This window comes from Enterobacter sp. 168J2 (assembly GCF_034107265.1).
GTDB lineage: Bacteria > Pseudomonadota > Gammaproteobacteria > Enterobacterales > Enterobacteriaceae > Enterobacter > Enterobacter nematophilus.
Genome location: NZ_JAWNEB010000003.1, coordinates 115344 through 343566, shown reverse-complemented (window position 1 = coordinate 343566; position 228223 = coordinate 115344). Strand labels below are relative to the sequence as shown.

213 protein-coding genes, 4 tRNA genes and 1 pseudogene (2 of these 218 only partly in view) are annotated in these 228223 nt (G+C 57.0%); 81 read left to right on the top strand and 137 right to left on the bottom strand.

Annotated elements, in window-relative coordinates; translation table 11 throughout:
* The 5 genes from USG84_RS12200 to USG84_RS12180 all read left to right on the top strand — a co-directional run.
* On the top strand, positions 1 to 2625 hold the 3' end of the coding sequence (locus USG84_RS12200) for a BapA/Bap/LapF family large adhesin (RefSeq protein WP_320738284.1). The gene continues 7482 nt to the left of window position 1, outside the view; 2625 of the gene's 10107 nt are visible here — the last part of the coding sequence; its start codon lies off the left edge, out of view; it ends in the stop codon at positions 2623 to 2625.
* 82 nt (positions 2626 to 2707) lie between these two features.
* On the top strand, positions 2708 to 4111 hold the full coding sequence (locus USG84_RS12195) for a TolC family outer membrane protein (RefSeq protein ID WP_253543121.1): 1404 nt from the start codon (positions 2708 to 2710) through the stop codon (positions 4109 to 4111).
* Positions 4108 to 6303: a type I secretion system permease/ATPase gene (locus USG84_RS12190; RefSeq protein ID WP_061097326.1), complete on the top strand. Its 2196-nt coding sequence runs from the start codon at positions 4108 to 4110 to the stop codon at positions 6301 to 6303. The genes USG84_RS12195 and USG84_RS12190 overlap by 4 nt, the downstream gene beginning before the upstream one ends.
* Before the next feature lie 10 nt (positions 6304 to 6313).
* Entirely contained in the window at positions 6314 to 7483 is a 1170-nt protein-coding gene (locus USG84_RS12185; RefSeq protein ID WP_151412901.1) for an HlyD family efflux transporter periplasmic adaptor subunit, read from the top strand.
* Positions 7484 to 7794: 311 nt separating this feature from the next.
* On the top strand, positions 7795 to 8142 hold the full coding sequence (locus USG84_RS12180; protein ID WP_253543123.1) for a HigA family addiction module antitoxin: 348 nt from the start codon (positions 7795 to 7797) through the stop codon (positions 8140 to 8142).
* A 50-nt stretch (positions 8143 to 8192) separates the two neighbouring features.
* On the opposite strand, the gene USG84_RS12175 is transcribed toward USG84_RS12180, so the two are convergent.
* Positions 8193 to 9374, bottom strand: a complete 1182-nt coding sequence (locus USG84_RS12175; RefSeq protein ID WP_151412876.1) for a PLP-dependent aminotransferase family protein — start codon at positions 9372 to 9374, stop codon at positions 8193 to 8195.
* Positions 9375 to 9394: 20 nt separating this feature from the next.
* A complete protein-coding gene (locus USG84_RS12170) occupies positions 9395 to 10282 on the bottom strand; it encodes a LysR substrate-binding domain-containing protein (protein ID WP_253543125.1) in 888 nt (295 codons plus the stop codon).
* A 97-nt stretch (positions 10283 to 10379) separates the two neighbouring features.
* Between USG84_RS12170 and USG84_RS12165 the strand changes: the two genes are divergently transcribed.
* A complete protein-coding gene (locus tag USG84_RS12165) occupies positions 10380 to 10982 on the top strand; it encodes a short chain dehydrogenase (RefSeq protein ID WP_253543127.1) in 603 nt (200 codons plus the stop codon).
* Here USG84_RS12165 and USG84_RS12160 read toward each other — a convergent pair.
* From USG84_RS12160 to USG84_RS12140, 5 genes are all read right to left on the bottom strand, one after another.
* A complete protein-coding gene (locus USG84_RS12160) occupies positions 10976 to 11710 on the bottom strand; it encodes a class I SAM-dependent methyltransferase (RefSeq protein WP_253543129.1) in 735 nt (244 codons plus the stop codon). The genes USG84_RS12165 and USG84_RS12160 overlap by 7 nt on opposite strands.
* Before the next feature lie 74 nt (positions 11711 to 11784).
* Complete coding sequence (locus tag USG84_RS12155; RefSeq protein ID WP_151412877.1) at positions 11785 to 12783, bottom strand: transketolase C-terminal domain-containing protein; 999 nt, start codon at positions 12781 to 12783, stop codon at positions 11785 to 11787.
* On the bottom strand, positions 12783 to 13628 hold the full coding sequence (locus USG84_RS12150) for a transketolase (RefSeq protein ID WP_061097318.1): 846 nt from the start codon (positions 13626 to 13628) through the stop codon (positions 12783 to 12785). Before USG84_RS12150 ends, USG84_RS12155 begins: the two co-directional genes overlap by 1 nt.
* A 12-nt stretch (positions 13629 to 13640) precedes the next feature.
* Positions 13641 to 14390, bottom strand: coding sequence for an SDR family NAD(P)-dependent oxidoreductase (locus USG84_RS12145; protein ID WP_151412878.1), 750 nt, complete (start codon positions 14388 to 14390; stop codon positions 13641 to 13643).
* Positions 14391 to 14426: 36 nt separating this feature from the next.
* Positions 14427 to 15758: an MFS transporter gene (locus tag USG84_RS12140; protein ID WP_061097316.1), complete on the bottom strand. Its 1332-nt coding sequence runs from the start codon at positions 15756 to 15758 to the stop codon at positions 14427 to 14429.
* A 216-nt stretch (positions 15759 to 15974) separates the two neighbouring features.
* Here USG84_RS12140 and USG84_RS12135 point away from each other — a divergent pair, with 216 nt between their 5' ends.
* Positions 15975 to 16895: a LysR substrate-binding domain-containing protein gene (locus USG84_RS12135; protein ID WP_151412879.1), complete on the top strand. Its 921-nt coding sequence runs from the start codon at positions 15975 to 15977 to the stop codon at positions 16893 to 16895.
* Positions 16896 to 16913: 18 nt separating this feature from the next.
* Here USG84_RS12135 and USG84_RS12130 read toward each other — a convergent pair whose 3' ends face one another.
* The 6 genes from USG84_RS12130 to USG84_RS12105 all read right to left on the bottom strand — a co-directional run bounded on the left by USG84_RS12130 (position 16914) and on the right by USG84_RS12105 (position 24480).
* Positions 16914 to 18293, bottom strand: coding sequence for an amidohydrolase family protein (locus tag USG84_RS12130; RefSeq protein WP_320738283.1), 1380 nt, complete (start codon positions 18291 to 18293; stop codon positions 16914 to 16916).
* A 1-nt stretch (position 18294) separates the two neighbouring features.
* Positions 18295 to 19251 (bottom strand): carbamate kinase family protein, encoded by a 957-nt coding sequence (locus USG84_RS12125; RefSeq protein ID WP_061097313.1) that lies wholly within the window; start codon positions 19249 to 19251, stop codon positions 18295 to 18297.
* Positions 19248 to 20798: a hypothetical protein gene (locus tag USG84_RS12120; protein ID WP_061097312.1), complete on the bottom strand. Its 1551-nt coding sequence runs from the start codon at positions 20796 to 20798 to the stop codon at positions 19248 to 19250. Before USG84_RS12120 ends, USG84_RS12125 begins: the two co-directional genes overlap by 4 nt.
* A gap of 11 nt (positions 20799 to 20809) precedes the next feature.
* Complete coding sequence (locus USG84_RS12115; RefSeq protein WP_320738282.1) at positions 20810 to 22225, bottom strand: DUF1116 domain-containing protein; 1416 nt, start codon at positions 22223 to 22225, stop codon at positions 20810 to 20812.
* On the bottom strand, positions 22225 to 23766 hold the full coding sequence (gene fdrA / locus USG84_RS12110; protein ID WP_253543142.1) for an acyl-CoA synthetase FdrA: 1542 nt from the start codon (positions 23764 to 23766) through the stop codon (positions 22225 to 22227). The genes USG84_RS12115 and fdrA overlap by 1 nt, the downstream gene beginning before the upstream one ends.
* A 108-nt stretch (positions 23767 to 23874) precedes the next feature.
* Complete coding sequence (locus USG84_RS12105; RefSeq protein WP_041908539.1) at positions 23875 to 24480, bottom strand: ankyrin repeat domain-containing protein; 606 nt, start codon at positions 24478 to 24480, stop codon at positions 23875 to 23877.
* 319 nt (positions 24481 to 24799) lie between these two features.
* Between USG84_RS12105 and USG84_RS12100 the strand changes: the two genes are divergently transcribed.
* Entirely contained in the window at positions 24800 to 25729 is a 930-nt protein-coding gene (locus tag USG84_RS12100) for a LysR substrate-binding domain-containing protein (RefSeq protein WP_253543143.1), read from the top strand.
* Here the strand turns inward: USG84_RS12100 and USG84_RS12095 are convergent.
* Positions 25726 to 25884, bottom strand: a complete 159-nt coding sequence (locus tag USG84_RS12095) for a YqaE/Pmp3 family membrane protein (RefSeq protein WP_032644909.1) — start codon at positions 25882 to 25884, stop codon at positions 25726 to 25728. The genes USG84_RS12100 and USG84_RS12095 overlap by 4 nt on opposite strands.
* Before the next feature lie 178 nt (positions 25885 to 26062).
* Between USG84_RS12095 and USG84_RS12090 the strand changes: the two genes are divergently transcribed.
* Both USG84_RS12090 and USG84_RS12085 read left to right on the top strand, forming a co-directional pair.
* A complete protein-coding gene (locus tag USG84_RS12090) occupies positions 26063 to 26584 on the top strand; it encodes a rhodanese family protein (protein WP_151412880.1) in 522 nt (173 codons plus the stop codon).
* A 79-nt stretch (positions 26585 to 26663) separates the two neighbouring features.
* Positions 26664 to 26843: a hypothetical protein gene (locus USG84_RS12085; RefSeq protein WP_061097306.1), complete on the top strand. Its 180-nt coding sequence runs from the start codon at positions 26664 to 26666 to the stop codon at positions 26841 to 26843.
* A gap of 38 nt (positions 26844 to 26881) precedes the next feature.
* Here USG84_RS12085 and stpA read toward each other — a convergent pair whose 3' ends face one another.
* The gene (gene stpA, locus USG84_RS12080; protein ID WP_061099627.1) at positions 26882 to 27286 is read right to left on the bottom strand and encodes a DNA-binding protein StpA; all 405 of its coding nucleotides are present in this window, start codon (positions 27284 to 27286) and stop codon (positions 26882 to 26884) included.
* 493 nt (positions 27287 to 27779) lie between these two features.
* Between stpA and alaE the strand changes: the two genes are divergently transcribed.
* Positions 27780 to 28229: an L-alanine exporter AlaE gene (alaE, locus tag USG84_RS12075; RefSeq protein WP_028014172.1), complete on the top strand. Its 450-nt coding sequence runs from the start codon at positions 27780 to 27782 to the stop codon at positions 28227 to 28229.
* 32 nt (positions 28230 to 28261) lie between these two features.
* On the opposite strand, the gene USG84_RS12070 is transcribed toward alaE, so the two are convergent.
* Positions 28262 to 28606, bottom strand: coding sequence for a DUF2002 family protein (locus USG84_RS12070; RefSeq protein ID WP_023308923.1), 345 nt, complete (start codon positions 28604 to 28606; stop codon positions 28262 to 28264).
* A gap of 160 nt (positions 28607 to 28766) precedes the next feature.
* Between USG84_RS12070 and USG84_RS12065 the strand changes: the two genes are divergently transcribed.
* The 13 genes from USG84_RS12065 (at position 28767) to leuA (ending at position 43505) form a co-directional block, all read left to right on the top strand.
* Positions 28767 to 29093 carry a DUF883 domain-containing protein gene (locus tag USG84_RS12065; protein ID WP_023308924.1) on the top strand — a complete coding sequence of 109 codons (327 nt, stop codon included), beginning with the start codon at positions 28767 to 28769 and terminating at the stop codon, positions 29091 to 29093.
* Between the two features lie 243 nt (positions 29094 to 29336).
* Positions 29337 to 29576: a glutaredoxin-like protein NrdH gene (nrdH, locus tag USG84_RS12060; protein WP_080441995.1), complete on the top strand. Its 240-nt coding sequence runs from the start codon at positions 29337 to 29339 to the stop codon at positions 29574 to 29576.
* A complete protein-coding gene (gene nrdI, locus USG84_RS12055) occupies positions 29573 to 29983 on the top strand; it encodes a class Ib ribonucleoside-diphosphate reductase assembly flavoprotein NrdI (protein WP_151412882.1) in 411 nt (136 codons plus the stop codon). The genes nrdH and nrdI overlap by 4 nt, the downstream gene beginning before the upstream one ends.
* Positions 29956 to 32100, top strand: coding sequence for a class 1b ribonucleoside-diphosphate reductase subunit alpha (nrdE, locus tag USG84_RS12050; protein WP_253543145.1), 2145 nt, complete (start codon positions 29956 to 29958; stop codon positions 32098 to 32100). The genes nrdI and nrdE overlap by 28 nt, the downstream gene beginning before the upstream one ends.
* A 9-nt stretch (positions 32101 to 32109) precedes the next feature.
* Positions 32110 to 33069, top strand: a complete 960-nt coding sequence (gene nrdF / locus USG84_RS12045; protein ID WP_151412883.1) for a class 1b ribonucleoside-diphosphate reductase subunit beta — start codon at positions 32110 to 32112, stop codon at positions 33067 to 33069.
* A 332-nt stretch (positions 33070 to 33401) separates the two neighbouring features.
* A complete protein-coding gene (gene proV, locus USG84_RS12040; RefSeq protein ID WP_253543147.1) occupies positions 33402 to 34604 on the top strand; it encodes a glycine betaine/L-proline ABC transporter ATP-binding protein ProV in 1203 nt (400 codons plus the stop codon).
* Positions 34597 to 35658, top strand: a complete 1062-nt coding sequence (gene proW / locus USG84_RS12035; RefSeq protein WP_061097300.1) for a glycine betaine/L-proline ABC transporter permease ProW — start codon at positions 34597 to 34599, stop codon at positions 35656 to 35658. The genes proV and proW overlap by 8 nt, the downstream gene beginning before the upstream one ends.
* Positions 35659 to 35667: 9 nt before the next feature.
* Positions 35668 to 36663: a glycine betaine/L-proline ABC transporter substrate-binding protein ProX gene (gene proX, locus USG84_RS12030; RefSeq protein ID WP_253543148.1), complete on the top strand. Its 996-nt coding sequence runs from the start codon at positions 35668 to 35670 to the stop codon at positions 36661 to 36663.
* Between the two features lie 194 nt (positions 36664 to 36857).
* Positions 36858 to 38042, top strand: coding sequence for an MFS transporter (locus USG84_RS12025; RefSeq protein WP_151412884.1), 1185 nt, complete (start codon positions 36858 to 36860; stop codon positions 38040 to 38042).
* A 315-nt stretch (positions 38043 to 38357) separates the two neighbouring features.
* The gene (gene mprA / locus USG84_RS12020; RefSeq protein ID WP_061099626.1) at positions 38358 to 38888 is read left to right on the top strand and encodes a transcriptional repressor MprA; all 531 of its coding nucleotides are present in this window, start codon (positions 38358 to 38360) and stop codon (positions 38886 to 38888) included.
* A 128-nt stretch (positions 38889 to 39016) separates the two neighbouring features.
* Positions 39017 to 40189: a multidrug efflux MFS transporter periplasmic adaptor subunit EmrA gene (gene emrA / locus USG84_RS12015; RefSeq protein ID WP_061097297.1), complete on the top strand. Its 1173-nt coding sequence runs from the start codon at positions 39017 to 39019 to the stop codon at positions 40187 to 40189.
* Positions 40190 to 40205: 16 nt separating this feature from the next.
* Positions 40206 to 41753 (top strand): multidrug efflux MFS transporter permease subunit EmrB, encoded by a 1548-nt coding sequence (gene emrB, locus USG84_RS12010; RefSeq protein WP_028014182.1) that lies wholly within the window; start codon positions 40206 to 40208, stop codon positions 41751 to 41753.
* Positions 41754 to 41849: 96 nt separating this feature from the next.
* Positions 41850 to 43505: a 2-isopropylmalate synthase gene (leuA, locus tag USG84_RS12005; RefSeq protein WP_151412885.1), complete on the top strand. Its 1656-nt coding sequence runs from the start codon at positions 41850 to 41852 to the stop codon at positions 43503 to 43505.
* Here the strand turns inward: leuA and USG84_RS12000 are convergent.
* The 17 genes from USG84_RS12000 to mltB all read right to left on the bottom strand — a co-directional run bounded on the left by USG84_RS12000 (position 43492) and on the right by mltB (position 57796).
* Entirely contained in the window at positions 43492 to 44256 is a 765-nt protein-coding gene (locus tag USG84_RS12000) for an AraC family transcriptional regulator (protein ID WP_151412886.1), read from the bottom strand. The genes leuA and USG84_RS12000 overlap by 14 nt on opposite strands.
* A 54-nt stretch (positions 44257 to 44310) precedes the next feature.
* Positions 44311 to 44826, bottom strand: coding sequence for an S-ribosylhomocysteine lyase (gene luxS / locus USG84_RS11995; protein WP_008499539.1), 516 nt, complete (start codon positions 44824 to 44826; stop codon positions 44311 to 44313).
* Positions 44827 to 44978: 152 nt separating this feature from the next.
* A complete protein-coding gene (gshA, locus tag USG84_RS11990; protein WP_151412887.1) occupies positions 44979 to 46523 on the bottom strand; it encodes a glutamate--cysteine ligase in 1545 nt (514 codons plus the stop codon).
* Between the two features lie 83 nt (positions 46524 to 46606).
* A complete protein-coding gene (locus USG84_RS11985; RefSeq protein ID WP_008499541.1) occupies positions 46607 to 47035 on the bottom strand; it encodes a YqaA family protein in 429 nt (142 codons plus the stop codon).
* Positions 47032 to 47598 carry a fructose-1-phosphate/6-phosphogluconate phosphatase gene (yqaB, locus tag USG84_RS11980; protein WP_151412888.1) on the bottom strand — a complete coding sequence of 189 codons (567 nt, stop codon included), beginning with the start codon at positions 47596 to 47598 and terminating at the stop codon, positions 47032 to 47034. Before yqaB ends, USG84_RS11985 begins: the two co-directional genes overlap by 4 nt.
* A 250-nt stretch (positions 47599 to 47848) precedes the next feature.
* A tRNA-Arg gene (locus USG84_RS11975) sits at positions 47849 to 47925 on the bottom strand.
* Between the two features lie 64 nt (positions 47926 to 47989).
* Positions 47990 to 48066 (bottom strand) — tRNA-Arg (locus USG84_RS11970).
* A gap of 4 nt (positions 48067 to 48070) precedes the next feature.
* A tRNA-Ser gene (locus USG84_RS11965) sits at positions 48071 to 48163 on the bottom strand.
* A 342-nt stretch (positions 48164 to 48505) separates the two neighbouring features.
* Complete coding sequence (csrA, locus tag USG84_RS11960; RefSeq protein ID WP_000906486.1) at positions 48506 to 48691, bottom strand: carbon storage regulator CsrA; 186 nt, start codon at positions 48689 to 48691, stop codon at positions 48506 to 48508.
* A gap of 241 nt (positions 48692 to 48932) precedes the next feature.
* Positions 48933 to 51560, bottom strand: coding sequence for an alanine--tRNA ligase (gene alaS / locus USG84_RS11955; protein ID WP_151412889.1), 2628 nt, complete (start codon positions 51558 to 51560; stop codon positions 48933 to 48935).
* 131 nt (positions 51561 to 51691) lie between these two features.
* Entirely contained in the window at positions 51692 to 52192 is a 501-nt protein-coding gene (recX, locus tag USG84_RS11950) for a recombination regulator RecX (RefSeq protein WP_028014188.1), read from the bottom strand.
* Between the two features lie 68 nt (positions 52193 to 52260).
* Entirely contained in the window at positions 52261 to 53319 is a 1059-nt protein-coding gene (gene recA / locus USG84_RS11945; protein WP_028014189.1) for a recombinase RecA, read from the bottom strand.
* An 89-nt stretch (positions 53320 to 53408) separates the two neighbouring features.
* Complete coding sequence (gene pncC / locus USG84_RS11940; protein ID WP_061097290.1) at positions 53409 to 53906, bottom strand: nicotinamide-nucleotide amidase; 498 nt, start codon at positions 53904 to 53906, stop codon at positions 53409 to 53411.
* A gap of 129 nt (positions 53907 to 54035) precedes the next feature.
* Positions 54036 to 54914, bottom strand: a complete 879-nt coding sequence (locus USG84_RS11935) for a metal ABC transporter substrate-binding protein (RefSeq protein ID WP_151412890.1) — start codon at positions 54912 to 54914, stop codon at positions 54036 to 54038.
* A 14-nt stretch (positions 54915 to 54928) separates the two neighbouring features.
* Entirely contained in the window at positions 54929 to 55789 is an 861-nt protein-coding gene (locus USG84_RS11930) for a metal ABC transporter permease (protein WP_151412891.1), read from the bottom strand.
* The gene (locus USG84_RS11925; protein WP_061097287.1) at positions 55786 to 56439 is read right to left on the bottom strand and encodes a metal ABC transporter ATP-binding protein; all 654 of its coding nucleotides are present in this window, start codon (positions 56437 to 56439) and stop codon (positions 55786 to 55788) included. The genes USG84_RS11930 and USG84_RS11925 overlap by 4 nt, the downstream gene beginning before the upstream one ends.
* Before the next feature lie 256 nt (positions 56440 to 56695).
* On the bottom strand, positions 56696 to 57796 hold the full coding sequence (gene mltB, locus USG84_RS11920; protein WP_253543151.1) for a lytic murein transglycosylase B: 1101 nt from the start codon (positions 57794 to 57796) through the stop codon (positions 56696 to 56698).
* A gap of 253 nt (positions 57797 to 58049) precedes the next feature.
* On the opposite strand from mltB, the gene srlA reads away from it, so the two are divergent.
* The 7 genes from srlA to gutQ all read left to right on the top strand — a co-directional run bounded on the left by srlA (position 58050) and on the right by gutQ (position 62978).
* Positions 58050 to 58613: a PTS glucitol/sorbitol transporter subunit IIC gene (gene srlA / locus USG84_RS11915; RefSeq protein ID WP_003862164.1), complete on the top strand. Its 564-nt coding sequence runs from the start codon at positions 58050 to 58052 to the stop codon at positions 58611 to 58613.
* Positions 58610 to 59569, top strand: a complete 960-nt coding sequence (locus tag USG84_RS11910) for a PTS glucitol/sorbitol transporter subunit IIB (RefSeq protein ID WP_151412893.1) — start codon at positions 58610 to 58612, stop codon at positions 59567 to 59569. Before srlA ends, USG84_RS11910 begins: the two co-directional genes overlap by 4 nt.
* A gap of 12 nt (positions 59570 to 59581) precedes the next feature.
* On the top strand, positions 59582 to 59944 hold the full coding sequence (srlB, locus tag USG84_RS11905; RefSeq protein ID WP_028014196.1) for a PTS glucitol/sorbitol transporter subunit IIA: 363 nt from the start codon (positions 59582 to 59584) through the stop codon (positions 59942 to 59944).
* Between the two features lie 14 nt (positions 59945 to 59958).
* Entirely contained in the window at positions 59959 to 60738 is a 780-nt protein-coding gene (gene srlD / locus USG84_RS11900) for a sorbitol-6-phosphate dehydrogenase (RefSeq protein WP_023294411.1), read from the top strand.
* Positions 60739 to 60823: 85 nt separating this feature from the next.
* Positions 60824 to 61183 (top strand): transcriptional regulator GutM, encoded by a 360-nt coding sequence (gene gutM / locus USG84_RS11895; RefSeq protein ID WP_151412894.1) that lies wholly within the window; start codon positions 60824 to 60826, stop codon positions 61181 to 61183.
* Between the two features lie 63 nt (positions 61184 to 61246).
* Positions 61247 to 62020, top strand: a complete 774-nt coding sequence (gene srlR / locus USG84_RS11890) for a glucitol operon DNA-binding transcriptional repressor SrlR (protein ID WP_151412895.1) — start codon at positions 61247 to 61249, stop codon at positions 62018 to 62020.
* Complete coding sequence (gene gutQ / locus USG84_RS11885; RefSeq protein ID WP_151412896.1) at positions 62013 to 62978, top strand: arabinose-5-phosphate isomerase GutQ; 966 nt, start codon at positions 62013 to 62015, stop codon at positions 62976 to 62978. Before srlR ends, gutQ begins: the two co-directional genes overlap by 8 nt.
* Here gutQ and norR read toward each other — a convergent pair.
* Positions 62975 to 64489, bottom strand: a complete 1515-nt coding sequence (gene norR / locus USG84_RS11880; RefSeq protein ID WP_151412897.1) for a nitric oxide reductase transcriptional regulator NorR — start codon at positions 64487 to 64489, stop codon at positions 62975 to 62977. The genes gutQ and norR overlap by 4 nt on opposite strands.
* A gap of 187 nt (positions 64490 to 64676) precedes the next feature.
* Between norR and norV the strand changes: the two genes are divergently transcribed.
* The 4 genes from norV (at position 64677) to USG84_RS11860 (ending at position 69415) form a co-directional block, all read left to right on the top strand.
* A complete protein-coding gene (gene norV / locus USG84_RS11875) occupies positions 64677 to 66119 on the top strand; it encodes an anaerobic nitric oxide reductase flavorubredoxin (RefSeq protein WP_151412898.1) in 1443 nt (480 codons plus the stop codon).
* Positions 66116 to 67249 (top strand): NADH:flavorubredoxin reductase NorW, encoded by a 1134-nt coding sequence (norW, locus tag USG84_RS11870; RefSeq protein WP_151412899.1) that lies wholly within the window; start codon positions 66116 to 66118, stop codon positions 67247 to 67249. Before norV ends, norW begins: the two co-directional genes overlap by 4 nt.
* 244 nt (positions 67250 to 67493) lie before the next feature.
* On the top strand, positions 67494 to 67652 hold the full coding sequence (locus USG84_RS11865) for a hypothetical protein (RefSeq protein WP_192845924.1): 159 nt from the start codon (positions 67494 to 67496) through the stop codon (positions 67650 to 67652).
* 98 nt (positions 67653 to 67750) lie between these two features.
* The gene (locus USG84_RS11860; protein ID WP_253543152.1) at positions 67751 to 69415 is read left to right on the top strand and encodes an SgrR family transcriptional regulator; all 1665 of its coding nucleotides are present in this window, start codon (positions 67751 to 67753) and stop codon (positions 69413 to 69415) included.
* On the opposite strand, the gene USG84_RS11855 is transcribed toward USG84_RS11860, so the two are convergent.
* The 4 genes from USG84_RS11855 to USG84_RS11840 form a co-directional block, all read right to left on the bottom strand.
* Positions 69388 to 70410, bottom strand: coding sequence for a HoxN/HupN/NixA family nickel/cobalt transporter (locus USG84_RS11855; protein WP_151412900.1), 1023 nt, complete (start codon positions 70408 to 70410; stop codon positions 69388 to 69390). The two genes, USG84_RS11860 and USG84_RS11855, sit on opposite strands and share 28 nt — an antisense overlap.
* 1 nt (position 70411) lies before the next feature.
* Entirely contained in the window at positions 70412 to 72628 is a 2217-nt protein-coding gene (hypF, locus tag USG84_RS11850) for a carbamoyltransferase HypF (protein ID WP_253543154.1), read from the bottom strand.
* Between the two features lie 6 nt (positions 72629 to 72634).
* Positions 72635 to 73180 carry an electron transport protein HydN gene (hydN, locus tag USG84_RS11845; RefSeq protein WP_253543155.1) on the bottom strand — a complete coding sequence of 182 codons (546 nt, stop codon included), beginning with the start codon at positions 73178 to 73180 and terminating at the stop codon, positions 72635 to 72637.
* Between the two features lie 133 nt (positions 73181 to 73313).
* On the bottom strand, positions 73314 to 74327 hold the full coding sequence (locus USG84_RS11840; RefSeq protein WP_253543158.1) for a LacI family DNA-binding transcriptional regulator: 1014 nt from the start codon (positions 74325 to 74327) through the stop codon (positions 73314 to 73316).
* A gap of 213 nt (positions 74328 to 74540) precedes the next feature.
* Between USG84_RS11840 and ascF the strand changes: the two genes are divergently transcribed.
* The gene (gene ascF / locus USG84_RS11835) at positions 74541 to 75992 is read left to right on the top strand and encodes a PTS cellobiose/arbutin/salicin transporter subunit IIBC (protein WP_253543160.1); all 1452 of its coding nucleotides are present in this window, start codon (positions 74541 to 74543) and stop codon (positions 75990 to 75992) included.
* 18 nt (positions 75993 to 76010) lie between these two features.
* Positions 76011 to 77435 (top strand): 6-phospho-beta-glucosidase, encoded by a 1425-nt coding sequence (locus USG84_RS11830; protein ID WP_069732779.1) that lies wholly within the window; start codon positions 76011 to 76013, stop codon positions 77433 to 77435.
* Positions 77436 to 77491: 56 nt separating this feature from the next.
* Here the strand turns inward: USG84_RS11830 and hycI are convergent, their stop codons facing one another.
* The 9 genes from hycI to hycA all read right to left on the bottom strand — a co-directional run bounded on the left by hycI (position 77492) and on the right by hycA (position 85291).
* A complete protein-coding gene (hycI, locus tag USG84_RS11825; RefSeq protein ID WP_151412410.1) occupies positions 77492 to 77965 on the bottom strand; it encodes a hydrogenase maturation peptidase HycI in 474 nt (157 codons plus the stop codon).
* Positions 77958 to 78368, bottom strand: coding sequence for a formate hydrogenlyase maturation HycH family protein (locus USG84_RS11820; RefSeq protein WP_151412409.1), 411 nt, complete (start codon positions 78366 to 78368; stop codon positions 77958 to 77960). Before USG84_RS11820 ends, hycI begins: the two co-directional genes overlap by 8 nt.
* Positions 78365 to 79132: an NADH-quinone oxidoreductase subunit B family protein gene (locus USG84_RS11815; protein ID WP_151412408.1), complete on the bottom strand. Its 768-nt coding sequence runs from the start codon at positions 79130 to 79132 to the stop codon at positions 78365 to 78367. Before USG84_RS11815 ends, USG84_RS11820 begins: the two co-directional genes overlap by 4 nt.
* Entirely contained in the window at positions 79132 to 79674 is a 543-nt protein-coding gene (locus USG84_RS11810) for a formate hydrogenlyase complex iron-sulfur subunit (protein WP_061097268.1), read from the bottom strand. Before USG84_RS11810 ends, USG84_RS11815 begins: the two co-directional genes overlap by 1 nt.
* Before the next feature lie 9 nt (positions 79675 to 79683).
* Entirely contained in the window at positions 79684 to 81393 is a 1710-nt protein-coding gene (gene hycE, locus USG84_RS11805; RefSeq protein WP_253543162.1) for a formate hydrogenlyase subunit HycE, read from the bottom strand.
* Positions 81394 to 81408: 15 nt separating this feature from the next.
* Positions 81409 to 82332 (bottom strand): respiratory chain complex I subunit 1 family protein, encoded by a 924-nt coding sequence (locus USG84_RS11800; RefSeq protein WP_061097266.1) that lies wholly within the window; start codon positions 82330 to 82332, stop codon positions 81409 to 81411.
* 1 nt (position 82333) lies between these two features.
* Entirely contained in the window at positions 82334 to 84148 is a 1815-nt protein-coding gene (hycC, locus tag USG84_RS11795) for a formate hydrogenlyase subunit 3 (RefSeq protein ID WP_320738281.1), read from the bottom strand.
* Positions 84145 to 84753, bottom strand: a complete 609-nt coding sequence (locus USG84_RS11790; protein ID WP_151412407.1) for a 4Fe-4S binding protein — start codon at positions 84751 to 84753, stop codon at positions 84145 to 84147. The genes hycC and USG84_RS11790 overlap by 4 nt, the downstream gene beginning before the upstream one ends.
* A 73-nt stretch (positions 84754 to 84826) precedes the next feature.
* Positions 84827 to 85291: a formate hydrogenlyase regulator HycA gene (gene hycA / locus USG84_RS11785; RefSeq protein ID WP_151412406.1), complete on the bottom strand. Its 465-nt coding sequence runs from the start codon at positions 85289 to 85291 to the stop codon at positions 84827 to 84829.
* 211 nt (positions 85292 to 85502) lie between these two features.
* Between hycA and hypA the strand changes: the two genes are divergently transcribed.
* From hypA to USG84_RS11735, 10 genes are all read left to right on the top strand, one after another.
* The gene (hypA, locus tag USG84_RS11780; RefSeq protein WP_151412405.1) at positions 85503 to 85853 is read left to right on the top strand and encodes a hydrogenase maturation nickel metallochaperone HypA; all 351 of its coding nucleotides are present in this window, start codon (positions 85503 to 85505) and stop codon (positions 85851 to 85853) included.
* 3 nt (positions 85854 to 85856) lie between these two features.
* Entirely contained in the window at positions 85857 to 86720 is an 864-nt protein-coding gene (gene hypB / locus USG84_RS11775; RefSeq protein WP_320738280.1) for a hydrogenase nickel incorporation protein HypB, read from the top strand.
* Positions 86711 to 86983: a HypC/HybG/HupF family hydrogenase formation chaperone gene (locus tag USG84_RS11770; protein WP_061097260.1), complete on the top strand. Its 273-nt coding sequence runs from the start codon at positions 86711 to 86713 to the stop codon at positions 86981 to 86983. The genes hypB and USG84_RS11770 overlap by 10 nt, the downstream gene beginning before the upstream one ends.
* Positions 86984 to 86986: 3 nt before the next feature.
* Positions 86987 to 88108, top strand: coding sequence for a hydrogenase formation protein HypD (gene hypD / locus USG84_RS11765; protein WP_151412404.1), 1122 nt, complete (start codon positions 86987 to 86989; stop codon positions 88106 to 88108).
* Entirely contained in the window at positions 88105 to 89115 is a 1011-nt protein-coding gene (gene hypE / locus USG84_RS11760) for a hydrogenase expression/formation protein HypE (RefSeq protein WP_320738279.1), read from the top strand. The genes hypD and hypE overlap by 4 nt, the downstream gene beginning before the upstream one ends.
* 64 nt (positions 89116 to 89179) lie before the next feature.
* Entirely contained in the window at positions 89180 to 91252 is a 2073-nt protein-coding gene (gene flhA / locus USG84_RS11755; RefSeq protein WP_320738278.1) for a formate hydrogenlyase transcriptional activator FlhA, read from the top strand.
* Between the two features lie 150 nt (positions 91253 to 91402).
* Positions 91403 to 92401 (top strand): ABC transporter substrate-binding protein, encoded by a 999-nt coding sequence (locus USG84_RS11750; RefSeq protein ID WP_320738277.1) that lies wholly within the window; start codon positions 91403 to 91405, stop codon positions 92399 to 92401.
* Positions 92401 to 93438, top strand: coding sequence for a FecCD family ABC transporter permease (locus USG84_RS11745; protein ID WP_320738276.1), 1038 nt, complete (start codon positions 92401 to 92403; stop codon positions 93436 to 93438). The genes USG84_RS11750 and USG84_RS11745 overlap by 1 nt, the downstream gene beginning before the upstream one ends.
* The gene (locus USG84_RS11740; RefSeq protein ID WP_151412403.1) at positions 93438 to 94199 is read left to right on the top strand and encodes an ABC transporter ATP-binding protein; all 762 of its coding nucleotides are present in this window, start codon (positions 93438 to 93440) and stop codon (positions 94197 to 94199) included. The genes USG84_RS11745 and USG84_RS11740 overlap by 1 nt, the downstream gene beginning before the upstream one ends.
* A gap of 16 nt (positions 94200 to 94215) precedes the next feature.
* The gene (locus USG84_RS11735; protein ID WP_320738275.1) at positions 94216 to 95436 is read left to right on the top strand and encodes an MFS transporter; all 1221 of its coding nucleotides are present in this window, start codon (positions 94216 to 94218) and stop codon (positions 95434 to 95436) included.
* Positions 95437 to 95441: 5 nt separating this feature from the next.
* Here USG84_RS11735 and USG84_RS11730 read toward each other — a convergent pair whose 3' ends face one another.
* Positions 95442 to 95786 (bottom strand): nitrous oxide-stimulated promoter family protein, encoded by a 345-nt coding sequence (locus tag USG84_RS11730; protein WP_151412402.1) that lies wholly within the window; start codon positions 95784 to 95786, stop codon positions 95442 to 95444.
* Between the two features lie 175 nt (positions 95787 to 95961).
* Between USG84_RS11730 and USG84_RS11725 the strand changes: the two genes are divergently transcribed.
* Positions 95962 to 96192 (top strand): SymE family type I addiction module toxin, encoded by a 231-nt coding sequence (locus USG84_RS11725; protein ID WP_151412401.1) that lies wholly within the window; start codon positions 95962 to 95964, stop codon positions 96190 to 96192.
* Between the two features lie 113 nt (positions 96193 to 96305).
* Positions 96306 to 98867: a DNA mismatch repair protein MutS gene (gene mutS / locus USG84_RS11720; protein WP_045261242.1), complete on the top strand. Its 2562-nt coding sequence runs from the start codon at positions 96306 to 96308 to the stop codon at positions 98865 to 98867.
* Positions 98868 to 98955: 88 nt separating this feature from the next.
* Here the strand turns inward: mutS and USG84_RS11715 are convergent, their stop codons facing one another.
* The 3 genes from USG84_RS11715 to USG84_RS11705 are packed head-to-tail and all read right to left on the bottom strand — an operon-like array spanning position 98956 to position 101207.
* Positions 98956 to 99177 (bottom strand): non-oxidative hydroxyarylic acid decarboxylases subunit D, encoded by a 222-nt coding sequence (locus tag USG84_RS11715; protein ID WP_148421244.1) that lies wholly within the window; start codon positions 99175 to 99177, stop codon positions 98956 to 98958.
* 10 nt (positions 99178 to 99187) lie between these two features.
* Positions 99188 to 100615, bottom strand: a complete 1428-nt coding sequence (locus USG84_RS11710) for a non-oxidative hydroxyarylic acid decarboxylases subunit C (protein ID WP_151412400.1) — start codon at positions 100613 to 100615, stop codon at positions 99188 to 99190.
* Complete coding sequence (locus USG84_RS11705) at positions 100605 to 101207, bottom strand: non-oxidative hydroxyarylic acid decarboxylases subunit B (RefSeq protein ID WP_061097248.1); 603 nt, start codon at positions 101205 to 101207, stop codon at positions 100605 to 100607. Before USG84_RS11705 ends, USG84_RS11710 begins: the two co-directional genes overlap by 11 nt.
* Before the next feature lie 172 nt (positions 101208 to 101379).
* Between USG84_RS11705 and USG84_RS11700 the strand changes: the two genes are divergently transcribed.
* Positions 101380 to 101787, top strand: a complete 408-nt coding sequence (locus USG84_RS11700) for a MarR family winged helix-turn-helix transcriptional regulator (protein WP_061097247.1) — start codon at positions 101380 to 101382, stop codon at positions 101785 to 101787.
* Here USG84_RS11700 and USG84_RS11695 read toward each other — a convergent pair.
* Complete coding sequence (locus USG84_RS11695; RefSeq protein ID WP_253543510.1) at positions 101784 to 102671, bottom strand: LysR family transcriptional regulator; 888 nt, start codon at positions 102669 to 102671, stop codon at positions 101784 to 101786. The genes USG84_RS11700 and USG84_RS11695 overlap by 4 nt on opposite strands.
* A gap of 108 nt (positions 102672 to 102779) precedes the next feature.
* Between USG84_RS11695 and USG84_RS11690 the strand changes: the two genes are divergently transcribed.
* Together USG84_RS11690 and USG84_RS11685 are read left to right on the top strand one after the other, a co-directional pair.
* A complete protein-coding gene (locus USG84_RS11690; protein ID WP_253543190.1) occupies positions 102780 to 103982 on the top strand; it encodes an MFS transporter in 1203 nt (400 codons plus the stop codon).
* Positions 103979 to 104356: a DUF4440 domain-containing protein gene (locus USG84_RS11685; RefSeq protein WP_253543192.1), complete on the top strand. Its 378-nt coding sequence runs from the start codon at positions 103979 to 103981 to the stop codon at positions 104354 to 104356. The genes USG84_RS11690 and USG84_RS11685 overlap by 4 nt, the downstream gene beginning before the upstream one ends.
* Before the next feature lie 52 nt (positions 104357 to 104408).
* On the opposite strand, the gene rpoS is transcribed toward USG84_RS11685, so the two are convergent.
* The 13 genes from rpoS to cysG all read right to left on the bottom strand — a co-directional run bounded on the left by rpoS (position 104409) and on the right by cysG (position 115401).
* Positions 104409 to 105401 carry an RNA polymerase sigma factor RpoS gene (gene rpoS / locus USG84_RS11680; RefSeq protein ID WP_013098493.1) on the bottom strand — a complete coding sequence of 331 codons (993 nt, stop codon included), beginning with the start codon at positions 105399 to 105401 and terminating at the stop codon, positions 104409 to 104411.
* 59 nt (positions 105402 to 105460) lie between these two features.
* Positions 105461 to 106585, bottom strand: a complete 1125-nt coding sequence (gene nlpD / locus USG84_RS11675) for a murein hydrolase activator NlpD (RefSeq protein ID WP_061097244.1) — start codon at positions 106583 to 106585, stop codon at positions 105461 to 105463.
* A 116-nt stretch (positions 106586 to 106701) separates the two neighbouring features.
* Positions 106702 to 107328, bottom strand: coding sequence for a protein-L-isoaspartate(D-aspartate) O-methyltransferase (locus USG84_RS11670; RefSeq protein ID WP_028014237.1), 627 nt, complete (start codon positions 107326 to 107328; stop codon positions 106702 to 106704).
* The gene (gene surE, locus USG84_RS11665; protein ID WP_028014238.1) at positions 107322 to 108083 is read right to left on the bottom strand and encodes a 5'/3'-nucleotidase SurE; all 762 of its coding nucleotides are present in this window, start codon (positions 108081 to 108083) and stop codon (positions 107322 to 107324) included. The genes USG84_RS11670 and surE overlap by 7 nt, the downstream gene beginning before the upstream one ends.
* Positions 108064 to 109113 carry a tRNA pseudouridine(13) synthase TruD gene (gene truD, locus USG84_RS11660; RefSeq protein WP_048956588.1) on the bottom strand — a complete coding sequence of 350 codons (1050 nt, stop codon included), beginning with the start codon at positions 109111 to 109113 and terminating at the stop codon, positions 108064 to 108066. Before truD ends, surE begins: the two co-directional genes overlap by 20 nt.
* On the bottom strand, positions 109110 to 109589 hold the full coding sequence (gene ispF / locus USG84_RS11655) for a 2-C-methyl-D-erythritol 2,4-cyclodiphosphate synthase (protein WP_151412398.1): 480 nt from the start codon (positions 109587 to 109589) through the stop codon (positions 109110 to 109112). The genes truD and ispF overlap by 4 nt, the downstream gene beginning before the upstream one ends.
* The gene (gene ispD, locus USG84_RS11650; protein WP_253543194.1) at positions 109589 to 110299 is read right to left on the bottom strand and encodes a 2-C-methyl-D-erythritol 4-phosphate cytidylyltransferase; all 711 of its coding nucleotides are present in this window, start codon (positions 110297 to 110299) and stop codon (positions 109589 to 109591) included. The genes ispF and ispD overlap by 1 nt, the downstream gene beginning before the upstream one ends.
* Positions 110300 to 110318: 19 nt before the next feature.
* Positions 110319 to 110630 (bottom strand): cell division protein FtsB, encoded by a 312-nt coding sequence (ftsB, locus tag USG84_RS11645; protein WP_003862095.1) that lies wholly within the window; start codon positions 110628 to 110630, stop codon positions 110319 to 110321.
* Between the two features lie 79 nt (positions 110631 to 110709).
* Complete coding sequence (locus USG84_RS11640; RefSeq protein WP_061097242.1) at positions 110710 to 111036, bottom strand: DUF3561 family protein; 327 nt, start codon at positions 111034 to 111036, stop codon at positions 110710 to 110712.
* A 58-nt stretch (positions 111037 to 111094) separates the two neighbouring features.
* Positions 111095 to 111700: an adenylyl-sulfate kinase gene (gene cysC / locus USG84_RS11635; RefSeq protein ID WP_151412397.1), complete on the bottom strand. Its 606-nt coding sequence runs from the start codon at positions 111698 to 111700 to the stop codon at positions 111095 to 111097.
* On the bottom strand, positions 111700 to 113124 hold the full coding sequence (cysN, locus tag USG84_RS11630) for a sulfate adenylyltransferase subunit CysN (protein ID WP_061097241.1): 1425 nt from the start codon (positions 113122 to 113124) through the stop codon (positions 111700 to 111702). Before cysN ends, cysC begins: the two co-directional genes overlap by 1 nt.
* Before the next feature lie 9 nt (positions 113125 to 113133).
* Positions 113134 to 114042, bottom strand: coding sequence for a sulfate adenylyltransferase subunit CysD (gene cysD / locus USG84_RS11625; protein ID WP_008499613.1), 909 nt, complete (start codon positions 114040 to 114042; stop codon positions 113134 to 113136).
* A gap of 9 nt (positions 114043 to 114051) precedes the next feature.
* Complete coding sequence (cysG, locus tag USG84_RS11620) at positions 114052 to 115401, bottom strand: siroheme synthase CysG (RefSeq protein WP_320738292.1); 1350 nt, start codon at positions 115399 to 115401, stop codon at positions 114052 to 114054.
* Between the two features lie 246 nt (positions 115402 to 115647).
* On the opposite strand from cysG, the gene USG84_RS11615 reads away from it, so the two are divergent.
* Entirely contained in the window at positions 115648 to 116691 is a 1044-nt protein-coding gene (locus USG84_RS11615) for an aminopeptidase (protein WP_061097239.1), read from the top strand.
* 70 nt (positions 116692 to 116761) lie between these two features.
* Here the strand turns inward: USG84_RS11615 and cysH are convergent, their stop codons facing one another.
* Genes cysH through cysJ form a run of 3 tightly spaced genes read right to left on the bottom strand, consistent with a single transcriptional unit; the run spans position 116762 to position 121029 of the window.
* A complete protein-coding gene (gene cysH / locus USG84_RS11610) occupies positions 116762 to 117496 on the bottom strand; it encodes a phosphoadenosine phosphosulfate reductase (RefSeq protein ID WP_061097238.1) in 735 nt (244 codons plus the stop codon).
* Positions 117497 to 117511: 15 nt separating this feature from the next.
* Positions 117512 to 119224: an assimilatory sulfite reductase (NADPH) hemoprotein subunit gene (gene cysI / locus USG84_RS11605; RefSeq protein WP_023309000.1), complete on the bottom strand. Its 1713-nt coding sequence runs from the start codon at positions 119222 to 119224 to the stop codon at positions 117512 to 117514.
* The gene (gene cysJ / locus USG84_RS11600; RefSeq protein ID WP_320738274.1) at positions 119224 to 121029 is read right to left on the bottom strand and encodes an NADPH-dependent assimilatory sulfite reductase flavoprotein subunit; all 1806 of its coding nucleotides are present in this window, start codon (positions 121027 to 121029) and stop codon (positions 119224 to 119226) included. Before cysJ ends, cysI begins: the two co-directional genes overlap by 1 nt.
* 306 nt (positions 121030 to 121335) lie before the next feature.
* On the opposite strand from cysJ, the gene queD reads away from it, so the two are divergent.
* Entirely contained in the window at positions 121336 to 121698 is a 363-nt protein-coding gene (queD, locus tag USG84_RS11595) for a 6-carboxytetrahydropterin synthase QueD (protein WP_010434567.1), read from the top strand.
* Positions 121699 to 121727: 29 nt separating this feature from the next.
* On the opposite strand, the gene queE is transcribed toward queD, so the two are convergent.
* The 3 genes from queE to USG84_RS11580 are packed head-to-tail and all read right to left on the bottom strand — an operon-like array spanning position 121728 to position 124720.
* Positions 121728 to 122399 (bottom strand): 7-carboxy-7-deazaguanine synthase QueE, encoded by a 672-nt coding sequence (gene queE, locus USG84_RS11590; protein WP_028014249.1) that lies wholly within the window; start codon positions 122397 to 122399, stop codon positions 121728 to 121730.
* A gap of 54 nt (positions 122400 to 122453) precedes the next feature.
* Positions 122454 to 123161 (bottom strand): N-acetylmannosamine-6-phosphate 2-epimerase, encoded by a 708-nt coding sequence (locus USG84_RS11585; RefSeq protein ID WP_151412394.1) that lies wholly within the window; start codon positions 123159 to 123161, stop codon positions 122454 to 122456.
* Positions 123161 to 124720, bottom strand: a complete 1560-nt coding sequence (locus USG84_RS11580) for a PTS transporter subunit EIIC (RefSeq protein ID WP_320738273.1) — start codon at positions 124718 to 124720, stop codon at positions 123161 to 123163. The genes USG84_RS11585 and USG84_RS11580 overlap by 1 nt, the downstream gene beginning before the upstream one ends.
* A gap of 165 nt (positions 124721 to 124885) precedes the next feature.
* On the opposite strand from USG84_RS11580, the gene USG84_RS11575 reads away from it, so the two are divergent.
* Both USG84_RS11575 and USG84_RS11570 read left to right on the top strand, forming a co-directional pair.
* The gene (locus USG84_RS11575; protein WP_028014252.1) at positions 124886 to 125710 is read left to right on the top strand and encodes a MurR/RpiR family transcriptional regulator; all 825 of its coding nucleotides are present in this window, start codon (positions 124886 to 124888) and stop codon (positions 125708 to 125710) included.
* Between the two features lie 358 nt (positions 125711 to 126068).
* On the top strand, positions 126069 to 127178 hold the full coding sequence (locus tag USG84_RS11570; RefSeq protein ID WP_151412393.1) for an SDR family oxidoreductase: 1110 nt from the start codon (positions 126069 to 126071) through the stop codon (positions 127176 to 127178).
* Between the two features lie 53 nt (positions 127179 to 127231).
* Here USG84_RS11570 and eno read toward each other — a convergent pair whose 3' ends face one another.
* The 5 genes from eno to rlmD all read right to left on the bottom strand — a co-directional run bounded on the left by eno (position 127232) and on the right by rlmD (position 134912).
* On the bottom strand, positions 127232 to 128530 hold the full coding sequence (gene eno, locus USG84_RS11565; RefSeq protein WP_006811784.1) for a phosphopyruvate hydratase: 1299 nt from the start codon (positions 128528 to 128530) through the stop codon (positions 127232 to 127234).
* Between the two features lie 82 nt (positions 128531 to 128612).
* Positions 128613 to 130250: a glutamine hydrolyzing CTP synthase gene (gene pyrG / locus USG84_RS11560; RefSeq protein WP_028014254.1), complete on the bottom strand. Its 1638-nt coding sequence runs from the start codon at positions 130248 to 130250 to the stop codon at positions 128613 to 128615.
* A 223-nt stretch (positions 130251 to 130473) separates the two neighbouring features.
* Positions 130474 to 131265 carry a nucleoside triphosphate pyrophosphohydrolase gene (mazG, locus tag USG84_RS11555; RefSeq protein ID WP_045261274.1) on the bottom strand — a complete coding sequence of 264 codons (792 nt, stop codon included), beginning with the start codon at positions 131263 to 131265 and terminating at the stop codon, positions 130474 to 130476.
* A gap of 65 nt (positions 131266 to 131330) precedes the next feature.
* Entirely contained in the window at positions 131331 to 133562 is a 2232-nt protein-coding gene (gene relA, locus USG84_RS11550) for a GTP diphosphokinase (RefSeq protein ID WP_061097232.1), read from the bottom strand.
* Positions 133563 to 133613: 51 nt separating this feature from the next.
* Positions 133614 to 134912 carry a 23S rRNA (uracil(1939)-C(5))-methyltransferase RlmD gene (gene rlmD / locus USG84_RS11545; protein ID WP_151412392.1) on the bottom strand — a complete coding sequence of 433 codons (1299 nt, stop codon included), beginning with the start codon at positions 134910 to 134912 and terminating at the stop codon, positions 133614 to 133616.
* Between the two features lie 57 nt (positions 134913 to 134969).
* Between rlmD and barA the strand changes: the two genes are divergently transcribed.
* On the top strand, positions 134970 to 137729 hold the full coding sequence (gene barA / locus USG84_RS11540) for a two-component sensor histidine kinase BarA (protein ID WP_253543208.1): 2760 nt from the start codon (positions 134970 to 134972) through the stop codon (positions 137727 to 137729).
* Between the two features lie 109 nt (positions 137730 to 137838).
* On the opposite strand, the gene USG84_RS11535 is transcribed toward barA, so the two are convergent.
* From USG84_RS11535 to syd, 8 genes are all read right to left on the bottom strand, one after another.
* On the bottom strand, positions 137839 to 138978 hold the full coding sequence (locus USG84_RS11535; protein ID WP_151412391.1) for a glycerate kinase: 1140 nt from the start codon (positions 138976 to 138978) through the stop codon (positions 137839 to 137841).
* Between the two features lie 77 nt (positions 138979 to 139055).
* Complete coding sequence (gene gudD / locus USG84_RS11530) at positions 139056 to 140393, bottom strand: glucarate dehydratase (protein WP_253543209.1); 1338 nt, start codon at positions 140391 to 140393, stop codon at positions 139056 to 139058.
* 15 nt (positions 140394 to 140408) lie between these two features.
* Positions 140409 to 141749 (bottom strand): enolase C-terminal domain-like protein, encoded by a 1341-nt coding sequence (locus USG84_RS11525; RefSeq protein ID WP_151412413.1) that lies wholly within the window; start codon positions 141747 to 141749, stop codon positions 140409 to 140411.
* Positions 141749 to 143104: a galactarate/glucarate/glycerate transporter GudP gene (gene gudP, locus USG84_RS11520; protein WP_061097227.1), complete on the bottom strand. Its 1356-nt coding sequence runs from the start codon at positions 143102 to 143104 to the stop codon at positions 141749 to 141751. Before gudP ends, USG84_RS11525 begins: the two co-directional genes overlap by 1 nt.
* Positions 143105 to 143395: 291 nt before the next feature.
* Positions 143396 to 143845, bottom strand: a complete 450-nt coding sequence (locus USG84_RS11515) for a flavodoxin (RefSeq protein WP_029741558.1) — start codon at positions 143843 to 143845, stop codon at positions 143396 to 143398.
* Positions 143846 to 143869: 24 nt separating this feature from the next.
* Entirely contained in the window at positions 143870 to 144646 is a 777-nt protein-coding gene (gene truC / locus USG84_RS11510) for a tRNA pseudouridine(65) synthase TruC (RefSeq protein WP_151412390.1), read from the bottom strand.
* A complete protein-coding gene (locus USG84_RS11505; protein WP_151412389.1) occupies positions 144643 to 144972 on the bottom strand; it encodes a YqcC family protein in 330 nt (109 codons plus the stop codon). The genes truC and USG84_RS11505 overlap by 4 nt, the downstream gene beginning before the upstream one ends.
* A gap of 630 nt (positions 144973 to 145602) precedes the next feature.
* The gene (gene syd / locus USG84_RS11500; RefSeq protein WP_151412388.1) at positions 145603 to 146148 is read right to left on the bottom strand and encodes a SecY-interacting protein; all 546 of its coding nucleotides are present in this window, start codon (positions 146146 to 146148) and stop codon (positions 145603 to 145605) included.
* A gap of 69 nt (positions 146149 to 146217) precedes the next feature.
* On the opposite strand from syd, the gene queF reads away from it, so the two are divergent.
* From queF to xni, 5 genes are all read left to right on the top strand, one after another.
* Positions 146218 to 147060 (top strand): NADPH-dependent 7-cyano-7-deazaguanine reductase QueF, encoded by an 843-nt coding sequence (gene queF, locus USG84_RS11495; RefSeq protein WP_253543210.1) that lies wholly within the window; start codon positions 146218 to 146220, stop codon positions 147058 to 147060.
* Between the two features lie 114 nt (positions 147061 to 147174).
* Entirely contained in the window at positions 147175 to 148539 is a 1365-nt protein-coding gene (gene ppnN, locus USG84_RS11490; protein ID WP_023309027.1) for a nucleotide 5'-monophosphate nucleosidase PpnN, read from the top strand.
* Between the two features lie 515 nt (positions 148540 to 149054).
* On the top strand, positions 149055 to 150350 hold the full coding sequence (locus USG84_RS11485; RefSeq protein WP_151412387.1) for an HAAAP family serine/threonine permease: 1296 nt from the start codon (positions 149055 to 149057) through the stop codon (positions 150348 to 150350).
* Positions 150351 to 150415: 65 nt separating this feature from the next.
* Complete coding sequence (locus USG84_RS11480) at positions 150416 to 151783, top strand: L-serine ammonia-lyase (protein ID WP_151412386.1); 1368 nt, start codon at positions 150416 to 150418, stop codon at positions 151781 to 151783.
* A gap of 112 nt (positions 151784 to 151895) precedes the next feature.
* Positions 151896 to 152651: a flap endonuclease Xni gene (gene xni / locus USG84_RS11475; protein ID WP_253543212.1), complete on the top strand. Its 756-nt coding sequence runs from the start codon at positions 151896 to 151898 to the stop codon at positions 152649 to 152651.
* 109 nt (positions 152652 to 152760) lie between these two features.
* Here the strand turns inward: xni and rlmM are convergent, their stop codons facing one another.
* From rlmM to USG84_RS11455, 4 genes are all read right to left on the bottom strand, one after another.
* On the bottom strand, positions 152761 to 153861 hold the full coding sequence (gene rlmM / locus USG84_RS11470) for a 23S rRNA (cytidine(2498)-2'-O)-methyltransferase RlmM (protein WP_253543213.1): 1101 nt from the start codon (positions 153859 to 153861) through the stop codon (positions 152761 to 152763).
* Positions 153854 to 154249, bottom strand: coding sequence for a DUF423 domain-containing protein (locus tag USG84_RS11465; protein ID WP_061097216.1), 396 nt, complete (start codon positions 154247 to 154249; stop codon positions 153854 to 153856). Before USG84_RS11465 ends, rlmM begins: the two co-directional genes overlap by 8 nt.
* 39 nt (positions 154250 to 154288) lie before the next feature.
* Positions 154289 to 155206 (bottom strand): glycine cleavage system transcriptional regulator GcvA, encoded by a 918-nt coding sequence (gene gcvA / locus USG84_RS11460; protein WP_014885066.1) that lies wholly within the window; start codon positions 155204 to 155206, stop codon positions 154289 to 154291.
* 349 nt (positions 155207 to 155555) lie between these two features.
* Positions 155556 to 155783, bottom strand: coding sequence for a YgdI/YgdR family lipoprotein (locus USG84_RS11455; protein ID WP_008499648.1), 228 nt, complete (start codon positions 155781 to 155783; stop codon positions 155556 to 155558).
* A 192-nt stretch (positions 155784 to 155975) separates the two neighbouring features.
* Between USG84_RS11455 and csdA the strand changes: the two genes are divergently transcribed.
* Entirely contained in the window at positions 155976 to 157181 is a 1206-nt protein-coding gene (gene csdA / locus USG84_RS11450; protein WP_253543214.1) for a cysteine desulfurase CsdA, read from the top strand.
* Positions 157181 to 157627: a cysteine desulfurase sulfur acceptor subunit CsdE gene (csdE, locus tag USG84_RS11445; RefSeq protein ID WP_320738272.1), complete on the top strand. Its 447-nt coding sequence runs from the start codon at positions 157181 to 157183 to the stop codon at positions 157625 to 157627. Before csdA ends, csdE begins: the two co-directional genes overlap by 1 nt.
* Here the strand turns inward: csdE and tcdA are convergent.
* Positions 157618 to 158424: a tRNA cyclic N6-threonylcarbamoyladenosine(37) synthase TcdA gene (tcdA, locus tag USG84_RS11440; RefSeq protein WP_253543216.1), complete on the bottom strand. Its 807-nt coding sequence runs from the start codon at positions 158422 to 158424 to the stop codon at positions 157618 to 157620. The genes csdE and tcdA overlap by 10 nt on opposite strands.
* Positions 158425 to 158499: 75 nt before the next feature.
* Positions 158500 to 159597: a murein transglycosylase A gene (gene mltA / locus USG84_RS11435; protein ID WP_061097213.1), complete on the bottom strand. Its 1098-nt coding sequence runs from the start codon at positions 159595 to 159597 to the stop codon at positions 158500 to 158502.
* Between the two features lie 209 nt (positions 159598 to 159806).
* On the opposite strand from mltA, the gene USG84_RS11430 reads away from it, so the two are divergent.
* Positions 159807 to 159883, top strand: a tRNA-Met gene (locus USG84_RS11430).
* 88 nt (positions 159884 to 159971) lie between these two features.
* Here the strand turns inward: USG84_RS11430 and amiC are convergent.
* Entirely contained in the window at positions 159972 to 161225 is a 1254-nt protein-coding gene (amiC, locus tag USG84_RS11425) for an N-acetylmuramoyl-L-alanine amidase AmiC (protein ID WP_014885071.1), read from the bottom strand.
* Between the two features lie 226 nt (positions 161226 to 161451).
* Here amiC and argA point away from each other — a divergent pair, with 226 nt between their 5' ends.
* Positions 161452 to 162783 (top strand): amino-acid N-acetyltransferase, encoded by a 1332-nt coding sequence (gene argA, locus USG84_RS11420; protein WP_014885072.1) that lies wholly within the window; start codon positions 161452 to 161454, stop codon positions 162781 to 162783.
* Between the two features lie 34 nt (positions 162784 to 162817).
* On the opposite strand, the gene recD is transcribed toward argA, so the two are convergent.
* The 12 genes from recD to rppH form a co-directional block, all read right to left on the bottom strand.
* Positions 162818 to 164638 carry an exodeoxyribonuclease V subunit alpha gene (gene recD / locus USG84_RS11415; protein ID WP_151412384.1) on the bottom strand — a complete coding sequence of 607 codons (1821 nt, stop codon included), beginning with the start codon at positions 164636 to 164638 and terminating at the stop codon, positions 162818 to 162820.
* The gene (gene recB / locus USG84_RS11410; RefSeq protein WP_320738271.1) at positions 164635 to 168177 is read right to left on the bottom strand and encodes an exodeoxyribonuclease V subunit beta; all 3543 of its coding nucleotides are present in this window, start codon (positions 168175 to 168177) and stop codon (positions 164635 to 164637) included. Before recB ends, recD begins: the two co-directional genes overlap by 4 nt.
* Complete coding sequence (ptrA, locus tag USG84_RS11405) at positions 168174 to 171056, bottom strand: pitrilysin (protein WP_151412383.1); 2883 nt, start codon at positions 171054 to 171056, stop codon at positions 168174 to 168176. Before ptrA ends, recB begins: the two co-directional genes overlap by 4 nt.
* A 139-nt stretch (positions 171057 to 171195) precedes the next feature.
* Positions 171196 to 174570 carry an exodeoxyribonuclease V subunit gamma gene (gene recC, locus USG84_RS11400; RefSeq protein WP_320738270.1) on the bottom strand — a complete coding sequence of 1125 codons (3375 nt, stop codon included), beginning with the start codon at positions 174568 to 174570 and terminating at the stop codon, positions 171196 to 171198.
* Between the two features lie 12 nt (positions 174571 to 174582).
* Positions 174583 to 174906, bottom strand: a complete 324-nt coding sequence (locus tag USG84_RS11395) for a prepilin-type N-terminal cleavage/methylation domain-containing protein (RefSeq protein ID WP_151412382.1) — start codon at positions 174904 to 174906, stop codon at positions 174583 to 174585.
* Positions 174891 to 175292, bottom strand: coding sequence for a DUF2509 family protein (locus USG84_RS11390; protein WP_061097207.1), 402 nt, complete (start codon positions 175290 to 175292; stop codon positions 174891 to 174893). Before USG84_RS11390 ends, USG84_RS11395 begins: the two co-directional genes overlap by 16 nt.
* Positions 175289 to 175849 carry a prepilin peptidase-dependent protein gene (locus tag USG84_RS11385; RefSeq protein ID WP_253543221.1) on the bottom strand — a complete coding sequence of 187 codons (561 nt, stop codon included), beginning with the start codon at positions 175847 to 175849 and terminating at the stop codon, positions 175289 to 175291. The genes USG84_RS11390 and USG84_RS11385 overlap by 4 nt, the downstream gene beginning before the upstream one ends.
* On the bottom strand, positions 175843 to 176304 hold the full coding sequence (locus USG84_RS11380; protein WP_151412381.1) for a prepilin peptidase-dependent protein: 462 nt from the start codon (positions 176302 to 176304) through the stop codon (positions 175843 to 175845). The genes USG84_RS11385 and USG84_RS11380 overlap by 7 nt, the downstream gene beginning before the upstream one ends.
* A gap of 184 nt (positions 176305 to 176488) precedes the next feature.
* Positions 176489 to 177283, bottom strand: a complete 795-nt coding sequence (gene thyA / locus USG84_RS11375; protein WP_253543222.1) for a thymidylate synthase — start codon at positions 177281 to 177283, stop codon at positions 176489 to 176491.
* 6 nt (positions 177284 to 177289) lie between these two features.
* A complete protein-coding gene (gene lgt / locus USG84_RS11370) occupies positions 177290 to 178165 on the bottom strand; it encodes a prolipoprotein diacylglyceryl transferase (protein ID WP_253543223.1) in 876 nt (291 codons plus the stop codon).
* A 270-nt stretch (positions 178166 to 178435) separates the two neighbouring features.
* A complete protein-coding gene (gene ptsP / locus USG84_RS11365; protein ID WP_061097203.1) occupies positions 178436 to 180682 on the bottom strand; it encodes a phosphoenolpyruvate--protein phosphotransferase in 2247 nt (748 codons plus the stop codon).
* 12 nt (positions 180683 to 180694) lie between these two features.
* Positions 180695 to 181225: an RNA pyrophosphohydrolase gene (gene rppH, locus USG84_RS11360; protein ID WP_013098553.1), complete on the bottom strand. Its 531-nt coding sequence runs from the start codon at positions 181223 to 181225 to the stop codon at positions 180695 to 180697.
* A gap of 442 nt (positions 181226 to 181667) precedes the next feature.
* Here rppH and USG84_RS24060 point away from each other — a divergent pair.
* The 4 genes and pseudogenes from USG84_RS24060 to USG84_RS11340 all read left to right on the top strand — a co-directional run.
* Positions 181668 to 181820: pseudogene (locus USG84_RS24060) on the top strand (hypothetical protein); the annotation flags it as partial.
* 88 nt (positions 181821 to 181908) lie between these two features.
* Complete coding sequence (mutH, locus tag USG84_RS11350) at positions 181909 to 182601, top strand: DNA mismatch repair endonuclease MutH (RefSeq protein ID WP_151412380.1); 693 nt, start codon at positions 181909 to 181911, stop codon at positions 182599 to 182601.
* Between the two features lie 128 nt (positions 182602 to 182729).
* Complete coding sequence (locus USG84_RS11345; protein WP_014885085.1) at positions 182730 to 182948, top strand: YgdI/YgdR family lipoprotein; 219 nt, start codon at positions 182730 to 182732, stop codon at positions 182946 to 182948.
* 131 nt (positions 182949 to 183079) lie between these two features.
* Complete coding sequence (locus USG84_RS11340) at positions 183080 to 184120, top strand: NADP(H)-dependent aldo-keto reductase (RefSeq protein WP_028014287.1); 1041 nt, start codon at positions 183080 to 183082, stop codon at positions 184118 to 184120.
* Positions 184121 to 184202: 82 nt separating this feature from the next.
* On the opposite strand, the gene lplT is transcribed toward USG84_RS11340, so the two are convergent.
* Both lplT and aas read right to left on the bottom strand, forming a co-directional pair.
* Positions 184203 to 185396 (bottom strand): lysophospholipid transporter LplT, encoded by a 1194-nt coding sequence (lplT, locus tag USG84_RS11335; protein WP_061097200.1) that lies wholly within the window; start codon positions 185394 to 185396, stop codon positions 184203 to 184205.
* Positions 185389 to 187548: a bifunctional acyl-ACP--phospholipid O-acyltransferase/long-chain-fatty-acid--ACP ligase gene (aas, locus tag USG84_RS11330; protein ID WP_253543224.1), complete on the bottom strand. Its 2160-nt coding sequence runs from the start codon at positions 187546 to 187548 to the stop codon at positions 185389 to 185391. The genes lplT and aas overlap by 8 nt, the downstream gene beginning before the upstream one ends.
* A gap of 623 nt (positions 187549 to 188171) precedes the next feature.
* Here aas and galR point away from each other — a divergent pair.
* Complete coding sequence (gene galR / locus USG84_RS11325; protein WP_253543225.1) at positions 188172 to 189188, top strand: HTH-type transcriptional regulator GalR; 1017 nt, start codon at positions 188172 to 188174, stop codon at positions 189186 to 189188.
* On the opposite strand, the gene USG84_RS11320 is transcribed toward galR, so the two are convergent.
* On the bottom strand, positions 189149 to 189634 hold the full coding sequence (locus USG84_RS11320; protein WP_151412379.1) for a GNAT family N-acetyltransferase: 486 nt from the start codon (positions 189632 to 189634) through the stop codon (positions 189149 to 189151). The genes galR and USG84_RS11320 overlap by 40 nt on opposite strands.
* Before the next feature lie 220 nt (positions 189635 to 189854).
* Between USG84_RS11320 and USG84_RS11315 the strand changes: the two genes are divergently transcribed.
* Positions 189855 to 190892 carry a LacI family DNA-binding transcriptional regulator gene (locus USG84_RS11315; protein WP_061097196.1) on the top strand — a complete coding sequence of 346 codons (1038 nt, stop codon included), beginning with the start codon at positions 189855 to 189857 and terminating at the stop codon, positions 190890 to 190892.
* Here the strand turns inward: USG84_RS11315 and lysA are convergent.
* Entirely contained in the window at positions 190862 to 192124 is a 1263-nt protein-coding gene (gene lysA, locus USG84_RS11310) for a diaminopimelate decarboxylase (protein WP_151412378.1), read from the bottom strand. The two genes, USG84_RS11315 and lysA, sit on opposite strands and share 31 nt — an antisense overlap.
* 122 nt (positions 192125 to 192246) lie before the next feature.
* On the opposite strand from lysA, the gene USG84_RS11305 reads away from it, so the two are divergent.
* Entirely contained in the window at positions 192247 to 193173 is a 927-nt protein-coding gene (locus USG84_RS11305; protein ID WP_253543226.1) for a LysR family transcriptional regulator, read from the top strand.
* Here USG84_RS11305 and USG84_RS11300 read toward each other — a convergent pair.
* Positions 193168 to 193860 (bottom strand): aspartate/glutamate racemase, encoded by a 693-nt coding sequence (locus tag USG84_RS11300; RefSeq protein WP_151412377.1) that lies wholly within the window; start codon positions 193858 to 193860, stop codon positions 193168 to 193170. The genes USG84_RS11305 and USG84_RS11300 overlap by 6 nt on opposite strands.
* A 133-nt stretch (positions 193861 to 193993) precedes the next feature.
* Here USG84_RS11300 and USG84_RS11295 point away from each other — a divergent pair, with 133 nt between their 5' ends.
* Positions 193994 to 194317 (top strand): cupin domain-containing protein, encoded by a 324-nt coding sequence (locus USG84_RS11295; RefSeq protein WP_151412376.1) that lies wholly within the window; start codon positions 193994 to 193996, stop codon positions 194315 to 194317.
* Positions 194318 to 194353: 36 nt separating this feature from the next.
* Here the strand turns inward: USG84_RS11295 and wzz(fepE) are convergent, their stop codons facing one another.
* The 6 genes from wzz(fepE) to USG84_RS11265 form a co-directional block, all read right to left on the bottom strand.
* On the bottom strand, positions 194354 to 195478 hold the full coding sequence (gene wzz(fepE) / locus USG84_RS11290) for an LPS O-antigen length regulator Wzz(fepE) (protein ID WP_151412375.1): 1125 nt from the start codon (positions 195476 to 195478) through the stop codon (positions 194354 to 194356).
* A gap of 208 nt (positions 195479 to 195686) precedes the next feature.
* On the bottom strand, positions 195687 to 197102 hold the full coding sequence (locus USG84_RS11285; RefSeq protein WP_320738269.1) for a sugar porter family MFS transporter: 1416 nt from the start codon (positions 197100 to 197102) through the stop codon (positions 195687 to 195689).
* A 313-nt stretch (positions 197103 to 197415) separates the two neighbouring features.
* Positions 197416 to 198177, bottom strand: coding sequence for a 2-dehydro-3-deoxy-D-gluconate 5-dehydrogenase KduD (gene kduD / locus USG84_RS11280; protein WP_061097190.1), 762 nt, complete (start codon positions 198175 to 198177; stop codon positions 197416 to 197418).
* Positions 198178 to 198240: 63 nt separating this feature from the next.
* Positions 198241 to 199077, bottom strand: a complete 837-nt coding sequence (kduI, locus tag USG84_RS11275) for a 5-dehydro-4-deoxy-D-glucuronate isomerase (protein ID WP_151412374.1) — start codon at positions 199075 to 199077, stop codon at positions 198241 to 198243.
* Between the two features lie 235 nt (positions 199078 to 199312).
* The gene (locus tag USG84_RS11270; protein ID WP_316380100.1) at positions 199313 to 200491 is read right to left on the bottom strand and encodes an acetyl-CoA C-acetyltransferase; all 1179 of its coding nucleotides are present in this window, start codon (positions 200489 to 200491) and stop codon (positions 199313 to 199315) included.
* A gap of 93 nt (positions 200492 to 200584) precedes the next feature.
* Entirely contained in the window at positions 200585 to 201451 is an 867-nt protein-coding gene (locus USG84_RS11265) for a LysR family transcriptional regulator (protein ID WP_320738268.1), read from the bottom strand.
* 104 nt (positions 201452 to 201555) lie between these two features.
* Between USG84_RS11265 and USG84_RS11260 the strand changes: the two genes are divergently transcribed.
* Together USG84_RS11260 and USG84_RS11255 are read left to right on the top strand one after the other, a co-directional pair.
* Positions 201556 to 202017, top strand: coding sequence for a multidrug/biocide efflux PACE transporter (locus tag USG84_RS11260; protein WP_020687112.1), 462 nt, complete (start codon positions 201556 to 201558; stop codon positions 202015 to 202017).
* 119 nt (positions 202018 to 202136) lie between these two features.
* Entirely contained in the window at positions 202137 to 203366 is a 1230-nt protein-coding gene (locus tag USG84_RS11255) for an amino acid permease (RefSeq protein WP_151412373.1), read from the top strand.
* A 36-nt stretch (positions 203367 to 203402) separates the two neighbouring features.
* Here the strand turns inward: USG84_RS11255 and USG84_RS11250 are convergent, their stop codons facing one another.
* A complete protein-coding gene (locus USG84_RS11250; protein WP_061097185.1) occupies positions 203403 to 203873 on the bottom strand; it encodes an Lrp/AsnC family transcriptional regulator in 471 nt (156 codons plus the stop codon).
* 114 nt (positions 203874 to 203987) lie between these two features.
* Here USG84_RS11250 and USG84_RS11245 point away from each other — a divergent pair, with 114 nt between their 5' ends.
* Positions 203988 to 204599 (top strand): LysE family translocator, encoded by a 612-nt coding sequence (locus USG84_RS11245; protein ID WP_253543230.1) that lies wholly within the window; start codon positions 203988 to 203990, stop codon positions 204597 to 204599.
* A 27-nt stretch (positions 204600 to 204626) separates the two neighbouring features.
* On the opposite strand, the gene USG84_RS11240 is transcribed toward USG84_RS11245, so the two are convergent.
* Positions 204627 to 204899, bottom strand: coding sequence for a GNAT family N-acetyltransferase (locus tag USG84_RS11240; RefSeq protein ID WP_151412372.1), 273 nt, complete (start codon positions 204897 to 204899; stop codon positions 204627 to 204629).
* A gap of 10 nt (positions 204900 to 204909) precedes the next feature.
* Positions 204910 to 205140: a 4Fe-4S mono-cluster protein YjdI gene (gene yjdI, locus USG84_RS11235; protein WP_253543231.1), complete on the bottom strand. Its 231-nt coding sequence runs from the start codon at positions 205138 to 205140 to the stop codon at positions 204910 to 204912.
* A gap of 280 nt (positions 205141 to 205420) precedes the next feature.
* On the opposite strand from yjdI, the gene USG84_RS11230 reads away from it, so the two are divergent.
* Entirely contained in the window at positions 205421 to 205816 is a 396-nt protein-coding gene (locus USG84_RS11230) for a hypothetical protein (RefSeq protein WP_151412371.1), read from the top strand.
* 59 nt (positions 205817 to 205875) lie between these two features.
* Here USG84_RS11230 and USG84_RS11225 read toward each other — a convergent pair whose 3' ends face one another.
* From USG84_RS11225 to USG84_RS11200, 6 genes are all read right to left on the bottom strand, one after another.
* A complete protein-coding gene (locus tag USG84_RS11225) occupies positions 205876 to 206490 on the bottom strand; it encodes an outer membrane beta-barrel protein (protein ID WP_151412370.1) in 615 nt (204 codons plus the stop codon).
* A gap of 94 nt (positions 206491 to 206584) precedes the next feature.
* Positions 206585 to 207214 (bottom strand): helix-turn-helix domain-containing protein, encoded by a 630-nt coding sequence (locus tag USG84_RS11220; RefSeq protein WP_061097180.1) that lies wholly within the window; start codon positions 207212 to 207214, stop codon positions 206585 to 206587.
* A gap of 309 nt (positions 207215 to 207523) precedes the next feature.
* On the bottom strand, positions 207524 to 208153 hold the full coding sequence (locus USG84_RS11215; RefSeq protein ID WP_151412369.1) for a response regulator transcription factor: 630 nt from the start codon (positions 208151 to 208153) through the stop codon (positions 207524 to 207526).
* A gap of 99 nt (positions 208154 to 208252) precedes the next feature.
* Entirely contained in the window at positions 208253 to 209524 is a 1272-nt protein-coding gene (locus USG84_RS11210; RefSeq protein ID WP_320738267.1) for an FKBP-type peptidyl-prolyl cis-trans isomerase, read from the bottom strand.
* Positions 209509 to 210309 carry a tetratricopeptide repeat protein gene (locus USG84_RS11205; RefSeq protein ID WP_320726743.1) on the bottom strand — a complete coding sequence of 267 codons (801 nt, stop codon included), beginning with the start codon at positions 210307 to 210309 and terminating at the stop codon, positions 209509 to 209511. Before USG84_RS11205 ends, USG84_RS11210 begins: the two co-directional genes overlap by 16 nt.
* On the bottom strand, positions 210306 to 210689 hold the full coding sequence (locus tag USG84_RS11200; protein ID WP_151412366.1) for a hypothetical protein: 384 nt from the start codon (positions 210687 to 210689) through the stop codon (positions 210306 to 210308). Before USG84_RS11200 ends, USG84_RS11205 begins: the two co-directional genes overlap by 4 nt.
* 452 nt (positions 210690 to 211141) lie before the next feature.
* On the opposite strand from USG84_RS11200, the gene USG84_RS11195 reads away from it, so the two are divergent.
* Positions 211142 to 211843, top strand: a complete 702-nt coding sequence (locus tag USG84_RS11195) for a response regulator transcription factor (protein ID WP_253543238.1) — start codon at positions 211142 to 211144, stop codon at positions 211841 to 211843.
* Here the strand turns inward: USG84_RS11195 and USG84_RS11190 are convergent.
* The 6 genes from USG84_RS11190 to USG84_RS11165 form a co-directional block, all read right to left on the bottom strand.
* A complete protein-coding gene (locus tag USG84_RS11190; RefSeq protein ID WP_320738266.1) occupies positions 211812 to 214118 on the bottom strand; it encodes an ATP-binding protein in 2307 nt (768 codons plus the stop codon). The genes USG84_RS11195 and USG84_RS11190 overlap by 32 nt on opposite strands.
* A gap of 98 nt (positions 214119 to 214216) precedes the next feature.
* Positions 214217 to 216511 carry an ATP-binding protein gene (locus USG84_RS11185; protein ID WP_253543240.1) on the bottom strand — a complete coding sequence of 765 codons (2295 nt, stop codon included), beginning with the start codon at positions 216509 to 216511 and terminating at the stop codon, positions 214217 to 214219.
* Positions 216512 to 216673: 162 nt separating this feature from the next.
* Positions 216674 to 217384, bottom strand: a complete 711-nt coding sequence (locus USG84_RS11180; RefSeq protein ID WP_151412360.1) for a response regulator — start codon at positions 217382 to 217384, stop codon at positions 216674 to 216676.
* A gap of 71 nt (positions 217385 to 217455) precedes the next feature.
* Positions 217456 to 219756: a CS1-pili formation C-terminal domain-containing protein gene (locus tag USG84_RS11175; RefSeq protein ID WP_253543241.1), complete on the bottom strand. Its 2301-nt coding sequence runs from the start codon at positions 219754 to 219756 to the stop codon at positions 217456 to 217458.
* Positions 219757 to 219966: 210 nt separating this feature from the next.
* A complete protein-coding gene (locus USG84_RS11170) occupies positions 219967 to 220449 on the bottom strand; it encodes a CS1 type fimbrial major subunit (protein ID WP_151412358.1) in 483 nt (160 codons plus the stop codon).
* A 26-nt stretch (positions 220450 to 220475) separates the two neighbouring features.
* Entirely contained in the window at positions 220476 to 221204 is a 729-nt protein-coding gene (locus USG84_RS11165; RefSeq protein ID WP_253543242.1) for a hypothetical protein, read from the bottom strand.
* Positions 221205 to 221535: 331 nt separating this feature from the next.
* On the opposite strand from USG84_RS11165, the gene USG84_RS11160 reads away from it, so the two are divergent.
* Positions 221536 to 222768 carry a hypothetical protein gene (locus tag USG84_RS11160; protein ID WP_151412355.1) on the top strand — a complete coding sequence of 411 codons (1233 nt, stop codon included), beginning with the start codon at positions 221536 to 221538 and terminating at the stop codon, positions 222766 to 222768.
* A gap of 11 nt (positions 222769 to 222779) precedes the next feature.
* Positions 222780 to 223802 carry an EAL domain-containing protein gene (locus tag USG84_RS11155; protein ID WP_151412354.1) on the top strand — a complete coding sequence of 341 codons (1023 nt, stop codon included), beginning with the start codon at positions 222780 to 222782 and terminating at the stop codon, positions 223800 to 223802.
* A 36-nt stretch (positions 223803 to 223838) separates the two neighbouring features.
* On the opposite strand, the gene USG84_RS11150 is transcribed toward USG84_RS11155, so the two are convergent.
* From USG84_RS11150 to USG84_RS11115, 8 genes are all read right to left on the bottom strand, one after another.
* Positions 223839 to 224345: a fimbrial protein gene (locus USG84_RS11150; protein WP_151412353.1), complete on the bottom strand. Its 507-nt coding sequence runs from the start codon at positions 224343 to 224345 to the stop codon at positions 223839 to 223841.
* Positions 224346 to 224353: 8 nt separating this feature from the next.
* Positions 224354 to 224863: a fimbrial protein gene (locus tag USG84_RS11145; RefSeq protein ID WP_253543243.1), complete on the bottom strand. Its 510-nt coding sequence runs from the start codon at positions 224861 to 224863 to the stop codon at positions 224354 to 224356.
* A complete protein-coding gene (locus tag USG84_RS11140) occupies positions 224856 to 225359 on the bottom strand; it encodes a fimbrial protein (protein ID WP_253543244.1) in 504 nt (167 codons plus the stop codon). Before USG84_RS11140 ends, USG84_RS11145 begins: the two co-directional genes overlap by 8 nt.
* Positions 225360 to 225427: 68 nt before the next feature.
* Complete coding sequence (locus tag USG84_RS11135; protein ID WP_061097164.1) at positions 225428 to 225901, bottom strand: fimbrial protein; 474 nt, start codon at positions 225899 to 225901, stop codon at positions 225428 to 225430.
* A 40-nt stretch (positions 225902 to 225941) separates the two neighbouring features.
* The gene (locus USG84_RS11130; RefSeq protein ID WP_061097163.1) at positions 225942 to 226475 is read right to left on the bottom strand and encodes a fimbrial protein; all 534 of its coding nucleotides are present in this window, start codon (positions 226473 to 226475) and stop codon (positions 225942 to 225944) included.
* Between the two features lie 20 nt (positions 226476 to 226495).
* Positions 226496 to 227008: a fimbrial protein gene (locus tag USG84_RS11125; RefSeq protein ID WP_151412350.1), complete on the bottom strand. Its 513-nt coding sequence runs from the start codon at positions 227006 to 227008 to the stop codon at positions 226496 to 226498.
* A 26-nt stretch (positions 227009 to 227034) separates the two neighbouring features.
* The gene (locus USG84_RS11120) at positions 227035 to 227793 is read right to left on the bottom strand and encodes a fimbria/pilus periplasmic chaperone (protein WP_151412349.1); all 759 of its coding nucleotides are present in this window, start codon (positions 227791 to 227793) and stop codon (positions 227035 to 227037) included.
* Between the two features lie 44 nt (positions 227794 to 227837).
* Positions 227838 to 228223, bottom strand: the end of a protein-coding gene (locus USG84_RS11115; protein ID WP_320738265.1) for an outer membrane usher protein. 2125 nt of this gene lie beyond the right edge of the window; the window shows 386 of its 2511 coding nt (coding positions 2126-2511); its start codon lies beyond the right edge, outside the window; the stop codon is at positions 227838 to 227840.

The following is a 228223-nucleotide window of genomic DNA, read 5'->3' as shown; positions in this document are numbered from 1 at the left end:
TACAGCGACTACGGCTTCCTGCTGGTCGGCGCCGTGGGCAACGTCCTGACGCTGCTCGGCAATGACACCGCTCAGGTGAACTTCACCGTGGGCAGCGGCGGCAGCGCGGATATCGTCGTGAACGCCAACGCCACGGGGGCCGTGCTCTCTCTGCTCAACACCCTTGAGCTGGTGGTACAGCGCTTTGACACCGTGAACAACACCTGGACTACCGTAGTCGATACCGGGCAACCGCAGTTTGCCGACCTGCTGACCCTGGGAGCGACAGGCGTTTCGCTGAACCTGACCGGGCTGGCGGACGGCAACTACCGCGTGCTGAGCTATAACACCAACCTGCTGGCGACCGGCTCCTACACCAGCCTCGACGTGGCGGTGAAAGAGACCGGACCGGGCACCGTCACGGGCGACACCAGCCTTGACGGTAACGTGATCACCGACGTTGACCCAACCGCGGGCAGCGACAATGCTCCGGCCGGGGCAACGGTCACGGCCGTCACTAACGCGCAGGGTGTCACCACCAGCGTCACCGCCGACGGCACGGTGATCCAGGGTCAATACGGTACGCTGACCATTAACCGCGACGGCAGTTACACCTACGATCTGACCAACACCAGCGCAGCGGTGATTGGCCGGACGGAGAGCTTCAGCTACACCATCACTCATAACGGCGTCAGCGCGTCGGCAAACCTGGTGCTGGCGCTGGGCACCGGTACCGCCACCAGCGGTATTGTCGCGGTTGACGACACGAACTCGCTGACCTTCGATACCACCGTCAACGCGATTAACAACGGTACGTCCTCCCAGGGCGGCTTTACCCTGGTGGGAATCAATCTCGGCAACACGCTGGGGCTGAACCTGCTGGACGATATGACCAACCCCATCATCTATAACGTGGAGGAAGGCACCACCCGCACCATGACCATCCAGGCTTCCGTTGGCGGCGTGGCCCTGGCATCGGTGTTCGACCTGTACATCTACAAGTTCAACAACGCGACGCAGACCTTCGAGCAGATGCGCGTTGAACCAGGCTGGCTGCGCGCGCCGCTGCTGGGCGGCACCTCGCCTCAGCTGACGCTGCAGCTGCCGGCCGGTGAGTACCTGTTCCTGCTGAATACGGCTGCGGGGATCACCGCCCTGACGGCCTACACGCTGGACGTGCTGCAGGATCATGTCTACAGCGTGGCGAGCGTCAGCGCGAGCACCTCCGGGGATGTTCTGACGGATGATATTGCGCCAGTCGGCACGCTGGTGACGGAAGTTAACGGCGTAGCGGTGAACAGCAGCGGTCTGACGAACATTACCGGCGAGTACGGTACGCTGAGCATCAACGCGGCCGGGGAGTACACCTACACCCTGAACAGCGGCGTCGGCGTTGACCACATCAGCACGCCGGATACCTTCGTCTACACCATTACCGCGCCGGACGGCACGAAAGACACGGCTTCGCTCAACATCACCCCAACCGCGAAGCCGATGGATGCGGTGAATGATGTCAGCACCGCGATGGACGTGACGTCGGTACACCGCACCGCCGCGTACTCGGATACTACCGTCGGGTCGGCGAGCTGGAACGCCGCGCTGCTCACTTCTACGCAGGGCTCCGGCACCGGTACCTTCGTGGTGGATGCCAATACCGCGCTGCACAACGTGGTGCTGACGTTTAACGTCGCCTCGCTGCTTTCACTCGGCGGGTTAACGGTGGACTGGACGCTGACCAACGGCGCCACCACCGTGAGAACCGGCTCGTTCAACGGCGGGCTGCTGCTGGGCGGCACGGCGACGATCAACCTGACGGGTCTCGATCTGGAGGCGGGGACCTACACCCTGAACTATACCGGCAGAATGGGGCCGCTGGCTGCAGGAAATATCACCATTACCCCAAGCGTCACCGGCACCAGCTACTCGCTGTCGCAGTTCGACGCCACGGGCACCCATACCGTTGACGGCAACATTTTCGACGGCACCGGTTCCGCAGGGACACTGGATCAGCTGCACTCGGTCGATACCCGCGTGAGCATTACCGGCTACGACGGCGTCACCACCACGCTGGATCCGTACACCGGCAGCACGCAGGTGAACATTACGGGCCACTACGGCACGCTGGCGATTGCCGCAGACGGCAGCTACACCTACACGCTTAACCCGGGGATATCGCTCTCTACCATTACCAGCAAGGAGGTCTTTAACTACACCCTGACCGATGCCAACGGCACCACGGACACCGCGTCGCTGACCATCAACATGGCGCCGAAATTTATCAGTTCGGAGCATAACGATGTGGTTAGCGGTACGGCCTACGGCGACACGCTGATTTATCAGGTGCTGAACAGCACGGCGGGCAACGCGACGGGGGGCAACATCACCACCGCCGGCGGCGACCACTGGACGAACTTCTCCCTGGCGCAGGGAGACAAGATCGACATTGGCGATCTGCTGGTGGGCTGGGACGGAAATACCGCCTCGCTGGGGAATTATATCAATGTCACGCAAAGCGGTAGCAACACTGTGATCTCCATCGACCGTGACGGTGCAGGGAGCACCTACACTAATACTGCACTCGTTACGCTTGATAACGTGCAGACCACCTACGACGAGCTTGTGAACCAGCAACACATCATTACCTGATAGCACCTGTAGTACCTAACCCGGGCGCGCACAGCGCCCGGGCATAAATAATAAAGCTGTACTTTTTTATTAGGGACAAGACATGGGAATAAAGATGCCTTACTGGTGGCTCTCGTGCTGCCTGATATCTGTACCCGCCATCGCGGCAAACCCGGCGGCAACCATCAATACCGGACAGCTCCGCGAAACGCAGGAACTCCCCTCACTGAATGGCCGCGTCGCCCCGCTGACAGGCAAAGCCGCTCCCGGTTCATTACAGCTTGGCGAGGCCGTCAACCGCGCCGTCACCTGGCACCCGGCGATCGCGGAAGCCGTGGGCAAACTCTACGAACAGAACGAAGAGGTCGACGTCGCCAAATCGAAATACTATCCGCAAATTAACGCCGGCATGGACAACGGGTATTCCCACGATGGCGATCAGAACGGCTTCACGCCGTCGCTGGTGCTCTCTCTTTCACAGATGCTCTACGACTTCGGCAAAGTGGCAAGCCAGGTGCGGGCCGAAAACGCCGGGGTCGCCCAGCAGCAGGCCAACGTGCTGGTCAGCATCGACACCATCGCCCACGATACCGCCATCGCTATGGTGCAGGTGCAAACCCTTCAGCAGATGGTCGACACCGCCAAAGAGCAGCTCGACGCCCTCTCCTCAATTGGCAAGCTGACCCGCCTGCGTAACGACGAAGGGGCCACCTCGCTCTCTGACGTGGTGCAAACCGACGCGCGCATTGAAGGCGCGCGCGCCCAGCTGATGCAGTATCAGGCCAGCCTCGACAGCGCCCGCGCCACGCTGATGAGCTTTCTCGGCTGGAACAGCCTGAACGAAATCAGCAATGATTTTCCGCAGAAGCTGGCCCGCAGCTGCGATATCGCCGAGCCGGACGATCGTCTGGTGCCTGCGGTCCTCGCCGCCTGGGCACAGGCGAACGTCGCGCAGGCCAACCTCGACTACGCCGACGCGCAGATGACGCCAACCGTCTCGCTGGAGCCGGAGGTCCGTCACTACCTGAACGATAGCTACGCGGGTAACGAAACGCGGGATCGCACCCAGTATTCCGCCTGGGTGAAAGTTCAGATGCCGCTCTACCAGGGCGGCGGGCTCACCGCCCGACGCAACGCCGCCGGGCACGCGGTGGAAGCGGCGCAGTCGACCATTCAGCGCACGCGCCTCGATGTCCGCCAGAAGCTGCTGGAGGCCCGCAGCCAGGTGATGAGCCTGCAAAGCACGCTGCAAATTCAGGGCCGCCAGGAGGCGCTCAGCGCCCGCACCCGCGAGCTCTATCAGCAACAATATCTCGATCTCGGCTCGCGCCCGCTGCTTGACGTGCTTAACGCCGAGCAGGAGGTCTATCAGGCACGCTTTACCCAGCAGCAGACCCTCGGTCAGCTGCACCAGCTGCAGCTCAACTGCCTCTATAACACCGGGCAATTGCGTCATGCGTTCGATCTTGATAACCGCACCATCCAGACCGTGGAGATCCAGCCATGAAGCAACGCGACATCCCGCAGGGGGAAACGATGACGGATGAGGCGCTGGAGCAGTGGGCTCAGGCGTTTGGCTTTGTCGCCACGCGCTACCGCGTTGCCTGTTCGCCAGGCTCGCTCGTCGCGGGCGCGCCGTGGCTGAAAGGCAAACCGATGGTCCCCGCCCTGACTCAGCTTGCCCGTGAAGCCGGGCTGACGTTCCAGCTGCTGACGGCCGATCAGCAGTCGATCAACAGCTGGCGTCTGCCGGTGGTGGTGGCGCTGAACGATGGAAAAATCGGCGTGATTGAAAATTTCGACGGAGAGGACACGCTTGAGGTCAGCTTTTTCGACGACAAGACGTACACCAACCGCCTGTCGATGAGCGCGATGTTGCCCGCCATCCGCCACGTTATCGCCCTACGTCCGCTGGCGGCGCTCAAGGACAGCCGCGTGGACGCCTACATCTCAAAGTACCGCCCGGACTGGCTCTACCGGCTGGTGATGCGCGACCTGCGCCCCTACAGCTGGGTGATGCTGGCGGCGCTGTTTATCAACGTGCTCTCCCTCTCCGGCATCGTCTTTTCCATGCAGGTGTATGACCGGGTGATCCCCGCCCAGTCCTACCCGACGCTCTACGTGCTGACCATCGGGGTGCTGATCGCCACCCTGTTTGGCTTTGTGCTGCGCGTCGCGCGCGGGCACATTATGGATCTGCTGGGCAAACGTTCGGATCTGCGCGTCTCGGATCGCGTGTTTGGGCACGCGTTGCGGCTGCGCCACAGCGCCATTCCGCGCTCCACCGGCAGCTTTATCTCCCAGCTGCGCGAGCTGGAGCAGATCCGCGAGATGGTCACCTCCTCCACCATCTCGACGATTGTCGATCTGCCCTTCTTCTTCCTGTTTGTGGTGGTGCTGGCGATCATCGCACCGCAGCTGGCGTGGATCGCCCCGGTGGCGGCGGCGATCATGGTCCTGCCCGGCCTGCTGCTGCAAAAGAAGCTGGCGGAGCTGGCGAAGCAGTCGGCCCATGAATCGACCCTGCGCAACGCGGTGCTGGTGGAGAGCGTGCAGGGGCTGGAAGACATCAAGCTGATGCAGGCGGAGAACCGCTTTTTGCAGCAGTGGAACAGCTATATCCAGATCACCGCGGAATCCGGCCTGCGCACCCGCGAGCTGACGCAGAACCTGATCAGCTGGGGGATGACCGTCCAGAGCCTGGTCTACGCCGCCGTGATCGTGGTCGGCGCGCCGATGGTGATTGACGGCACGCTGACCACCGGTTCGGTAGTGGCCGCCTCAATGCTGGCCTCGCGGATGATCGCGCCGATGGCGACGCTGTGCGGCGTGCTGGCCCGCTGGCAGCAGGTAAAGGCCGCCAAAGAGGGGCTGGACAGCATTATGCAGCTGCCGACCGAGAACCAGCGCGAAGAGACGCCGATCCGCCAGGACGTGCTGCGCGGACACTATCTTTTCGAGCAGGCGCAGTTCCGCTACCACCCGGAAGATCCGCGCATGGCGCTGCGCATTAACCGTCTGGAGATCAGGCCGGGCGAGAAAGTGGCGATCCTCGGGCGCAACGGCGCGGGCAAATCCACCCTGCTGCAGGCGATGGCGGGCGGAATGGATCTGGCGGGCGGCGAGCTGCGGCTCGACAACCTCAGCCTGCCGCATCTCGACGTGGCGGACGTGCGGCGCAACGTCGGCTTTATGACCCAGAACGCGCGGCTGTTTTACGGCACCCTGCGCGAGAACATCACCCTCGGCATGCCGCGCGCCACCGATGAAGAGATCTTCGAGGTGCTGGAGATGTGCGGTGCGGCCAGCTTTGTGCAGAAGCTGCCGAAGGGGCTGGACTACCCGATTATGGAGAACGGCGTGGGATTGTCCGGCGGGCAGCGGCAGTCAATCCTGCTGGCGCGGATGCTGCTGCGCGATCCGAATATCGTGCTGATGGACGAGCCGACCGCCTCCCTTGATGAGCACACCGAGCGGGAATTTATCCAGCGCCTGGGGGCGTGGCTCGGCAACCGGACGCTGGTTGTCGCCACCCACCGCGTGCCGGTGCTGGAGCTGGTGGAGCGCGTGGTCGTGCTGAAAGATGGGATGCTGGTCATGGACGCGCCAAAGGCGCAGGCGCTGAACAACAGCCGCATGCAGCAACAGCAGCAGGCAGCAACCGGACGGGAGTGGAAAAATGAAAATCAGTCAGCGTGACGTGGCCGCGATGGACGATCTGGACAATGCGCTCGACTCTGAAAGCGGCTATACCGGCGCGCGGCGGATCGTGATCTTCTCGCTGCTGATGTTTGTGGCGCTGGGCGTCTGGGCGTGGTTTGGGATGCTGGATGAAGTCTCAACGGGAACCGGAAAAGTGATCCCCAGCTCGCGCGAGCAGGTGTTGCAGTCGCTGGACGGGGGGATCCTCACCGAGCTGAACGTTCACGAGGGCGATCAGGTGCAGGCCGGACAGGTGCTGGCGCGGCTGGATCCGACGCGTTCCGAATCGAACGTCGGCGAAAGCGCGGCGCGCTACCGTGCGTCGCTGGCCTCCAGCGCGCGTCTGTACGCCGAGGTCAACGATCTGCCGCTGAAGTTCCCGCCTTCGCTGGAGAAATGGACCGAACTGACCGCCGCCGAAACGCGGCTCTACAATTCCCGCCGCGCGCAGCTTGAGGACACGCAGCGTGAACTGCGTGCAGCGCTGGATCTCGCAAACAAAGAGCTGGCGATCACCCAGCGGCTAGTAAAAACCGGCGCCGCCAGCCACGTGGAAGTGCTGCGCCTGCAGCGGCAGAAAAGCGACCTGGAGCTGAAGCTCACCGACGTGCGTTCCCAGTATTACGTTCAGGCGCGCGAGGCGTTATCCAAGGCCAACGCCGAGGTAGATATGGTCTCAGCGATCCTGAAAGGCCGCGAGGATTCCGTCACCCGACTGACGGTAAAATCCCCGGTGCGCGGGATCGTGAAAAACATCAAGGTCACCACCATCGGCGGCGTGATCCCGCCCAACGGCGAGCTGATGGAGATTGTGCCGGTTGACGATCATTTGCTGATTGAAACCCGCCTCTCCCCGCGCGATATCGCCTTTATCCACCCGAACCAGGAGGCGCTGGTGAAGATCACCGCCTACGATTACGCCATCTACGGCGGGCTGCACGGGGTGGTGGAGACCATTTCGCCGGACACCATTCAGGACGAAGCCAAGCCGGAGGTGTTCTATTACCGGGTGTTTATCCGCACCAGCCAGGATTACCTGGTGAATAAGGCGGGCAGGCACTTCTCGATCGTGCCGGGGATGATTGCCACGGTGGACATCAAGACCGGTGAGAAAACGGTGCTGGATTATCTGATCAAGCCGTTTAACCGGGCGAAGGAGGCGCTGAGGGAGCGATAGTCAATCGCCGGACGGTTGCTGCGATCTTTCCCCTCACCCTAACCCTCTCCCCAAAGGGGCGAGGGGATGATTCGCTGCTCGCATTAATTTGTGGGGATTCCTCAGCCCTGTGCCCCCACACCACAATACTTCTTTTCTGGAATCCGCCTCGAAGAAACCGCTTTTAATGAGGCCTTACGCTTTCCTTCAGCCTGCATCCGGGTAACATAGCTGCCAATCAAAAACGCACTTGCGCACTGTGCAAGAGTGCATTACTATCCACATAGCTTCATGGACTGGAGCTCACTCGCCATACAAATGAGGCATTACCTATGACTCTTCAACAGGCTCTACGCAAACCCACCACGCCGGGCGATGTGTTGCAGTATGAATATCTTGAGCCGCTCAATCTGAAAATTAGCGATCTCGCGGAGATGCTTAACGTGCACCGTAACACCATCAGTGCTCTCGTTAATAATAACCGTAAACTGACGGCCGATATGGCAATCAGACTGGCCAAGGCGTTTGATACCACCATTGAATTCTGGTTGAACCTGCAGCTAAACGTCGACATCTGGGAAACACATACCAATTCCCGGACTCAGGAAGAATTGAGCCGTATAAAGACGGTCGCGGAAATTATGGCAAAAAGGAAATCGGGACAGCCGGATGTGGCCTGAGTGGTCGTTTTCCCCGGTACGATATTGACCGCACCGGGTTTTACTCGTATTTACAGGGAGATCTTCAGGCGTCGAACCGCTTCTTTTAGCTGCTCATCCGTTGGCGTGACAAACGACATGCGCAGCGTTGTCTGGTCCGGTTCGTTGCAGTAGAAGAACTCGCCCGGTACAAACACCACGCCGTTGCTTAAGGTTTTTTCCAGCCATTTCGTCGTATTCATGCCGTTGTTCATTTTTGCCCACAGGAACATGCCGCCCTTCGGCTTGTGGAACGACATCACATCGCCCAGCTCGGCTTCCAGTTCCGTTGCAAACGTCTGGTATTTCTGACGATAGGCCTCGCGGATCGTTTTAATCTGGTTCGCCAGACGCCCGGTTTTCAGATACTCGTAGGTCATCAGCTGGGACAGCGTGCTGGTGTGCAGATCGGTGGTTTGCTTGAGGTTCACCACCGCGCGCTTCAGCCATTCCGGCACCAGCACCCAGCCTACGCGGGTGCCCGGCGCGAGGATTTTGGAGAAGGTAGAGGTGTACACCACGTTACCTTCATTGCCGATATCTTTCGCATGGGCAATCAGCGGGCGGAACACGTCGTCGGTGTAGTTAATTTCGCTGTACGGATCGTCTTCGATAATCACGAAATCATAGCGCTTTGATAATTCCACCAGCTGTTTACGGCGCGCTTCGGAAAGCGTTACGCCGCCGGGGTTACCAAAGGTTGGAACGATATAAACCGCCTTGATGGTTTTCTTCGCCACCAGCGCCTCAAGCTCATCGACCTTCATGCCGTCGCCGTCGGTGCCGACGGATTCAAAATTCGCCTGCGCCAGGCCAAAGACCTGCAGCGCGGCAAGATAGGTTGGACGTTCAACGACAACCGTATCGCCAGGATTGATTAGCGCGCGCGCCAGCACGTCCAGAGATTGTTGAGAGCCGGAAGTAATGACCACGTCATCGGCTTTACAGGCGATGCCGCGCCCCTCGCAAATGCGTTTAATTTCCTCGCGCAGCCCCGGTACGCCTTCCGTCAGGCCATACTGGAACGCCTCGCCAAAATGCTGTGACAACACGGCATCGGCGGCAATTTTAAGCCCTTCGCGATCGAACAGGTCCGGATTGGGAATACCGCCGCCCAGCGAAATCACGCCCGCCATTTTGCTATGTTTTAATAATTCACGGATGGCAGATGATTGCAGGCCCTGCGCGCTGCTGGCGAGTTTGTTTGCAGACATTCTTTGATTACCTTCTTTTTTTATATTGTGCCCAATCTTAGCAGAATATGAGCAATAAATTCCGTTAGCTTAGGGAGGGGACGTAAATCCTGTCGCCACAGTAAATGCACCGGCCTCGGCGCGGGCGTGAACGGCTCCAGCACCCGAATCAGCCTGCCGCTTGCCAGCTCTTCCGCCACCAGCACCTCCGGCTGCAGCAGCAGCCCTGCCCCGGCTCGCGCCGCCATGCGTAAGCCGTAGCCGTCGTTGCATCTTAAGATAGCATCCCGCTTCCAGCGCACCTCCCCTTCCGCACCCGGCAGCCGCCACTCGTTGCGCGCGGTCCACACCGTGTGCGACAGGCACAGATGATCCACCAGATCGGCGGGCGTCTGCGGCGTGCCGTGTCGCGCCAGATAATCCGGCGCGGCGCAGATCGTCATGTTGTAGGGACACAGATATTTCGCCACCAGATCGTCATTGCGGATATCGCCAATGCGAATGGCCAGATCGACCCCCTCTTCCACCAGATCGACCATTCGATTGGTGAGATCCAGTTCGATACGCACCTCCGGGTAGCGCTGCAAAAATGAGGCCGTCAGAGGGGCGATCGCGCAGCCGCCAAACGACGTAGGGGCCGTGACGCGCAGGGTGCCGGCGGGCGCCGCGCGCAGCCGTTCAACCGCGCTTTCGGCAATCGAGACCTGCTCCAGCACCCGTCTGGCCTCTTCGAAATAAACGCGTCCGGCGTCGGTCAGGCTCTGGCGACGGGTATTGCGCTCCAGCAGCCGCGTACCGAGCTGCGATTCCAGCAGCGAAATATATTTCCCGACCATGACCGCCGACATCTCCAGCCGTGCCGCCGCGCCGGTAAAGCTGCCGCTCTCCACCACCGCGATAAACGTCTCCATGCCGCGAAGCTTATCCATATTCCAAACCCCTGGTTAGCAATCATCTAACTTTAGCCCAGTTTATCTGATTTTTTATTTATTAAAGAATGAGGGCTCACAACATAAGGAGTCTGCTATGAAAATCGTCATTATTGGTGCCAGCGGTACGGTCGGTCGTGCCGTAACCGAAGAGTTAAGCCGTCGTCACGAGGTCATCCGTGTCGGTCGCACGCAGGGCGACTACCAGGTGGATATCACCTCGCAGGCGAGCGTACAGGCGCTGTTTGAGAAAATCGGCCATGTGGATGCGATTGTCTCCGCCAGCGGTGGCCTCTACTTTGGCCCGCTCGCGACCATGAAGGACAGCGACTTCAACCAGGGCCTGCAGGACAAGCTGCTGGGGCAGGTGCGCCTGGCGCTGACCGGCCAGCATTATCTGAACGAAGGCGGCTCAATTACGCTGATAAGCGGGATTGTGGCGCACGAGCCCATCGCGCAGGGCGTCAATGCCACCACGGTCAATGCGGCGCTGGAAGGGTTTGTCCGCTCCGCAGCCTGCGAACTGCCGCGCGGGATCCGCATTAACCTGATTAGCCCGACGGTGCTGACCGAATCCGCCGAAGCGTATGACGGGTTCTTCCCCGGCTTTGAAAGCGTTCCCGCCGCGACCGTGGCGCAGGCCTACCGTCGCAGCGTGGAAGGGGTGCAGAGCGGGCGGGTGTATAAGGTAGGTTACTGAGCCTTACGCGCGGAGATCAGCACCAGCATCGGGCGCTCCGCCTCTTCGGCCAGTGCAGGCCAGGCGTCAATCTGCGCCTGCGTTGGCCCCCACTCATTGACTTCACTTATCGTTAACCCGGCCCCGATCAGCGCGTTAAGCGTGGTGCCCAGCGTGCGGTGGTATTTAATCACCCCGTCCGCCAGCCAGTTGCTGACGCGCTGGCTTTCGTCCTGATAACGGTTCACGCCCCAGAACCGCTCGCCGCTGTCGTCGGTCAGCCAGCCCTGACGGGAGGCGCAGGTGTAAATCGGGTGTTCCATCGAGAAGACCAGGCTACCGCCCGGTTTTAGCGCGCGCTGAACGTTGGCGAATAGCGTGTCCAGTTCCGGCAGGTAGTGCAGCGCCAGCGAGCTGTATACCAGATCGAGGCTATTCTCGTTGAGCGTAAGAGACTCCAGATCGCTACGCTGATAGTGAATCCGATTGTCATCAGTCAGTTCAGCCGCGCGGGCGAGCATCTTTTCTGAGATATCGACACCCGTGACGTCAGACGCGCCCAGCTCGCGCGCCGCGCGGCAGAACCAGCCGTAGCCGCAGCCGAGATCGATAACCGATTTGCCGGTTAAATCCGGCAGCATACTTTTCAGCGCGGGCCACTCCGGCGCGCCGTCCAGGCCCTGCACCGAGCGCGGAAGCTGTGCGTAGCCTTCGAAAAACGCCGGGTTGTCGTAGATGTTTTGTGCCATGACGGACTCCTTTATCGCAACAGAGGCGAGGGTAAAATACCCCTCGCCCGTTGGCAACGTATCCGTCTGATAAATCAGAGCCTGCGCCGGATCTTCTCTACCATGGCGGCGGTCGAAATCCCGTAGCGGTCGTGCAGGGTTGGCAGCGCGCCCGCATCAAGGAACGCGTCCGGCAGCGCGACGGTATCGAAATCCACGTTAACGCGGTTGCGCATCAACAGCGACGCGACGGCTTCGCACAGCCCGCCCACGCTGCTGTGGTTTTCCGCCACAATGACCAGCCGTCCCGGCTTCGCGGCCTGGGCCAGGATCGTCTCTTCGTCCAGCGGCTTAATGGTGGGCGAGTGCAGCACCGCCACGCTGACGTTATCCTTACGCAGCTGCTTCGCCGCCTCCAGCGCGCGCATGGTCATCAGCCCTGAGGCGACGATCAGTACATCGCTCCCCTCTTCCAGCAGCACGGCTTTGCCAATCTTAAACTGGTAGTTGTACTGGTCCAGCACCACCGGCACCTTGCCGCGCAGCAGGCGCATATAGACAGGGCCGTCGTGCGCTGCCATCGCCGGCACCGCCTGTTCCGTGTCGATTGCGTCACAGGGATCGATAATCGTCATGCCCGGAATACCGCGCATAATCGCAATATCTTCCGTCGCCTGGTGGCTCGGCCCGTAACCGGTGGTTAGCCCCGGCAGCGCCGCGCAGATCTTCACGTTCAGGTGCTCTTCAGCAATCACCTGATGGATAAAATCGTAGGCGCGGCGGGTGGCGAAGACGGCGTAGGTGGTGGCGAAAGGAATAAAACCCTCTTTCGCCATGCCGCCCGCCGCCCCCATTAAAAGCTGTTCAGCCATGCCCATCTGGAAGAAGCGTTCCGGGTAGGCCTGGGCAAAAATGTGTAGATCGGTGTACTTCGACAGATCCGCCGTCATGCCGACGACCTCCGGTCGCTGTTCCGCCAGCTTCACCAGCGCGTGGCCGAACGGCGCGGCGCGCGTCTCCTGGCCCTCTTCCGCAATAGAGGCAATCATCGCCGACGTGGTTAAACGCGGCTTTTTCTCCGTGGTCTGGCTCATTACAGCACTCCTTCAGGTTTGTTGGCATCCAGCACGGCGAGTGCCTTTTGCCACTCGTCAGCATCCACGCGAATAAAATGGTTCTTGTCACGCTTTTCGAGGAACGGCACGCCCTTGCCCATCAGCGTGTCGCACAAAATGACGCGCGGCTGGTTTTCCGGGTAGCGTTTGGCGTTATCAAAGGCCGTCACCAGCGCATGAACATCGTTGCCGTTTACGCGCTGCACGTACCAGCCGAAGGAGGTCCATTTATCCTCCAGCGGCTCAAAGCCGAGGATCGCGTGCGAGTTGCCATCCGCCTGCTGGCGGTTAATGTCCACCAGCACGATCAGGTTCGACAGGCCGTGATGTGCCGCCGACATCGCCGCTTCCCAGGTTGACCCTTCATCCAGCTCGCCGTCCGACATGGAGTTAACAACCCACGCCGCGCTCTGCTTATGCTTCAGCCCCAGCGCCATGCCAACGCCAATGCTTAAGCCCTGCCCCAGCGAACCGCCGGAGATCTCCATGCCCGGCGTGTAGGTGGCCATACCGGACATCGGCAGGCGGCTGTCGTCCGCGCCGTAGGTCTCCAGCTCCTCTTCAGGAACGATCCCTGCTTCAATCAGGGCCGCGTAGCAGGCAATGGCGTAATGGCCGTGGGAGAGCAGAAAACGGTCACGCCCTTCCCACTCCGGCTCCCCCGGCTTAAGGTTCATCCCGTGGGTAAACGCGGTGGCCAGCACGTCGGCATAGCCCAGCGCCTGCCCGATGTAGCCCTGCCCCTGCACTTCGCCCATGCGCAGCGCGTAGCGGCGAATGCGCCAGGCCGCGGCGGCAACCTGTTGAACTGTGGTATCCGTCATCGTCGTATCTCCTTAATGGATCAGCATCCCGCCGTTCACGTCGAGCGTGATACCGGTGGAGTAAGAAGAGAGGTCGCTGCCGAGGAACAGCGCGGCGCGGGCAATATCCTGCGCGTCGCCGAGGCGGTTAAGCGGAATGCCCGCCAGAATGGACGTTTTCATCTCATCGCTCAGCTTGCCTGCGGTGATGTCCGTCTGGATAAGCCCCGGCGTGATGCAGTTTACGCGCACGTTGTCTGGCCCGAGCTCGCGCGCCATGGCTTTTGCCAGCCCCAGCACACCCGCTTTTGCAGCGCTGTAGTGTGGGCCACCGAAGATGCCGCCGCCGCGCTGGGCGGAGACCGATGAAATGCAGACGATGCTGCCCGACTTTTGCGCGCGCATAGTGGGAATAACCGCCTGGGACATTAGCAGCGTGCCGCGCAGGCTGACGTCCAGCACCGCATCGTAATTTTCGCGTTTGATATCCATCAGCTTGATCGGCTGAGTAATGCCGGCGTTATTCACCAGAATATCGATGCGCCCGTATTTCCCCAGCACCTGCTCAATGGCGGCATTAACCTGTAATTCATTGCTGACGTTCGCCGCAAGGCCCAGATGTTCGTCGCCCAGGCTCGCGGCGGCAGCCCGGCTGGCTTCGGCATCTAAATCAATAATGACCACTTTCGCGCCCTGTTCGGCATATAATTTCGCCGTGGCGAAACCCAAACCGCGTACGGAAGCCGCGCCGGTAATAACGGCGACTCTATTTTTCAGTAGCATATATTTACTCCATTCGGACAAGAGGGATTTAATGTTTTATTTCGGCTCTTCCAGCAGCGTAATCATAATTAAGCCAATGGCTGCGCAAATACCGAAATAAATAAACACGGAATTAAAACTGCCTGTTTTATCCAGCAGATAACCTGCCAGCATCGGGGAAACAAATCCGCCGAGATTACCGCCGCTATTGATGATGGACGCGGCAATGGGATAGGTTTTACTGTCAGCAACAGCCATGCCATAAGCCGTAAAAGCGGGCCAGCCAATATTCAGACAAAGGCCGACAAAAAATAGCCCGACGCAAACCGCCACGGTGCTTTGCGGAATATTCAGCATAATGACCATCATTAAAACGGTGCTGATGGCGGTAAACATCATGGTCGGTTTACGTCGGCGGCCGAGCAGCTTGTCGGAGACGTAGCCGCCAAAAATCGCACCGATAAACCCGCCGATGCACGGCATGCTGGCGACCAGCCCCATGCTCATAAACGTAAAGCCTTTCTCTTTCACCAGATAGAGCGGGATCCACGTCAACAGTCCGTACAGCACGCTGACCATCATAAAATAGGCCAGGCAGTCGCCGAGAATATTCTTCGAGGTAAACAGCCCTTTCACCGTGCTTACCGGGGCTAACTCCCGCACGCGGATCAGCCGATCGAGGCGTGCAAAGCCCGGTGAAATCACGATGTTTTCCCGTCTGGCGTCCGGCGTCTCCTGACCGGCGGTAATGGTCTCCAGCTCCGCTTTAGAGACGAATGCGCTCTCGGACGGCTTCGTGCGTACCAGCAGATACCACAGGACGGCAATGACCAGCCCTGGGATCGCAAAGGAGAAGAAGACCCAGCGCCAGCCCCAGGTCATGGCGATCCACACGGCCAGCGGCGGCACGAGGATGGGCGCGAACATGGTGGCGGCGATGTAGACGCCCGTGGCCGTGGCCTTCTCCTTTGGCGGAAACCAGTTGTTGATGGTGGAGGCCAGCCCGACCGGGCACGGCCCCTCTGTTAACCCCAGCCCCAGGCGGATACACTTCAGGCCCAGAACCGAGGTTGCGGTGCCCATCAGCCAGGTAAAGGCAGAGAAGCCGAATATCGACAGCGCCACCATGCCGCGAATTCCCTTTTTGGCAATAAAAAAGCCCGCAGGAATTTGGCTCAGGGCGTATCCCAAAAAAAACATGCTGGCGATGGCACCGGCTTCGAAATTATTGATATGAAATTCGTCAATGATAAACGGCAGTACCGCACCAATATTTGTTCGGTCAGCATAGTTAATGGCATAAACAATAAAAATTAATGCCAGCACAACGAAACGGTAATTGGTTTTTTTAGTCTTTATGTAGGGGACAGCTTGTTCTATACGAGACATAACTTACCTCATTATTCGAACACCGTGAGTCGTTTTATTATTGCGTTCAACGTCAATATATCGGCTCACCCATGAAACGCCATTCAATAAAGCTCATTTATTGCTGAGATAAATTTGATTCGCGATACAGCTCAAAAAAAATAACATCGGGATAAAATTGCCCGCTCGCAGTCTCAATGTTATGTTTTTTATCAATTATCGTGTAAGGAGTAGGCCATGCCCGCGCAGGATCGCCAGACGTTATCGCTGCCCTCGCTCAGAAATTTGCAGGCGTTTATCGCCGTTGCCAACGCCCTGAGCATCCATCAGGCGGCGGAACAGCTCAACGTCACGCCGTCGGCGGTAAGCCACCAGATCGCGTCGCTGGAATCGTGGCTGGGCAAGAAATTATTCATCCGCAGCGGCAAAGGGGTTCAACTCACCCCGACGGGAGAAAAATATCTGCGGGAGGTCTCGGCGGCGATGAGCGCCATCGGGCGCGCCACCGATCAGATCGTGAAAGAAAAAGACAATGCCGTGCTTCGCGTGCACTCTTCCCCCACCTTCGGGCTGTCATGGCTGTTGCGCCGTCTGGGCAGATTCCGCGCCGAATATCCTGACATCACCATCAACCTCACCTGCTCCTATGAGAACCTGCAGTTCGCCAGAGATAATATCGACATTGATATCCGTCACGGTATTCCGGACTGGGACGCCTACCGGGTGATGACCATTAAAAACGACACGCTGGTGGTATTGGCCTCGCCGGGCTATGCAGAAGAGCATCCCATCAGCACGCCTGCCGATCTGCTGCAACAGTCGCTTATCTCGTCCACCAGCACTCTGGTGAACTGGGAAAAATGGTTCGCCTGGCACAATATCGACAGGCCCTGGCTCAATTTCAGCCTCAGCTTCGACCGTTCCTACATGAGCTTTGAAGCGGCGCGCATGGGGCTGGGGTTTATTCTGGAGAGCAAAATGATGGCTACCGATCACCTGAAGGATGGCTCGCTGGTGCAGGTGCTGCCGGATGAGATGGGGATCGCCATTAACGCGCATCATCTGGTGATGCCGCACATGAACGAACGCGCGTGGAAGATCCAGCAGTTCGTAGAGTGGATAGACCGGGAGTTGCAATTGTCGGGGTATCACCTGTAGCGATACCCCAACGTGGCGTCAGGCGACCGTGCCCCAGACGAGGTTGCCCTTGTGGAACGTCGCGGTACGCGGTGAAATGCGCGCCACCGCCTCGGCGGAGCAGGAGGCATCCACCAGCACAAAGCTGGCGTCATCCTGCGCTTTCGGCCATACGCGTTCACCTTTATCGTTCAGCGGCAGCACGTCGCCGGTGGCGATGCCGAGCGCGCGGGAGAGCGCCTGCTCGTTCGGGCGAATGTAGAGCTGGGCGTAGAGGTTGGCTTTTTCCAGCATGTCCCCTAAACCGTACGGCGACCAGTGGTCGATCACGCTGTCGGTACCCGTCATCACGAACACGCCCTTCTCCCGCAGCTGCTTCAGCGGCATGTGCAGGGTGCCAATCGGCACGGTGGAGGCGATGGTCACCTGCTGCGCCGCCATGCGGGTGGCAATCTCATCCACCTGCTGCTCGTTGAGCGTCGCCAGCGCGAAGGCGTGGCTGATGGTCAGCTTCCCCTTCAGTTCCGGCGTTTTCTCCACGGTTTCGACCATGTAGTTCACCGCAGCCACGCCCGCCGGGCTGGTTTCGTGCAGGTGAATGTCCACCCCTTTGTCGTAATCCAGCGCAATCTGGAACATGGTATCGAGGGATTTCTCCATCGCGCCGTCAACGCTGGTTGGGTCCAGCCCGCCCACGTAGTGCGCCCCGGCCTGCATCGCCTCGCGCATCAGCTTTTCAGCGCTGGAGAGCAGCAGGCCGTGCTGCGGGAAGGCGACGATTTCGCAGTCAAAGCCTGCGGCCCGGCGCGCCAGAACCGCCTGCAGATTTTCCAGGTTTTTCAGGCCGGAGACCGGCTCAATATTGCAGTGGCTGCGGGCGATGGTAGAGCCTTTCGACTGGATCAGGTCGATAAGCGCCTCCGCGCGCTCCTGGGTGTAGGGCTGTAGCTCCGGCAGCAGCTTCTGTTCAAGGCGGATCATGTCCTGAATGGTGGTGCCTGCCGGGCGGTTCAGCGAGCGCCACGGACCGCCGTAGAAGGTTTTATCCAGGTGAATGTGCATGTCGCGCATCGCCGGAAGCATCAGCTTTTTACCCGCGTCGTAGTGCGGCAGGGTCGCGTCGGCGTGGCTGCCGTTGTCGCGCAGGGCAACGATCTTCCCGTCTTTGATCTCCAGCGTTTTCAGCTCGGTGCGGGTGCTCGTCGCCACGCTGCCGTCGAAGTTGAATCCGGCCTCCAGCAGCACGTTGTCGAGGTAGTAGTGTTTCGCGGTGATGTTCATCGGTTTGCCCGTCTCGCAGGTTGGCTTTGCTGAGTCGGCAGCATACGCGACGGAGCCGGTGGCGCCAAACAGCGCGCAGGCGGTGACCATTTTGCCGCTCTGGCTGATAAACTCGCGGCGGCTTTTATTCTCATTCATCTTATCTTCCTTCATTAACAATATGGGTACCCGTTTCACCGCGCAGCGCCGCGGGCAGGCAGTCAGGCGAGGTGATGATCACGCGTCTGCCGCCGTGGCGTAAAAACTCCAGCGACGCGACGATTTTGGGCAGCATGCTGCCCGCCGGGAAGTGGCCTTCGTCCATGTAGCGCGTCATCTGCGCCACGCTGATAGTGTCCAGCGCCTGCTGGTTCGGCTTGCCGAAGTTAACGCACACCTTCTCCACGCCGGTTGTGATCGCCAGCACGTCGGCGCGGATCTCGCGCGCCAGCAGCGCGGTGGAGAGATCTTTATCAATCACCGCATCGACGCTCTGGTAGTCGCCCTGTTCGCTGCGTACGACCGGAATACCGCCCCCGCCCGCGCCGATCACCACAAAACCTTTCTGCGTGAGGGTCTTGATGGCATCCGCCTCGACAATCCGCAGCGGCTGCGGCGAGGCCACCACGCGGCGATAGCCGCGGCCTGAGTCCTCGACAAAATGCCAGTCCGGGTGCGCCTGCTGCAGTTCGTCGCGCTGCGCCTCGCTAAAGAACGCGCCGATCGGTTTCGTCGGTTGCGTAAAGGCGGGATCGTTTTTATCCACCTCCACCTGGGTAACGACCGTGACCGCTTTCTGCTCGCCGCGCGCCGCCAGGCGGTTGTTAAGCGCCTGCTGGATGAGGTAGCCGATACCGCCCTGGGTGTCCGCCACGCAGTTGGCCAGCGGGGTCAGCGGCAGCCCCTCCCGCTCGTGGGCGATTTCGGCACGACGCAGATCCAGCCCCACCTGGGGGCCGTTACCGTGGGTGAGCACGATGTCATAGTCCGAGGCCAGCATTTCCAGCACCGACTCTGCCACCGCTTTCACCGCCTGCGCCTGATGTTCAACCGACTGGCTGGCGTTGTCTTTGATAATGCTGTTGCCGCCGATGGCGACGACCATAAGCTCTTTCATACGTTTTCCTTCGCAACGGTAACTTCAGCGCTCGCAACTTCCCGGCTGTCGAGGAAATGCTTCACCACAAACATGCCGCCCATCATCAGGTAGGCCGTGACGAACATCAGCGAACTGCCCTCGGCGAAGCCCACCACCGGGGCGTGGATCACCCCAAACAGCGCCAGCAGCGCCCCACCCGCCGCCGCAACGGCCCCGCGCAGCGGCTTGTTGATGATGGCGAAGATGGCGATACAGCCCCAGAGCATGCTGGCGAGCGGCGCGCCGTTACCGAGGTGCACCAGGCCTTCGTAGTAAATCCCTTTGCTGTGCAGCACGTCGGTGCCGATTTTCGCCGCGCTGGTGCCCGCCGCTCCCATCACGCTGTTCATCATGGTCAGCGCCCAGTTGGCGATCCACGGGAACAGGCAGATGAAGATCACCGGCACCTCCACTTTGGGCGTCTCCCTCACCACCTGGTTGGCGGTGACGACGCCGATAAACACCAGAATCGGCACGATGGCGGTCATCGGAATGATGGCGAGCATAAACGCCCCCAGCCCGAACAGCGGCACGATGAACATGGTCACCCCGGAGGCCAGCGTGTAGCCGATGCTGGCGCCCATCGCTTTCCAGCCCGGGTGGCCGACGTAGACCGTGACCGGGAACGGGTTGCCCATCAGGCAGCCGAGCATCGACGCCAGGCCGTTCGCCAGCATTACCTTGCGGGTCGGGTACTCATCCCCCGCCGCGTGGGCGCTTTCGATGTTCTCCAGGTCAAAGATGTAGTTAGCCAGCCCCAGCGGCACGGCGGATGCCAGATACGGCAGCGCGTGCGGCAGCCCCTGCATAAAGCTGTCCACGTGCACCTGCGGCGGGTTAAAGCCGAAGGAGGACATAGACGCTTTGATGGCTTCCGGGCTTTGCAGGCCGGAGATCCACGCTAATGCCGTACCGGCAATCAGCAACAGCAGACCTGTCGGGATTTTGGCGAAAATCGGCTTTTTACCGAACCAGTTGATAAAGATCAGCAGCAGGACGATGAACGACACGGTAGGCGCTTCGAACGCCTGCAGCATCGGGTTCATCGCCAGCAGCAGCAGGCCAAGCCCGGACAGGCACGACAGCAGCACGGTACGCGGGATCATCTTGCGGATGGTCTCCCCCAGGAACGAACCGCCCGCGAGGATCATCGCCTCCACGAAGCACCACACCAGGCCGATCTGGATCGCGAAATCCGCATCACCGGTCTGCTGATAAACCGGCATCAGCACCAGAAAGGTCACGGTAAAAATTGAGGGTGCGCTCGGGCCGGACGGCAGCGCGGTGACGTCCGTTCGTCCGGTGGCGCGCGCCATCTGCAGGCCAAACCACGCATAGCAAATACTCGCCACCAGCACCGCCAGCCCGAAGGCCGGCGCGATGCGTCCATAAACAATCTCCTTCGGGATGCCGACGACAAAAATGAGCAGCCCCATCATGGTCAGCAAATTCGTTAAGTTGTTGGTCATCAACCCGAAATATGCCGCCCAGTCACCTCTTTTCCACTCCAGTTTCATGTTTTTCATGGATGCATGCCTTATAAAAAGTAGCGATCGCGGAAGGTCAACAGCGCCTTTTCAAAACAGCTAAACGGCGGGTGAACGATGCCCGCCCCAATCATGCCGATGCCCGCGTCCTTATGGGCAATGGCGGTATTAATGACCGGCAGAATGCCGCTGCCCGCAACCTTCGTGATGTCGATGGCGGTTGGAATGCCCATAAACGAGAGCAGCGGAATGGTGACGTTCGGGTTTTCGCCGAGGGTGATCTCGCGCATCTGGCGGGAGAAGTCGATCGCTTCCTCCACCGTGCCGCCCACCAGCGCAACGATGGCCGGGGCCGTCGCCATCGCAAAGCCGCCGATGCCGTAGGTTTCGGTGATGGCGCTGTCGCCGATGTCCAGCCCGGAATCTTCCGGCCTGTAGCCCGCGAACATCGGGCCAATCACCTGCTGCGCCGGGCCGGTGAACCATTGCCCCGGCAGGCCGGAGACGCGCAGGCCGAACTCGTAGCCGTTGCGCGCCATAGTGGTGACGACGGTGCTGTACTCAATGCCGTGGGCGGCGTCCAGCGCGGCTTTACACATCGCCATCCACGTTGGGCCGGAGAAGTAGTCGCTGCTGGCGACAAACTCAAACACCTCGCGCTGCTGCTCCACAGGATAGCCCGCCTGGATCAGCCCCGGCGTCAGGGCCTGGATCAGCAGCGTGGTGCCCGCGTTGTTGCGGTTGTGGCACTCGTCGCCCATGTGCAGCGCCTGGGCCAGCATCAGGCGCAGGTCGATTTCGCCGATAATCTTCATCGCGTCGCGCAGCATCGGGCCGAGCACGTCGCGCATCCAGTTCAGACGGTCGATCACGCTCTGGTCGTTGGCGCCCATGCGCAGGATCTTCGCCATCTGCTCGCTGAGGTTGGTGAACGCGCGGTTGCCGTAGGTTTTGTTCTCAACGATGTGCATAAACATCGAGGCAGAGGTAACGCCCGCCATCGAGCCCACGCAGTCGTGCTCGTGGCACGGCGAGAAGGTGATATCGCCTGAAGCCGCCAGCCTTGCGGCATCCTCCAGATCCGTCGCCAGCCCTTCAAACACCAGCGCCCCGGTGACCGCGCCCTTCATCGCCCCGCACATGTTCTCCCAGGAAACCGGCGGACCGGCGTGCAGAATGGTGGTGCGGGTCATGCCCGGCACCACGTTAATCGCCTGGTCATAGCCCACCAGAACCGGATGGGACTGAATAATGCGCTCAAGGGCGATGTTGTTCGCGGCGGCGATCTTCTCCGCCAGCGGTTTTTCCGCCAGCTGGTCGAGCGCCTCCACCACCTGCATATTGCCCTGCCCCGGCGGCGTCCAGTCGAGCCGGGTGACGGGAACGTGCTGTTTTTTGAGATCGTCGCTGAACATCGCAATGCCGACGTTAATCACGTTCAGCGGCTGGTTGAATAAGGTCGTCATTATGCTTTCTCCCCTTTGCAGACAAATTCGCGTGCCAGTAATCCGGTATTGGTGCTGCTGCTGGCCCAGATGACGCCTGCGTCCGTCAACAGCTGGCACTGCTGCGCCAGCGACTGCGGATCCTGGTCGGTGCCGAGCACGTAGCCGAGGATCTCCAGCGGACGGTTATCGGCCTTCGCGATCGCCTGCGCCTCTTTGATAGCGTCGAGCATCACGCCGACCGGATCCTCGTGCGCGCCGAAGCCGAGCACGAAGTCCATCACGATGACGCCCACCTCCGGATCGCGCGCCTCCTGTAGCAGGCGGCTGATGCGGTTGGTCGGGTCGATCATCGGGTGCGGCTTGCCGTTGGTGAAGTCGTCGTCGCCGAAGTCGAGGAAGGTGTGGGCCTGGCTAACGCTGATGTCTTTGAGACGCTTAGCCGGATCCGGCTGGATGTTGCTGTAGACGTCGTCGAATTTCGCAAGCGCCGCGAACATCGCCTCATCGCACAGGGTGCCGCCGCAGAACAGGCCGCGAATGTACTTCTGCTGCGGCGTCAGGCGGGCGCGCACCTCTTCAATCAGCGGCCAGTTGAGCGGGTGTAAATCCAGCGACTCTTTTTTAACGCCGGTGAGCAGCACCGCCTTCAGCGCCGCCTCTTTGGTGCCGCGGGCAAACTGCAGGCCGTCTTCATCGGCGGGCGGTTCGCTGCGGCCGAGGAAACAGACAACCACCGGCTTGCGGCAGGCGCGCGCGCGGGCCAGCACCTTCTCCGCCACGGCAGGGGCCGGCGGCTTGGAGATCAGCGCGATGACCTGGGTGCCCTCGTCCGCTTCGAGCATGTCGATAGCGTCGAGCATCATCAGGCCGCCGATTTTCTCGCTGAGATCGCGCCCGCCGGTGCCGATCAGCTGCGACACGCCGCCGCCGAATTCATGGATGCGCACGCTCAGCTCCTGGCTGCCGGTGCCGGAGGCGCCGACGATCCCAATCGGCCCGCGGCGCACCGCGTTGGCGAAGCACAATCCCGCGCCGTTGATAATGGCGGTGCCGCAGTCCGGCCCCATCATCAGCAGCCCTTTCTGGTGCGCCAGCTGCTTCAGCGACAGCTCGTCGTCGAGGGACACGTTATCGGAAAAGAGCATGACGTTAAGATCGTTTTCCAGCGCCTGGCGCGCTTCGCGTGCGGCAAAGGTGCCGTTAACGGAAATCACCGCAAGGTTGCTGTCCGGGCGATGGGTTTTGGCGCTGGCAATCGTCGCGTAGCGTGCTTCGTGGGTGCCGCCGCTCTCTTTACGCGTGAATAACGCCTCAATAGCGGCCAGGGTTTCATCATTCGCCGCGTCGCCTTTAATCACGATCATCAGGTCGCCGTTTTTGGCATCGGCTAATTCCGGCGTTAATAGCCCGAGGTTTTTTAATACGCCTTTGTTCATTTCCGTCGCCATGGCGACAAAGGCCTGCTCGACGCCCGGCAATTTATTGGCTTTGGTGGAAACGGACATCAACGACACCGAATCAAAGTACGTGTTCTTTTTTATGACGATTTTGGTTGGCATTGTTTTCTCCTGAATGCGGATAAAAGGGGGCCGCCGTCGCGCAGAATGCACGTCGGTAAAAATACTTTTTTGAATTAACGGCCAGCCGGACGTGGCTGGCCGAATGCGTTATGCGCCCGCCGCCAGCAGCAGGTCGGCTATTGCATCGAAGCCTTTTTCCCGCGCCAGTTCGAGCGGGGTTTTACCGTATTTATCGGTCATGTGCGGGTTCGCGCCGTGGTCCAGCAGCAGCTTCACAATTTCCTGCTGCTTCGCGCCGCCGTCATTCAGCACGATGGCTTCCAGCAGCGGCGTCCAGCCGACAAAGTTGGTGTGGTTGACGTTAATATCGGTTTTTTCCAGCAGCTCGCGGACGATTTCAACGTGGCCTTTTTCACTGGCAGGGGTAATGCCCACGCCGCCAAAGCGCGTCAGACGGTCAAGATCCGGATTCGCCGGAAGAACGATGCGCAGCAGGGTTAAATCATTTGTCAGGCAGCTAATCAGGAAAGGGTTAAAACAGGTCTGGTCCTGTTTATCAATATCCGCGCCGGCGGCAATTAAAAATTCCACGCAGGCGTAATGCTTTTTCAGGCTGGCAATAATAATGGCGGTTCTTTTCTGGCGGTTGGTGGCGTTAATATCCACGCCGTTATCCAGGCAGGCTTTTAGCGCGTCGATGTTGCCCTCTTCTGCCGCCAGCAGAAATTCCGTAACGAGTGCGTTTGCAGACATATTCAGTCTCCCAATGTTTCACTTCTGATGACCTGAGAATAGCAACAGCCTGGTCACAAAAGAATCCGCTTAAAAATGATTCATCGACACGCAATTCATTGTTGAGTTAAATTCAACAGTCAGGCTAAAACGTGCGTCTGTGCAACCTTTTTCTTATGGTTTACCGCTTTTTAGCGCCTCAGGCAGCATTATCCTTATGGTTTAAAAAGCCTTGCATGACGCGGCTTCGCGTAAATAGTCAGAACTGTGACCTACTTCAAATGTGATGTAACGGCGCTGTTAAAATATGTTCAAAACTGATGACTGAGGATGCCGTGATATGAATTCCATCTTTACCGAAGAGAATCTGCTGGCCTTCACCACCGCGGCGCGCTTCGGCAGCTTCAGCAAAGCCGCCGCCGAGCTGGGCGTGACGACCTCCGCCATCAGCTACACCATCAAGCGCATGGAGACCGGGCTGGACGTGGTGCTGTTTGTGCGTAACACGCGCAGCATCGAGCTGACGGAGTCCGGCTTTTACTTTTACCGTAAGGCCACCGACCTGCTGAACGATTTTCACGCCATCAAGCGCGGGATTGATACCATTTCACAGGGCATCGAGGCGCGGGTGCGCATCTGCATTAATCAGCTCCTCTATACGCCGCGCCATACCGCAAGGCTGCTGCAGGTGCTGAAAAAGCAGTTTCCCACCTGCCAGATCACGGTGACGACCGAGGTGTATAACGGCGTCTGGGACTCGATCATCAACAATCAGGCCAACATCGCGATTGGCGCGCCGGACACCCTGCTGGACGGCGGCGGGATTGATTACACCGAGATCGGCGCCATCCGCTGGGTCTTTGCCATCGCGCCGGAACACCCCCTCGCCTTTGTTCCCGAACCGATAGCGGAGAGCCAGCTGCGCCTGTATCCCAACATCATGGTGGAAGACACCGCGCATACCATCAACAAGAAGGTCGGCTGGCTGCTGCACGGACAGGAGGCGATTCTGGTGCCGGATTTCAACACCAAATGCCAGTGTCAGATTCTGGGGGAAGGGATTGGCTTTTTGCCGGAATACATGGTGAGGGAGGCAGTGGAAGACGGTCTGCTCATCACGCGGCGCATCAACAACCCGCGTCAGGACTCGCGCATGCTGCTCGCCACGCAGCATGCGGCGACCGGCCAGGTGACGCGCTGGATCAAACAGCAGTTTGGTCCAGCGGGCGTACTGACCGGCATCTACAGTGATTTACTGTGGCGTACCTAGTTTTTCGTCTGCACCCAAAACGCGTGGATAAGGCCCGGGAAGTAGCCCAGAATGGTCAGAAGGATGTTCAGAATAAACGCCCAGCCCAATCCCTTGCCAAGCAGAACGCCCAGCGGCGGGAGAATAATCGTAAATACAACGCGCCAAAAACCCATAATCACTCCGTGCAAGCTAACCAATTGAAAATTAAAAGAGACATTTCTCTAAGCATAGTCAGTTTACGGGTTACTGCCATTCGCCTCTCGCGCTTTTACCTGCCTTTACCCTCTTTACACTGGCTTAAGCCCTTCCTTAAATGTTCTACTACTCAGAAATTGACCGTAAGGAAACACCATGTCTCTTTCTCTTATTTCGCCGCAGCAGGCGAACGCGCTTATTAAAGAAGGCGCAAAACTGATTGATATTCGCGATCCCGACGAGTATGCCCGCGAGCATATTCCGGCAGCGCACTCCATACCGCTGGATTCTTTACCCGGCGGGCTCAACGCTGCCCCTGGTGAAACGGTGATTTTTCACTGTCAGTCCGGGGCACGGACATCAAACAATGCTGCGCGACTTGCGCAGGCAGCGTTGCCCGCTCAGGCCTTCGTGGTTGAGGGTGGCCTTCAGGGCTGGAAGCAGGCCGGCTTGCTGACCGTTGAAGATAAAACCCAGCCGCTCCCGCTGATGCGGCAGGTACAAATTGCCGCCGGGCTGCTGATCCTCTGCGGCGTGGTGCTGGGTTATAGCGTCTCCAGCGGCTTTTTCCTGCTGAGCGGTTTCGTCGGTGCCGGGCTGCTGTTCGCCGGTGTGACAGGTTTTTGCGGTATGGCACGGTTGCTGAAAGTGATGCCGTGGAACCGTCGTACCTCATAAGCAGTAATCAATGAATTACGCTGTACCCGGCATCAGACGTCGGCTAAGGTGAAGATCGCTAAAACGATGAGGAGGTTATATGTTTTCTGTCGGTGATTATGTGCAACCGCTTAAAGGCGGCCCAAAGCTGAAAGTGCTCGAAGTGAACGGTGAAAGCGTGGTGGCGGTACAGGCCAGCAATGAACAGGGTGAGAAATATACGCTGAAAGCGGCCGATTTGGCGCCGTATACCGAAGAAGGTGATTTCGGCGTCTGCTGAACAGACAACCGGGCGGCGTGTTCCGCCCGGTCCACGTATTAGATCAGAAAATCATCCAGTGATTTACCCTCTGCCAGCGCGCTGGCAATAGGCTTCGGCGTGCGGCCCTGGCCGGTCCACGTTTTCTCTTCACCGTTCTGGTCAATAAAGCGATATTTCGCTTCACGCGGTTTACGCTTTTTAGTCGGTTTACCCGCCTGCGCCAGTTCTGAACCCAGCAGGTCAGTCGGAGAAATACCGTCGGCTTTCATCAGTTCCAGCAGGGCATTAATTTTTTCCTGCTGTTCAGCGCGCTGCTGCTCTAATTCCGCCAGCTCATTGCGTTTTTCTTCAGTAACGACCCTGACCTTTTCCAGCATTTCCTCAAGAACGTCCAGGGATAATTCACGCGCCATCGCGCGCAGGGTTCGGATATTATTAAGATTCTGTAACGTCAAAGACATATTATTGAAAACCTTTTCTTTGGGGTAAATAGATAAATCGCCAACAGAATAATTCATTTCAGATGAAATATCTACCCAAGGGGCCTTTCGGGCATAAATGTAAATATATTTAAATATCGCCGTTAATAATAGCGCAGAGCATTTGCGGGAAACATGTTGATCCAATCACCGTATCAATATAAATGGTCAACTTTAATCCAAATCACAGCATACTGCGCCCCCATCAGGGGAGCGGATTTTTGCGTCAGCAGTGAAAATGTTAACTTAATGATTTATAAAGATAACATCTTGAATGAGACAGATTATAACGAACCGAACAAAAAACAATCAACTTTAGAGAATTTTGTGGACAAAAGGCGATTAAATAAAAATTAATCACTAGTTGTTAGTTCAAAGATAGAGATATACGCTATACACCTCAAACAAACCAACCTAAAGCACTAACCGCTGAAGGAAAACCGATTCCACTGCGTTCTTCTCAAGGAGTTCAGACATGTTCTCGCCGCAATCTCGCCTGCGCCACGCGGTGGCGGATACTTTCGCGATGGTTGTCTACTGTTCCGTTGTGAACATGCTGATTGAAATATTCCTCTCCGGAATGACCTTCGAGCAGTCACTTTCTTCTCGTCTGGTGGCGATCCCGGTCAATATTATTATCGCATGGCCTTACGGGCTATACCGCGATGCCGTCATGCGTTTCGCGCGCCGTATCAGCCCGGCGGGCTGGATGAAAAACCTTGCCGACGTGCTGGCGTACGTCACGTTCCAGTCTCCGGTCTACGTGGCTATTCTCCTGACAGTGGGCGCGGACTGGCACCAGATCGCCGCAGCGGTCAGTTCGAATATCGTGGTATCAATGCTAATGGGTGCGGTATACGGCTATTTCCTCGACTACTGCCGCCGCCTGTTTAAGGTCAGCCAGTACGGCCAGGTAAAAGCGTAATGTGAAGCGACTGGCGAAAGCCAGTCGCAGATTTACTGTACGTCGCCAAACAGTCCCTTCAGAAACCGCTCCAGCGCCATACGCGAACTGAAACCGTGCGGAATACCATAATGCTCATGCCGTTCACCGCCTAAATAGAGCGGAAATTGCTGATAGTGATCGCAGGTTTTAATATCCGAGGCAGGCTCAGCAAATGACAGACTTCTGTCTTTCAGCGTCGGGTGAATAATGAGAGCGGTACGTCCCATCCTGGCTTCACGATTAACATAAACATAATTCTCGCCGCGGCGATATCCATACGCTTTTGGCGTCACCTCATCCATGGTGAATCCCTCTTTTTCAAGAACGCGTGCCACCTCGTCAGGTCGTAAATACATATCTTTTCCTCGTTATCTTTTCCTGCCCGGCAACCTTACAGTAATCAGCATTAGCAGGGCTTTCAGAATAGTCCATAAACTGGCGGATAACGCGTGACGCGCTTCAGATATTAAATTTCTGAACTAAACTAAACGGGAACACAAAATTACGGAGGATCGTATGTTTAACAGACCGAACCGAAACGATATTAACGACGACGCGCAGGATATTCGTAATGATGTCAGCCAATTAGCGGACACGCTTGAGGAAGTGCTGAAATCCTGGGGATCGGATGCGAAGGATGAAGCAGATGCTGCGAAACGTAAGGCTCAGTCTCTGCTCCGTGAAACCCGCGCCCGTATGAACGGACGTTCACGCGCTACGCAGGCTGCCTGCGACATGGCAAGCTGTGCTACGACCTTCGTACGTGAAAAACCGCTTTGTACGCTGGGCACCGTCGCGGCGGTCGGCATTTTTGTCGGAGCCCTGCTCAGCCTGCGTAAGTAAGCCCGCGTTCTCAACCCCGGTAGCCTCAGGCACCGGGGCTTTTTTATGCCCATAAGCCTGAAAAACCCGTACAGCCAGCCCTGCCCCGCTGTGCTCATCATCAGGGCAACATCAATCTGAATTTCCCATATCTTGTATGGTTGAATCTTTTCTTAACTACATCTAGTATTCCCTTTAGAAAGACACATACTCTATGACGCGTTAACTCGCGCCGTTTTCTCATTCTAAATGGAAATACGAATCATGAGCATTATTATTTACACTCGTAACGATTGCGTTCAGTGCCACGCCACCAAACGGGCGATGGAGAGCCGCGGCGTGGCGTTTGAGATGGTGAATATCGACCTGGTGCCCGAGGCCGCGGATACCCTGCGCGAACAGGGATTTCGTCAGCTTCCGGTGGTGGTTGCCGGTGATACCAGCTGGTCTGGCTTTCGCCCGGACATGATTAACCGCCTGAGCGCTCAGGCCACGCGTGCATGAGTGGGCTGGTCTTCTTCTCCAGCAGCTCAGAAAACACGCTCCGCTTTATTGAGCGCCTCGGGCTGCCTGCGGTGCGTATTCCGCTCAACGAGCGGGAGCGCATTCAGGTGGACGAACCTTACATTCTGGTGGTGCCCAGCTATGGTGGGGGCGGTACGGCAGGAGCGGTACCTCGCCAGGTGATCCGTTTCCTGAACGATCCTCATAACCGGGAACTGATTCGGGGCGTGATCGCGGCGGGCAATCGTAATTTTGGCGATGCCTTTGGCCGCGCCGGGGATGTCATCTCTCAAAAATGCGGCGTGCCGTATCTCTATCGCTTTGAGCTGATGGGGACACAGCAGGACGTAGAAAACGTGCGTAAAGGAGTGAACGAATTTTGGCAACGACAACCGCAGAACGGGTAATTCAGGCTACGCCGGACTACCACGCATTAAACGCGATGCTTAACCTCTATGACCGGGAGGGGCATATTCAGTTTGGCAAAGATCGCGAGGCGGTAGAGGCCTTTTTCGCCGCCCACGTCCGTCCGAACAGCGTCGCTTTTGGCAGCCAGCAGGAACGTCTCGACTATCTGGTTAATGAAGGTTATTACGAGGAGCGCGTGCTGACCCGCTACGACCGCGCCTTCGTGGTGAAGCTGTTTGAACGCGCCCATGCCAGCGGTTTTCGTTTCCAGACTTTTCTCGGCGCGTGGAAGTTCTACACCAGCTACACCCTGAAAACCTTCGACGGCAAACGCTACCTGGAAAGCTTTGAAGATCGCACCGTGATGGTGGCGCTGACGCTGGCCCAGGGCGATGAAGCGCTGGCTGAACGGCTGACGGAGGAGATCCTCTCCGGCCGCTTCCAGCCCGCCACGCCGACGTTTCTCAACTGCGGTAAAGCCCAGCGCGGCGAGCTGGTCTCCTGCTTCCTGCTGCGCATCGAAGACAATATGGAGTCGATTGGTCGCGCGGTGAATTCGGCGCTGCAGCTTTCCAAACGCGGCGGCGGCGTGGCGTTTCTGCTCTCGAACCTGCGTGAAGCGGGCGCGCCAATCAAGCGCATCGAAAACCAGTCCTCCGGCGTGATCCCGGTGATGAAGATGCTGGAAGATGCGTTCTCCTATGCCAACCAGCTTGGCGCACGCCAGGGCGCGGGAGCGGTTTACCTGCACGCGCATCACCCGGACATTCTGCGTTTTCTCGATACCAAGCGCGAAAACGCAGACGAAAAAATCCGCATCAAAACCCTGTCGCTCGGCGTGACGATCCCGGACATCACCTTTAAACTGGCCAAAGAGAATGCCGACATGGCGCTTTTCTCGCCGTATGACGTGGAGCGAATTTACGGCAAAGCCTTTGGCGACGTGGCCATCAGCGAGCTGTACGACGAGCTGGTAGCCGACAATCGCATTCGCAAGAAGTACATCAACGCCCGCGATTTCTTCCAGACGCTGGCCGAAATTCAGTTTGAATCCGGCTATCCGTACATCATGTACGAAGACACGGTAAACCGCGCCAACCCGATTGCCGGGCGCATCAACATGAGCAACCTGTGCTCGGAAATTTTGCAGGTCAACAGCGCGTCCAGCTACGACGAGAACCTGGACTATGCGGAGATCGGCAAAGATATCTCCTGCAACCTCGGCTCGCTCAATATTGCCCACACCATGGATTCGCCAGATTTTGGCCGCACGGTGGAGACCGCCATTCGCGGGCTGACGGCGGTCTCCGACATGAGCCACATCCGCAGCGTGCCCTCCATCGAGGCGGGCAACGCCGCGTCGCACGCCATCGGCCTGGGGCAGATGAACCTGCACGGGTATCTGGCGCGCGAGGGCATCGCCTACGGCAGTCCGGAGGGGCTGGACTTCACCAACCTCTATTTCTACACCGTCACCTGGCATGCGCTGCACACCTCAATGATGCTGGCGCGCGAGCGCAGCCAGCGGTTCGCAGGCTTTGAGCAGTCGCGCTACGCCAGCGGGGCGTATTTCAGCCAGTATCTGGAAGGCGAGTGGCAGCCAAAAACCAAAAAAGTGCGCGAACTGTTCGCCCGCGCGGGGATTACCCTGCCGACGCGCGAGATGTGGCAGCAGCTGCGCGACGACGTGATGCGCTACGGCATCTATAACCAAAACCTGCAGGCCGTGCCGCCAACCGGTTCGATTTCCTACATCAACCACGCCACGTCAAGCATTCATCCGATCGTGTCGAAGATTGAAATTCGTAAAGAAGGCAAAACCGGACGCGTCTACTACCCTGCCCCGTTTATGACCAACGAGAACCTGGCGCTGTACCAGGACGCGTACGAAATCGGCCCGGAGAAAATCATTGATACCTACGCCGAGGCGACAAAGCACGTGGATCAGGGGCTGTCGCTGACGCTCTTCTTCCCGGACACCGCCACCACGCGGGACATCAATAAAGCGCAGATCTACGCCTGGAAGAAAGGCATCAAAACGCTGTACTACATTCGCCTGCGCCAGCTTGCGCTGGAAGGCACCGAAATCGAAGGCTGCGTGTCCTGCGCGCTGTAAGGAGAAAGGATGAAACTGTCACGCGTGAGTGCCGTTAACTGGAACAAAATCCAGGACGATAAAGACCTGGAGGTGTGGAACCGCCTGACCAGCAACTTCTGGCTGCCGGAAAAGGTGCCGCTCTCCAATGATATTCCGGCCTGGCAGACGCTGAGCCACGCCGAGCAGCAGCTGACGATCCGCGTCTTTACCGGTCTGACGCTGCTGGACACCATTCAGAATACCGTCGGTGCCCCCGCACTGATGAGCGATGCGCTGACGCCGCACGAAGAGGCGGTGATGTCGAACATCAGCTTTATGGAGGCGGTGCACGCCCGCTCCTACAGCTCGATTTTCTCGACGCTGTGCCAGACCAAAGACGTTGATGCAGCCTACGCCTGGAGCGAAGAGAGCGAGTCATTGCAGCGCAAGGCGGAGCTGGTGCTGGAATATTACCGCGCCGACGAGCCGCTGAAGAAGAAGATCGCCAGCGTGTTTCTGGAATCCTTCCTCTTCTATTCCGGCTTCTGGCTGCCGATGTACTGGTCGAGCCGGGGCAAGCTCACCAATACCGCCGATTTGATTCGCCTCATCATCCGTGACGAGGCGGTGCACGGGTATTACATCGGCTATAAGTACCAGAAAGGGCTGGAGAAAGTCAGTCCGGAAAAACGCGAGGAACTCAAAGGTTTCGCCCTCGATTTGCTGATGGATCTGTACGACAACGAGCTGAGCTATACCGAAGAACTGTACGCCGGAACGGGCTGGGAAGAGGACGTAAAAGCGTTCCTCTGCTACAACGCGAACAAAGCGCTGATGAACCTGGGCTACGACGCGCTATTCCCGCCGGAGATGGCGGAGGTAAACCCGGCTATTCTGGCGGCGCTGTCGCCGAATGCCGATGAAAACCACGATTTCTTCTCCGGGTCCGGATCGTCGTACGTGATGGGTAAAGCGGTGGAGACAGAAGATGAGGACTGGGATTTTTAATGTATGAATTAACGTTCATTAATTAAATATAAATCACATTATTTCGACACCACTATTTCCCCAGGCACTACACTGTAATTTCCCCGTCATATTCGCCTGAATCACACCGATTCAGGCGAATTTCCCGACGCAGCAGCAAAAAATTGAGAAAAATTCAAACCGCCCTCAGCCCTTTATTCATGGGAAATTCAGCCGTTTCGCTTATCGCAAAATTACGGCGTCAGGCCAACTCAGGGTTGTCTCAGATTCTGAGTATGTTAGGGTTATGCCCGTTAACAATTTACCATGGTAATCATATCGACATAAACAAATAACAGGACACTCTCTATTGCATGGCAATTAAATTAGAAGTGAAAAATCTTTATAAAATATTTGGCGAGCACCCGCAGCGCGCATTCAAATATATTGAGAAAGGCCTTTCGAAAGAGCAAATTCTGGAAAAAACCGGGCTATCGCTTGGCGTTAAAGACGCCAGTCTGGCCATTGAAGAAGGCGAGATTTTTGTCATCATGGGGTTATCCGGTTCGGGTAAATCCACTATGGTTCGCCTTCTCAATCGCCTGATTGAACCCACCCGCGGACAGGTGCTGATTGACGGCGTGGATATCGCCAGAATATCAGACGCAGAGCTTCGCGAGGTGCGCAGAAAGAAGATCGCAATGGTGTTTCAGTCATTCGCGCTGATGCCGCACATGACGGTGCTGGATAATACCGCCTTCGGCATGGAATTAGCCGGTACGCCCGCTCAGGAACGTCAGGAAAAAGCCCTGGATGCCCTGCGTCAGGTGGGGCTCGAAAATTATGCTCACGCGTATCCGGATGAACTTTCCGGCGGGATGCGTCAGCGCGTCGGATTAGCCCGCGCGTTAGCCATTAATCCAGACATATTATTAATGGATGAAGCCTTCTCCGCCCTCGATCCGTTAATTCGCACCGAGATGCAGGATGAGCTGGTAAAATTACAGGCTAAACATCAGCGAACTATTGTCTTTATTTCCCACGATTTAGATGAAGCCATGCGTATTGGCGACCGCATTGCCATTATGCAAAACGGAGAGGTGGTTCAGGTCGGCACGCCGGATGAAATTCTCAATAATCCGGCGAATGATTACGTGCGTACCTTCTTCCGCGGCGTGGATATTAGCCAGGTGTTTAGCGCCAAAGATATTGCCCGCCGAACGCCGAACGGCATTATCCGTAAAACGCCAGGCTTCGGCCCGCGCTCCGCGCTTAAGCTGCTGCAGGACGAAGACCGTGAATATGGTTATCTGGTTGAACGCGGCAATAAGTTTGTCGGCGTTGTCTCCATCGACTCCCTGAAAACCGCGCTTAGCGAAAGCCAGGGCATCGATGCGGCGTTAATTGACGCTCCGCTTGCCGTGGACGCCGAAACGCCGCTCAGCGAGTTGCTCTCTCACGTGGGCCAGGCGCCGTGCGCCGTGCCGGTCGTGGGTGAGGAACAACAGTACGTTGGCATCATCTCCAAACGGATGCTGCTGCAGGCTTTAGATCGCGAGGGGGCAAACAATGGCTGACCAAACTAACCCGTGGGGCACCGCTGAGGCAGCGGACGGCGCTGCGCAATCCGCCGACGCGTGGGGCTCCACGCCTGCACCTGCCGACGGCGGCGGCGCGGACTGGCTGAACAGCGCGCCCGCGCCTGCGCCAGAACACTTCAACATCATGGATCCGTTTCATAAAACGCTGATCCCGCTGGACAGCTGGGTCACGGAGGGGATCGACTGGGTGGTCACCCACTTCCGCCCGGTCTTCCAGGGGATCCGCGTCCCGGTGGATTACATCCTGAACGGCTTCCAGCAGCTGATGCTCGGCATGCCGGCGCCGGTGGCCATTATCCTGTTCTCTCTGATCGCATGGCAGTTCGGCAGCGCGGGGATGGGCATCGCCACGCTGATCTCCCTGATCGCCATCGGCGCGATTGGCGCGTGGTCGCAGGCGATGATCACCCTGGCATTGGTGCTGACCGCCCTGCTCTTCTGCATCGTCATCGGGCTACCGATGGGGATCTGGCTGGCGCGCAGCCCGCGGGCGGCGAAGATTATTCGTCCCCTGCTGGATGCGATGCAGACCACGCCGGCGTTCGTCTATCTGGTGCCTATCGTGATGCTGTTCGGCATCGGTAACGTGCCGGGCGTGGTGGTGACCATTATCTTCGCCCTGCCGCCGATTATCCGTCTGACCATCCTGGGGATTAACCAGGTGCCGGCGGATCTGATTGAGGCCTCGCGCTCGTTCGGCGCCAGCCCGCGCCAGATGCTGTTTAAGGTTCAGCTTCCGCTGGCGATGCCGACCATCATGGCGGGCGTTAACCAGACGCTGATGCTGGCCCTGTCGATGGTGGTGATTGCCTCGATGATCGCCGTTGGCGGTCTCGGCCAGATGGTGCTGCGCGGCATTGGCCGTCTCGACATGGGGCTGGCCACCGTTGGCGGCGTCGGGATTGTGATCCTCGCCATTATTCTTGACCGCCTGACCCAGGCCGTCGGTCGTGATTCACGCAGTCGCGGCAACCGTCGCTGGTACACCACCGGCCCTGTCGGGTTACTGACCCGCCCATTTACAAAATAAGGAACAACGATGCGACAGAGCGTACTTTTTGCTACCGCGTTTGCCACCCTTGTCTCCACCAGCGCGTTTGCCGCTGACCTGCCGGGCAAAGGCATTACCGTGCAGCCGGTGCAGAGCACCATTTCGGAAGAGAGCTTCCAGACCCTGATCGTCAGCCGCGCGCTGGAGAAGCTGGGCTATACGGTCAACACGCCGAGTGAAGTGGATTACAACGTGGGTTACACCTCGATTGCCTCCGGCGACGCCACCTTTACCGCCGTGAACTGGCAGCCGCTGCATGACGACATGTATGCCGCCGCCGGTGGGGATAAGAAATTCTATCGCGAAGGCACCTTCGTGACGGGTGCGGCTCAGGGTTATCTGATCGACAAGAAAACCGCGGATAAGTATCACATCACCAATATTGAGCAGCTGAAAGATCCGAAGATCGCCCGACTGTTCGACACCAACGGTGACGGCAAGGCCGACATGATGGGCTGCTCGCCGGGCTGGGGCTGTGAAGCGGTGATTAACCACCAGAACAAAGCGTTCGATCTGGCGAAAACCGTCGACGTGAGCCACGGCAACTACTCGGCGATGATGGCCGACACCATTGCCCGCTTTAAAGAGGGCAAGCCGGTGATCTACTACACCTGGACGCCGTACTGGGTGAGCGACGTGCTGAAGCCGGGTAAAGACGTGGTGTGGCTGCAGGTGCCGTTCTCCTCCCTGCCGGGCGAGCAGAAAGATATCGACACCAGGCTGCCGAACGGCATGAACTATGGCTTCCCGGTGAACACCATGCATATCGTGGCCAACAAAGACTGGGCCGAGAAAAACCCGGCGGCGGCGAAGCTGTTCTCGGTGATGAAGCTGCCGCTGGCGGACATCAACGCCCAGAATGCGATGATGCACGCGGGCAAATCCTCTGAGGCGGATGTGAAAGGCCACGTGGACGGCTGGATCAAAGCCCACCAGCAGCAGTTCGACGGCTGGGTGAAAGAGGCGCTTGAGGCGCAGAAGTAAAAACAACCCCCTCACTCTAACCCTCTCCCCAAAGGGGAGAGGGAACTTTATACACCCTCTCCCCTTTGGGGAGAGGGCTGGGGTGAGGGGCATAAACCGCACAATCCAGCACGTAACAATCCCCCAACATTCACAATCATTGGTTATTATGGTTTCCGGAAAAATAATCACTTAACTAACGATTCCTGAAACCAATGACGAAAACAACTCAAGGGCTTAGCCCCGCACTTATCCTTTTAATGTCCGTGGCAACGGGTCTGGCGGTCGCCAGCAACTATTACGCGCAGCCTCTGCTCGACACTATCGCCCGCGCGTTCAATCTCTCTGCCAGCTCCGCTGGCTTCATCGTGACGGCAGCACAGCTTGGCTACGCCGCCGGGCTGCTGTTCCTGGTGCCGCTCGGCGATATGTTTGAGCGCCGGATGCTGATCGTTTCGATGACGCTTCTGGCGGCAGGCGGCATGCTGATCACCGCCAGCAGCCAGTCGCTGACGATGATGATCGTCGGTACCGCGCTAACGGGGCTTTTCTCCGTCGTCGCGCAAATCCTGGTCCCCCTCGCCGCGACCCTAGCCTCGCCGGAAAAACGCGGCAAGGTGGTCGGCACAATTATGAGCGGCCTGCTGCTCGGGATCCTGCTGGCGCGTACCGTCGCGGGGCTGCTGGCAAGCCTCGGCGGCTGGCGCACCGTTTACTGGGTGGCGAGCGTATTGATGGTGGTGATGGCGCTGGCGCTGTGGCGCGGCCTGCCGAAGGTGAAGCAGGAGAACCACCTGAATTACCCGCAGCTTCTGGCCTCCGTATTTAGCCTGTTCACGCAGGATAAACTGCTGCGCACCCGCGCCCTGCTGGGATGTTTAACCTTCGCTAACTTCAGCATTCTCTGGACGTCGATGGCGTTTCTGCTGGCCGCGCCGCCGTTCAATTATTCCGAAGGGGTGATTGGTCTGTTCGGCCTGGCCGGTGCTGCAGGCGCACTGGGCGCTCGCCCGGCAGGCGGGCTGGCTGATAAAGGCAAATCGCACATGACCACGACAGCCGGACTGATTTTGCTCCTGCTCTCCTGGGCGGCCATCTGGTATGGGCACGTCTCGGTGCTGGCGCTGATCGTCGGTATTCTGGTGCTCGACCTCACCGTACAGGGCGTTCACATCACCAACCAGACCGTGATTTACCGCGTGAAGCCCGAGGCGCGTAACCGCCTCACGGCCGGATACATGACCAGCTACTTCATTGGGGGTGCGGCGGGTTCGTTAATTTCAGCGTCGGCGTGGCAGCATGCCGGCTGGTCAGGCGTGTGCGGGATAGGGGCAATCGTCGCCGCGCTTAACCTGGTTGTATGGTGGCGCGGCTACCATCGTCAGGAAGCAATTCATTAAGTTTTACATTGCTTTGGGCCTCTTAGGGTGTAAAGGGGCCCGGCAGTCTGTTAATGTAAACGTAATCATTTATCCCAGAAATTTTAATGTGGGTGACATATCTACAATTGGCATGAATAGTTCAGACCCCCGTCCCCACATCCTCTCTTCAGCGGGTTTATACCCTACGCTTTCTGTGCTCACCGGGTCACGGACTTACCCGGCGCTTTCTGATGGTGGCATTCGTTTGGCGGATATAACCGCACAAATAATTCATTTACATTATTTGTCACCATCGTTACTATATCGGCTGTAATTAATGAGGTTATGCCCAAAATGGATAGTTCGTTTACGCCCATTGAACAAATGCTTAAATTCCGCGCCAGTCGTCATGAGGACTTCCCGTATCAGGAAATCCTGCTGACCCGTCTGTGCATGCACATGCAGGGTAAGCTGCTGGAAAATCGTAATAAAATGCTGAAAGCTCAAGGGATTAACGAGACGTTGTTTATGGCGTTGATTACGCTGGAGTCTCAGGAAAATCACAGCATTCAGCCTTCTGAGCTGAGCTGCGCGCTGGGATCGTCCCGTACCAATGCGACCCGTATTGCCGATGAGCTGGAAAAGCGCGGCTGGATTGAGCGCCGTGAAAGCGATAACGATCGCCGCTGCCTGCATCTGCAATTGACCGATAAAGGTCACCAGTTCCTGCGCGAGGTGCTGCCACCTCAGCACAATTGCCTGCACAAACTCTGGTCTGCCCTCAGCACCGCCGAGCGCGACCAGCTTGAGCACATCACTCGCAAGCTGCTCACCCGTCTGGACCAGATGGATGAAGAAGGCGCCGTTCTTGAGGCGCTGCGCTAACGCGACGACACGCTCAACAATCCAGATTTATAAAAGAAAACCGACAGGCCAGCACGTCACACTGCTGGCCTTTCTGACAACAGGTCGGCTCAGCCGATGTGAAAATAAGAAGATCGTGGAGAACAACAATGAGCGCAAATGCGGAGAGCACTACCCCGCAGCAACCGGCCAATAAGAAAGGCAAACGTAAAAGTGCCCTTCTTCTGTTGACCTTGCTCTTTATTATTATTGCCGTGGCATATGGGATCTATTGGTTTTTAGTATTGCGTCATGCAGAAGAGACTGACGACGCATACGTGGCAGGGAACCAGGTACAGATTATGGCGCAGGTGTCGGGCAGCGTGACGAAAGTCTGGGCTGACAATACCGACTTTGTGCAAAAAGGCGATGTGTTGGTGACCCTCGATCCGACCGACGCCCAGCAGGCCTTTGAGAAAGCCCAAACCGCGCTGGCCTCCAGCGTCCGTCAGACCCGCCAGCTGATGATCAACAGTAAACAGCTGCAGGCCAACATCGACGTGCAGAAAACCGCACTCGCGCAGGCGCAGAGCGACCTGAACCGCCGTGTACCGCTCGGCACCGCTAACCTGATTGGCCGTGAAGAGCTGCAGCACGCGCGCGACGCGGTTGCCAGCGCACAGGCACAGCTGGACGTGGCGATTCAACAGTACAACGCCAACCAGGCGATGGTGCTCGGCACCAGCCTCGAAAACCAGCCCGCCGTACAGCAGGCGGCGACCGAAGTACGCAACGCATGGCTTGCCCTGCAGCGTACCAAAATCGTCAGCCCGATGACCGGCTACGTCTCCCGCCGTTCCGTCCAGCCAGGGGCGCAGATTAGCCCAACCACGCCGCTGATGGCGGTCGTGCCGGCAGACAACCTGTGGGTAGACGCCAACTTTAAAGAGACGCAGCTTGCCCATATGCGTATCGGCCAAACCGCGACGGTCGTCAGCGACATCTACGGCGATGACGTGAAGTACACGGGGAAAGTGGTGGGTCTGGATATGGGGACCGGCAGCGCCTTCTCCCTGCTGCCTGCGCAAAACGCCACCGGTAACTGGATCAAAGTGGTTCAGCGTCTGCCCGTGCGTATCGAGCTGGATGCCAAACAGCTGGCGGATCACCCGCTGCGTATCGGCCTCTCAACGCTTGTGACGGTGGATACCGCCAACCGCGACGGTCAGATCCTCGCAAGCCAGGTGCGAAGCACGCCGGCTTATGAAAGTAACGCCCGTGAAATTAGCCTCGATCCGGTCAACAAGCTGATCGATGACATCGTGAAGGCAAACGCCGGTTAATCCGAAGGTGAGCGTTATGCAACAGCAAAAGCCGCAAAAACCGCTGGAAGGCGCGCAGCTGGTCATTATGACCATTGCGCTATCGCTGGCGACATTCATGCAGGTGCTGGACTCCACCATCGCAAACGTGGCGATCCCAACCATTGCCGGTAACCTTGGCTCGTCGCTGAGCCAGGGGACCTGGGTCATTACCTCGTTCGGGGTGGCAAACGCCATCTCCATCCCTATCACCGGCTGGCTGGCGAAGCGCGTCGGTGAGGTGAAGCTGTTCCTCTGGTCCACGGTGGCGTTTGTTCTTGCCTCCTGGGCGTGCGGCATGTCCAGCAGCCTGACGATGCTGATTTTCTTCCGCGTCATTCAGGGGATTGTCGCCGGGCCGCTGATCCCCCTCTCGCAGAGTTTGCTGCTGAGCAACTACCCCCCAGCAAAACGTTCGGTCGCGCTGGCGCTGTGGTCAATGACCGTTATCGTCGCTCCTATCTGCGGACCGATCCTGGGCGGGTACATCAGCGATAATTATCACTGGGGCTGGATCTTCTTCATCAACGTACCGATTGGCGCCGTCGTGGTATTGATGACGCTGCAATCGCTGCGGGGACGAGAGACGCGAACCGAACAGCGCCGTATCGACAGCATCGGGCTGGCGCTGCTGATCCTTGGCATCGGCAGCCTGCAGATTATGCTCGACCGCGGTAAAGAGCTCGACTGGTTCAACTCGCAGGAAATCATCATCCTGACCATTGTCGCGGTGGTGTCGATAAGCTTCCTGATTGTCTGGGAGCTGACGGACGACAATCCGATTGTCGATCTCTCGCTCTTCAAATCGCGAAACTTTACCATCGGCTGCCTGTGTATCAGCCTCGCCTATATGCTCTACTTCGGCGCGATTGTTCTGCTGCCGCAGCTGTTGCAGGAGGTGTATGGCTATACCGCGACCTGGGCGGGTCTGGCCTCGGCGCCCGTTGGGGTGATCCCGGTCCTGCTGTCGCCAATTATTGGCCGCTTCGCCCACAAGCTCGACATGCGTCGGCTGGTGACGTTCAGCTTCATTATGTACGCCGTGTGCTTCTACTGGCGCGCGTATACCTTTGAGCCGGGAATGGACTTTGGCGCCTCGGCGTGGCCGCAGTTCATTCAGGGCTTTGCGGTGGCGTGCTTCTTTATGCCGCTGACCACCATTACGCTCTCTGGGCTGCCGCCTGAGCGTCTGGCGGCGGCGTCGAGCCTGTCGAACTTCACCCGTACGCTGGCGGGCTCCATCGGGACGTCGATCACCACCACCCTGTGGACCAACCGTGAATCGATGCACCACGCCCAGCTGACCGAAGCGGTGAACCCGTACAATCCGAATGCCCAGCAGATGTACAGTCAGCTTCAGGGCATGGGGATGACGGAGCAGCAGGCATCCGGCTGGATTGCCCAGCAGATCACCAACCAGGGGCTGATTATCTCGGCAAACGAGATTTTCTGGATATCGGCGGGGATCTTCATCGTCCTGCTGGGGCTGGTGTGGTTTGCCAGACCGCCGTTTGGCGCCGGCGGCGGCGGCGGTGGCGCGCACTAATTCGCGTTGTCCAGAACGCGACAGCGATTGTCAGTTTCGATAAAGCAGCGCTCCTGAAATCAATTCACGATAGTGAAAAGACAACAGGAGCGCATCATGCTGAACACACCCGCCGACAAATACCAGCCTTATCCCACCGTTTCATTGCCCGACCGCCGCTGGCCGGAGCAGACCATCACCCGCGCGCCGCGCTGGCTCTCGACCGACTTACGCGACGGCAACCAGGCGCTTGCCGAGCCGATGGACAGCGCGCGCAAGCTGCAGTTTTGGGATCTGCTGCTGGGCTGCGGATTTAAAGAGATTGAGGTCGCCTTCCCGTCCGCCTCGCAAACCGACTTCAACTTTGTCCGCCAGCTTATCGAAGAGAGCCGCATCCCGGATGACGTCACGATTCAGGTGTTAACTCAGGCGCGGGAAGACCTCATTCATCGCACTTTCGAATCCCTGCGCGGCGCGAAGCAGGCCGCCGTCCATCTCTATAACGCCACCGCCCCGCTGTTCCGCCGCCTGGTGTTCGGCATGGAGAAAGCGCAGATCGTTGAGCTGGCCACCCGCGCCACGCGGCTTATCCGCCAGCTGTGTGAAGAGAATCCTGAAACCCGCTGGCAGTACGAGTACTCCCCGGAAACCTTCTGCTTTACCGAGCCGGAGTTTGCGCTGGAGATTTGTGAAGCCGTAGCGGAGATCTGGCAGCCGTGCGACGCGCGGCCCATGGTGATCAACTTACCCGCTACCGTCGAGGTCAGCACGCCCAACGTCTACGCCGACCAGATCGAGTATTTCTGCCGCCACTTCAGCCGCCGCCGCGACGTGTGCATCAGCGTGCATCCGCATAACGACCGCGGCACCGGCGTCGCCAGCGCCGAGCTGGCCGTGATGGCGGGCGCGGACCGCGTGGAGGGCTGCCTGTTTGGCAACGGCGAACGCACGGGCAACGTCTGTCTGGTGACGCTGGCGATGAATCTCTACAGCCAGGGCATTAGCCCGAACCTGGACTTTAGCGACATGAACCGGGTGGTCGAAGTGGTGGAAGCCTGCAACCAGCTGCCGGTGCACCCGCGCCATCCGTGGGCGGGTCGGCTGGCGTATACCGCCTTCTCCGGCTCGCACCAGGATGCCATCAAGAAAGGCTTTGATGCCCGCAGGCCTGGCGATCGCTGGGAGATGCCCTATCTGCCCGTCGATCCGCAGGATATCGGCTGCACCTACGAAGCGGTGATCCGCGTAAACAGCCAGTCGGGGAAAAGCGGCAGCGCGTGGCTTATCGAGCAAAATCATGGGCTGAAACTGCCCCGTGCCCTGCAGCAGGATTTCAGCCAGCACGTGCAGCAGGAAACGGATCGTCACGGGAAAGAGATGACTCAGAACGCGCTGTGGCAGCTGTTCCGCACCCGCTATGGGCTGGTAACCACGCCGCAGCTGGCGCTGCAATCCTACCGCAGCGACGGCCAGCAGGATGGGCAACTGCGGCTGACGGCAAGCATCTATACGCAGGGGGGAACGCGCCAGCTTGAAGGTCAGGGCAACGGGCTGCTTTCCGCTGCCGCGCAGGGTTTGAGCCGCTGGGTCAACGCGCCGTTTGTGATTAAGGACTATCACGAGCATACATTAGGCGAACGCAGCGACAGCCGCTCGGTGGCGTATATTCGCTGCCTGTTCCAGGACGGAACCAGCAGCTGGGGCGTGGGCATTGACAGCGACGTGGCGCGCGCGTCGCTTCAGGCGCTGCTTAACGCGGTCAGTCGTTCTTAAAGTAATCGCTGGGGGAGACGCCCATCGCACGGCGGAACATCGCCGTAAAGGCGCTGTGGCTGCCATAACCCAGATCCAGCGCCACGCGCAGCACCGGCTGGCCCTGCGCCAGCCTCACTAAGGCTTCCAGCAGGCGCGCCCTTCTCACCCATTCGCCGTAGCTTAGCCCTGTCTGCTGCTGAAAATGGCGGTTCAGCGTGCGCTCGCTCATGTTCGTCATGCTCGCGGCCTGCGCGCTGCTCCAGCTTTCCCCCGCGTTTTGCCGGATTTGCAGACACAGGTGACGTAACGCCTCACTTTCCGGCTCCGGCAGGTGAAACGGCAGCACCGGCATAATGCGAATTTCATCCAGAATGAGTTCATATACGCGCTCGTCACGGCTTCCCGGCGAGTACGACTCCGGCAGCGTCAGGGAGGTAAGGATCAGCTCGCGCAGCAGCGGGGAGATCTGCACGATCTGGCAGGTCGCCGGGAGATCGGCCCGCGCCAGCGGATCGATAAACAGCGTGCGGGCTGCAACGTTGCCGGTGATGCGAAGCGAGTGCTGCGTTCCCGCAGGTAGCCAGACGCCGCGCCCGGGCGGCACTACCCAGCAGCCGGATGCGGTATCGACCCGCACGACGCCCGTCAGGCTGTGCAGCAGCTGCGCGCAGTCGTGCTCATGCCACGGCTCGCTGTCGCCGTGAACGTAATCATGGGCAAACGGAACGAGGGGACGATGGGTAAAGGAGAAGGTTGCGGTTGTGGTCATGGGGTTAAACCACCCTCACCCTACCCTCTCCCTGAGGGAGAGGGAAAAGGTGTACTAGATGTGCAGTTCCTGCAGTTTTTCTTTTGGCAGGGCCAGCTCTTCGTTGCTGTTTACGCGAACGTCACGCTCGATGATGTGACGGGCGATTTCCTGCGCTTCTTCCAGAGAGTGCATCTGGTAAGTTCCGCACTGGTAAACGTTCAACTCAGGGATCTGGTTCTGCTCTTTCACCTTCAGCACGTCTTCCATCGCCGCTTTCCACGCATCGGCGACGCGTTTCTCTTCCGGCTGACCAATCAGGCTCATGTAGAAGCCGGTACGGCAGCCCATCGGAGAGATGTCGATGATCTCAACGCCGTTGCCGTTCAGGTGGTCACGCATGAAACCGGCGAACAGGTGTTCCAGGGTGTGAATGCCTTTCTCCGGCATCACTTCTTTATTCGGCACGCAGAAGCGCAGATCGAAGACGGTGATCGTGTCGCCGTGCGGGGTGTGCATGGTCTTCGCCACGCGGACTGCAGGTGCTTCCATACGGGTATGGTCGACAGTAAAGCTATCTAATAACGGCATACGTCACCTCCGATAGTGATTTTTTTTAAAATAAACTGAACTCTTCTACAGAATGCACGTCTGAGTATATGAAAGACGCGCATTTGTTATCATCATCCCTGAATTCAGAGATGTATATTTTGGCCACAGCGATGTGGCCTTTTTCTTTTCTGCTAAGCCTGCTTCGCCAGAAACGCCTCAAACGACTCCGTATCCGCCGCTTCAACCTCTTTCTGACGCACCACGGACGCATCGCGCTCCGCGACAAAATCCGCCTCGCTCAGGATTTCTAACGGCTCCTGCATCAGCATCTCACGGTACTCCGCTGAGAGTGAACGCCCCGTGCCGCCAATCCCCTGCTCGATCATGGAGCGCAGAATGCGCGCAGAGAACGTCAGTTCCGGGTTATCAAAGCATTCCACCAGCTGGTCGCAAATCCGTTGATACGCGTCGCCGCCGTCGATGCTGTCCATTGTCCGGGCAACACGCTTCAGGTCACGGAACAGATCCTTACCCACCTTAGCCAGCGGGAACTGCGCCGTTTCACAGCCAATGCCCAGCGTCAGACCCGGTTTACGGCCTTCCAGAATCACGCGATTCCAGTTCGTGCGCGTACAGAGCAGCTCGTCTGAACTCATTTCCGGCGCATCCGCCAGCGCGCACCAGACCATAAACAGATCCAGGAAGCGAACCTGCTGCTCGTCAACGCCAATCGGTGAGAACGGGTTGATGTCCAGCGAGCGCACTTCAATGTATTCAATGCCGCCGCGCTGCAGCGCATCCGACGGCGTTTCGCCGCTGCGCGTCACGCGCTTCGGACGAATTGGCGCATACAGTTCGTTTTCAATCTGCAGTACGTTACTGTTGATTTGCAGGCGCTTTCCGTCTTTTTCGAGGCCGATTTTCGCGTACTCTTCCGACGGAGTTTTAATCGCCCTCTTCAATCCTGCCACATATTCGTGCAATTCGTTAAACGTAATACCGAGATTGCTTTGCGATTTATTGGTATAGCCCAAATCGCTCATGCGCAGAGAAGTCGCGTACGGGAGATAGTACATTCCGCACTCCGTCTTTTCGAACGGCAGCGTGGTCGGTTTCCCCTGCAGGAACGATGAGCAAATGGCAGGCGATGCGCCAAACAGATACGGAATCACCCAGCCAAAACGGTAATAGTTGCGGATCAGACGGAAATAACCGGCGGAGATCGCTTCTTTATCCGTTTCTCCCCCCTTCGCCTGCCAGAACGCCATCGGCAAAGAGAAATTGTAGTGCACCCCGGAGATAGTCTGCATGAGTGCGCCGTAGCGATTTTTCAGACCTTCGCGATAGAGCGTTTTCAGCCGACCAATGTTTGACGTGCCGTACTGCGCCAGCTCAATCTCCTGGCCCTGCTCGATATAGCACGGCATGCTGAGCGGCCACATACGCTCATCGCCGAGGTTGCGCGCGGTGTAGCGATGGATGTCGCGCAGGATCGTCAGCATATGATCGATATCGCCGTCCACCGGCGTAATGAACTCCAGCAGCGCTTCAGCGAAATCGGTTGTGATCCATTTATGTGTCAGCGCCGAGCCTAACGCCTTCGGGTGACCCGTAGTCGCTAAGCTACCGTCCGCGTTAACGCGCAGCGTTTCACGCTCAAGACCACGCTGAATACCCTTCAGAGCCTGAGGGTGGTTTTCCAGCCAGGCCAGCGCCTGAGATACGTCCGGGATCAAATTGACCTCCCGCCTGTCAAAGTAATGTTACTCAGCATAATTGTAATGGTTGACGATTGAAGGTCGCGTATTCATTCCACCAATTAGTGCCACCACGTCATACCCTGTAGTGTTGCCCACGCCACGAGAACATAGCGCAACGCCTTGCCAAGGCACAAAAAAAAGAGCACCGGTCCCCAGGAGATGCGCATCCATCCCGCCAGCAGACACAGTAAATCGCCTATTACAGGCATCCAGCTTAATAACAGCGTGGCAGCGCCATAGCGTTTTAGCCAGCCGACTGCCTTTTCCTGCCAGCGCGATTTTTCGCGCAGCGGAAAGAAACGCCCAAGAATAACGTTAGTCAGCCCTCCAAGGCTATTACCCATTGTTGCTATTAATACAAGCAGCCAGGGCTGACTAACGCCGGACAACAGCATCGCCACCAGCACCACTTCCGAATTTCCCGGTAACAGCGTGGCGCTTAGAAAACTGCTGGCGAATAATGAGGCGAGTGACAGCGCGTCACTCACAGTAAGCGCACATCCACCGCATCCATTCCGGCATCACGCGCGGCCTGAATACCGAAATCGGCATCTTCAAACACGACGCATTTTGCCGCCGGGACGCCCATTAATTCTGCGCAGAGCAGGAAGGTGTCCGGTGCGGGCTTGTGATTTTTAACATGATCGGCGGCCACCACGGCAGTAAAATAGTGGCGCAGGCCAAGATGGTTGAGCAACGCTTCTGCTATCGCGCTCTCGCTGCCCGTCCCGACAGACATCGGGCGACGCCCGTGCCACTCTTTTACCACATCAATCAGTGGCAGAGGGCGTACGGTATCTAAAAGCATGGCTTTTACCGCATCGGTTTTTTCACGCGCGAGAAGGTGTGGGTCGAGATCGGCCTGATTCAGTTCAATCACGGCCTGCGCAATACGCCAGGTTGGGGATCCGTTGAGGGCAATCATCGCCTGAAGGTCGAAACGCATGCCGTAGCGGCCAAGGACCTCGGTCCAGGCTTGACGATGCGTGGGTTCAGTATCGAGGATGGTGCCATCCATGTCGAAGATCAAACCGTCATACTGTGCGTACATCGTGCTCTCGCTAAACGATTAACAAAGCATTACTTTATCGTAAAAGGTGGTTTTTGTCGCTGACTGAGAGTGTGATTGCTGACGGAACGTCGAAGGAATAAACAAAGAAGGAGAAGATGGTGCATCCGGGAGGATTACTCGGCTTACGCCTCGCCCTGCGGGCCGTTGCTAAAGCAACGTTATCCTCCCTGGTGCTTGCGATTAACTCGCAGACCTTAAAACAACAGCATCGCTGTTATCTCGGAGAATATGGTGCATCCGGGAGGATTCGAACCTCCGACCGCTCGGTTCGTAGCCGAGTACTCTATCCAGCTGAGCTACGGATGCATCGGGATTTACTACTGTACTGCTCGATATTCATATCACTTCGAAAGCAATATGAAGTAATAGATGGTGCATCCGGGAGGATTCGAACCTCCGACCGCTCGGTTCGTAGCCGAGTACTCTATCCAGCTGAGCTACGGATGCAAAATGGCGGTGAGGCGGGGATTCGAACCCCGGATGCAGCTTTTGACCGCATACTCCCTTAGCAGGGGAGCGCCTTCAGCCTCTCGGCCACCTCACCACACAACGCCTCTTTCGAGTGCTTCGAGTTACTCGTTAAGAGCTTCTCGTCGCTGCGTGGCGCATATATTACTTTCTGGGACTTATAAGTCAAACAATTTTCCAAAAGCTTTTATCGTTTGCACAAATCACACGCAATTCGCATGTAAAAGCCGCAAAGAGGGTGTTTTATAAGCGGATTTTGCAGGCAACACCACAGAAAACATCTGTCGAAATAGCGGTATTGAGACGAGTAAAGAGTAACGGAGTGGTTAAAAAGAGAGCGATTGAAATTAAACGGTAACTTTGAGCAGGAAAAATAGCGGGAGGGTTGCGTCTCGCCCGACAGCGAGACGCGACAATATCAGTAACTGGACTGCTGGGATTTTTCAGCCTGGATACGCTGGTAGATCTCTTCACGGTGGACAGATACTTCTTTAGGAGCGTTAACACCAATACGTACCTGGTTACCCTTTACCCCTAAAACTGTCACGGTGACCTCATCCCCAATCATGAGGGTCTCACCAACTCGACGAGTCAGAATCAGCATTCTTTGCTCCTTGAAAGATTAAAAGAGTCGGGTCTCTTGTATCCCGGCATTATCCATCATATAACGCCAAAAAGTAAGCGATGACAAACACGTAAAGTGTAAGCAGTCACGGCATCACATTCTGTTAAACGTAAGTTTAGCCGATATACACAAACTCAACCTGACTTTATCGTTATCGATAGCACAGTGAACAAGACGCCATAACGTTACCGCTATGGCGTCTGATTGTGCTTTGTAGTTATTACAGTTTCGCGCTCACCCAGCTTTCAACGCTGGCTAATGCTGCAGGAAGTGCCGCCGCATCCGTACCACCGGCTTGCGCCATGTCCGGACGACCGCCCCCCTTACCGCCCACCTGCTGGGCGACCATACCAATCAGTTCCCCTGCTTTAACGCGGTCGGTCACATCCTTAGAGACGCCCGCAATCAGAGAAACCTTACCTTCTGCCACCGTCGCCAGCACGATAACCGTAGAACCAAGCTGGTTTTTCAGATCGTCGACCATAGTACGCAGCATCTTAGGCTCAACGCCCGCCAGATCGCTGACCAGCAGTTTGACGCCCTTAATGTCTACCGCCTTGCTGGAGAGGTTTGCACTCTCCTGCGCCGCAGCCTGTTCTTTCATCTGCTGGAGTTCTTTTTCCAGCTGACGGGTACGATCCAGCGCAACGCGCACTTTCTCGCCCAGGTTCTGGCTATCGCCTTTCAGCAGCTGCGCGATGTCGTGCAGCTGATCGCTCTGCGCATGCAGGCTGGCGATTGCGCCTTCACCGGTTACCGCTTCAATACGACGCACACCTGCCGCCGTACCGGATTCAGAAACGATGCGGAACAGGCCGATGTCACCGGTGCGCGAGGCGTGAGTACCGCCGCACAGTTCGGTAGAGAAATCGCCCATGCTCAGCACGCGAACGCGCTCGTCATATTTCTCGCCAAACAGCGCCATCGCACCTTTTTTCTTCGCGTCCTCAAGATCCATGATGTGGGTCTCAATTGGCAGGTTACGACGGATCTGCGCGTTCACCAGGTCTTCCACCGCGCGGATTTCAGACGGCTTCATCGCTTCAAAATGCGAGAAGTCGAAGCGCAGCACTTTATCGTTAACCAGAGAACCTTTCTGTGCAACGTGGGTACCCAGCACGTCGCGCAGGGCTGCGTGCATCAGGTGGGTTGCAGAGTGGTTCAGACGAATGCGTGCACGGCGTGCTTCATCAACGTTAGCCTGTACGCCCTCGCCCACTTTCAGAGAACCGGAAACCAGTTTGCCCTGGTGACCAATCGCCTGACCGTATTTCTGGGTGTCGCTTACGCTAAAGCTAAAGCCGTTACCTTTCAGTTCGCCTTTATCGCCAACCTGACCGCCAGATTCCGCATAGAACGGGGTTTTGTCCAGAATGACGACGGCTTCCTGGCCCGCGCTGATGCTGTCTACGGCTTTACCGTCAACAAACAGGGCGGTGACTTTGCCGGTCAGTTCCAGCGCTTCATAACCTTTGAATTCAGACGCGCTATCAACGCGGATCATCGCGTTGTAGTCGGCACCGAAACCGCTGGATTCACGCGCACGACGACGCTGCTCTTCCATCGCGGCTTCAAAGCCTGCTTCATCAACTTTGATGTTGCGCTCGCGGCAAACGTCCGCCGTCAGGTCAACCGGGAAGCCGTAGGTGTCGTACAGGCGGAAAGCAGTTTCGCCATCCAGCGTGTCGCCCTTAAGCTTCGCCAGCTCTTCGTCCAGCAGCGCCAGACCACGCTCCAGCGTACGGGCAAACTGCTCTTCTTCGGTTTTCAGAACCTGCTCAACCTGCGCCTGCTGGCGTTTCAGCTCGTCACCGGCTGAACCCATCACGCCAATCAGTGGCCCAACGAGTTTATAGAAGAAGGTGTCCTTCGCGCCCAGCATGTTGCCGTGACGGATCGCACGGCGAATGATGCGACGCAGCACGTAGCCACGGTTTTCATTCGACGGAATGACGCCGTCAGCAATCAGGAACGCACAGGAACGAATATGGTCTGCAATAACGCGCAGCGATTTGTTGTTCAGATCGGTCGCGCCGGTCACTTCTGCAACGGCTTTGATCAGGGTGCTGAACAGGTCAATCTCGTAGTTGGAGTTAACGTGCTGCAGAACCGCGGCGATACGCTCCAGGCCCATACCGGTATCAACGGACGGCTTCGGCAGCGGCTCCATGGTGCCGTCAGCCTGACGGTTGAACTGCATGAAGACGATGTTCCAGATCTCAATATAGCGATCGCCGTCTTCTTCCGGGCTGCCTGGAGGGCCACCCCAGATGTGGTCGCCGTGATCGTAGAAGATCTCGGTGCACGGACCGCAAGGACCGGTGTCACCCATCTGCCAGAAGTTGTCAGACGCGTATGGCGCGCCTTTGTTATCGCCGATGCGAATAATACGCTCGCGCGGGATACCCACTTCTTTTTCCCAGATTTCAAACGCTTCGTCATCGGTTTCGTAGACGGTCACCCACAGACGCTCTTTCGGCAGGTTGAACCAGTTTTCACCGGTCAGCAGTTCCCACGCGTATTGAATGGCATCGTGTTTGAAGTAGTCGCCGAAGCTGAAGTTACCCAGCATTTCGAAGAAGGTGTGGTGGCGCGCGGTGTAACCGACGTTTTCCAGGTCGTTGTGTTTACCGCCCGCACGCACGCAACGCTGTGAGGTTGTGGCGCGGGAATAATTACGCTTGTCGAGACCAAGGAACACGTCCTTGAACTGGTTCATCCCGGCGTTGGTAAACAGTAAAGTCGGGTCGTTGTTCGGTACCAGGGAGCTGCTGGCAACAACCTGGTGTCCCTTACTATGGAAAAAATCGAGAAACGCCTGACGGATCTCAGCGGTGCTCTTGCTCATAATTATCCTGAAATCAAGCTAACGAAATGTCGTAGCCAGCCTGTATCGGTAAACCGTTGGACAGACCAGCTACTGGAAAAAGTGGGAATAAGATAAGTTTTCTTTAGTGGGAAGTAAAATCCCGCATGCGTTCAATCGGCAAAATTACGCCAGATATCCTGAATATCTTCCATCAGAAAGCCGCGGTAGAGCAAAAAGCGCTGGATTTTGACTTTTTCTGAAAATTCACGCGGCAGCGGTTCGCCGTATTTACGAATAGCCTGCTCTTTTGCCAGCTCGCACCAGTCGGTGTCGCTTTCGCGCATCGCTTTTTCGATGGATTCCCTGGCTACCCCTTTCTGGTTCAGCTCCTGGCGGATGCGCGCGGGTCCATACCCTTTGCGACCCCGGCTGGCGAGAAAACGCGAGGCAAAGCGGTCATCGTCCAGGTAATGATGCTCATAGCACCAGGCCACCACGCGGTCGTAGTCTTCCGCAGTGGCATCAATCTCTTCCGGCCCGTTTTTACTCATGACGGGCGCTGACAGCTTCCGCCGCAGCTCCTGTTCACTGTGGTCGCGCACGGCGAGAATGCGTACCGCACGATCCAGCAAGCGCGCGTAGGCGGGTCGGCGTGATGTCGGTTCACTCATAAAAAACCTGCAGAATCAGAAATGCAAAAAGGGCCGCGTCAGCAGCCCTTCATCTTTACACGAGAAACTTAAAAGTCTTCGTTGGTTTCTTCAGCATCCGCGGCATCCACCACGAAATCAGGTTTGGAGTCCTGGTTGTTCAGCAGAAGCTCACGCACCTTCTTCTCAATCTCTTTCGCCGCAGCCGGGTTCTCTTTCAGCCAGGAGATAGCATTCGCTTTACCCTGACCAATCTTGTCACCGTTGTAGCTGTACCAGGCGCCCGCTTTTTCAATCAGCTTCTCTTTCACGCCCAGGTCAACCAGCTCGCCGAGGAAGTTGATACCTTCGCCGTAGAGGATCTGGAATTCAGCCTGTTTGAACGGTGCTGCGATTTTGTTCTTCACAACCTTCACGCGGGTTTCGCTACCCACCACGTTCTCGCCCTCTTTCACCGCGCCGATACGGCGGATATCCAGACGGACAGAAGCGTAGAATTTCAGCGCGTTACCACCGGTAGTGGTTTCCGGGTTACCGAACATCACACCAATTTTCATACGGATCTGGTTGATGAAGATCAGCAGCGTGTTGGACTGCTTCAGGTTACCGGCCAGCTTACGCATCGCCTGGCTCATCATACGTGCCGCGAGGCCCATGTGAGAGTCACCGATTTCACCTTCGATTTCCGCTTTTGGCGTCAGCGCCGCAACGGAGTCGACGATGATCACGTCAACCGCACCGGAGCGCGCCAGCGCGTCACAAATTTCCAGCGCCTGCTCACCGGTGTCCGGCTGGGAACACAGCAGGTTGTCGATATCAACGCCCAGCTTACGGGCATACACTGGATCCAGCGCGTGCTCGGCATCGATAAACGCACAGGTTTTACCTTCGCGCTGCGCCGCTGCAACAACCTGCAGGGTCAAAGTCGTTTTACCTGAGGATTCCGGACCGTAGATTTCTACGATACGGCCCATCGGCAAACCGCCCGCGCCCAGTGCGATATCCAGAGAAAGCGAACCGGTGGAGATAGTTTCCACATCCATGGAACGGTCTTCACCCAGGCGCATGATGGAGCCTTTACCGAATTGCTTTTCGATCTGGCCCAGTGCTGCCGCCAACGCTTTCTGTTTGTTTTCGTCGATAGCCATTATTACTCCTGTCATGCCGGGAGAAGCAACTGCGCTTCACCATGGACTTCTGTTCTGTTGGTGCAATTATACTGTATAGTCATACAGTATCAAGTATTTTGTAGAAATTGTTGCCAGAGCGTTTTTAACGCATAAACGGTTGCCTGCCGACGCACGCTTTCGCGGTCGCCGCTGAAGCACTCCCGGCGGGTGATCCCTTCCCCTTTGGACGTGGCAAACCCGAACCAGACGGTGCCGACAGGCTTCACGTCGCTGCCGCCGTCCGGCCCCGCGATACCGCTAATGGAAACGGCGTAATCTGCCCGCGCCTCTTTCAGCGCGCCAATGGCCATTTCAATGACAACCGGTTCGCTGACCGCGCCATGCTGTTCCAGCGTGGCTTCGCGCACGCCAATCATCTGCGCCTTAGCTTCGTTACTGTAGGTCACAAAGCCGCGTTCAAACCAGGCGGAACTGCCGGCGATATCGGTAATCGCTTTCGCCACCCAGCCGCCGGTGCAGGATTCCGCGGTAGTGATTGTCGCGCCACGCTGCTTCAGGGCAAGGCCTACGATCTCGCTAAGCTGCATCAATTCATGGTCAGTCATTCTTGCTCCAGGCTTGAGAAAAACGTGCAGCACAAGATAGCACTTTCTCGTCAAATATGGGGATGCGCTTCAGGTTTTACGAGGGGGCTTCAGAAAAAAGCCGGTACGGGCGCACCGGCTGGAGAAATGTTACTTCATGCTGCTCGCAATCGTATCGACATTATGGCGAAACGCCTTAACGTAGGTGTCTGCCACCCCACCTTTGGCCGACAGGGCTTCCGGGTAGAGTTCGCCGCCCGGCTGTGCGCCGGTCGCCGACGCAATCTGCTTCACCAGGCGCGGATCGAGCTGGTTTTCCATAAACCACGTTTTCACGCCGTCGGCTTTAATCTGCTTGATAATCTCCGCCACCTGCGCCGCGCTGGCCTCGCTCTCGGAAGAGAGTCCTTGAGGTGCCATGAAGGTTACGCCGTAAGCGCGGCCAAAATAGCCGAACGCGTCATGGCTGGTCAGCACTTTGCGTTTTTCCTGCGGGATCTGGCTAAAGCGCGTTTTGGCCCAGCTGTCCAGCTGAGTCAGTTGCGCAATGTACGGTTTTCCTGAAGCCTCCAGCGCCGCTTTGTCTTCCGGATCGGCTTTCACCAGCCCGTTCAGAATATTTTGCGCATACAGGGCACCGTTCGCCGCGCTGTTCCAGGCGTGCGGGTCGGTCACGGTCTTTCCATCTTCCTCAAGCGTGTGGGTTTTCACACCGGTTGAGGCGACGACCAGCTGCCCTTTGAACCCGGAGGCTTTCACCAGGCGGTCGAGCCAGCCTTCCAGCCCCAGGCCGTTGACCACCACCACGTCAGCCTTGCTCAGCGCCGCGCTGTCTTTTGGTGACGGTTCGAAGGTGTGCGGATCGCCGTCCGGCCCCACCAGCGTCGTCACGTTCACGCGATCGCCCCCCACCTTCTGGGTGATATCCCCCAGTATCGAAAAGCTGGTGACCACATTCAGCGTTTTCGCCATCACGCTGTGCGACATCATCCCCAGCGTTAGCGCCATAATTAATCCTGTACGTTTCATCGTTTCCCCTTGCGTTAAAAAAGCGCCCGCAGGCTGCCAGCCAGCCTGCTGCGCGTGCCAAATAAAACGGAAATAAAGAACAGCGCGCTGGCGGTCAGCACAATAGATGGCCCCGCGGGTAAACTTGCCGCCCAGGAGAGGCTTAGCCCCAGCCACGCGCAGAAAATACCGCTGATACCGGCCATCAGGAGTAATCCGGGTAAGGTGCGTACCCAGCAGCGCGCCGCCACCGCCGGGAGCATCATCAGCCCGACGGCCATCAGCGTGCCGAGCACCTGAAAACCGGCCACCAGGTTAAGCACCAGCAGCGCCAGAAACAGGGCGTGCAACAGCCCGGGCAGCCAGCGGGCATTCACCTGCAGCCAGGCGGTGTCAAACGCCTCCGTCACCAGCCCGCGGTAAAAAAGGGCCAGCGTGATAAGGGTGAAGATGCACACGCCGGTCACAAACAGCGCGGCGTCGTTGTCAACCGCGAGGATTGAGCCAAACAGCAGATGCAGCAGATCGACATTCGAGCCGCGCAGCGATACCAGCGTGACGCCCAGCGCCAGTGAACCCAGGTAAAAGCCGGCAAAGCTGGCATCTTCTTTCAGCGGCGTGCGGCGGCTGACCAGCCCGGCCACCAGCGCGACGGCAATTCCGGCGATAAACCCGCCGACGGTCATTGCCAACAGCGACATCCCGCTGAGCAAATACCCCACGGCGACGCCGGGCAAAATGGCGTGAGAAAGCGCATCGCCCATCAGGCTCATCCGGCGCAGCTGAAGAAACACGCCGAGCGCGGTGGTGCTGACGGAGAGCGCCAGGCAAACCACCAGCGCGCGGCGCATAAAGCCGAATTCGATAAACGGCTGGAAGAATGTGTGCCAGATCATGCCACCCTCACCCGTTCGGTTTTCCACTGGGGGACGTCAGCATCCAGCCGCAGCGTCTGCGGGAAGTGGCGCGCCACGCGCTCGCTGTCGTGCAGTACCGCGAGCAGCGTTTGCCCCTGCATATACATCTCCAGCATCAGATCCATCAGCACGTTGCAGGTCGCTTCATCAACGCCGGTAAAGGGCTCGTCGAGCATCACCAGCGGCGCCTGCTGCACTAACACGCGGGCAAACAGCATGCGCTGAAACTGGCCGCCGGAGAGTTCATCGATGGTGGAAAGCGCCATCGACTCCAGCCCCACGCGCTCAAGTGCGCCACTAATGCGCAGACGCGCTTCGCGACGAAAACCGGCGAAAAGCGAAATTCCGGGCCAGCAGCCCATGCTCACCACGTCCTGCACGGTCAGCGGAAATTGCGCCTCCAGCGCGTGACGCTGCGCCAGCCAGCCGATTACCGGACGTTTTCCCTGCCAGCGGAAGCTGCCGCTCACGGGCGGGATAAACCCGGCGAGGGTTTTCAGCAGCGTGGATTTGCCGCAGCCGTTGGCGCCGATAATGGCGGTCATGCTGCCGCGTTCAATCACGCCCGAAAGCGGCCGCGTGACGGGCTGGCGGTCATAGCCCGCAATCAGTGCGTTCATCACGATCATGGCAACGCCACCGCCCAGCGCACGGCCAGCCCGAGAAACAGAATGAGTACCATCGCCAGCAGCAGCCGAACCGGGGATGAGAGAGAAAACAGGGACATGGACATCTCAATTCAAAATAATGTTATAACATAACAATAATAAAAGACGATGAAGATGTAAACGGCGGGAATGAAATGGGAGTGTGGCGAAATGTTTCTGCGGGAAACAGATGCGGGCGGGTGCCCTCTCCCACGGGGAGAGGGGGGAATAAGGCGACTTACTGACTAAACGGCGAAGCCGCCGGGACGCGAGCCTGAGACACCGCCAGCCCCAGCTGCCACACCGCCATCGCGTAGTGCGTACTGTGGTTATAGCGGGTGATGGTGTAGAAGTTCGGCATGCCGTACCAGTACTGGTAGCCGGTTCCCACGTCCAGACGCAGCAGGCTCACCTGGTCAACGTTGCCCAGCGGCTGGGTTGGCGTTAAGCCTGCCGCCGTCAGCTGCGCAACGCTGTACTTGGTTTTAAAACCGTTTTCCAGACCAAACGCCTCGCCGTTGGCCTGCACGGCAACCTGGCCGCCCGGCGTCCAGCCGTGCGCTTTGAAGTAGTTCGCCACGCTGCCGATGGCATCCACCGGATCCCACAGGTTGATATGACCGTCCCCGTTAAAGTCGACGGCATACTGCTTATAGGAGGACGGCATAAACTGGCCGTAGCCCATCGCGCCGGCAAATGACCCTTTCAGATCGAGCGGATCGTCCTGCTCGCTGCGCGCCATCAGCAGGAAGGTTTCCAGCTCGGAAGAGAAGTATTCGGCGCGGCGCGGGTAGTTAAAGGAGAGCGTCGCCAGCGCGTCGAGGATGCGGGTTTTGCCCATCACGCGGCCCCAGCGGGTCTCTACGCCGATAATCCCGACGATGATTTCCGGCGGCACGCCGTAGACCTGCCATGCGCGGTTGAGCGCATCTTCATACTGATTCCAGAACGCCACGCCGTTTTGCACGTTGTCCGGGGTAATAAACTGTTTGCGGTAGCGCAGCCACGCGCCGTTCGGCCCGCTCGGTACCTGGGCGGACGGCGCCTGCCTGTCCATCAGGCGCAGCACGTAGTCCAGACGCTTCGCCTGAGACAGAATTTCATGCAGCTGCTGGCGGTCGAAACCGTGTTTGCTCACCATTTTATCGATGAACTGCTCGGCCGCCGGGTTATTCGCGAAGTCGCCTCCCATCTGCATCATATTGTGCTGCGGCTCCAGCAGGAATCCCCCGGAAGGCGCGCCCGCCGTTTGCTGAACGGCTTCGGTCTTAGGTTTGCTGCTACAGGCAGACAGCAGGATAAGCGCAGGCAACAGCGCTGCATAACGACGCTTGAACATGAGACATCCATTTAACGGGTTCGATAAGAACCCAGTATGGTAAAGCATCCGCAACACCTCAAGGAAGCGGTACGCGCCTCCTCAACGCAAATCCGTGCTTTTTTCCACCGAAAATCATTCACCCCATCAATTAACTTTCAAAATAATCCATTTTTCTTTCATTGTGAGATCTAACTAACACTTTAAAACCTTTCAAAGTGATTATTATTAGCCGCAGTTATACAAAAACAAAAAAGCCCCACAGGAGAGAAGAATGATAGAAACCATCACCCACGGCGCCGAGTGGTTCATCGGGCTGTTTCAGAAAGGCGGAGAAGTGTTCACCGGCATGGTGACCGGGATCCTGCCCCTGCTGATCAGCCTGCTGGTGATCATGAACGCGCTGATCAACTTTATCGGCCAGCAGCGCATCGAACGCTTTGCCCAGCGCTGCGCCGGTAACCCGCTGTCCCGCTACCTGATATTGCCCTTCATCGGCACCTTTGTTTTCTGTAACCCGATGACCTTAAGCCTCGGCCGCTTTATGCCAGAGAAGTACAAACCAAGCTACTACGCCGCCGCCTCCTACAGCTGCCATTCGATGAACGGCCTGTTTCCGCACATTAACCCCGGAGAGCTGTTTGTCTACCTCGGGATCGCCAGCGGCCTTACCACGCTTGGCCTGCCGCTCGGCCCGCTGGCGGTGAGCTACCTGCTGGTTGGCCTGGTGACCAACTTCTTCCGCGGCTGGGTGACTGACCTCACCACCGCCATTTTTGAGAAAAAAATGGGCATCCAGCTTGAACAGAAGGTCCATCTTTCAGGAGCGACAGCATGAACCGGATCCGCATTGAGAAAGGCACGGGCGGCTGGGGCGGCCCGCTGGAGTTCGACGCCACCGAAGGCAAAAAGATCGTCTACATCACCGCAGGGACGCGCCCGGCGATCGTCGACAAGCTGCGCGAGCTGACCGGCTGGGAAGCGGTTGACGGCTTTAAAGAGGGCGAGCCGCCGGAAGCGGACATCGGCGTGGCGGTGATTGACTGCGGCGGCACGCTGCGCTGCGGCATCTATCCGAAGCGCCGCATTCCGACGGTGAATATTCACTCCACCGGAAAATCCGGCCCGCTGGCGCAGTACATCCTTGAGGACATTTATGTCTCGGGCGTAAGGGAGGACAACATCACTCTGGTGAATGGCACACCCGCGCCGCAAAAAGCGGCCCCGCGCGAGTACGACACCAGCAAAAAAATCACCGAGCAGAGCGACGGCCTGCTGGCAAAGGTCGGGATGGGAATGGGCTCCGCCGTGGCGGTGCTGTTCCAGTCCGGGCGCGACACTATCGACACGGTGCTGAAAACGATTCTGCCGTTTATGGCGTTCGTCTCGGCGCTGATCGGCATCATCATGGCGTCCGGCCTGGGCGACTGGATTGCCCACGGCCTTGCCCCGCTCGCCAGCCACCCGCTCGGGCTGGTGACGCTGGCGCTGATCTGCTCCTTCCCGCTGCTGTCGCCGTTCCTCGGCCCGGGCGCGGTGATTGCCCAGGTCATCGGCGTGCTGATTGGCGTACAGATTGGTCTGGGCAACATTCCCCCGCACCTCGCCCTGCCCGCCCTGTTTGCCATTAACGCCCAGGCGGCGTGCGACTTCATCCCCGTGGGGCTGTCGCTGGCCGAAGCGCGCCAGGACACCGTGCGCGTGGGCGTGCCGTCCGTGCTGGTGAGCCGCTTCCTGACGGGCGCGCCGACGGTGCTGATTGCCTGGTTTGTCTCCGGCTTTATCTATCAATAAGAGGTTCCTGCAATGAACGTCATTTACCAGACCACCATTACCCGCATCGGCCAGAGCGCGGCGGACGCGCTGAGCGACCAGATGCTGATCACCTTCCGCGAGGGCGCCCCGGCGGATATCGAAGAGTTTTGCTTTATCCACTGCCACGGCGAGCTGAACGGCGAGCTGAAGGCCGGAAGCCAGCTGGAGCTGGGCGAGGCGCGCTATGCCGTGACCGCCGTCGGCGACGTGGCCGAGCAAAACCTGCGCGAGCTGGGCCACATCACCCTGCGCTTCGACGGCCAGCCGCAGGCGGAATACCCCGGCACGGTTCACGTGGATGGCCCGGTTCCGCAGGCTGTCATCCCAGGCTGCACGTTAAAATTTGTTGCGTAATTAAGGAGAGTCACATGAGTCAGGTTGCCGTTGTCATTGGTGGGGGACAAACCTTAGGCGAGTTCCTCTGCCGTGGGCTTGCCGCAGAGGGCTACCGCGTGGCGGTAGTGGACATTCAGAGCGAAAAAGCCGCCCGCGTGGCGGACACCATTAACACCGAGTTTGGCGAAGGGATGGCGTACGGGTTTGGCGCCGACGCCACCAGCGAGCAGAGCGTGATGGCGCTGGCCCGCGGCGTGGACGAGATTTTTGGGCGCACCGACCTGCTGGTCTACAGCGCGGGGATTGCGAAAGCGGCCTTTATCAGCGATTTCGAGCTGGGTGATTTTGACCGCTCGCTGCAGGTGAATCTGGTGGGCTATTTCCTCTGCGCCCGGGAGTTTTCCCGCCTGATGATCCGCGACGGGATTCAGGGGCGCATTATTCAGATCAACTCAAAATCAGGGAAAGTGGGCAGCAAGCATAACTCCGGCTACAGCGCGGCGAAGTTTGGCGGCGTGGGGCTGACCCAGTCCCTGGCGCTGGATCTGGCCGAATACGGGATTACCGTGCACTCGCTGATGCTGGGTAACCTGCTGAAATCACCAATGTTCCAGTCCCTGCTGCCGCAGTACGCCACCAAGCTCGGCATCAAGGCTGAGGAAGTGGAGCAGTACTACATCGATAAAGTGCCGCTCAAGCGCGGATGTGATTATCAGGACGTGCTGAACATGCTGCTATTTTACGCCAGTCCGAAAGCGTCTTACTGCACCGGGCAGTCGATTAACGTCACCGGTGGGCAGGTGATGTTCTGATCGAGCGGTTTGTTTCCCCTCACCCCGGCCCTCTCCCCACAGGGGAGAGGGTTAGGGTGAGGGGTGAGGAAAATAAGGAGCGAATATGGTTACCGCATTAATCACCGTCGCCGCCCTCGCCTGGCTGTGCCAGATGGCGTTTGGCGGCTGGCAGATCCACCAGTTTAACCGCGCGTTTGACGCCCTGTGCCAGAAGGGCCGCGTTGGGGTCGGACGTTCTGGCGGACGCTTCAAGCCGCGCGTGGTCGTCGCCGTTGCGCTGGACGAGCACGACCGGGTATGCGATTCCCTGATCATGCGCGGCATGACGGTATTTGCCCGACCGGCCAAAATCCAGGCGATCAACGGCATCCCGCTGCAGGAATTGCAGCCCGATGTGATCTTTCCCCATGATTCACTCTGTCAGAATGCACTATCATTAGCGCTTAATCTGAAACATGGATAATTTCGTTGTGAAAGTTATAGACTTGCGAAATTATCATTTCGCAACCTAAGGAACGAAGCGCCTATGAAACCACGTCAGCGGCAGGCGGCCATTCTCGAGCATCTGCAAAAGCAGGGAAAATGCTCGGTAGAGGATCTGGCCCACTACTTTGACACCACCGGCACGACAATACGCAAGGACCTGGTATTGCTCGAAAACTCTGGCGCCGTCATTCGCACCTACGGCGGCGTGGTGCTCAACAAGGACGAAGCGGACCCGCCGATCGATCACAAAACGCTGATCAATACCCACCAGAAAGCGCTGATTGCCGAAGCCGCCGTCAAATTTATCCAGGACGGCGATTCCATCATCCTCGATGCAGGCAGTACCGTCCTGCAGATGATCCCCCTGCTCAGCCGCTTTAACAACATCACGGTAATGACCAACAGCCTGCACATCGTCAACGCCCTGTCGGAGTTTGACAGCGAGCAGACCATCCTGATGCCCGGCGGCACCTTCCGTAAAAAATCGGCATCCTTTCACGGCCAGCTGGCGGAGAACGCCTTCGACCACTTCAGCTTCGATAAGCTGTTTATGGGCACCGACGGCATCGACCTGAACGCGGGCGTCACGACGTTTAACGAGGTCTTCAGCGTCAGCAAAGCGATGTGTAACGCCGCACGGGAAGTGATTTTAATGGCCGACTCGTCGAAGTTTGGCCGCAAAAGCCCCAACATTGTCTGTAGCCTTGAAAGCGTTGATAAGCTGATTACCGACGCGGGTATCGATCCGGCGTTCAAAAAAACGCTGGAAGAGAAAGGCATCGACGTGATCGTAACCGGAGAGAGAGATGAGTGATTTTCTGTTAGAAACGGGCCGCCAGACGCTGATGCTGGAGCTGCAGGAAGCCAGCCGCCTGCCGGAACGTCTGGGCGAGGATTTTGTCCGCGCTGCCAACACCATTATCCACTGCGAAGGCAAAGTGATCGTGGCGGGCATCGGTAAATCCGGCCATATCGGCAAGAAGATTGCCGCGACGCTCGCCAGCACCGGTACCCCGGCGTTCTTCGTGCATCCGGCAGAGGCCCTGCACGGCGATCTGGGGATGATCGAAAGCCGCGACGTGATGCTGTTTATCTCCTACTCCGGTTCAGCCAAAGAGCTGGACCTGATTATTCCGCGCCTGCAGGAAAAATCGGTCGCCCTGCTGGCGATGACCGGGAAACCCCGCTCGCCGCTGGCGCTGGCCGCCAAAGCGACGCTGGATATTTCCGTCGAGCGTGAAGCCTGCCCGATGCACCTCGCCCCGACCTCCAGCACCGTTAACACCCTGATGATGGGCGACGCGCTGGCGATGGCGGTGATGCAGGCGCGCGGATTCAATGAGGAAGATTTTGCCCGTTCGCATCCGGCAGGTGCGCTCGGCGCGCGCCTGCTCAACAAGGTTCACCACCTGATGCGTACCGACGACGCTATTCCGCAGGTCAAACTCGACACCAGCGTGATGGACGCGATGCTGGAGCTGAGCCGCACCGGTCTGGGTCTGGTGGCGGTTTGCGATGACGGCGGAAACGTCAGGGGCGTGTTCACCGACGGCGACCTGCGCCGCTGGCTGGTGGGCGGCGGCAGGCTGGAAACCAACGTGTCTGACGCCATGACCAAAGGCGGGCTGACGCTCAACGCCGACAGCCGCGCCATTGAGGCCAAAGAAGTGCTGATGAAGCGCAAAATCACCGCCGCACCGGTGGTGGACGAGCACGGCAGGCTGTGCGGCGCTATCAACCTGCAGGACTTCTACCAGGCCGGGATTATCTAACCCTTCAGCCCAAGACGCTTCGCCAGCCGGTGCAGGTTGGCGACGTCCATCTCAAGCGCCCGCGCGCAAGCCGCCCAGCTGCGGCTATTCTGCTCCAGCGCGCGGGTAATCATCTGACGCTGAAACTCTTCCGTCGCTTCGCGCAGGTTTTCGATTGCGCTCTCAGGCGCAGCAGGCTTCATGGTCCGGGCATTTTCCTCATGCAGCGCAAAATGGCGCGCATGAATCACCACTTCATCCCCCGAGCGCGTCGCTCTCGCCAGCACCACCGCGCGGTGAATCGCATGCTCCAGCTCGCGCACGTTGCCCGGCCAGCCGTAGCTCATAAGGTGCGTCCTCGCACCGGGGCTTAACACCACGCGGGAGAGCCCCATTTTGAGCCGGCACTGTTCGCAGAAATAACCCGCCAGCAGCACCACGTCGTCCCCGCGCTCGCGCAGCGGCGGCACGGACAGCGGGAACACGCTCAGGCGATGAAACAGGTCGGCGCGGAACTGTCCGGCCAGCACCGCTTCGCGCAGATCCCGGTTGGTCGCAGCGAGAACCCGCACGTCCACCCGCAGGCTGCGGTCATCCCCCACGCGCTGGATGTCGCCGTACTGCAATACGCGCAGCAGCTTGGCCTGAAGTGAAAGGGAAAGCTCGCCAATCTCATCAAGAAACAGCGTGCCGTTATCGGCCATTTCAAACTTGCCGCTGCGGTTGCTGATGGCCCCGGTAAACGCCCCTTTAACGTGACCGAACAGCTCGCTCTCCGCCACGCTTTCCGGCAGCGCGGCGCAGTTGAGGTACACCAGCGGGTTGACCGCGCGCGGCGACGCTTCGTGAATGGCTTTCGCCACCAGCTCCTTACCGGTACCGGTCTCTCCGAAGATCAGCACGTTAAGATCGGACGCGGCAACAATCTCAATCTCTTTTTTGAGCTGCGCCATGCCGGGCGAAAGGCCGATCATCTCCGTGTGCGCCACCTGCTCAAACGCCGCCGGGCTGCCGGGAAGGATATTCTGGCTCTCCAGCTGTTCAATCAGCAGCGCGTTATTCAGCGCCCCGGCGGCCAGGGCCGCAATCAGGCGCAGCTCTTCGTCGCTGAAGGTGTCGAACTGGTCCGGCGACATGCCGTCGAGGGTCAGCGCGCCAATCAGATTTTGCCCGGCAAACAGCGGCAGGCCGATGCAGGCGTGCACCTTCAGGCTCTCCTGGCCTGGAATAAGCCCGTCGTACGGATCGGGCAAGTCGCTGTCCGCCGGGAAGCGCACCACGTCACCCGCGCGGGCGATGGTCTCGAGCCGCGGATGGCCTTCCAGCGTAAAGCGTCGACCGAGCACGTCCTGCGCCAGCCCGTCGATAGCCAGCGGAATAAACTGCCGTCCCTCGTAGCGCAGCAGCGCGGACGCATCGCACTCAAGCACGTGGCGCAGCGTGGAGATCAGGCGCTGAAAGCGGTCCTGATGGCCGATGCCGGTTTGCAGTTCAATGGCGATCTTCGCCAGCACGTCTACGGAAAAGCTCATGTCAGCCTCACAGTCATTTTGACAACACATAGTGTCATATTGACTCTTTTTTGGATAGTCATAATGACTACTCATTACGGGGCATAAAACCACAACCCATTGAATATTAATAATTTAAAAAGTTGGCACGCAACTTGATATAAGCAAACCATCTTATTTGAAAACGCTGTATTACGTAGAGGTTGCTATGTCTATTCTGGTTAAAAATAACATTCATTGGGTGGGTCAACGTGACTGGGAAGTGCGCGATTTCCACGGAACGGAATACAAAACGCTGCGCGGCAGCAGCTACAACAGCTATCTCATCCGCGAAGGTAAAAACGTGCTGATCGATACCGTCGATCATAAATTCAGCCGTGAGTTCGTGCAGAACCTGCGCGGTGAAATCGACCTGAACGACATCGACTACATCATCATCAACCACGCGGAAGAGGATCACGCCGGGGCGCTGACCGAGCTGATGTCCCACATTCCGAACACACCTATCTACTGCACCACCAACGCCATTGACTCCATCAACGGCCACCACCACCATCCGGAGTGGAACTTCCACACCGTGAAAACCGGCGACACGCTGGATATCGGCAACGGCAAGCAGCTGATCTTCGTTGAAACCCCGATGCTGCACTGGCCGGACAGCATGATGACCTACATGACCGGCGACGCGGTGCTGTTCAGCAACGACGCCTTCGGCCAGCACTACTGCGACGAACGCCTGTTCAATGACGAAGTGGATCAGACCGAGCTGTTCGAACAGTGCCAGCGCTACTACGCCAATATTCTGACCCCGTTCAGCCGCCTGGTGACGCCGAAAATCACCGAGATCCTCGGCTTCAACCTGCCGGTAGATATGATTGCCACCTCCCACGGCGTGGTATGGCGTGAAAACCCCACCCAGATCGTCGAGCTGTACCTGAAGTGGGCGGCGGACTATCAGGAAGACCGCATCACAATCTTCTACGACACCATGTCCAACAACACCCGCATGATGGCGGACGCGATTGCCCAGGGCATCAACGAAGTTGACCCGAACGTGGCGGTAAAAATCTTCAACGTGGCGCGCAGCGATAAGAACGAGGTATTGACCAACGTCTTCCGCTCTAAGGGCGTGCTGGTGGGAACCTCCACCATGAATAACGTGATGATGCCGAAGATTGCCGGCCTGGTGGAAGAGATAACCGGTCTGCGCTTTCGCAACAAGCGCGCCAGCGCCTTTGGCTCCCACGGCTGGAGCGGCGGCGCGGTAGACCGTCTCTCCACCCGTTTACAGGATGCGGGCTTTGAGATGTCCATGAGCCTGAAGGCGAAATGGCGTCCGGATATCGACGCGCTGGAGATCTGCCGCCAGCACGGTCGCGACATTGCGCGCCAGTGGGCGCTCGCCCCGCTTCCTGACGTCACCGCAAAACCTGCGGAACAGCCGCAAACCTGTTCCGCGGCAGCCAGCGCCGATCTCGGCCCACGCATGCAGTGCAGCGTCTGCCAGTGGATCTACGATCCTGCGCTGGGCGAACCGCTGCAGGATGTCGCCCCGGGCACGCCGTGGAGCGAGGTGCCGGACAACTTCCTCTGCCCGGAATGTTCCCTCGGCAAAGACGTCTTTGACGAACTGGCAGCGGAGGCAAAATGAGCAACGGCATCGTTATCATCGGCTCGGGCTTTGCCGCCCGCCAGCTGGTGAAAAATATCCGCAAGCAGGACGCTAACGTGCCGCTGACGCTGATCGCCGCCGACAGCATGGACGAGTACAACAAGCCTGATTTAAGCCACGTCATTAGCCAGAATCAGCGCGCCGACGATCTCACCCGCCAGACGGCGGGGGAGTTCGCGGAGCAGTTCAACCTGCGTCTGTTTCCGTACACCTGGGTCACCGACATCGACGCCGACGCCCGAGTGGTGAAAGCGAAAGAGAAAGCCTGGCAGTACGACAGGCTGGTGCTGGCGACCGGAGCATCTGCGTTTGTGCCGCCGGTTGAGGGCCGCGAGCTGATGATTACCCTCAACAGCCAGCAGGAGTATCAGGCCAGCGAAACCCTGCTACGCGATGCGCAACGGGTGATGATTGTCGGTGGCGGGCTGATCGGCACCGAGCTGGCGATGGATTTCTGCCGCGCGGGAAAATCCGTGACCCTGGTTGACCACGCGGCGAGTATTCTGTCGGCGCTGATGCCCGCAGAAGTAAGCAGTCGCTTACAGCATCGTCTGACCGATATGGGCGTGCATCTGCTGTTGAAATCGCAGCTACAAAGCCTGAGCAAAACCGAAGGTGGTATTCGCGCCACGCTCGACCGCAGCCGCAGCGTTGAGGTGGATGCGGTGGTTGCCGCGACGGGACTGCGCCCGGAAACCGCGCTGGCGCATCGCGCAGGGGCTGAAATAAACCGCGGCGTGAAGGTCAATAGCTACCTGCAAACCACGCGGCCGGATATTTATGCCCTGGGCGACTGCGCGGAAATTAACGGCCAGGTGCTTCCTTTCCTGCAGCCAATACAATTAAGCGCCATGTATCTGGCAAAAAACCTGCTCGGCGGCAGCGCGCCGCTGAAATTACCCGCCATGCTGGTGAAGGTCAAAACGCCGGAGTTGCCGCTGCACCTGGCGGGTGAAACGCAGCGTCAGGATCTGAACTGGCAAATAACCCTCGAAGCGCAGGGAATGGTCGCGCGCGGCGCGGATAACGAGGGCCAGATACGCGCCTTTGTCGTCAGTGAGGACCGGATGAAGGAGGCTTTCGCGCTGCTGAAATCGCTGCCCGCTTAACCCGTAATTTCCTGCCACGCTTACTTAACCTTTGGATTTTATTGTCCGCCGCCCCGATGTCCCGGGGCTTTTTTTTACGCATTCTATTCATCAAATAAATGCAAAGCAGGTATATCATCGCTATCAATCCTTTATTTATTATTTTCATAAATACTTAAAAGCGGAACAGCTGAAAAACATCACCCTGTTTTATTATTCGCGGCCGGGCTAGTCTGACAGGTAATTAATTAGCCGGAGATGAATCATGGCGACTTTTAATACAGAACTCAAATATCTTTCTCGTTATTTCAGACAAACGAAGCATGCAGAACGCATTTTATTTCGCTGGCTTTATTTGAGCCCGGAGGAGCGTATTGCGCGTCTGCGCGAGCTGATGATGCCGGTCAGTGAACATGAGCGGTAATTGACGGGAAAAACCGGAACACTTTACGTAAACCAACACTTTTTCTTCCGCAAAAAAAACCTACACTCTCAGCATCCCTTTTTCTTCGGTATGCCGCTATGCGCCAGCTTCAGAAAATCCGTCAGTATCAACGGCTTTATCAGCACTACGGCGCGGAGCCAACGCCCACAACCATCGCGGAAGTGGCGGAGGTTGCGCTGTGCAGCGAACGCCATGCGCGCACCCTGCTGCGCCAGCTCTCGCAAAGCGGCTGGCTAAGCTGGGACGCGCAGCCGGGGCGCGGGCACCGCGCCACCCTGCACTGCCTGACCACCACCAGCGAGCTGAGCGCGCCGCTGATGCACGCCTGTCTGGAAAAAGGGGATTACCAGAGCGCGCTGCAGCTGGCCGACGGCGATCCGGCCAGCCTGCACCACATCATCACCCCGTTCTTAGGCGGGAAATGGCTAAAGCACCAGCCGACGCTGCGCATTCCGTGGTATCGCCCGCTGACGTCGCTACATCCTGCCCTTTCGCGCCGCCGCGCCGAGCAGCATATTATCTGCGCGGTTCACGCGGGTCTGACGCGCTACGCCCCCGGCCGCCCGCAGCCGGTCGCGGATTTAGCCCATCACTGGGATATTCGTGACGACAATCGCCGCTGGCGCTTTTACCTGCGCAGCGGCGCGCACTGGCATAACGGGCAGGCCATTAGCGACGAAGATATGCTCTGCGCGATGCAGCAGCTGCTGGCCGACCCGGCACGCGCCGCGGGGCTTGCGCACGTTCAAACGGTGTCGCTTGTCGCCCCCTGGTGTCTGGAGATCGCGCTTACGGCGCCCGATGCCATGCTGGCGCATCGACTCGCACACCATGCCTGTCGCCTGCCGCATCCGCAGCAGCCGGCTATCGGTGCGGGCCCCTTTGCTATTGCCCATCACCACTCGCACTACCTGCGCCTTGAGCGTCAGCCCTGGTACTTTGCCGCGCATCCGCTGCTGCATGCGATTGAGTTCTGGCGAACCCGCAGCGAGGCCGAAAAACCGGCGTGGATCACCGTCGGGAAAGGCAAAAACGCCCAGGGGGTCGTCACCTCCACCAGCGGCGGGTTTGCCTGGCTGATGCTGAACGCCACGCTGCCGCACCCGCTGGCCGCCTGGCTGCGGCAGGAAATACAGCATATTAATCAGCAGCACCTCCGCCGGGAGGATGTGGACACCCGCACGGAAATCCTGCCCGGCATCACCACGCCCGCACTGCCGGGTGCGTCCGACGTGGCGCTTCCCGCTACCCTTTCGCTGGTCTGTTACGACACGCCGGGGCTGTGCGATCTGGCCAGCATGCTGCAGGCGCGTCTGAAAAAGCGCGGCTGTGACGTTACCCTCCAGCGCAAAGACCGCGAGGCGTGGCATGCCCCCGACGCGCTGGCGAAGGGGGATATCTTCCTGGGAGATTATCTGGCAGGTGAAGCAGCGGAGTTTGCGCTGGCAGAGTGGTTTATTGAAGAGCCCGCATGGGCCGCCGCGCTGGGGCAGCCCGCCTGGCAAAAAGCGAAACAGACGCTGATGGCGTACTGCGAAAGCGAAGAGAGCCTGCGAGAACGCCTGCCCGCCTTCTTTCAGCGCCTGCTGGAAAGCGGTGCCTGCACGCCGCTTTTCCACTACCGCTACCGTCTTAACACCCTGGAAAACGTGCAGGACATTGTGCTTACCGCCAGCGGCTGGCTTGATTTTACCCGCGCCTGGCTGCCTCCAGCTCAGGAGCGCACCACCAGCGCGTCGTAGCCGCGCCAGCGATAGTTGGCCATGGAGATGAGCCAGCAGGCAACGAACAGCCCGACCACCACAAACCCGGCGTTGCCCAGGTTGTCATTTACCGCGCCGATCAGATCCCAGACGCCGCCGCTGAGGGCAAATTTATCCATCAGCAGGCCCAGCGCTTCCAGCCCGCCGATAAACAGCGCCACCACCACGGAGGTGCCGGTGATGGTCATGTTGTAGTAGAGCTTGCGCTGCGGTTTATCAAACGCCCAGCCGTAGGCGCCAACCATCAGCAGGTTATCAAGGGTATCCACCAGCGCCATGCCGCTGGCGAAGAGCGCCGGGAAAATCATGATTGACCACACCGACATGCCGCTGGACGCGCTGGCAGCAGAGATCCCCAGCACGCCGATTTCCGTGGCAGTGTCAAACCCGAGGCCAAACAGAAAGCCCACCAGGTACATCTGCCAGCTTTTATTCACCAGGCGGAAGGTTTTACCGAACAGCCAGTTCATAACGCCACCCTGCGCAGGCAGCGTGACGTCGCCCTGCACCGGCTGGCCCTTTTTCAGCGCCTGGAAACTGCGCCAGACCCCGCGCAGGATCACCATATTCACCAGCGCCATTGCCAGCAGGAAGGTGGCGGAAACGGCGGTGCCAATCAGGCTGCCGGTTTCGTGGAACCATTCCATGTTTTTCTGAAACGCCGTAGCGGTGGCGGCGATGGCAATGGAGGCCAGCACCACGATGGTGGAGTGCCCCAGCGAGAACCACGCCCCCACTCCGCACGGGCGTTTGCCCTGCTGCATCATCTTACGCGTCACGGTATCAATGGCCGCGATGTGGTCGGCATCTACCGCGTGACGCAGCCCGTAGCACCACGCCAGCAGGCTGGCGGCCATCAGCGCCGTGCTGCCGCTAAAGGTGCGCCATGCCCATCCCCAGGCCAGCAGGTTTGCCATTACCAGAGCCAGCAGCAGAAGCGCGGCGCGAGGTTCGTTGCGTAACAGTCGTAACATTTTAAATCCTTTTTGAACATGACCGGGCAGCGGCGACCACCGCCTGCCCGAAGGAGATCGCTCCGTCGCCTGCGGGCAGGCGCGAAGGAAAAAGAAGCCTAAAATCAGAAAGATAATGATGCAGGCGCGCGCGCAGCAGGCGGTTGTGCAGCACGCCGCCGCAGAGGCAGATTGTCGACAGCGACAGGCGTCGGGCATGGCGCGCGGCGAGCTGGGCCAGCCCTTTTGCCAGCGCGTCGTGAAACGCCCACGCGCGCTCGCAGGGCTCCGCCTGCCAGTTCAGCCACCGCTGCCAGAACAGCGCAAGGTTATCCGCTTCCAGTATCACCGGATGGTCAACGCCCGCGCACTGCGATGCCAGCGCCTCCAGCCTGCACGCTGCCTCGCCTTCGTAGCGCTGCGCGTCGATGCCCAGCGCGCAGGCGACCGCGTCAAACAGGCGACCACAGGACGAGGCCTGCGGCGCATTGATGCCACGCTGGATCGCCGTTGCCAGCAGCGGCCAGCTGTGGCGCTGAACCGCTCGCGTTTCCGGGTAGCGTTGCCAGTCCGGGACAAACGCCAGGCAGTGGGCGAGCAGATTACGCCACGGCTGCTGCGCCGCCAGATCGCCCCCCGGCAGCGCAACGGCAGGCAGGCCGCCAAGCCGTTCGCAGTCGAGATAGTTCACCCGCAGGCACTCTCCGCCCCACAGCGCGCCGTTCTCGCCCATGCCGATCCCGTCCAGCGTCAGGGCGATAGCGTCACCGCCGTCGAGCGGCCAGCCGTTCTCCGCCAGGCACGCCGCTGCGTGAGCGTGATGATGCAGCACGGTTTCAACGGGCAGCGCCTGCTCCTGCGCCCACCGGCGGGCGTGATACGCCGGATGGGCATCGCACACCGCGCGCTCCGGCTGAAAGGCATACATGTCCTGCATCGTCGAGAGCGCGCTGCGCCACTGAGCTTCTACCCCCTCGTCGCTGAGATCGCCAAAGTGCTGGCTCAGCACCGCCTGGTTCCCGCGCACCAGGCAGAAGGTGTTTTTCATCTCTGCACCGGTGCACAGCATGGCGGGGATATTCTCAAAACCAGCGGGCAACGTGACGGCATCGGGCACAAAGCCGCGGGCGCGACGCAGGAAAGCGCCATCCCGATCCATCACGGAATCGTCCATGCGTTGCAGGATGTCGCGGTTGTGCAGCAGGAAGCCGTCCGCGATGCCGCCGAGCTCCTCCAGCGCCTGCGCGTTGGTGACGGCAGGCGGTCTGCCGCTGAGGTTGCCGGAGGTCATCACCAGCGGGCGCCGGCAGTCCATCAGCAGAAGATGCTGAAGCGGGTTAGCGGGCAGCATCACGCCAACGCAGTCGAGCCCCGGCGCAATTTCCTCGGGGAACGCGGGAAGCGAGGCTTTTGGCGTCAGCACAATCGGTGCCGCGGGCGAGCGTAACATCGCCTGTATCGTCTCCGGCAGATCGTCCGCATCCGGGAGCATCACCGCCAGCGGCTTCGTCGGGCGCTGCTTGCGCATCCGCAGTTTCTGTATCGCCTGCGGATCCAGCGCGTCGCAAACGAGGTGGAAACCGCCCAGCCCTTTAACCGCGACAATGCCGCCGCCTTTCAGCATCGCCACCGCCGCGCGTAAAGCCGGCTCGCGGGTGGCAACAGCATCTCCGGCTCGCCATTCCAGCTGCGGCCCGCAGTCCGGGCAGGCCACCGGCTGGGCGTGGAAGCGGCGGTCGGCCGGGTTGCGGTACTCGGTTTCGCACGGCGCGCAGAGCGGGAATGCGGCCATCGACGTGGCCGGACGGTCGTACGGCATGGCGCGGATAATGGTAAACCGCGGCCCGCAGTGGGTGCAGTTGATAAACGGGTAACGGTAGCGGCGCTCGCGGGGGTCGCGCATTTCAGCCAGACACGCCGGGCAGGTGGCGGCATCCGGCACGATTTGCGTATCCATCGTCCCGCGCTCGCTGTGGCGGATGGTAAAGTCCTCCGGCACGTGCGGCCAGGTGAACGGCTGCGTTTCAACGCGATCGATGCGCGCCAGCGGCGGGCAGTCCTGGCGCAGCCTCGCGGTAAAGTCCCCCCCATCACCCGCGAGACGCACCAGGACACCCTCTCCGTCGTTGCAGACATCGCCCACAAGCTTCAGCCGGTGCGCCAGCTGCCAGACGAAGGGCCGAAACCCCACGCCCTGCACTTTGCCGCGCACCCGAAGCTGGACGCCGTTAACGCTCATCGAAGCTTAAAACAGCAGCGATGACGAGGTGTCGAACGCCGCGCGACGGCGTTTTTCGGCGCTCATCTGCTCAAGCTTGTCACGATCCACGCAGACCAGCGCGTGCGTCGGGCAGGCCTCCATACAGGCCGGGCCGGCTTCGCGGTGGTAGCAAAGATCGCATTTATTGGCTTCGGCTTTCTCCGCCCGCACGCTCAGCCCCATGCCGCTGTTGCGCACCACCGGGCGGACAACCACCTCCATCGCGCCATACGGACACGCCACCACGCAGGTTTTGCAGCCGATGCAGCGCTCCTGCAACACGTGCACGAAGCCCTTCTCGCGCTTAATCGCCCCGTTCGGGCAGACGTTCGCGCACGGGGCGTCTTCACACTGGCGACAGATGGCGGCGGTGGAAATATTCACGCCTTTAATGACGTGAATGCGCGGCAGGAAGGTGTCGGGAGTGAGAGAGGCGCAGTCCTGCTCCGCCTGATGGGAAACCACGCACGCCACTTCACAGGTACGGCAACCAATGCACTTGCTGGCATCGGCCATAATAAAACGGTTCATCTGCTTCTCCGGCATAACTGTTATGCGCGAAGCTATTCATAAACCGTGCCAATGTTTAAAACGCTGATTTTTAAGGAGAATGGAAAAGCAGACTTTCTGTCATCGTCATTAGTGACGATGACAGATGTCGACGTCAGCGGTGCGGGCCATCGGTGACGGAGTCGCGCAGGACAAGCTCGCCGGAGAAGGTTTGCTGGTATTTGAACTCGCCGCCGTCGAGCATGAAAATCAGGCGGCTGACGATCTCCTGGATCATCTCCGTTACCGGAATACGCACGCTGGAGAGCGACGGCACGATGTAGGGCGCGATAGCCACGTCGTCAAAGCCGATGACCGATACCGCGTCCGGCGTGGCGACGCCGCTGTCGTGCAGCTGCTTGATGGCGCCGATCGCCATATCGTCGTTGCTCGCCACCAGAGCGGTAAAGCGTTCACCGCGAGCAAGCAGTTCGGAAACCGCCGCCGCGCCGCTGGCCGGATTCCACTTCCCTTCGGCGATAAGCGCGTCACGCACCGCAATGCCGTGCTGCGCCAGCGCATCCCTGTAACCGGAAAGACGCTCGACCCCGGTGGGGGAATCCAGCGAACCGGTGATGAACGCAATCTCTCGGTGCCCTTTCGCAATCAGCTGAGACACCGCGTCCTGGCACGAGGCTTTATGATCCGACCAGACGCTGTGGCTGCTGTTTTTCCGCAGGCGGCGGTTAAGCACCATAATCGGCTGCTCGCATTTCTCGACCAGCTCGTCCAGCTCTTCCACGCTCAGAAAGCGCGGGTAGATGATCACCGCATCGCAGCGCATGTCGAGCAGATACTGGATCGCCTCACGTTCCTCATCGGCGCTATGCTTGCCGTCGGCGAGGATCAGCTGCCGCCCTTTCTCTTCCGTCATCCGCGCGGCGTTAAACAGTAGTTCACTAAAGTAGACGCCGTGATAAAGGGTGTTGGTCACCACCAGCCCAAGCGTCTGGGTGCGTTTGGTCGCCAGGTTTCGCGCCAGCAAATTCGGGCGATAGCCGCTCTCTTCAATGGCCTGAAAAACCCGGTCTTTGGTCTCCTGGCTAACGTAGCCGTTGCCCGACAACACCCGGGACACCGTCGCTTTCGAAACGCCTGCCCGCTTCGCCACTTCCAGCATCGTGGTCATATTGTTCTTCCATCCGAAACTCATGCGGGCAGTGTACTGCACCGCGGAAAAATTGTCGCAGCGACGACGTCACGCTTTCTGCACCCCACTGCGATCTGCATCACGAAAAGAAAAAATGCCCAAAAAGCAGTCTTGTTTCATCAAAAGAAACTCATGATGATTATGTGGAACCGGTTTCCTACATTTCACACAACGATAACAGGAACAGATCCGATGGCCAAAAATTACGCTGCGCTGGCAAACGACGTTATCAGCGCGCTGGGCGGCAAAGAGAACATCGTCGCCGTCACCCACTGCATGACGCGACTGCGTTTCGTTCTGAAAGACGAAAATCTTAACGACGTTGCGCGCCTGAAAAGCATCAGCGGCGTGCTTGGCGTGGTGCGTAACGACAACCAGTGCCAGGTGATTATTGGCAACACGGTTTCACAGGCTTACCGCGAAGTGGTGAGCCTGCTGCCCGTTGACCTGCAGCCCGCTGTACCGGAAGGCCCGCAGAAGCTGACGTTACGCCGCATTGGCGCCGGGATCCTCGACGCGCTGATCGGCACCATGTCGCCGCTGATCCCGGCGATCATCGGCGGTTCGATGGTCAAGCTGCTGGCGATGATCCTTGAGATGACCGGCGCGCTGCCAAAAGGCGCGCCGACGCTCACCATTCTGACCGTCATCGGCGACGGCGCGTTCTTCTTCCTGCCGCTGATGGTGGCGGCCTCGGCGGCGGTGAAGTTTAAAACCAACATGTCGCTGGCGATTGCCATCGCGGGGGTGCTGGTGCACCCGAGCTTTATCGAGCTGATGGCGAAAGCCGCGCAGGGCGAGCACGTTGAGTTCGCCTTTATTCCGGTGACGGCGGTGAAATACACCTATACCGTCATCCCGGCGCTGGTCATGACCTGGTGCCTGTCATACATCGAGCGCTGGGTAGATCGCATCACCCCGGCGGTGACCAAAAACTTCCTCAAGCCGATGCTGATCGTGCTGATTGCCGCCCCGCTCGCCATCGTGCTGATTGGCCCGCTGGGGATCTGGATCGGCAGCGCCATCTCCGCGCTGGTCTACACCATTCACGGCTACCTGGGCTGGCTCTCCGTCGCCATCATGGGCGCGCTGTGGCCGCTGCTGGTGATGACCGGGATGCACCGCGTGTTTACGCCGACCATCATTCAGACCATTGCCGAAACGGGCAAAGAAGGGATGGTGATGCCGTCAGAGATCGGCGCCAACCTGTCGCTCGGCGGCTCGTCGCTGGCGGTGGCGTGGAAAACGAAAAACCCGGAGCTGCGCCAGACGGCGCTGGCCGCGGCGGCCTCCGCCATCATGGCGGGGATCTCTGAACCGGCCCTGTACGGCGTGGCGGTACGCCTGAAACGTCCGCTGATTGCGAGCCTGATCAGCGGCTTTATCTGCGGCGCGGTGGCCGGCATGGCCGGTCTTGCCAGCCACTCGATGGCGGCGCCGGGGCTGTTTACCAGCGTGCAGTTCTTCGACCCGGCCAACCCGATGACCATCGTCTGGGTGTTTGGCGTAATGGGGCTGGCGGTAGTGCTGTCGTTTGTTCTGACCCTGCTTTTAGGGTTTGAGGATATCCCGGTCGAAGACGAGGCTGAAAAAGCGCGCGCCCTGCACACCGCACCGGTACAGAACAACGCAGCAAAAGCATAATTTGAAAGCGAGGTAAGAATGTCTGTTTTTCCACAAGGATTTTTATGGGGCGGCGCGCTTGCCGCCAACCAGAGTGAAGGTGCTTACCGTGAAGGCGGCAAGGGACTGACCACGGTCGATATGATCCCCCACGGCGCGCATCGCCTGGCGGTGAAGGTCGGTCAGGAAAAGCGTTTTTCGCTGCGTGACGACGAGTTCTACCCGAGCCACGAGGCGATTGATTTTTACCATCGCTATAAAGAAGACATCGCCCTGATGGCGGAGATGGGCTTTACGGTGTTCCGCACCTCGATTGCCTGGAGCCGCCTCTATCCGAACGGCGACGAGCCGCTGCCGAACAAAGAGGGCATTGCCTTCTACCGCGCGGTGTTCGAGGAGTGCAAAAAGTACAACATCGAGCCGCTGGTAACGCTCTGCCACTTCGACGTGCCGATGCATCTGGTCACAGAATACGGCTCCTGGCGCAACCGTAAGATGGTTGATTTCTTCGCCCGCTACGCCCGCACCTGCTTCGAGGAGTTTAACGGGCTGGTGAAATACTGGCTGACCTTCAACGAAATCAACATCATGCTGCACAGCCCGTTCTCCGGCGCGGGGCTGGTGTTTGAGGAAGGTGAAAACGAGGATCAGGTGAAATACCAGGCCGCGCACCACGAGCTGGTGGCAAGCGCGCTGGCGACCAAAATCGCTCACGAGGTGAACCCGGAAAACCAGGTCGGCTGCATGCTGGCGGGCGGTAACTTCTACCCTTACTCCTGCAAGCCGGAAGACGTGTGGATGGCGCTGGAGAAAGACCGCGAGAACCTGTTCTTTATCGACGTGCAGGCGCGCGGCAGCTATCCGGCCTACTCTGCCCGCGTGTTCCGCGAGAAAGGCGTGGTGATTGTGAAAGATCCTGGCGACGACGAACTACTGAAAAACACCGTCGATTTTGTCTCGTTCAGCTATTACGCCTCGCGCTGCGCGTCGGCGGATATGAATGCGGGCAACACCAGCGCGGCGAACATCGTAAAGTCCCTGCGTAACCCGCATATTCAGGTGAGCGAGTGGGGCTGGGGCATCGACCCGCTCGGCCTGCGCATCACCATGAACATGATGTACGACCGCTACCAGAAGCCGCTGTTTCTGGTGGAAAACGGCCTGGGGGCGAAGGACGTCATTGATGAAAACGGCGAGATCAACGACGACTACCGCATCAGCTATCTGCGCGAGCATATCCGCGCGATGGGCGATGCGATTGAGGACGGCGTGCCGCTGATGGGCTACACCACCTGGGGCTGCATTGACCTGGTGTCGGCCTCAACGGGCGAGATGAGCAAGCGCTACGGGTTTGTGTACGTTGACCGGGACGACGCCGGCAACGGCACGCTGGACCGAAAGCGCAAGAAGTCGTTCTGGTGGTATAAAAAGGTGATTGCGAGTAACGGAGCGGACCTGGCGTAACCCCTCACCCTAACCCTCTCTCCATAAGGGAGAGGGGACAAAGCACACCCTCTCCCCTACGGGGAGAGGGCCGGGGTGAGGGGTTCAAATCCACCATTGCCAATCCACTCCGCAAGCCTTGAATAGACCACCTCCACAGCCTCTTTCACCGGCGGCGTCATCGGGTAATAAAATCCGACAATGTCCGGCTGGATCCCCAAAAACAGTACCTCGCCCACGTCCTCTTTAATCTGATCGACCAGGTAGTTGAGCGGCATATTGTGGGTGGTCATCATAAACATCTCGGCAATGTCGTCCGGGTCAATCAGGCGGATCTCGCCGGGGTTGAGCCCCATATCGGTGGCATCGACGATTAACAGCCTGTCCGGGCGCAGTTCGCGAATGGCAACCACGTCGTTTTCCGGCGCGCTGCCGCCGTCAATCACTACCCAGGAGCCCTGCGGGTTCGCAGCGCACATCTCCGCCAGCAGCGGGCCGGCGCCGTCATCGCCCATCATGCTGTTGCCGACACACAGTAAAACGTCAGTCACGTAATCTCCTCACCATCAGGTAGATGGCGTTCTCCTGATGAATATCGTGCAGCATGCCGAGCAGCGTTTTGCTCCACGCCTTCTGCGCCGGGGTTTGCCTGCTTAGCGCCGCGTCAAAGGCGTTGGCGAGCATAGCAATGTGGTTGGCGTCGATGACGATCTCGCCGTACTTCGGCACGCCCTCCATTTTGCGCCGCGCCGTGCTGCCCTCCTCCAGCGTGGCGATCCACGCCAGGTACTCAGGCCACGGGCAGCTCAGCGCCGCCTCCAGGCAGTCAATCACTCCAAGGTGGTGCCCAATTGCCAGGCTGTAGTAGACCACCTGCTGCGCCGCATCCGGCGTGGCGTCGTTCTCATCAATAAACTTACGGCTCAGCTGGCTGAACACCACCGTCTCACTCATCGGATTCGCGCCTCATCGACGATGCTGTTCAGGTTCGCCACAATCTCATTGAGACGCGGATCGTTCTCGGCCTCCAGCCAGCGCGCCACCTGATGGTCGCCCTGGCTCAGCAGGCGCAGGTAATCGTCGGCAATCTGGCGACCGTAGCGGTAGCCCGCCAGCCTGCGCGCCGTGCGGTCGACCTTCACCCGCAGCGGCTGCACCATGTCCGGATGCAGAATGGCGGCCGGCTGGTTGTCCAGCTCGCCAGGCTCGCGGGCGTGGATTTTCTGCTCCAGCAGGCCGAGCGCCATCGCAAAGCCGTACAGCGTCGCGGCGGGCGTTGGCGGGCAGCCTGGAATGTAGACGTCCACCGGCACGATTTTGTCGGTGCCGCCCCAGACGCAATAAAGGTCGTGGAAGATGCCGCCGCTGTTGCCGCAGGCCCCGTACGAGATGCAAATTTTCGGGTCAGGCGCCGACTGCCAGGCGCGCAGCGCGGGCGAGCGCATGGCGCGGGTGACGGCCCCGGTAAACAGCAGAATGTCCGCATGGCGCGGAGACGGCACCACTTTGATGCCGAAGCGCTCGGCGTCAAACAGCGGCGACAGGGTGGCGAAGATCTCGATCTCGCAGCCGTTGCAGCCGCCGCAGTCCACGCGGTAGACGTAGGCCGAGCGTTTGATTTTTTTCAGCAGCGACGCCTTCATGCTGGCGATAGACTCCTCCACCGTCATCGGCACCGGAATGCCGTTGTCGTCGCGCGGGCCGAGTAAGTTTTCCATCAGCTGGCCTCTCTCATATGGCGGGTAATATCAATGCGGTCGGACGGCAGCAGGCACTTCTGGCGCTTGCACTCCGGGCAGGTTTCGAAGCTTTCGCGGTGATGCTCCGCGCGGGCGTCGCCGTTGTGCTGCAGCAGCGCGATGGCGTAGTCGATCTCTTTTTGCACGGCGAACGGACGCTTGCAGACGCGGCAATTGCACAGGGCAAAGCGCGACTGCTGCAAAAAGTCCTCTTTCTTCCACACCGCCAGCTCGTATTCCTGAGAAAGACGAATAGCCACCGTCGGGCAGACCTCCTCGCATCGGCCGCAGAAGATGCAGCGCCCGAGGTTAAACTGCCAGGCCAGCTCGCCGGTTTTAAGATCCGTTTCCACCGTTAAGGCGTTCGACGGGCAGGCGTTGACGCAGGCCGCGCAGCCGATGCACTGCTGCGGATTGTGCTCCGGCTTGCCGCGAAAGTTTTTATCCACCGGCATCGGCTCCAGCGGATAGCTGCTGGTCTGCACGCCGGTTTTGATGACTTTTTTGATAAAGGTAAACATGGCGAATCCTTATTTCAGCGGCGAGTTCTTACGCTCGATGCTGTAGCGCTCAAGCTCTTTGTACGGCACCACCTGGCTTTTCTTCTTGCGCACGTCCACCACGGTCATGCGGTCGGTGCAGGAGTAGCACGGGTCGAGGCTGCCGATGATCAGCGGCGCGTCAGAGACGGTGTTGCCGCGCAGCATGTAGCGCAGGGTTGGCCAGTTGGCGTAGGTGGCCGCACGGCAGCGCCAGCGGTAGAGCTTCTGATTGTCGCCGGTCATGCTCCAGTGGATGTCGTCCCCGCGCGGCGCTTCGGCAAAGCCGAGGGCAAAGCGGTTCGGGATGTAGGTGAAGCCCTCCACCATCAGCGGGCCGCCCGGCAGGTTGTCCAGACCAAAGTCGATCATGTTCAGCGCGGTGAACACCTCGTTGATGCGCACCTTGAGGCGCGAGATGACGTCGCAGCCCTGCTCGCTGTGTACGGTCATCGGCAGCAGGCCGTAGCCAACGAACGGGTGATCGGCGCGGGTGTCGCGGGCGTGGCCGCTGGCGCGCACCATCGGGCCGACGTTGCTGAAATCGCGGGCAATTTCCGGATCGAGGCGGCCAATTCCAACGGTGCGCTGCTCAATGTTTGGCGTGCTGAGCAGCATGTCCACCAGCTCCTGCACGTCGCGGCGCATCTGCTGCGCCAGCTGGCGGGTCTTGATCATGTCGTCCTTCAGCAGGTCACGGCGGATCCCGCCGATCAGGTTCAGGCCGTAGGTTTTTCGCGCCCCGGTGAGGATCTCCGCCATCTTCATCGACGCTTCGCGCACGCGGAAGAACTGCATAAACCCGGAGTCGAAGCCGACGAAGTGGCAGGCCAGGCCGAGGTTCAGCAGGTGCGAGTGCAGGCGTTCAACTTCCAGCAGAATGGCGCGGATCATCTGCGCGCGCTCCGGCACCACGATCCCCATGCCGTTCTCCACCGAGGTGGTGTAGGCGGTGCTGTGGGCGAAGCCGCAGATGCCGCACACGCGGTCAGAGAGGAACGTCACCTCGTTGTAGCCCATGCGGGTTTCCGCCAGCTTTTCCATGCCGCGATGGACGTAGAACAGGCGGTAGTCGGCGTCGATGATGTTCTCGCCGTCGACGAACAGGCGGAAGTGGCCCGGTTCGTCGGAGGTGACGTGCAGCGGGCCGATCGGCACCACGTTGTTCTTCTTGCTGCCGAGTTCGTTGATGAACTCGTAGGTTTCGCTGTCGGTGGTCGGCGCCGGGCGCTGGCGGTAGTCCATGCTGTCCTTGCGCAGCGGATAGAGTTCGTCAGGCCAGTCGTCCGGCAGCACCAGGCGGCGCTCGTCCGGCAGGCCGACCGGCACCAGGCCGTACATGTCACGCACCTCGCGCTCGCCCCAGACGGCGGCGGGCACACGCGGCGTGACGGACGGGTATTCCGGCTTAGCCGGGTCGACTTCGACGCGCACGGTGATCCAGCACTTCTCGCCCTGCTCCATCGACATCACGTAGTACACCGCGTAGCTGCCGCACAGCTGGCGCTCGTCGTTGCCGAACAGCACCGACAGCCAGCCGCCCTGCTGGTAATAGAGAAACTCAACCACTTCCGGCAGGTAGTTCACCTTCACGGTGAGGGTGATCTGGTCTTTGGTTTGCCAGGACTCCTCCAGCACCACGCCGGGGAAAGCCTGATGCAACGCGGCGAGATACTGCTGACCTTTCTTTTCTTCAGACATAAATACTCTCTTTAATCACGCCACCAGCAAGGAGACGAACGCTAAAAATGCAAAACCAAAGCCGGCCCAGGTGATGCGTGACGTTTCCACAAAGCGCAGGCGCGCCATGCTGTTTTCAAACAGGGCTATCACCAGCACGCCGACCAGCAGCTTGAGCGCAGCTACCGCCACGGCCAGCACCAGACCGCCCGCGGAGAAGTGCGTCATCTGCCCCCACGGGAAGAAGACGCCGACAAACATCTGCAGCACCACCAGCTGCTTGAGGCTGATGCCCCACTTCAGCACCGCGAAGCCGTAGCCGCTGTACTCGGTAAGCGGGCCTTCCTGCAGCTCCTGCTCCGCTTCCGCGAGGTCAAACGGCAGTTTGCCCATCTCAATAAAGGTGGCGAACGCGCAGGCGCAGAGCGCCAGAATCAACGGGATAGAGCGTGAAACCGGCCAGTGGTAAACGGTGTCGGTGATAAAGCTGATGTGGGTGGAGCCCGCCACCTGCGCGGCCACCCACAGCCCCAGCAGCAGGATCGGCTCCACCAGCACGCCGAGCATCGCCTCGCGGCTGGCGCCGATGCCGGTAAACGGGCTGCCGGTGTCCAGGCCCGCAATCGCAAAGAAGAAGCGGGCGATGGCGAAGAGGTAGATAAGCGTAATCAGATCGCCAAGCGCCGGCAGCGGCGAGCCCACCGTCACCACCGGCAGCGCGGTGGCGATGGTGAGCATCACGCCGACCATCACGAACGGCGTCAGGCGGAAGACCCAGCCTGCGGCGTCCGGGGCGACGCTCTGGCGAGAGAGCAGCTTGAAGAGATCGCGGTACTCCTGGAGCACGCCGGGCCCGCGACGGTTGTGCATCCGGGCGCGCGCCACGCGCGTAATGCCCGACAGCAGCGGCGCGGCGGCGAACAGCACCAGCGCCTGAAGAATTGCCAGAAACAGACTCATGTCAGGCTCCTCGTGAAATCACAATTACCACCAGCACCGCCAGCTCGATCAGCGCCAGACGGCGGAACAGAGTGGGCGCGGCGGCGCTCTGCCAGCCGGGAACCCAGCCCACCGGGTTCAGCCAGTGGCGCAGCTTCAGCACGGCGGCGAAGTTCTCCTTCACCGGCATGGCAAAACCGTGGGCGGTGATAACCATCGACTGCTCGTGTTCGTAGCCGCAGGCCCACGCCGCGCCGCGCGAGCGGGAGGCGAGACGGTCGCGCTTAAAGAACAGCATCAGCACGAACGGCAGCAGCGGTGCGGCAATCAGCAGGAGCGCCATCATCGGCTGGGAAACGACGGTATGCGCCGTCGCAAGCGGCAGCGGAACGGCGTGGCCCAGCAGCGGCAGCAGCCACGGTGCGGCCACCCCGCCCCCAATGCAGCACAGCGCCAGCGCGACCACGCTGGCACACATCAGTACCGGGGCGCAGCAGGCGTTCTCCGCTTCACGGGTGCGCGGTGCGCCGAGGAAGGTGACGCCATAGACTTTCGCCATGCACATCACCGCCAGCGCCCCGGTAATCGCCAGCCCAACCGCCAGCAGCGGGCCTAGCAGGCGCGCGATAAACGCGTCGCTCTGGCCGAGCGCGAAGAACGACTGATAGATCACCCACTCCCCGGCAAAGCCGTTTAATGGCGGCAGCGCGGCCATCGCCATCAGCCCCACCAGCATAGCGAGTGAAATCACCGGCATTTTTTTGCCAATCCCACCGAGCTTTTCGATATCGCGGTGGCCGGTGCGGAACCAGACGCTGCCCGCGCCGAGGAACAGGGTGCTTTTGAACAGGCTGTGGTTGACGAGGTGATACAGACCGCCGATAAACCCGGCGGCAATCAGCGCCGGCTGGTTAAGCGCCAGCCCGGTGACGCCCGCGCCGATGCCGAGCAGGATAATGCCGATATTTTCCAGGGTGTGGTACGCCAGCAGGCGCTGGATATTGTGCTCCATCAGGGCGTACAGGCCGCCGACAAAGGCGGTAATCATCCCCGCAATCAGCAGCGCCACGCCCCACCACAGGGGCGGCTGACCGCCCGTCAGGGTAATCGTCAGGATGCCGAACAGACCGACCTTCATTACCACCGTAGAAAACAGCGCGGCGGCGGGCGCAGAGGCATTTGCGTGCGCCTGCGGGACCCAGCCGTGCAGCGGGATAATCCCGGCCAGCAGGCCAAAGCCAGCCACGCCCAGTAGCCAGACATCGTTGCCCAGCGTCTGGCCGTTAAGCGCGGAAAAGTCCAGGGTGCCGAAACGCTGCCACACCAGCCAGCAGGCCAGCGCCAGCAGCAGCGTGCCGAGACGCCCAAGCGCAAACCACAGCTTGCCGGAGGCGCTGCAGCCGGTCAGGAACACGCCGCACAGGGCCATGATTTCGGCCATTACCACCAGCGCGCCGAGGTTGCTGGCGATAACCGTACAGACCGCCGTCGCCATCAGCAGATTGACCAGCAGGCCGTTGGCTTTGGTTTGCGGATGGCGGTGCCAGTCGATATTGAACAGGCTGATAAACAGCCCGCACAGGCCAAAGGTCACCAGCCAGATGGCGTTAAGCGGCGTAATCGCCACGTTGTGGCGAATCAGCGGCATGAGTGTTTCCACAGGTTGTCCGCCGAGCAGGACGACGCCGCCCGCGGCCAGCGTCATCAGGCTGCCGATCGCCCCGCCGATACCGGCTATCCAGCCGCTCAGGGTTTTATGGAAAGAGAACACCAGCGCCAGCGCGGCGGCTGCGGCAAAGTACGCTACGGCGCTGTTAATCATAAATATCGCGTTCATTTCGCCCCCTCGTTAAGCGCCTGCAGAAGCGAAAGATCGCCGACGTCGGTATTAATGGTCAGCTCGCGCTTGCGCCTGCTGGTGCGTGCGATATCGCGGATGTTAACCAGGATCAGCGCTTTGGTCGGGCAGGTCCGCACGCAGGCCGGGCCCTGTTCGTCAAAGCTGCACAGGTCGCACTTGACCGCAACAGCGCGGATGCCGGGCACCCAGTCCAGCAGCGTGCTCACCTTCGCCGGAGCGGGTGGCGCAGGCGGCGCTTTGGGGGTATTGGCGTTCGCCGGGATATGCAGCGGGCGGCTGCCGGAGAATTCAATCGCGCCGAACGGGCAGGCGATGCCGCACAGCTTGCAGCTAACGCACAGGCTTTCGTTCAGCTGGACCGCGCCATCGACGCGGGTGATGGCGTTAACCGGGCACACGCCCGCGCACGGGGCATCTTCACAGTGGTGGCAGAGCTGCGGGGCAGACTCTTTTTCATTACGCATGACGCGCAGGCGCGGCATGGACTGTAGCCCGTGCAGGCGGTGCGTTTCCGAACACGCCGCCTCACAGGTTCGACAGCCGATACAGACCGTCGAGTCAGCAATTACAAAACGGTTCACCGGGCAATCCTCAGGTGATAGTCATTTTTGACGACGAAAAACTGTCTCATCGACACTTTTCGACACTCGGTTATCAGGCAGGGTTTGCGGAAATCTTTCCCGCGACCAGCTGTTTCAGGTCGACCGGCAGGTCGTGTTCAACCGCGGCGTAGAGACCGTTGTAAACCGGCGCGATTTTCTCCAGATAGTGCTCAAGCACCTGCTGGCGATCGCGGTTGCTGACGTAGCCGTCGACCATGCCGTCGGCCATCAGCTGCGCCTGCGCAATACGTTGTTTTTCACCCTCTTTATTCTCAACGTAGTACTCGATGGTGTGGCTGTTAAAGCTGTCTGCCAGGGTCACAAAGACCGTGAAATGACCGAACAGGACAAAGCGCATATCCCCCTGCGCCGCACAGCTCATCGCATGATGCAGACGGGCTTTTGACAGGGTGATCCCCTGAACCAGAGAGTTGCAGTAGAGGTGCCACTGATCCTGAAGCTGCTGGTGGCGCTGCGCGATGTAATCCGCTTTTTCGCTAATTTCCCAAATAGTCATAGAAGGTATCCGGTTAATGGAGATAGCGGCTGTTAAGCAGATTCCGTGCCAGTTTTTAACCTGCTGATTTAAATGATTTTTATCGGAAAAACCACTGTCAACGCCGCAGTGTCGACGTGTCATTTCGACAGCGTTGACATTGTCACGCCGTAACGCAAATCAAGCTGGCACCGTTATTGCATTCACTGGCGCAAATCATTGAGGAGGCGTCATGCACGAAATCACCCTCTGCCAGCGGGCTCTGGAACTTATCGAACAGCAGGCAGTGCAAAACCACGCGCAGCGCGTCACCGGCGTCTGGCTGAAGGTCGGGGCGTTTTCCTGCGTCGAGACCAGCGCCCTGACCTTTTGTTTTGAGCTGGTGTGCCGCGGCACCCTGGCGGAAGGCTGCAAGCTTCATATTGAAGAGCAGCAGGCGGAGTGCTGGTGCGAGCAGTGCCAGCAGTACGTCACCCTGCTCTCATCAAAGGTTCAGCGCTGCCCGCAGTGTCAGAGCACGGGTCTTCGCATCGTGGCGGATGACGGCATGCAGATCCAACGCCTCGAAATCGAGAAGGAGTAATGTATGTGTAGTACCTGCGGTTGCGCCGAAGGCAACCTCTATATAGAAGGGGACGAACACCGCCCCCACTCCGCGTTTCGCTCCGCGCCCTTTTCCCCCGCCCCGCGTCCTGCGACGGCCCTGACCGGCATCACCTTTGCGCGGCAGCGTTCCGACGCGGGCGATCTGCATTACGGCCACGGCGAAGCGGGCACCCACGCGCCGGGTATGAGCCAGCGCCAGATGCTGGAGGTGGAGATCGACGTGCTGGACAAAAATAACCAGATCGCCGCCCGCAACCGCGCCCGCTTTGCCGCGCGTCAACAGCTGGTGCTGAACCTGGTCTCCAGCCCCGGCTCCGGCAAAACCACGCTGCTGACCGAAACGCTCAAGCGCCTGAACGAACGCGTCTCCTGCGCGGTTATCGAAGGCGACCAGCAAACCGTTAACGACGCGGCGCGCATCCGCGAAACCGGCACGCCCGCGATTCAGGTCAACACCGGCAAGGGCTGCCACCTGGATGCGCAGATGATTGCCGACGCCGCCCCGCGCCTGCCGCTGGCGGATAACTGCATCCTGTTTATTGAAAACGTCGGCAACCTGGTGTGTCCGGCCAGCTTTGACCTCGGCGAACGGCACAAGGTGGCGGTGCTCTCCGTCACCGAAGGGGAGGACAAGCCGCTGAAGTACCCGCACATGTTCGCCGCCGCCTCCCTCATGCTGCTGAACAAGGTCGACCTGCTTCCGTACCTGAACTTCGACGTGGATAAGTGCCTTGCGTATGCCCGCGAGGTGAACCCGGACATTCGCATCCTGCTGGTTTCCGCCACGCGCGGCGACGGGATGGACGCCTGGCTGGACTGGCTGGAGAGCGAACGATGTGCATAGGCGTACCCGGACAAATCCACTCTATTGACGGCAACCAGGCCAAAGTGGAGGTTTGCGGCATCCTGCGCGACGTGGACCTGACGCTGGTGGGCAGCACCGATGAAACGGGCGCGTCGCGCCTCGGCCAGTGGGTGCTGGTCCACGTGGGGTTTGCGATGAGCGTGATTAACGAAGCGGAAGCCCGCGACACGCTGGACGCGCTGCAAAACATGTTTGACGTGGAGCCGGACGTAGGCGCGCTCCTGTACGGCGAGGAGCGCTAGCCTATGCGTTACGTTGATGAATACCGCGCGCCGGAACAGGTGATGCAGCTTATCGGGCATCTGAAAACGCGCGCGGCGCTTCTGGACTACACGAGCGAAAGGCCGCTGCGGATCATGGAGGTGTGCGGCGGGCACACGCACGCCATCTTCAAGTTTGGCCTCGACCAGCTGCTGCCGGAGAACATCGAGTTTATCCACGGCCCCGGCTGCCCGGTGTGCGTCCTGCCGATGGGGCGCATCGACAGCTGTATTGAAATTGCCGGCCAGCCCGGCGTCATTTTCTGCACCTTTGGTGACGCGATGCGCGTGCCGGGGAAAAACGGCTCGCTGCTGCAGGCAAAGGCGCGCGGCGCGGACGTGCGGATCGTTTACTCGCCGATGGATGCCCTGACGCTGGCGATGGACAACCCTGAGCGCAAGGTCGTCTTTTTCGGGCTGGGTTTTGAAACCACCATGCCCGCGACGGCCATCACGCTGCAGCAGGCGAAAGCGCGCGATGTCGGTAACTTTTTCTTTTTCTGCCAGCACATTACGCTCATTCCCACGCTGCGCAGCCTGCTTGAAGAGCCGGACAACGGCATCGACGCGTTCCTGGCACCAGGCCACGTCAGCATGGTGATAGGCACAGACGCCTACGGTTTCATCGCTGAGCAGTACAATCGTCCGTTAGTGGTGGCTGGTTTCGAACCGCTTGATCTACTGCAAGGCGTGGCCATGCTGGTTGAGCAGAAAATAGCGGCCCTGAGCGCGGTGGAAAACCAGTACCGCCGCGTGGTGCCCGATGCGGGAAATGAGCGGGCGCAGCAGGCGATAGCCGACGTGTTTAGCGTTGAGGGCGACAGCGAGTGGCGCGGGCTGGGGCTGATTGCCGAGTCCGGCGTGCGCCTGACGCCTGCCTATCGCACATATGATGCCGAAGCGCACTTCCGCCCGCAGCCGCAGCAGGTGTGCGACGATCCCCGGGCCCGCTGCGGCGAGGTGCTCACCGGCAAATGCAAACCTCATCACTGCCCGCTATTTGGCAACACCTGTAACCCGCAAACCGCGTTTGGCGCGCTGATGGTCTCCTCTGAAGGGGCATGCGCCGCGTGGTATCAGTATCGCAACCAGGAGTGTGAAGCATGAACACGGTGGAAATGGCGCACGGAAGCGGTGGACAGGCGATGCAGCAGCTGATTAACCGGCTGTTCATGGAGGCCTTTAATAACCCCTGGCTCGCGGAGCAGGAGGATCAGGCGCGCATCGCGCTCTCAACCCTCACCGCACACGGCGACCGGCTGGCGTTCTCCACCGACAGCTACGTGATTGACCCGCTGTTCTTCCCGGGCGGCGATATCGGCAAGCTCGCCGTCTGCGGCACGGCCAACGACGTGGCCGTCAGCGGCGCCATTCCGCGCTATCTCTCCTGCGGGTTTATCCTTGAAGAGGGTCTGCCGATGGAAACCCTCACGGCGGTGGTGAACAGCATGGCGCATACCGCGCGCGAGGCGGGTATCGCTATCGTTACCGGGGATACCAAAGTGGTCCAGCGCGGCGCGGCCGACAAGCTCTTCATCAACACCGCCGGAATGGGGGCGATCCCCGCCGACGTTCACTGGGGTGCGCAACGCCTTAGCGCGGGCGACGTGCTGCTGGTGACCGGCACGCTGGGCTGCCACGGAGCGACTATTCTTAACCTGCGCGAAGGCTTAGGGCTGGACGGCGAGCTTCGCAGCGACTGCGCGGTGCTCACCCCGCTTATCCAGACGCTGCGCGACATGCCGGGCGTCAAAGCCCTGCGCGACGCCACCCGAGGCGGGGTGAATGCCGTCGCCCACGAGTTCGCCGCAAGCAGCGGGTGCGGGATTGAACTGATCGAGCGCGACCTGCCCGTTAAGCCTGCCGTGCGGGGGCTGTGTGAGCTTTTAGGGCTTGACCCGCTAAACTTTGCCAACGAGGGCAAGCTGGCGATCGGCGTGGAACGTTCGGCGGCGGAAGCCGTACTTGAACGGCTGAGAGCGCATCCCTTAGGGAAAGACGCGGCCATCATTGGCGACGTGGTTGAGCGCAAAGGGGTGCGCCTGGCCGGGCTTTACGGCGTGAAGCGCACGCTGGATCTGCCGCACGCTGAGCCGTTACCCCGAATTTGCTAGAGCCGCGCCATAAGCGGTCAGCATTAAATGTCTCTTTTTTGCCAGTTTCTATTGGAAAGCAATAATGCCGTATACACCGATGAGCGATCTTGGACAGCAGGGCCTGTTTGACATCACGCGCACACTTTTACAACAGCCCGATCTCGGCGCGCTGAGCGATGCCCTGACGCGGCTGGTCAGGCAATCAGCGCTGGCGGACAGCGCGGCGATTGTGCTCTGGCATAGCGGAACGCACCGCGCGAGCTACTACTCAACGCGCGAGAATGGCAAAACGTTTGAATACGAAGACGAAACGTACCTCGCGCACGGCCCGGTGCGCCGCATTCTCTCCCGGCCTGAAGTGCTGCACTGCAATTTTGAAGAGTTTCGGATGGCATGGCCGCGGCTGGCGGAGAGCAATCTCTATCAGCCTTTCGGTCATTACGGCATGCTGCCGCTGGCGGCGGAGGGCCAAATTTTTGGCGGCTGCGAGTTTATCCGCAATACCGACCAGCCCTGGAGCGAGGCGGAGTACGAGCGTCTGCACACCTTTACCCAGATTGTGGCCGTCGTCGCGGAGCAGATCCAAAGCCGCGTCACCAATAACGTGGATTACGACCTGCTGAGCCGCGAGCGCGACAACTTCCGCATTCTGGTCGCCATCACCAACGCCGTGCTCTCAAGGCTCGACATGGACGAGCTGGTCAGCGAAGTCGCCAAGGAGATCCACCACTATTTCAGGATAGACGCCATCAGCATCGCGCTGCGCGGGAACCGTAAAGGCAAGCTGAACATCTACTCCACCCACTATCTTGATGAGGCCAATCCGGCGCACGAGCAGAGCGAGGTGGACGAAGCGGGCACCCTTTCTGAGCGGGTGTTTAAAAGCAAAGAGATCCTGCTGCTGAATCTCAGCGAGCAGGACCCGGTGGCGCCGTACGAGCGGATGCTGTTTAACACCTGGGGCAACAAAATTCAGACCCTGTGCCTGCTGCCGCTGATGTCCGGCAGCACCATGCTTGGGGTGCTCAAACTGGCGCAGTGCGATGAAGCCGTGTTTACCACCGCCAACCTGAAGCTGCTGCGTCAGATCGCCGAGCGTATCTCCATCGCGCTGGATAACGCCCTCGCCTATCAGGAGATCCACCGCCTGAAAGAGCGGCTGGTGGACGAGAACCTGGCCCTGACCGAACAGCTCAACAACGTGGACAGCGAGTTTGGCGAAATCATCGGGCGCAGCGATGCCATGTACAGCGTCCTCAAGCAGGTGGAAATGGTGGCCCAGAGCGACAGCACGGTGCTGATCCTCGGTGAAACCGGCACCGGTAAAGAGCTGATTGCCCGCGCCATCCACAACCTGAGCAACCGCAACAGCCGGCGCATGGTGAAGATGAACTGCGCGGCGATGCCCGCGGGTCTGCTGGAAAGCGACCTCTTTGGCCACGAGCGCGGCGCGTTTACCGGGGCCAGCAGCCAGCGCCTGGGGCGTTTCGAGCTGGCAGACAAAAGCTCGCTGTTCCTCGACGAAGTGGGCGATATGCCGCTGGAGCTACAGCCCAAGCTGCTGCGCGTATTGCAGGAGCAAGAGTTTGAGCGCCTCGGCAGCAACAAGCTTATCCAGACCGACGTGCGGCTGATCGCCGCCACCAACCGCGACCTGAAAAAAATGGTCGCCGACCGCGAATTCAGAAGCGATCTCTACTATCGCCTGAACGTCTTCCCGATCTGCCTGCCGCCGCTGCGCGAACGCCCGGAAGATATCCCCCTGCTGGTTAAAGCCTTTACCGCCAAGATCGCGCGCCGGATGGGGCGAAACATCGACAGCATTCCCGCCGAGACGCTGCGGACCCTCTCGTCGATGGAGTGGCCGGGCAACGTGCGCGAGCTGGAAAACGTCATTGAGCGCGCGGTGCTGCTGACGCGCGGGAACGTGCTGCAGCTCTCCCTGCCGGAGATTGCCCTTCCTGACGTGGCCGTACCCGCAGCCGAAATCGCGAAAGAGGGAGAAGATGAATATCAGCTCATTCTGCGCGTGCTGAAAGAGACCAACGGCGTGGTGGCCGGGCCGAAAGGGGCGGCCCAGCGGTTGGGGTTAAAACGCACCACTCTGCTGTCGCGCATGAAGCGTCTCGGGATTGATAAAGAAAATCTGGTTTAACTCCCATCAGGCGGTGTTTTCCTGCATCGCCTTTCGTCACCCTGCGTTATTGTCCCTCATTGACACAAAATCGTTTCCTCTGTATAAAATTCCGCCTTAATAATGCGTTTCATTTGCATCAAAAATAATTTTAATGAAGGGTAGCGTTTCATGAAGAAGGTCCTCTGCGCGTTAGGCCTGGCGATTGCGTCGGTCAGTTCTACTCTGGCAACCACATATCCCCTGACGATTGAAAACTGTGGCTACAAAGAGACATTCACCAAAGCGCCGGAACGCGTCGTGGCCCTGGGCCAGAACACCGTGGAGATTTTGCTCCTGCTGGGGCTGGAAGATAAGGTCAAAGCCAGCGCCTTCTGGCCGACCAAAGTCTTGCCGCAGCTGGCGGAACAGAACGCAAAAATCAAAACCCTGACTGTCGAAATTCCTACCCTTGAGTCCGTTCTTGCGCAAAATCCCGACTTCGTTCCCGCTCAGACGCCGCTGCTGCTGGGGCCTGAAAGTAAGGTCGCAAAACGCGAAGACCTGATGACCCTCGGCGTGAACAGCTATGTGTCACCGGGCATGTGCGCGACCAAAAAAGCCACCGGCGATATGTACGGCAGCCGCCAGAAGCTGTGGGATATGACCTATCTCTATAAAGAGATTGAGGATTTCGCCAAAATCTTTAACGTTGAAGATCGCGGCCAGGCCGTCATTGCCGATTTCAAAAAACGCGAGGCTGACCTGCGCAAAGAATTCGGCAAGAATAAAAAAGACCTTTCGTTTGTCTTCTGGTTCTCCAGTTCATCCCCTTCTGCAGACGCCTACGTAGGCGGTAAAAATAGCCCCTCTGGGTTTATCGCCAGCCTGATGGGCGGCCATAACGCCATTACGTCCGAGACTGAATGGCCAACCGTGGGCTGGGAAAGCATTATTGCCGCGAACCCGGACGTGATTGTGGTCTCCAGCCTGGATCGTAACCGCTGGGCGCTGGATAACGCGGAAGAGAAAATCAAATTCCTGAAAAGCGATCCGGCCGTGAGCCAGCTTGATGCCGTTAAAAAAGGCCATATCGTGGTGATGGACGGTCAGGCGATGAACCCGACGATTCGTACGATTTACGGTGCCGAACAGGTGGGTGAACAGCTCAGAAAGCTGGGGCTGAACTGATGACAGTTGCCGTACTTCAGGCCCGCCAGGGCCTGATTCTGACCACTTCCGCTCTGCTTGCTGTTGTCCTGCTGTTTCTGGTGATTGCCCTTGGCGTCAGCGTCGGCGAGCTGTCGATTCCGCTATCCAACGTCTTATACGCTATCGGTAATAAGCTGGGGCTGACCGACGTTCCGCTAAACCGCATCTATGAAAGCGTTATCTGGGACTTTCGCCTGAGCCGCGCGCTGGTGGCGGCATGCTGCGGGGCCGGTTTAGCCATTTGCGGCGCCGTGCTGCAAAGCCTGCTGAAGAACGCGCTGGCGGAACCTTACGTGCTCGGCGTGTCGGCAGGCGCCTCAACCGGGGCGGTGTCGGTCGTTGTCCTGGGCATCGGCACCGGCGCGGTGTCGCTCTCCGCGGGCGCGTTTGCCGGGGCGTTCGCCGCCTTTGCGTTTGTCGCCTTTCTGACGAACGGTGCGCGCGGGGGAAATGAGCGCACCATTCTGGCAGGCGTTGCTGCATCTCAGCTTTTCAACGCCATTACCGCCTACACCATCAGCACCTCCGCCAGCGCGCAGCAGGCGCGAGACGTGATGTTCTGGCTGCTGGGCAGCTTTAGCGGCGTGCGCTGGCCGGAATTCCAGCTGGCGCTGGTTGTCGTGCTGGCGGGCCTTGCCGTCTGCCTCTACTATTCCCGGGCGCTGGACGCCTTTACCTTTGGCGATGACGCCGCGGCCTCGTTAGGCATTGCCGTACCCAGGGTGCGCCTTGCCCTGTTTACCACCACGGCTCTGATCACCGCCACCATCGTCAGCATGGCGGGCTCAATCGGCTTTGTGGGGCTGGTGGTGCCGCACGTTATGCGCTTCCTGTTCGGGCCGCTGCACCGCACGCTGCTGATTGCCAGCGCCCTGGCCGGGGCGATCCTGATGGTGCTGGCCGACATCGCCTCGCGGATGCTGATTGCGCCGCAGAGCCTGCCCGTCGGCGTCGTCACCGCGCTGGTGGGCGTGCCTTTCTTTGCCGTGATTATCTACCGTTCAAGGAATAAGTGATGAGTATCTGCGCTGAAAATATTACCTGGAAGGTCGGCAAAAAAGTTATCGTCAATGACGTCTCGCTGAAGGTTTCCCGGGGCGAAACCGTGGGTCTGCTTGGTCCTAACGGCTGCGGCAAATCATCGCTTCTGCGCATTCTGGCAGGCCTGCGTCGCCCGGATGCGGGCAGCGTGACCCTGGACGGGCAGGACATTTCCCGCATCGCCAAAAAGCAGCTTGCCCGCCGGGTGGCGTTCGTTGAGCAGCACGGCATGACGGACGCCAATATGCGCGTGCGCGACGTGGTCAAGCTTGGACGTATTCCGCACCACTCCCCTTTTTCCAACTGGAGCGCGCAGGATGACGAGACCGTCACCGCGGCTCTGCAGCGTGTCGATATGCTGGACCGCAGCGAGCAGGGCTGGCTGAGCCTGTCCGGCGGAGAGCGTCAGCGGGTGCATATCGCCCGCGCGCTGGCGCAAACGCCAACCGAAATCCTGCTGGATGAACCGACCAACCACCTGGACATCCATCATCAGATGCAGCTGATGCAGCTGATCAGCGAATTACCCGTCACCAGCATTGTCGCCATCCACGATCTCAACCACGCCTCAATGTTCTGCGACTCGCTGATTGTGATGCAGAAAGGGCAAATTGTGGCGACCGGAACACCGCAGGACATTTTATCCGAGTCGTTGCTCTGGGATGTCTTCCGGGTGAAAACTAAAATTGAGATCTCGCCGTTTCATGGCAAAAAGCACATTCATTTTATCGTTTAGGGACGAGTGATCGACAATGTCCCTTCGCCCCGCCACCACGCTCTGGCCGCCCGTTTTACTGGGTAGCCAGTTTGTTTTTAACATTGGGTTTTACGCCGTCGTTCCCTTTCTGGCGATATTTCTGCGCGACGACATGCTGCTCTCCGGCGGGCTAATCGGGCTGATCCTGGGCCTGCGCACGTTCTCGCAGCAGGGGATGTTTATCGTTGGCGGTGCGCTCTCGGACCGGTTTGGGGCGAAAGTGGTTATCCTCAGCGGCTGTATAGTTCGTGTTTCAGGCTATCTGCTGCTGGCCTTCGGGGGATCGCTGTGGCCGATTATTCTGGGCGCGTGTCTGACGGGCGTCGGCGGCGCGTTATTTTCTCCGTCTATTGAGTCATTGCTGGCGAAAGCGGGGACGAACAGCGAGGCGAAGGGGAAACGAAGCCGGGCGGAGTGGTTTGCGCTCTTTGCCGTCTGCGGGGAGCTCGGCGCGGTACTGGGCCCGGTTGCTGGCGCCCTGCTAACGGGGCTTGGCTTCCGCCAGGTGGCGCTGGCGGGGGCTGGCGTCTTTATCATTGCGCTAGTGGTGCTTTACTTCTGTCTGCCTGCTGCCGGGCACCGTTTACAGAAGATAAAAATAGTGCCCTGGTGGACGACGTTCCGACAGCCTCGCTTTGTCGCCTTTATCATTGCCTACAGCTCCTGGCTGTTAAGCTATAACCAGCTCTATCTGGCGCTGCCGGTAGAGATCCAGCGCTCCGGCGGTAACGAGAAAGATCTTGGCCCGCTTTTTATGCTGGCCTCCGTTCTGATTATTACCTTACAGCTGCCGCTGGCGCGTTTCGCCCGTCGCGTGGGCGCGGTGAACATTCTGCCGGTGGGCTTTTTGCTGCTTTCCGCCGCCTTTGCGAGCGTGGCGGCGTTTGCAGCAACAGAACCGCCTGAAGGCTGGCTGCGGCTTCTGCCCTCGGTCTCGTTTGTCACGCTGCTGACGCTGGGGCAGATGCTGCTGGTGCCCTCGGCAAAAGATCTCATTCCGCGGTTCGCCGATGAATCCACGCTGGGCGCGCACTACGGCGCACTCTCCACCGCCGGAGGCATTGCGGTACTGGCCGGAAACTTGCTTTTTGGCAGCCTGCTGGATCGCGCGCTGGTGCCTTCAACGCAGGCGATTTACCCGTGGCTGCTGCTGGCGCTCTTTCCACTGTGCAGCGCGCTGGCCCTGAACGTGATTTGCCGCCCGCTACGAAGCTGAACGGCTTACTTTTTCGGGCGATACTTTTCCGGCAGCTCCGGCACCGGACGACGGTCATCCATCAGATGACGGACGGTCAGAATGGGGTGTCGCCATAACATACGCGGCCCCGCCCAGCGCATAATCTGCTTCATCTCTTCACGTCTGGCAGGCTGGTAGCAGTGCACCGGGCATTGTTTGCAGGCGGGCTTTTCATCACCAAAAACGCACTTATCCAGGCGCTTATCGGCATACGCGTTGAGCGCCTGATAATGCCCCGCTTCCTGAGAAGCCTCTGGACACTGCTTTGCGTACAACGCGATCATTTTCGCGATGGTCTCTTTTTCTCGTGATATGCGTTTACCGGTCATAGCGACTTACCGAACAATAAGATGCATCAATAATACACTTTTATACTGTGGATTTCAGGTGTTGCATTCCGTTTTCTGAAGCCTGATTCCACTATTAACCCTACACCTCCTGAAAATCACTGGTATTTTATACAGGCATCAGGAATGACCGTTGTCCGTATAGTCTGGAGACCCTATGAAAGAGATCGCGTTCGGCAAACCCTACCGCCATTTAAAAGTGGGATATTTCAGAAAACGTCACGAGGATCGAAAAACGAAGATACCAAAGCGATACAGCGTGCATGCAGCGCTGAGCTTAAAAGGAGACTGGCTTGAGAAAGCGGGCTTTACCACCAACTCACAGGTCAGGGTGGGCGTTGAGCATGGAAAAATCGTCATTGAGTTAATGTCAGAAGGCGCCCCGTAAAGCCGCCACATTTTTCTGCGCCGTACCTTTTTTTCATGCGACAATAGAAGGAACTAACGGCCACTGAGCCGCTCAAAACGGTTTATTTTCAAAGAAATGGACATCATAACTCCATGAGCACAATCGACAATTTCGACGCACATACGCCAATGATGCAGCAGTATCTGAAGCTGAAGGCACAGCATCCGGAAATCCTGCTGTTTTACCGTATGGGCGATTTTTACGAGCTGTTTTATGACGATGCTAAGCGTGCGTCGCAGTTGCTCGACATCTCGCTAACCAAACGTGGCGCCTCCGCAGGCGAGCCCATCCCGATGGCCGGTATCCCGCACCACGCGGTTGAAAACTATCTGGCTAAGCTGGTGAATCAGGGCGAGTCCGTTGCCATCTGCGAGCAGATCGGCGATCCGGCAACCTCGAAAGGCCCGGTTGAGCGCAAAGTCGTACGCATCGTCACGCCAGGTACCATCAGTGATGAAGCCCTGCTTCAGGAGCGCCAGGATAACCTGCTGGCGGCGCTGTGGCAGGACGGCAAGGGTTTTGGCTACGCCACGCTGGACATCAGCTCCGGGCGTTTTCGCCTGAGTGAGCCGGCTGACCGCGAAACGATGGCTGCCGAACTGCAGCGCACCAACCCGGCAGAGCTGCTCTACGCCGAAGACTTCGCCGAAATGGCGCTCATTGAAGGCCGTCGCGGATTGCGACGCCGCCCGCTGTGGGAATTCGAAATTGATACCGCGCGCCAGCAGCTGAACCTGCAGTTTGGCACCCGCGATCTGATTGGCTTTGGCGTGGAAAATGCTCCGCGCGGGCTGTGTGCCGCAGGTTGCCTCCTGCAGTACGTGAAAGACACCCAGCGCACCGCCCTGCCGCATATCCGCTCTATCACCATGGAGCGCCAGCAGGACAGCATCATCATGGATGCCGCCACGCGACGTAACCTGGAGATCACCCAGAACCTGGCGGGTGGCGTTGAAAACACGCTCGCGTCGGTGCTCGACAGCACGGTAACGCCAATGGGCAGCCGCATGCTGAAACGCTGGCTGCATATGCCGATTCGCGATACGGATACGCTTGTCTGCCGTCAGCAGACCATTGCCGCCCTGCAGGATCGCTATACCGAGCTGCAGCCGGTCCTGCGCCAGGTGGGCGATCTGGAGCGTATCCTGGCCCGTCTGGCTCTGCGCACCGCGCGCCCGCGCGACCTTGCGCGTATGCGTCATGCTTTCCAGCAGTTGCCGGAGCTGCGAGCGCAGCTGAGCGACGTTGACAGCGCGCCGGTACAGAAACTCCGCGAAACGATGGGCGAATTCACCGAGCTTCGCGAGCTGCTGGAGCGAGCCATTATTGATGCCCCTCCGGTTCTGGTACGTGACGGCGGCGTGATTGCCCCTGGATACAACGAGGAGCTGGACGAATGGCGCGCGCTGGCCGACGGTGCGACGGACTACCTCGATAAGCTGGAAATCCGCGAACGCGAGCGTCTTGGGCTCGACACCCTGAAAGTGGGGTATAACGCGGTACACGGTTACTACATTCAGATCAGCCGCGGGCAGAGCCATCTGGCGCCGATTCACTACGTCCGCCGCCAGACGTTGAAAAACGCCGAGCGCTACATCATTCCCGAGCTGAAAGAGTACGAGGACAAAGTGCTCACCTCGAAAGGTAAAGCCCTGGCGCTGGAAAAACAGCTGTATGACGAGCTGTTTGACATGCTGATGCCGCACCTTGCTGACCTGCAGCTCAGCGCCAGCGCGCTGGCGGAGCTGGACGTGCTGGTAAACCTGGCAGAACGGGCTGAAACGCTGAACTATACCTGTCCGACCTTTACCGACAAACCCGGCATTCGTATTACGGAAGGCCGTCACCCGGTCGTCGAGCAGGTGCTGAACGAACCGTTCATCGCCAACCCGCTGAGCCTCTCGCCGCAGAGAAGAATGCTGATCATTACCGGCCCGAACATGGGCGGTAAGAGTACCTATATGCGCCAGACGGCGCTGATTGCTTTGCTCGCGTATATCGGCAGCTACGTCCCGGCGCAAAAAGTGGAGATTGGCCCCATCGACCGTATCTTCACCCGCGTTGGGGCAGCGGACGATCTGGCGAGCGGTCGCTCAACCTTCATGGTCGAGATGACCGAAACGGCTAACATTCTGCATAACGCGACGGAGCACAGCCTGGTGCTGATGGACGAAGTGGGACGCGGAACCTCAACCTATGACGGCCTGTCGCTGGCCTGGGCCTGTGCCGAAAGTCTCGCGAATAAAATCAAGGCCATGACGCTGTTCGCCACCCACTACTTCGAGCTGACGCAGCTGCCGGAGAAAATGGAAGGCGTGGCTAACGTTCATCTTGATGCGCTGGAGCACGGCGATACCATCGCTTTTATGCACACGGTGCAGGATGGCGCGGCGAGCAAGAGCTATGGTCTGGCCGTCGCGGCGCTGGCAGGTGTTCCGAAAGAGGTGATCAAGCGCGCTCGCCAGAAGCTGCGTGAGCTGGAAAGCCTCTCGCCGAATGCGGCGGCGACGCAGATCGATGGCACCCAGATGTCGCTGTTGGCACCAGCGGAAGAAACGTCGCCTGCGGTGGAAGCGCTGGAGAACCTCGACCCGGATTCACTGACGCCGCGTCAGGCGCTGGAATGGATTTACCGGTTGAAGAGTCTGGTTTAGTTTTCTACGGTCTTTTTCCCTCAACCCAGCCCTCTCCCACAGGGAGAGGGTGAAAACATGAAAACGGCAACTTACGTTGCCGTTTTGCTTATAACAACGGTGGAACCGTCGGCACCTGCGGCGCTTCATCAATATCCTTCTGCGTCATACGGAACGCTTCCGGGTAGTGCTCGCGGCTGGTACGTCGCAGCGGTTCGGTATCGCGCCAGGTGTACAGACAGTGCTGGCACTGATAGACCGTCCAGACCCCTTTCACCGGTGATGTCGCCATCACTTCAATATGCTCATCGGCACAACGTGGACAAATCATCTTTTCCTCCTTATTGGCGTGCTGCCAGCATCGCGGTCAGTTTTTCAGCCCAGGCTTTGGTTTCAGGCAGATCCTGTACCGGCTGGCTGTAGTGGCCACGGGTGTCCGGTGCAACAGGCGTGGTGGCATCAATAATCAGTTTGTCGGTAATGCCCGCCGGGCTGGAGCCTGGGTCGAGTTCAAGCACCGACATGTTCGGCAGCTGCACCAGGTCTCCTGCCGGGTTTACCTTCGATGACAGCGCCCACATCACCTGTGGGAGGTTGAACGGATCGACATCCTCATCCACCATAATCACCATCTTCACGTAGCCCAGGCCGTGCGGCGTGGTCATAGCACGCAAACCGACCGCGCGAGCAAAACCGCCGTAGCGTTTTTTAGTCGAGATAATCGCCAGCAGGCCGTGGGTGTACATCGCGTTCACCGCCTGCACTTCAGGGAATTCCGCTTTCAGCTGCTGGTAAAGCGGCACGCAGGTGGCCGGTCCCATCAGATAGTCAATTTCGGTCCAGGGCATGCCGAGGTAGAGGGATTCGAAAATCGGTTTGGTGCGGTAAGAGACTTTGTCGATACGGACCACCGTCATGTTACGACCGCCGGAATAGTGCCCGGTAAACTCGCCGAACGGCCCTTCGATTTCACGTTTACGCCCTTCAATCACCCCTTCCAGGATCACTTCAGACCCCCACGGCACGTCGAAGCCGGTCAGCGGCGCGGTGGCAATCGGGTACGGGCTTTCACGCAGCGCACCGGCCATTTCATACTCGGACTGATCGTATTTCAGCGGCGTTGCGCCCATCAGCGTAATAATCGGATCGTTGCCGAGGGTAATCGCAATCGGCAGATCTTGCCCGCGCTCTTCCGCTTTGTGCAGGTGCAGGGCGATATCATGCATCGGTACCGGCTGCAGGCCGAGCTTGCGCTTGCCCTTCACTTCCATGCGGTAGATGCCGACGTTCTGCTTGCCGAAGTGATCCGGATCGAGCGGATCGCGCGACACGACGCACGCTTTATCGAGATAAAAACCGCCGTCACCGTCGTTCAGGCGGAACAGCGGGAGGATATCGAACAGGTTAATGTCTTCACCGTCCACCGTATTTTGCGCCCAGGCAGGGTTGGGGCGTCGCTCCGGTGCAATCGGGAATTTATCCCAGCGGCGAATGAACTCGTCGATCTGTTTTTTTACCGGGGTATTCGCAGGCAGTCCCATTGATATGGCGTGGTTCTGCCAGGAGCCGATGGTATTCATCACCACGCGGGCGTCGGTAAAGCCGCGAATATTGTCAAACCACAGCGCGGGCGCGCCGTCGCCAATACGGCCGGTGGCGTTGGCTGCCGCCGCCAGATCCGGCTCCGCATTCACCTCTTCCTCAATTTTCAGCAGTTGCCCTTGCTCATCGAGCGCCTGCAGGAAGCTTCTCAAATCATCAAATGCCATCTTTGTTCTCCTGTGAAAAATGTTTCGCCTCCCGCAAGCCGCTCCAGCGGCGCGCCTTTTTGTGCTCCAGACCGAACTGGTCGAGCACGCGGGTCACGATATGCTGGGTGATGTCATCGGCGGTTTGCGGGTGGTTGTAATACGCGGGCATAGGCGGCACCATCGCCACGCCCATGCGGGAAAGCGCCAGCATGTTCTCCAGATGAATGGTGCTGAGCGGCGTTTCGCGGGGAACCAGCACCAGCTTGCGCCCCTCTTTCAGCACCACATCCGCCGCACGGCCCACCAGCCCTTCGGCGTAGCCGGCGCGGATCCCCGCCAGCGTTTTCATGCTGCAGGGAATGACGATCATGCCGTCGGTGCGAAACGAGCCGGAGGAAATGGTGGCGGCCTGGTCAGCCGGGCTGTGGACAACGTCAGCCAGCGCAGCAACGTCCTGCACGCTGAAAGGCGTTTCCAGCTCAACGGTAGTTTTTGCCCACTTCGACATCACCAGATGGGTCTCAACCTCCGGCATTTCCTTTAGCGCCTGCAGCAGCGCCACGCCCAGCGGAGCTCCCGTGGCCCCCGTCATTCCAACGATCAATCTCATTCATCACCTCAATCAGTTTGTTCGCGTACGAACATTGTAGATAAACTACTCCCGGATTATTTTTCTGACAAGATCGTTCGCATACGATCACACTAATTGCTAAAAAATGCCGCGTTATCATCCCGGGCTTTAGCGGCTATCATAGGGGGTGATTTTTTCTGTCGGAGTGTTCATGGAACTAAGACAAGAGGCGTTCCACCTGTTACGTCAGCTTTTTCAACAACATACCGCTAAGTGGCAGCATGCCCTGCCGGAACTGACCAAGCCGCAGTATGCGGTAATGCGCTCCATTGCCGAGCATCCGGGCATCGAGCAGGTGGCATTGACTGAAGTAGCGGTCAGCACGAAGGCGACCCTGGCGGAAATGCTCAGCCGAATGGAGGCGCGCGGGCTGGTCAAACGCGAGCATGATCCCGCAGATAAGCGCCGCCGGTTTGTCTTCCTGACGCCGGAAGGCGAGGCCCTGCTTGCAGGCTGCCAGCCGGTCGGCAACGAGGTGGACGAGGCGTTTTTAGGGCGCCTTAATAAAGCCGAGCGGGAGCAGTTCTCTGCGCTCATCAAAAAGATGATGCACGATTAATTCACGCTGGCGCGCATAAAATCAATAAAGGTGCGCACTTTCGCGGGCACGTGCCGGGCATCCGGATAAACCGCGTGGATGCCCTGCCGGGCGAAGGTGTATCCCGGTAAAACCGGGATCAGTTTTCCCGCATCAAGCGCATCGCGCACCAGCCATTCCGGCAGTAACGCCACGCCACTTCCCGCGAGCGCAAAGGCCATAAGCGCCTGAGCGCTGTCGGCAAACAGGCGCGGCGCTTTTTTTATCTCCAGCATTTCAGGCGCACCGCTGGCATCTTTCACCTGCCAGCGCAGCGGCGAAGCTAAGCGCTCGTGAATAATCCAGTCGGCGTGCGCCAGCTGATCAAGCGATTCAACCGGATGATTCACCCGCCACTCGGGCGTCGCGACGGGCAGGATGGAAAAATGTGAAATCAATGCGGCGTGGTAGCGCGAGTCGGTAAGCGTTCCCAACCGGATAGCCACGTCAAAGCGCTCTGAGATAAGGTCGGCATGGAGTGAAGACGAAACATGACGCACGCGAAGCGCCGGGTGCAGCTGGCTAAACCTTGCCAGCAACGGTACCACGACCCGCGAGCCATACTCAGGCGTGGTGGTGATCCGCAATTCACCCGTGAGCCCTGCATGATTCGCGCGAACATCATCCTGCAGCTGTTCGGCGTCCTTCAAAAGCGCCACGCTGCGTTGATGAAAAAGCGCACCCGCCTCGGTTAACGTCAGGCGACGGGTGGAGCGCAGCAGCAATGTCACCCCCAGCTCCCCTTCAAGCTGGCGAATATTGAAGCTGACCACGGCTTTTGTCAGGCCCAGCGCATCGGCTGCGGCAGTAAAGCTGCCGGTGTCGGCAACCGCAACAAACATCTGCGTCCGCTGTAGGTTAATCATCATCACGCCCTTTACCGTCAAAATTTTTTTGACAGTATATCGCGCTTTGTCAGGTTTATCCGTGCTTCCGGGGTCGATACGATACGCCACCTCACGGGAGGATCCACCATGACGTATCGCAGTAAAGTCGCCGCCGTCTATCTGCTGGGCTTTTTTCTTGATTTGATCAACATGTTTATTGCCAGCGTCGCTTTTCCGGCGATGGCGCAAGCTCTTAACGCCACGCCTTCAGCGCTTGCCTGGGTCAGTAACGGGTACATTGCCGGCCTGACGCTGGCGATCCCGTTCAGCAGCATGCTCACGCGCCGCTTCGGACCAAAGCGGGTCATCCTGATCTCGCTTTTTCTGTTCAGCGCAGCCTCCGCTGCGGCAGGCCTGTCTGCAACGCTGGAAAGTCTGATCGCCTGGCGCGTGCTGCAGGGCGTGGGCGGTGGCTTACTGATCCCCGTCGGACAGGCGCTGACCTGGCAACTGTTTCAGCCTCACGAGCGGGCCAGACTCTCCTCGGCGGTGATGCTGGTCGCGCTGCTTGCTCCCGCCTGCTCACCCGCTATCGGGGGCGTACTGGTGCAGACGCTAGGCTGGCGGTGGATATTTTTCGCGACGCTACCGGTCGCTATCGTGACCTTTGCGTTGGCCTGCCTGTGGCTTAAACACGAAATACCCGCGATGAAAGCGGCCAGACTGCTCAACCTGCGGTTGCTCGCGGACCCGCTTTTGCGTTTTTCCATGCTTGTCTATTTATGCGTACCCGGCATGTTTATTGGGGTGAACGTTACGGGCATGTTTTATCTTCAGCACGAGGTGAACATGAGCCCATCCGCAACGGGTATGCTCATGCTGCCGTGGTCCATAGCATCGTTTATCGCCATCACGGCGACGGGACGCTATTTTAACCGTATCGGTCCACAGCCGCTGATTGTCATCGGCTGCCTGCTGCAGGCGACGGGCATTCTGCTTTTGCTTAACGTCAGCTCGGCTACGCTGCTACCTGTCGTTGCGTTTACCCTGATGGGCGCGGGGGGAAGCCTGTGCAGCAGCACCGCTCAGAGCAGCGCTTTTCTGACAACGCGCCGGGAAGAGATGCCGGATGCCAGCGCGCTGTGGAATCTCAATCGACAGTTGAGCTTTTTTGCCGGCGCCCTGCTGCTGGCAGAGGCGCTGAGTCTGGCGCAGAGCTATCTGGCGCCGCTCGCCGCCTGGCACGGAATGTTTCTTTTTGCCGCAGGCATGACCTTATTGCCTGTACTGTACGTTTTCCGACTTAACACTACGCAGGTGCTCGCCCAGCTGCGACAGGAGAATTCATGACGCCTTTTGAACACGACATTATCGACCTCCACATTGCGCTTGAAAACTGGTTAGGCAAAGGTGAAGGCGACTCCGACGCCCTGCTCGCCCGTTTCCGGCCAGATTTTCTGATGATCCCACCGGGTGGCGTTCATATCGACTATCACGGCCTCGTGGAATTTTTGCACAACCAGCGAGGAAGCCGCCCCGGACTGAAAATTGTTATTGATGAATTAACGACGCGACAGACGTGGCCCCACGGCGCGGTGCTTCACTACCGGGAGACGCAGACCCGGCCGGGGCTGCCCGTCAACGTGCGCTGGTCAACCGCGGTGCTTAATCAGGAGGACGGCAGGATCGCATGGCGTCTGCTGCACGAAACGGCGCTGCCGTAGCACAAAAGAAAAAGGCCCGTCTCACGACGGGCCTTTTTTGACGAAAGGATGCTTATTCGCGGAACAGCGCTTCGATATTCAGACCTTGCCCCTGCAGGATTTCACGCAGGCGGCGCAGACCTTCTACCTGAATCTGACGAACACGTTCACGGGTCAGGCCAATTTCGCGGCCGACGTCTTCCAGTGTCGCAGCTTCATACCCCAGTAAACCGAAACGACGTGCCAGCACTTCACGCTGTTTGGCGTTCAGTTCGAACAGCCATTTGACGATGCTCTGCTTCATGTCATCGTCCTGCGTGGTGTCTTCCGGGCCGTTGTCTTTTTCATCGGCCAGGATGTCCAGCAGCGCTTTTTCGGAGTCGCCACCCAGCGGGGTGTCAACCGAGGTAATGCGCTCGTTGAGACGCAGCATACGGCTTACGTCATCAACCGGTTTGTCGAGTTGTTCGGCAATTTCTTCTGCGCTTGGCTCGTGGTCCAGTTTATGGGACAACTCGCGCGCGGTACGCAGATAGACGTTCAACTCTTTGACGATGTGGATCGGCAGTCGGATCGTACGGGTCTGGTTCATAATAGCCCGTTCGATGGTCTGACGAATCCACCAGGTCGCGTAGGTTGAGAAACGGAACCCGCGTTCCGGGTCAAACTTCTCAACTGCGCGGATGAGACCTAAGTTGCCCTCTTCAATCAGATCCAGCAAAGCCAGACCACGATTGCCGTAACGGCGGGCAATTTTCACGACCAGTCGCAGGTTACTTTCGATCATGCGACGACGCGAGGCAACATCACCACGCAAAGCACGACGTGCGAAATAGACTTCTTCTTCGGCCGTTAGCAGTGGGGAGTAACCAATCTCCCCAAGGTAAAGCTGAGTCGCGTCCAGTACACGCTGTGTGGCGCCCTGCGATAACAGCTCTTCTTCAGCCAAATCGTTATCACTGGGTTCCTCTTCTACTAAGGCTTTTTCGTCAAAAGCCTCTGCTCCGTTCTCATCAAATTCCGCGTCTTCATTTAAATCATGAACTTTCAGCGTATTCTGACTCATAAGGTGGCTCCTACCCGTGATCCCTGAACGAGACACCCTGGCTGGCATGCCCCGTCAATTTATCGCTGCGGCAAATACTGCAGCGGGTTTACGGATTTCCCCTTGTAACGAATTTCAAAATGCAAGCGTGTAGAACTGGTTCCGGTGCTACCCATGGTAGCGATTTTTTGCCCCGCCTTAACTTCTTGTTGTTCCCGGACCAGCATTGTGTCGTTATGGGCGTAGGCACTCAGGTAATCATCGTTATGTTTGATGATAATCAGATTACCGTAACCGCGCAGAGCGTTACCGGCATACACAACGCGTCCGTCTGCGGTCGCGATGATAGCCTGTCCTTTACTGCCTGCGATATCGATCCCTTTGTTCCCACCCTCAGAGGTTGCGAAGTTCTCGATAATCTTGCCGTCTGTTGGCCAGCGCCATGCAGTGATGGACGAACTGGCATTCTGACTGCTTGCAGTCGGTTCAGTAGAGCTAACCACAGGTGCCGTGGTCGGTGCTGTGACAACAGTCGCAGTCCCTTTATTATTCGGCAACATTTTGTTAGCAGTCTGATCACCTGAATCCTCAGAATACGTAATTACAGGTTGTGAAGCAACCACCGTGGTGGATTTTTGTGCAGGCTTAACGCTGTTATTTTGAGCCGTCACGTCGGCCGCTGAAACCGTATTGCCAGGCGTCAGCGGCGTACCCGTTGCGTTGCCCACCTGGAGCGTTTGGCCAACTTCCAGAGCATACGGGGCCTGGACGTTATTGCGCTGGGCAAGGTCACGGAAATCGTTCCCGGTGATCCAGGCAATGTAGAACAGCGTATCGCCGCGCTTGACGGTATAGGTGCTGCCGCCGGTATAGCTGCCTTTCGGAATGTTCCCATACTGGCGGTTATAGACTATGCGGCCATTTTGGGTCTGAACAGGCTGTTCAACTGGCTGGATCTGCGTTGGCTGTGTAACAGGATGTTGCACAGGCTGAATTTGTGGTGTTTGCTGCGGTGCAGCAGTGCCCATTTTAGGCGGAGGCGTGATCAACATTCCGCTGGACGTGTTACCGGAGCCGCTGTTTCCCCCGACGGAGCTGACGGGCGCAGGCGGGTTGTTAGAACTTGTACAGCCTGCCAGCCAGAGCGAAACCAGTGATAATGCCGCAACACGGCTGATGGTGAATTTAGGGCTTCCCGCGCTCATTTATCCCCCAGGAATGTGTTAACTACCAGTGACTTAAAATTTACCGTGATGACACGAATCTTTCGCGCCACACCATACGCTGAATTTGCCTTAATAACCCTGGATAAATCCGAGTCTCAGGCCAACTCCCCCTTTACCAGAGGCACAAAGCGCACGGCTTCCACGGTGTCGATAATATACTCGCCGCCGCGCCGACGAACGCGCTTTAAAAGCTGCTGCTCGTCCCCAACGGGCAGAACAAGAATGCCCCCCTCATCCAGCTGCGACAAGAGCGCAGCGGGAATTTCAGGCGGAGCCGCCGTCACGATGATAGCGTCAAACGGGGCGCGAGCCTGCCAACCCTGCCATCCATCACCGTGTCGTGTCGAAACATTATGTAAATCAAGTTGTTTCAGGCGACGACGCGCCTGCCACTGCAAACCTTTGATCCGCTCTACGGAACAGACATGGTGCACCAGATGCGCCAGGATGGCGGTCTGATACCCCGAACCGGTGCCAATCTCCAGCACGCGGGAGTCGGGCGTGAGCTCCAGCAGCTCCGTCATCCGCGCCACCATGTAAGGCTGCGAAATCGTCTGGCCTTGCCCGATCGGCAACGCCACGTTTTCCCACGCTTTATGTTCAAACGCCTCGTCTACAAATTTCTCACGCGGGACCTGAGCGAGCGCCTCAAGCACGTGCTCGTCGCGGATCCCTTGTGCGCGAAGTTGTTCCAGAAGAGTTTGTACACGTTTGCTTACCATTGCGCGTTCACTCCTGCGCGATCCAGCCAGCCCGACACCACATCATGCGCGCTATACGCGGTTAAATCTACGTGCAGCGGAGTCACCGAGACATAGCCTTCATCCACGGCGGCAAAGTCGGTGTCCGGACCCGCATCGCACTTATCGCCAGGAGGCCCGATCCAGTAAAGGGTGTTGCCGCGAGGATCCTGCTGCGGGATCACCTGATCGGCCGGGTGTCGGCTTCCGCAGCGCGTAACGCGAATGCCCTTAATCTCATTGAGAGGAAGATCCGGCACGTTGATGTTAAGAATGCGCCCGGTACGCAGCGGCTCGCGGCCGAGCGCTCGAAGGATCGAACAGGTCACCGCGGCGGCGGTATCGTAGTGCGTGTGGCCGTTTAACGAGACCGCCAGCGCCGGGAACCCGAGATGGCGCCCCTCCATTGCCGCCGCTACCGTTCCGGAGTAAATCACGTCATCGCCGAGGTTCGGCCCGGCGTTAATGCCGGAAACAACGATATCCGGACGCGGACGCATCAGCGCGTTCACGCCCAGAAACACGCAGTCCGTCGGCGTGCCCATCTGCACGGCAATATCGCCATTTTCAAAGGTAAAGGTGCGAAGCGACGACTCCAGCGTCAGTGAGTTAGACGCTCCACTGCGGTTACGATCGGGAGCCACAACCTGCACATCCGCAAATTCACGGAGGTGCTTCGCCAGGGTCTGAATGCCCGGCGCGTGGATCCCATCATCGTTACTCAGCAATATTCGCATAATCACCCGAGGTGTTGATTAGTTCCCTGACAACACTGGTGGCAAAGCTACCTGCCGGCAGCCAGAAGCGTAACTCGACGGTCACGTCATCCCACCAGTTCCAGCTTAACTGCTGCGGATAGAGCAGCATCGCGCGGCGTGCTGCTTCGACTTTTTCCCGCACCAGCAAGGATTGTAATTCCGGCGCATCCGCCACGGCGGACTGCTCAGCGCTCAGCGCGTCGCCCTGGGTGCCCCAGTCGCCTGAGCCCGGCAAAGCTGCGGTAATCATCAGCGCTTTGGCATCCACGCGCGACTGGACATCGGCCATTTCTTCGGCCGTTGCCACAAACCAGCTTCCGCGTCCCGCTAATTGTAGCGCATCGCCAACAACAACTTGATTCGCGTCCGGTTTTTTCAGCCTTTCGCTCACAATCTGATTAAACAACGCGCTGCGGGCCGCCGACAACCAAAAACTGCGTTTATTCCTGTCGCGCACCGGCGCATCGCTTTGCGCCCAGCGCAGCGCGCCCTGCAGGTTGCTGCCGCCAATGCCAAAGCGCTGCGCGCCAAAGTAGTTCGGGACGCCGCGTTCATTGATGGCATTCAGGCGTTTTTCAACGTCTTCACGGTCAGTCACTTCGCGCAGCACCAGCGTAAACGCGTTGCCTTTCAAGGCCCCGAGGCGCAGCTTGCGCTTGTGACGGGCGTACTCCAGCACCTTACAGCCTTCAAGCTCAAATTTGCTTAAATCAGGCATCGCATTGCCGGGCACGCGCGCGCAGAGCCACTGCTCGGTGACGGCGTGTTTATCTTTCTGCCCGGCAAAGCTCACTTCCCGGGCGTGAATTTTGAGGAATTTTGCCAGCGCGTCGGCCACAAAGCGGGTGTTGCAGCCGTTTTTCAGAATACGCACCAGGATATGTTCGCCTTCGCCATCGGGCTCAAAGCCCAGATCCTCAACCACGAGGAAATCTTCCGGGCTGGCTTTCAGCACCCCGTTCCCCTGCGGCTTGCCGTGCAGGTATGTCAGGTTATCGAAGTCCGTCATTTTGCCGCCTTTACCAGCAGCGCCACGGCTTCACAGGCAATCCCTTCACCACGACCGGTAAAGCCCAGCTTCTCGGTGGTGGTGGCTTTGACGTTGACGTCGTCCATATGGCAGCCCAGATCTTCAGCGATAAACACGCGCATCTGCGGAATGTGCGGTAGCATTTTCGGCGCCTGGGCAATAATCGTCACGTCGACGTTGCCGAGGGTGTAACCCCTGGCCTGAACGCGGCGCCACGCTTCGCGCAGCAGTTCGCGGCTGTCCGCTCCTTTAAAGGCCGGATCGGTGTCCGGGAACAGCTTGCCGATATCACCCAGCGCGGCAGCGCCGAGCAGCGCGTCGGTCAGCGCATGCAGCGCCACGTCGCCATCAGAATGCGCCAGCAGCCCTTTTTCGTAAGGAATACGTACGCCGCCAATGATAATTGGGCCTTCTCCGCCAAAGGCGTGTACATCAAAACCGTGTCCAATTCGCATTATGCCTTCTCCTGATGGGTCAAACGGGTAAGATAAAATTCCGCGAGCTGTAAATCTTCCGGGCGCGTCACTTTTATATTATCAGCGCGTCCTTCAACAAGCGTGGGGTGAAAACCGCAATACTCCAGCGCGGAAGCTTCGTCCGTGATGGTCGCGCCTTCGTTAAGCGCGCGCGTTAAGCAGTCGTGGAGCAGTTCGCGGGGGAAAAATTGCGGCGTCAGAGCGTGCCACAGGTCGACGCGCTCAACGGTGTGGGCGATAGCACGCTTGCCCGGCTCGGCACGCTTCATGGTGTCGCGCACCGGCGCGGCCAGAATGCCGCCCACTTTACTGGTTTCGCTCAGCGCCAGCAGGCGTGCCAGGTCGTCCTGATGCAGGCACGGACGCGCCGCGTCATGGACCAGCACCCACTGCGCGCTTCCGGCAGCCTGGATGCCCGCCAGCACGGAATCGGCGCGCTCGGCGCCGCCATCGACAACGGTAATTTGTGGGTGGTTTGCCAGCGGCAGCTGCGCAAAACGCGCATCGCCGGGACTGATGGCGATGACCACGTGCGTCACCCGCGGGTGCGCCAGCAGCGCCGCCACGGCGTGCTCGAGGATCGTTTTATCGCCAATTGAGAGGTACTGCTTGGGACATTCTGTCTGCATGCGCCGGCCAAAACCTGCGGCCGGCACCACGGCACATACGTCCGAAAAAGTTGCTGCCATGTCGTAATCCTGGGCCTGATTATCGATTGTTTTGTGCTGAGCCCTGATTGCGTTTAGACGCATCCGGAACCAGACGATAAAAGGTTTCGCCCGGCTTAGTCATACTGAGTTCATTGCGCGCGCGTTCCTCAATCGCCTCCTGGCCGCCATTGAGGTCATCAATTTCAGCAAAGAGTTGATCGTTTCGCGCCTTAAGTTTGGCATTAGTTGCCTGCTGAGCCGCGACGTCATCGCTCACCCGGCTGTAGTCGTGCAGTCCGTTCTTACCGAACCACAGCGAATATTGCAGCCAGACCAGCAAAGCCAGCAACAGCAGCGTTAGTTTACCCATCCTGCCCCCTGAAAAAACGGCATCATCATCCCATAACTTTCCGTTCGACTCTACTGCGGGGTTTTAATTATGTCGCAAGTTAGCCCATCAGCCATAAAAACAGCAGGCCAAAGATGGCGACAACGGTGGCAATCGTGATAACCGTACTGTACAGGAGCCTGCCGTTGAAAAGGGAGTGCAGCGCAACCCCTACAACGACCGCAACGGGCATTAGCGCCAGGAAGAAGGGCCAGGTGTAGAGAAAGAAGAAAAGGGTGTTACCACCGTAGATCAAAAACGGGATACCCAGCGCCAGTAACCACGACGCAAAGCCGACTATCGCCCCAGGGAAGGACCAGGTCGTCTCATCGTCGGTGGTTAACGGTTCCGACCCGGTGGTGATAATGTAGTTTTCACTGTTGCGCATAGCTAATCCTGTGACCGTGACTCATCGTGCGGGAAGACAGCTCCCGAACGATACCGCCTCAGGATCTGATAATATCGTCCCGTCTGAGCAGGTCTAATAATTGGCTGACTAAATTTGTTACCAATTGTTGACCTTCCAGGTGAATCTCAGGCGATTCAGGCGCTTCGTAAACCGAGTCAATTCCGGTGAAGTTCCGCAGCTCGCCGGCACGCGCTTTTTTGTACAGCCCTTTCGGGTCGCGCGCTTCACAGATCTCCAGCGGCGTATCGACAAACACTTCAATAAAGCGATCCTGGCCCACGCGCTCGCGCACCATCTGGCGCTCGGCGCGGTGCGGCGAGATAAACGCCGTCAGCACCACCAGCCCGGCGTCTGCCATCAGGTTGGCAACTTCACCTACCCGGCGAATGTTCTCTTTGCGGTCGTCGTCGCTGAACCCCAAATCGCTGCACAGGCCGTGACGCACGTTGTCGCCATCCAGCAGGTAGGTACTTACTCCCTGCTGATGCAGCGCCTCTTCCAGCGCGCCCGCTACCGTGGATTTACCGGAGCCAGACAGCCCGGTAAACCACAGCACAACTCCACGGTGCCCGTGGAGCTGTTCGCGCTGGGCGACGGTAACCGGATGAGGATGCCAGACGACGTTCTCATCATGGGCGGCCATTACTTGCCTCCCAGCAGATCGCGGGCGCCCCAGTGCGGGAAGTGCTTACGCACCAGCGCGTTAAGCTCCAGCTCGAAGGCGCTGAATTCAGAGGCCGCGGTCGCCTGCTCGTTTGGCTCACGCACCATCCCCGCGCCGACGGTAACGTTCGTCAGACGGTCGATAAAGATCAGCCCCCCGGTTACCGGGTTCTGCTGATACGGATCCAGCACCAGCGGCTCGTCGAAGGTCAGATCCACCAGGCCAATACCGTTCAGCGGCAGCTCGCTCACGTCTCGGTGGGTCAGGTTGTTGATGTCCACCTGGAACTGAATGCCGTCCACGCGGGCGCGGGTTTTCTTGCCAGCAATTTTGATGTCGTAGCTCTGTCCGGCGGTCAGCGGCTGTTCGGCCATCCACACCACGTCCACGGACGCGCCCTGCACCGCCGCCAGCGTCTCCTGCGCGTCGACCAGCAGGTCACCGCGGCTGATATCAATTTCGTCCTTCAGCACCAGCGTGACCGCTTCCCCTGCCCCGGCTTCCTGAAGGTCGCCGTCGAACGTCACGATGCGAGCGATTGCCGACTCCACGCCGGATGGTAGCACCTTAACGCGCTGCCCCACCTTCACGGAACCGGAGGCGATCGTGCCGGAGAAGCCGCGGAAATCAAGGTTAGGACGGTTAACGTACTGCACCGGGAAGCGCATTGGCTGGGTATCAACCACGCGCTGGATCTCAACGGTCTCCAGCACTTCCAGCAGCGTCGGGCCGCTGTACCACGGCATGTTCGCGCTCTGGGAGGCGACGTTATCCCCTTCCAGCGCGGAGAGCGGCACAAAGCGAATATCCAGGTTGCCCGGCAGCTGTTCGGCAAAGGTCAGGTAGCTCTGGCGGATCTCCTCGAATTTCTCTTCGCTGAAGTTGACCAGATCCATCTTGTTGACCGCCACCACCAGGTGTTTGATCCCAAGCAGCGTGGAGATAAAGCTGTGGCGACGGGTTTGGTCCAGCACGCCTTTACGCGCGTCCATCAGCAGGATCGCCAGATCGCAGGTGGATGCGCCGGTCGCCATATTGCGGGTGTACTGCTCGTGCCCCGGGGTATCGGCGATAATAAATTTGCGCTTTTCGGTAGAGAAATAGCGATAGGCCACGTCGATGGTGATCCCCTGCTCGCGCTCCGCCTGCAGGCCGTCCACCAGCAGCGCCAGGTCGAGTTTTTCGCCCTGGGTGCCGTGACGCTTGCTGTCGTTATGCAGGGAAGAGAGCTGATCTTCATAAATCTGGCGCGTGTCGTGCAGCAGGCGGCCAATCAGGGTACTTTTCCCGTCATCCACGCTGCCGCAGGTGAGAAAGCGCAGCAGGCTTTTGTGCTGCTGGGCGTGCAGATACGCTTCTACGCCGCCTTCGTTGGCAATTTGTTGAGCAATAGTGGTGTTCATGGCGGCTCCTTAGAAATAACCCTGACGTTTCTTCAGCTCCATGGAGCCTGCCTGGTCGCGGTCAATCACGCGCCCCTGTCGCTCGCTGGTGGTGGACACCAGCATCTCTTCGATGATCTCCGGCAGCGTCTGCGCGTTCGATTCCACCGCGCCGGTCAGAGGCCAGCAGCCGAGGGTGCGGAAACGCACCATCTGTTTTTTGATCACTTCACCCGGCTGTAAATCAATACGATCGTCGTCGATCATCATCAGCATGCCGTCGCGCTCCAGCACCGGGCGCTCGGCGGCCAGGTACAGCGGCACAATCTCAATATTTTCCAGATAGATGTACTGCCAGATATCCAGCTCGGTCCAGTTAGAGAGCGGGAAGACGCGAATGCTTTCGCCCTTGTTGATCTGGCCGTTGTAGTTGTGCCACAGCTCCGGGCGCTGGTTTTTCGGATCCCAGCGGTGGAAGCGGTCACGGAAAGAGTAGATACGCTCTTTGGCGCGGGATTTTTCCTCGTCGCGGCGCGCGCCGCCGAAGGCCGCGTCAAAACCGTATTTGTTCAGCGCCTGCTTCAGCCCTTCGGTTTTCATGATGTCGGTATGCTTGGCGCTGCCGTGGACGAACGGGTTAATGCCCATCGCCACCCCTTCAGGGTTTTTGTGCACCAGCAGCTCGCAGCCGTAGGCTTTCGCGGTACGGTCGCGAAACTCGTACATTTCGCGGAATTTCCAGCCGGTATCCACGTGCAGGAGCGGGAACGGCAGCGTGCCCGGATAAAACGCTTTACGCGCCAGGTGCAGCATGACGCTGGAATCTTTACCGATGGAGTACATCATCACCGGGTTAGAGAACTCGGCGGCCACTTCGCGGATAATATGGATACTTTCCGCTTCGAGCTGCCGCAGGTGAGTAAGTCGTTTTTGGTCCATAACCGTTCCTTAAGCCAAATTTACAACAGAAGAACCGAAGCCTTCTGTATCGGTTGTGTGTTGGAACCAGGCGAGGGTGCTGTGCAGCTGCACCACCTCTCCCACCACGATCAGGGCGGGCATCGGGGCGTCTTTCGCCAGGGTTGCAAGGTCTTGTAATGTGCCGATAGCGACATGCTGATCGACGCGCGTACCGCGAGAGATCACGGCTACCGGCGTCGCCGCCTCGCGACCGTGCTGAATAAGCTGTTCGCTGATGTCTGCGGCCTTCATCGTGCCCATGTAGATCGCCAGCGTTTGTCGGCTCTGGGCAAGGTGCGACCAGTCGAACGGCGTGCTGTCGGCCTTGTAGTGGCCGGTCACAAAGGTGACGCTCTGGGCGTAATCGCGATGGGTCAGCGGAATTCCGGCGTAGGCCGTTACGGCCGATGCCGCCGTGATGCCGGGCACCACCTGGAACGGCACGCCCGCCTCGGCTGCCGCCTGCAGTTCTTCACCGCCGCGACCGAAAATGAACGGGTCGCCCCCTTTCAGGCGCACCACGGTTTTGCCCGCTTTCGCGGCGGCAATCAGCATCTGGTTGGTCTCGTGCTGCGGCACGGAGTGCTCCCCCGCCCGCTTGCCGACGCAGATTTGCTCCGCATCGCGACGGATCAGCTCGCGCACGCCGTCGGTGACCAGGTGGTCGTAGAACACCACGTCGGCATCCTGCAGAATCTGCAGGCCGCGCAGGGTCAGAAGCCCGGCATCGCCCGGCCCGGCCCCCACCAGAACGATCTCCCCGCCCGTACTGCCGGGGTTATCCAGTTCGTCTTCGAGAATTTTCTGCGCCGCCGTCTCATTGCCCGCCTGCATCAGGCTGGCAAAGCGGCCGCGAAATACGCGCTCCCAGAAGCGACGGCGTTCCGTCACGCTGGTCAGGCGGTTTTTTAAATGGTTGCGCCAGAAGCTGGCTTTCTCCGCCATGCGCCCGAGGCTGGTTGGCAGCAGCGCTTCGATCTTTTCCCGCAGCACGCGCGCCAGCACCGGCGCGGTGCCGCCGGAGGAGATCGCCACCAGCAGCGGCGAGCGGTCAACGATCGACGGGAAGATAAACGAGCATAAAGGCTGGTCGTCCACCACGTTCACCAGACGGTAACGGGCCTGGGCGGCTTCGGAGACACGCCGGTTCAGTTCGCGATTTTCAGTCGCCGCAATCACCAGCACCACGCTGTCGATTTGTGACTCGTCGAAATCCGCCTCTTCAACAACCCGCACCTGTGCCCCTGCGCGCTGCAGAAACGCGATTTTGCGATCGGCAATTTCACCCGTGCCGACAACCAGTACCGGTCGGTCTTTTAAGGCGGCAAAAAGGGGCAGATAGTCCACAGGCAACAACTCACTAACAACGAGGAATAGAGGGACTATAGGGGGCGGCTTAGATCGAATGAAATTACGAATTGGAATGAGTAGTTACTCAATGGAATAACGCCGTGAAAAAGCAAATACCAAAAAATGCTTAACACGCGAAATTTCGGGCATTTAAGAGCAATTCAAATTGTGTATGGACGATCACAGTTTCATACTATGCACGTTATTATTTTGCTCTGTTTTTAAGGACTCACTATGTTTTCCGCAACGCGCCACCGTATTGCTGCCCTGGCGCTCGGCGTTTGCTTTATCCTTCCGGCTCAGGCAAAAAATCAACCTTATGGTGAAATCGCCACTATGCAGGCGCGGCATATTGCAACGGTTTTCCCTGGCCGCATGACCGGTTCACCCGCGGAGATGCTCTCCGCCGACTATATTCGCCAGCAGTTTGCACAGATGGGCTACCAGAGTGATATACGCTCGTTTCACAGCCGCTACATCTATACCTCACGCAATAAAACGCAGAACTGGCATAACGTGACCGGCAGTACGGTGATTGCCGCGCATGAAGGAAAGGCGGCTGAGCAGATTATTATCATGGCGCACCTGGATACCTACGCGCCAATGAGCGACGCCGATATTGATAATAACCTTGGTGGACTGACGCTGCAGGGCATGGACGATAATGCAGCGGGTCTCGGCGTGATGCTTGAACTGGCTGAACGCCTTAAGAATATCCCGACGAAATACGGTATTCGCTTTGTGGCGACCAGCGGCGAAGAAGAAGGGAAACTCGGTGCTGAGAATCTCCTTAAACGGATGAGCGCTGAGGAGAAGAAAAATACGCTGCTGGTGATTAACCTCGATAACCTGATCGTGGGCGATAAGCTCTATTTTAACAGCGGACAAAGCACGCCGAGCAGCGTACGTAAGCTCACCCGCGACCGCGCGCTGGCGCTTGCCCGTACGCATGGCGTCTATGCCGCGACAAACCCAGGCGGTAACCCGGATTATCCAAAAGGCACTGGCTGTTGTAACGACGGGGAAGTGTTTGATAAGGCAGGCATTCCGGTGCTGTACGTCGAGGCGACGAACTGGGCGCTGGGCAAAAAGGATGGCTATCAGCAGCGCGCTAAATCGAAAGCGTTCCCGGACGGAACCAGCTGGCATGATGTGCGGCTGGATAACCAGCAGCATATAGACAGCGCCCTGCCGCAGCGGATTGAACACCGCAGCCGCGACGTGGTGAAAGTGATGCTGCCGCTGGTGAAGGAGCTGGCGAAAGCGGGGAAAGCCTGAGGCGTTAAGCATAGCGCGGCCTTATGCCCTCACCCCAACCCTCTCCCACCGGGAGAGGGAGGATAAAGGATCACCCTTCGTGCAGCCCGCACTCGCGCTTCAGCCCAAAGAATCGCGTCTCTTCTTCCGCCATTCCCGGTTCCCATTTGCGCGTGGTGTGGGTGTCGCCCACGGACAGGTAGCCCTGGTCCCACAGCGGATGGTACTTGAGCCCGTGTTTTTGCAGGTACTGATACACCGTGCGGTTATCCCAGTCGATAATCGGCAGCACTTTGAACACGCCGCGCTGGACCGCCAGCACCGGCAAGGTTGCACGGCTGCCGGACTGCTCGCGGCGCAGGCCGGCAAACCACGTCTGCGCGTTCAGCTCTTTCAGCGCCCGGTTCATCGGCTCGACTTTGTTGATCTCATTGTATTTCTCAATACCCTCCACGCCCTGCTCCCACAGCTTGCCGTAGCGCGCCTCCTGCCAGGCCGCGCTTTCCGTTGCGCGGTAGACTTTGAGGTTAAGCCTGAGCTTGTCCGTCAGCTCATCGATAAACTGGTAGGTTTCCGGGAACAGGTAGCCGGTATCGGTGAGGATCACCGGAATGTCCGGACGGATCTGATTCACCAGATGCAGGCTGACCGCCGCCTGAATGCCAAAGCTCGACGACAGCACATAATCTCCCGGCAGGTTTTCCAGCGCCCACGCCACGCGACCTTCGGCGTCCAGCTTTTCAAGGTGGGCGTTAGTTTCTGCCAGCTGAAGAATGCGTTCGACTTTTGGCAGGTCATTAAGGGCGTTTAGATCGAGTACGGACATAATTACCTCTCGTGGTTACTCCCAGAAATCCCTTGCGGGATCGAGCACCGGGCGAATGATGCCCGCACGCACCGTAAAATCGCCGAAGCCTTCACCCGCTTCGCGCTCTTTCGCCCAGCGCCCGACAAGCTCGTCGATAGAGTCAAGAATTTCCGGCTCGGTGATGTTCTCGCGGAACATGCGCGGAATGCGCGTGCCGATACGGTTACCGCCGAGGTGCAGGTTATAGCGACCCGGCGCTTTCCCCACCAGCCCCAGCTCGGCCAGCATCGCGCGACCGCAGCCGTTCGGGCAGCCGGTGACGCGCATAACAATATGCTCGTCCGGAATACCATGTTTTTCCAGAATCGCTTCCACTTTGTCGGTGAATGACGGCAGGAAACGTTCCGCTTCCGCCATCGCCAGCGGGCAGGTCGGGAACGACACGCAGGCCATCGAGTTTTCACGCTGCGGCTTAACCGCATCCATTAACCCGTGATCGCGCGCCAGCTTCTCAATCTTCGCCTTCTGGCTCTCCGGCACGCCGGCAATGATGAGGTTCTGGTTAGCGGTAATGCGGAACTCGCCTTTGTGGATCTTCGCAATTTCCAGCAGACCGGTTTTCAGCGGACGGCCCGGATAATCCAGAATACGGCCGTTTTCGATAAACAGCGTCAGGTGCCATTTATTATCAATACCTTTCACCCAGCCAATGCGATCGCCGCGACCGGTGAATTCGTAAGGGCGGATCGGCTCAAACTTGATCCCCGCGCGACGCTCCACTTCCTCTTTGAACGTCTCTACCCCCACGCGCTCCAGGGTGTACTTGGTTTTCGCGTTTTTACGGTCGGTACGGTTGCCCCAGTCGCGCTGGGTGGTCACTACCGCTTCCGCCACGGCCAGCGTGTGCTCCAGCGGCAGGAAGCCGAACTCGCTCGCGGTGCGGGCGTAGGTTTTCTTGTTACCGTGCTCAATAGACAGGCCGCCGCCCACCAGCAGGTTAAAGCCAATCAGCTTGCCGTTTTCGGCAATCGCCACGAAGTTCATGTCGTTGGCGTGCAGATCGATGTCGTTCTGCGGCGGGATCACCACCGTGGTTTTGAACTTACGCGGCAGGTAGGTCTGACCGAGGATCGGTTCTTCGTCGGTGGTAGCGACTTTCTCCTGATCGAGCCAGATCTCCGCGTAGGCGCGGGTGCGCGGCAGCAGGTGCTCAGAGATCTTCTTCGCCCACTCATACGCTTCGGCGTGCAGCTCGGACTCGTACGGGTTCGAGGTGCAGAGCACGTTACGGTTCATGTCGTTGGCGGTCGCCAGCGCGTCCAGCCCGACGGAGTGGAGCATCTGGTGCACCGGCTTCACGTTCTTCTTCAGGATCCCGTGGAACTGGAAGGTCTGACGGTTAGTGAGGCGGATGCTGCCATAAATGGTGTTTTCACCCGCAAATTTGTCGATGGCCTGCCACTGTTTGGTGGTGATCACCCCGCCCGGCAGGCGGCAGCGCAGCAGCATGGCGTGGCGCGGCTCCAGCTTCTGTTCAGCGCGCTCGGCGCGGATATCGCGGTCGTCCTGCTGATACATGCCGTGGAAACGGATCAGCAGGAAGTTGTCGCCTTTGAAGCCGCCGGTGAGACCGTCATTCAGATCTTCAGCAATGGTGCCGCGCAGATAGTTGCTTTCCAGCTTCATGCGCTCGGCGTCTGTCAATTTACCTTCGACCACCAGTGGCCCTGGATGTTTTTCGCTCATTAGTAGACATCTCGCTGATAACGGCGCTCAACGCGCAGCTCACTTAAAAATTCATCCGCCGTTTCGGCATCCATACCGCCGAACTCGGCAATCACTTCCAGCAGTGCCTGCTCAACGTCTTTCGCCATGCGATTGGCGTCGCCGCAGACATAAATGTGGGCACCGTCATTGATCCAGCGCCACAGCTCTGCGCCCTGTTCGCGCAGTTTGTCTTGTACGTATACTTTTTCTTTCTGGTCGCGGGACCAGGCCAGATCGATGCGGGTCAGCACGCCCTCTTTGACGTAGCGCTGCCACTCAACCTGGTAGAGGAAATCTTCGGTAAAGTGCGGGTTGCCGAAGAACAGCCAGTTTTTACCCGGCGCGTCGTCCGCCGCGCGCTGCTGCATAAAGGCGCGGAACGGCGCGATGCCGGTGCCCGGGCCAATCATGATCACCGGGGTTTCCGGGTTCGCCGGCAGGCGGAAGTTGTCGTTGTGCTCGATAAAGACGCGCACTTCGCCCTCTTCTTCTACGCGGTCCGCCAGGAAGCTTGATGCCCCACCCGCGCGGGCGCGGCCTTCAACGTCGTAGCGCACCACGCCGACGGTAACGTGAACCTCGCTTTCCACTTCCGCCTGGGAAGAGGCGATGGAGTACAGGCGCGGGGTCAGCGGACGCAGCAGGCCGATCAGCGCGTCGGCATCCAGCTGTGCCGGAGAGAAACGCACCATATCGACAATCGGCGTCGTCGCGGCGTAATGCTGCAGCTTCGCCTTATCGCCCACCAGCGGCAGCAGGGATTCGCTGCGCGTTAAGGTGGCATAATTTTCGACGATATTCGGGGTGTTCACCGTCAGCTCGAAATGCCACTGCAGCGCCTCCGAAAGCGGCTGGGTTTTGCCGTCAACGGTGACAGGCTCATCACCCTTCAGCCACAGCAGCTCGACAAGCTCTTTTACCAGCGCCGGATCGTTCTGATACCAGACGCCCAGCGCATCGCCAGGCTGATAGCGCAGGCCGGAGTCGCCAAGATCGATTTCAATATGGCGCACGTCTTTTTCCGAGTCGCGGCCCGTAATTTTCTGGTTCACCGACAGGCTCGCCGTCAGCGGCGACTCTTTGGTGTAAGGGCTGGTGTGGATCTCATTGACGGTGCCCGCAGCGGTCACCGCGGCCTGCGCCGGCGTCTCTTTCGGGACGCGGGCTTTCAACACCTCAACGATGCGCGCGCGCCATTCGGCGGCGGCGGTCTGGTATTCCACATCCGCGTCTACGCGGTCCAGCAGGCGCTCAGCGCCAAGCTCCGCCAGCTTGCTGTCGAAGTCTTTACCGGACTGGCAGAAGAATTCATAGGAGGTATCCCCCAGGCCAAATACGGCAAACGCAGTGCCATTTAGCTTGGGTGCTTTTTTCGAGAACAGGAACTTATGCAGCGCCACCGCTTCTTCAGCAGGTTCACCTTCACCCTGGGTCGAGGCGACCACCACCAGCAGTTTTTCTGACGCGATTTGCTTGAATTTATAATCCCCAGCGTTGACCAGGTTCACGTTCAGTTTGGCGGCCAGCAGGTCATCACGCAGCGCTTCGGCCACGCGGCGGGCGTTGCCCGTCTGCGACGCGCTGATCAGCGTAATGGCAGGAATTTCCACGGCCGTTGCCGGTGCGCCTGCCACAGCGCCAGGCTGCTGGTTGAGCATTCCCCAGAAATAACCGGAGACCCAGGCAAGCTGAGTGGGAGAAAAATCAGAGGTGGCAGCCTGAAGGCGCGCCAGTTGCTCCGGGTTCAGGGGAAGCAAATTTGAAGGTGGGGCCTGTGTTGTCATGCGTCGTTATGTTCCAGTAGCCAAGCGGACTTTAAGCGAATAAATCCAAACTGAAGATAAGGTTAACGGCGTGGATAATAACAATTAAAGAAGGGATGGAAATAATAAATAACCAAATGGACTAACCTGTTTTAGTTATCGTTGTTAGCGATAAAAACGATTAAATAACCATTTGAAATAAAAGAATAAAAAGCAATAACCCTCCTGAATACCGGGCGTTCACCGTTCAGAGCCGTTTTAGTTAATGCTAAAAATTGTGCTTTCCGGTACTATGCGGCGGTTTTTTCCGCATTACTGAGAGCGATCATGTCCACCACACTGTTTAAAGATTTCACCTTCGAAGCCGCCCATCACCTTCCGCATGTTCCTGAAGGACATAAATGCGGCCGCCTGCACGGGCATTCGTTCATGGTGCGTCTTGAGATCACCGGTGAAGTTGATCCGCATACCGGTTGGATCATGGACTTTGCCGAACTGAAGGCCGCGTTTAAGCCGACCTACGATCGTCTGGATCACTACTATCTCAATGATATTCCGGGCCTGGAAAACCCGACCAGCGAAGTGCTGGCAAAATGGATTTGGGATCAGATGAAGCCGCTGGTACCGCTGCTGAGTGCGGTGATGATCAAAGAGACCTGCACGGCAGGCTGCGTGTATCGCGGAGAGTAAAAAATAGCCCGGCAAGACCGGGCATTTTTTTAGGCAATATTCAGGTACTTGTGCGTCTGCATCGACAGGCGCCAGTTGCGCGCAATGCAGGTTTCAATGCACAGGCGCGTCGCGTCCTCTTTCTGACTTATCGGCTGCAGGGCGATGACCCGCTGCTTCTCATCCGTCAGCGTCGCCAGCAGTTCGTCCAGCGCTTCGATATCGCGCACGCGCCCTACCGGGTGCTTAATTTCATCCGCGCGCTCCAGCGCCTGAGACAGCACGTCGTATCCGCCGCGCATATTCACTTTTGGCGATACCGTCACCCAGGTGGTGTGCGAGCAGCGCACTTCATGGGTGCCGCTGGTTTCAATCTGGCAGCTGTAGCCGTTCTTTTCGAGCAGCTCGGTCAGCGGCGTCAGATCGTGAATGCAGGGTTCACCGCCGGTGATGACGACGTGGCGGGCCGTCCAGCCCTGGCGACCAATAATGGCCAGCAGGTCTTCTGCGCTGCCCGCGCCCCACTTATCGCTCTCTTTGGTTTTCGCCAGAATGCTAAACAGCGATACTTCCCGATCTGCGAGCTTATCCCACGTATGTTTGGTATCACACCAGGCACAGCCAACCGGGCATCCCTGTAAACGGATAAAGATAGCGGGAACGCCGGTAAAGTAACCCTCGCCTTGCAGGGTCTGGAACATCTCGTTAATCGGGTACTGCATAGTCATCTCAGTAAAGGGGATAAACGATAAGTATCGCAGATCCCCGTCGGATGGTCATGCTCCATCGGTGCTTTGCGCGCTAATCGCCGCCATAAAGCGCGCGGTAATTTGCTGTGGACGGGTGATCGCCCCGCCGACAACGACCGTATGCGCGCCCAGCGCCAGACAGCGGGCCGCGCGATCGGGCGTATCCACGTTCCCTTCGGCAACCAAGGGAACCGTCACGGCCGCCAGCACCGCTTTCAGAAACGCACAGTCATTTTCCGGAAGCGAATGGCCCGCCGTTTCCGCCGTGTAGCCGTAAAGCGTGGTGCCGACACAGTCAAAGCCGAGCGCCTGCGCCGTCACGGCTTCGTCTACGGTGGAAATATCCGCCATCAGCAGTACCGAGGGGTAACGCGAGCGGATGGCCGTGACCAGTTTTTCCAGGGATTCCCCACCGGGACGTTTCCGCGCCGTCGCATCAAGGGCAATGATTTCCGGCGAGACGGCCATGAGCTCATCCACCTCTTTCATCGTGGCGGTGATAAATACCTCGCTCCCTGGATAGTCCCGTTTGATGATGCCGATAACCGGTAAGGATACCTGCTGCTTAATGGCCTCGATATCCACCACGCTGTTGGCGCGAATGGCGACGGCTCCGCCCTGCGCCGCCGCCAGCGCCATTCGCGACATGATAAACGGGCTGTGCAGCGGTTCGTTTTCCAGCGCCTGACAGGAGACGACCAGTTTTCCCTTTAGGTTATCCAGTACAGTTTTCATTACGATAAAATCTCTTCCACTTCGTTTTTGATAATCGTGACGTGCGGGCCATAAATGACCTGTACACCGTTACCGCGCACAATAACGCCGCGCGCGCCGGTGGCTTTCAGCGCCGCGTCATTCACTTTGCCGCCGTCTTTGACCGTCACGCGAAGCCGCGTGGCGCAGCAGTCCACCTCTTCCAGATTCTCTTTTCCGCCTAACCCGGCGATCACCGCCGCAGCGCGCTCGCTTTGCGGCAGGCTGACGTCATCAACCATCGCCTCCTTTTCACGGCCCGGCGTGGCGAAATCAAAGCGGTTAATCAGATAGCGGAAGGTGAAGTAGTAGAGGAAGAACCACGGCACGCCGACCAGCGGAACGAACATCCAGTTGGTTTTGGCTTCCCCCTGCAAAATGCCGAACAGCACGAAGTCGATAAAGCCGCCGGAGAAGGTCTGCCCGATGGTGATGTGCAGCATGTGCGCGAGCATAAACGCCAGCCCGTCAAACAGCGCATGAATGACGTAGAGCACCGGAGCAATAAACAGGAAAGAGAACTCAATGGGCTCGGTAATTCCCGTCAGGAACGAGGTTAACGCCGCGGAGAGCAGCAGCCCGGCAACGCGCTTTTTGTTCTCCGGTTTTGCCGTGTGGTACATCGCCAGGCACGCGCCGAGCAGGCCAAACATCATCGTGATAAAGCGCCCGGACATGAAGCGCGACGTACCCTCATAGAAGTGCTGCGTGTTCGGGTCGGCGAGCTGAGCAAAGAAGATCCGCTGCGTGCCCTCAACCAAATGGCCGTTTACAATCTCGCTGCCGCCGAGCGCGGTGGTCCAGAACGGAAGATAAAAGATGTGGTGCAGGCCGAACGGGCCAAGCATGCGCAAAATAAAGCCGTACAGCAGGGTGCCAAGATAACCGGTGGCATCCACCAGCCCGCCCAGACCAAAAATCAGCTTTTGAAAATGCGGCCAGACCACGGTCATAAGCGCGCCAACGAGTATCGCCGCCAGCGAGCTGATAATGGGGACAAAGCGCGAGCCGCCAAAAAAGCCCAGGAACTGCGGAAGCGCAATCTTGTTAAAACGGTGGTGCAGCGTGCAGGTCACGAGACCAATCACCACGCCGCCAAACACCCCGGTTTCCAGCGTCTGAATCCCCAGCGTCATGCCCTGCCCTATAGCTCCGGGGTTTTCCTGCGCCAGTTTGCCGGTGAGGATCAGCAGCGCGTTGATGGTGGCATTCATCACCAGAAACGCGAGTAGCGCAGCCAGCCCCGCCGTGCCCTTATCGCTTTTTGCCAGCCCGACGGCCACCCCAACGGCAAACAGCACAGAAAGGTTCGCAAATACAATTGAACCGGCGCTGCTCATGATAGTGAAAATGGCCTGAAGCCAGCTCACATCTAAAAACGGATAGGCCGCCAGCGTATTGGGGTTCGATAACGCCCCGCCGATACCGAGCAGCAGACCCGCCGCGGGCAATACGGCGATAGGCAACATAAAGGATTTGCCAAAGCGCTGCGCTTTTTCAAACCATCCACCCGACGAAGCGCCGCTGAACATTTGCATCATTTTTTCGTCCCCCCGTTAAAAGATGAAAATTTTTACCACATAAACATTTAATAGTGAAAATTATCATCACAAACCAGGAGGCCGATCATACTTTTTTAAAATGACTGGCATCTTTCCCCCGCTTTCCGCCACACTAGTCGCAGTGAAACACATTAAGGACGTGGCATGTCGGACCATGAAAACCTGCTGCTGAAGCTCCGCCAGGAGGCTTCCGGGTACAGCCCAACGCAGCAAAAACTCGGCGAGTTTGTCCTCAGCGATCCTGCCCGGGTGCTCTACCTGACCATCACCGAGCTGGCGCGCGAGAGCCACACCAGCGAGGCCAGCGTGACGCGTCTTTGCCGGACGCTGGGCTGCAAGGGGTATAACGAATTCAAAATGGCGCTGGCGCTGGATATTCAGCAGGGCCAGCCCGCGCGTCAGGCGGGGGATGAGATTGACAGCGTGGTGGATGAGTCGGTGCAGGCTCTGCAGGATACCGCGAGACTTCTCGACCGCGCGCTGCTTGAAAAAGCCGCACTGGCGCTGCACCAGGCGCAGTCCGTGCAGATTTATGGCGTCGCAGCCAGCGCGATCCTCGGGGAGTATCTGCACTACAAGCTATTAAGGCTGGGTAAATCCGCACAGCTGTTTAGCGATATGCACCGCGCGGCCATGAATGCGACCACGCTTTCGGCAGAGACGCTGGTGGTGGCGATCTCCAGCTCCGGTTCAACGCGAGATTTACTTCACGTGGTAAAACTTGCCCGCAAGCGCGGGGTGAAGGTTCTGGCGCTCAGCAATACCCCACGCAGCCCCCTCGCCTCTCTTAGCGATATGCTGCTGGTGGCCGCCAAGCCAGAAGGCCCTCTTAGCGCGGGCGCGCTCAATGCTAAAGTTGGGGTGATGCTGCTGGTCGAATTACTGACGACATCCATGATTGCGCTGGATGGTCATTACGCTGACGTCAGCCAGCAAACGGCCAGCGCCACGCTTCCTCTTCTGCTCTGAAAACCATTCGCAGGCTAAATAAAATAGCCTGCGCATTATTTTTCTCAATTTTACTTAAACAAGGCTCAATTCATTTATTTGGTACACGTTTGGTGTAACAAAGTATTTTATTTATTACATTTTGAATTATGTTTTCCGCGCTGCAACCAAAGATAAAAACACATAAAAATCATAATATTGAAATAAAAATATTAATAAATTGAATTTTTCCACCTTCTGCAATGTCCAATATTTTCACCTGATTTCCTTTCCTTAAAATAAGCTTAAGACGCTGTCTGTCCCGGCGATTTATTATTTAAATGCCGTTTACTTTTGCGCGCCTACAATCCGCCTCATCAATCATAATGAGACGGTAATAATGAAGATGTTATTAATTACAGGCGTGACCGGGTTTCTGGGCGGTGCAGTACTTGAAAAAATCCTGACCAGCGATCAATCCGTAAAACTCCTTTTACTTGCCCGCGCCGGCGATCCGCAAAGCGGACTGGCGCGCGTGCAGGAGAACATGCGTAAGTTCAACGTTTCTGAGGAGAAACTGGCCTCCCTGAGCGTGGAGAATATCCTCATCGGCGACCTCAGCCAGCCGGAGGCCTTTCTGGACGATCCCCGTCTGGACCAGGTTACGCATGTCGTTAACTGCGCGGCAGTTGCGTCATTTGGCAATAACCCGCTGATCTGGAAGGTAAACGTAGAAGGTACGCTAGCGCTGGCGCGCCGCATGGCGCAGGTCGCAGGGCTGCAGCGTTTTCTGCACGTAGGCACCGCAATGTCATGCACGCCTGAGCAGGATTCGCTGGTCGCCGAAAGTGCGGAATTCAGAGAAAACGCTGAGCACCTGGTGGAATATACGTATTCGAAGTCAACTATCGAACAGCTGATGCGCCAGGAGTGCCCTAACCTGCCGCTGCTCATCGCCCGTCCGTCGATCGTCGTCGGCCATACCCGTCACGGCTGCACGCCGTCGAGCAGCATCTTCTGGGTCTTTAGCATGGGCCTGATGCTGCAGAAGTTTATGTGCTCGATGGAAGACCGGATCGACGTTGTCCCGGTGGATTATTGCGCCGAAGCGATGTTAATGCTGCTGAGCAGCAACGCGCGCCCGGGGGAAGTGGTACACATTTCTGCCGGGGAAGAGAACAGCGTTCGCTTTGCGGATATCGATCGGGCGATGGCGCAGGCGCTGGAGAAAGCGCCCGTTGGCGATAAGTACGCGCAGGTCAGCTACGAAACGCTGGTCAAAATGCGCCGTGAACTGAAAACCATTTTTGGCCCATGCAACGAACGTCTGATGCTGAGAGCGATGCGCTTATACGGTGCCTTTGCCACGCTGAACGTGCGCTTCAGCAACGATAAGCTGATCAGCATGGGTATGCCGAAGCCACCTCGTTTTACGGATTATATCGCCCGCTGCGTGCAAACCACCCGGGGACTGACCATTCCCGAGCAGATGGCGGTCGATTTTAAATAGCCAAAAAAAATGCCAGTCATTCGACTGGCATTTTCATGTTAAGGCTTAAGCAATTATGCCTGGCCTTTGATCTCTTTACGACCGTTGTAAGGCGCTTTTTCGCCCAGCGCTTCTTCGATACGAATCAGCTGGTTGTATTTAGCAACACGGTCAGAACGGCTCATAGAACCGGTTTTGATCTGGCCAGCAGCGGTACCAACAGCCAGGTCGGCAATGGTCGCGTCTTCAGTTTCACCAGAACGGTGAGAGATAACAGCGGTGTAGCCAGCGTCTTTCGCCATTTTGATCGCAGCCAGCGTTTCGGTCAGAGAACCGATCTGGTTGAATTTGATCAGGATGGAGTTAACGATGCCTTTCTCGATGCCTTCTTTCAGGATCTTGGTGTTGGTTACGAACAGATCGTCACCAACCAGCTGGATTTTGTCGCCCAGTACTTTGGTCTGGTATGCGAAACCATCCCAGTCAGACTCGTCCAGACCGTCTTCGATAGAAACGATTGGGTACTGTTTGGTCAGGTCTTCCAGGAAGTGAGTGAACTCTTCGGAGGTGAACGCTTTGTTGCCTTCGCCAGCCAGAACGTATTTACCGTCTTTGTAGAATTCAGATGCTGCACAGTCCATCGCCAGGGTGATGTCTTTGCCCAGCTCGTAGCCTGCTGCTTTAACCGCTTCAGCGATAACAGCCAGTGCTTCTGCGTTAGAACCCAGGTTTGGCGCGTAGCCACCTTCGTCACCAACAGCAGTGTTCATACCTTTAGCTTTCAGTACTTTAGCCAGGTTGTGGAACACTTCAGAACCCATACGAACCGCTTCTTTCAGGGTTTTCGCGCCAACTGGCTGAATCATGAATTCCTGAATATCAACGTTGTTATCTGCGTGCTCACCACCGTTGATGATGTTCATCATTGGTACAGGCATAGAGTATTTGCCTGGGGTGCCGTTCAGTTCAGCGATGTGCTCGAACAGTGGCATACCTTTAGCAGCGGCTGCCGCTTTGGCGTTCGCCAGGGAAACGGCCAGGATTGCGTTCGCACCGAAGTTAGATTTGTTTTCAGTACCGTCCAGATCGATCATGATCTTGTCGATGCCAGCCTGATCTTTGGCATCTTTGCCAACGATAGCCTGAGCAATAGGACCGTTAACAGCGCCAACCGCTTTCAGTACGCCTTTGCCCATGAAACGGGATTTGTCGCCATCACGCAGTTCCAGCGCTTCGCGGGAACCCGTAGAAGCACCTGATGGAGCAGCTGCCATACCGACGAAACCACCTTCCAGATGAACTTCGGCTTCAACGGTCGGGTTACCACGGGAGTCGATGATTTCACGACCGATGACTTTAACGATTTTGGACATTAGATTTTCCTCAGTACAAGTTAAACTAAAACTCCAGACAAACAACGCGTACCGTTGGTACGCGTTGCCGTTCTAACTTTTTTTACTTCGCCTGACGCTTCTGGTACTCGCTGGCGGCTTTCACGAAGCCTGCAAACAGCGGATGTCCATCACGCGGCGTTGAAGTAAATTCCGGGTGGAACTGGCAGGCAACAAACCACGGATGGTTTGGCACCTCGATAATCTCGACTAACTGATCATCCCCGGAGCGACCCGCAACACGCAGGCCCGCGGCTTCAATTTGTTTCAACAACATGTTGTTGACTTCATAGCGGTGACGATGGCGCTCGGTGATGACCGGCTCGCCGTACAGCTTGCGAACCACGCTATCGTCGGACAGCTGGCAGGCCTGTGCGCCAAGACGCATAGTGCCACCCAGATCGCTCTTCTCGGTACGGACTTCGACGTTACCGTCTTCGTCACGCCATTCCGTAATCAGCGCCACTACAGGGTACTTACAGTCTGGCACAAATTCCGTAGAGTTCGCGTTTTCCATTCCCGCTACGTTGCGCGCAAATTCGATCAGCGCAACCTGCATACCCAGGCAGATGCCGAGGTATGGAATATTGTTTTCACGCGCATAGCGTGCAGTGGCGATCTTGCCTTCAACACCACGGTAGCCGAAGCCGCCAGGGATGAGGATAGCATCCAGATCTTTCAGAATTTCAACGCCACGTGTTTCAACATCCTGCGAATCAATCAGCTTGATGTTCACGGAGACGCGGTTCTTCAGACCACCGTGCTTCAGCGCTTCGATAACGGACTTATAGGCGTCCGGCAGTTCGATGTACTTGCCGACCATACCGATAGTCACTTCGCCTGCCGGGTTCGCTTCTTCGTAAATAACCTGTTCCCATTCAGACAGGTTAGCTTCCGGACAGTTCAAGCTGAATCGTTTACAAATATAATCGTCCAGACCCTGTGATTTCAACAGGCCCGGGATTTTATAAATGGAATCGACATCTTTCATTGAAATAACGGCTTTTTCAGGCACGTTACAGAACAATGCAATTTTCGCACGTTCGTTCGCCGGAATGGCGCGATCGGAACGGCAAACCAGGATGTCAGGCTGAATACCAATGGAGAGCAGCTCTTTAACGGAGTGCTGAGTCGGTTTGGTTTTCACTTCACCTGCTGCTGCCATGTAAGGCACCAGCGTCAGGTGCATGAACAGCGCGTGTTCACGACCAATGTCTACCGCCAGCTGACGAATCGCTTCGAGGAACGGCAGGGATTCGATATCACCCACGGTACCGCCGATTTCAACCAGCACAACGTCATGCCCTTCGCCACCGGCAAGGACGCGCTCTTTGATGGCGTTAGTGATGTGTGGGATAACCTGCACGGTCGCGCCCAGGTAGTCACCGCGGCGCTCTTTACGCAGAACGTCAGAGTAGATGCGGCCAGTCGTAAAGTTGTTACGACGGGTCATTTTGGTGCGAATGAAACGCTCGTAGTGGCCAAGATCCAGATCGGTTTCAGCGCCGTCTTCAGTAACGAACACTTCCCCGTGTTGGGTTGGGCTCATGGTGCCAGGATCGACGTTGATGTACGGATCCAGTTTCATCATGGTCACATTGAGGCCACGGGCTTCAAGAATGGCTGCGAGGGAGGCTGCGGCAATGCCTTTACCCAGAGAGGATACGACCCCGCCGGTCACAAAAATATAGTTCGTTGTCATGCTGAACCTGAGAAGTTAGGGTGAAACGATGGAATAACCAGGACGGGAAAGTAGTATACCCGAACACGGCGAGCGCCACAAACTTTCATTCTCCGTCTCCATTCCAGGCCATGACAAACATAAGGAGTGAGAAAATAGCCCCTTTTGGGTAAATGTTTTTGACGCAAATCAAGCGCTTGTCATTTAAAAAATCACACAAATTGCGCTTGATCGCAAAATTCCGTTAGAGATCAGATTCCTGGCGTTTTACTTCCTGCCAGACTTCTTCCATAGCGTCGAGGTCAATTCCGGTCATTTCCAGGCCGCGCGAGGCCACAATCCGCTCGACTTCACGAAAGCGGCGTTCGAATTTAAGGTTGGCTTTTTGCAGGGCGGTTTCCGCTTTTACCCCTAAATGGCGAGAAAGGTTGACGGTGGCGAACAGCAGGTCGCCCATTTCTTCCTCCAGCTTTGCTTCATCGACCACCGCCTGCTGCGCTTCGTGCATCACTTCGTCGATCTCTTCATGCACTTTATCCAGCACGGGTCCCAGGGAGTCCCAGTCAAAACCCACGGCCGAGCAGCGTTTCTGAATTTTATGGGCACGCATCAGCGCGGGCAGGCTCAGCGGGATATCGTCCAGCGCAGAGTGCTGGGACTTTTCAGCGCGCTCGGCGCTTTTAATCTGCTCCCAGCGGGCCAGTACCTCTGCGCTGTTTCCTGCGGTGGCATCGCCAAAGATATGCGGATGGCGGCGCTCCAGCTTGTCGCTGATAGCGGCGCAGATATCGTCAAAGTTAAAGCGCCCTTCCTCCTGCGCCATCTGGGCGTAGAACACCACCTGGAACAGCAGATCGCCGAGTTCACCGCGCAGGTCATCGAAATCCTCACGTGAAATGGCGTCCAGTACCTCATAGGTCTCTTCGAGGGTATAAGGCGCGATGGTCGCGAAAGTCTGCTCTTTGTCCCACGGGCAGCCGTTTTCCGGGTCGCGCAGGCGTTTCATGATGCCGAGCAGGCGGTCGATTTGAGTCATAGTTCAGTCCTGATAAAAAATGCCGGGCGGCGGCGTCGCCTTACCCGGCCCACAGAAGAGTGTATTTAACCGCCGTGCAGACGACGCGCGTCAATCACATCCGGCACCTGGTTCAGTTTGCCCAGCACGCGGCCGAGCACCTGCAGGTTGTAGATTTCGATGGTCATATCGATGGTGGCGAGCTGCTCGCGGGTATCGCTGCGGCTGGCAACGCCCAGCACGTTGACCTTCTCGTTGGCGAGAATGGTGGTGATATCGCGCAGCAGGCCGCTGCGGTCGTTGGCGGTGACGCGCACCACCAGCGAATAACCGGCGGAGTAGCTCTCACCCCAGACCGCTTCCACGATACGCTCCGGCGCATGGGACTGCAGCTCCGCAAGCTGGTCGCAGTCGGACCGGTGGATCGAGATCCCGCGTCCCTGGGTGATAAAGCCGACGATATCGTCCCCCGGAATCGGCTGGCAGCAGCGGGCAATGTGGTGCATCAGGTTGCCCACGCCCTCGACCACCACGCGGCCGTTGTCTTTGCTGCGCTGCTGCGGGGCATAGGTTTTCTGCTGCAGCTGCTTCAGCGCCGCCGCGTCCTGCTCTTCCGCGCTAGGCTTGTTGAACTGCGCCTGCAGGAAGTTCACCATCTGATTGAGACGGATATCACCGCCGCCAATCGCCGCCAGCAGCTCGTCAAGCTCGTTGAAGTTGTAGCGCGGCAGCAGGAATTTCTCTGCTTCTTTCAGGCTGATCCCGATATGCTCCAGCTCGTCGTCAAGGATCTGGCGACCGGCAAGAATGTTTTTGTCACGATCCTGCTTGCGGAACCAGGCGTGAATTTTGGAGCGCCCGCGGCTGGTGGTGACGTAACCCAGGTTCGGGTTAAGCCAGTCGCGGCTCGGGTTAGGCTGCTTCTGGGTGATGATTTCAATCTGGTCGCCCATCTGCAGCTGGTAGGTAAACGGCACAATACGTCCGCCGATCTTCGCCCCGATGCAGCGGTGCCCCACGTCGCTGTGGATGTGGTAGGCAAAATCGAGCGGCGTGGAGCCAGCCGGCAGGTCGACAACGTCCCCTTTCGGGGTAAAGACGTAGACGCGATCATCAAAGACCTGGCTGCGCACCTCGTCGAGCATTTCGCCGGAGTCGGCCATCTCTTCCTGCCACGCAATCAGCTTGCGCAGCCAGGCGATGCGGTCTTCGTGGCCGGAGCGTGCCCCGCCGGAAGTGCCCTCTTTATATTTCCAGTGCGCGGCCACGCCCAGCTCGGCATCTTCGTGCATCTGTTTGGTGCGGATCTGAATCTCGACCGTTTTACCGCCGGGGCCAAGCACCACGGTATGAATAGACTGGTAGCCGTTCGGTTTTGGGTTCGCGACGTAGTCGTCAAATTCATCCGGCAGGTGACGGAAGTGAGTGTGTACTATCCCCAGCGCGGCGTAGCAGTCCTGGAGTCGCTCCGCCACGATACGCACGGCGCGCACGTCAAACAGCTCGTCAAAGGCGAGATGTTTCTTCTGCATTTTGCGCCAGATGCTGTAGATGTGCTTGGGCCGACCGTAAACTTCGGCACGCACGTTCTCTTCTTTCATGGACTGGCGCAGCCCGCTGACAAACTCGTCGATGTAGTGCTCACGATCGATACGGCGCTCATGAAGGAGTTTGGCAATGCGCTTATATTCCGCCGGATGCAGATAGCGGAAGCAGTAATCTTCCAGCTCCCATTTCAGCTGACCAATCCCTAAGCGGTTCGCCAGCGGCGCATAGATGTTCGTACACTCTTTTGCGGCCAGCACGCGCTCGTCTTCAGGTGCATCTTTCACTTCACGCAGGTGGGCAATACGCTCGGCAAGCTTGATGACCACGCAGCGAAAATCATCCACCATGGCCAGCAGCATCCGGCGGACGTTATCAACCTGCTCAGAGGAGACGGAATCGGTATGCGCGGCTTTAAGCTGGCGGATAGCCGCCATATCGCGCACGCCGTGGATCAGCGCAACGACGGATTTCCCGACGCTGTCGCGCAGCACATCTTCACTGACCACATCCGCATCCGCGAGGGGAAACAGCAGCGCGGCCTGCAGCGTTTCGATGTCCATGTTCAGCATGGACAAGATTTCAACCATCTCCACGCCGCGCCATAAGAGAAGATCGGCATCCGGGTGTCCCTGCGTGGTGCGCAGACAGTAGGCCCAGGTTTCGGTTAAGCGTTCACACGACTGCTGGCTGGAAATTCCCAGACTTGCGATCCATTTTTGTGGGTCAAACTCCCCAGCTTTATTAAGATGTGCACTTCTTACCGCAACCATTGTCCTCTCCTTTAGGGACCAGGGCCTGTCGAAGTCGACAAGCCAAACAAATTAGATGTGCTCGAACAACGCCATCGATTCCAGATGTCCAGTGTGCGGGAACATGTCCAGCATTGCCAGACGCCGAATCTGGTAACCCGCGCTGATTAACGCCTCACTGTCACGGGCAAGCGTTGCCGGGTTACAGGAAACATAGACCACACGCTTCGGCGCGAGTTTAATAATATGTGCCATGACGCCTGGGGCACCTGCACGCGCCGGGTCGAGCAGGATTTTGTCGAAGCCCTGCTGTGCCCACGGCTGCTGAGTGACATCTTCCTCAAGATTTTGATGAAAGAATGTCACATTTTGCAAGCCGTTCTGCTCTGCGTTTTCCTGGCCTTTGGCCACCAGCGCCTCAACGCCTTCCACCCCAACCACGCTTGCCGCTCTGCGCGCCAGCGGCAGGGTAAAGTTACCCATGCCGCAGAACAGATCGAGCACCCGGTCAGTGGGCTGTACGTCAAGCCATGCCAGAGCGTTCGCCACCATCTGCTGGTTTACGCCGTCGTTGACCTGGATAAAATCCCGCGGACTGAACGTTAAGCGTAGCCCGTCTGACGCATACCAGGGAGCTTCACCCGTAACCTGTTCAAGTATCTCGCTTTGCGGCGCGAGGAAAAGCGCAAGCTCATGAGAATGCGAAAAGCGTTCCAGTTTTTCGCGATCTTTTTTCGACAGCGGCGCGGTGTGGCGCAGCACCATCAGCGGGCCGTTGTTCGCCAGTACCAGTTCAACGTGGCCCAATGAACGCACCCCGTCGAGCGATGCAAGACAGCGGTGCACGTCCGGAAGCAACGCCTCAAGATGGGGCACCAGAATGGGGCACTGCTTCACGTCAACAATATCGCTGGAGGCCGCTTTACGAAAACCCATCTCCAGCCGCTCCGTTTTGGGCTGATAGCTCAGGCTCAGGCGCGCGCGGCGGCGATAGCCCCAGGGCTTATCGGCGATAATCTCGTCAACGTCGTGTTTAAGGAGACGCGCCAGCGCGCGGCTTTTACTTTTTTGCTGTAATTCTGTGCTCGCATGCTGTTGCTGGCAGCCTCCGCACACGCCAAAATGGGGACAGCGAGGCTCCACGCGCTCCGGGCTATCGTTGAGGCGACGCTTCACCTGTCCGCGCGCGTACTGGCGTTTGTCTTCCGTCAGCGTAATTTCTGCTCGTTCTCCTGGCAGCAAACCTGTTATAAACAGAGTCTTACCGTTGTGACGAGCCACTCCCTGTCCAAACGGATCGAGGTCCGTGGCTTCAGCAGTAATGATTTGACGCGTCGTCACGCGTCGCTTTGCAGAGTAGAATTGCGCCATCGCCGAGATTTTTCTCACATAAACATAATTATCTTAATTGTCCCATAACGGAACGCCATGACCAACTACAGCCTGCGCGCGCGCATGATGATTTTGATCCTCGCCCCCACCGTTCTCATCGGTTTGCTGCTGAGTATCTTCTTTGTGGTGCACCGCTATAACGATTTGCAGCGACAGCTGGAGGACGCAGGCGCCAGCATTATCGAACCGCTCGCCGTCTCAAGCGAGTACGGGATGAACCTGCAAAACCGTGAATCCATTGGGCAGTTAATCAGCGTGCTCCACCGGCGCCACTCGGATATCGTCCGCGCCATTTCCGTCTACGACGAACACAACCGCCTGTTTGTCACATCGAACTTTCATCTCGATCCGACCACGCTGAAGATCCCTGACGGTACGCCCTTCCCGCGCCATCTCACCGTGCTGCGGCGCGGCGACATCATGATCCTTCGCACGCCGATCGTGTCGGAAAGCTATTCCCCCGATGAGTCTGCGCAATCCGATGCTAAATCCAGCAGTAACATGCTGGGATATGTAGCGCTGGAGCTGGATCTCAAGTCGGTACGGCTGCAGCAGTACAAAGAAATTTTTATCTCCGGCGTGATGATGCTGTTCTGCATTGGTATTGCGCTGATCTTCGGCTGGCGTCTGATGCGCGACGTCACGGGCCCTATCCGCAACATGGTTAATACCGTTGACCGCATCCGCCGCGGACAGCTCGACAGCCGCGTGGAAGGGTTTATGCTGGGCGAGCTGGATATGCTGAAAAACGGCATTAACTCAATGGCGATGTCGCTGGCGGCCTATCACGAAGAGATGCAGCATAACGTTGACCAGGCCACCTCTGACCTGCGCGAAACGCTGGAGCAGATGGAGATCCAGAACGTTGAGCTGGATCTGGCGAAAAAGCGCGCTCAGGAAGCGGCGCGCATCAAGTCTGAGTTCCTTGCCAATATGTCGCACGAGCTGCGTACGCCGCTCAATGGGGTGATCGGCTTTACTCGTCTGACTCTGAAAAGCGAGCTCAACCCCACCCAGCGCGATCACCTGCACACCATTGAACGTTCGGCCAACAACCTGCTGGCGATCATCAACGACGTGCTGGACTTCTCCAAGCTGGAGGCGGGCAAACTGATTCTGGAAAGTATTCCGTTCCCGCTGCGCAGTACGCTCGATGAAGTGGTGACGCTGCTCGCGCACTCGTCGCACGACAAGGGTCTTGAGCTAACGCTTAACATTAAAAACGACGTGCCGGATAACGTTATTGGCGATCCGCTGCGCCTGCAGCAGGTCATTACCAATCTTGTCGGGAATGCCATTAAATTCACCGAAAGCGGCAACATCGACATCCTGGTAGAAAAACGCGCCATCAGTAATAACAAGGTGCAGATTGAGGTTCAAATCCGCGATACCGGCATCGGCATTCCGGAGCGGGATCAGTCGCGTCTGTTCCAGGCCTTCCGCCAGGCGGATGCCAGCATTTCCCGCCGTCATGGCGGTACCGGCCTGGGGCTGGTGATCACGCAGAGGCTGGTAAACGAGATGGGCGGCGATATCTCTTTCCACAGCCAGCCAAACCGCGGCTCAACCTTCTGGTTCCACATTAACCTCGATCTCAATCCAAACGTGCTGACCGACGGCCCGGTGACGGACTGTCTGAAAGGTAAGCGTCTGGCCTACGTCGAGCCTAACGCGGCGGCCGCGCAGTGCGCGCTGGATATCTTAAGCACCACGCCGCTGGAGGTGGTTTATAGTCCAACCTTCTCAGCCCTTGCCGTCGATCATTACGACATTCTGCTGATGGGGATCCCGGTAACCTTTACCGGCGAGCTGACCATGCAGCAGGAGCGGCTGGCGAAAGCCGCGTCGATGACCGACTATCTGCTGCTGGCGCTGCCCTGCCACGCCCAGCTTAATGCGGAAGAGTTGAAAAACGACGGGGCGGCCGCGTGCCTGCTTAAGCCACTTACCGCCACCCGCCTGCTGCCCGCGCTCACGGAGTATTGCCGCCTTAGCCAGCACGCACTGCCGTTGATTAACGACGAGCAAAAACTGCCCATGAGCGTGATGGCTGTGGACGATAATCCGGCAAACCTGAAGCTAATCGGCGTATTGCTGGAAGACCAGGTTCAGCACGTTGAGCTGTGTACCAGCGGCGCGCAGGCGGTTGAACTGGCTAAACAGATGCAGTTCGATTTAATTCTGATGGATATTCAGATGCCGGGCATGGATGGCATTCGTGCCTGCGAGCTGATCCACCAGCTCCCGCATCAGCAGCAAACCCCGGTGATTGCGGTCACCGCGCATGCGATGGCCGGTCAGAAAGAGAAGCTGCTGAGCGCCGGGATGAATGATTACCTGGCGAAACCTATCGACGAAGAGAAGCTTCATAACCTGCTGTTACGCTATAAGCCGGGGCACATTGGCGGAACATACACGGTTATCAGCGAGCCGGTTGAGGTAAGCGTTAATCAAAATGCGACCTTTGACTGGCAGCTGGCGCTGCGCCAGGCGGCAGGAAAACCCGACTTAGCGCGAGAGATGCTGCAAATGCTGGTCGCGTTTCTGCCGGAGATCCGGAATAAGGTTGAAGAACAGCTTGTAGGCGAAAACCCGGAAGAGCTGCTGGAAGCGATCCACAAGCTGCACGGCAGCTGCGGCTACAGCGGCGTACCGCGGCTGAAAAACCTCTGCCAGCTGCTGGAGCAGCAGCTGCGCGCGGGTACGCCGGAATCGGAGCTTGAACCGGAGTTCCTGGAACTGCTGGATGAGATGGATAACGTGACGCGGGAAGCGATGAAGGTGCTGGGGAGCTGAGGCGGGTGCGGCCTGATTTTCCCCTCACCCTAACCCTCTCCCCAAAGGGGAGAGGGGACTTTATACACCCTCGCCCCTTTGGGGAGAGGGCCGGGGTGAGGGGGGAAAACTACATCTCCTGCCCTACTTTCAGCACCGCAGCAATATTCCTTGCGGCCATCTGTACATTCGCGCTGGCATTTTCCAGCGCGTCCTCCAGCGAGCAGATGGTGTAGAGCACGCTAAACACCGCGTCTAAGCCGTGATCGTGTACCACGCCAACGTCCGCCGTCAGGCTGCCTGCAATGCCGATGACGGGCTTATTAAAGCGTTTCGCCACTTTCGCCACCCCCACCGGCACCTTGCCGTGGATCGTCTGGCTGTCGATGCGGCCTTCCCCGGTGATCACCAGATCCGCATCGGCCACCTGGTCGGCCAGGTGTAGCGCATCGGTCACGATCTCAATCCCCTGGCGCAACTGTGCGCCACAAAAAGCGTACAGCGCTGCGCCCATGCCACCCGCCGCGCCGCCGCCAGCAAGGTTGAGCACATCAATGTCCAGATCCCGGGCAATGACGCTCGCATAGTGCGCAAGCGCGTTGTCCAGGGTGACGATCGTCTCGGGCGTGGCGCCCTTTTGCGGGCCAAATACGGCCGAGGCGCCATCCTTACCGGTGAGCGGATTCGTCACATCGCAGGCGACCTCTATCCGGCACTCCGCCAGACGCTTGTCGAGGCCGCTCAGGTCGATCCGCGCAAGCTTAGCCAGCTCGCCCCCACCCTGCCCCAGCGGCTGTTCGTTGTCGTCCAGCAGCTTCGCCCCCAGCGCCTGCACCATCCCGGCGCCGCCGTCATTGGTGGCGCTGCCGCCGATACCGATGATGATATGCTTAACGCCCGCATCCAGCGCGTGGCGGATAAGTTCACCCGTGCCCCAGGAGGTCGTTTTCAGAGGGTCACGCAGTGAAGGGGCAACCAGCTCCAGACCGCTTGCCGCCGCCATTTCAATAAAGGCACTCTGCTCGTCACCGGATATCCCATAAAACCCTTCCACGCGCTCGCCCAGCGGACCGGTCACCGGAACGTACACAATGCGTCCCCGGGTTGCCGCGATCATCGCCTCAACCGTGCCTTCACCACCGTCAGCGACCGGCAGTTTGACGTACTCCGCCTCAGGGAAAATCTCGCGAAAACCGCGCTCGATCGCTGTCGCAACCTCAAGCGCGCTCAAACTTTCCTTATACGAGTCCGGTGCGATAACAATTTTCATAAGCCATCCTTACGCATAGTCGTTACGTTAAGCATACACCACGTAGGGAACCGCTCGTGGGAGCGGTCCCAATGCGTTTATCGTACCATGCACGGACGTTTATTGTCGAATGTCCAGTCAGGGATCAGGTACTGCATTGCCATCGCGTCGTCGCGCGCGCCCAGACCGTGTTTCTGATAGAGCTCGTGCGCTTTCATCACCTGGTCCATATCCAGCTCCACGCCAAGACCTGGAGTTGACGGTACCTGCACCATGCCACCCTTGATCTCAAACGGCTCTTTGGTCAGGCGCTGGTTACCCTCCTGCCAGATCCAGTGCGTATCGATAGCGGTGATGGTGCCCGGCGCGGCGGCAGCAACGTGGGTAAACATCGCCAGCGACACGTCAAAGTGGTTGTTGGAGTGCGAGCCCCAGGTCAGGCCAAACTCGTGGCACATCTGCGCCACGCGAACCGAGCCCTGCATCGTCCAAAAGTGCGGGTCCGCCAGCGGGATATCCACCGATTGCAGAGAGAGCGTGTGCCCCATCTGACGCCAGTCGGTGGCGATCATATTGGTCGCGGTCGGCAGCCCCGTAGCGCGACGGAATTCGGCCATGACTTCGCGGCCCGAGAAGCCTTGCTCAGCCCCGCATGGATCTTCCGCGTACGCCAGCACCCCTTTCAGCTGCTTGCCAATGTTGATCGCTTCATCAAGCGACCACGCGCCGTTCGGATCCAGCGTCACGCGCGCCTGCGGGAAACGTTTTGCCAGCGCGGTAATGGCTTCCGCCTCCTCTTCCCCCGCCAGCACGCCGCCTTTCAGTTTGAAATCATTGAAGCCATATTTTTCATACGCGGCTTCCGCCAGCCGCACCACCGCATCCGGGGTCATCGCTTCTTCGTGACGTACGCGGTACCAGTCGCATTGGTCATCCGGCTGGCTCTGATACGGCAGCGGCGTCAGCCTGCGGTCGCCGACAAAGAACAGATAGCCAAGCATCTCCACTTCACTGCGCTGCTGTCCCTCGCCCAGCAGCGACGCGACGTTAACGCCCAGGTGCTGGCCCAGCAGATCCAGCATCGCGGCTTCAATGCCGGTCACCACGTGGATAGTGGTGCGCAAGTCGAAGGTTTGCAGGCCGCGGCCGCTGGCATCGCGATCGGCAAAGGTGCTGCGCACGGCGTTGAGGACATTTTTGTACTCACCCAGCGTTTTGCCCACCACCAGCGGAATGGCATCCTCCAGCGTTTTGCGGATCTTCTCCCCGCCCGGAATTTCACCCACGCCAGTATGGCCGGCATTGTCTTTGATAATGACGATATTGCGCGTGAAGAACGGCGCATGCGCCCCGCTCAGGTTCATCAGCATGCTGTCATGACCTGCGACCGGAATGACTTGCATGGAGGTGACGACAGGGGTCGTAAAAGTACTCATCGTGTAATCCTTTTATCAGTGACGTCCAAAAACAGGGCGCTTACGGTCAAATGTCCAGCCGGGGATAAGGTACTGCATCGGGCCCGCGTCGTTACGCGCGCCGCCCGGTAGCTTTTTATACGCCTCATGGGCTTTATGAACCTGATCCCAGTCAAGCTCCACGCCCAGCCCCGGCGCATCGGGTACGGCAATTTTACCGTTTTTGATCTCCAGCGGATTTTTCGTCAGGCGGGCTTCGCCTTCCTGCCAAATCCAGTGGGTGTCGATGGCGGTCGGGTTACCCGGTGCCGCCGCGCCAACGTGGGTAAACATCGCCAGCGAGATATCGAAATGGTTGTTTGAGTGACAGCCCCAGGTCAGGCCCCAGTCATCGCACAGCTGCGCCACGCGCACCGCGCCGGAGAGCGTCCAGAAGTGCGGGTCCGCCAGCGGAATGTCGACGGCGTTCAGCATCACCGCGTGGCCCATTTCGCGCCAGTTGGTGGCGATCATATTGGTCGCAACCGGCAGCCCGGTAGCGCGGCGGAATTCGGCCATCACCTCGCGGCCAGAGAAGCCCTGCTCGGCGCCGCACGGGTCTTCCGCGTAGGTCAGCACGTCCCCGAGACCTTTACACAGGCTAATCGCCTCATCCAGCAGCCAGGCGCCGTTCGGGTCAACGGTGATGCGCGCCTCCGGGAAGCGTTTTTTCAGCGCCCGAGCCGTGTCAATCTCCTGCTCGCCGGGCAGCACGCCGCCTTTCAGCTTGAAATCCTTAAAGCCGTAGCGATCCTGCGCCGCCTCGGCCAGACGGACCACCGCCTCGCCGGAGAGCGCTTGCTGGTGGCGCAGCCGATACCATTCGTGCTCGCCCGGTGAGCGAGCCAGATAGGGGAGATCGGTTTTATTGCGATCGCCAACGTAGAACAGATAGCCCAGCACGGTGACCGCATCGCGCTGTTTGCCCGGCCCCAGCAGTTCGCAGACCGGAACGTTAAGGGCTTTACCGAGTAAATCCAGCAGCGCCGCTTCCAGGGCGGCGACCGCATTGACGCGCAGTTCGAACGTCCACGCGCCCTTGCCGAAGGTATCAAAGTCCGCCGACTGATTGCCCTTATGCACCCGCTGAACCACCTTGTTCAGGCGGGCCACCTCCTGGCCCACCACCTGCGGAATGGCATCGACCAGCGTCTGGTAAATCACCTCTCCGCCAGGGGCTTCACCCACCCCGATATTGCCTGCGCTATCGGTCAGCACCACGATATTGCGGGTAAACCAGGCGTTGTGCGCGCCGCCGATGTTGAGCAGCATGCTGTCCTGACCGGCCACCGGGATAACTTTCATTTCCGTGACGATGGGGCTTGATTGCGTTGTCATCATCCACGCTCCGCAACAGGTTTAAGTTCGACACGCTTGATATCGCCCACCAGCACCAGGTAACTCAGCACCGCCACCAGGGCATGCACGCCGACGTAGATCAGCGCGCCGTTGAAAGATCCCGTGGTGCCGACGATGTAGCCGATAGCGATAGGCGTAACAATCCCGGAAACGTTGCCGAACATATTGAACAGGCCGCCGCTCAGGCCGCTGATCTCTTTCGGTGCCGTATCCGCCATCACCGCCCAGCCCAGCGCGCCAATCCCTTTGCCGAAGAAGGCCATCGCCATAAAGCCGATAATCATCCACTCGGCGCTGACGTAGTTACAGAACACCATGGTCATGGAGAGCAGCATGCCGAGCACAATCGGCGTTTTACGCGCGATGTTCAGCGAACCCGTGCGGCGCATCAGCCAGTCGGAAATGACCCCGCCAAGCACGCCGCCGATGAAGCCGCAGATTGCCGGGACCGAGGCGACAAACCCCGCCTTCAGGATCGACATGCCGCGCGCCTGCACCAGGTAAACCGGGAACCAGGTGATAAAGAAGTAGGTTAAGGCGTTGATACAGTACTGGCCGAGATAGATACCGATCATCATGCGCGAGCCGACGAGCTGTTTGATCTGCGCCCATTTCTGGCTGAACGGGACTTTTGCTTTGTCAGATTTCTGATCCATGTTGATCAGCGCCCCGCCCTCGGCAATGTATTCCAACTCCTTCTTGTTCACGCCAGGGTGCTGATTCGGTTCGTGGATCACTTTCAGCCAGATAAAGCTGATGACGATCCCAAGCCCGCCCATGAAGAAGAAGACGTGCGACCAGCCCACCTCATGCGTCAGCCAGCCCATAATGGGCGCAAAGATCACCGTCGCGAAATACTGGGCGGAGTTAAAAATTGCCACCGCCGTTCCCCTCTCCTGAGCCGGGAACCAGGCCGCGACGATGCGGCTGTTGCCCGGGAAGGAAGGGGCTTCCGCCAGGCCCACCAGGAAGCGCAGCGTAAAAAGCGCCACGATAATGCCGAAGCCGCTGAAGATATCGACGAAACCCTGCAAAAGGGTAAAAGCAGACCAGATAAAGATGGACCAGAAATAGACGCGTTTAGAGCCAAAACGGTCCAGCAGCCAGCCGCCAGGAATTTGGCCGATAACGTAGGCCCATGAGAATGCAGAGAAAACGTAACCCATGCCCACCGGATCAAGGCCGATGTCTTTTGCCATTTCCGAGCCGGCAATCGACAGCGTGGCGCGGTCACCATAGTTAAAGGACGTGACGATAAACAGCATCACCACTATCCAGTAGCGGGCATTGGTGCGCTTTTCAGCGCCGCTCGCTGCGTGGCTTAATGTACTCATTGTTGCACTCCTGAAACATAGCTTTCGCCTGTTCATTCTGTACAGCACCGGTAGGGTAATCAGAATGAGATAAGTTTTGTCGTTTTAGTACGGCCTGAAGCCGTTTTATTGTGACCGGAGAAGTATATGAAGGAGTGACGCGTTCTCTCACCGTGCAATAACACAGTATTAATGGGCATGTGAGAGGTTGTTTATGGCATAAGCCCAGGTGAGTGGAAGGTGGTTCACGGAATTGGCGCTTGGTGCGGAGTGTTTTGCCGGGTGGCGGCTATGCCTACCCGGCCAGGAAAACTATTTAAGGAGCGTCGCCCAGTGTTCAACCCACGGGTTCGACTCGCTTTCGGGTTCAGGATGCTCTCCGGCATCAATCAGCAGCATCTCGCCGACGCGCTGGGCGCTCTGTTCCTGAAGAAGCGCATCGAACTGCTTGCCGCCGCCGCAGAAGTTGGCGTATGAGCTATCGCCCAGGGCAATGATGCCGTAGTGAACGTCTGGCTGGTAGCCAAGCTGGTCTTTAATGCCCTGGAAAAGCGGCACGATGCTGTCCGGAAGATCGCCCTGACCGGTGGTGGAGGTCACCACCAGAATGTATTTATCTTTATACTTTTCCCAGTCCGCCAGCTCCGGGTCTTCATAGACCGTGGCTTTATGGCCCTGGCTTGCCAAAATCGCTTCAGCCTCTTCCGCTACCAGCAGCGAGTTGCCGTACATCGTGCCGACAAAAATGCCTACTTCAGCCATGCTTTGCTCCCGTAATTATTGCGCTTACCGTTCATCCTGAACGTTGCCCGATACAAACTCAACCCTTTCATTTTCGGGGAGTTGTCCCCGCCAGCCAAACTGTGACAGCGCCTGCATCCAGACGTCGTCCAGCCCAGCGTGAATAATCAGTGGTTCACCGGTAAACGGGTGAGTCAGGCTAAGCTCGCTGGCGTGCAGCATCAGCCGGTTACAGCCAAAGTGCTCTGCCGCGCTGCGGTTCTGGCGCAGATCGCCGTGCTTGCTGTCGCCAATTATCGGGTGGCGCAGGTGCGCAAGGTGGCGGCGAAGCTGGTGCTTGCGTCCGGTTTTGGGCAAAAGCTCAACCAGGCTGTAGCGCGTGGTGGGGAATTTGCTGGTTGCCACCGGCATTTCCGTTGTCGCCATGCCGCGATAGTCCGTCACCGCGGGCTGCGGGCCTTTGTCATCGCGGGCAAATTTATCGGCGATTTTGTCCAGCTCCTCCACCAGCGGATAGTCCAGCGTGGCGGATTCGGTCAGCCAGCCACGAACGATCGCGTGGTAGCGCTTCTGGATCTGGTGCTGCTCGAACTGCTGCGCCAGCAATCGGCCCGCCTCGCTGGAAAGCCCCATCAGCAGCACGCCGGAAGTGGGCCTGTCGAGACGATGGGCGGTAAAAACATGCTGACCAATCTGGTCGCGTACGGTTTGCATCACCACCACTTTCTCGTCGCGATCCAGCCAGCTGCGGTGCACCAGCCAGCCAGACGGTTTATTCACCGCCACCAGCCACTCGTCCTGATAGAGGATTTCCAGCGTCATGCCTCTTCACCGGCAAACAGGGCGCCCAGTTTTTCCAGCTCAACCAGCATCACATCACGCGCAGGGTGCGTCGCCTCAAGCGCCATTTCATAATAGGGAGAAACGGCAAACGCCTGCGGCAGCGGGTGGCCGCCTTCCAGCAGCGCGTGCATGCGCGGAATTAATACCCACTGGAGCCACTCGAACGGTGCCAGCGTATCCAGGCAGAATGGCTGGGTACTGGCGAACGCTTCCGGATTCGGCGCGGTCTCCTGCCACAGCTGATGCTGGCGCAAAAGGGCTTCGATGGCGTGCAACTGAGCACGAACGCTATCGTGTTGCGTCATAGTAACCTCAACTGAAAAAGTGAACGGCGCGCAGCATAGCATTGCGGAAGACAGAAATAAAAAAGGGAGCACTGTAAAAACAGTGCTCCCGGTTCGTTTCGCAGCATTCCAGCTACAATTCGTGCTCCCTGCTCTTCCGTGACAACTTTTCCTGATGCCCGAAGGCGTGGTCATCCTTCTACCTTTTGCATCCTGCACACATCTTCCTGACGTGTTTGTTTCATCCTGAAACGTCCTGGCCTTCCTGACCCACCGACCATCCTGTTCGGTTCTCGTTCTCCTTCCTGGAGGTGTCCCTTACGCGTCCTGCGTTATCCTTTTGCTTCATCCTGAAGCCTTCCTGCAGCGCCATCCTGACGTGTCCTGGGTAAGAAACGCCATCATCCTGATGTTCGTTTCTCGTGTCGGCGTCCTGTCGACGAAGATAGAATCCGCTATTCCGCTTCGTCTTACAACCCACCCTTGCAGCACTGTAAGCCGTAAGAAATCCCTAAAAAAGATGCGATGAACAACTAATTCTTTGAAAAACAGGGTGATATTAATCTGAATTAAATAAGGCAATACTGAATGATCCAGCGATCTCTCACAAACCTTGTAAGAGATCTCTCACACGCGTCGTAGCATCATGGATTACAGAAGTGGCTCAAGCCGGGTAAGGAAATCCGCAAGAGAGGGGGCGAGCGTTTCGCGATTGCGGGTACCGATGGTCTCTTTAATCACTTCCCCGGACAGGTTGCAGACGGATATCACATCCAGTTCGCTGTCCAGCGTGGCAATAAAGAGCGTCGGGGAAAGCTTAAGGCGTTTTTGCGTGACCAGGTGACCAATCAGGTTTTCCTGAACACGCTGCAGATCGTCTTCGCTCCAGGTCTGCAACAGCGTCAGCGTCACATCACCAAAGCGCGCGGGCATATCCCCTGCAAACTGCGCGGCATAAAACGCGTGAACCGCTGGTTGTACCACAAGGTCCATAGCCCGTTCAACCGCATTTACATTTTGCTCAGCGGTATTGGGCTTCGGCTGCCAGATAACATAGTCATCCTGCGAAGAGATAATGCACGGCGACGGCACGCCATATAAATCAGCGCTTTGCGGCCATGTTCCGTGCTTTACATGCCATGCTTCGCAATAGCGGGTCGTAAAGGTAGTAAGGGCATTTGCAGTTTCGATGTCCACCGATTTCTCTCTTCTTGTAAGACAGGATAAACTCTGCCCATAAGTGTACCTGTAAAGTGGCTATGAAACATGTCTTACGAAAATCATCAGGCGTTAACCGGCCTAACGCTGGGTAAATCGACCGATTACCGCGATACCTACGATGCAGGCCTGCTGCAGGGCGTGCCGCGCAGCCTGAACCGCGATCCGCTTGGACTGCATGCGGACGCATTGCCGTTTGTCGGCGGCGATATCTGGACGCTGTACGAACTCTCCTGGCTTAACGCGCGCGGCCTGCCTCAGGTGGCGGTCGGCCACGTTGAGCTGGATTACGCCAGTCAGAACCTGGTGGAATCCAAAAGCTTTAAGCTCTACCTCAACAGCTTTAACCAGAGCAAATTCAACAGTTGGGATGAGGTTCAGCAGACGCTGGAGCGCGATTTAACCGCCTGCGCACAGGGAAAGGTAAGCGTTTCACTGTACCGCCTGCACGAGCTGGAGGGACAGCCGATTGCCCACTTCCACGGAACCTGCATCGACGAGCAGGACATCGAGGTGGAGAATTATGAATTCAGCGCCGATTACCTCGAAAACGCGGCGAGCGGAAAAGTGGTTGAAGAGACGCTGGTCAGCCATCTGCTGAAGTCCAACTGCCTGATTACCCATCAGCCGGACTGGGGCTCGGTGCAGATCCAGTACCGCGGCCCGAAAATTGACCGGGAAAAGCTGCTGCGCTATCTGGTGTCTTTCCGCCACCACAACGAATTTCACGAGCAGTGCGTGGAGCGTATTTTTAACGATATTCAGCGTTTCTGCCAGCCGGAGAAGCTGAGCGTTTACGCGCGCTATACCCGCCGTGGCGGGCTGGACATTAACCCGTGGCGCACCAACACCGATTTTGTGCCCGCAACGGGCCGGCTGGTGCGTCAATAATATAAATATTTTCACAATATGCGTGCGGTATTCCGCCGAAGTGTTGTGAAACGTCACGCGGCAGGGCTATTGTAATCAAAGGGAATGACGATAATCGTCCCATAAGGAGCTCACTTGATTACACATATTAGCCCGCTTGGCTCAATGGATATGTTGTCGCAGCTGGAAGTGGACATGCTTAAACGCACGGCCAGCAGCGATCTTTATCAACTGTTTCGTAACTGTTCACTTGCCGTACTGAACTCCGGAAGCCTGACAGATAACAGTAAAGAACTGCTGTCCCGCTTCGAAAGCTTTGATATTAACGTGCTGCGCCGCGAGCGCGGCGTGAAGCTGGAAGTGATCAACCCGCCGGAAGAGGCCTTTGTCGACGGGCGTATCATTCGTTCCCTTCAGGCTAACCTGTTTGCGGTGCTGCGTGACATCCTGTTTGTAAACGGGCAGATCCACAACGCAGGCCGCTTCCAGCATCTCGACCTGGAAAGCTCGGTCCATATCACCAACCTGGTGTTCTCTATTCTGCGCAACGCCCGTGCCCTGCACGTTGGCGAAGCACCGAACATGGTCGTCTGCTGGGGCGGCCACTCGATTAACGAAACCGAGTATCTCTATGCCCGCCGGGTCGGAACGCAGCTTGGCCTGCGCGAGCTGAATATCTGTACCGGCTGCGGTCCGGGTGCAATGGAAGCGCCAATGAAGGGTGCAGCGGTGGGTCACGCGCAGCAGCGTTACAAAGAGGGGCGGTTTATCGGCATGACCGAGCCGTCAATCATTGCCGCTGAGCCGCCTAACCCGCTGGTCAATGAGCTGATTATCATGCCGGATATCGAGAAGCGTCTTGAGGCGTTTGTCCGTATCGCTCACGGGATTATCATCTTCCCGGGCGGCGTGGGAACGGCGGAAGAGCTGCTCTATCTGCTGGGGATTCTGATGAACCCGGCCAACAAAGATCAGGTTCTGCCGCTGATCCTGACCGGGCCAAAAGAGAGCGCCGACTACTTCCGCGTGCTGGACGAGTTTATCGTGCATACGCTGGGCGAAGCCGCGCGTCGTCACTACCGCATCATCATTGATGACGCGGCGGAAGTGGCGCGCCAGATGAAAAAAGCGATGCCGCTGGTGAAAGAGAATCGTCGTGATACCGGCGATGCCTACAGCTTTAACTGGTCAATCCGTATTGCGCCTGACCTGCAGATCCCGTTCGAGCCGACCCATGAAAATATGGCGAACCTGAAACTCTACCCGGACCAGCCGGTGGAAGTGCTGGCCGCCGACCTGCGTCGCGCCTTCTCCGGGATTGTGGCTGGCAACGTGAAGGAGATGGGCATCCGCGCGATTGAGCAGTATGGTCCGTACAAGATCCACGGTGACCCGGAAATGATGCGCCGTATGGACGACATGCTGCAGGGCTTTGTGGCTCAACACCGCATGAAGTTGCCGGGTTCAGCCTACATTCCGTGCTACGAAATCTGCACGTAACCCTCAGCTTCTTCTCCTCAAAGCCGGGGCACCCTATAGCGGGTCCCGGCTTTTTTTATTACCGAATCAATTCATAGGCTTCACTTATAACTTTAACAAACTGACGGCAAACGCAATCGATTACCTCCATTTAACAACCGTAATTTATCAGCCTTAAACTAAATTACCTGCCAGAAAATCCTAAAAATCCATATCTTTAAAGCGAAAGACACCTATCTCGCGGGCCGCTCTTTTAGCTCACATGTCGTTGGTGGTAGCCTTCGCGCGCGTAAATTCTATTTGATGTTTTTTTAACAGATAAATGGTCTAAAGATGCCCACATCATAAGTGGATTATTGCATTTGGGATCGCGATCACTGATAGATTCATAACGAGAATGTATCTTTCCGCCCGCCAATAGTTACGGGCGAAAATTATTAAAAAACCGTCACTGAACGAATTTCATATTACCGTCAGGCACTTTTTCATCGGATTTGACTAAAAACCTGACAATTTGCTTCCTCCAGGAGATACAGATGGAAACCACTCAAACCAGCACCGTTGCTTCGATTGATTCCCGAAGTGGTTGGCGCAAAACGGATACCATGTGGATGCTGGGCCTTTACGGCACGGCAATCGGCGCTGGTGTACTGTTCCTTCCTATCAACGCAGGCGTCGGCGGTCTGATTCCGCTGATCATTATGGCCATCATCGCCTTCCCGATGACCTTCTTCGCACACCGCGGTCTGACCCGCTTCGTGCTGTCCGGTAAAAACCCGGGCGAAGACATCACCGAAGTGGTTGAAGAGCATTTCGGCGTAGGCGCAGGTAAACTGATTACCCTGCTCTACTTCTTCGCGATTTACCCTATTCTGCTGGTTTACAGCGTGGCAATCACCAACACCGTTGAAAGCTTCATGACGCACCAGCTGCACATGACGCCGCCACCGCGTGCCATTCTGTCTCTGATCCTGATCGTCGGCATGATGACCATCGTGCGCTTCGGCGAGCAGATGATTGTTAAAGCCATGAGCGTGCTGGTCTTCCCGTTTGTGGCTGCGCTGATGCTTCTGGCCTGCTACCTGATCCCACAGTGGAACGGCGCGGCGCTGGAAACCCTGTCCCTGAGCAGCGCGTCTGCGACCGGTAACGGCCTGCTGATGACTCTGTGGCTGGCGATCCCGGTAATGGTCTTCTCCTTCAACCACTCTCCAATCATCTCCTCTTTCGCCGTGGCGAAACGCGAAGAGTACGGTAATGGCGCAGAGAAGAAGTGCTCCAGCATCCTGGCCCGCGCTCACGTAATGATGGTGCTGACCGTTATGTTCTTCGTCTTCAGCTGCGTACTGAGCCTCTCACCGGCGGACCTGGCGGCAGCGAAAGAGCAAAACATCTCTATTCTGTCTTACCTGGCGAACCACTTTAACGCGCCGCTGATTGCGTGGATGGCACCGATCATCGCGATGATCGCCATCACCAAATCCTTCCTGGGCCACTACCTGGGCGCACGTGAAGGCTTCAACGGTATGGTGATTAAATCTCTGCGCGGTAAAGGCAAGAGCATTGAAATCAACAAGCTGAACAAAATCACTGCACTGTTCATGCTGCTCACCACCTGGGCGGTAGCGACCCTGAACCCAAGCATCCTGGGCATGATTGAAACCCTGGGTGGCCCGGTTATCGCGATGATTCTGTTCCTGATGCCGATGTACGCGATTCAGAAAGTGCCTGCCATGCGCAAGTACAGCGGCCAGGTCAGCAACGTGTTTGTGGTGATCATGGGTCTTATCGCTATCTCTGCGATCTTCTACTCCCTGTACACCATGTTCTGATGAACGCCCGCGCCGCCTTCGGGCGGCGCACTCCTCCCCCTCTGACTGAAAGCAATGGACGCATCATGATTAGCGTATTCGATATTTTCAAAATCGGTATTGGTCCTTCCAGCTCTCACACCGTCGGACCAATGAAAGCCGGTAAGCAGTTCACGGATGACTTGATTGCACGCGGCATTCTGCACGACATCACCCGCGTGGTTGTCGATGTGTACGGCTCGCTTTCCCTGACCGGGAAAGGCCACCATACCGATATCGCCATTATCATGGGCCTGGCGGGAAATCTGCCGGATACCGTTGATATTGACGCGATCCCTGGCTTCATCCAGGACGTGAACACCCACGGTCGTTTGCTGCTGGCGAACGGTGAGCATGAGGTTGAATTTCCGGTTGACCACTGCATGAATTTCCATGCGGACAACCTGTCGCTGCACGAAAACGGCATGCGCATTACCGCGCTGGCCGGCGACAAAGCGGTATACAGCCAGACGTATTACTCCATCGGCGGCGGCTTTATCGTCGACGAAGACCACTTTGGTCAAACCAGTAACTCTACTGTTGAGGTGCCGTATCCGTACAAAACCGCGGCGGACCTCCAGCGCCACTGCCATGAGACGGGTCTTTCCCTCTCCGGCCTGATGATGAAAAACGAGCTGGCCCTTCACAGCAAAGAGGAGCTGGAACAGCACTTCTCTAGCGTCTGGGACGTGATGCGCGGCGGCATTGAGCGCGGGATCACCACCGAAGGCGTTCTGCCGGGCAAGCTTCGCGTACCGCGTCGTGCGGCGGCGCTGCGGCGTATGCTGGTAAGCACCGACAAAACGACAACGGACCCGATGGCCGTCGTGGACTGGATCAACATGTTCGCCCTGGCGGTGAATGAAGAGAACGCCGCAGGCGGCCGCGTCGTCACGGCGCCGACCAACGGTGCCTGCGGTATCGTTCCGGCCGTGCTGGCGTACTACGACAAGTTTATCCGTGAAGTGAACGCGAACTCCCTGGCGCGCTACCTGCTGGTCGCCAGCGCGATTGGTTCGCTGTATAAAATGAACGCCTCCATTTCCGGTGCGGAAGTGGGCTGTCAGGGTGAAGTCGGCGTGGCATGCTCTATGGCGGCGGCGGGCCTGGCGGAGCTGTTGGGCGCAAGCCCGGCGCAGGTGTGCATCGCTGCAGAAATCGGCATGGAACATAACCTGGGGCTGACCTGCGATCCGGTTGCCGGACAGGTACAGGTACCGTGCATCGAGCGTAACGCGATTGCCTCCGTCAAGGCGGTGAACGCGGCGCGTATGGCGCTGCGCCGCACCAGCGAACCGCGCGTCTGTCTCGATAAAGTTATCGAAACCATGTACGAAACCGGTAAAGATATGAACGCCAAATACCGCGAAACCTCTCGCGGCGGCCTGGCGATGAAGATCGTAACCTGCGATTAAGCCTCTCAGTAAGCCTCGTTTTGCGAGGCTTCTTCCTGTTTTCCCCTCCATTCATAGTTTCACGCTGCTGACAGTGTTACCCTTCACGCATTAGATAGAAGGGAGATTATCTGTGGCCGTTCATTTGCTAATCGTCGACGCGCTTAATCTGATTCGCCGTATCCATGCGGTACAGGGCACGCCCTGCAAGGACACCTGCCTGCACGCGCTGGAGCAGCTTATTCGCCACAGCGAGCCGACGCACGTCGTGGCCGTGTTTGATGACGAAGCGCGCAACAGCGGCTGGCGACATCAGCGCCTGCCTGACTACAAGGCCGGACGCGCGCCGATGCCGGACGATCTGCATGCCGAAATGCCCGCCCTGCGTGCCGCCTTTGAGCAGCGCGGCGTTCCCTGCTGGGGCGCACACGGCAATGAAGCTGACGATCTGGCCGCGACGCTTGCGGTAAAAGTGGCCAGCGCAGGACACCAGGCGACGATCGTTTCAACCGACAAAGGCTACTGCCAGCTTCTCTCCCCCACGATCCGCATTCGCGATTATTTCCAGAAACGCTGGCTGGATGCCCCCTTCATCGCCAGCGAGTTTGGCGTCTCACCAGAGCAACTGCCTGACTATTGGGGTCTGGCGGGAATCAGCAGTTCTAAGGTTCCGGGAGTTGCAGGCATCGGGCCAAAGAGCGCCGCCCAGCTGCTGACGGACTTTCAGAATCTGGAAGGTATTTACGCTCGTCTGGATGACGTGCCGGAAAAGTGGCGCAAAAAGCTGGAAGCGCATAAAGAGATGGCGTTTATCTGCCGGGATGTCGCGACGTTACGGACGGATTTACAGCTGGACGGGAATTTGCAGCAGTTAAGGTTAGAGCGTTAAGATCCCCCTCACCCTAACCCTCTCCCCATAGGGGAGAGGGGACTGCTCGGTGCGGTCTTTTCCCCCTCGCCCCTTTGGGGAGAGGGCCGGGGTGAGGGGAAACATTGAATTATCGCTCGTCGCGACGCCCACCTACAGCCGCCCACCAGCGACGAATGTGTACCGTCACCTCTTCGCGGTCGTGGTATAGCTGACGCGCCTGGATCTCCACGTTAATACCGTGCTCATCCAGCTGTGCCTGAATATAGGCCAGGTTCTGGGATACCTCCTCGTAGCGCTTTTTCATCGGCAGCTTGAGGTTGAAAATGGTCTCACGGCACCAGCCGTTCACCAGCCAGGAGGCCATCAGCGCGGCAACTTTCGCCGGCTTCTCCACCATGTCGCACACCATCCACGAGATATTGTTGCGGGTTGGGCGATAGCGGAAACCATCTTCACGCAGCCAGGTGACCTGCCCGGTGTCCATCAGGCTTTGCGCCATTGGGCCGTTATCCACGGACGACACCCACATGTTGCGTTTCACCAGCTGATAGGTCCAGCCGCCCGGGCACGCGCCAAGGTCGACGGCATACATGCCGTTAGCCAGACGCTCATCCCACTCGTCTGCCGGGATAAAGACGTGAAACGCCTCTTCCAGCTTCAGGGTTGAGCGGCTCGGCGCATCTGCCGGGAACTTCAGGCGCGGGATGCCCATAAAGAATGGCGAATTGTTATTGGTGAACGAGTAGCCCGCATAGCAGCAGCCCGGTGCGATAAAGAAGATATGCACCACCGGACGCTTCGGCGTTTCGTAGTTTGTCAGTATGCCCGCGTCACGCAGCGCCGCACGCAGCGGCACGGTGAACTTACGGCAAAACTTCATCAGCTCTTTGCTTTCGTTGGTATCGGCAACCTCAACGCGCAGGTCGCCGCCCTTCTCCACCACGCCCTGCAGCATGCCCACAATAGGCGTGATGCGATCTTCAGGCGGAAGATCTTTCAGCAGTTCACCCGCGACGAACATCTGGCGGGCGAAGATCAGCGAGCTGAACGGCAGCTCGCGCGCCAGCTTGTCGGCGTCTTCAGGCTGATAACATTCAAATACCACATAGCCCGCATTCTCTTTGACGCGGGCAAAGCCGAAGACTTCGCGCTTCGCCGCTTTATCGGTAATTTCCGCGGCGCACTCTTTCTCAAACCCCGGGCGACAATATAAAACAACCTTATTCATGAACAACGCCCTTGCGTTTCAGACGGATAGCTCCGATAAACATTAATACCCAACCCGCCAGGAAGCTGACGCCGCCGACAGGTGTAACAAACGCCCACAGGCGCAAATGCGAGAGTGCCAGGCAGTAAAGGCTGCCGCTGAACAGCACGGTACCCAGCGCCATAAATACGCTACTCCAGTAAAACCAGATGCTGATCCGGCGCTGCATCGCCACCGCCAGCCCAAAAATAGCCAGGGTATGGAACGCCTGGTATTCAAGGCCGGTCTGGATCCAGCCCATCTCGACGGCGCCCAACGTCTTGCTCAATACGTGCGCGCCAAAGGCGCCCAGTGCAACAAAAATAAAGCCACTCACCGCGGCAAAAATCAGCATGAATCGGCTGGTCATGTTTAAGTCCTGAATTAATGCGTGCCCGGCACACAAACGTTATTGTTCATACCTGAAGCGGAATTTTTCTTGCTCGCTTGCCGCTTTCGCCAGTATCCACTGCCGGAAGGCGGCTATTTTACCCAGTTCTGCCTGACTGTCATGACAAACCAGATAAAACGCATTCTTGCTGACCAGTACATCATTAAAAGGGCAAACCAGACGGCCTGCCTCAATTTCGGACTGCGCCATCACGTTGTTCGCCAACGCCACGCCCTGTCCGTGAATGGCAGCCTGTAGCACCATCGCACTGTGGCTAAAAATGGGGCCTTGCTGCACGTTTATATGACTAAGACCTAATTGACGGGTATAAGTTTGCCAGTCGCGGCGAGAGGCATCATGTAAAAGCGTATGCTGCGCCAGGTCAGCGGGTGTTTTCAGCGCCTTGTCGCCCGTTAAAAGCAGCGGCGAACAGACCGGCAGCAGATATTCTGCGTATAATTTTTCAACGCGCAAGCCCGGCCAGTTGCCGCGACCATAAAAAATGGCGACATCCACATCATCCGCCAGCTTGTCTTCCTGACGATCCACCGCCTGGATTCGAACATCGATCCCCGGATAAGCTGAGTTAAAGCTTGAGAGCCTTGGCACCAGCCACTGAATAGCAAAACTGGGCAATAAACTAACAGTCAGGGCACCTTTTGCACTGCGAGCCTGCAGCTTACGCGTGGCTTCCGTAAGCTGGGAAAAAATCTCTTTAATATCCTGAAAATAGCTCTGCCCCTCTTCGGTCAACAGCAAGGAACGATTGCGTCGGCGGAACAGCTTAAGGCCCAGGAAATCCTCCAGGGACTTGATTTGATGACTTACTGCGGCCTGTGTCACAAAAAGCTCATCTGCCGCACGGGTGAAGCTCAGGTGACGTGCTGCTGCATCAAAAACGCGTAATGCATTAAGGGGTGGCAATCGCTTTGACATGGTTATCTGGCTTAGATGTTAACGGAATTTAACAAACAGGAAACAACGTTTAACCTATTAGTTTTTTTTATCTGAGCCATTATAATTTGTCCGTTGAGGAACTACCAGCAAATACCTATAGTGGCGGCACTTCCTGAGCCGGAACGAAGAGCTTTTTTCGGAATGCGTGTTCTGAAGGGCTTTTGGCTTACGGTTGTGATGTTGTGTTGTTGTGTTTGCAATTGGTCTGCGATTCAGACCACGGTAGCAACGCTACCAATTTTTCACTTCCTGTACATTTACCCTGTCTGTCCATAGTGATTAATGTAGCACCGCCAATTTGCGGTGCTTTTTTTTCGCCTGCGATCGGTTAATGCTCGATCTCTTTCATCTCTTTCACGTCCGTGCGGTTGATCTGCTGCTTGTTCCCGTTAGCATCTTTGTACGAAATCATCCCGGTATCGTTATCGGTAGTCGGTTTCCCTTCCGAAACGATAGAACGACCATCGTTTGTGTGCATCACGTAGTTGTTACCAGAACAGGCGCTCAGGGCAAAAGTAAACGCACAGGCAGAAATGATTGCAGCTGTCTTATTCATGATTATTCTCCTTTAGCAATTAATGCTATTCAAACCTCGATTTATAACAGGCTAAAACATCCGCCTAACACTATTTAGCATAACCTGCTTTTTCGAGGTCGCCAGGATAAGCAGACGAATCTGATAGATATCAACCTCCTTGCCCTGCCGCTGAAATTGCGCGACGATCTCTCTATCGACACGAGGAATTCCATGAACGCTTTCAGTCCTGCGCAGTTTCGCGCACAGTTTCCGGCGCTGGCCGATGCCGGTATTTACCTTGATAGCGCCGCCACGGCCCTGAAGCCTCAGGCGGTGATCGAGGCCACGCAGCAGTTCTACAGCCTGAGCGCCGGCAACGTACATCGCAGCCAGTTTGCCGAAGCGCAGCGCCTGACCGCGCGCTATGAAGCCGCACGGGATCAGGTTGCACGCCTGATTAATGCCGAAAGCGGGAAAAATATCGTCTGGACGCGCGGTACGACCGAAGCCATCAATATGGTGGCCCAGTGCTATGCTCGCCCACTGCTTCAGCAGGGGGATGAAATCATCGTCAGCGAGGCGGAACACCACGCTAACCTGGTGCCCTGGCTGATGGTGGCGGAGCAAACGGGGGCGCGCGTTGTAAAGCTCCCGCTGGGTGCAGACTTACTGCCAGACGTGGCGCGTTTACCTGAACTGATTACGCCACGCAGCCGCATTCTGGCGCTGGGGCAGATGTCCAACGTCACCGGCGGCTGTCCGGATCTGGCTCGCGCCATTGAGATTGCCCATGCCAGCGGCGTGGTGGTGGTGGTCGACGGCGCTCAGGGCGTGGTCCATTTCCCTGCTGATGTGCAGGCGCTGGATATCGACTTCTATGCCTTCTCCGGACACAAGCTTTACGGGCCGACCGGAATTGGCGCGCTGTACGGTAAGCCGGAGCTGCTGGCAAAAATGACGCCGTGGCTCGGCGGCGGCAAAATGATTACCGAAGTGTCGTTCAATGGCTTCAAAACGCAGGATGTCCCCTATCGTCTGGAAGCCGGCACGCCGAACGTGGCGGGCGTCATTGGCTTAAGCGCGGCGCTGGAATGGCTGGCTGAAACGGACAGTGGACAGGCCGAAAGCTGGAGCCGGGGTCTAGCCACTCTTGCCGAAGAAGAACTTAAAAAACGCCCGGGTTTCCGCTCGTTCCGCGTGCAGGATTCCAGCCTGCTCGCCTTTGATTTTGCGGGCGTGCATCATAGCGATATGGTGACGCTGCTGGCCGGATACGGCATTGCCCTGCGTGCCGGACAGCACTGCGCCCAGCCGCTGCTGGCGGCGCTCGGCGTTACCGGTACCCTGCGCGCCTCGTTTGCGCCGTATAACACCCAAAGCGACGTCGACGCGCTGGTTAGCGCCGTTGACCGCGCCCTTGAAATACTGGTGGATTAATGACTAGCGCTGCTTTAGCCGGACATCCGTTTGGCACCGTCATCACAGAAGAGACCTTAAAACAGACCTTCGCCCCGCTCCAGCAGTGGGAAGATAAATATCGACAGCTGATCCTGCTGGGCAAACAGCTCCCTGCCCTTTCAGACGATCTTAAAGCGCAGGCGAAAGAGATTGCGGGCTGCGAAAACCGCGTCTGGCTGGGCGTAAGCGTCTCCGGCGAGAAGCTGCATTTCTTCGGCGACAGCGAAGGGCGCATCGTCCGGGGTTTGCTGGCGGTATTGTTAACCGCCATAGAAGGGAAAAGCGCGGCGGAGCTGCTGGCACACTCGCCGCTGGCGCTGTTCGACGAGCTGGGGCTGCGCGCGCAGCTTAGCGCCTCGCGCGGCCATGGCCTGATCGCGCTCAGCGACGCGGTGCTGGACGCAGCCCGTCAGGCTCAGGCCTGACGTTCCGCCTTCGCCATCATCTTCTTCAGGGCGTGAGAGACCGCCACAAAACCAAAGGAGGCGGTTACCATGGTGGCCGCCCCAAAGCCTGACGCGCAGTCCATGCGTTTTGGCCCTTCCGCCGTGCTTTTCATCGCACAGACTGAACCATCCGCCTGCGGGTAGACCAGCGCTTCGGTGGAGAAAACGCAGTCGACGCCCAGCTTGCCCTTGCTGTTCTTCACCACGTTGAAGTCGCTCTTCAGGCGTTCACGCAGCTTGGCCGCCAGCGGATCCTGAATGGTTTTCGCCAGGTCGGCCACCTGGATCTGCGTGGGATCGATTTGCCCGCCCGCGCCGCCCGTCGTGACCAGCGGCACCTTGTAACGACGGCAGTACGCGATCAGCGCCGCTTTTGGCCGCACGCTGTCAATGGCGTCAATCACGTAGCTGTAGCCTTTGCTCATGTACTCCGCGACGTTATCTGCCGTTACAAAGTCGTCGATCACCGTCACGCGGCACTCCGGGTTGATGAGACGAATACGATCCGCCATCACCTCGGACTTCGCCAGGCCGACGCTATCACGCAGGGCGTGGATCTGACGGTTAGTGTTGGTCACACAAACGTCATCCATATCAATCAGCGTGATCGCGCCAATACCGGTTCTCGCCAGCGCTTCCGCCGCCCAGGAACCGACACCGCCAATGCCCACGACGCAGACGTGCGCATCCGCAAACAGCTGCAGGGCTTTTTCACCATAGAGACGTGCCGTGCCGCCAAAACGCTGGCGCCAGGCATCGCTGATTACCACAGACATAAAACCTCAGATGTAAAAAGGGTGAGGTTTTCCTCACCCTGAACAGTAATCCGTATTGCGCTCAGAATACCACAATCAGCCGCTGAATACGTTTCCGGTGCCCGGCGCCGCCTTCAGCACCCATACGCGTCCGTAGTGGTTATACCAGCCTGCGCGATGGCCTGCGTCAGGGCCAATGCCCTGATAGATATCAAAGTGCTGGCCCTTAATCGCTCCGCCCACATCCAGGGCTACCATCAGACGCAGCTCATACTTGCCGTTGAACTTGCCGTTGTTGTCGAGCAGAGGGACTTCCGCCAGCAGCGTGGTACCCGCAGGAATGATAGAACGATCCGATGCCACCGACGCGCGACCAATCAGCGGCACGGCGCTGGCGCCTTTAACCGGGGCAAAGTTTTGTGGTTTAAAGAAGACAAACGACGGGTTCTGCTCCAGCAGCTCGCGCACCTCGGCTTCACTGTGCTTTTCGCCCCACTCGCGGATCGCCTGCATCGACATATCTTCTTTCTTCACTTCGCCGCGGTCGATCAGCACCTTACCGATGCTGCGGTAGGCATGGCCGTTTTTCCCGGCATAGCTGAAGAAGTTGAGCGGCGAACCGTCGCCAAAGTCAATGTAGCCGCTGCCCTGCACGTCCATGATGAAGTTATCCATCAGGGAGTTGCTGTAGGCCAGGACGTAGTTTTCGCTCAGCGCACCGGCGTAGATTTCGGCGCGGGACGGCAGACGGCCGCGTTTTGGCGGCATACGGTAGATAGGGTACTGGAACTCGCCCTGGCGCGTGTGTCGCGCCTGAACCACGGGCGTGTAATAGCCGGTGAACTGGACGTTGCCGTAATTATCCGCCCCTTCCATCTGCCAGGCATCAATACCAAACTGGCGCATGTTGCGCGTATCGCCGCCCGCCTTCAGCCAGTCCTGTACCGCGCTATAAACATTGTTCTGTGAGCTATACAGACGCGGCGACGCGTTACGGATCTGGTAGACCTGCTCGGAGAAATCCCCGGCGTTGATCGGCGCGCCAACGGCGTCAGGCTGATTTACTAAAGAGAAAGGCTGGGATAACTTCCCGTCTTTATACTGCTGACCGCGATCGGTCGGTTTGGAAGAACAGGCCGCAAGAATCGCTACCATTGCGCCCGTCATCAGATACTTCGCCCAACGTCCTTTCATTATATCTCGTCTTTAAGTTGCCCATTTCCGCGTGATGAAGATAACAAACCGACAAAGCGAATGAAATGCGATCGCATGCCCTTTGGCAAATTCTGAGCAAAAAATATTCCAAATGCCGCAACGCCGTTCAATTTACATACAAAGTTAATGATTTATGTGAAAAAGGGGTTGCATCACAAACCTATCCGAGTATAGTGCGCATCCACGGACGCGGGGTGGAGCAGCCTGGTAGCTCGTCGGGCTCATAACCCGAAGGTCGTCGGTTCAAATCCGGCCCCCGCAACCAACACTTCTAAAAACAATAAACACCCTTAAGGGTGTTTTTTTGTATCTGCCGTTTGTGAATCTGCCGGGCGTTACACCCGGCTTAAAACCTACCCGCGCCGCGCCAGCGTCGCTCCGTCTGAGAAATACGCCCGTATCCCCGCCAGAATCGACTCCGCAACCTCCTGCTGGAACTTTGCCGTCTTGAGCTTACGCTCTTCTTCCACGTTACTGATAAACGCGGTTTCGACCAGTATGGACGGAATATCCGGTGCCTTCAGCACCGCAAACCCGGCCTGCTCAACGCTATTTTTATGCAGCTTATTGATGTTCCCCAGCTTGCCCAGCACCGCTTTACCAAACTTAAGGCTGTCGTTAATGGTCAGGGACTGCACCATGTCGAACATGGTGTGGTCAACGTAGCGGTCGCCGCTTTTGCTCACGCCACCGATCAGATCCGAGGCGTTCTGGGTGTCCGCAAGGTATCGCGCCGCGGTACTGGTCGCACCTTTGGTTGAGAGCGCAAACACCGACGAGCCGCTCGGCTGGCGGCTGGTAAAGGCATCCGCATGGATCGAGACGAACAGATCGGCACGCTGCTTCTGCGCTTTCGCCACCCTCACCTTCAGCGGAATAAAGACATCCTCATTGCGCGTCATGTAGGCGCGCATATTGCCCTCTTTATCAATTAACGCCTTCAGACGACGGGCAATTTGCAGCACCACGTCTTTTTCACGCGTATGGTATTTCCCCACCGCTCCGGAGTCTTCGCCGCCGTGGCCGGGATCGAGCATGATCACAATCGGACGATCGCGCCCTGCTTTCCCCGGCTGCGGGCCGCTTTGCGCAGGCGGCACCTGACGCTGAAGATCGCCTTTGTTGTAATCCTCCAGCAGGGCGAGAAGCGGATCCTGAATATCCGTCGCATTCGCCGGGTAGAGATCCATCACCAGACGCTCTTTAAACGTCGCGACGGGCGCCAGGGCGAACAGCTGCGGCTTAACGTTCTGCTTAAGCTCAAACACCATGCGCACGGTTTGCGGATCAAACTGCCCGACGCGCGCCGATTTAATAAACGGATCGTCACCGCGGATCTGCGCCGCCATGCCTTTCAGCACGGAGTTGAGGTTCACCCCTTCGAGATCCACCACCACGCGTTCAGGGTTGCTGAGGGCAAATTGCTTATATTTCAGCACGCGATTGGATTCAACCGTCACGCGCGTATAGGTCGACGACGGCCAGACGCGCACCGCCACCACCTGACTCGTGGCGGCAAGACCGACCTGGCTGACGCTAAGCAACCACATTGCCCCGGCCCCTTTTAACAAACGGCGGCGGCTTATTGCTGAATTGGATCCCGACATGCTTCTCCCGAGCAAGAAAACAAACTGATATACAAAAGTGCAGATTGACCGAAAACTTTAACGAATGACGCATAAACTGTCATCTATAAAAGGGTAAACAATCATACGTTAACGCACGGATTACTTATTATTTTCTGTGTGTCGCAGAAAATTTGCACTTGCACACGCGCCCACAATCGAATAAAAATACAGAAATTACGAATAAACATTCATTAAGGGTTGTGTCATGGTGAAGGAACGTAGAACCGAACTGGTCCAGGGATTCCGCCATTCTGTTCCCTATATCAACGCCCACCGGGGAAAAACGTTTGTCATCATGCTGGGCGGCGAAGCCATCGAGCATGAAAATTTTTCCAGCATCGTCAATGACATTGGCCTGCTGCACAGCCTCGGGATCCGCCTTGTGGTGGTCTATGGCGCGCGTCCGCAGATTGACGCCAACCTGGCCGCCCACCACCACGAGCCGATTTACCACAAACACACCCGCGTTACGGATGCCAAAACCCTTGAGCTGGTGAAACAGGCGGCGGGGCTGCTGCAGCTGGATATTACCGCTCGCCTGTCGATGAGCCTGAACAACACGCCGCTACAGGGCGCGCATATCAACGTCGTCAGCGGCAACTTTATCATTGCCCAGCCGCTCGGGGTGGACGATGGCGTGGATTACTGCCACAGCGGCCGCATTCGTCGTATTGATGAAGAGGCCATTCACCGTCAGCTCGACAGCGGTGCCATTGTGCTGATGGGACCGGTGGCGGTTTCCGTAACCGGCGAAAGCTTTAACCTGACGTCCGAAGAGATTGCCACCCAGCTGGCGATCAAGCTGAAGGCGGAAAAAATGATTGGGTTTTGCTCCTCCCAGGGCGTCGTAAACGATGAAGGGGTGATTGTGCCGGAACTCTTTCCGAATGAAGCTCAGGCCCGCGTTGAAGCGCTGGAAGCCGAGGGGGATTACCACTCCGGCACCGTCCGCTTCCTGCGCGGCGCCGTGAAGGCCTGCCGCAGCGGCGTGCGCCGCAGCCACCTGATCAGCTATCAGGAAGACGGAGCCCTGCTGCAGGAGCTGTTCTCCCGCGACGGTATTGGCACCCAGATTGTGATGGAGAGTGCGGAGCAGATTCGCCGCGCGACCATCAACGATATCGGCGGTATTCTGGAGCTGATCCGTCCGCTGGAACAGCAGGGTATTCTGGTTCGTCGCTCCCGCGAGCAGCTGGAGATGGAGATCGACAAATTCACCATTATCCAGCGCGATAATCTGACCATTGCCTGCGCCGCGCTCTACCCGTTCCCGGAAGAGAAGATCGGAGAAATGGCCTGCGTGGCGGTGCACCCGGACTACCGCAGCTCTTCACGCGGCGAAATGCTGCTTGAGCGCGTGGCGGCACAGGCGCGTCAGATGGGGCTGAGCAAGCTGTTCGTCCTGACGACGCGCAGCATTCACTGGTTCCAGGAGCGCGGGTTCACGCCGGTGGATATTGATTCTCTGCCGGAAACGAAAAAAGAGATGTACAACTATCAGCGCCGTTCAAAAGTGCTGATGGCTGACCTGGGATGATACGACGCCCTCACCGTCCGGCGAGGGCTTTCGTTCAAAGAGACTCAAATATCGCGCTCAGCCCGCTTCTGCGTTCCGTGCGGGTGGCAATCGCCTGCACCAGCACCCGCTCATCGGTATAGAGCGACAGACGCTGACGCGCGCGCGTAATGGCGGTATAGATCAGCTCGCGGGTAACGACGGGGGAAAGCTGTGTGGGCAGGATCAGCGCCGCATGGTTAAACTCAGAGCCCTGGGATTTATGCACGGTCATCGCCCAGGCGGTTTCATGCTCGGGCAAACGGCTGGGCTGGAAAGACTTCACGCTCCCGTCCGGCATCTGGAACCAGACGCGGAGCCCCTGTCCGCGATCGAGCGCAATCCCAATATCCCCGTTAAACAACCCCAGCGCGCTGTCGTTGCGGGAGATCATCACCGGCCGGCCTTCATACCAGCGCGAGTGCGGAGTACGGTTGATTTTACGCTTTTGCGCCAGCAGCTGTTCCAGCCTGTCGTTCAGGCCGCTGACGCCAAAGGGTCCTTCCCTCAGCGCGCAGAGCAGCTGGTATTCGCCAAACGCGGCAATAACCTGCTCCGGCGTGCTTTGCTGCTGTACGCACGTCAGAAAATGTTGATACCCCAGCAGGGCGTCATCGAGCATCGCCTGATACTCTTCCCCGGTTTGCAGCGATTTTTTCTCAATATCGGTGAAGGTACCGTCAAATACCGCACAGGTGGTGTGGCGGTCGCCCCGGTTCACCGCCGCCGCAAGCTGGCCAATGCCGGAGTCGCTGCCAAAACGGTAGCTTTTTTGCAGCAAACACAGGCTGTCGCGCAGCGCCCCCGCAAGTAAATGATTTTCAGCCGCGAGCGAACATCCGGTCAGGCGCGCCAGCTCCTCGGCGCGTTCAGCGGTATACCCCAGGCTGGCATAGGTGCAAATATCGCCCAGCACGGCCCCGGCCTCCACGGAGGCTAGCTGATCGCGGTCGCCGAGGAAAATGACGCGCGCGTGCGGCGGTAACGCATCAATCAACCGCGACATCATCGTCAGGTCAATCATCGACGCTTCATCCACTACCAGCACGTCCAGATGCAGCGGGTTACCGGCATGGTAGCGCAGACGCTGGCTACCCGGCTGTGCGCCAAGCAAGCGGTGCAGCGTACTGGCCTCGTTAGGGAAAAGCGCAAGCTGATCCCCGCTAAGCGGCAGTTTTTGCAGCGCCCCGCCTAACGACTCCGTCAGACGTGCAGCCGCTTTACCGGTGGGTGCCGCCAGGCGAATACGACACTTTTGTTCACCCGATAACTGAATCAGCGCGGCAAGCAGCTTTGCCACGGTGGTCGTTTTACCGGTACCCGGACCGCCAGAAATCACCGATATCCGCCGCGTTAACGCCACCGCTGCCGCCACTTTCTGCCAGTCTGTCGCGTCGTCAGAGGTAAACAGCGTATCCAGCGTTTGCCGGATCAGTGCTTCATCGCACGGGAGCGGAGCATTGGTCTCGCTGAAAAAGCGCGCCACCGTCAGTTCGTTACGCCACAGCCGGTTCAGATACAAACGCTCGCCCGTCAAAATCATTGGCGTCCCGGTATCGGCGCCGCTGACGGCAGGCGAGCGAAGTAATATGTCCTGCCAGTCCACTGCATCACCCAGCAGCGCGAAACACGCCTGCAGAGCCGGAGGCATTTTCTCATCCACCACCAGACGTGAAAGCGGGAGACAGACATGCCCCTCTCCCGCATCTTTACTCAGGATCGCGGCGGCAAGCATAACGGCAGGCTCTTCGCCCGCCACCATCATGGCAAACTGCACGTCCAGGTGGCGCAGTACTTGTTGTTCAACCGCGTCCAGCAGTAGCGCCTGCATCGTCATGCCACCTCCTCCGTGCTTGCAGCAAACAGGTTATCCATCTTTTCAATCAACTCCGCAGCCGGACGGGTGCTGAAGATACCCGAACGCGGGTCGTTAGCATCCACGCCGCGCAGGAACAGGTAAATGACGCCGCCAAAATGGTCTTCATAGCGATAATCGGCCATGCGATGGCGCAGGTAACGGTGCAGCGCCAGGGTGTAGAGCTGATACTGCAGATCGTAGCGATGCATTTGCATCGCTGAGGCCATCGCCTGCCGGGTATAGGCTTCGCTGTTTGCCCCCAGCCAGTTCGATTTGTAATCCAGCAGGTAGTAGCGCCCTTCGTGGCGGAAAACCAGGTCGATAAAGCCTTTCAGCATCCCCTGCACCTGGCGGAAATTCAGCGGCGGGCACCCGGCGGATAACGGATCGTACTCGCGGATCAGCGCATCAAGCGCCTCGGCCCTGAGCGGGCTGGCGATGGGAAGATAAAACTCCATCTCCACCTGCTTATCTTTGGCGGTCAGCTGGCTCAGCGAGATCCCCTGCGCCGTGAGCGGCGCGTGCAAAACAGCGCCGATCCATTCAGTGAGAACCGGCTGCCACTGTGCGTCGTAGCCGCCGCTCTGTAACATCTTCAGCACCCACTCTTCTGATACCGGCTGGGTAAAATCCAGCTCTTCAAAGAGGCTGTGCAAAAACGTGCCCGGTGAGGCGCCGCGCGGGAACTGATGCGGCGTGAGCACCGGCTCGACGGGCACGCTCCCGGCCCCTGCGGCATCCACGTCCAGTTTTGGCATCAGATCCTGCGCAATACTCTGTCCATGCTGCTGTAAACCGGAGTAACTGGTGACGCGCCAGTCGTCAGCGATTGTGCGAGCCACCTCGCGGGCATGCAGGGCTGACTCTCCCTGCTCCGGCGTCTGCCAGCGGCGGCTGTCGGGCTGGGATGGAATATGCAGGGCAACATGCTCTGAGCAAAGTGATTCGATGCACTGGCGCAGCCCTGCGGCATCTTTAGGTTCGCCGCGCTGAATAAGCCGCCCCAGCGCGCTCAGATGAAAATCACTCTCTCCGCTCTTTTCGCCACGGCGACGGAACAGCGGCGCGACGCCGAGGGAACAGTGCCAGACCGAACGGGTCAGCGCCACATAAAGCAGGCGCAGGTCTTCCGCGAGACGCTCGGCTTCGGCCAGCTCGACGCTGGACTCCGCGTTGCTGAGATCGAGTACCGCTTCGAACGACTCGCGATCGTGGTAAAAAGCCTGGTCCTGCACGCGATAATTGGCGATAAACGGCAGCCAGACCAGCGGATACTCCAGGCCTTTCGACTTGTGAATGGTGACGATCTGAACCAGATGTTTATCGCTCTCGAGGCGCATCTGCTGGCTTGAGGAATTGCTGTTCGGGTCGGCAATCTGCTGGGCCAGCCAGCGCACCAGAGCATGCTCGCTCTCCAGCTGCGTACCCGCCTCCTGGAGCAGCTCGCTGATGTGCAAAATATCGGTCAGCCGACGTTCACCGCCCGCTGTCGCGAGCATGTTCTCCGCAATGTGACGCTGTGCCATGAGCTCGCGCACCATCGCCATCACGCCGCGCTTCTGCCATTTTTCACGGTAGCGAACAAACTCTTCTACCACGGCATCCCACGCGGCTTCGTCATTGTTGAGCGCATCAATGTCACGCGCGTTCAGCCCGAGCATCGCGCTCGCTAAGGCGCTGCGCAGCGTGCTTTCACGCTCCGGGGCCAGCACGGCCTGAAGCAGCCATAGCATCTCAAGGGCTTCCAGCGTTTCAAAAACGCTGTCGCGGTTGGAGAGGTAAACGGACGGTATATTCAGTAGCGTCAGGGAATCGCGGATAAGCGCGGCCTCCTGACGGCTGCGCACCAGCACCGTAATATCGGATGCCTTTACCGGGGCTGGTTTATCCTCCTTCCACAGCAGCGCATCACCGCGCGCGCCTGCGCTGAGCCAGTCCCGAATTTGCGCCGCACAGTGCTGGGCCATCGCATTTTGATAGTCCGCGACGCCCCAGCCTTCCCCGTCCAGCAGCCAGAAGTTCATGGCTGGCTGAGTTTCGCCATTAAACTCGAAGCGCAGCGCGGTATTTTTCAGGGCGAACTTGACCGGCTGGAATGGGATCTCCCGGAACATAAACGCCGTATCCATGCGGCTGAAGAGCGCATTAACGCTTTCCACCATGCCGGGAGACGAGCGCCAGTTGGTGTCGAGCGTGTAGTGCGCGTCGACCTCGCCCCGGGCTTTCATGTAGGTGAAAATATCCGCACCGCGGAAGGCGTAAATGGCCTGTTTAGGATCGCCGATTAACAACAGCGCGGTGCCGGGCTGCTGGCGCCAGATACGGCGGAAAATGCGGTACTGCTGAGGGTCGGTATCCTGAAATTCGTCAATCATCGCAACCGGAAAGCGGGTGCGAATCGCGGCGGCAAGCGCTTCGCCATTTTCACTGCACAGCGCCGCATCAAGTCGGCTCAGCATATCGTCGAACCCCAGCTCGCCCCGGCGGCGCTTTTCGCGCGCGACAGCGTCGCGAATCTCCGTCATGGCGCGAGTGATCATCAGATCGTTGAGCGTCAGAGGCTCCGCCAGCAGGGTTTCAATCGCCACAAACAGCGGATGTTCAGGCACGATGCCGTCGGCTTTGGTCCGCTCAACCAGGAAACGCCGGGAGAATTTCTCCAGCGCGTCCGGGAGCTGGTAACCGCGCGTCTCTTCCTGCGCCCACGCGCTGATCTTCTCGATCCATTTGCCCTGGTTGCCGCGATTGAACTTACGTCGGTCGATCCCGGAGTTCTCAATGATCGCGTCAATCTCACCGACAGATTCAATCCATTTTTGCTTGATGTCGGCAATTTTCGCGATGATTTTTTCATGGCGTGAGGCCAGGGTTTCATCCGCTGGCGGTGGAGATTTGATGACCGGCGCTTCCCCCTGAAGATAACGATCGATAGCGCGCAGCAGCGCTTCGGGCCCCTTCCACAATGCGTGTACCGCTTCGGCAATATCTCGCTGTAACGGATAGCAGTGGCGACGCCAGAAATCCGCGCAGGCCTGATAGCGAAGCACGGATTCATCTTCAATGAGCTGTTGTTCAAACAGCATGCCGGATTCAAACGCGTTCAGGCTCAGCATGCGCTGGCAAAAACCGTGAATGGTGAAGACGGACGCTTCGTCCATCTGCCTTTCCGCGAGGAGCAGCCACTGGGCTGCCTGTTGCTTATCGGCAATCTCTTCCAGAAGGCTCGCGTAGAGAGGATTATCCGTGCTCTGGCGCAGACAGGCGATGCGCAGTTCGTGGATATTGGTCCGAATACGGCCGCGCAGCTCAGCGGTGGCGGCCTCGGTAAAGGTGACCACCAGCAGCTCTTCCACGCTCAAAGGACGTGGAAAAGCGGCGTTACCGCCAAGCCCTAACAGCAGACGCAGATAGAGCGCGGCGATGGTGAAGGTTTTTCCGGTTCCCGCTGAGGCTTCAATCAATCGTTCACCCTGCAGAGGTAAACGTAAGGGATCAAGGGACTCAGCGGTATCGGTCATTCTTTCTTACTCCAGGGCATAGATTGCTGCAGCGCGCTGACGCTCTTCCAGACTTTCCAGCCTTTCGGGTTAACGTAGTCCGTTTTCCCGTTCTGGCTACCGGAAACCTGAGACAGGATAGTGATGCCCTGCGGCTTAATCACGGCCTGATGGAAGAAATCGGCAGCCTTCTGCGGCGTCAGCTGTTTTATCTCGGCCACTACTTTATCACGCGAATCAAATTTCAGATTACCGCGATCGAAATCTTTGCTCAGCTGCGACGCCTCTTCGCCCAGCGTCTGCGGCGGCTGCATCACCTGCGCGATGACGGCCTGCTGGATCTGAGCAAACTCTTCCGGCTTCATGGCCCGCAGTTTTGCTTCCACCTGGGGGAAGAACGCCTGATAGCGCTGCCAGAGATAGGCCGGCTGTTTGTCGCTGCTTTGCAGCAGGAAGCCCAGCCCCCACTGACGGCCTACGTTCATCGAGAAGGCAAACACCGCGTAGCCAAGCTGCTCTTCTGTGCGGAGTTGGTTATAGAACCACGGCTGAATAATCTGTCCCAGAACGGCGCTCTGCGCAGAGCTGGCGAATTCATCATAGCCCGTTGGCACAAACACCGCGGCCAGCGCGGAATCGGTGCTGCTTCCCGCCTTTTCAAAAATCACATTCTGTTTTTTCTCAACCAGCACGTCCTGGTTGCGGCACCACTCGTCGCCTTTCGAACCAAGCTGCGTGCGGACATTTTCTGCCAGCGTTTTGGCCTGTTCTTCGCTCATGTTGCCGACGATAAGAAACTCCGGGCGCGTGTTGGTTTTCAGCGCGTCACGGTAAGCCAGCACCTCTTTTAATGAGATTGATGGCAGCAAGGCACGGCGTTCTTCACGCTGGAAATAAGGTATTTGCGACAGCATTTGCGCCGGCATAAGCGCCTGATCGTAAGCTTTGCCCTTCTCCGCGGAATCCATCATCTGCGCATACCAGGATTTAGCCTGCTCAAGCTGCTCTTCCGTTGGCGTGTAGCTAAAGTAGCCCTCCAGCAGCGCCTTGAAAAGCTGAGGCAAACGCTGGGTATAGCCATTTGCATTAAGCATCAAACCGTTGTTGGCGTTGGTGGAGAAGCTGATGCCACCCACGGCCGCCTGGTTGCTGAGCTGATCGAGCGCGATACCGGCCAGATAGTCATTGAGCGCGAACATTACCTGATTTTTGGCGCTGTTCATCGCTTTAGGGTTACGCAGGACCACGCTGACATCGGCCTTTGGCTCGCTCGCGAAATAACGGCTTGGGGTATACACCACGCGCAGCGTCGGCTCATCAATAATGAGCTCCGGATGTGGGTAATCTTTAGTCGTTTTGATCAGCGAGAAATCATCCGGGATATAGGGGTTCAGCTCCGGCAGCTTCAACGCAATCTCACCGGCCTTCTTCTGCCAGTCGGCGAAGGTCTGGTCGCTGATTTTGTCTACCTGATAAGGGGCATCAACAAAGTACGCCGTCTTGTTATGCGGTTCGTTCGGGCTGATGTACCAGATGCGGGCATTCTGCGGCGTCATCATCGCCAGGCGCGCTTTTACCGCCTCGGCATCATAACGATCGGCAATATTGACCGCGTCAAGCGTGTGCGCCACCGGCACGCGGATCATGGTATCCGCCAGCCACTCGACGTAATCCATATCGCGGGTAATGGACGGGTAACGGAAATCGAGATCCAGCACGTGCGCCAGTTCATCAAAATAGCGCTTATCGACGCCTTTCTCGCGCAGTAAAGAGAGGTAGCTAAAGATAGCCGCCACCACTTCATCACGGTTGGCTTGACCTTTGTCGGTCAGGGTGGCGGAGATCGCCAGCACGCCGCTATTGCCGTTTACCACGGGATCGGAATCGGCGCGGATCCCTTCCACCAGCCCCTGTTTTTGCAGCCAGTCAGATAAGGTTCCCGGGCTGCGGTTACCAATCAGGTAGGTTACCAGCTCGTCGGTTTTGCTGCGAAACTGTGCGGTGTTGTTATCAATGCGGAACTCAACGCGCAGCACTTTGCGGGGCATGGCAGGGACGTAGTGGATGACGATCCCTTTTTGCGCGTCCGTGACAACCGGTACGTCTATCTTCGGCAGGTCGATATTTTTATTCGGCACCCGGCCAAACGTTTGTGCCGCCAGACCGGCAAGCTCCGGCAACGGTTTGTTGCTGTAGATAACCGCCTTCATCAGGTTGGCAGAGTAGTATTTGTCGCGAAACGCATGCAGGGCGTCAATGACCGGGCTTCCCGGTTTATCGCTCAGCGTCTCCAGGTTACCGCCCGAGAAACGTGACCCCGGATGCGCCGGGTTGATGGTCTCGGCGCTGACCTGCGCCATGCGCATACCGTCCCGGGTACGGGCCATGGTCAGCTCCGCATTGACAGCATTGCGCTCGCGGTCGGCGTATTTTTTATCCAGCAGCGGCGCGGCGATAGCATCGGCAAGACGATCAACCGCCCCTGCCAGCGCGTCATTTTCGACTTCGAGATAAAAGGCCGTGCGATACGGTGCCGTGCTGGCATTGTGGCTGCCGCCGTGCATTTTCAGGAATTCAGAGAGGCTATCCGGCTGCGGATATTTTTTAGAACCCATCAGCGTCATATGTTCGAGGTAATGCGCCAGCCCCGGATGCGCCTCAGGATCTTCCAGCGATCCAACCGGCACTACTAACGCCGAGAGGGATTTCACCGCCTGCGGATCGGAAACCAGCAGCACGGTCATACCGTTATCAAGGCGGATAGCCTGATACTGGCGGGTATCTTTTTCGCTCTTACGGATAGTTTCCTGAACGGGTTGCCAACCGGAGCCTGCCTGAGTGACGGGAGCCCAAAGGGCGACAAACAAAACAAACGCTTTGAACAAGGTGCTGCCTGGCATTACGACCTCTTTATCACGGCTTCATCATTAACAAACTGCGTGCTGGACACGCCAACATCTCTTTATTTAGGTACATCAGTCCGTGATAAGAAGTGCATCATAAATGAACACCCCATACTGCGCAATTTTTATACAGCGCTCAGGACTGATTAAATTTAAACAACGGTAACAGGTAGCGCTGTGCCTCTTCCGTAATAGCCTCGAAGTATTCTGGCTCAAGCGTTCGCCATAAACGTTGATACCAGACATCCTCACCTTCACCGCGCACCATCATGTTTCCTTCATAGGCCTGCATAAATTTACTGCGCGCTTTCTGCAGCGAAGCCTCATCCGTTAACATCGCATCATTCTGCGCGTCATAACAGGCTTTTATCCACGCACCGCCGCTTTCGGGCAGTAACAGGAGGGGTTTGTTCATTCCCTGAAGATAGCCCTCAATGTACAAAGACAGATAGCGTAACGCCTGTTCTGCCTCCATGGGTGGGAAGCGCCACTCGCCCTCTTTGCGCACAAAGATCCGGCTTTCGCCTTTATTCCCACCCGCACTGTAGACAAGATGTTCCAGCCAGAGTTGCAATCCTTGTGAAACGCTGAGCAGAGAAGGCCGCCAGCGCAGTAGCCCATCCGGCTGAACCTGGGTTAGCCAGCCCGTGAGCTGTATACCATTGCAGCTGAGATCGATTTCGATGCTTTGTCCGGGCTGGCGGTGCTCCCTTACTCGCTCCGCCAGAGCGGTCATCTCCTGGCACTGCGCCTCCCAGACGATTTCCCCAAAGGCACCATAAGGCAGTTGCCCTGCGGCACGGTAGCGGCGGTAAAGTTTGTCAGCATCTTCCTCTTCAACCAGCGCATTCAGCAGCTGGAGGTTGAGCTGATAGCGCTCCAGCCCTTCCAGGGTAAAGGGTTCTGCATCGGGAATTTCGCTCTCTTCAGAACGGAAGTTGACCTGCAATCGCTGCTGGAAGAAGGCGCGCACCGGATGCGCCCAAAACCGCTGAAGCTGTTCAAAAGTCAGGGTGTTAATAGGCAGCGGGTCAAGCGGCTGAATGAAATCCGTATGGGCACGCCCCTCTTTTTTCGCTGCCGGCAGCCATTCGCGGGCATAGCTCTGCTGTTCGCTGACAATATAGTTTACCGGGTCAAACGGCATGCGGCTGTGGATACAGGTAATGTGCGCCTTCACCCGCTGCTCGCTTTCATCGCAGTTAAGCGCTTCATCGCCAGCCAGATAGTGGCTCTGGCCGATATAGTCCACCAGCTCCTGCACCAGAACGGAGGGGAAGCGCTCGCTGTTGTCCTGAATGGAGCGGCCGATATAGCTGATATAGAGCTTACTTTGAGCGGAGATGAGCGCTTCAAGGAAGAGATAGCGGTCATCATCACGACGGCTACGGTCACCCCGCTTTGGATCTGCGCTCATCAAATCGAACCCCAGCGGTGCCAGGGCCCGAGGATAAACCCCGTCGTTCATGCCAAGCAGACAGACCACTTTAAAGGGAATTGAGCGCATTGGCATCAGGGTGCAGATATTGATGGGGCCAGCCAGGAAACGCTGGCTGATTCGCTCCTGGTCAAGGCGCTGCGTCAGCTCATCTCTCAGCAGCGACAAAGGAATCGCCTCGTGATAGTGGGAATTCACGCCCTCGTCGACGATAGCCTGCCACTGCGTTTCAATGAGCGCCATCGCTGCTTCGGTGTCACTGTCTGGCAGGAAGAAATCATTAAGTAACGCCCTGCAAACCGGGAGCCACTCTTCAAGCGGACGCGGCTGCATTAGCTCACGGCGCCAGCGGTTAAGCTGCATCAGCAGAGAAGCTAAATGCCCTACCAGTTCAGCAATCAAACCGCTGGACTCATCGTAAGGCAGCACGTCGTTCCACTCGCCCTGGCTGCTCTCCATAGCGTAGCCCAGCAGCATACGCGTCAGGCCAAACCGCCAGGTATGCTGCCCGGTTGGGGGAAGCTCGAACTCCTGGACGTTATCGTCATCGATGCCCCAGCGAACGCCTGATTCGTTTACCCACTGGCGAAGGTAGCGCAGCCCTTCTTCATTGATGTTGAAGCGTGCAGCCAGCACGGGAACATCCAGTAACGCCAGAACATCTTCGGAGATAAACCGGCTATCCGGCAGTGAAAGCAGGGTAACAAATGCCTGCAATGCCGGGTGCGACTGACGGGCACGACGGTCAGAGATGGCGTAAGGCAGGTATCGCTCACCCGTCGCACTGCCGAAGACGGCCTGAATAAAGGGGCTGTAGCTGTCGATGTCCGCCACCATCACCACGATATCGCGCGGCGTCAGTTCAGGGTCGTCCTGCAGCATCGCCAGCAGCCGATCGTGAAGCACTTCGACCTCACGCTGCGGGCTATGGCAGACATGGACTGTGATACTGCGATCTTCAGCGTCCAGCTTCCGCTTGCTGTCGCTGCGCTCAAACTCTTTCGCCGTCACGCCCATGACGGCGCGGTTTTCCAGATCCAGAATATCTAACTGAATATTATGCAGCAGGCTATCCGGGGCGATCTCGACAAAGGCGTCAACGTCACCTTCGCCTGATGACGTAATATCGGAGAGCATGTGAATGTAATCACGCCCCAGCTTCCCCCATGAGGCAAGCAGTGGATTAGGCAGGTTCTGGATGCCGTCTTCATCAAAAAGCTGCCCGGCAGTCGAGCCGTCTTTAAACAGCGGGACGGATCGTTCTTCAAAAAGGCGCTTTCGCTGGCGAGTCACCAGCCGCGCAAGCCAGCGTTCGTCGAGGATATCCCCCCAATACTGTCGGCAAGGGTTGGTGAACAAAATATGGATATCAATATGTTTACCCAGCGCATTCAACGCCTTCAGATAAACAGGCGGTAATGCGGATATCCCACAGATAAAAACGCGTGACGGCAGCCGGGCTGGACGCGCCGACGCATTCTCGAGTATCGAGATAAACCGATCGTACAGGTTGGCACGGTGCCACTTAGGCTGCCCAAGTTTCTCAGTATGCTCTACCAGCGCTTTCCACAGCGGTGCCTGCCATATTTGCGCCTCCGGTAGCCCTTCAACCAGTTCGCCCGCTTCCCAGCGAATTAACCAGTCAGAACGGTAAACAAGGTATTGGTCGTAGAGATCGGCGGTGCGCGACGCCAGCTGGAACAGCTTGCGCTTATCGGTATCGTCAATGAGGTAGTGGCGCAGCATGGCGAATTCATCGTGCTGCAGCATCTCCGGCAGCAGCGCCATCAGCTTCCAGCTCATGCCCTGCTTGTTGAAGGCGCTCTGCTCGGGAATATCCGGCAACACGCGAACAAACATCTCCCAGATAAAGCTCGCGGGCAGCGGGAAATCAATATTCGCGGCAATGCCAAACTTACGAGAAAGCGACATTTGCAGCCACTGTGCCATACCGGTGCTCTGCACCAGCACCATTTCAGGCTCAAAAGGATCGTCGAGCCGTTTGTTCTCAACGATAAATTCCATCAGCGCTTCCAGCACATCCAGACGATTTGAGTGGTAGACCCTTAACATAGACGCTCCCGACTACTGGCTAACCGGGCAATGCAGACGCGTTATCTCACCGCGTCGCCCCAGAGGAGAAATAAGTGTAACCGTGATGCTGACACATCCTGCGTGCGTTGTCTGCACCCGACTGGCCTGCCAGCCTGCGGGCAGAACATTTGTTGAGAGCTGGGCCTGATTCCAGGCATGGTGCCAGAGCTGGCGATACTGGTTAAAAAGCGTAAAGCGCGCCGCCAGAGCCCGATGATAGCCGGCAAGTGCCGTGACGATGATGACCAGCAGCAGCATCGCCAGCAGAACCTCTACCATGCTAAATCCTTTTTCCTTGCTTACGGCAGTTGGCATAGCGAACGCTCCTTTAGCGGGCAAAAATCACTCCAGCCGTGAGGAGAAAAGCGAATTTTACCGTCGACGATCTCTCCTGAACGCCAGAGCAGCAGGTCGTTGACTCCGGCAATCAGTAAAACAGTGGTCTCACTCAGCCGCCGTAAACACACTTGCCGCGCGGGTGCCTTTTTGCACTGGACTTCAGGACCGGGTGACCAACTCTGAACGCGGCCCCATTCAAGCGCTGACTGTACAGAAGCCTGCTGCTGCAGCGAACGACTCTCACCGCCAACGAGCGCGCTGAACGTTGTCAGTTGCTGGTTTAGGCCGGTGAGGATCAGCGTACCAAGCACCAGTAAAAGCAGAACCAGCGCCAGCGAAGACATACCGCGTTGACGGTTCACAGGTTATACCCCGTGACCGTATACATAGCCTGATAAGGCTCCCCTTGATCGCCTTTGCGCAGGGCGGACAGTTCGATATTCAGCTCCGGCGCAAACCCGGCGTGTGTTACTTTCCTCACCACAAAATGCGCGATGGCAAGCCTGTCCGGGTCCGTGAGCTTTTCCCATCCCTTACCTTCACACGTGGTTGCCCCACGAAGGGTTTCCAGCGCGCCCGATTCCAGACGAAAACCGGTGCTGTCGTTTTCTGATGCACTGCGATCCCAGCGACCGTTACTGTTGGCATCCCACCGAACAATGACGCAACTGCCTTGCTTTGCGATCGCCAGCCCCTGCCCCTGGCAGTTCCCCGCACAGTAACCCGCACGCTGAAGCTGTTTGCCGAGAGCAAACAGGCGCTGCCAGACCTCTTCTTCCAGCTCTCTCTGGCCGGATTGCAGCAGTACCGCCCGCTGCAATCCGGGTAGAAAGCGTGATGCGCCAATCAACAACAGGCTACTGATGGCCGTGGCAATCAGAACTTCAGTCAGCGAAAAACCGCGCTGTCTCATCAACATGAACCTCCTTGTGAGACCTTACACATTCTGATGCGCCCTCCGTCTGAGACTATGATCAGCCATTCTCCGGCACGGCTTTGAACCCTTATTCGCCCTGCCCATGCCGTATCCCTTAACCCATAGAACCCTAATGACGGCGTGACCTCGCTCACCGCGACCTCAGGCCAGAGAGGAATCAGGACAAAGGGGCTGCCCTTCTCACAGCCTTGTACAGCAGCGCTCGCCAGACACTCCTGTCCCCCAACCCGTAGCTGGGTTACGTGATGGTCGCGGTTGTACCTGTTGGCATCGTTTCGCAGAAACACCAGATAGTCGCGCACCTGGCCGGCGGTTTGCCACAGCCGCTGCTGCCGCTGCCAGCTTTCCCAGCCGTACAGACCTGAAGCGCTGAGTATGACAACCAGCGAGACAGCCACCAGCGTTTCGATAAGCGTAAAGCCGTTCTCTTTTTTCATGCGGGAAGTGTGGCGATTCGCCGTGGGCGTGGCGAGCGGTGAATAAGGGTTTTACGAGGCGTTATCCGAAGAATTGAGCGTGTTGCAGCGCGTTGCACGCTTTCTGGATAACACCCCGGAAAACGGGATAAAGACGAAAAAAAACCGGCGCTAAATAGCACCGGTTGTGTCACGCTTTACCGCATCAGATAGCGACGGGCGCTTTGATGCCAGGGTGCGGGTCGTAGCCCTCAATCTCAAAATCATCAAAGCGGTAATCGAAGATCGATTCCGGTTTGCGTTTGATAACCAGCTTCGGCAGCGCGCGCGGTTCGCGGGTGAGCTGAAGATGCGTCTGTTCCATATGATTGCTGTAAAGATGGGTGTCCCCACCTGTCCAGACGAAATCACCCACTTCCAGGCCGCACTGCTGCGCCATCATGTGGACTAACAGCGCATAGCTGGCAATGTTAAACGGCAGGCCGAGGAACACGTCACAGGAGCGCTGGTAGAGCTGGCAGGAGAGCTTGCCATCGGCCACATAGAACTGGAAGAACGCGTGGCACGGAGCCAGCGCCATTTTATCCAGCTCACCCACGTTCCAGGCAGAAACGATGATACGGCGCGAGTCCGGATCGTTTTTTAGCTGGTTCATCACGGTGGTGATCTGGTCAATATGGCGGCCATCAGGCGTTGGCCATGCGCGCCACTGCTTGCCGTAAACCGGGCCCAGGTTGCCGTTTTCATCTGCCCATTCGTCCCAGATAGAGACGTTATTTTCGTGCAGATACGCAACGTTGGTATCGCCTTGCAGGAACCAGAGCAGTTCATGAATGATCGAGCGCAGGTGGCAGCGCTTTGTCGTCACCAGAGGGAAGCCTTCTTGCAGATTGAAGCGCATCTGGTGGCCAAAAATGGAGAGCGTACCGGTACCGGTACGGTCATTTTTCGGCGTGCCCTCATCGAGCACTTTTTTCATCAATTCAAGATACTGTTTCATGGTTCCTCAGGAAAGTTGTTGCTGTGGACGACGACGATACGCCCAAATCATCATAATGGCACCCGCGACAATCATCGGAATGGAGAGGATCTGCCCCATGCTGATGTACTGTACCCATTCGCCGGTAAACTGCGCATCCGGCTGGCGGAAGAATTCGACGATGATGCGGAACGCGCCATAGCCAATCAGGAACAGCCCGGAAACAGCTCCCATCGGGCGCGGCTTGCGAATAAACAGGTTCAGGATGATAAACAGCACCACGCCTTCCAGCGCCAGCTCATACAGCTGGGACATATGACGCGGCAGCACGCCGTAGGTATCGAAAATGGACTGCCACTCCGGGTGCGACGGCAGCAGCGCGATATCTTCCGCGCGGGAGCCCGGGAAGAGCATCGTGTACGGTACGCTTGGGTCAACGCGGCCCCACAGCTCGCCGTTAATAAAGTTGCCCAGACGACCCGCTCCCAGACCAAACGGGATCAGCGGCGCGATAAAATCTGACACCTGGAAGAAGTTGCGTTTGGTGCGTTTGGCAAAAATCACCATCACCAGGATCACCCCAATCAGGCCGCCGTGGAAAGACATGCCGCCGTCCCAGACGCGGAACAGGTAGAGGGGATCGTTCAGGAACACCGGGAAGTTATAGAACAGTACATACCCAATACGGCCACCGAGGAACACGCCGAGGAAGCCCGCGTAAAGCAGGTTTTCAACTTCGTTTTTGGTCCAGCCGCTGCCAGGACGGCTGGCGCGACGGCCCGCGAGCCACATGGCAAAAATGAAGCCCACCAGGTACATCAGACCGTACCAGTGAAGCGAAACAGGTCCTACTGAGAAAATGACCGGATCAAACTCCGGAAAATGCAGATAACCACCGTTCATCTGTCACCACAAGATGTTGTTATTCCGCTGAAAGTGGACAGCGGTAGAAATGCGATTCTGCCTTAAGCAGAGGCTCCAAAGTTGCGAATCATAGCATAAGGCGGGCGCGGAGGATGCGCCAGAGATGTAAAAGATGTGTATAGGGTTTTGTGCGCAGGTCCCCTCACCCTGGCCCTCTCCCACAGGACTGAGGAATCCCCACAAATTAATACGAGCAGCGAAACATCCCCTCTCCCCTTTGGGGAAAGGGTTAGGGTGAGGGGAAAGGCTTTAGCGACCACCGCGGATCAGGCCGCCCATACCGCGCCGCTCCATAAATGCCGCGACCTGGTGACGCACCTCAGCTGCCAGCTGCGCGTCAAGGCTGCGCTCGGCAAGCTCGCGGGCATCATTGACGTCTATATGACGCAACAAATACTTCACGCGCGCTACAGCGCGGCCGTTCATCGACAGATGGCGGTACCCCAGACCAATCAGGATCGCGACGCACATCGAGTCTCCGGCCATTTCACCGCACAGGCGTAGATCAATCCCGTACTGTTCAGCCTCACGGGCAATCATCGCCAGCGCGCGAATGATCGCCGGGTGCAGGCTATCGTAGATACTGGCGACGCGGGTGTTGTTCCGGTCGACGGCCAGAATATATTGCGTCAGGTCGTTGGTACCGACAGAGATAAAATCAACGCGGTTTGCCAGCTGCGGCAGCATAAAGACCATAGATGGCACTTCGAGCATGACGCCGATCCGTGGTTTCGGGATCGCATAGCCAATCATCTCTTCCACTTCACGACCAGCACGTTCGATCAGGCGCCGCGCTTCGTCGATTTCATCTATGCTGGTGACCATCGGCAACAGGATGCTGAGATTGCCCGTCGCGGCGTTGGCGCGCAGCATCGCGCGCACCTGGATCAGGAAGATCTCCGGCTGATCGAGCGTAATGCGGATCCCGCGCCAGCCCAGACACGGGTTCTCTTCGCTGATGGGCATATACGGCAGCTGTTTATCCGCCCCGACATCCAGGGTTCGCAGGGTGACAGGCTTGTCGTTGAACATCTGCAACATACCCTGATACTGCGCCACCTGCTCCTCTTCGGAGGGGAAACCGCTCTGGAGCATAAAAGGGATTTCAGTGCGGTATAAGCCAATACCGTCGATGCGGCTGCCAAGCTTCTCTTCGTGCTCGGGGCTTAAGCCGGCATTGAGCATGACTTTGATCCGCTCGCCGCTTTTCAGCTGCGCGGGCAGGTTAACGTCATCTTCCGCCAGCTTGCTTAATTCATTCTCTTCGCTGATGAGACGCTGATATTCCTGGAGCAGAACCGGCTCAGGATCGACCAGCAGTTCACCGCGGTAACCATCCACCACCAGCGTGCGGCGGTGCAGCACCGAGGGCTGAATATCCGCCCCCATAACGGTAGGGATACCGAGCGCGCGCACCATAATGGCGGCATGGGAGTTCGCTGCACCATCGCGTACGACAACCCCGGCGAGTCTGTCCTGCGGCAGCTCGGCCAGCGTGGTTGCCGAAAGTTCATCGGCAACCAGCACAAACCGTTTTGGCCAGGCATTTGGCCCCTGAATGGTGTCATCGAGGTGGAACAGCAGGCGCTGTCCCAGCGCGCGGAGATCTCCAGCCCGCTCTTTCAGATAACCGTCGGTCAGCGCCGCGAACTGTTCGGCAAATTTTTCGATGACCTTTTTAACCGCCCACTCCGCGACTGCGCCTTTATCAACCTCGGCAAAAAGTTCACGGCGCAGACGCGCGTCGGAAAGCAGGTGCGAGTAGAGGTCAAAAATGGCCGCCGTCTCTTTTTGCGCACCAGCGGCAAAGCGCTTGCTGTAGCGACGGAACTCATTGGCCGCCTCTTCCAGCGCGGCGGTAAGACGCTCGCGCTCCAGCGCTTCATCAAGCGTGGAGGCTTCGTAGACCTGCTCCATTAACGGCAGCGTGGCGTCCATCCAGCCTTCTGCAATCGCCACCCCTGGCGATGCCGGCAGGGCGCGAATGCGCGTATGGCGATACTGACCGAAGAGCGCGGCAAGCTGAGACTGAGAGAGGATCGCCGCCATCTGTGTCGCCAGCGTGACGAGGAAGGACTCTTCGCTTTCATCATACTGACGCAGCTCGCGCTGCTGGACGACCAGCACGCCGAGCAGCTGACGACGCTGAATAATCGGCACACCCAGAAACGCGCGGAAGCGCTCTTCTTTTACGGAAGGAATGTATTTAAAGCTGGGGTGTTTTTGCGCGTCGGCAAGGTTGATAGGTTCAGCCAGCCGCCCAACCAGGCCGACAATACCTTCATCAAATGCGAGCGTTACGGTGCGTCCCCGCGGCTTTTTCAAACCGCGAGTCGCCATCAGGTAATAGCAGCGCCGATCGTGATCGGCCAGATACACCGAACAGACCTCGGTCTCCATCGCAAGACAGATGTCAGTGACCAGAATATTCAGCGCCTCGTTGAGACGCGGAGCGCTGGCCACCTTCTCGACTATTTCTCGCAAGCGGGTGAGCATGATTTGCGTAGCTTAACCTCTTTTACGTCGCCAGGCAGGTGCGCTCTGCGGCTTAGGCGGGATCTCCTGAAGCTGCATCACCACACTTGCAAACTCTTTCATCACCCTACGGTAAACATCGCGCTTAAATGACACGACCTGACGAACAGGATACCAATAGCTCACCCAGCGCCAGCCATCGAACTCCGGCGTACTGCTGGTTTGCATATTGATGTCCGAATCGTTGCCCACCAACTGCAGAAGAAACCACTTCTGTTTCTGGCCGATACAAACCGGCTTTGTGTCCCAACGCACCAAACGTTTCGGTAACTTGTAACGCAACCAGTTGCGGGTCGAAGCGAGGATGCGAACATCTTTTCGGCTTAAACCGACCTCTTCAAAAAGCTCCCGGTACATCGCTTGTTCTGGGGACTCTCCCGGATTGATCCCGCCTTGCGGGAACTGCCAGGAGTGCTGACCATATCGACGGGCCCACATGACCTGGCCCTGACGATTACAAATTACTATTCCTACGTTCGGGCGGTAGCCATCGTCATCAATCACCGGACTACCCCAAACTAAACCTTATATATGAATGATTGTTTCACACTACAGTGAGGCGGTAAACCACTCTCTTACAGGCCTGCAACCTAATAACATTTGAATAACTCACAAATAAGTGCAGAGTTATAAACAGATGTGCGGTAACGAGGGCAATTTTATTCACCTTTTCTGTGGATATAGTTGTGAAGAAGTGTCTGATTACCGATGAACAACCTGAAACGGCCTCTGCCCTACTGTTTCCCCCCTTAAATATAAATCTATATTTTTCATGATATTATACTGATATCAGCAAACAAAATGCAGAATAGCGTGACGATCGTCACAGCAGGGATCGTCGTGCTGATGAAAGATCGAACAGCGTCGGTTTTATCCACAGATTGTGCCAATAAGTTAGGCACAATTTGTTTGAAATTTGGATTTTCATCGCACGTCAAGGCTGTAAATTGAAACAGTAGTCAGGGTTATGCCCAGTTATCCCACTTTTCTGTGGATAACATGGTGTAAGATCCTGTTTATTGTCAGTGACCAGATTTGAACAACCCGTTTTTCGTCTCTGAGGAAACCGTGGGAAAGTCATAAAAAAACCTATAAATCATGCACATGGAATATTGGTACAGAAAAAGTTAAACTCTATCCACAGGGGACTCTTTCTTCGTTTATTTTTTAATCAAAAGGTTATCGTCATGCATCCGCTTTCACCCTTGCTCTCACCGCCGTCGAGCGAAAGCCAGCTGCTACAGCAGGCTCAGCGTCTGGCAGGCTTCTCGCTGGGCGAACTGGCGGCGATGGCAGGGCTTCCGATCCCGAAGGATCTGAAGCGAGATAAGGGCTGGATCGGCATGTTGCTGGAGCTGTGGCTGGGTGCCAGCGCCGGGAGCAAGCCAGAGCAAGATTTCGCTGCCCTTGGCGTAGAGTTAAAAACCATCCCCATCGACAGTCAGGGTCGGCCCCTGGAGACCACCTTTGTCTGCGTAGCGCCCTTAACCGGCAATACCGGCGTGACGTGGGAAACCAGCCACGTGCGCCATAAGCTGAAACGCGTGCTGTGGGTACCGGTTGAAGGTGAACGGCAGATCCCGCTGGCTGAACGCCGCGTTGGCGCGCCGCTGCTCTGGAGCCCGGATGAAGAAGAGGAGCATCAGCTGCGCCTGGACTGGGAAGAGCTGATGGACATGATTGTGCTCGGTCAGGTCGAGCGAATTACCGCCCGGCACGGAGAAGTGTTACAGCTGCGCCCGAAAGCGGCAAACAGCAAAGCGCTTACCGAGGCGATCGGCGCGATGGGCGAACCCATACTGACGCTGCCGCGCGGTTTTTATCTCAAAAAGAATTTCACCGGCGCTTTGCTTGCTCGTCATTTCTTACTTAAAACATAGTTTTTTACTTATTTTGCGAGCTCACAAACATAATCACCTGGTTTTTAAGATTTTACCGCTTCACCCTGTTGCCATAACGGGTTAATACTACACTATGATTTGATACGAGCCAGATGAGGACGATAACGATGAAAAAATGGGCGGTGTTAATTTCAGCAGTCGGGTTGGCGTTTGCCGTATCGGGCTGCAGCAGCGATTACGTCATGGCGACGAAAGATGGCCGGATGATCCTGACCGACGGCAAACCTGAAGTCGACGACGATACCGGTCTGGTCAGCTACCACGACCAGGCGGGCAATAAAATGCAGATCAATCGCGACGAAGTCTCGCAAATTATTGAGCGATAACGGTCAGAGGTCAGTGGCTTACTGGCCTTTTTGATTTTTTTCTTCCCCTTTTGCTTCCCCTCTGCCATGTTTATATTCCTTTGTCGGGAGGTTCCTGACGCGGTCTACATGTCTATTGAAGGAAGCCGGCTATGCATTATCACCGTATCCCCCACAGCGCTCTGGAGATAAGTCAACTGGGGTTGGGCACGATGACATTTGGTGAACAAAACAGCGAAGCCGATGCCCATGCACAACTCGATTATGCCGTCAGCCAGGGGATTAACCTGATTGATGTGGCAGAGATGTACCCTGTGCCTCCACGCCCTGAAACGCAGGGACTTACCGAAACCTACGTCGGTAACTGGCTGGCAAAACGCGGTAACCGTGAAAAGCTGGTTATCGCCTCGAAAGTGAGTGGCCCCGCGCGAAACAACGATGCCGGGATCCGCCCAAACCAGATCCTCGATCGCAAAAATATTCGCGCCGCGCTGGACGCCAGCCTGAAGCGCCTGCAAACCGACTATCTCGACCTGTACCAGGTCCACTGGCCTCAGCGTCCAACCAACTGTTTTGGCAAGCTGGGCTACAGCTGGAACGAGAGCGCCCCCGCCGTTACCCTTCTGGAAACGCTGGAAGCGCTCACGGAGTGCCAGCGTGCGGGAAAAATCCGCTACATTGGCGTGTCCAACGAAACGGCCTTTGGGGTGATGCGTTATCTGCACCTGGCGGATAAACACGATCTGCCGCGTATCGTCACCATTCAGAACCCGTACAGCCTGCTTAACCGCAGCTACGAGGTGGGGCTGGCCGAAGTGACGCAATATGAGGAAGTGGAACTGCTCGCCTATTCATGCCTCGGTTTTGGCACCCTGACGGGGAAATACCTGAACGGTGCAAAACCGGCCGGGGCGCGTAATACCCTCTTTAGCCGCTTTACCCGCTACAGCGGCGAGCAGACGCAGAAAGCCGTTGCAGCCTATGTGGATATCGCGAAGCGCCACGGCCTTGATCCGGCGCAGATGGCGCTGGCCTTCGTGCGCCGTCAGCCGTTTGTTGCCAGCACCCTGCTTGGCGCGACGACCATGGAACAGCTGAAAACGAACATTGAGAGTTTCCATCTAAACCTGAGTGAAGAGGTGTTAGCGGAGATTGAAGCGGTGCATCAGGTTTATACCTATCCTGCGCCGTAATAAAAGCAAAACGGCAACGCACGTTGCCGTTTTTAGGGTTTGCTCCCTTTCCCGCTGGGATGAGGGCATCAGGCCGCACTTATCAACGACGACGCTGCCAGATCCACAACCCCGCAATCGCCGCCGCGAACAGTCCACCAAATCCGACGCCAATCGCCACCACCGGGACACCCACTTTTACCGCCAGCGAGTAGAGCCCCAGCATTAACAGCATGGCCAGGTTTTCACCGAGGTTTTGTACCGCAATGGCATTCCCCGCCCCGACGGTCTGCTTGCCGCGCTCCTGGAGTAACGCATTCAGCGGTACCACGAAGAAACCACCCAGAATACCAATCAGGATCAGCAGGGCATAAGCGGGCAATAACGCATGTTGCAGCGAGAAAATAAGCACCACGACGCCAATCAGGATCCCCGCTGGCATGCAGCGTGCTACCGTCTCGAGCGTCACCAGTTTCGCCGCCGCGCCTGCCCCAGCCACAATGCCGATCGCCACCATCGCATTAAGATAGGTCGGCGTCGCATTGTCCGTAATCCCCAGCGCTACCGGTACCCACAGGACCAGCAGGAAGCGCAGCGTGACGCCTGCCCCCCAGAACATACTGGTCCCCATCAGGGAGAAACGCGTTTCCCCGTTACGCCACAGCACGCGGCACGCGTTAAAGAAACTGCCGGTCATCGGTTTAAAGCGCCAGGATTGCCCCGGGCGAGCCACCGGCAGCTTAGGAATAAACAGGTTCGCCACGACTGCCCCTCCATACACCGCCGCACATACGCCCAGTGCCGCCAGGACATGCCAGTCGGCCAGTACGCCACCCGCGACGGAGCCGAGGAGGATAGCAGCGATAGTCGACGACTCCATCAGACCGTTGGCCTTCACCAGCTTATCGCCCGTGGTTAGCTCCCCGAGGATGCCATACTTCGCCGGGGAGTAAGCGGCAGCGCCGATGCCCACCAGCGTGTAGCCAATAAACGGGTTGAAGCCGAAGCAGATACTGGCGGCACCCAGCAGCTTGAGACCGTTGGCGAACATCATCACCCGGCCTTTGGGGAAGCTGTCCGCCACCTGCCCTACAAACGGGGCAAAGATAATGTAAGCGCCCACAAACACCATCTGCAGGATCGGCTGGCTCCAGTCGGGGTAAAATTCGGCTTTCAGCAGCGCCAGAGTGGCAAACAGCAGCGCGTTATCACCAAACGCAGAGAGAAACTGCGCGGCGATGACCGCCATCATGCCTTTCGAACGCAGCGAGGTGTTAGTGTGTACTGACTCACGCATTATGCGGTTCCGCCTCTTCAACCATGCCTTTCAGGGTCACAAAATCGGGCTTGCCGCTACCCAGCACCGGAAGCTGCTTCAGGAAGCGAATATCGCGCGGCACCGCCAGCTCTGGAATACCATGCTCACGCGCATAGCTCAGTAGCCTGTCGCGCTTAAGCTCGCCGTCGGTGGTAAACAAAACCAGCGCCTCACCTTTGCTGGCATCACTCTTCACCACCGTCGCATGCATCTTATCTGCAGAGACGGCCGTCGCCAGCTGTTCAACCATTTCCAGAGAGACCATCTCACCGGCGATTTTGGCGAAGCGTTTTGCGCGCCCCTGAATCTGTACAAAGCCCTGCTCGTCGAAACGGACGATATCACCGGTGTCGTACCAGCCGGTTTCAACCTCGCCGTTGACGTTTTCCGCCGTTGGCGCTTCCAGCACGCCAGGGTTTTCCACGCGCAGGTAACCGTTCATCACGTTCGGCCCTTTCAGCTGCAGGCGGCCTCCGTCCTCAATGCCCGGCACGGCCAGCAAGCGCGCATCCATCCCCGGCAGAATTCGGCCCACCGTACCCGGTTTCGCCGCCATAGGGACGTTGATCGAGACAACGGGCGCGCACTCGGTAACGCCATACCCTTCAAGAATGCGCAGGCCAAACTTGTCCTGCCAGATCTGACGCGTGCTCTCCTGCAGCTTTTCCGCACCGGCCACCACGTACCGAACGCGGAAGAAATCATACGGATTGGCGAAACGGGCATAGTTACCCAGGAAGGTTGAGGTCCCGAACAGGACGGTGCAGTTACGGTCATACACCAGCTCCGGCACAATGCGGTAGTGGAGCGGGCTGGGATAGAGAAATACTTCTGCCCCGGTCAGCAGCGGCGTGAACAGCCCCACCGTCAGGCCAAAGGAGTGGAACAGCGGCAGCGCCGACATAAAACGGTCATTCGCGGTAAAGTCGGCAATGCTTTTGATCTGCTCAACGTTCGCCAGAATACTCTTGTGGCTGTGGACCACACCTTTCGGGTTGCCCTCCGAACCCGACGTGAAAAGGATAATCGCGTCATCTTCCGGCTGCTGTTTGACCTGCGCCAGATGCGGCATCAGCAGGTGCGCAAAAATCCACAGCTTGTCGCCGGTGGTCACGTCCGCTTTCAGATCTTCCAGGAAGACCCAGCGCACCTGAGTCAGCTGTTCCGGCAGATGCCACAGCTTGCCTTTGTCCAGGAACTGTCGGGAGGTAAAGACGGTATTGATTTGGGCGGCGGTAATGGCGCTGGTCAGCCCTTTCACGCCCGCCGTGTAGTTCATCATCGCCGGTATACGGCCACGGGAAACCGCACCAAAAATCACCGCCGCGCTGATGCCCGCGTTTGGCAGCATCAGGCCGATCTTTTCGCCCTTCTTGCTGTACTTCTCCAGAATCCGGCCCACAAACAGCGTCTTGGTCAGCAGCTTGCGATAGGTATCCGGGGTAAAGTTGATGTCTTCAATACAGTTTTTCTTTGCACCATAGCGATACTGCGCCGAAAGCAGGGATTCATACAGCGTTTCCCGCGGACGAACGGCCATGCGCGCTTCCATCATAATCTGGTGCAGCATTTCCCCGGCGATTTTACGGCGATCGCGGGCGCGCGGCGCGTCGGGCATCGGAAGCGACGTTGGCGGCAGAATATGCAGGGTGATTTTGGGGAACAGACGCTGCTTCACCAGCCCTTTCAGGCGGCTGAAATGGGTTAACTCTGCGCCTTCGATACGCAGCGGCACCACGGTCGCTTTTGACTTCGCCGCGACAAAACCCGCGCCGTCGTAGATTTTCATCAGCGAACCGGTCACTGAAATGCGCCCTTCCGGGAAAATGACCACCGGACGCCCCTGCTCTACCAGACGTACCAGATGTTTAATCATCATCGGCTTTGTCGGGTCAAGCGGCACAAAATCAATCAGCGGCGTGAGCCAGCGCATATACCACTGCTGGCTGATGGAGGTATAGACCGCAAACACCGGGCGCACGGGCAGAAACAGCGCAAGCAGGATGCCGTCTATAAAGGAAACATGATTGGGTGTGATGAGAACGCGCTCGCCGCGAAGCGCCTGGGCATCGCCAGTGACGTGGATGCGAAAGAGAATACGGAACAGTGTACGGAAAAACCCAAATAGCATCTCAACTCCCTTTGCCAGCCAGTATGAAGGGTTGATAGTAAATGGTGGCAGATTACACGAGAAGTGATACGGGAGCGACAGCAAAGTGGAGGCAAAAAAAAACCTGCGCATCCGCGCAGGTTGGTGCAAGTGATGAGTACGAAACCGTACTAAGAATTCTCACCAATCAATACCTCTGGGATCTTGATTGTGGCTGTTGACCCTGCGCTTCGCCAGCAGGAAAACGCAAGGGAATGAGCCGAAATGCAACCAGGTGTGAATATTCTCTGTTGCTGTTACAGGTTGAACTTTCAGGCAAAAAAAAACCTGCGTAAGAACGCAGGCTGGTGTAAGTCGTGTTAATCAACCGGAGTTGATTCCACCTATCAATACCTCTGGGATCTCGACTCTACCAACCTCTTTAACGTCATCGCCACCGGACAATCGCAACAGCCTGAGGCAAAGTGTAACCAAAGGTTCAGATTGACATTCTTCTGACATGACCAGACGTGTAACGATTACACTATCAGGGTTGGTCTGCGTCACGTTTGTGGCGCGCGGAAACCGGCTTCCCTTGAATGCACGTCACTTTTCCGCAACACTATTTAGTGTGTAAACGCTTACCCCAAATAAGAAGGTTATAAATGGCGACAATAAAGGATGTGGCTCGTCTGGCAGGTGTGTCGGTAGCCACCGTCTCTCGCGTGATTAATGATTCACCCAAAGCCAGTGGCGCATCACGCCAGGCGGTACAAAGCGCCATGGAAACCCTGAACTACCATCCGAATGCCAACGCCCGCGCGCTCGCCCAGCAGTCAACGGATACCATTGGGCTGGTGGTGGGAGACGTTTCCGACCCCTTTTTCGGGGCGATGGTGAAAGCGGTTGAACAGGTCTCCTATCAGACGGGTAATTTTTTACTGATCGGCAATGGCTATCATAATGAACAAAAAGAACGCCAGGCCATCGAGCAGCTGATCCGCCACCGCTGCGCGGCGCTGGTGGTTCACGCCAAAATGATCCCGGATGCCGAGCTGATTCACCTGATGAAGCAGATGCCCGGCATGGTGATTATCAACCGTATTATCCCCGGCTTTGAAAAACGCTGTGTAGCCCTCGACGACCGCTACGGCGCCTGGCTTGCGACCCGTCATCTGATTCAACAGGGCCATACCCGGATTGGCTATCTCTGCTCCAATCACCCCATTTCTGATGCGGAAGACCGCCTGCAGGGCTACTACGACGCCCTGCGCGAAAACGGTCTGCCGTGTAATGACCGCCTGGTGGCCTACGGTGAACCGGATGAGAGCGGCGGCGAACAGGCCATGACGGAGCTGCTGGGTCGCGGACGAAATTTCACCGCGGTCGCCAGCTATAACGATTCGATGGCCGCCGGGGCAATGGGCGTCATGAATGACAACGGGATTGAGGTGCCGGCGGAAATCTCGCTGATTGGCTTTGACGATGTCCTGGTCTCCCGGTACGTGCGCCCGCGCCTGACTACCGTACGCTACCCCATCATCACGATGGCCACCCAGGCCGCAGAGCTGGCGCTGGCGCTGGCCGAACAACGCCAGCCGCCGGAGATTACCCACCTCTTCAGCCCAACGCTAGTGCGCCGTCACTCCGTTGCAGCGCCCGCTGACGCGCAGAGCGAATAGCGATACAGGTGTACGGTTTTATCCGGATACTCCAGCCCATCGCCAATATACTGCCAGCCGTAACGTTCATAGAAGTCGCGGCAGGCAGACCAGAGATGGAGTTCATCGTATCCGGCCCGTGCGGCGAAGCGAATAACATGCTGCTGTAACTCTCCTGCCAGCCCCTTACCGCGCGCCGCGTCATCAACGTAGAGCGCCGCCAGCCACGGATAGAGATCCTGACGGGTAATCAAATCACAGCGCCAGAGTCCCACCGTCCCGAGAAGCCGTTCATCCTCTAAGGCTATAAAGGTCAGCGGCAGGGCACCCGGCGTCTGGCTGTGCTCAACGATGCTATGGAAAAAATCCCGCGCAAGCCCCTCGCCAAAGGCCTGCCAGAGCCAGTCGGTGACCTGCTCCGCATAGCGCGGTGCCTCGTAAAGCGGGAGAATGGCGGTCTTTTTCACGTTTCACCTGCGTTTTTGATGAATATGCTGGCCTGACGCCTCCAGCCCGGTTTGGCGATTATTTTACCAGAGTCAGACTATTTAGTTTTACTTCCGGCAGGCCAGGCGAATCGTGACCAAAAAGCGTGATCGTGGCAGAAGTTTTGCGCTTCCCGCATCGCTTATACGCTGTCAGGTCTGTGTTAAACTGCAGACCATTACGTGGAAGCAGGAATGAAGAATGGCAACAATGCTGGATGTCTCACTGCGCGCGGGCGTGTCGAAGGCTACCGTCTCGCGCGTGCTGAACGGCACAGGTCAGGTTAAAGAGAGCACGCGTCAGCAGGTCTTTGCTGCGATGGAAGAGCTGGGCTACCGCCCAAACTTTCTCGCGCGTTCGCTGGCTAACCAGACCAGCAACAGCATTGGTCTGGTCGTCTCTACCTTTGACGGCTTTTACTTTGGTCGTCTTTTGCAGCAGGCGTCGCGGCAGACCGAAACCCACGGGAAACAGCTGATCGTCACCGACGGTCACGACGCGCCAGAGCAGGAAGAGCAGGCGGTGCAGATGCTGGCCGACCGCCAGTGCGATGCCATCGTGCTTTACACGCGCTATATGAGCGAAAAAGCGATCATCAAGCTGATTAATACCGTGCAAACGCCGCTGGTGGTCATCAACCGTGAAGTCAGCCAGGCACCGGAGCGCTGCGTGTTCTTCGAACAGCAGGATGCCGCGTTTAAGGCGGTGGATTACCTGATCAATCAGGGCCACCGGGAGATCGCCTGCATTACCGTTCCGATCCACACCCCCACGGGTAAAGCGCGGCTGATGGGCTACCGCAAGGCGCTGGAAAAGCACGGCATTCGCCTGGACGAACGTCGGATAAAGTACGGTGATGCGGGAATGACGCGGGGCTATGAGCTGTGTAAAGAGCTGATTGCTGAAGGGGTGTCGTTCAGCGCGCTGTTTGCCTGTAACGATGATATGGCGCTGGGCGCGTCTAAAGCGCTGCATCAGGCAGGGCTTAAGATCCCGCAGGATATCTCCCTGTTCGGCTTTGACGATGCCCCAAGCGCGAAGTGGCTGGAGCCTGCGCTGTCGTCGGTTTATCTGCCGATAGATAATATGATCGTCACGGCTATCGATCAGGCGATCCGGCTGGCGAAAAACCAGCCGGTCGATGCGATCCCGCCGTTTACCGGCACGCTGGTATTACGCGATTCGGTCACAACGGGGCCGTACTTTCATCAAACGAGCTCCAGCGCCAGCAGTTCCTGAATAGTCTGGCGACGGCGGATCAGCCGCGCCTTGCCGTTATCAAACAGCACTTCCGGCAGCAGCGGACGGCTGTTGTAGTTCGAGGACATAGACGCCCCGTACGCTCCGGTGTCGTGCAGCACCAGGTAATCGCCCGGCTTCACCTCCGGCAGCGCGCGGGTTTCAACTTTGCCGCCTTCCTGCTGGGTAAACACGTCACCGGATTCACACAGCGGGCCTGCGACCACCGTCTCGCGGCGCGGGGCGTGCGTTAAATCGCGGCCATCGGCAGCCAGGGCGGTAATGTGATGGTAGCTGCCGTACATGGACGGACGCATCAGGTCGTTAAAGCCCGCGTCAATCAGCACGAAGTGGCGGGAGCCCATCTCTTTGACGCTGCGCACCTGCGCCACCAGCACGCCGGCTTCGGCCACCAGGAAACGACCCGGCTCAATTTCCAGCTTCACGGCATGGCCCAGATGCGCGGCGATCCGATCGCGCGCGGCGCTCCACAGGCCGTAATAGTGATCGGTGTCGATCGCCTCTTCCCCTTCGCGGTAAGGAATGGAAAGACCGCCACCGGCGGAGATCGCCTCCAGATCCTGACCGAAGTCAACAACCTGGCGCACCATTGCCCCGCACACCTGCTCCAGGTGCCCGTAATCAACGCCGGAGCCAATGTGCATGTGAATGCCCACCAGCTTCAGGCTGTAGCGCTGCAGTACCTCAAGCGCGGCAGGCATATCGGCATACCAGATCCCGTGCTTGCTGTTTTCGCCCCCGGTGTTGGTTTTTTGGCTGTGGCCGTGACCAAAGCCCGGGTTGATCCGCAGCCAGACGCGATGACCTGGCGAAACCTGCCCAAGCTGCTCCAGCATATCCACAGAACCGGCGTTCACCGGCACCTGCAGTTCATGCACGCGCGCAAGCGTGGCGTCGTCGATCACATCCGCGGTAAAGACGATCGCGTCAGGATCGGTTTTCGGATCAAAGCCTGCCGCCAGCGCACGCTCGATTTCGCCCAGCGACACGGAGTCAACCTTCACGCCCTGCTCGCGCATCAGGCGCAGAATATGAATATTGGAGCAGGCCTTCTGGGCAAAACGCACCACGTCAAACTGATGCAGGGCGGCGATCTTCTCGCGAACGATCTGCGCGTCGTAGACCCATACCGGGCAGCCAAATTCGGCGGGCAGGCGCAGCAGGTTTTCAGCGTTCAAATCGGTATCCGTCTGGTTGAGCGGGCGTGGCATGGTCTTCTCCAGGTCAATTCATTTTTTATGATTACGCCACAGCGGAAGCAGAATAAAAAATATCGTTTTATCGCGAGTCTATGCAAAAATGATATGGACAGTTCTTTGCTTTCAGGTGCCCTATGCCCGCCGTCAATTTACGCCACATCGAGATTTTTCACGCCGTGATGACCACCGGCAATCTCACCGAAGCCGCGCAAATGCTGCATACCTCGCAGCCGACGGTCAGCCGCGAGCTGGCGCGCTTCGAGAAAGTGCTGGGGCTGAAGCTGTTCGAACGCGCCCGGGGCAGGCTTCACCCGACGGTGCAGGGGTTACGCCTGTTTGAAGAAGTGCAGCGCTCCTGGTACGGACTGGACAGAATCGTCAGCGCGGCGGAAAGCCTGCGCGAGTTTCGTCAGGGCGAGCTGTCGATTGTCTGCCTGCCTGTCTTCTCTCAGTCCTTCTTGCCGACGCTGCTCCAGCCTTTTCTGGCCCGCTATCCCGAGGTCAATCTCACCATCGTGCCGCAGGAGTCGCCCCTGCTCGAAGAGTGGCTGTCGGCACAGCGTCACGATCTCGGATTAACCGAAACCCTCTCGACCCCCGCGGGAACGGCACGCACGGAACTGCTCGCGCTGGATGAAGTGTGCGTACTGCCCGCCGGGCATCGGCTTGCCCACAAAGCGGCGCTGACGCCCGCGGATTTTCACGGTGAAAACTACATTAGCCTGTCGCAAACGGACAGCTACCGGCAGCTGCTGGATACGCTTTTTGCTGAGCATCAGGTGAAGCGGCGGATGGTCGTGGAAACGCACAGCGCGGCGTCAATATGCGCGATGGTGCGTGCGGGCGTTGGCGTCGCGGTCGTCAATCCGCTTACGGCGCTGGACTATGCAGGAAGCGGGATCGTCATCCGCCGTTTTAGCGTTTCCGTCCCGTTCACCGTAAGCCTTATCCGCCCGCTGCACCGTCCGGCTTCCGCGCTGGTGGACGCATTCACCGAACACTTAGTTGAGCATGCGCGTCAGGTGGCGCTTCGCTTACCTGACCTGCAAAACCCGTTATGACAGCATAAATTCCACGGCATCTGCCGCGTGAATGGCTGCGGTATCAAATACCGGAATGGGGCTTCGTTCGGCCGGCACCAGCAAACCGATCTCCGTGCAGCCGAAAATCACCCCTTCAGCCCCCTGCTGCGCCAGTTTCTCTATTACGCTGACGTAATATGCGCGGGAAGTTTCGCTGAAGGTTCCGAGGCAGAGCTCGTCAAAGATAATCTGATTGATGCGCGTCCGGTCCCCCTCATCCGGGATCGGGCTTTCAATCCCAAACTCGCTTTGCAGGCGCCCGCGATAGAAATCCTGCTCCATGGTGTAACGCGTGCCCAGCAAGGCCACGCGCGACATTCCCGAAGCGCGAATGGCGCGTCCGGTGGCGTCCGCGATGTGCAGGAACGGCAGAGAACTGCGCGCTTCAATGTGCGAGGCCACTTTGTGCATCGTGTTGGTACACAGCAGAATGCCCTGCGCCCCCGCACGCTCCAGCCCCAGCGCGGCATCGGCCAGGATTTCTCCGGCTTTATCCCATTCGCCGCTCGACTGGCAGGCTTCGATTTCATGAAAATCAACGCTGTGCAGCAGCAGGCTCGCGGAGTGCAGGCCGCCCAGACGCTGCTTTACCCCTTCGTTAATCAGGCGGTAATAAGGGATAGTCGATTCCCAGCTCATCCCACCTATCAGGCCAATCGTTTTCATCACCCCTCCTTATCTCTTTAAGCCAGTGAAGCAAACTTGTGATCCTGTTTCCAGTTCTTTATTACGTCGTTTTCTTTTTAAGCTGGCCGATATAAATTAAATAAAACACCGTTTTATTATAAAGGGCAAAGCCATGTTTATGTTCCACAAAGAAACCGCGTCTGAAGATCTGGGGAACGGCGTTACGCGCCGCGTGCTGGCCCACGGCGGCAGGATGATGGCGGTTGAAGTGCATTTTGAGCAGGGCGCGATTGGCCCACTGCATAACCACCCGCACGAACAGTTAACCTATGTTCTCTCCGGTGAATTTGAATTTACCATTGGTGAAGAGAAGCATGTCGTGACGGCGGGAGATACGCTCTACAAAAAACCGCACGTGATGCACGGCTGCGTCTGCCTCAGTGCCGGCACGCTGCTGGACACCTTTACGCCTGTTCGCGAGGATTTCCTGAAATAAAAAAGGCGCTGTTTCAGCGCCTTCCTGTATGCAAATTTAATCCGTTACCGGCTCTGGCAATGGGTTTCGGCTGAGCATGGCCTCACGCAGTAACACGCTGCCGCAGGCAAAGAGAGCGCCAAGGATCGCCGCCAGAATGACAATCATGCCTGTGCCCGGGCCGTCTTTTTTCACCGGCATGGAGGGCGAAAGCTGATACCTGAATGGCTCAAGCTTAACGTCTGCGAAGGAGAGTTTTTTCAGCTGCGCCAGGTAATATTCCCGGTTCTGGAAGTCCGCGTTCAGCTCCGTCACGTCCTTCAGATTTTTTTCAATCTTTAGCTTTTCCGCGATACCGTCAGCCCCGAGCGCAACGGAGTAATCCGGATCGTCTTTTATCGCCTGTCCGTTGCTGTAGACGGGCTTCTTAATGCCCGCGGCATTCGCCACTTCCAGCGAATAGTTCAGCCGCTGCAGGTTGGTGTTATGCACATTGGTCAGACGAACGCGGTCGAGCGCCAGCTGCTGTTCTACCTCGTTCGTTTTGAGGGCGATCTGGTTGCGGATATTCTGCACCGTCTCTTTCTCAACGATTGCCGAGATATAGTTGATATACCCTTCCAGGACGGACTGGGCATCGGCTGCGGTCGGCGCGGTGAAGCTCAATGTCCAGGAGACGAAAGGCGCTTTATCCGCGTCTTTTCCCTGAACATCATTCACCGCCTTCATTCTTTCTGCAATATTGACAACCGCACGGTGCAGTTCAAGCGGGTCCACTTCCGCATTTTTAAGCTGCGCCATCACGTAAGTGGAAGAGGTCATATACTCTTCAAGCAATGACTGCGACTGGAATTTTTTAATAAACAGGTCAAAGACTTCCTGACGGGTAACCGGCACCTTCACATCAAGAACCTGCAGCGCAACCATCATCTGGCGCAGCGGGTTCCACTGCGTCTGTTCCGCCGGAGTGATCACCGCTTTACTGGTCCATTTTTGCGGTAGCAGAAGCGCAATTGCCAGACCTGCCAGCGCGAAAACAAAGATAATGGTGGCAATACGCTTTTTCGCGGTAATCAGAACATCTAACAGACCCAGAAGATCGATCTCTTTTGAACTGACTGCTGGAGGGGCATACGAGGGAAAGTCGAGGTCCGTGTTTTTTTTGAAATCCATTGCTGACATAGCCGTTCTTCTGTTTCGAATGCAGTAAATTCCTGCCGGGTGAATTCAGTTGCCCGATAATACAAGAAACTAAGAATAATCTGAATGCGAGAATGGACTATCTGAGGAATTGCTATCAAAGTTGGTAGTTATTTACGGCATTACTCGTGTGAATCCTTGTGTAAACCAAAAAGCCGGGTGGCGGCTGCGCCTTACCCGGCATTAACTCTTACACGCCGATATTTCGCAGTTTCTCCCCGCTCATCAGCTTGCGTTCAATATGCTCCAGCGTCACGCCTTTGGTTTCTGGAATCAGCCAGAATGTCACGCCAATAAACGCCACGTTCAGCACCGTGTAGAGCCAGAAGGTTCCCGCCGCGCCAATCGCATCCAGCAGCGTCAGGAAGGTCGCGCCGATGATCATGTTCGATACCCAGTTGGTGGTGGTGGAACAGGTGATGCCAAAATCGCGGCATTTCAGCGGCTGAATTTCAGAGCACAGGATCCACACCACCGGCGCGGCGCTCATCGCGTAGCCAGCAATACACATCATGGTCATGCCCACGGAGAGCCAGGAGAGGCCGCTGGACGCCGTGCCGTTATCAAACTGCATCAGGCAGTAGCCGAGGATCAGCGTACCGAGCGCCATCACGCTAAAGCCGATCTTCAGCGCCGGTTTACGTCCGGCTTTATCGACGGTGAATACCGCAATAAAGGTCGCGAACATAAAGGTCAGCCCCACCACCAGCGTGGCGATCATCTGCTGTTCGGTGGTGGTAAAACCGGCCATTTTGAAAATGCGCGGCGCGTAATACATGATGATGTTCATCCCGGTGAACTGCTGCATCGCCTGCAGCAACATGCCGAGAAACACCGCGCGGCGCACGTTGCGGTTAGCCTTAAACAGCGACCAGCCGCCCTGCTTCAGCTTCAGGCTTTCGCGGATCTCGTTCAGCTCTTCACGCGCTTTCTCAGACGTGTCGCGCAGCATGCGCAGCACCTCCTCCGCCTCCACGTGACGCCCTTTTTGCGCCAGCCAGCGCGGGCTGTTGGGCAGGAAGATCACTAACAAAATCAGCACTACCGCAGGCAGCGCCAGCACGCCGAGCATCGCCCGCCAGTTACCGCTGTAGCTGAAGTACGTATCGGACAGGAACGCCAGCACGATGCCCAGCGTCACCATCAGCTGGTACATGCTGATCATCTTGCCGCGCACGTTCTCGCTCGCCATTTCAGAGAGATACAGCGGCGCGGTGTAGGAGGCAATCCCTACCGCCACGCCCAGCAGCACGCGGGAGAGCAGCAGCACTTCAACGTTGGTGGCAAACGCCGAGCCAATGGACCCGGCAACAAACAGGACCGCCCCGACCATCAGGCTGTATTTACGCCCAAGGCGGAACGAAAGCCAGCCGTTAAACAGCGCGCCGATGGCCGCGCCGAGCATCATGCTGCTCACCACCCATTCCTGAAGGCGGTTACTCAGCGTGAAGTGATCGGTAATAAACGGCAGCGCCCCGGCGATAACGCCGATATCCAGGCCAAACAGCAAACCGGCCACGGCTGCCGCAATGGAGACAAACTGGTTCATGCGGCGGGTATCGCGCAGCGCGGCGGGCATCAGGGTAGAGTCATTTATAGATGTCATATTTTTCCTGCCTCAACAGCAAAATTCGTTAAGTGAAATTACGAGATAGCGGGGAAAAGTGTCAGGCCGGAATTCGTGAAGATATGGATTATTTCGCTATGGCATAGCGATCTGTGATGGACATTACAATTTCAACTAATGCCGGATAATCACCTAATTTTACTAATGCCTTAATTTTTCAGTAATAAAAGTGTGATGGTAGTCATCTATGAATTTTCAGTATGGATTTTTCGTGTTTATCAATATGGACTTTGGCAAATTTTAAGCAAAAAAAACCTCCGCTGAAGAGCAGAGGTGTTTGTCATAAGTAAGGTTATCGCGCCAGCCAGCCGCCATCAACCGCGACGGTATAACCATTGATATAGTCCGATGCCGGGGAAGCCAGGAACACAACCGGCCCCATCAGATCGCTCGGCAGCCCCCAGCGGCCCGCCGGAATACGCTCCAGGATCGCCGCACTGCGTTCTTCGTCCGCGCGAAGCTGCTGGGTGTTATTGGTGGCCATGTAGCCCGGCGCAATCGCGTTGACGTTGATGTTGTGCTGCGCCCATTCGTTCGCCAGCAGGCGGGTCACGCCCATCACCGCGCTTTTCGACGCGGTGTAAGACGGCACGCGGATGCCGCCCTGGAAGGAGAGCATCGAGGCGATGTTTATGATCTTGCCGCCCTTCCCCTGCGCGATGAAGTGCTTCGCCGCCGCCTGCGACATAAAGAACACGCTCTTGATGTTCAGGTTCATGACGTCGTCCCAGTCGGTCTCGCTGAAGTTGATCGCGTCTTCACGGCGGATCAGCCCCGCGTTGTTGACCAGAATGTCGATATGGCCAAATTCCGCCACGGCGCGCTCCAGCAGTTCCGGAATGGCGTCAATTTTACGCAGGTCGGCGGTCAGGCTGAGAAAACGGCGGCCCAGCGCGGTCACGCGTTCGATGGTTTCCGTGGGCTCAACGATGTTGATCCCGACGATATCACAGCCCGCTTCCGCCAGGCCTAACGCCATCCCCTGGCCCAGTCCGGTGTCACACCCGGAAACCACGGCCACTTTACCCTGCAGAGAAAATGCATCCAGAATCATGTTTGTTCCTTACTCTTTCAGCGCCTGTCATTAACAGGCAGATGTATGCTTAACTGCCCGCGACTAGCGCAGATCCTTAACCGCGACGTGGTCCATGTCATCGAAGACCTGGTTTTCTCCAACCATACCCCAGATGAAGGTATAGGCTTTCGTCCCCACGCCGGAGTGAATTGACCAGCTGGGTGAAATCACCGCCTGCTCGTTATGCATGACGATATGGCGGGTTTCCTGAGGCTGTCCCATCATGTGGAACACGCAAGCGTCTTCATCCATGTTGAAGTAGAAGTAGACCTCCATGCGGCGTTCATGGGTATGGCACGGCATGGTGTTCCACAGATTGCCCGGGGCCAGTTCGGTCAGCCCCATGCTGAGCTGGCAGGTCTCCAGCACATCCGGAACGAAATATTTATTGATGGTGCGGCGGTTGCTGGTGAGGTTATCGCCCAGCGTCACGGGCGCAACGTCCGCAGGCGTCACTTTTGTGGTTGGATAAGCGGTGTGCGCGGGAGCGCAGTTATAGTAAAACTTCGCGGGTTTACCGCCGTCGATGCTGGCAAAGACCACCTCTTTCGCCCCTTTGCCGACGTACAGCCCGTCGCGGTGGCCAATCTCGTAGCACTGGCCGTCCACGGTAATCGTGCCCGGGCCGCCGATGTTAATCACGCCCAGTTCACGACGCTCCAGGAAGTAGCTTACGCCCAGCTGCTTGCCCACTTCACCGCCCACGGAGACGGTTTTCGCCACCGGCATAATGCCGCCCACGATAATGCGGTCGATGTGGCTATAAACCATGGTGTACTTATCGGCTTCGAACACCTGCTCAACTAAAAACTCGCTGCGCAGTCCCTGAGTATCCAGCGTTTTGGCGTGCGCGCTGTGGATGCTTTGTCTGACGTCCACGGTAACCTCCAGATGTGGTCATGCCCGAAGGCAGAAATTAAACGAAACGACGTTTCGTTTTATGATGAGCACATACTAGCGGCATAAAATAGGGTTTTCAATTGCAATTAAAACAACGTTTCATTTTTTATTTTTGTTTATAACAGAAATGACGCGCGGATCACGATTACTCCTCATGAGGAGAAGACCGCGATAAAAAAAACCTCCCGGAGGAGGTTTTTTCAGTGAGAAGAGATTAGCGTTCGATGGCGAGCGCCACGCCCTGTCCGCCGCCTATACAGAGGGTAGCGATCCCTTTGCGCGCGTTTCGCTTTTTCATTTCGTGAACCAGGGAGACCAGGATCCGGCAGCCGGACGCGCCAATGGGATGCCCCAGCGCAATCGCCCCGCCGTTTACGTTGACCCGCAGCGGATCCCACTCCAGCATTTTGCCGACCGAGATCGCCTGCGCGGCAAAGGCTTCGTTCACTTCAATCAGATCCACATCAGAAAGCTGCCACCCTGCGCGCTCCAGGCAGCGACGGGTAGCGTAAACCGGCGCAATCCCCATTAACGCAGGATCCACGCCCACGCTGGCAAACGCCTTAATGCGGGCCAGCACGGGGAGATCGAGCTCAAGGGCTTTGCTTTCGCTCATCATCATCACGGCGGCGGCACCGTCGTTAATGGAAGAGGCATTTCCCGCCGTGACCGAGCCCTGGGTTTCAAACGCGGGATTCAGTCTCGCCAGGCCTTCCGCGCTGGCGTCGGTGCGCGGCTGTTCATCGGTATCTATCACGATAACCTCGCCGTTCTGACGCTGCGTGCTGACCGGAACAATCTCGTCGCGAAAGCGACCGGAATCAATCGCGGCACGCGCTTTTTGCTGCGAACTGAGCGCATAGGCGTCCTGCAGTTCGCGGCTAATGCCGTACTCGCGCGCCAGGTTTTCTGCCGTCACGCCCATATGATAGTCGTTGAACGCGTCCCACAGCCCGTCATGCACGAGGCTGTCGAGCAGCTGGCTGTTGCCCAGCTGCGCCCCGGTACGGCTGTCGGTCAGAACGTGCGGCGCGCGGCTCATGTTCTCTTGTCCGCCAGCAATAACCACATCCGCTTCACCGCACTGAATGGCCTGGGTGGCGAGATGCAGCGCTTTTAATCCTGAACCACAGACGTCGTTGATGGTGATGGCGGATACGGTATTGGGCAGCCCGCCCTTTAGCGCCGCCTGGCGCGCAGGGTTTTGCCCGGCTCCGGCCGTGAGAACCTGCCCCAGGATCACCTCGTCAACTTCATGGGCGGCAATCCCGCTACGTTCCACCAGCGCTTTAACGACCACGCTGCCCAGATCAACCGCCGAGTGACGCGCAAGCGCTCCCTGAAAACAGCCGATAGCCGTACGCAACGCACCCACTATTACGACATCTTTCATCACGACCTCTGTGTTAAATGACATGACGATAGTAGAGGATTGTTACTGGCAATTATCTTAATTGTTTAAAAATAGTGAGTTTAATCACAAGGATTAGCATGCATCCTGCAGATACTGCCGCAGCCAGCTTCCGGCTACGCCGGGAGGGGATCGTTTATTCCACAGCAAATCAATGCCGATCGCCCGTGGCCAGCCGGGAACATTGAGCTGTACCAGCGACTTCGCGGCGGCGAATTCATCCACCAGCGCGCACGGCAGCACGCACCAGCCGAACCCCTGGACGGCCATACTCAGCAGTAGCAGGTAGTTCGGCGCTGACCAGACGGGCCCGCGCGCGATCTCAGCCTCGCGCTCAAGGTAGGTGCTGAGCCTCAGCTCCCGCCAGCCGTGCAGCTCGTCGCTCTGCACCTCGTGTTGTCCGGCGAGCGGATGCGTGGTCGCGACGTATATCGCCATTCGGGTCTGCACCGGCAGCCGGGTAGCGCCAATATCCGTCGGGTAACCGTCTCGCGCTTCCGTCAGGCCCACCTGCGCGCGCTCCTTTTGCAGCAGATCGATCACGTCCTCTTCCTCGCCAATCAGGCATTCGAATTCCGTGTGGGGAAAGCGGGCGTCAAACTGCTTCATCAGATCTTCCAGCACGTCGGGGTTGAGGGTATCGGAGAGGACAAACGTCAGACGCGCCTCCGTTTGTGCCGTTAACGACACCGCCAGCTCATCCAGCCGCGTGCTGGCGGCGAGGATGGCCTGCACGTAGCCCAGCACCTGTTCTCCCTGGACCGTTAACACCGGCTGGCGCGCCGAGCGGTCAAACAGTTCGAACCCCAGATCGGCTTCAAGATTGGCAATGGAGGTGCTGATCGTCGACTGGCTTTTACGCAGCCGGCGCGCGGCAGCAGAAAAAGAGCCTGCCGCAACGGTCTCAACAAACGCGGTAAGGGCTTCAGGTGAATAGCGCATAAACTATCTACTTTATCGATGGATACTATCTTTAATATATCAGCTTTAGCGATAAAAATAGGCTGCATCAACGCCCATACCGGCGAATTAATGAGGTCTACACTATGCAACATCAGGATGCACTCCAACGTAAGCTGCCGGAGCGGATCTTTCATGCTGTCTGTTTCGAAGGGATTGCCACGGCAATTCTCGCCCCCACGGCGGCGTGGCTGATGCAGCGCTCGGTGGTGGAGATGGGTGGGTTAACCATTATCCTGGCTACCACTGCCATGCTCTGGAACATTATCTATAACTTCGGTTTCGACCGTTTCTGGCCTGTCCAGCGGGTCAAACGCACGGCTAAGGTTCGCGCGCTGCACGCCCTGGGGTTCGAATGCGGGTTTATTGTGATCGGCGTGTCGATTGTCGCCGCCGTGCTGGGCGTGACCCTGCTTCAGGCATTCACGCTGGAAATAGGTTTCTTCCTGTTCTTCCTGCCGTACACCATGTTCTATAACTGGGCGTACGATACCCTGCGCGAGAAATTTCTTAAGCGTCGCCAGCAACGACGCGCTCTGGCAGGCTAAACCTCCACTGGCCGGACGTCCGTTCCGGCCAAACTCCGTCGAAGCAACTGCGCTCTCCGGGCATAACTATGGTAAATTGCACGCCATTCTGATGGTTTGTTAGTTGAAACGTTGCTCTAATGTCGAAAATTTGGTCAAAAGATGAGACTCTCTGGAGTTTCGCTCTCTATGGCACGGCCGTGGGCGCAGGAACGCTGTTCTTGCCCATTCAGCTGGGCTCCGCAGGCGCTATTGTCCTGTTTATCACCGCCCTTGTGGCCTACCCGTTAACCTACTGGCCGCACCGGGCGCTGGCGCAATTTATTCTCTCGTCAAAAACCAAAGGTCATGAAGGGATCACCGGCGCCGTCTCCCACTACTATGGTAAGAAGATTGGCAATCTAATCACCACGCTCTATTTCATCGCCTTCTTTGTGGTGGTGCAGATTTATGCGGTGGCCATAACCAACTCGTTAACCGAGCAGCTGGCAAAACACCTGACGGTGGATACCGCCGTTCGCGTGCTGGTCAGCCTGGGGGTGGTGCTGGTATTGAATCTGATCTTCCTGATGGGACGGCATATCACGATAAAAGTGATGGGCTTCCTGGTGTTTCCGCTGATTGCCTACTTCCTGTTTGTCTCGATCTATCTCACCGGAAGCTGGCAGCCCTCGTTGCTCACCAGCCAGATGGCCTTCGATCGCCATACGCTGCACCAGGTTTGGATTTCAATTCCGGTGATGGTGTTTGCTTTTAGCCATACCCCGATTATCTCAACGTTTGCCGTTGACCGTCGCGAGAAGTTTGCCGACGGAGCCATGGATAAATGCAAGAAGATCATGAAGGTGGCGTACCTGATTATCTGCCTGAGCGTGCTGTTCTTTGTCTTCAGCTGCCTGCTCTCAATCCCGCCGTCCTATATTGTGGCCGCCAAAGAGCAGGGGGTAACGATCCTCTCAGCGCTGTCGATGATGCCCTCTTCTCCCGCCTGGCTGGGGATTTCGGGAATTATCGTGGCGATCGTAGCGATGTCGAAATCGTTCCTCGGCACCTATTTTGGGGTGATTGAAGGGGCGACGGAGATCGTGAAGTCGTCGCTGAATCAGGTGGGGATAAAAAAGAGCCGCGCCTTTAACCGCGCGATTTCCATAATGGGAGTGTCGTTAATCACCTTTGCCGTCTGCTGCATTAACCCGAACGCCATTTCGATGATTTACGCCATCAGCGGCCCGCTTATCGCCATGATCCTGTTTATCATGCCGACGCTGTCGACGTATCTGATCCCTTCCCTGAAACCGTACCGCTCCATTGGCAGCCTGCTGACGCTGATCGTCGGCGTGCTGTGCGTGTCGGTAATGTTTGTTGGCTAACCCCCTTTCATGCCCGACGTCTGTCGGGCATGCCTCTTAGTCCCGCCCCGCTGATTCCAGCGGAAAAGGTCTGTCCTGCACTACCGTTTTCATGACAAGCGTAGAGCGAAGGTGCTGCACGCCGGGCATGGCGGAGAGTTTCTCGTCATAGAGTTTCTGAAAAGCCGACAGGTCGCGGGTCACGACGTGCATTAGATAATCCGGATCGCCAAACAGACGCTGTGCCAGCACGATCTGCGGGATCTCTTCTACCGCCTCTTCAAACGCGCTTACCGCCTTTCGGTCCCCCTCTTTTAGCGTCGCAAACACTATCGCCAGAAAGTTAAAGCCCATTTTGGCGGGGTCGAGGCTGGCACGGTATCCCGTTATGGCCCCGCTTTGCTCCAGCGCCCGCACGCGACGATGGCACGGCGAGAGGCTCAGATTCACCCGTTCAGCCAGCTCGGTCAGGGATAAGCGGCCATCAGACTGTAGCTCCGCAAGAATTTTTCGATCGATGCTATCCATGTGGAAGATTTTCTCATTTTAACCGTGTTATGAGCATAACATTGAAAGCCTATTTCGCAGGGTTAGCGATATTCTTTTTCTCAACTTTGACGCACTGCGGGAGTCTTCAGGACGATGGAAATGAGTATTGTGGCCGGCTTTTGGGTGGTTTCTTTTCTGCTCATCATGACGCCGGGTGCCGACTGGGCCTACGCCATTAGCGCCGGGATTAACGGGAAACGCGTTGTCCCGGCAGTGATGGGGTTGATGTCCGGGCATCTGTTAGCCACGCTGATTGTTGTGGCTGGCGTGGGCGTACTGATTGCTCAACATCCGCTGGCGTTAACCGGGCTGACCCTCGCGGGGGCGATATATCTCCTGTGGCTTGGCATTACGCTGTTACGTCACCCCGCCGCACCGGAAAAGGCCACCCACCACGCGGGAAACTGGAAACAGTGGGCGGTGAAAGGGCTCTGCATTAGCGGCCTTAACCCGAAAGTATTTTTGCTGTTTCTGGCGCTGCTTCCGCAGTTTACAGATCCGGCCGGAAGCTGGTCGATAGCGATGCAGATGTCCGCGCTTGGCGTGATGCACCTGGTCACCTGCACGCTGGTCTATCTGCTTGTGGGGTATGGTTCGAGAGCGGTGCTGGCGACCCGGCCGCAGGCGGCGCGTCTGGTGAGCATGGCATCGGGAGGGATAATGGTGCTGATCGCGTTGATACTGCTGTTTGAACAGATGAGATAAAAAAACACCGGCCATCGCCGGTGTGTTTTACGCCCGAATATCGTCATATTCACGCGTATTATCAAACTCATGCTTGGCAAACGGGCACAGCGGAATAATTTTGCGGTTCTCACCGCGCATCTTCTCCACCACTTTCGCCACCAGCCGTTTGCCAACGCTCTGCCCCTTCAGGCTCGGATCGACATCGGTGTGCTCAATAATGCTCAGATGCTCGCCGGTCGGCACGAAGACAATCTCTGCGACCTGATTGCCGTCTGCATCATTCACGTAAAACTTGTTATGGCCTTCCAGAATATCCATGGTTCCTCGCTTATTTTTGGCGGTACTTCAGCGCACCGCTCGGGCAGGTATCAATCACGCTTACAACCGTTTCCACGTCTACTTCGTCGGGAATAATCCACGGCTTGCGTTTCAGATTAAACAGCTTTGCGCTTCCACGCACGCAGTTACCGGAGTGTTTGCAGATCCCGGTGTTGAAGTAAACGTCAATTTTTTCGCCGGTATAGGCCCGGTAACCCGCATCCAGTAGTTCTTTATCCATGACATTGCCTCTGTAATTATTCTCGTGCTGAATGAAGCATAGCCTTACGGGATCCTGATAGCTATCACGAAAAGCCAGCTCACAACGCTTATCTTGTCGGATTGCGTCCCCCTGCGTACGTGGATGGCTGCGTATACAGGCTGTTTTACATATAAAGCGTGAACTGGCGTTCTGTTGCTCAGTATTCCCAGTGAGATGTTTAAAATTAAACAAGTTTAATCTGAAGATATGCCTGTCGTTTACGATAATGTCCGCTCTGCTTATTTAACACGAGTTACCCATGAAGACACGGTCATTATTACTGACTCTGCTCAGCCTCAATTTATTAACCGCCTGCAGCGCTTCTGCGCCAGATAAGGTTGAACAGATACACCATATGCAGGTCCCGCTAGTTTTACCGGGAGAAAAACCGCCTGCCGTTCCGGCATCTCATATTGCAGCGCTTTATCAAGAGAATAAAATACAGATAGACAGATTATCAGCACAGCTGAAATCAGAGTATTTACAGCACGCTACCGCGAAGGATATTTTCACCGAAGATAGCTCCGTTCAGCCAGTCTACGCCTCACTGACAAAACTGGAGCAGCTTGAACTGATTAATCAGCAATACCTGAAAGATAAAAACGTTATCGGCCTGCAAAAGATTAAACTTGCTCTTGAGCCTTTAGTCACTTAAATGGCACAAAGCCCAACTGCTGAGCAGTCGGGCTTTTATCATTGAGAGGCTAACAACGATTAATCGTGCTGTCCAAAACGCCATGTCAGACCTGCCGTTACGGAGCTTACGTCGCTGCTGACGCCAATCTGGTTGGCATTACCCACATTGCTTACCCATTGATATTCGAGGCGGCCAGCCAAATTTTTGTTGAACGCATACTCCGTCCCCACCGCGGCAAGCGGGCGAACGCCTGTATCGAAACGATTGTGACCACTTACATCAGATTCTGCGCGATAGGCCATCGCCCCGGCGCGGCCATAGATATCCCAGCTGTCGGTCACGGCATAGCTGGCTTTTAAGGACATCTGCAGCCCCTGGCTTTTCATTTGTGCGCCCGCGCTATGGTTACCTTTCATCTGCATATTTCCTAAATAATCGTAACCACCTTCTACTGCCAGCCAGGGTGTCATCTGATAGCCAGCGTAAACCCCGCCACCGACATTATCATGATCGATATTATACTGGCTGGAGCCATTGTTATTATCGCTCGCTTTAGAACCGGTGCTGGCGTCAAAATAGTGTGACCAGCCGAATTTAGCCCCGCTATACCATGTACCTGTATCTGCAGCTGCAAATGCATTTGTGGCTGTGAACGCGTTAGCAATAATTAATGCGAAAAGTGTCTTCTTCATACAAATCCCGTTTACTCTGTTGAATAGTTTCAGTGAGCAAACGATATAGATAAACGAGAACAACGTGAAATGCTTTTCTGTTTAATTTTAAATTTTAGAACGACTCCGGTAAATTTCCAACCTCCATTAAATACCCGCCGCGCTTAAATGCGATATATTGACCTTGCTTAAGCGCCGATAATACGTTGAGAATACTGCTGCGTGAAAGAAGCGTGCGGTCCTGAATATATTCCAGAATGCTGGTTCGCATACGCGCCTCTTCGGGCAGTAATATCATCTCCTGCAGATAGCTACGAATCACGGAATAGGTACGTTGCTGCACGACCTGCGCATCACGATAAATGAGATACGCCGTATGATACGACAGCAAGGCCGCAACATCTTCCCAGACGCCCTGCTCGCGAAATAGCGCAGCTGCTTCATCTGCATCAGCACGTAAAATGATGGACTCTCTTTCCGCACGTAATATATGACCCTGTGTCGGCTGGATCATCTCGGCAATGCCGAACAGATGAGGCTCAAAAACGGTCACCAGGAGCAGGCCATCCGATGCCCGCAGCAAAGAAAGCTCACCCTCCTGAAAAAGATACATTTGCTGATGGCCTTTGTGTTTCCAGGTGATCCGCTTACGCGGCACAAGCTTTACTTTATCCGCGATCGGCTCAAGGATGGCCGTCAGACGTTCAATGGATTGCTCAGGCCGAACGGGAGGTAAAATATTCATGACACCACCTTTTAGCGTTGGGTAATGGCCAGTATAGTCTACAACGGTCAATGCTCAGACATGTGTAAGGGGAGAAGTGATATCAGATGGAAAAGCATGAGTAAAAAGAAATTTTGTTTATTTTTGAATTTCACCTTCAGAACAGAGGAAAATGTAAGGGATATCTGCCGCGAGTCAGTGCATTATTGAGATAAACTGGCTAGACTGTTGTCACGCACGTAGTTTCCCAGCCTAAATTTTTCAGAGTCGCTTTTACATTCCTTGCCAGTATTATCCAGGCCGCACTCCTCCCGGCTTTGTCAAAATTGACTACAACTCATTTATCTTCAACTCAAAAATATCGCGATTGTTCTTCAGATCGAGCTTACGCATTGCTTGCCTTTTCTGAGAGCTAATCGTTTTAACGCTGCGGTTTAAACACTCGGCTATTTGCGTTACGCTCAGACCCTTTTGTAGATATTTCATAACGGTCTTCTCTTTTACCGACAAACGATTACTTACAAATGGAATATTATCTTGCATAACTATATTGCATTTGCTGTTATTATTTGACTCATTATTAAGCATTCTTCGGACACGGTGAAGTAAAATGAGAAAATTTTCTGCCGGTAACGTTTTACAGAAATACCCTGCAATCATTGGGGAACATTGCTCAGCGATTTTTTGATGTGAAACACTATCCCCCATCAAAACCAGGGCTGAGTCAGTCAGCTGTAGAGATAACTGCTCAACCAGTTCAAGCATATTGCTTTCACCGTCTGGCAGCGAACAATCTAACAGAAGTATATCTGCCGGCCCTAAGCTCAACGAGAAAAACAACTCCTCGCGGGTTCGGCACATATCTAACACTTCCAGTAAAGGTTCCGAATCTATTAGCTGTTTCACGCCGTTATGAAAAATAGGGTGATCATCAAGAATAATGATATTTTTGGTCATCATAATTACCTTATTTTAGTCTATCCTTACATTAAAAAACGCCATTACGAGAGGTATGGCTCAGCGAAATTCTTTATAGTAATGGCTGTTCCTGCCAGAGCTTCACATAGCACTGATGATTTTTATTTTTAATACCAGGGTTGCACCAGGCGGAATTAGAGGCTGAGCTCCCGCCTCGCCAAAGGCCTGCTCTGGCGGCAGAATGATTTCGAGTTCGCTGCCAACGTTACTCTGGCTTATAATTTTGCTCACTGCCGGAAGCAATGTATCGATTTTAAGCTGCTGAATTTCATTCAGCTCACCGCTGTTATCAAATACGGTGCCATCGGCTAATTTCCCTGTAATAAGCATTTCAGCTGTGCTGTCAGCGCTAAGTTTTGCTCCCTCCCCTTTTTTAATGACGAAGTAATAGGCGCCATCCATCTCTTTCATTCCTGGACGATTTTGTGTCTTTTTAATCAGCTCTTCACCGAGCTTCTTCTGCTGACTGGCCGTCTGTATTTGCTGCTGCTGTTGTTCGGCCACTTTTTCATTAAGCTGGCGGTCAAGATCGCTTACCAGTTCGGCAATTTCATCTTTTGGTAACGCGATACGTTGGCCGAAAGCATCTTTCAGACCGGCAAGCACCATCGGGCGATCGGGTTCAATACCCACCTCCTGCTGCGAACGTAAGACGCGTACTATATCGCTGGCAAACGCCACGCCGTTGGCATAGGAAATTTTTTGTTCGCGGGTCTGAGGCTTAACAGCCTGCTGTTTTTCGGTCAAAACGTTGTTTTCAGCCTTCAGCGCTTCGATTTGTTGCGACATCGCGAGAAGGCTGTCCTCTTTTTCCTTCAGCCGATCGGCAAACGCAGACTGGGTTATTGCGCGGGAATCCTCCAGCATTTGATGGGCGGCAACTTTTGCGCGTAACTCCGCCAGCTCCCGATCGGAATTGTCGTGCTGCGCTTGTGCTTCGGCCAGCGCTCGCTGTAGCGCATCCAGCTTCTCGCGCTGAGCCGTCATTGCCTCCCTGTCAACCTCTGATGAGCTCAGCTTATTTTGCAAAGATTGAACTTCCCCTGCGTGCTTATCCAGCGTCTCTTTGTAGAGGCGCTGCTGTTCTGAAAGTGATTTTTCCAGCGCCTGCACGCGCTGATTCTCCTTCGCCTGTCCGGTTGTTGCGGGCCGCAGAGAAGGCGTTCGGGCAACCGGAGGCTTAATCCACGGTTGCTTTTTCTCCGTATCATCAAACAGTGAATAAGGAATGGTATTATCCGAGTTGTAGCCTGTCAGCGCGGGCTCAGCTGCATTAATCCTTGGGGCCAACACCAGCGCAGCAATGCAGAAACTGAGTCTGGTCAATCTCATGTTTGTCATTCTGCGCTCCATGATGTTGAGTTATTTACAAGAAGTTGCTCTGCCAGTTGACGGGCTTTTAACGCTTTCCCCTGCCGCGACGCTTCTGCATACATACGTAACTTCATTTTTTCCGCTGTTCGTTTCAGGCGCTCATCGCGGCTGTTATTGACTGCCGCGTTGTACCAGGCAAAAGCCAGCTCTGGCTGTGCAGAGACCCCTTCTCCAGCCTGGTACGCCCCCGCCAGATTAAACTGCGCAAGGGCGTTGCCTTGCTTTGCCGACTTGCTATACCAGGTGAATGCCTGGCGCACATCTTTTTTTACGCCTGCCCCCTGGGTATACGCGGCGCCCACATCATTTTGTGCCTGTGCATCGCCCTGCTGAGCTGCCATGAGTAGCCACTTAAACGCCTTCTCAGGATGAACGTTCAATAAACCTGAACGATAATGACGGGCCAGTAATTGTTGGGCACTGATGTTTCCCTGTTCAGCGGAGGCTTCTAACCACCGTCGACCCTCAGCGGGTTGCTGTTCCAGAAGGAGCCTGCCAAGTAGAAATTGTGCTTCCGCCTGATGTTTCTCTGCCGCAGCACGCAGCAATGGTTCGGCTAAAGCATCCTTTCCGGCAGAAAACAGCCAGGCCCCGCTACGTTGCTGAGACAGCACATCGCCACGCCCGGCCTGTTCATGAACAGCCGCCACCTGCTGATTAAATTCATTGAGCAGTGCAGGTTGAGGTGTTTTTTCACGCTCAACAGGGTGTGAGTTGCAGCCAGTCAGGAAAAGCATACCCAGCATCGCTGTTACGCTTTTCATGGGTTAATCCCCTCGTCTGCTTGCGACACGATAGATTGATACAAGGCGATATGAATTGCCTGGCATTCCCGCGCGAGCTGAGCCTGAAATATGCTATCTACTACGCTCTTTATGTCTTCCTGAACTTTATCCCGCGTCAGCAAATACTGGGCACTGTTATTTAACAACACCGTTAATGTTCCGTTATGCTTTTCAAAACGTGCCGCATCGTATTGTTTCAGGGCTGCCAACTCATCCTGACAGCGTTGCAGTGGCTTTGCGTCCTCAGCGGCCTGTGTTAAGGTGGTTGATGGGGTACCTGAATGACCGGCGCAGCCAGCCAGCATCAGTACGCCACAGGCGAATATGAGTCGTCTGGAGTCAGCAGTTAAAAGCGTCATATTAACTTCCGTATATTGGGGCTGATTTTATTTGCTGAATATTTCGAAATGGGTTCCGACTCTGTCAGCTTTCAATTAATACAGTGCACGCAGAAATTTCGCTTAAATCGTTTAGCTTCAGCAAATAGAGATAATTTATTTTCTAACTTTAATAATATATGTTTTTAGTTAGTGAATGTGCCGATGCAAATCATATGAAAAAGCTCACTATTATCGGAACAAGAGCACTCTCAAAACCTGTACAAGACAAACAGGTGGACATGCTTTTTGTTACAAAGCAGAACAGTTCACGGGCCGTGCGGAAGAATGAAATCGCTGCCTTATGATTTAGCATACGCCATCTGGCTGAAGGGCTTCATTTTGACCTGCAAAAAAAGGGACTTCGAACGATCTTTATTCAGAAAATACCTTATACTTGTATCCATTTGTCAGAGTAAACAGAGTGATTTGAGATGAAGGATTTCGCAAAAAAAAATATCTCCATTACCTTGCTGGACGATCACTTTTTAGTCTTACGTGGATTACGCGATGTGTTAACCGAAAATCCAGCATTCAACGTAACGGGCACGTTCACCACAAGCGACGAGTTTTTCAGTCATCTAAAATCCACACCTTGCCATGTTGCAATCGTCGACTATGAGCTGGCTCCATCGGATGTGGATGGGTTAAATCTCATCAAAACCCTTCACCGCCGCCATCCCAATATCGCCATTTTGGTAGTATCTGCACACTACAATCCTGCCACAGTCGCGCTTTCTCTTCGCAGCGGAGCAAAGGGATTTATCGGTAAAAACCGTCCATTTGAGGAGCTGAGTAAAGCGATAACCGAGTTGACGGCCGGGCGAATCTACCTTGAACCTGAAATGACCCAACGTCTTGCCGAACAGCAGCACCACGGAGAAGTGCTCATCAATGGCAACCTGAGCACCGACAATATTAAGCACGCGGTGTCGTTAAAAATGCTCTCGCCCAAGGAGCAGGAGGTCATTCGCTGCTTCCTGACCGGTATGACGGTTACCGACATTGCCGAAAAATTTTCCCGAAGCCTTAAAACGGTCAGTGGTCAGAAGCAAAGTGCAATGCGTAAGCTGGGCCTGAAAGCTGACCATGAGCTGTTTATCATTAAAGATGAGTTGCTGAAAGGTGGCGCTTAAGCTGTTCAATCCAGCGCTCGCCCTCCGTCACTGAAGGAATATTATCCTCGCGCATTTGTTGCTCAAATGCCGCGGCGCACTCAGCCAGCGCATGTTGAGCATAGACCTTAGCTGCGCCGTGTAACCGATGAATGTGATGTAGCATCCAGCGAGCATCCTGCTGTTTTAGCGCCTCGGCGAAGCCCGCGATGTCCTGTAAAAGCCAGGAGGCAACCTCACCCTCCGGCCTTACATTTATAACCTCTGTCGACATGGTGCCAGCCGTCTGGCACCAGCGCATGAGCATTGAAGACAGACACGAGAGCCGCAAAGGTTTGGTCAGCAAGGCCTGCATACCACTGTCCAGACATTTCTGCTGATGCGCTGAGCCACTCAGCGCAGAAATTGCCACAATCGGCGTTCTCTCAAGACCCTGAGCGCTTTCAAAGGCACGTATCCGCCGCGCGACTTCATAACCATCGATATCCGGAAGGTTGCAGTCAAGCAAGATGACATCGTAATAATTTTCCTCAGCAAGCAACGCCAAAGCTTCCATGCCCTCTCCGGCAATATCATAGTGACAGTTGAGCGCCCCCAGCTGTGCTGCCATCATCGCCTGGTTAGCGGGGTGATCTTCTACAATCAGAACGCTGGTGCCTTTTACGAATTCTCGCACGGTGGCAGATTCGCTAACATCTTCAACGGATACGTCACAGAAAATAACTGGCAGTTCAACGATAAAAGTCGCCCCTTCTCCCGGTCTGCTGGTGCAACTTAATCGCCCCCCCGCTAATTTCACCAGTTCTTTGCAGATATACAATCCCAGGCCGCTGCCGCTGTAAGAGCGCGCGGCTGAAGAATCTGCCTGCGTCCAGGCGTCAAAGAGCGTCAGCTGGGCCTCAAGCGGAATGCCAATGCCCGTGTCGCAGACGGTAAAACGTAATCCTTCCGTATTGTCATAAGGTTCTGCAGAGACGAGGAGCGTGACGCTGCCTGCTTCGGTGAATTTAATGGCGTTCGACAACAAGTTACTTATTACCTGACGTAAGCGATGTGCATCACCCACTATCCACTGCCGCTCAAGCGTCGTATCCAGCGTCACATTCAGCAATAATCTCTTTTGAGCTGCCAGGGGACGATGCACTGCCACCAGATCGTCTACCAGTTTTTTCAGTGAAAAGCCTTGCCTGCTCAGGACAAGCTGACTGTGCGACAGCTTGCTATGGTCGAGAATGTCGTTCAGCAAATTCATTAAATGTGTTGATGAGCTGTGCGCAAGGGCGAGATACTCATTGCGCTGTGAAGGGGTGCCGGGCAGCCGTAGTAGCTCCAGGGCCGCAATCATCGCATTCATCGGGGTGCGGATTTCATGGCTCATCACTGCCAGAAACTGACTCATGCGCGCCTCGCTGGCGACAGCACGTTTGCGGTGCCATAGCGCGCGCCACAGCGCCCATGCGAGACCGAGCAGAAGCAGAGCAATGAGCGAAAGTTCCAGCTGGTAAAGGCCGAAAATCATGCCTGCAGTTATCTTTCCAATTTTGAGATCGCCAATCCACTGGCTGAACATGGCGTCTGTTCGGCTTGCGGGCATCTCGCCCAACGCTTTATCGATAATGGTTTTCAACAAAGGCAATTCGGGCAGCGTCCCCATGTGCAGGCCTGCCACTAGCGAGGGAAGTTGTCCGGAGACCACCAGCTTACTGCCCAAACTGCGGTAAAGCAGCGGACGAATGATGAGATCGGCACCGATGGCAACATCGGCGTCCCCTTCCCTTACGCTTCGCAACAGAGCAGGCATATCCTCCTGAGGAAAAAGATGAATCTCAGGATGGAAGCGGCGTAGCCAGCGCTCATAGTCACTGTCCTTACGAACCGCTACCCGTTTACCGCGCAGATGCTCAAGAGTACGTAAATTACTGGCATCATCTCGTGCGATCATCAGTGCATTCGTGGTGATCCAGCGCTGGCTGAAAAGCCATTTTGCACGTTCTGTGTCTGTCATCAGGGACGGTGCGAGATTGGTAACCAGCGCGGCCTTCCGGGGCTCTTCGGCCAGCTTAAAACGCAGCCCGGTCATCTTCTCAATCTGGTCGAGATACGCGCGGCTCAGGCCGAAGTGCCTGCCCCGATCGCTATAATCAAGCGGCCACTCCTGCTGCACGCTATAGCTAATTACGGGATTAGCCACCATCCAGGCATGCTCTTCCTCACTGAACAGCGATGTGGCCCGAGCGCTGATACTCAGGAGGGACAACGCCATTACAATCAATAAAGTTGCAATACGGGAGGGCATAACCATTTTCTCACTTTGCTACCACGGATGTTCGTGTAAATGAGTAGCAATTGAACAGAAAATGTTCTCACCCTAACTACGAGAGCACTCTTAAATCATTAGTCTTTAACAGGATTTAGGGGCGAACAAAGCGCCCATAATTGCTGACGCCACTGTTCAGGACGCCACTGCTCAGGGGGTAATTCAGCTCGCAAACTTTTTTCAATTGTTTCAGCATATTCCGCCAGAGCGTGCAGCTGGTACATCAGCGCCACGCCTTTTATACGATGAATATGGTGTATCATATGACGGCTTTGCTGCCGCTCGCTTGCCGCATAAAAATCCTGCACATCCTCCTGCAATGACTGCCAGACATCTTCCGAGAGCTGGAGGGGTATTTCATCTCTCACCGCTCTTATATCATCTGGCTGAAACCACTTTTGTAACTGAGCGGCGAGTTCACCTAACCGGATCGGTTTTGTCAGCACCGCATCCATCCCGCTTTCACGGCAGCGGGCGAGATGGTTGGCAGACTGCAGAGCAGAAATGGCGATAATGATTGATGGGTCACGCTGCTGCTGCTGTTCTAACAGCCTGACTTTTCGCGACACGGCATATCCGTCCATTCCCGGAAGCCCGCAATCCAGCAGAATGACATCGTAATAATTCTCTTCCTCTAACAGCGCAAGTGCACTTTCTCCGTCTTCAGCCAGCTCGTAATGGCAGGCTAAAAGAGTAAGCTGCTCAGCCAGTAATTGTCTGTTCGCAAAATGATCTTCCACCACAAGCACTGCACACTTTCCGGCGAAATCGGGTAATGCCTGCAAATGAGAGCTACTGCCCCCCTCAACGGCTGAAACTGTCTGCAGTGGCAGGGTTATTGTTACCGTTGTGCCTTTTCCTGGAGCGCTTTCTAGCTGAATCGTACCCTGCATCTGTGTCACCAGGGAGCGGCTGATGTATAAGCCAAGACCGCTGCCACCCGCCTGAGGCTCTCCCTGTTGCCACGCCTGCATCAACTTTTTCTGCAACGCTGGCGGAACGCCTGTTCCACTATCCTCGACGCAAATACGGAACTGCTGTTCTTCATCACTGACTCGCAACTTTACGCTGCCGCTGTGAGTAAATTTGATGGCATTAGAAATGATATTATTGACTACCTGCCGCAGACGATGCGGATCGGAAAGGATCCATTGGAACGGTTCGCTACGGACATCCTCAAAGATTAGCGATAATCCTTTACGCTCGGCGGCAGGCCGCTGGCTGTCGATAACGGCCTCCAGAAGCGCGCCTGGATCAACAGGCTCAAGGGCAAGCGCCAGACTATTCTGGTTGATTTTCTCATGGTCGAGTACGCTGTTCAGCAGTTCCATTAGTTCCTGCGAAGAGGCATAGGCGAGGTCGGCATACTTCTGACGCTTATCGCCACTGCTTTGCTGTAACAACTCCAGCGAAGCAATAATGGCATTCATCGGCGTACGCACTTCATGACTCATTACGGCGAGGAACTGGCTTTTATACTGCTCGCTTCGGATAGCACGACGTCGTGAAACCCAGGCGAACCGCATGGCAATAAGTAACAGCACGATCAGGACACCAATCACTATCAACGGGTACCGATATTGCCATAACACAAAAAGCAAAGTCGGCGTTCCGATATCCACCACGCTGACCCAATGCGCAAATAAACGTTCAGCATCACGCGCGGTGATATTCGCCATGACGCTGTTGAGAATGTCCCGCAGTTCAGGATAAGCAGGGTCAATGCCCATATTCACGCCGCTGACCATTTCCGGAATCTGCGCTACGATGCCGAGATGATTGATATAGTGGCGCTGCAAAATGGGCAACACCACCAAACCTGAAGCAATAGCGGCCACGTTCTCACCCGACTGAACAGATTTTAATGCGCTAACCACATCGGGTTTGACGCTTAGTCGTATGGCAGGATAGTGCTGCCGGATCCACTGTGCGTATTCACCGTCTGCCGAGACGGCTATCCTTTTGCCCTGCATCTGGCTGAGCGTGCGCACCTGAACCTGATCTTTTGTGGACACGATGATGGGCATGGTATTAATCCATGGAAAGGTCAGAAGCCACCGCTTACGCTGTTCATCGCTCAGTAAATTGGCAGTAACAGCGCTGTCCATCATTGGCTTTTGCTCGCCGGTTTGCCCGGGAGGAACATAGATAAAGGTGATGCCGGTGCGCCGCGTGACTTCATCCAGCACTTCCCGGCTTAGCCCAGTATGCTTACCGTCACGCACGGATTCCTGAGGCCAGAGGTTTTTGACGGTGTAGAACACGCGCGGATGGGCATCGATCCAGGCTTGCTGCTGGGATGAAAATTGCTTTTTCGCCATGCACGGTAAGGATACCGCTACCAGCACAATCAGGAACCACCAACGTAGCATTCGCTATCCTTCACAGACCTGGACGTCATCTCCTACTGTATAGAATTTTAAGCAAGTAAAGTAGAGCGAGTAAAAGAATTGCCGGATTTGCGTTTATTTAAGGCCAGCAGCAGCCTGCAAAAGGCAACGCTAATGAACAGTTTTTCTGTTTATTGTAGCGACTTATGGCAACGGCACACTGGAGCCATTTAGCGCGTTATGATGTTGCAAAAAACTCCGGTCCGAACTGAAACCCAGTTTGCGCATTGCCGTCTGCTTCTGACCACTGATGGTTTTTATGCTGCGTTTAAACTTATCGGCGATTTCTGAAACGCTCATACCGTCGATGAAGCATTGAATCACCTCCTGCTCTCGCGGTGACAAAAGTGAAAAGTCCAGCGACGGCTGTTTAGCACTGTTACCAAAAGGCGGCAGATGTTGCGTGAGCTCGGTATTGAACAGCTGGGTCAATTCCAGCGCCATCTCAGGCATAAGATGAATTTGTCCGCTCGCGACATTGCCGACTGCACGGGCTAACTCCTCCGTATGCATGCTTTTACTGATAAATCCTTTGGCGCCTGCATGCAAAGCCAGCAGCACGGTAGCGCTGTTGTAAATGGCAGAAATGACAAGGATTGCCAGCGTCGGATACTGCGTCTGAAGTAAACGCAGCAGGCTGATGCCATCCATATCGTCGGGTGCGAGGGCAAAATCCATTACCAGAACGTCTGCGTCTAAGCTTGCCAGCTCTGCCAATAAGTCACTGCTATGAACATAGCGGCCAACGACCTGGAAGTCATTCGGCTTATTCAGTAGTGCGTACATGCCATGAAGGGCGATCGCCTGGTCATCAATAATGACGATTCGGGTACGATTGAGGGGATTATTACCCATGGTGACTGGTTCCTTTTATTAATGAATTTTAATCCCCAGGTCACGTTACTGGCCTGGGGATTGAATGCATATCAGCTTTTTGTATTACGTTTGCAACTAAAATCGCCAATCATTAGCGTATCGTTCTCACGTTTATAATCCTTGAGGTCGAATTTAACCGTGCAGAGCTCTTTATCGCGAGCATGAACGACCACCTCAGGCGTGTGTTCGTGCATATCCATGATGAAAAAGCCGTCATTCTCTGTGATACCCTGGCCGGCATGATTAACCAGTTTCGCGCCGGAGAGCGGCGTCCCGTTGTGATCCAGTACGCGACCAATTAACGTTAGCGTTTTCATCACGCGTACTTTGCTGTGCGCGACACCACCTTTATTCAGGTGATAAGGCAGTTCCGCGGGCCAAATTTTCAGCGGCGGCGCATCGCGACCGTCGAAATCAATTTGCAGCTGGCCCGGTTTATATGCCGTGGTCGGAATAAAGTTACGTCCGGCTCGCAGCGTACTGCTACCTCCCTGGCTGTCCCGGGTTTTCAGGCGCACCTCAGGATCGTCACTCTCCACATCAACGATAATGCCGGTTTTATTGCCATACGCATCCGGGCTATGGCTCACTGAAACCTTCCCTCCCCCCACGGCCAGGGTATTGTTCATGTTAAGGCCGCCGCTGAAAGCCTGTCCTTGCGAAGAATGATTGGCGTACGCGGTGCCGCTGGCGTAGAGACCTTCAAATCGGGTGTAAAGATTGGTGCTGACGCCGAACTTATCGCCGGTAACGCCTGCGCTCACGTCTTTAAACACGCTCTCTTCAAAACTCTGGCTGACGCTGGCCGACGCAAACAGATCGCGCCCGCCTTTGTTGTCGTTACGACTCCCTAAACTGGCGCTGACGCTCCGGTTTTCGCCGCCCAATGCCAATGAGAGGTTAAGGCTGGCGCCACGATTACGCTTCTGAGCACCTTGCATGTAGGGACGGTCGTAGGCGTTCAGACTTAACGTGACCGGCGTATCTTTTATTTTCATGCGCGTGCGCCAGGTCGCATCCAGACCGACGCCATTCTCACGACTGTAATGCGTGCCGCGCAGCGAAAGTGAATCGCCATTGCCGAGCCGCTGATTGATTGTTGCGCTGCTATTTTGCTGGCGACCAGGTGAATTACGGCTGTTACTTTCCTGATACCAGCTCTGATTGTGGTTAAACATCAGGCTTGTTTGCTGGCCCAGCCTCCAGTTTAATTGCGTGTCGTAACGCGATCCCCAGCGATCGCTGCTTCCTGCGCTGCCGTATAATTGAATATTTTCCGCGGCCTGCACATCCGCAGATACGCCATATTGCTTGCCCTCTGCAGCATGTTGTGCAGCGGCGCCCAGGACCACTTTTGGGTGCGCCATATAGTTGACGCTGGCCCCAAGAGCGGGCTCGCCTTCATTATTTTTATAGCGGCTATTGCCGAGCTGCTGCTCCATGCCGGCATACGCTGAGTATTGCCAGCGCTTATTTGGATTGCGCCAGTTCGACGGCTTATAAATAGTTTCAATGCTGCGGCTAATCTCTTTACCCGCTTCAACAATGCGCACTTCTACATCATAAATGCCGCCAGGCAGAACGGTGGTGTCGAGCTGCTGTAATCCTGGTGCAACCGGCTGACTATTAATCAGAACGCCGTCGCGAAAAATTTCAGCGACAGAGTCCCGATTCGCCGTAACCATGACGGGGTAAAGGCTGGCCTGCCCGGTTTGGATCAACAGCGTGTCGGATGATGCCAGCATGGCCCCCGCCACCGTTTGCACGCTGCTGCCACCCGGCATGTTCGGCTGGCGCAAAATACCCTGGCTATCCGGCTGGAACAGACCCGCTCGTAAGACCCGATCCGGGTATTCCCGCTGAACAAACAATGAGCTCACACGTGCTTCCGTTTGGCTGTTTTCGATATCGCTCCGGCTCAGCTGACCCGCGGCAATCCCCGTCCAGTTACCGAGGCTGCTTTCCAGGTTCAGGTTCTGTGAACCCGACCACGGCTGCTGTTCACCACCGATTAAATTCAGCTGATTACGCAAAATCAGCCCGCTGCTGCCACCTTCCGGCAGCGCAACATGGCGTTGCTCGCCTTGTACCGCGAGAGCCTCCGTTGTGGCAATCGATAGCGTGGTATTTACAAGGTTATAGTAAAGACTGACTAACCCCTGCGGGCACTGCTTATCACAGCTTCCCAGAGAAACAGGTTTACTCAGCGCCTGCGCCCAGCGGCTGCGTGTGGCTGGTGGAAACTGACTCTCGTTTGACTGGATGAAGTTAATGAGCTGTACCGTTTTCTCCTTCGATAACAAAATCATGGCGTCACCCAGGTATTGACCATCGAGTTCAATACGTGTCATCAAAGGGGCATTAAAGAAATGAGAGCTAAAATCTTCAGGCAGATTTTCTGTCTGAGAGATCAAGTCTTCCATTGGCAACGCCGCGGCCTGCAGAGAAATCAGCGTAAATGCGATAACCGCTGCGAGGCGAGTTTTTGAAGATAACGTCATGAGTTTGTCCGCTAAAAAAGGACGCCTGCGCGTCCTTTAATGTGTCAGGAAGGTAACGGATTAAGGCAATTCAAAATCAAACATCATTTTGACTGCACCGTTATAGTCACCCGGCACATAAGTTGGCGTGCCGGTTGGTGTAACGTTTAACGGCAGTGACTGCGTCGTATTTGTGGTGGCGTTGATAATTTCAACCGCGTTTGTTGCTCCCACCGGCAGAGCAAGGTTGTTAATTGAAACCGTCAGCGGGATCGTCTGGGTGCCATCTGATAAGACGGCAGCGGAATCCAGATGCGCGGTAATTTTGCCAACGTTATTTTTGGCCAGCAGAGTGGTGCTCACATCCTCCAGCTTTTCGTTTACGTTGTCCCATGCCATTGTTTGTGTCGTGGTACCAAACGCGGGATCCTGAAACTCAACAAAATATTGTTGAGCAGGTATGTTAGCCTCCAGCTGAAACTGCAGTTCCGTTTGGTCGTCTGCGATCGCGGCGGAGCTGGTGGCGAGCAGTGCAGAAAAAATAGCTTTTTTAGAAAAGTTCATTTAAATATCTCATGTAAAATTAATGGTCATCCGAATGTTTTCGGCGTTTTCTTTCGTCCTTCCAGCAAGGTAAATTGCCAGATTTTTTTCATTTCTTTCCGGAGTTGATGCTGCTTCCCGGGCAAGAGAATAATGGATGCGCTTTCCGAACAACTATTTCCGGCGCACTGCTTAATATTATCCAGCACTATGGTGCTATTACCGTTATTACGAATAGTGATGCTACTTCCTTCACTCTGAATGGTGGTGTTAAATATTGAGTTTTTAGGCCGTACTATCGCTATAGTGCCAAAGCCGGTGAGGACACTGACGCCCGCATTCAGTTTTTTACTGTAATCGTCAAAATCTTTTTTAGTTTGTCCAAACTCATACTGATCCTTAGGCATAACCGGGATAAATCGCACACGGTAATAACGTTCTTTATCCCTGTTGCCAGTAACGATAAAACGCGCCGGCTGCATGTTTTTTGCAGGCACAATCATTCTGGCTGGCGTCACGATCAGGCCATCGACATTGGTATTTGATATTGCACTGGCATCGAAGCGTTTTTCATTTTTTTGCCCATTGGCGCCCCAGGTAATTTCACTGACTTCTGTTTTAATAAAGGCGGTATTATCGCCGTTATTCATGATTCTTTTCAGAAGCGTGCTCTTATCACTTTCAATAAATTCATACATCTGACCAACAGAGATCTGCGGTATAGCAGTTGCCGTAAAGCTCACTGCCATTAATGCTGTCGCTAACAGTTTTTTCACAATGGTAGTCCTCTTTTCATCAGCACCGCCACTAAACCGTTATCCTTGTCTGGCAGCACTTAATTAACGAAGCGAAGTATCTGGTTTTACTGCCTCTAAGAAATATGAGAGCACTCTCGAATTTCTCAATAACAAAAAATAACCAATCAAAATCAATAAGATGCAATAAATTCGCTTTTCTTTAAATTTCATTTCCACTATAAGCTCGATTTATTTTGTTTGATTTTTTTCTGGTTTGAGAGTGCTCTTGTATCAAAATTAAGACGATTTAAGACATCATTTGCAGATGATTTTTGACGTTACACATTGATGTTGTTCAGCGTGAGGTAAAATGAAATACATCTTTATATTGTTATCCTGTGTATCTCTTACACTTATCTTTCTGCCGTCAGGCTATGCTGCGGAAATTACTGTCAATGCAGAATTCAAACCGTCCGCCGCAAATCCTGATGTGGTAGATTTTACAAATATCACGCCATCAACAGGGTTTTGCGTTGGGGATCGTGCAAAAACCTGCCCTGAGGGCACGTTTTCAATCGACACGGGGATTGAGGTCGAAAATAAAATATTAAGAGGTACCGGTGGTGTTTTGCGGGAACAAACATTTCAGAAAGTAAAATCTAACTGGCAATACGTTACTCTTACTGATGCTGAAACGGGCAAGACCATCATTTTGCAGTTTCGCATTACCTTATTAGGCCAACGATTTTACCACCGCGATAAAGGACTTTTAAATAAATTGAACGGCGCTGGTGCACTTCCCGGTGGTGGGTGTACCGGGACACAAGGATGGGCGCTTAGTGACGGTTCCTCATACCGTTTCGCATGGCTTCATCCAGACAGGGCTTCTTCAACATGTAACCGTGCGCCGGTATCATCGCTTGATCTAGATAATGTGAATATCGATGAAGTCTCGATTGGCTATGAATTAAGAAGTATCGCCAGCCCATTAACGTTACCTAACGGCAATTACAGCGGCGGATTCCAGTATACAGTGGGAAAAGACAAGGATATTGATCTTGGGGAAGGAACCTATAACGATACTTTCCTGCAGGTTTATATCAATGCTGAAATCAAGCATGATTTTAAGGCCAGCATTCAGGGTTCTAACAGTATTGAATTAATCCCGCCAGGAGGATGGCGTTCATGGAGTAATAGCAGTAAGCCGCAGTTTCGCCTGGAAGGTACGGGACAGATCCTGATGACGGCATCCTCACCTGTCAGTATTACGGCATACTGCACGCATGAGCAGCTGAAGAGCTGTGCCCTTAAACGCGAAGGAGGGGATGAAACCGTAGCCCTTGATATCAACTTCTCAATGCCAGGAGTGCACGAACGTGACACAGGGGAATCCGTAACCCGAGTGGCTATACCTATTACCACACCAGCCACGCCGGGCGTGATCGTTGAGCCGGATAACTATCTTAACAATGTCGCTGGCCAGGTGCATTTTACCGTTAATGAAGTCGAAAGTCTTAAAATGGCATCGCACCCGGGCTCGACCTGGAAAGGCTCTGCGACGCTGGTATTTGACGTTGATATTCCCTTTTTACCGGATCCCTGAGCGAGAGCGTGATGAACATTGAGCATTCCTTCTCCGCCTGTAGTGACAATAAAAAATTATCGCTGCTTCTGATCCGCCAGTCGAAGCTGAGCTATACCTCCTGCTGCGCCTGCTGCCAGTCAGCGCTCAATGCATGGCGCAACAATAACGTGGCGGGGGGAATTGCGTGTATCGACGATCTGCCCGATGCCGCCAGCGTCGAATTGCTGATGAAGAACCTGAAAAACCTGCGCTACGCAATGGCAGCAGCGCCACGACAGGCAGGAGGCAGCATCATTCTGGTCTGTCAGCAACTCTCCAGTATTACGCAGCAAAGCGCCATTCATCTTCAGCCCGCGATGTTATCGGAGGTGCAGCGTAACTGGATCATGCATGCCTTAAAACCGCGCCTGAAGCAGCAGCAGCAGTCTGCTGAACTGCTGCGACGCTTACTCAACCCGGCTCCGCTGATTGCGCGCATTCGCTACTGGCGCACGGTTGATTCAAACCTGGTCCTGGCGTGTGAACCTGAGCCTCACGATGCCACAATCTCATTTCTACGCCTCAACGAAAGCGGGCTGGAGATGATTGCAAGCTTTCGCCTGCTGCAGGAGATGGTGCAACAGCAAATTCACGCGATTGCACCACTGTCTCTAACAGTCAGCCTTGGCTGGCTCTCCCATGCCAGCTTACCCGAGCTGCTGTACCGGACGCTCTCCTTCTCACAGCAACCGGTACAGCTGGTACTGAACATTGACAGCGGTAACAGCGATACGCTCACAGAACAGGTCCTTACCAATATTCGCGAGCTAAAACAGCAGGGTCTGCGTTTTGTTATGAGTACGCAAGGACGTTGCGGTCACTATTTACGTCTGAAAATGCTCTGTGATGGCGTGCGCTATGATATGGCGACACTCTTGGCCTCAAGCGATGCACAAGCCGAGCTTAAAATGCATCAGCGAGAAGGGAAGTTTATACAAATTGACGGTATCACTTCACCGGAGCAATCGCAGCTGGCTGGCGAACTGGGCGGTGAGCAATTGCTCAGTTATTAACGCAGGAATAGATGCGTGAGCCGAATAGCTCAGCACTTAGTCGTGCATAATATGCACCGTGGCATTGGTATTAATGGTCAGAGGCTTCAGGTTGTTCTGATTTACCCATCGTACCGGCGTAACGGTTAAGTCAGGAACGCTATTTTTGTCGAATGAGTACCATTGGTTAACCGGCATGATGCTTTGTGCTGAAGCATCATCGAAGCGAAACCCAAAACCGTCTTGTGCCGATTTCAGTACATTACTGTCTTGCTCTGCGGCATCACCGCTGACCATAATCTTAAGCTGATCTTTTTTTGCTCCCTGACAATCTAAGCCTAAGGCTATTTTTTTTGTATTTTTATCACTGCCTACCGTTGAAGGGCTGATCTCGTCGGTGAATATTCTTCCAAATGAAACCTCAATCGTATTGCTTGTGACAACACAAGGCGGGGGATAAAAAACCTTACCAGATAAGGTCATCGCCACACTATTTGTATCCTGAGCAGCATATGCGGGTAAAAATCCGCTATAAACGATGAGGGCAACAAGATGAACTCGCATAAACAACCTTAATCAACTGTCAGACGAAATGTCGCACTGGCAGTAAACTTGCCAGGCTGTAAGGCCACTGAGGGGTCTTTTAGCAATACCGCTTCGTATTTAGGCGCTGTATTGAGATCGACGACGTGCGCCTCGTTCATCCTTACCCGGTTATCATCAAGATTCACTTTTATGGCTAACCCCGCTATGTTCGTCGCGATAGCATTCTCATCAAAAGTAGAAATCGCGCCGGGAACAATTGTTATTTTCCCGGTGTAATTATTTGCCGCACAATTGAATGTCATGGCAATATCCTTTTTTTGTAAATCTCCCACAATGGACGTTGTCAGTATCTCATCGCCAAAACTCACTGAAATTGGATTTCCTGAATTGACCGTGCAAGGCGTCTCTAACACCGTAAAATTGACCGTGATCGTAAGGTCATCAGCATTAGCAGCTTTTAGCGATAAGAAAGTAAGTATGCAGACGGCAGCCGTTTTTTTTATCATCGCGAAGTCGTTTAGAAGGGTTCTATTCATGTTTAATTTCAAGCGTTATAGTGGCAGAGAAATTACCCGGTTCTATCACTGCAGTGGAATAGTGTCTCGTCCTGGCATAAAAAGTAGGCACATCGTCCTTGTTAAACGAATACCATGATCCAATTCTAAGTTCAGTATCATCCTGATTATAAATTCCTATGCCTAAACCACTTATGCCGGTTTCAAACCACTGCCAGACATTGCCGCCCATTCCGCGTCCCGTGACGCGATAAGCAAGTTGATCTTTTTTTGCGCCAGCACAATTTAACGCTAAAGGTATATCTTTGCGCTGGGTATTAGCATTCGTAGTCAGCATATCGTCGAACGTAACATCAAGCTCTGATGAAACATTACATGGTGGCGGATAATGCAGTTTACCTGTAATGCTGACTTCAACCTCGTTCGCATCCGATGCTATCACCATAGAACTGAAACTCAACAAGGCGACGAAGAGGCTAAAGCGCTGCTTTTTATTTTGAATAATTGTGCTACTCATCTTCTCACCTGAATATTCTTAAAATGCAATCATCGGGCATTTTATATTGTCTGGTTTATTTGAATACATTACTGATAATCCACTTCCAGCGTGGCCGTAGCGGTAAACTGACCGGGAGTTAAAACGCGTCCTGGCCTTACTATGGGTACCGCCGAAAGTTTAGGTGGTGTAGCGGTGAAATTAAGCCATTCACCATTTGCCAGCTTGTTCCCGCTCTGACGAATTTCAATGGCTAAATCACCATGCGTGGTGTTAAGTACCTCGCTATCGAATTCTGCCCCTTCTCCAACAAAACGTAATTTTAAGGCATTTACCGCAGCGGCACTGCAATCAAGGGTTTCCAGCACTTGTTCATATCTGACGCCGTCAACCGCATTGTGATGTAAATTGTCGCCAAAATCGACCTCGATCGTATCACTACTGAACTTACACGGGACTGGATAGGCCAGTTCTCCGGTGATATTGAGTACCAGATCATTGCTGTTTGCCTGTGAAGTAGCAGAGGCTATCGCCAATAGCCAGATACTGGATAATATTCTCATCAATCACATTTACTCTATTTGGAATTCTGTTCTAACGCTATTACTGATAGCCAATCTCGAGAGTAGCAATTGCAGTAAATGCTCCGGGAATCGGTTTCCGATCAACTGGCACAGCTTTGAAGTGGAAAGCGCCAACGCGTATTTCTGGAACACTATCCTTATCAAAGTTGTAGGTTTTTCTGATGTTAACCCGTCCATTATCGTCCTCATCCGTATTACTTTCATCAATAAAAGTCACGCCAAGATTATCAATGGATGTTTTAATAACATACTGCTGGTCACCCGCCATTCCTTCCCCCCTGATGGCGTAGGTAAGCTGGTTTTTTCCGGCAGAAGCGCAGTTAAATGAAACGGGTAAGTTTATAAATGATGCACTCGTTGAATCAAAAATAACGTCTCCCAGCTCAACATTAACCACGCTGCTTATCGTGCAAGGCGGTGGATAGAATAAAGTACCCGAAAAAGTCACTTCAACTTCTGAAGACTGTGCCGTTGAAACAGGTAAATTCAGCCCGAGAATAAAAAAGATAAAAGCCAGTTGGCGCAAGGTAAGCTTTGATTTTTTACGTAACATTACGCCTCCTGCCTCCTGCGTTAGTTATGCTGAATTTTTAATGTCGCCGTCGCGGTGATATCGCGCGGTTCCAGTTCTGCGGTACCAATTTTTACCGGGACGAGCCACAGTTTAGGAACGGTTGTCTTTGTAAAGTTGAAATCGGTATTAATATTCAAATCGACGGGCGTAGTTGCTCCCGTTTTAAATCGAATGCCCAGTCGGTCATAGCTTGTTTTCAGCAACCCTGCCGGCACACCCGTTCCCGTTGCAGCATCGCCCGCAAACGATAGTTTAAGCGAGTCCTTTTTCGCTGCCGTACAGGTAATGGTCACCCCAATCTCTTTGATATATTCAGTGCCATCAACTTTAGAGGTCGTCATATCGCCAAGCGGAACCGTAATATTTTCACTGCTGACCACGCAGGGAGGTGGATAAAAAAGCTTGCCGGTAATATTAATGGTGACTTCGTTTTTATCTATGTCTGCAGCCTGTGCCGATACGCCACAGCAGAGTGTTATCAGCAATGCTGATGACATCATGTTCATCTTCATAATTAATCCCGATTTGCTGGCAGCGCTTATTTACTGGCGCCTTTGTCCACTTTGCAGCTGGAACCTGAACATTGATAAACCAGTTCCGGCTGTGCACCGTAGTCATTGATATACGTTAGCACCGGTGTTGCTCCCAAACTGGATGCCGGAACGCTAAGCTTTTCGCTACCGTTTGGTGCAATCATCACGGCCTGGAAACCTTTTACGCTTTCTCCCCCTTTTTTATTGCTGGCACCAATAATGGTGATGTAATACGGCGTTGGGTTGTTGAGTAGATAGCTATCACCGGTTTTGCTCATCGTGAGTTTTTCCTGCCACGGCGCATTGCTTTGATTAGCGGCCGCAGCGGCTAACGCCGTCGGGCGATAGAAAAGCTTAATGCGCGTTTGCAAGGCAATTTGCAGCACGTTGCCTTTATCTGCTTTAGGCGGAATTTCGCGCAGGTTAAAATAAAAAAGCGTTTCACGATCCTGCGGCAGCTTTGCGGCACCGGGCATTGCCTGAACTTTGACCTGCCCTTTACCATTAGGCTCAACGCGCTGAACCGGCGGCAGCACCATCAGTGGCGCGTTACCGGTGAGCTTGGTCCCCTCCTCCGATTCGAGCCACGCCTGCGCCAGATAAGGCGATTTCGGGTTTTGATTGCTGATGCTGAGGCTAATCGATTTTTCATTACCCGGATAAACCACGCGGGTACGATCCAGTGCAACCGCAGCATTCACTACAGGAGCAAGTGTCGCCAGTAACGTGCCGGTTAACACGCTGGCTATAAAATGTTTTTTCATGCTTGTTCATTCCACAACATTGTTAGCATAACGCCAACAGACTATTAATTTGGTTCCGGCTTGCGTTCGCAAGGCAGTAACAGCTCAGAGCTCATATCCGCGGGCAGCACAGCAGGAAGGGTAATAACGCACTGCACGGCGCCGCCCCAGCGTACCGACATGATTCCACCCGCCTGGATGCCGCTTAAATAAGCGTGTCCATCATCACTCACAATTCCCGTTTCTTGCTGCTTGCTGTTCAGCACCGTGGCGCCAAAGGGTGGTACGCTGCCATCAGCAAGGCGAATAAACGCCATGGCTTTATCCCCTGACACAACTTCAAAGCTGCGATAACCGATTGCGCCTTCGGTCAAAGTGGCCTGTGACACACTGCGCAAGGCTTCCGCGTGATCGGGCAGTTTTGCCACATCAATACTGACGCTGCTGCGTG

What these genes read in the sequence shown, in the direction of transcription:
- USG84_RS12195 (WP_253543121.1), top strand. Translation starts at nt 2,708, where the DNA reads ATGGGAATAAAGATGCCTTACTGGTGGCTCTCGTGCTGCCTGATATCT.
- USG84_RS12190 (WP_061097326.1), top strand. Translation starts at nt 4,108, where the DNA reads ATGAAGCAACGCGACATCCCGCAGGGGGAAACGATGACGGATGAGGCG.
- USG84_RS12185 (WP_151412901.1), top strand. Translation starts at nt 6,314, where the DNA reads ATGGACGATCTGGACAATGCGCTCGACTCTGAAAGCGGCTATACCGGC.
- USG84_RS12180 (WP_253543123.1), top strand. Translation starts at nt 7,795, where the DNA reads ATGACTCTTCAACAGGCTCTACGCAAACCCACCACGCCGGGCGATGTG.
- USG84_RS12175 (WP_151412876.1), bottom strand. Translation starts at nt 9,374, where the DNA reads ATGTCTGCAAACAAACTCGCCAGCAGCGCGCAGGGCCTGCAATCATCT.
- USG84_RS12170 (WP_253543125.1), bottom strand. Translation starts at nt 10,282, where the DNA reads ATGGATAAGCTTCGCGGCATGGAGACGTTTATCGCGGTGGTGGAGAGC.
- USG84_RS12165 (WP_253543127.1), top strand. Translation starts at nt 10,380, where the DNA reads ATGAAAATCGTCATTATTGGTGCCAGCGGTACGGTCGGTCGTGCCGTA.
- USG84_RS12160 (WP_253543129.1), bottom strand. Translation starts at nt 11,710, where the DNA reads ATGGCACAAAACATCTACGACAACCCGGCGTTTTTCGAAGGCTACGCA.
- USG84_RS12155 (WP_151412877.1), bottom strand. Translation starts at nt 12,783, where the DNA reads ATGAGCCAGACCACGGAGAAAAAGCCGCGTTTAACCACGTCGGCGATG.
- USG84_RS12150 (WP_061097318.1), bottom strand. Translation starts at nt 13,628, where the DNA reads ATGACGGATACCACAGTTCAACAGGTTGCCGCCGCGGCCTGGCGCATT.
- USG84_RS12145 (WP_151412878.1), bottom strand. Translation starts at nt 14,390, where the DNA reads ATGCTACTGAAAAATAGAGTCGCCGTTATTACCGGCGCGGCTTCCGTA.
- USG84_RS12140 (WP_061097316.1), bottom strand. Translation starts at nt 15,758, where the DNA reads ATGTCTCGTATAGAACAAGCTGTCCCCTACATAAAGACTAAAAAAACC.
- USG84_RS12135 (WP_151412879.1), top strand. Translation starts at nt 15,975, where the DNA reads ATGCCCGCGCAGGATCGCCAGACGTTATCGCTGCCCTCGCTCAGAAAT.
- USG84_RS12130 (WP_320738283.1), bottom strand. Translation starts at nt 18,293, where the DNA reads ATGAATGAGAATAAAAGCCGCCGCGAGTTTATCAGCCAGAGCGGCAAA.
- USG84_RS12125 (WP_061097313.1), bottom strand. Translation starts at nt 19,251, where the DNA reads ATGAAAGAGCTTATGGTCGTCGCCATCGGCGGCAACAGCATTATCAAA.
- USG84_RS12120 (WP_061097312.1), bottom strand. Translation starts at nt 20,798, where the DNA reads ATGAAAAACATGAAACTGGAGTGGAAAAGAGGTGACTGGGCGGCATAT.
- USG84_RS12115 (WP_320738282.1), bottom strand. Translation starts at nt 22,225, where the DNA reads ATGACGACCTTATTCAACCAGCCGCTGAACGTGATTAACGTCGGCATT.
- fdrA (WP_253543142.1), bottom strand. Translation starts at nt 23,766, where the DNA reads ATGCCAACCAAAATCGTCATAAAAAAGAACACGTACTTTGATTCGGTG.
- USG84_RS12105 (WP_041908539.1), bottom strand. Translation starts at nt 24,480, where the DNA reads ATGTCTGCAAACGCACTCGTTACGGAATTTCTGCTGGCGGCAGAAGAG.
- USG84_RS12100 (WP_253543143.1), top strand. Translation starts at nt 24,800, where the DNA reads ATGAATTCCATCTTTACCGAAGAGAATCTGCTGGCCTTCACCACCGCG.
- USG84_RS12095 (WP_032644909.1), bottom strand. Translation starts at nt 25,884, where the DNA reads ATGGGTTTTTGGCGCGTTGTATTTACGATTATTCTCCCGCCGCTGGGC.
- USG84_RS12090 (WP_151412880.1), top strand. Translation starts at nt 26,063, where the DNA reads ATGTCTCTTTCTCTTATTTCGCCGCAGCAGGCGAACGCGCTTATTAAA.
- USG84_RS12085 (WP_061097306.1), top strand. Translation starts at nt 26,664, where the DNA reads ATGTTTTCTGTCGGTGATTATGTGCAACCGCTTAAAGGCGGCCCAAAG.
- stpA (WP_061099627.1), bottom strand. Translation starts at nt 27,286, where the DNA reads ATGTCTTTGACGTTACAGAATCTTAATAATATCCGAACCCTGCGCGCG.
- alaE (WP_028014172.1), top strand. Translation starts at nt 27,780, where the DNA reads ATGTTCTCGCCGCAATCTCGCCTGCGCCACGCGGTGGCGGATACTTTC.
- USG84_RS12070 (WP_023308923.1), bottom strand. Translation starts at nt 28,606, where the DNA reads ATGTATTTACGACCTGACGAGGTGGCACGCGTTCTTGAAAAAGAGGGA.
- USG84_RS12065 (WP_023308924.1), top strand. Translation starts at nt 28,767, where the DNA reads ATGTTTAACAGACCGAACCGAAACGATATTAACGACGACGCGCAGGAT.
- nrdH (WP_080441995.1), top strand. Translation starts at nt 29,337, where the DNA reads ATGAGCATTATTATTTACACTCGTAACGATTGCGTTCAGTGCCACGCC.
- nrdI (WP_151412882.1), top strand. Translation starts at nt 29,573, where the DNA reads ATGAGTGGGCTGGTCTTCTTCTCCAGCAGCTCAGAAAACACGCTCCGC.
- nrdF (WP_151412883.1), top strand. Translation starts at nt 32,110, where the DNA reads ATGAAACTGTCACGCGTGAGTGCCGTTAACTGGAACAAAATCCAGGAC.
- proV (WP_253543147.1), top strand. Translation starts at nt 33,402, where the DNA reads ATGGCAATTAAATTAGAAGTGAAAAATCTTTATAAAATATTTGGCGAG.
- proW (WP_061097300.1), top strand. Translation starts at nt 34,597, where the DNA reads ATGGCTGACCAAACTAACCCGTGGGGCACCGCTGAGGCAGCGGACGGC.
- proX (WP_253543148.1), top strand. Translation starts at nt 35,668, where the DNA reads ATGCGACAGAGCGTACTTTTTGCTACCGCGTTTGCCACCCTTGTCTCC.
- USG84_RS12025 (WP_151412884.1), top strand. Translation starts at nt 36,858, where the DNA reads ATGACGAAAACAACTCAAGGGCTTAGCCCCGCACTTATCCTTTTAATG.
- mprA (WP_061099626.1), top strand. Translation starts at nt 38,358, where the DNA reads ATGGATAGTTCGTTTACGCCCATTGAACAAATGCTTAAATTCCGCGCC.
- emrA (WP_061097297.1), top strand. Translation starts at nt 39,017, where the DNA reads ATGAGCGCAAATGCGGAGAGCACTACCCCGCAGCAACCGGCCAATAAG.
- emrB (WP_028014182.1), top strand. Translation starts at nt 40,206, where the DNA reads ATGCAACAGCAAAAGCCGCAAAAACCGCTGGAAGGCGCGCAGCTGGTC.
- leuA (WP_151412885.1), top strand. Translation starts at nt 41,850, where the DNA reads ATGCTGAACACACCCGCCGACAAATACCAGCCTTATCCCACCGTTTCA.
- USG84_RS12000 (WP_151412886.1), bottom strand. Translation starts at nt 44,256, where the DNA reads ATGACCACAACCGCAACCTTCTCCTTTACCCATCGTCCCCTCGTTCCG.
- luxS (WP_008499539.1), bottom strand. Translation starts at nt 44,826, where the DNA reads ATGCCGTTATTAGATAGCTTTACTGTCGACCATACCCGTATGGAAGCA.
- yqaB (WP_151412888.1), bottom strand. Translation starts at nt 47,598, where the DNA reads ATGTACGCACAGTATGACGGTTTGATCTTCGACATGGATGGCACCATC.
- csrA (WP_000906486.1), bottom strand. Translation starts at nt 48,691, where the DNA reads ATGCTGATTCTGACTCGTCGAGTTGGTGAGACCCTCATGATTGGGGAT.
- alaS (WP_151412889.1), bottom strand. Translation starts at nt 51,560, where the DNA reads ATGAGCAAGAGCACCGCTGAGATCCGTCAGGCGTTTCTCGATTTTTTC.
- recX (WP_028014188.1), bottom strand. Translation starts at nt 52,192, where the DNA reads ATGAGTGAACCGACATCACGCCGACCCGCCTACGCGCGCTTGCTGGAT.
- recA (WP_028014189.1), bottom strand. Translation starts at nt 53,319, where the DNA reads ATGGCTATCGACGAAAACAAACAGAAAGCGTTGGCGGCAGCACTGGGC.
- pncC (WP_061097290.1), bottom strand. Translation starts at nt 53,906, where the DNA reads ATGACTGACCATGAATTGATGCAGCTTAGCGAGATCGTAGGCCTTGCC.
- USG84_RS11935 (WP_151412890.1), bottom strand. Translation starts at nt 54,914, where the DNA reads ATGAAACGTACAGGATTAATTATGGCGCTAACGCTGGGGATGATGTCG.
- USG84_RS11930 (WP_151412891.1), bottom strand. Translation starts at nt 55,789, where the DNA reads ATGATCTGGCACACATTCTTCCAGCCGTTTATCGAATTCGGCTTTATG.
- USG84_RS11925 (WP_061097287.1), bottom strand. Translation starts at nt 56,439, where the DNA reads ATGATCGTGATGAACGCACTGATTGCGGGCTATGACCGCCAGCCCGTC.
- mltB (WP_253543151.1), bottom strand. Translation starts at nt 57,796, where the DNA reads ATGTTCAAGCGTCGTTATGCAGCGCTGTTGCCTGCGCTTATCCTGCTG.
- srlA (WP_003862164.1), top strand. Translation starts at nt 58,050, where the DNA reads ATGATAGAAACCATCACCCACGGCGCCGAGTGGTTCATCGGGCTGTTT.
- USG84_RS11910 (WP_151412893.1), top strand. Translation starts at nt 58,610, where the DNA reads ATGAACCGGATCCGCATTGAGAAAGGCACGGGCGGCTGGGGCGGCCCG.
- srlB (WP_028014196.1), top strand. Translation starts at nt 59,582, where the DNA reads ATGAACGTCATTTACCAGACCACCATTACCCGCATCGGCCAGAGCGCG.
- srlD (WP_023294411.1), top strand. Translation starts at nt 59,959, where the DNA reads ATGAGTCAGGTTGCCGTTGTCATTGGTGGGGGACAAACCTTAGGCGAG.
- gutM (WP_151412894.1), top strand. Translation starts at nt 60,824, where the DNA reads ATGGTTACCGCATTAATCACCGTCGCCGCCCTCGCCTGGCTGTGCCAG.
- srlR (WP_151412895.1), top strand. Translation starts at nt 61,247, where the DNA reads ATGAAACCACGTCAGCGGCAGGCGGCCATTCTCGAGCATCTGCAAAAG.
- gutQ (WP_151412896.1), top strand. Translation starts at nt 62,013, where the DNA reads ATGAGTGATTTTCTGTTAGAAACGGGCCGCCAGACGCTGATGCTGGAG.
- norR (WP_151412897.1), bottom strand. Translation starts at nt 64,489, where the DNA reads ATGAGCTTTTCCGTAGACGTGCTGGCGAAGATCGCCATTGAACTGCAA.
- norV (WP_151412898.1), top strand. Translation starts at nt 64,677, where the DNA reads ATGTCTATTCTGGTTAAAAATAACATTCATTGGGTGGGTCAACGTGAC.
- norW (WP_151412899.1), top strand. Translation starts at nt 66,116, where the DNA reads ATGAGCAACGGCATCGTTATCATCGGCTCGGGCTTTGCCGCCCGCCAG.
- USG84_RS11865 (WP_192845924.1), top strand. Translation starts at nt 67,494, where the DNA reads ATGGCGACTTTTAATACAGAACTCAAATATCTTTCTCGTTATTTCAGA.
- USG84_RS11860 (WP_253543152.1), top strand. Translation starts at nt 67,751, where the DNA reads ATGCGCCAGCTTCAGAAAATCCGTCAGTATCAACGGCTTTATCAGCAC.
- USG84_RS11855 (WP_151412900.1), bottom strand. Translation starts at nt 70,410, where the DNA reads ATGTTACGACTGTTACGCAACGAACCTCGCGCCGCGCTTCTGCTGCTG.
- hypF (WP_253543154.1), bottom strand. Translation starts at nt 72,628, where the DNA reads ATGAGCGTTAACGGCGTCCAGCTTCGGGTGCGCGGCAAAGTGCAGGGC.
- hydN (WP_253543155.1), bottom strand. Translation starts at nt 73,180, where the DNA reads ATGAACCGTTTTATTATGGCCGATGCCAGCAAGTGCATTGGTTGCCGT.
- USG84_RS11840 (WP_253543158.1), bottom strand. Translation starts at nt 74,327, where the DNA reads ATGACCACGATGCTGGAAGTGGCGAAGCGGGCAGGCGTTTCGAAAGCG.
- ascF (WP_253543160.1), top strand. Translation starts at nt 74,541, where the DNA reads ATGGCCAAAAATTACGCTGCGCTGGCAAACGACGTTATCAGCGCGCTG.
- USG84_RS11830 (WP_069732779.1), top strand. Translation starts at nt 76,011, where the DNA reads ATGTCTGTTTTTCCACAAGGATTTTTATGGGGCGGCGCGCTTGCCGCC.
- USG84_RS11820 (WP_151412409.1), bottom strand. Translation starts at nt 78,368, where the DNA reads ATGAGTGAGACGGTGGTGTTCAGCCAGCTGAGCCGTAAGTTTATTGAT.
- USG84_RS11815 (WP_151412408.1), bottom strand. Translation starts at nt 79,132, where the DNA reads ATGGAAAACTTACTCGGCCCGCGCGACGACAACGGCATTCCGGTGCCG.
- USG84_RS11810 (WP_061097268.1), bottom strand. Translation starts at nt 79,674, where the DNA reads ATGTTTACCTTTATCAAAAAAGTCATCAAAACCGGCGTGCAGACCAGC.
- hycE (WP_253543162.1), bottom strand. Translation starts at nt 81,393, where the DNA reads ATGTCTGAAGAAAAGAAAGGTCAGCAGTATCTCGCCGCGTTGCATCAG.
- USG84_RS11800 (WP_061097266.1), bottom strand. Translation starts at nt 82,332, where the DNA reads ATGAGTCTGTTTCTGGCAATTCTTCAGGCGCTGGTGCTGTTCGCCGCC.
- hycC (WP_320738281.1), bottom strand. Translation starts at nt 84,148, where the DNA reads ATGAACGCGATATTTATGATTAACAGCGCCGTAGCGTACTTTGCCGCA.
- hycA (WP_151412406.1), bottom strand. Translation starts at nt 85,291, where the DNA reads ATGACTATTTGGGAAATTAGCGAAAAAGCGGATTACATCGCGCAGCGC.
- hypA (WP_151412405.1), top strand. Translation starts at nt 85,503, where the DNA reads ATGCACGAAATCACCCTCTGCCAGCGGGCTCTGGAACTTATCGAACAG.
- hypB (WP_320738280.1), top strand. Translation starts at nt 85,857, where the DNA reads ATGTGTAGTACCTGCGGTTGCGCCGAAGGCAACCTCTATATAGAAGGG.
- USG84_RS11770 (WP_061097260.1), top strand. Translation starts at nt 86,711, where the DNA reads ATGTGCATAGGCGTACCCGGACAAATCCACTCTATTGACGGCAACCAG.
- hypD (WP_151412404.1), top strand. Translation starts at nt 86,987, where the DNA reads ATGCGTTACGTTGATGAATACCGCGCGCCGGAACAGGTGATGCAGCTT.
- hypE (WP_320738279.1), top strand. Translation starts at nt 88,105, where the DNA reads ATGAACACGGTGGAAATGGCGCACGGAAGCGGTGGACAGGCGATGCAG.
- flhA (WP_320738278.1), top strand. Translation starts at nt 89,180, where the DNA reads ATGCCGTATACACCGATGAGCGATCTTGGACAGCAGGGCCTGTTTGAC.
- USG84_RS11750 (WP_320738277.1), top strand. Translation starts at nt 91,403, where the DNA reads ATGAAGAAGGTCCTCTGCGCGTTAGGCCTGGCGATTGCGTCGGTCAGT.
- USG84_RS11745 (WP_320738276.1), top strand. Translation starts at nt 92,401, where the DNA reads ATGACAGTTGCCGTACTTCAGGCCCGCCAGGGCCTGATTCTGACCACT.
- USG84_RS11740 (WP_151412403.1), top strand. Translation starts at nt 93,438, where the DNA reads ATGAGTATCTGCGCTGAAAATATTACCTGGAAGGTCGGCAAAAAAGTT.
- USG84_RS11735 (WP_320738275.1), top strand. Translation starts at nt 94,216, where the DNA reads ATGTCCCTTCGCCCCGCCACCACGCTCTGGCCGCCCGTTTTACTGGGT.
- USG84_RS11730 (WP_151412402.1), bottom strand. Translation starts at nt 95,786, where the DNA reads ATGACCGGTAAACGCATATCACGAGAAAAAGAGACCATCGCGAAAATG.
- USG84_RS11725 (WP_151412401.1), top strand. Translation starts at nt 95,962, where the DNA reads ATGAAAGAGATCGCGTTCGGCAAACCCTACCGCCATTTAAAAGTGGGA.
- mutS (WP_045261242.1), top strand. Translation starts at nt 96,306, where the DNA reads ATGAGCACAATCGACAATTTCGACGCACATACGCCAATGATGCAGCAG.
- USG84_RS11715 (WP_148421244.1), bottom strand. Translation starts at nt 99,177, where the DNA reads ATGATTTGTCCACGTTGTGCCGATGAGCATATTGAAGTGATGGCGACA.
- USG84_RS11710 (WP_151412400.1), bottom strand. Translation starts at nt 100,615, where the DNA reads ATGGCATTTGATGATTTGAGAAGCTTCCTGCAGGCGCTCGATGAGCAA.
- USG84_RS11705 (WP_061097248.1), bottom strand. Translation starts at nt 101,207, where the DNA reads ATGAGATTGATCGTTGGAATGACGGGGGCCACGGGAGCTCCGCTGGGC.
- USG84_RS11700 (WP_061097247.1), top strand. Translation starts at nt 101,380, where the DNA reads ATGGAACTAAGACAAGAGGCGTTCCACCTGTTACGTCAGCTTTTTCAA.
- USG84_RS11695 (WP_253543510.1), bottom strand. Translation starts at nt 102,671, where the DNA reads ATGATTAACCTACAGCGGACGCAGATGTTTGTTGCGGTTGCCGACACC.
- USG84_RS11690 (WP_253543190.1), top strand. Translation starts at nt 102,780, where the DNA reads ATGACGTATCGCAGTAAAGTCGCCGCCGTCTATCTGCTGGGCTTTTTT.
- USG84_RS11685 (WP_253543192.1), top strand. Translation starts at nt 103,979, where the DNA reads ATGACGCCTTTTGAACACGACATTATCGACCTCCACATTGCGCTTGAA.
- rpoS (WP_013098493.1), bottom strand. Translation starts at nt 105,401, where the DNA reads ATGAGTCAGAATACGCTGAAAGTTCATGATTTAAATGAAGACGCGGAA.
- nlpD (WP_061097244.1), bottom strand. Translation starts at nt 106,585, where the DNA reads ATGAGCGCGGGAAGCCCTAAATTCACCATCAGCCGTGTTGCGGCATTA.
- USG84_RS11670 (WP_028014237.1), bottom strand. Translation starts at nt 107,328, where the DNA reads ATGGTAAGCAAACGTGTACAAACTCTTCTGGAACAACTTCGCGCACAA.
- surE (WP_028014238.1), bottom strand. Translation starts at nt 108,083, where the DNA reads ATGCGAATATTGCTGAGTAACGATGATGGGATCCACGCGCCGGGCATT.
- truD (WP_048956588.1), bottom strand. Translation starts at nt 109,113, where the DNA reads ATGACGGACTTCGATAACCTGACATACCTGCACGGCAAGCCGCAGGGG.
- ispF (WP_151412398.1), bottom strand. Translation starts at nt 109,589, where the DNA reads ATGCGAATTGGACACGGTTTTGATGTACACGCCTTTGGCGGAGAAGGC.
- ispD (WP_253543194.1), bottom strand. Translation starts at nt 110,299, where the DNA reads ATGGCAGCAACTTTTTCGGACGTATGTGCCGTGGTGCCGGCCGCAGGT.
- ftsB (WP_003862095.1), bottom strand. Translation starts at nt 110,630, where the DNA reads ATGGGTAAACTAACGCTGCTGTTGCTGGCTTTGCTGGTCTGGCTGCAA.
- USG84_RS11640 (WP_061097242.1), bottom strand. Translation starts at nt 111,036, where the DNA reads ATGCGCAACAGTGAAAACTACATTATCACCACCGGGTCGGAACCGTTA.
- cysC (WP_151412397.1), bottom strand. Translation starts at nt 111,700, where the DNA reads ATGGCCGCCCATGATGAGAACGTCGTCTGGCATCCTCATCCGGTTACC.
- cysN (WP_061097241.1), bottom strand. Translation starts at nt 113,124, where the DNA reads ATGAACACCACTATTGCTCAACAAATTGCCAACGAAGGCGGCGTAGAA.
- cysD (WP_008499613.1), bottom strand. Translation starts at nt 114,042, where the DNA reads ATGGACCAAAAACGACTTACTCACCTGCGGCAGCTCGAAGCGGAAAGT.
- USG84_RS11615 (WP_061097239.1), top strand. Translation starts at nt 115,648, where the DNA reads ATGTTTTCCGCAACGCGCCACCGTATTGCTGCCCTGGCGCTCGGCGTT.
- cysH (WP_061097238.1), bottom strand. Translation starts at nt 117,496, where the DNA reads ATGTCCGTACTCGATCTAAACGCCCTTAATGACCTGCCAAAAGTCGAA.
- cysI (WP_023309000.1), bottom strand. Translation starts at nt 119,224, where the DNA reads ATGAGCGAAAAACATCCAGGGCCACTGGTGGTCGAAGGTAAATTGACA.
- cysJ (WP_320738274.1), bottom strand. Translation starts at nt 121,029, where the DNA reads ATGACAACACAGGCCCCACCTTCAAATTTGCTTCCCCTGAACCCGGAG.
- queD (WP_010434567.1), top strand. Translation starts at nt 121,336, where the DNA reads ATGTCCACCACACTGTTTAAAGATTTCACCTTCGAAGCCGCCCATCAC.
- queE (WP_028014249.1), bottom strand. Translation starts at nt 122,399, where the DNA reads ATGCAGTACCCGATTAACGAGATGTTCCAGACCCTGCAAGGCGAGGGT.
- USG84_RS11585 (WP_151412394.1), bottom strand. Translation starts at nt 123,161, where the DNA reads ATGAAAACTGTACTGGATAACCTAAAGGGAAAACTGGTCGTCTCCTGT.
- USG84_RS11580 (WP_320738273.1), bottom strand. Translation starts at nt 124,720, where the DNA reads ATGATGCAAATGTTCAGCGGCGCTTCGTCGGGTGGATGGTTTGAAAAA.
- USG84_RS11575 (WP_028014252.1), top strand. Translation starts at nt 124,886, where the DNA reads ATGTCGGACCATGAAAACCTGCTGCTGAAGCTCCGCCAGGAGGCTTCC.
- USG84_RS11570 (WP_151412393.1), top strand. Translation starts at nt 126,069, where the DNA reads ATGAAGATGTTATTAATTACAGGCGTGACCGGGTTTCTGGGCGGTGCA.
- eno (WP_006811784.1), bottom strand. Translation starts at nt 128,530, where the DNA reads ATGTCCAAAATCGTTAAAGTCATCGGTCGTGAAATCATCGACTCCCGT.
- pyrG (WP_028014254.1), bottom strand. Translation starts at nt 130,250, where the DNA reads ATGACAACGAACTATATTTTTGTGACCGGCGGGGTCGTATCCTCTCTG.
- mazG (WP_045261274.1), bottom strand. Translation starts at nt 131,265, where the DNA reads ATGACTCAAATCGACCGCCTGCTCGGCATCATGAAACGCCTGCGCGAC.
- relA (WP_061097232.1), bottom strand. Translation starts at nt 133,562, where the DNA reads ATGGTTGCGGTAAGAAGTGCACATCTTAATAAAGCTGGGGAGTTTGAC.
- rlmD (WP_151412392.1), bottom strand. Translation starts at nt 134,912, where the DNA reads ATGGCGCAATTCTACTCTGCAAAGCGACGCGTGACGACGCGTCAAATC.
- barA (WP_253543208.1), top strand. Translation starts at nt 134,970, where the DNA reads ATGACCAACTACAGCCTGCGCGCGCGCATGATGATTTTGATCCTCGCC.
- USG84_RS11535 (WP_151412391.1), bottom strand. Translation starts at nt 138,978, where the DNA reads ATGAAAATTGTTATCGCACCGGACTCGTATAAGGAAAGTTTGAGCGCG.
- gudD (WP_253543209.1), bottom strand. Translation starts at nt 140,393, where the DNA reads ATGAGTACTTTTACGACCCCTGTCGTCACCTCCATGCAAGTCATTCCG.
- USG84_RS11525 (WP_151412413.1), bottom strand. Translation starts at nt 141,749, where the DNA reads ATGACAACGCAATCAAGCCCCATCGTCACGGAAATGAAAGTTATCCCG.
- gudP (WP_061097227.1), bottom strand. Translation starts at nt 143,104, where the DNA reads ATGAGTACATTAAGCCACGCAGCGAGCGGCGCTGAAAAGCGCACCAAT.
- USG84_RS11515 (WP_029741558.1), bottom strand. Translation starts at nt 143,845, where the DNA reads ATGGCTGAAGTAGGCATTTTTGTCGGCACGATGTACGGCAACTCGCTG.
- truC (WP_151412390.1), bottom strand. Translation starts at nt 144,646, where the DNA reads ATGACGCTGGAAATCCTCTATCAGGACGAGTGGCTGGTGGCGGTGAAT.
- USG84_RS11505 (WP_151412389.1), bottom strand. Translation starts at nt 144,972, where the DNA reads ATGACGCAACACGATAGCGTTCGTGCTCAGTTGCACGCCATCGAAGCC.
- queF (WP_253543210.1), top strand. Translation starts at nt 146,218, where the DNA reads ATGTCTTACGAAAATCATCAGGCGTTAACCGGCCTAACGCTGGGTAAA.
- USG84_RS11485 (WP_151412387.1), top strand. Translation starts at nt 149,055, where the DNA reads ATGGAAACCACTCAAACCAGCACCGTTGCTTCGATTGATTCCCGAAGT.
- USG84_RS11480 (WP_151412386.1), top strand. Translation starts at nt 150,416, where the DNA reads ATGATTAGCGTATTCGATATTTTCAAAATCGGTATTGGTCCTTCCAGC.
- rlmM (WP_253543213.1), bottom strand. Translation starts at nt 153,861, where the DNA reads ATGAATAAGGTTGTTTTATATTGTCGCCCGGGGTTTGAGAAAGAGTGC.
- USG84_RS11465 (WP_061097216.1), bottom strand. Translation starts at nt 154,249, where the DNA reads ATGACCAGCCGATTCATGCTGATTTTTGCCGCGGTGAGTGGCTTTATT.
- gcvA (WP_014885066.1), bottom strand. Translation starts at nt 155,206, where the DNA reads ATGTCAAAGCGATTGCCACCCCTTAATGCATTACGCGTTTTTGATGCA.
- USG84_RS11455 (WP_008499648.1), bottom strand. Translation starts at nt 155,783, where the DNA reads ATGAATAAGACAGCTGCAATCATTTCTGCCTGTGCGTTTACTTTTGCC.
- csdA (WP_253543214.1), top strand. Translation starts at nt 155,976, where the DNA reads ATGAACGCTTTCAGTCCTGCGCAGTTTCGCGCACAGTTTCCGGCGCTG.
- csdE (WP_320738272.1), top strand. Translation starts at nt 157,181, where the DNA reads ATGACTAGCGCTGCTTTAGCCGGACATCCGTTTGGCACCGTCATCACA.
- tcdA (WP_253543216.1), bottom strand. Translation starts at nt 158,424, where the DNA reads ATGTCTGTGGTAATCAGCGATGCCTGGCGCCAGCGTTTTGGCGGCACG.
- mltA (WP_061097213.1), bottom strand. Translation starts at nt 159,597, where the DNA reads ATGAAAGGACGTTGGGCGAAGTATCTGATGACGGGCGCAATGGTAGCG.
- amiC (WP_014885071.1), bottom strand. Translation starts at nt 161,225, where the DNA reads ATGTCGGGATCCAATTCAGCAATAAGCCGCCGCCGTTTGTTAAAAGGG.
- argA (WP_014885072.1), top strand. Translation starts at nt 161,452, where the DNA reads ATGGTGAAGGAACGTAGAACCGAACTGGTCCAGGGATTCCGCCATTCT.
- recD (WP_151412384.1), bottom strand. Translation starts at nt 164,638, where the DNA reads ATGACGATGCAGGCGCTACTGCTGGACGCGGTTGAACAACAAGTACTG.
- recB (WP_320738271.1), bottom strand. Translation starts at nt 168,177, where the DNA reads ATGACCGATACCGCTGAGTCCCTTGATCCCTTACGTTTACCTCTGCAG.
- ptrA (WP_151412383.1), bottom strand. Translation starts at nt 171,056, where the DNA reads ATGCCAGGCAGCACCTTGTTCAAAGCGTTTGTTTTGTTTGTCGCCCTT.
- recC (WP_320738270.1), bottom strand. Translation starts at nt 174,570, where the DNA reads ATGTTAAGGGTCTACCACTCAAATCGTCTGGATGTGCTGGAAGCGCTG.
- USG84_RS11395 (WP_151412382.1), bottom strand. Translation starts at nt 174,906, where the DNA reads ATGCCAACTGCCGTAAGCAAGGAAAAAGGATTTAGCATGGTAGAGGTT.
- USG84_RS11385 (WP_253543221.1), bottom strand. Translation starts at nt 175,849, where the DNA reads ATGTTGATGAGACAGCGCGGTTTTTCGCTGACTGAAGTTCTGATTGCC.
- USG84_RS11380 (WP_151412381.1), bottom strand. Translation starts at nt 176,304, where the DNA reads ATGAAAAAAGAGAACGGCTTTACGCTTATCGAAACGCTGGTGGCTGTC.
- thyA (WP_253543222.1), bottom strand. Translation starts at nt 177,283, where the DNA reads ATGAAACAGTATCTTGAATTGATGAAAAAAGTGCTCGATGAGGGCACG.
- lgt (WP_253543223.1), bottom strand. Translation starts at nt 178,165, where the DNA reads ATGAACGGTGGTTATCTGCATTTTCCGGAGTTTGATCCGGTCATTTTC.
- ptsP (WP_061097203.1), bottom strand. Translation starts at nt 180,682, where the DNA reads ATGCTCACCCGCTTGCGAGAAATAGTCGAGAAGGTGGCCAGCGCTCCG.
- mutH (WP_151412380.1), top strand. Translation starts at nt 181,909, where the DNA reads ATGCATCCGCTTTCACCCTTGCTCTCACCGCCGTCGAGCGAAAGCCAG.
- USG84_RS11345 (WP_014885085.1), top strand. Translation starts at nt 182,730, where the DNA reads ATGAAAAAATGGGCGGTGTTAATTTCAGCAGTCGGGTTGGCGTTTGCC.
- USG84_RS11340 (WP_028014287.1), top strand. Translation starts at nt 183,080, where the DNA reads ATGCATTATCACCGTATCCCCCACAGCGCTCTGGAGATAAGTCAACTG.
- lplT (WP_061097200.1), bottom strand. Translation starts at nt 185,396, where the DNA reads ATGCGTGAGTCAGTACACACTAACACCTCGCTGCGTTCGAAAGGCATG.
- aas (WP_253543224.1), bottom strand. Translation starts at nt 187,548, where the DNA reads ATGCTATTTGGGTTTTTCCGTACACTGTTCCGTATTCTCTTTCGCATC.
- galR (WP_253543225.1), top strand. Translation starts at nt 188,172, where the DNA reads ATGGCGACAATAAAGGATGTGGCTCGTCTGGCAGGTGTGTCGGTAGCC.
- USG84_RS11315 (WP_061097196.1), top strand. Translation starts at nt 189,855, where the DNA reads ATGGCAACAATGCTGGATGTCTCACTGCGCGCGGGCGTGTCGAAGGCT.
- lysA (WP_151412378.1), bottom strand. Translation starts at nt 192,124, where the DNA reads ATGCCACGCCCGCTCAACCAGACGGATACCGATTTGAACGCTGAAAAC.
- USG84_RS11305 (WP_253543226.1), top strand. Translation starts at nt 192,247, where the DNA reads ATGCCCGCCGTCAATTTACGCCACATCGAGATTTTTCACGCCGTGATG.
- USG84_RS11300 (WP_151412377.1), bottom strand. Translation starts at nt 193,860, where the DNA reads ATGAAAACGATTGGCCTGATAGGTGGGATGAGCTGGGAATCGACTATC.
- USG84_RS11295 (WP_151412376.1), top strand. Translation starts at nt 193,994, where the DNA reads ATGTTTATGTTCCACAAAGAAACCGCGTCTGAAGATCTGGGGAACGGC.
- USG84_RS11285 (WP_320738269.1), bottom strand. Translation starts at nt 197,102, where the DNA reads ATGACATCTATAAATGACTCTACCCTGATGCCCGCCGCGCTGCGCGAT.
- kduD (WP_061097190.1), bottom strand. Translation starts at nt 198,177, where the DNA reads ATGATTCTGGATGCATTTTCTCTGCAGGGTAAAGTGGCCGTGGTTTCC.
- USG84_RS11270 (WP_316380100.1), bottom strand. Translation starts at nt 200,491, where the DNA reads ATGAAAGATGTCGTAATAGTGGGTGCGTTGCGTACGGCTATCGGCTGT.
- USG84_RS11265 (WP_320738268.1), bottom strand. Translation starts at nt 201,451, where the DNA reads ATGCGCTATTCACCTGAAGCCCTTACCGCGTTTGTTGAGACCGTTGCG.
- USG84_RS11260 (WP_020687112.1), top strand. Translation starts at nt 201,556, where the DNA reads ATGCAACATCAGGATGCACTCCAACGTAAGCTGCCGGAGCGGATCTTT.
- USG84_RS11255 (WP_151412373.1), top strand. Translation starts at nt 202,137, where the DNA reads ATGTCGAAAATTTGGTCAAAAGATGAGACTCTCTGGAGTTTCGCTCTC.
- USG84_RS11250 (WP_061097185.1), bottom strand. Translation starts at nt 203,873, where the DNA reads ATGGATAGCATCGATCGAAAAATTCTTGCGGAGCTACAGTCTGATGGC.
- USG84_RS11245 (WP_253543230.1), top strand. Translation starts at nt 203,988, where the DNA reads ATGGAAATGAGTATTGTGGCCGGCTTTTGGGTGGTTTCTTTTCTGCTC.
- USG84_RS11240 (WP_151412372.1), bottom strand. Translation starts at nt 204,899, where the DNA reads ATGGATATTCTGGAAGGCCATAACAAGTTTTACGTGAATGATGCAGAC.
- yjdI (WP_253543231.1), bottom strand. Translation starts at nt 205,140, where the DNA reads ATGGATAAAGAACTACTGGATGCGGGTTACCGGGCCTATACCGGCGAA.
- USG84_RS11230 (WP_151412371.1), top strand. Translation starts at nt 205,421, where the DNA reads ATGAAGACACGGTCATTATTACTGACTCTGCTCAGCCTCAATTTATTA.
- USG84_RS11225 (WP_151412370.1), bottom strand. Translation starts at nt 206,490, where the DNA reads ATGAAGAAGACACTTTTCGCATTAATTATTGCTAACGCGTTCACAGCC.
- USG84_RS11220 (WP_061097180.1), bottom strand. Translation starts at nt 207,214, where the DNA reads ATGAATATTTTACCTCCCGTTCGGCCTGAGCAATCCATTGAACGTCTG.
- USG84_RS11215 (WP_151412369.1), bottom strand. Translation starts at nt 208,153, where the DNA reads ATGATGACCAAAAATATCATTATTCTTGATGATCACCCTATTTTTCAT.
- USG84_RS11210 (WP_320738267.1), bottom strand. Translation starts at nt 209,524, where the DNA reads ATGGAGCGCAGAATGACAAACATGAGATTGACCAGACTCAGTTTCTGC.
- USG84_RS11205 (WP_320726743.1), bottom strand. Translation starts at nt 210,309, where the DNA reads ATGAAAAGCGTAACAGCGATGCTGGGTATGCTTTTCCTGACTGGCTGC.
- USG84_RS11200 (WP_151412366.1), bottom strand. Translation starts at nt 210,689, where the DNA reads ATGACGCTTTTAACTGCTGACTCCAGACGACTCATATTCGCCTGTGGC.
- USG84_RS11195 (WP_253543238.1), top strand. Translation starts at nt 211,142, where the DNA reads ATGAAGGATTTCGCAAAAAAAAATATCTCCATTACCTTGCTGGACGAT.
- USG84_RS11190 (WP_320738266.1), bottom strand. Translation starts at nt 214,118, where the DNA reads ATGCCCTCCCGTATTGCAACTTTATTGATTGTAATGGCGTTGTCCCTC.
- USG84_RS11185 (WP_253543240.1), bottom strand. Translation starts at nt 216,511, where the DNA reads ATGCTACGTTGGTGGTTCCTGATTGTGCTGGTAGCGGTATCCTTACCG.
- USG84_RS11180 (WP_151412360.1), bottom strand. Translation starts at nt 217,384, where the DNA reads ATGGGTAATAATCCCCTCAATCGTACCCGAATCGTCATTATTGATGAC.
- USG84_RS11175 (WP_253543241.1), bottom strand. Translation starts at nt 219,756, where the DNA reads ATGACACGTATTGAACTCGATGGTCAATACCTGGGTGACGCCATGATT.
- USG84_RS11170 (WP_151412358.1), bottom strand. Translation starts at nt 220,449, where the DNA reads ATGAACTTTTCTAAAAAAGCTATTTTTTCTGCACTGCTCGCCACCAGC.
- USG84_RS11160 (WP_151412355.1), top strand. Translation starts at nt 221,536, where the DNA reads ATGAAATACATCTTTATATTGTTATCCTGTGTATCTCTTACACTTATC.
- USG84_RS11155 (WP_151412354.1), top strand. Translation starts at nt 222,780, where the DNA reads ATGAACATTGAGCATTCCTTCTCCGCCTGTAGTGACAATAAAAAATTA.
- USG84_RS11150 (WP_151412353.1), bottom strand. Translation starts at nt 224,345, where the DNA reads ATGCGAGTTCATCTTGTTGCCCTCATCGTTTATAGCGGATTTTTACCC.
- USG84_RS11145 (WP_253543243.1), bottom strand. Translation starts at nt 224,863, where the DNA reads ATGAATAGAACCCTTCTAAACGACTTCGCGATGATAAAAAAAACGGCT.
- USG84_RS11140 (WP_253543244.1), bottom strand. Translation starts at nt 225,359, where the DNA reads ATGAGTAGCACAATTATTCAAAATAAAAAGCAGCGCTTTAGCCTCTTC.
- USG84_RS11135 (WP_061097164.1), bottom strand. Translation starts at nt 225,901, where the DNA reads ATGAGAATATTATCCAGTATCTGGCTATTGGCGATAGCCTCTGCTACT.
- USG84_RS11130 (WP_061097163.1), bottom strand. Translation starts at nt 226,475, where the DNA reads ATGTTACGTAAAAAATCAAAGCTTACCTTGCGCCAACTGGCTTTTATC.
- USG84_RS11125 (WP_151412350.1), bottom strand. Translation starts at nt 227,008, where the DNA reads ATGAAGATGAACATGATGTCATCAGCATTGCTGATAACACTCTGCTGT.
- USG84_RS11120 (WP_151412349.1), bottom strand. Translation starts at nt 227,793, where the DNA reads ATGAAAAAACATTTTATAGCCAGCGTGTTAACCGGCACGTTACTGGCG.